General features: G+C 71.7%; 192 protein-coding genes, 3 tRNA genes, 5 pseudogenes and 1 riboswitch (1 of these 201 running past the window's edge). Of the genes and pseudogenes, 124 read left to right on the plus strand and 76 right to left on the minus strand.

Translation table 11 applies throughout. From position 1 onward, the window contains the following. The coding region (locus tag N5I75_RS17000; RefSeq protein WP_476678420.1) for a MarR family winged helix-turn-helix transcriptional regulator at positions 1-433 on the minus strand (433 nt) is incomplete at its 3' end. A gap of 122 nt (positions 434-555) precedes the next feature. On the opposite strand from N5I75_RS17000, the gene N5I75_RS17005 reads away from it, so the two are divergent. Next, a complete protein-coding gene (locus tag N5I75_RS17005; protein WP_476679517.1) occupies positions 556-1,320 on the plus strand; it encodes a dioxygenase family protein in 765 nt (254 codons plus the stop codon). A gap of 370 nt (positions 1,321-1,690) precedes the next feature. Here the strand turns inward: N5I75_RS17005 and N5I75_RS17010 are convergent, their stop codons facing one another. Together N5I75_RS17010 and N5I75_RS17015 are read right to left on the minus strand one after the other, a co-directional pair. Next, positions 1,691-2,728 carry a questin oxidase family protein gene (locus tag N5I75_RS17010; protein WP_476678422.1) on the minus strand — a complete coding sequence of 346 codons (1,038 nt, stop codon included), beginning with the start codon at positions 2,726-2,728 and terminating at the stop codon, positions 1,691-1,693. Positions 2,729-2,797: 69 nt separating this feature from the next. Next, positions 2,798-3,337, minus strand: a complete 540-nt coding sequence (locus tag N5I75_RS17015) for an N-acetyltransferase family protein (RefSeq protein WP_476678424.1) — start codon at positions 3,335-3,337, stop codon at positions 2,798-2,800. Between the two features lie 176 nt (positions 3,338-3,513). Between N5I75_RS17015 and N5I75_RS17020 the strand changes: the two genes are divergently transcribed. Further along, entirely contained in the window at positions 3,514-4,521 is a 1,008-nt protein-coding gene (locus N5I75_RS17020; RefSeq protein ID WP_398204626.1) for an RNA polymerase sigma factor RpoD/SigA, read from the plus strand. A 531-nt stretch (positions 4,522-5,052) separates the two neighbouring features. On the opposite strand, the gene N5I75_RS17025 is transcribed toward N5I75_RS17020, so the two are convergent. After that, positions 5,053-6,045: a helix-turn-helix transcriptional regulator gene (locus N5I75_RS17025; RefSeq protein WP_476678426.1), complete on the minus strand. Its 993-nt coding sequence runs from the start codon at positions 6,043-6,045 to the stop codon at positions 5,053-5,055. A gap of 197 nt (positions 6,046-6,242) precedes the next feature. Between N5I75_RS17025 and N5I75_RS17030 the strand changes: the two genes are divergently transcribed. From N5I75_RS17030 to N5I75_RS17050, 5 genes are all read left to right on the plus strand, one after another. Then, positions 6,243-7,688 carry an MFS transporter gene (locus N5I75_RS17030; RefSeq protein WP_476679518.1) on the plus strand — a complete coding sequence of 482 codons (1,446 nt, stop codon included), beginning with the start codon at positions 6,243-6,245 and terminating at the stop codon, positions 7,686-7,688. 172 nt (positions 7,689-7,860) lie between these two features. After that, entirely contained in the window at positions 7,861-8,622 is a 762-nt protein-coding gene (locus tag N5I75_RS17035) for a DeoR/GlpR family DNA-binding transcription regulator (RefSeq protein WP_476678428.1), read from the plus strand. A gap of 64 nt (positions 8,623-8,686) precedes the next feature. Then, on the plus strand, positions 8,687-9,637 hold the full coding sequence (gene pfkB / locus N5I75_RS17040) for a 1-phosphofructokinase (protein ID WP_476678430.1): 951 nt from the start codon (positions 8,687-8,689) through the stop codon (positions 9,635-9,637). Positions 9,638-9,710: 73 nt separating this feature from the next. Next, complete coding sequence (locus N5I75_RS17045) at positions 9,711-11,771, plus strand: PTS fructose transporter subunit IIABC (protein WP_476678432.1); 2,061 nt, start codon at positions 9,711-9,713, stop codon at positions 11,769-11,771. Between the two features lie 114 nt (positions 11,772-11,885). Continuing rightward, positions 11,886-12,134 (plus strand): hypothetical protein, encoded by a 249-nt coding sequence (locus N5I75_RS17050; RefSeq protein WP_476678434.1) that lies wholly within the window; start codon positions 11,886-11,888, stop codon positions 12,132-12,134. A gap of 16 nt (positions 12,135-12,150) precedes the next feature. Here the strand turns inward: N5I75_RS17050 and N5I75_RS17055 are convergent, their stop codons facing one another. The 5 genes from N5I75_RS17055 to N5I75_RS17075 all read right to left on the minus strand — a co-directional run bounded on the left by N5I75_RS17055 (position 12,151) and on the right by N5I75_RS17075 (position 17,198). Then, the gene (locus tag N5I75_RS17055; RefSeq protein WP_476678436.1) at positions 12,151-12,936 is read right to left on the minus strand and encodes a DUF6227 family protein; all 786 of its coding nucleotides are present in this window, start codon (positions 12,934-12,936) and stop codon (positions 12,151-12,153) included. A gap of 208 nt (positions 12,937-13,144) precedes the next feature. Then, positions 13,145-14,338: a L,D-transpeptidase gene (locus tag N5I75_RS17060; protein ID WP_476678438.1), complete on the minus strand. Its 1,194-nt coding sequence runs from the start codon at positions 14,336-14,338 to the stop codon at positions 13,145-13,147. 152 nt (positions 14,339-14,490) lie between these two features. Then, entirely contained in the window at positions 14,491-15,600 is a 1,110-nt protein-coding gene (locus tag N5I75_RS17065; protein ID WP_476678440.1) for a P1 family peptidase, read from the minus strand. Next, entirely contained in the window at positions 15,560-15,907 is a 348-nt protein-coding gene (locus tag N5I75_RS17070) for a hypothetical protein (RefSeq protein WP_476678442.1), read from the minus strand. The genes N5I75_RS17065 and N5I75_RS17070 overlap by 41 nt, the downstream gene beginning before the upstream one ends. Before the next feature lie 25 nt (positions 15,908-15,932). Then, positions 15,933-17,198, minus strand: coding sequence for a low temperature requirement protein A (locus N5I75_RS17075; RefSeq protein WP_476678443.1), 1,266 nt, complete (start codon positions 17,196-17,198; stop codon positions 15,933-15,935). Positions 17,199-17,347: 149 nt separating this feature from the next. Here N5I75_RS17075 and N5I75_RS17080 point away from each other — a divergent pair, with 149 nt between their 5' ends. Beyond that, on the plus strand, positions 17,348-17,530 hold the full coding sequence (locus tag N5I75_RS17080) for a hypothetical protein (RefSeq protein ID WP_476678445.1): 183 nt from the start codon (positions 17,348-17,350) through the stop codon (positions 17,528-17,530). 172 nt (positions 17,531-17,702) lie between these two features. On the opposite strand, the gene mscL is transcribed toward N5I75_RS17080, so the two are convergent. The 6 genes and pseudogenes from mscL to N5I75_RS17110 all read right to left on the minus strand — a co-directional run bounded on the left by mscL (position 17,703) and on the right by N5I75_RS17110 (position 23,597). Next, positions 17,703-18,164 (minus strand): large conductance mechanosensitive channel protein MscL, encoded by a 462-nt coding sequence (gene mscL / locus N5I75_RS17085; protein ID WP_476678447.1) that lies wholly within the window; start codon positions 18,162-18,164, stop codon positions 17,703-17,705. A 132-nt stretch (positions 18,165-18,296) separates the two neighbouring features. Beyond that, positions 18,297-18,854: a hypothetical protein gene (locus tag N5I75_RS17090; protein WP_476678449.1), complete on the minus strand. Its 558-nt coding sequence runs from the start codon at positions 18,852-18,854 to the stop codon at positions 18,297-18,299. Positions 18,855-19,071: 217 nt separating this feature from the next. After that, a complete protein-coding gene (locus N5I75_RS17095; protein ID WP_476678451.1) occupies positions 19,072-19,929 on the minus strand; it encodes an S-methyl-5'-thioadenosine phosphorylase in 858 nt (285 codons plus the stop codon). A 100-nt stretch (positions 19,930-20,029) separates the two neighbouring features. After that, positions 20,030-20,389, minus strand: coding sequence for an FmdB family zinc ribbon protein (locus tag N5I75_RS17100; protein ID WP_476678453.1), 360 nt, complete (start codon positions 20,387-20,389; stop codon positions 20,030-20,032). 69 nt (positions 20,390-20,458) lie between these two features. Then, positions 20,459-21,757, minus strand: coding sequence for an MFS transporter (locus tag N5I75_RS17105; protein ID WP_476678455.1), 1,299 nt, complete (start codon positions 21,755-21,757; stop codon positions 20,459-20,461). Between the two features lie 339 nt (positions 21,758-22,096). After that, a pseudogene (locus tag N5I75_RS17110) lies at positions 22,097-23,597 on the minus strand (potassium/proton antiporter). 190 nt (positions 23,598-23,787) lie between these two features. Between N5I75_RS17110 and N5I75_RS17115 the strand changes: the two are divergent. Then, positions 23,788-26,652 (plus strand): penicillin acylase family protein, encoded by a 2,865-nt coding sequence (locus tag N5I75_RS17115; protein WP_476678457.1) that lies wholly within the window; start codon positions 23,788-23,790, stop codon positions 26,650-26,652. An 87-nt stretch (positions 26,653-26,739) separates the two neighbouring features. On the opposite strand, the gene N5I75_RS17120 is transcribed toward N5I75_RS17115, so the two are convergent. Beyond that, positions 26,740-27,363 carry a 5-formyltetrahydrofolate cyclo-ligase gene (locus tag N5I75_RS17120; RefSeq protein ID WP_476678459.1) on the minus strand — a complete coding sequence of 208 codons (624 nt, stop codon included), beginning with the start codon at positions 27,361-27,363 and terminating at the stop codon, positions 26,740-26,742. 94 nt (positions 27,364-27,457) lie between these two features. Between N5I75_RS17120 and galU the strand changes: the two genes are divergently transcribed. The 7 genes and pseudogenes from galU to N5I75_RS17155 all read left to right on the plus strand — a co-directional run bounded on the left by galU (position 27,458) and on the right by N5I75_RS17155 (position 33,264). Continuing rightward, a complete protein-coding gene (gene galU, locus N5I75_RS17125) occupies positions 27,458-28,360 on the plus strand; it encodes a UTP--glucose-1-phosphate uridylyltransferase GalU (RefSeq protein ID WP_476678461.1) in 903 nt (300 codons plus the stop codon). A gap of 4 nt (positions 28,361-28,364) precedes the next feature. Next, complete coding sequence (glp, locus tag N5I75_RS17130; protein ID WP_476678462.1) at positions 28,365-29,726, plus strand: molybdotransferase-like divisome protein Glp; 1,362 nt, start codon at positions 28,365-28,367, stop codon at positions 29,724-29,726. Between the two features lie 105 nt (positions 29,727-29,831). Then, positions 29,832-30,338, plus strand: a complete 507-nt coding sequence (gene moaC / locus N5I75_RS17135) for a cyclic pyranopterin monophosphate synthase MoaC (protein WP_476678464.1) — start codon at positions 29,832-29,834, stop codon at positions 30,336-30,338. Next, a pseudogene (locus N5I75_RS17140) lies at positions 30,335-30,838 on the plus strand (MogA/MoaB family molybdenum cofactor biosynthesis protein); the annotation flags it as partial. The gene moaC and the pseudogene N5I75_RS17140, both read left to right, overlap by 4 nt. Positions 30,839-31,134: 296 nt before the next feature. Continuing rightward, positions 31,135-31,803 (plus strand): GNAT family N-acetyltransferase, encoded by a 669-nt coding sequence (locus tag N5I75_RS17145; protein WP_476679519.1) that lies wholly within the window; start codon positions 31,135-31,137, stop codon positions 31,801-31,803. 169 nt (positions 31,804-31,972) lie between these two features. Further along, positions 31,973-33,121, plus strand: coding sequence for a divisome protein SepX/GlpR (gene sepX / locus N5I75_RS17150; protein ID WP_476678466.1), 1,149 nt, complete (start codon positions 31,973-31,975; stop codon positions 33,119-33,121). 69 nt (positions 33,122-33,190) lie between these two features. Next, positions 33,191-33,264, plus strand: a tRNA-Ala gene (locus N5I75_RS17155). A 108-nt stretch (positions 33,265-33,372) separates the two neighbouring features. Here N5I75_RS17155 and N5I75_RS17160 read toward each other — a convergent pair. Further along, positions 33,373-33,879 carry a GNAT family N-acetyltransferase gene (locus N5I75_RS17160; protein ID WP_476678468.1) on the minus strand — a complete coding sequence of 169 codons (507 nt, stop codon included), beginning with the start codon at positions 33,877-33,879 and terminating at the stop codon, positions 33,373-33,375. A gap of 46 nt (positions 33,880-33,925) precedes the next feature. Here N5I75_RS17160 and N5I75_RS17165 point away from each other — a divergent pair, with 46 nt between their 5' ends. Further along, a complete protein-coding gene (locus N5I75_RS17165; RefSeq protein ID WP_476678470.1) occupies positions 33,926-34,750 on the plus strand; it encodes an exodeoxyribonuclease III in 825 nt (274 codons plus the stop codon). A 63-nt stretch (positions 34,751-34,813) separates the two neighbouring features. Here the strand turns inward: N5I75_RS17165 and N5I75_RS17170 are convergent, their stop codons facing one another. After that, on the minus strand, positions 34,814-36,154 hold the full coding sequence (locus N5I75_RS17170) for a recombinase family protein (RefSeq protein WP_476678472.1): 1,341 nt from the start codon (positions 36,152-36,154) through the stop codon (positions 34,814-34,816). A 309-nt stretch (positions 36,155-36,463) separates the two neighbouring features. Here N5I75_RS17170 and N5I75_RS17175 point away from each other — a divergent pair, with 309 nt between their 5' ends. Beyond that, positions 36,464-37,447, plus strand: coding sequence for a DUF6528 family protein (locus tag N5I75_RS17175; protein WP_476678473.1), 984 nt, complete (start codon positions 36,464-36,466; stop codon positions 37,445-37,447). Between the two features lie 2 nt (positions 37,448-37,449). On the opposite strand, the gene N5I75_RS17180 is transcribed toward N5I75_RS17175, so the two are convergent. Next, positions 37,450-38,073, minus strand: coding sequence for a MerR family transcriptional regulator (locus N5I75_RS17180; RefSeq protein ID WP_476679520.1), 624 nt, complete (start codon positions 38,071-38,073; stop codon positions 37,450-37,452). Between the two features lie 197 nt (positions 38,074-38,270). On the opposite strand from N5I75_RS17180, the gene N5I75_RS17185 reads away from it, so the two are divergent. The 4 genes from N5I75_RS17185 to N5I75_RS17200 all read left to right on the plus strand — a co-directional run bounded on the left by N5I75_RS17185 (position 38,271) and on the right by N5I75_RS17200 (position 41,926). Further along, positions 38,271-39,800, plus strand: coding sequence for a flavin-containing monooxygenase (locus N5I75_RS17185; RefSeq protein ID WP_476678475.1), 1,530 nt, complete (start codon positions 38,271-38,273; stop codon positions 39,798-39,800). Next, the gene (locus tag N5I75_RS17190; RefSeq protein WP_476678476.1) at positions 39,797-40,738 is read left to right on the plus strand and encodes an alpha/beta fold hydrolase; all 942 of its coding nucleotides are present in this window, start codon (positions 39,797-39,799) and stop codon (positions 40,736-40,738) included. The genes N5I75_RS17185 and N5I75_RS17190 overlap by 4 nt, the downstream gene beginning before the upstream one ends. Further along, complete coding sequence (locus tag N5I75_RS17195) at positions 40,735-41,610, plus strand: SDR family oxidoreductase (protein WP_476678478.1); 876 nt, start codon at positions 40,735-40,737, stop codon at positions 41,608-41,610. Before N5I75_RS17190 ends, N5I75_RS17195 begins: the two co-directional genes overlap by 4 nt. A gap of 118 nt (positions 41,611-41,728) precedes the next feature. After that, on the plus strand, positions 41,729-41,926 hold the full coding sequence (locus tag N5I75_RS17200; RefSeq protein WP_476678479.1) for a hypothetical protein: 198 nt from the start codon (positions 41,729-41,731) through the stop codon (positions 41,924-41,926). A 67-nt stretch (positions 41,927-41,993) separates the two neighbouring features. On the opposite strand, the pseudogene N5I75_RS17205 reads toward N5I75_RS17200, so the two are convergent. Continuing rightward, positions 41,994-45,286 (minus strand): annotated as a pseudogene (locus N5I75_RS17205) (S41 family peptidase). A 157-nt stretch (positions 45,287-45,443) separates the two neighbouring features. Here N5I75_RS17205 and N5I75_RS17210 point away from each other — a divergent pair. Both N5I75_RS17210 and N5I75_RS17215 read left to right on the plus strand, forming a co-directional pair. After that, positions 45,444-46,031 carry a TetR/AcrR family transcriptional regulator gene (locus N5I75_RS17210; RefSeq protein WP_476678481.1) on the plus strand — a complete coding sequence of 196 codons (588 nt, stop codon included), beginning with the start codon at positions 45,444-45,446 and terminating at the stop codon, positions 46,029-46,031. Between the two features lie 115 nt (positions 46,032-46,146). Further along, entirely contained in the window at positions 46,147-48,339 is a 2,193-nt protein-coding gene (locus tag N5I75_RS17215; protein ID WP_476678483.1) for an MMPL family transporter, read from the plus strand. Positions 48,340-48,351: 12 nt separating this feature from the next. On the opposite strand, the gene N5I75_RS17220 is transcribed toward N5I75_RS17215, so the two are convergent. Then, positions 48,352-48,729: an SsgA family sporulation/cell division regulator gene (locus N5I75_RS17220; protein ID WP_476678485.1), complete on the minus strand. Its 378-nt coding sequence runs from the start codon at positions 48,727-48,729 to the stop codon at positions 48,352-48,354. Positions 48,730-48,895: 166 nt separating this feature from the next. On the opposite strand from N5I75_RS17220, the gene N5I75_RS17225 reads away from it, so the two are divergent. The 5 genes from N5I75_RS17225 to N5I75_RS17245 all read left to right on the plus strand — a co-directional run bounded on the left by N5I75_RS17225 (position 48,896) and on the right by N5I75_RS17245 (position 53,239). Then, positions 48,896-49,951 (plus strand): energy-coupling factor ABC transporter permease, encoded by a 1,056-nt coding sequence (locus N5I75_RS17225; RefSeq protein WP_476678487.1) that lies wholly within the window; start codon positions 48,896-48,898, stop codon positions 49,949-49,951. A gap of 1 nt (position 49,952) precedes the next feature. Next, a complete protein-coding gene (gene cbiQ / locus N5I75_RS17230; RefSeq protein ID WP_476678489.1) occupies positions 49,953-50,714 on the plus strand; it encodes a cobalt ECF transporter T component CbiQ in 762 nt (253 codons plus the stop codon). Further along, the gene (locus tag N5I75_RS17235) at positions 50,702-51,463 is read left to right on the plus strand and encodes an energy-coupling factor ABC transporter ATP-binding protein (RefSeq protein WP_476678491.1); all 762 of its coding nucleotides are present in this window, start codon (positions 50,702-50,704) and stop codon (positions 51,461-51,463) included. Before cbiQ ends, N5I75_RS17235 begins: the two co-directional genes overlap by 13 nt. Beyond that, positions 51,460-51,969 carry a GNAT family N-acetyltransferase gene (locus N5I75_RS17240; RefSeq protein WP_476678493.1) on the plus strand — a complete coding sequence of 170 codons (510 nt, stop codon included), beginning with the start codon at positions 51,460-51,462 and terminating at the stop codon, positions 51,967-51,969. Before N5I75_RS17235 ends, N5I75_RS17240 begins: the two co-directional genes overlap by 4 nt. A 94-nt stretch (positions 51,970-52,063) precedes the next feature. After that, positions 52,064-53,239: a serine hydrolase domain-containing protein gene (locus N5I75_RS17245; protein ID WP_476678495.1), complete on the plus strand. Its 1,176-nt coding sequence runs from the start codon at positions 52,064-52,066 to the stop codon at positions 53,237-53,239. On the opposite strand, the gene N5I75_RS17250 is transcribed toward N5I75_RS17245, so the two are convergent. Continuing rightward, positions 53,217-53,513, minus strand: a complete 297-nt coding sequence (locus tag N5I75_RS17250; protein WP_476678497.1) for a DUF397 domain-containing protein — start codon at positions 53,511-53,513, stop codon at positions 53,217-53,219. The two genes, N5I75_RS17245 and N5I75_RS17250, sit on opposite strands and share 23 nt — an antisense overlap. A 75-nt stretch (positions 53,514-53,588) precedes the next feature. On the opposite strand from N5I75_RS17250, the gene N5I75_RS17255 reads away from it, so the two are divergent. After that, positions 53,589-54,365, plus strand: a complete 777-nt coding sequence (locus N5I75_RS17255; RefSeq protein ID WP_476678499.1) for an SDR family NAD(P)-dependent oxidoreductase — start codon at positions 53,589-53,591, stop codon at positions 54,363-54,365. A gap of 97 nt (positions 54,366-54,462) precedes the next feature. Here the strand turns inward: N5I75_RS17255 and N5I75_RS17260 are convergent. The 4 genes and pseudogenes from N5I75_RS17260 to N5I75_RS17275 form a co-directional block, all read right to left on the minus strand. Then, positions 54,463-54,636: pseudogene (locus tag N5I75_RS17260) on the minus strand (EamA family transporter); the annotation flags it as partial. Between the two features lie 16 nt (positions 54,637-54,652). Continuing rightward, entirely contained in the window at positions 54,653-56,353 is a 1,701-nt protein-coding gene (locus N5I75_RS17265; RefSeq protein ID WP_476678501.1) for a penicillin-binding transpeptidase domain-containing protein, read from the minus strand. Positions 56,354-56,521: 168 nt separating this feature from the next. Continuing rightward, positions 56,522-58,153, minus strand: coding sequence for a penicillin-binding transpeptidase domain-containing protein (locus N5I75_RS17270; RefSeq protein WP_476679521.1), 1,632 nt, complete (start codon positions 58,151-58,153; stop codon positions 56,522-56,524). A 124-nt stretch (positions 58,154-58,277) separates the two neighbouring features. After that, positions 58,278-60,041 (minus strand): dolichyl-phosphate-mannose--protein mannosyltransferase, encoded by a 1,764-nt coding sequence (locus N5I75_RS17275; protein ID WP_476678502.1) that lies wholly within the window; start codon positions 60,039-60,041, stop codon positions 58,278-58,280. 194 nt (positions 60,042-60,235) lie between these two features. On the opposite strand from N5I75_RS17275, the gene rsmI reads away from it, so the two are divergent. The 6 genes from rsmI (at position 60,236) to N5I75_RS17305 (ending at position 66,574) form a co-directional block, all read left to right on the plus strand. After that, on the plus strand, positions 60,236-61,078 hold the full coding sequence (gene rsmI, locus N5I75_RS17280) for a 16S rRNA (cytidine(1402)-2'-O)-methyltransferase (RefSeq protein WP_476678504.1): 843 nt from the start codon (positions 60,236-60,238) through the stop codon (positions 61,076-61,078). A 197-nt stretch (positions 61,079-61,275) separates the two neighbouring features. Next, the gene (locus N5I75_RS17285; protein ID WP_476678506.1) at positions 61,276-61,746 is read left to right on the plus strand and encodes a hypothetical protein; all 471 of its coding nucleotides are present in this window, start codon (positions 61,276-61,278) and stop codon (positions 61,744-61,746) included. A 78-nt stretch (positions 61,747-61,824) separates the two neighbouring features. Next, complete coding sequence (locus N5I75_RS17290) at positions 61,825-62,709, plus strand: TatD family hydrolase (RefSeq protein WP_476678508.1); 885 nt, start codon at positions 61,825-61,827, stop codon at positions 62,707-62,709. Positions 62,710-63,276: 567 nt separating this feature from the next. Further along, positions 63,277-64,740, plus strand: a complete 1,464-nt coding sequence (locus tag N5I75_RS17295) for a ubiquitin-like domain-containing protein (RefSeq protein ID WP_476678509.1) — start codon at positions 63,277-63,279, stop codon at positions 64,738-64,740. A gap of 59 nt (positions 64,741-64,799) precedes the next feature. Then, positions 64,800-65,678, plus strand: a complete 879-nt coding sequence (gene rsmA / locus N5I75_RS17300) for a 16S rRNA (adenine(1518)-N(6)/adenine(1519)-N(6))-dimethyltransferase RsmA (RefSeq protein WP_476678511.1) — start codon at positions 64,800-64,802, stop codon at positions 65,676-65,678. Further along, entirely contained in the window at positions 65,675-66,574 is a 900-nt protein-coding gene (locus tag N5I75_RS17305; RefSeq protein WP_476678513.1) for a 4-(cytidine 5'-diphospho)-2-C-methyl-D-erythritol kinase, read from the plus strand. The genes rsmA and N5I75_RS17305 overlap by 4 nt, the downstream gene beginning before the upstream one ends. 18 nt (positions 66,575-66,592) lie before the next feature. Here the strand turns inward: N5I75_RS17305 and N5I75_RS17310 are convergent, their stop codons facing one another. Next, the gene (locus N5I75_RS17310) at positions 66,593-67,396 is read right to left on the minus strand and encodes a transthyretin-like family protein (protein ID WP_476678515.1); all 804 of its coding nucleotides are present in this window, start codon (positions 67,394-67,396) and stop codon (positions 66,593-66,595) included. Positions 67,397-67,949: 553 nt separating this feature from the next. Between N5I75_RS17310 and N5I75_RS17315 the strand changes: the two genes are divergently transcribed. The 4 genes from N5I75_RS17315 to N5I75_RS17330 all read left to right on the plus strand — a co-directional run bounded on the left by N5I75_RS17315 (position 67,950) and on the right by N5I75_RS17330 (position 74,817). Next, entirely contained in the window at positions 67,950-69,755 is a 1,806-nt protein-coding gene (locus N5I75_RS17315) for an ABC-F family ATP-binding cassette domain-containing protein (RefSeq protein WP_476678517.1), read from the plus strand. Between the two features lie 203 nt (positions 69,756-69,958). Next, complete coding sequence (locus tag N5I75_RS17320; protein ID WP_476678519.1) at positions 69,959-71,764, plus strand: outer membrane protein assembly factor BamB family protein; 1,806 nt, start codon at positions 69,959-69,961, stop codon at positions 71,762-71,764. A gap of 55 nt (positions 71,765-71,819) precedes the next feature. After that, positions 71,820-73,850, plus strand: a complete 2,031-nt coding sequence (locus N5I75_RS17325) for an outer membrane protein assembly factor BamB family protein (protein ID WP_476678521.1) — start codon at positions 71,820-71,822, stop codon at positions 73,848-73,850. Between the two features lie 247 nt (positions 73,851-74,097). Beyond that, positions 74,098-74,817, plus strand: coding sequence for a helix-turn-helix transcriptional regulator (locus N5I75_RS17330; protein ID WP_476678523.1), 720 nt, complete (start codon positions 74,098-74,100; stop codon positions 74,815-74,817). 164 nt (positions 74,818-74,981) lie between these two features. Here N5I75_RS17330 and N5I75_RS17335 read toward each other — a convergent pair whose 3' ends face one another. Then, positions 74,982-76,910 carry a BTAD domain-containing putative transcriptional regulator gene (locus N5I75_RS17335; protein ID WP_476678525.1) on the minus strand — a complete coding sequence of 643 codons (1,929 nt, stop codon included), beginning with the start codon at positions 76,908-76,910 and terminating at the stop codon, positions 74,982-74,984. Positions 76,911-77,042: 132 nt separating this feature from the next. On the opposite strand from N5I75_RS17335, the gene N5I75_RS17340 reads away from it, so the two are divergent. After that, complete coding sequence (locus N5I75_RS17340; RefSeq protein ID WP_476678526.1) at positions 77,043-77,927, plus strand: alpha/beta fold hydrolase; 885 nt, start codon at positions 77,043-77,045, stop codon at positions 77,925-77,927. Between the two features lie 315 nt (positions 77,928-78,242). Here N5I75_RS17340 and N5I75_RS17345 read toward each other — a convergent pair whose 3' ends face one another. Together N5I75_RS17345 and N5I75_RS17350 are read right to left on the minus strand one after the other, a co-directional pair. After that, positions 78,243-78,533, minus strand: coding sequence for a hypothetical protein (locus N5I75_RS17345; RefSeq protein WP_476678528.1), 291 nt, complete (start codon positions 78,531-78,533; stop codon positions 78,243-78,245). A gap of 32 nt (positions 78,534-78,565) precedes the next feature. Then, positions 78,566-80,263 carry a sodium:solute symporter family protein gene (locus tag N5I75_RS17350; protein ID WP_476678530.1) on the minus strand — a complete coding sequence of 566 codons (1,698 nt, stop codon included), beginning with the start codon at positions 80,261-80,263 and terminating at the stop codon, positions 78,566-78,568. Between the two features lie 248 nt (positions 80,264-80,511). On the opposite strand from N5I75_RS17350, the gene galT reads away from it, so the two are divergent. Genes galT through galK form a run of 3 tightly spaced genes read left to right on the plus strand, consistent with a single transcriptional unit; the run spans position 80,512 to position 83,775 of the window. Next, positions 80,512-81,576: a galactose-1-phosphate uridylyltransferase gene (galT, locus tag N5I75_RS17355; RefSeq protein ID WP_476678532.1), complete on the plus strand. Its 1,065-nt coding sequence runs from the start codon at positions 80,512-80,514 to the stop codon at positions 81,574-81,576. Next, positions 81,576-82,547 (plus strand): UDP-glucose 4-epimerase GalE, encoded by a 972-nt coding sequence (gene galE, locus N5I75_RS17360; protein WP_476678533.1) that lies wholly within the window; start codon positions 81,576-81,578, stop codon positions 82,545-82,547. The genes galT and galE overlap by 1 nt, the downstream gene beginning before the upstream one ends. A gap of 52 nt (positions 82,548-82,599) precedes the next feature. Beyond that, a complete protein-coding gene (gene galK / locus N5I75_RS17365) occupies positions 82,600-83,775 on the plus strand; it encodes a galactokinase (RefSeq protein ID WP_476678535.1) in 1,176 nt (391 codons plus the stop codon). Between the two features lie 10 nt (positions 83,776-83,785). Here galK and N5I75_RS17370 read toward each other — a convergent pair whose 3' ends face one another. Next, positions 83,786-84,229 (minus strand): GNAT family N-acetyltransferase, encoded by a 444-nt coding sequence (locus N5I75_RS17370; RefSeq protein WP_476678537.1) that lies wholly within the window; start codon positions 84,227-84,229, stop codon positions 83,786-83,788. Between the two features lie 299 nt (positions 84,230-84,528). Here N5I75_RS17370 and N5I75_RS17375 point away from each other — a divergent pair, with 299 nt between their 5' ends. Beyond that, on the plus strand, positions 84,529-85,278 hold the full coding sequence (locus N5I75_RS17375) for a LuxR C-terminal-related transcriptional regulator (protein WP_476678539.1): 750 nt from the start codon (positions 84,529-84,531) through the stop codon (positions 85,276-85,278). Positions 85,279-85,445: 167 nt separating this feature from the next. On the opposite strand, the gene N5I75_RS17380 is transcribed toward N5I75_RS17375, so the two are convergent. Further along, a complete protein-coding gene (locus N5I75_RS17380) occupies positions 85,446-85,943 on the minus strand; it encodes a MarR family winged helix-turn-helix transcriptional regulator (RefSeq protein WP_476678541.1) in 498 nt (165 codons plus the stop codon). 88 nt (positions 85,944-86,031) lie between these two features. On the opposite strand from N5I75_RS17380, the gene N5I75_RS17385 reads away from it, so the two are divergent. Both N5I75_RS17385 and N5I75_RS17390 read left to right on the plus strand, forming a co-directional pair. Beyond that, positions 86,032-86,847, plus strand: coding sequence for a trans-aconitate 2-methyltransferase (locus N5I75_RS17385; protein WP_476678543.1), 816 nt, complete (start codon positions 86,032-86,034; stop codon positions 86,845-86,847). Next, positions 86,844-87,212 (plus strand): VOC family protein, encoded by a 369-nt coding sequence (locus N5I75_RS17390; RefSeq protein WP_476678545.1) that lies wholly within the window; start codon positions 86,844-86,846, stop codon positions 87,210-87,212. Before N5I75_RS17385 ends, N5I75_RS17390 begins: the two co-directional genes overlap by 4 nt. Here the strand turns inward: N5I75_RS17390 and N5I75_RS17395 are convergent. Beyond that, entirely contained in the window at positions 87,209-87,889 is a 681-nt protein-coding gene (locus N5I75_RS17395) for a TetR/AcrR family transcriptional regulator (RefSeq protein ID WP_476678547.1), read from the minus strand. The genes N5I75_RS17390 and N5I75_RS17395 overlap by 4 nt on opposite strands. Before the next feature lie 23 nt (positions 87,890-87,912). Continuing rightward, positions 87,913-88,908 carry an acyl-CoA desaturase gene (locus tag N5I75_RS17400; RefSeq protein ID WP_476678549.1) on the minus strand — a complete coding sequence of 332 codons (996 nt, stop codon included), beginning with the start codon at positions 88,906-88,908 and terminating at the stop codon, positions 87,913-87,915. Positions 88,909-89,555: 647 nt separating this feature from the next. On the opposite strand from N5I75_RS17400, the gene ppc reads away from it, so the two are divergent. Next, the gene (gene ppc, locus N5I75_RS17405) at positions 89,556-92,291 is read left to right on the plus strand and encodes a phosphoenolpyruvate carboxylase (RefSeq protein WP_476678551.1); all 2,736 of its coding nucleotides are present in this window, start codon (positions 89,556-89,558) and stop codon (positions 92,289-92,291) included. Between the two features lie 18 nt (positions 92,292-92,309). Here ppc and N5I75_RS17410 read toward each other — a convergent pair whose 3' ends face one another. The 6 genes from N5I75_RS17410 to N5I75_RS17435 all read right to left on the minus strand — a co-directional run bounded on the left by N5I75_RS17410 (position 92,310) and on the right by N5I75_RS17435 (position 97,031). Continuing rightward, positions 92,310-92,765: a hypothetical protein gene (locus tag N5I75_RS17410; protein ID WP_476678553.1), complete on the minus strand. Its 456-nt coding sequence runs from the start codon at positions 92,763-92,765 to the stop codon at positions 92,310-92,312. A 50-nt stretch (positions 92,766-92,815) separates the two neighbouring features. After that, on the minus strand, positions 92,816-93,409 hold the full coding sequence (pth, locus tag N5I75_RS17415) for an aminoacyl-tRNA hydrolase (RefSeq protein ID WP_476678555.1): 594 nt from the start codon (positions 93,407-93,409) through the stop codon (positions 92,816-92,818). A 108-nt stretch (positions 93,410-93,517) separates the two neighbouring features. Beyond that, a complete protein-coding gene (locus N5I75_RS17420; RefSeq protein WP_476678557.1) occupies positions 93,518-94,105 on the minus strand; it encodes a 50S ribosomal protein L25/general stress protein Ctc in 588 nt (195 codons plus the stop codon). Between the two features lie 190 nt (positions 94,106-94,295). Beyond that, positions 94,296-95,273: a ribose-phosphate diphosphokinase gene (locus N5I75_RS17425; RefSeq protein ID WP_361071905.1), complete on the minus strand. Its 978-nt coding sequence runs from the start codon at positions 95,271-95,273 to the stop codon at positions 94,296-94,298. Positions 95,274-95,393: 120 nt separating this feature from the next. After that, positions 95,394-96,848 (minus strand): bifunctional UDP-N-acetylglucosamine diphosphorylase/glucosamine-1-phosphate N-acetyltransferase GlmU, encoded by a 1,455-nt coding sequence (gene glmU / locus N5I75_RS17430; protein ID WP_476678558.1) that lies wholly within the window; start codon positions 96,846-96,848, stop codon positions 95,394-95,396. Positions 96,849-96,959: 111 nt separating this feature from the next. Continuing rightward, positions 96,960-97,031, minus strand: a tRNA-Gln gene (locus N5I75_RS17435). A 174-nt stretch (positions 97,032-97,205) separates the two neighbouring features. Between N5I75_RS17435 and N5I75_RS17440 the strand changes: the two genes are divergently transcribed. Then, positions 97,206-98,525, plus strand: coding sequence for a sensor histidine kinase (locus N5I75_RS17440; RefSeq protein WP_476678559.1), 1,320 nt, complete (start codon positions 97,206-97,208; stop codon positions 98,523-98,525). A 15-nt stretch (positions 98,526-98,540) separates the two neighbouring features. Here N5I75_RS17440 and N5I75_RS17445 read toward each other — a convergent pair whose 3' ends face one another. Then, positions 98,541-99,047, minus strand: a complete 507-nt coding sequence (locus tag N5I75_RS17445; RefSeq protein WP_476678561.1) for an SUKH-3 domain-containing protein — start codon at positions 99,045-99,047, stop codon at positions 98,541-98,543. Further along, the gene (locus N5I75_RS17450; protein WP_476678563.1) at positions 99,047-99,613 is read right to left on the minus strand and encodes a YwqJ-related putative deaminase; all 567 of its coding nucleotides are present in this window, start codon (positions 99,611-99,613) and stop codon (positions 99,047-99,049) included. The genes N5I75_RS17445 and N5I75_RS17450 overlap by 1 nt, the downstream gene beginning before the upstream one ends. A 283-nt stretch (positions 99,614-99,896) precedes the next feature. On the opposite strand from N5I75_RS17450, the gene N5I75_RS17455 reads away from it, so the two are divergent. From N5I75_RS17455 to N5I75_RS17470, 4 genes are all read left to right on the plus strand, one after another. After that, complete coding sequence (locus N5I75_RS17455; RefSeq protein ID WP_476678565.1) at positions 99,897-100,898, plus strand: SMI1/KNR4 family protein; 1,002 nt, start codon at positions 99,897-99,899, stop codon at positions 100,896-100,898. A gap of 7 nt (positions 100,899-100,905) precedes the next feature. After that, a complete protein-coding gene (locus N5I75_RS17460) occupies positions 100,906-103,719 on the plus strand; it encodes an SUKH-4 family immunity protein (RefSeq protein ID WP_476678567.1) in 2,814 nt (937 codons plus the stop codon). Between the two features lie 64 nt (positions 103,720-103,783). Further along, positions 103,784-104,770, plus strand: coding sequence for an LCP family protein (locus N5I75_RS17465; protein ID WP_476678568.1), 987 nt, complete (start codon positions 103,784-103,786; stop codon positions 104,768-104,770). A 142-nt stretch (positions 104,771-104,912) separates the two neighbouring features. Beyond that, entirely contained in the window at positions 104,913-105,806 is an 894-nt protein-coding gene (locus N5I75_RS17470; protein ID WP_476678570.1) for a cellulose-binding protein, read from the plus strand. Between the two features lie 16 nt (positions 105,807-105,822). Here N5I75_RS17470 and N5I75_RS17475 read toward each other — a convergent pair whose 3' ends face one another. Beyond that, positions 105,823-106,251 carry a helix-turn-helix domain-containing protein gene (locus tag N5I75_RS17475; protein ID WP_476678572.1) on the minus strand — a complete coding sequence of 143 codons (429 nt, stop codon included), beginning with the start codon at positions 106,249-106,251 and terminating at the stop codon, positions 105,823-105,825. Positions 106,252-106,354: 103 nt separating this feature from the next. On the opposite strand from N5I75_RS17475, the gene def reads away from it, so the two are divergent. Further along, the gene (def, locus tag N5I75_RS17480) at positions 106,355-106,954 is read left to right on the plus strand and encodes a peptide deformylase (RefSeq protein WP_476678573.1); all 600 of its coding nucleotides are present in this window, start codon (positions 106,355-106,357) and stop codon (positions 106,952-106,954) included. Between the two features lie 4 nt (positions 106,955-106,958). Here def and N5I75_RS17485 read toward each other — a convergent pair whose 3' ends face one another. Both N5I75_RS17485 and N5I75_RS17490 read right to left on the minus strand, forming a co-directional pair. Beyond that, positions 106,959-108,566, minus strand: coding sequence for a sodium/solute symporter (locus N5I75_RS17485; RefSeq protein WP_476679522.1), 1,608 nt, complete (start codon positions 108,564-108,566; stop codon positions 106,959-106,961). A gap of 20 nt (positions 108,567-108,586) precedes the next feature. Next, positions 108,587-108,943, minus strand: coding sequence for a DUF485 domain-containing protein (locus N5I75_RS17490; protein ID WP_476678575.1), 357 nt, complete (start codon positions 108,941-108,943; stop codon positions 108,587-108,589). 382 nt (positions 108,944-109,325) lie between these two features. Here N5I75_RS17490 and N5I75_RS17495 point away from each other — a divergent pair, with 382 nt between their 5' ends. The 4 genes from N5I75_RS17495 (at position 109,326) to N5I75_RS17510 (ending at position 117,643) form a co-directional block, all read left to right on the plus strand. After that, on the plus strand, positions 109,326-110,114 hold the full coding sequence (locus tag N5I75_RS17495) for an ABC transporter ATP-binding protein (protein ID WP_476678577.1): 789 nt from the start codon (positions 109,326-109,328) through the stop codon (positions 110,112-110,114). Further along, on the plus strand, positions 110,111-112,693 hold the full coding sequence (locus N5I75_RS17500; RefSeq protein WP_476678579.1) for an ABC transporter permease: 2,583 nt from the start codon (positions 110,111-110,113) through the stop codon (positions 112,691-112,693). Before N5I75_RS17495 ends, N5I75_RS17500 begins: the two co-directional genes overlap by 4 nt. Before the next feature lie 558 nt (positions 112,694-113,251). Then, positions 113,252-116,788, plus strand: coding sequence for a transcription-repair coupling factor (mfd, locus tag N5I75_RS17505; protein ID WP_476678581.1), 3,537 nt, complete (start codon positions 113,252-113,254; stop codon positions 116,786-116,788). A gap of 165 nt (positions 116,789-116,953) precedes the next feature. Next, the gene (locus N5I75_RS17510) at positions 116,954-117,643 is read left to right on the plus strand and encodes an HNH endonuclease family protein (protein ID WP_476679523.1); all 690 of its coding nucleotides are present in this window, start codon (positions 116,954-116,956) and stop codon (positions 117,641-117,643) included. Between the two features lie 142 nt (positions 117,644-117,785). Here the strand turns inward: N5I75_RS17510 and N5I75_RS17515 are convergent, their stop codons facing one another. Then, positions 117,786-118,619: a DUF4190 domain-containing protein gene (locus N5I75_RS17515; RefSeq protein WP_476678583.1), complete on the minus strand. Its 834-nt coding sequence runs from the start codon at positions 118,617-118,619 to the stop codon at positions 117,786-117,788. A gap of 288 nt (positions 118,620-118,907) precedes the next feature. Between N5I75_RS17515 and N5I75_RS17520 the strand changes: the two are divergent. The 15 genes and pseudogenes from N5I75_RS17520 to N5I75_RS17590 all read left to right on the plus strand — a co-directional run bounded on the left by N5I75_RS17520 (position 118,908) and on the right by N5I75_RS17590 (position 136,972). Continuing rightward, positions 118,908-121,032 (plus strand): annotated as a pseudogene (locus tag N5I75_RS17520) (N-6 DNA methylase). 165 nt (positions 121,033-121,197) lie between these two features. Beyond that, entirely contained in the window at positions 121,198-121,827 is a 630-nt protein-coding gene (locus N5I75_RS17525) for a hypothetical protein (protein WP_476678585.1), read from the plus strand. Positions 121,828-121,868: 41 nt separating this feature from the next. Continuing rightward, the gene (locus tag N5I75_RS17530) at positions 121,869-123,383 is read left to right on the plus strand and encodes a serine/threonine-protein kinase (protein WP_476679524.1); all 1,515 of its coding nucleotides are present in this window, start codon (positions 121,869-121,871) and stop codon (positions 123,381-123,383) included. A gap of 75 nt (positions 123,384-123,458) precedes the next feature. After that, positions 123,459-124,310 (plus strand): glycoside hydrolase domain-containing protein, encoded by an 852-nt coding sequence (locus N5I75_RS17535; protein ID WP_476678586.1) that lies wholly within the window; start codon positions 123,459-123,461, stop codon positions 124,308-124,310. Positions 124,311-124,459: 149 nt separating this feature from the next. Beyond that, a complete protein-coding gene (locus N5I75_RS17540) occupies positions 124,460-125,143 on the plus strand; it encodes a SurA N-terminal domain-containing protein (protein ID WP_476678588.1) in 684 nt (227 codons plus the stop codon). A 52-nt stretch (positions 125,144-125,195) separates the two neighbouring features. Continuing rightward, positions 125,196-126,188, plus strand: a complete 993-nt coding sequence (locus N5I75_RS17545) for a nucleoside triphosphate pyrophosphohydrolase (protein WP_476679525.1) — start codon at positions 125,196-125,198, stop codon at positions 126,186-126,188. A 104-nt stretch (positions 126,189-126,292) separates the two neighbouring features. After that, a complete protein-coding gene (locus N5I75_RS17550) occupies positions 126,293-127,534 on the plus strand; it encodes a cytochrome P450 family protein (protein WP_476679526.1) in 1,242 nt (413 codons plus the stop codon). 167 nt (positions 127,535-127,701) lie between these two features. Then, positions 127,702-128,790, plus strand: coding sequence for a transglycosylase family protein (locus tag N5I75_RS17555; protein ID WP_476678590.1), 1,089 nt, complete (start codon positions 127,702-127,704; stop codon positions 128,788-128,790). Between the two features lie 181 nt (positions 128,791-128,971). Then, positions 128,972-129,118, plus strand: a riboswitch (cyclic di-AMP (ydaO/yuaA leader). Between the two features lie 4 nt (positions 129,119-129,122). Further along, positions 129,123-129,830 carry a transglycosylase family protein gene (locus tag N5I75_RS17560; protein ID WP_476678592.1) on the plus strand — a complete coding sequence of 236 codons (708 nt, stop codon included), beginning with the start codon at positions 129,123-129,125 and terminating at the stop codon, positions 129,828-129,830. 258 nt (positions 129,831-130,088) lie between these two features. Continuing rightward, positions 130,089-131,369, plus strand: coding sequence for a phosphopyruvate hydratase (eno, locus tag N5I75_RS17565; protein ID WP_394431469.1), 1,281 nt, complete (start codon positions 130,089-130,091; stop codon positions 131,367-131,369). 109 nt (positions 131,370-131,478) lie between these two features. After that, positions 131,479-131,973, plus strand: coding sequence for an FtsB family cell division protein (locus N5I75_RS17570; protein ID WP_476678594.1), 495 nt, complete (start codon positions 131,479-131,481; stop codon positions 131,971-131,973). Positions 131,974-132,012: 39 nt separating this feature from the next. Continuing rightward, complete coding sequence (locus N5I75_RS17575) at positions 132,013-132,645, plus strand: DUF501 domain-containing protein (RefSeq protein ID WP_476678596.1); 633 nt, start codon at positions 132,013-132,015, stop codon at positions 132,643-132,645. Then, the gene (locus N5I75_RS17580; protein WP_476678598.1) at positions 132,642-133,586 is read left to right on the plus strand and encodes a Ppx/GppA phosphatase family protein; all 945 of its coding nucleotides are present in this window, start codon (positions 132,642-132,644) and stop codon (positions 133,584-133,586) included. Before N5I75_RS17575 ends, N5I75_RS17580 begins: the two co-directional genes overlap by 4 nt. 449 nt (positions 133,587-134,035) lie before the next feature. Next, positions 134,036-135,442 carry an NAD(P)/FAD-dependent oxidoreductase gene (locus N5I75_RS17585; protein ID WP_476678600.1) on the plus strand — a complete coding sequence of 469 codons (1,407 nt, stop codon included), beginning with the start codon at positions 134,036-134,038 and terminating at the stop codon, positions 135,440-135,442. Between the two features lie 222 nt (positions 135,443-135,664). Beyond that, positions 135,665-136,972 (plus strand): class I SAM-dependent methyltransferase, encoded by a 1,308-nt coding sequence (locus tag N5I75_RS17590; protein WP_476678601.1) that lies wholly within the window; start codon positions 135,665-135,667, stop codon positions 136,970-136,972. 78 nt (positions 136,973-137,050) lie between these two features. Here N5I75_RS17590 and N5I75_RS17595 read toward each other — a convergent pair whose 3' ends face one another. Together N5I75_RS17595 and N5I75_RS17600 are read right to left on the minus strand one after the other, a co-directional pair. Continuing rightward, positions 137,051-139,582: an ABC transporter permease gene (locus N5I75_RS17595; protein ID WP_476678602.1), complete on the minus strand. Its 2,532-nt coding sequence runs from the start codon at positions 139,580-139,582 to the stop codon at positions 137,051-137,053. 141 nt (positions 139,583-139,723) lie between these two features. Further along, positions 139,724-140,494: an ABC transporter ATP-binding protein gene (locus N5I75_RS17600; RefSeq protein ID WP_476678604.1), complete on the minus strand. Its 771-nt coding sequence runs from the start codon at positions 140,492-140,494 to the stop codon at positions 139,724-139,726. A 376-nt stretch (positions 140,495-140,870) separates the two neighbouring features. Here N5I75_RS17600 and N5I75_RS17605 point away from each other — a divergent pair. From N5I75_RS17605 to N5I75_RS17615, 3 genes are all read left to right on the plus strand, one after another. Continuing rightward, positions 140,871-140,953 (plus strand) — tRNA-Leu (locus N5I75_RS17605). 151 nt (positions 140,954-141,104) lie between these two features. Then, positions 141,105-142,280, plus strand: coding sequence for a 4-hydroxybenzoate 3-monooxygenase (locus N5I75_RS17610; RefSeq protein WP_476678605.1), 1,176 nt, complete (start codon positions 141,105-141,107; stop codon positions 142,278-142,280). A gap of 156 nt (positions 142,281-142,436) precedes the next feature. Then, complete coding sequence (locus N5I75_RS17615; RefSeq protein WP_476678607.1) at positions 142,437-143,330, plus strand: Bax inhibitor-1/YccA family protein; 894 nt, start codon at positions 142,437-142,439, stop codon at positions 143,328-143,330. Positions 143,331-143,410: 80 nt separating this feature from the next. On the opposite strand, the gene N5I75_RS17620 is transcribed toward N5I75_RS17615, so the two are convergent. Continuing rightward, positions 143,411-143,641, minus strand: a complete 231-nt coding sequence (locus N5I75_RS17620; protein ID WP_361071810.1) for a DUF4287 domain-containing protein — start codon at positions 143,639-143,641, stop codon at positions 143,411-143,413. Positions 143,642-143,729: 88 nt separating this feature from the next. Between N5I75_RS17620 and N5I75_RS17625 the strand changes: the two genes are divergently transcribed. Further along, positions 143,730-144,041 (plus strand): hypothetical protein, encoded by a 312-nt coding sequence (locus N5I75_RS17625; RefSeq protein WP_476678609.1) that lies wholly within the window; start codon positions 143,730-143,732, stop codon positions 144,039-144,041. A gap of 42 nt (positions 144,042-144,083) precedes the next feature. Here N5I75_RS17625 and N5I75_RS17630 read toward each other — a convergent pair whose 3' ends face one another. The 3 genes from N5I75_RS17630 to N5I75_RS17640 all read right to left on the minus strand — a co-directional run bounded on the left by N5I75_RS17630 (position 144,084) and on the right by N5I75_RS17640 (position 147,790). Then, a complete protein-coding gene (locus N5I75_RS17630; RefSeq protein ID WP_476678611.1) occupies positions 144,084-144,974 on the minus strand; it encodes a hypothetical protein in 891 nt (296 codons plus the stop codon). Between the two features lie 239 nt (positions 144,975-145,213). After that, positions 145,214-146,434 (minus strand): acetyl-CoA C-acetyltransferase, encoded by a 1,221-nt coding sequence (locus tag N5I75_RS17635; protein WP_476678613.1) that lies wholly within the window; start codon positions 146,432-146,434, stop codon positions 145,214-145,216. 309 nt (positions 146,435-146,743) lie between these two features. Further along, complete coding sequence (locus N5I75_RS17640; RefSeq protein WP_476678615.1) at positions 146,744-147,790, minus strand: SGNH/GDSL hydrolase family protein; 1,047 nt, start codon at positions 147,788-147,790, stop codon at positions 146,744-146,746. Between the two features lie 140 nt (positions 147,791-147,930). Between N5I75_RS17640 and N5I75_RS17645 the strand changes: the two genes are divergently transcribed. After that, positions 147,931-149,322: a cystathionine beta-synthase gene (locus tag N5I75_RS17645; protein ID WP_476678617.1), complete on the plus strand. Its 1,392-nt coding sequence runs from the start codon at positions 147,931-147,933 to the stop codon at positions 149,320-149,322. Positions 149,323-149,645: 323 nt separating this feature from the next. Here N5I75_RS17645 and N5I75_RS17650 read toward each other — a convergent pair whose 3' ends face one another. Both N5I75_RS17650 and N5I75_RS17655 read right to left on the minus strand, forming a co-directional pair. After that, a complete protein-coding gene (locus N5I75_RS17650) occupies positions 149,646-150,527 on the minus strand; it encodes a MurR/RpiR family transcriptional regulator (protein ID WP_476678619.1) in 882 nt (293 codons plus the stop codon). Between the two features lie 113 nt (positions 150,528-150,640). After that, complete coding sequence (locus N5I75_RS17655) at positions 150,641-152,119, minus strand: aromatic amino acid ammonia-lyase (RefSeq protein ID WP_476678621.1); 1,479 nt, start codon at positions 152,117-152,119, stop codon at positions 150,641-150,643. A gap of 201 nt (positions 152,120-152,320) precedes the next feature. Here N5I75_RS17655 and N5I75_RS17660 point away from each other — a divergent pair, with 201 nt between their 5' ends. From N5I75_RS17660 to N5I75_RS17685, 6 genes are all read left to right on the plus strand, one after another. After that, positions 152,321-153,517 (plus strand): ABC transporter ATP-binding protein, encoded by a 1,197-nt coding sequence (locus N5I75_RS17660; protein ID WP_476678623.1) that lies wholly within the window; start codon positions 152,321-152,323, stop codon positions 153,515-153,517. Continuing rightward, positions 153,514-154,200 (plus strand): ABC transporter permease, encoded by a 687-nt coding sequence (locus tag N5I75_RS17665; RefSeq protein WP_476678625.1) that lies wholly within the window; start codon positions 153,514-153,516, stop codon positions 154,198-154,200. Before N5I75_RS17660 ends, N5I75_RS17665 begins: the two co-directional genes overlap by 4 nt. A gap of 8 nt (positions 154,201-154,208) precedes the next feature. Beyond that, entirely contained in the window at positions 154,209-154,886 is a 678-nt protein-coding gene (locus tag N5I75_RS17670; RefSeq protein WP_476678627.1) for an ABC transporter permease, read from the plus strand. Between the two features lie 20 nt (positions 154,887-154,906). Then, positions 154,907-155,842 carry an ABC transporter substrate-binding protein gene (locus N5I75_RS17675; protein ID WP_476678629.1) on the plus strand — a complete coding sequence of 312 codons (936 nt, stop codon included), beginning with the start codon at positions 154,907-154,909 and terminating at the stop codon, positions 155,840-155,842. A 25-nt stretch (positions 155,843-155,867) separates the two neighbouring features. Then, positions 155,868-157,289, plus strand: coding sequence for a purine-cytosine permease family protein (locus N5I75_RS17680; protein WP_476678630.1), 1,422 nt, complete (start codon positions 155,868-155,870; stop codon positions 157,287-157,289). 83 nt (positions 157,290-157,372) lie between these two features. Continuing rightward, positions 157,373-157,813 carry a hypothetical protein gene (locus N5I75_RS17685; RefSeq protein ID WP_476678632.1) on the plus strand — a complete coding sequence of 147 codons (441 nt, stop codon included), beginning with the start codon at positions 157,373-157,375 and terminating at the stop codon, positions 157,811-157,813. A gap of 33 nt (positions 157,814-157,846) precedes the next feature. On the opposite strand, the gene N5I75_RS17690 is transcribed toward N5I75_RS17685, so the two are convergent. Beyond that, positions 157,847-158,617: an SDR family oxidoreductase gene (locus N5I75_RS17690; RefSeq protein ID WP_476679527.1), complete on the minus strand. Its 771-nt coding sequence runs from the start codon at positions 158,615-158,617 to the stop codon at positions 157,847-157,849. A 174-nt stretch (positions 158,618-158,791) separates the two neighbouring features. Here N5I75_RS17690 and N5I75_RS17695 point away from each other — a divergent pair, with 174 nt between their 5' ends. Next, positions 158,792-159,625 (plus strand): helix-turn-helix transcriptional regulator, encoded by an 834-nt coding sequence (locus N5I75_RS17695; RefSeq protein WP_476678634.1) that lies wholly within the window; start codon positions 158,792-158,794, stop codon positions 159,623-159,625. Between the two features lie 78 nt (positions 159,626-159,703). Further along, positions 159,704-160,276 carry a hypothetical protein gene (locus N5I75_RS17700; RefSeq protein ID WP_476678636.1) on the plus strand — a complete coding sequence of 191 codons (573 nt, stop codon included), beginning with the start codon at positions 159,704-159,706 and terminating at the stop codon, positions 160,274-160,276. A gap of 21 nt (positions 160,277-160,297) precedes the next feature. Here the strand turns inward: N5I75_RS17700 and N5I75_RS17705 are convergent, their stop codons facing one another. From N5I75_RS17705 to N5I75_RS17720, 4 genes are all read right to left on the minus strand, one after another. Then, positions 160,298-160,672, minus strand: a complete 375-nt coding sequence (locus N5I75_RS17705; RefSeq protein WP_476678638.1) for a roadblock/LC7 domain-containing protein — start codon at positions 160,670-160,672, stop codon at positions 160,298-160,300. 23 nt (positions 160,673-160,695) lie between these two features. Then, positions 160,696-161,229 carry a roadblock/LC7 domain-containing protein gene (locus N5I75_RS17710; protein ID WP_476678639.1) on the minus strand — a complete coding sequence of 178 codons (534 nt, stop codon included), beginning with the start codon at positions 161,227-161,229 and terminating at the stop codon, positions 160,696-160,698. A 65-nt stretch (positions 161,230-161,294) separates the two neighbouring features. Then, positions 161,295-162,083 (minus strand): transcriptional regulator, encoded by a 789-nt coding sequence (locus tag N5I75_RS17715; RefSeq protein ID WP_476678641.1) that lies wholly within the window; start codon positions 162,081-162,083, stop codon positions 161,295-161,297. Next, on the minus strand, positions 162,080-162,493 hold the full coding sequence (locus N5I75_RS17720) for a hypothetical protein (RefSeq protein WP_476678643.1): 414 nt from the start codon (positions 162,491-162,493) through the stop codon (positions 162,080-162,082). The genes N5I75_RS17715 and N5I75_RS17720 overlap by 4 nt, the downstream gene beginning before the upstream one ends. Before the next feature lie 320 nt (positions 162,494-162,813). Here N5I75_RS17720 and hutU point away from each other — a divergent pair, with 320 nt between their 5' ends. The 4 genes from hutU (at position 162,814) to hutI (ending at position 168,452) form a co-directional block, all read left to right on the plus strand. Next, positions 162,814-164,481 carry a urocanate hydratase gene (gene hutU, locus N5I75_RS17725; protein WP_476678645.1) on the plus strand — a complete coding sequence of 556 codons (1,668 nt, stop codon included), beginning with the start codon at positions 162,814-162,816 and terminating at the stop codon, positions 164,479-164,481. A gap of 86 nt (positions 164,482-164,567) precedes the next feature. Then, a complete protein-coding gene (locus N5I75_RS17730) occupies positions 164,568-165,779 on the plus strand; it encodes an allantoate amidohydrolase (RefSeq protein WP_476679528.1) in 1,212 nt (403 codons plus the stop codon). Further along, positions 165,776-167,182, plus strand: a complete 1,407-nt coding sequence (locus N5I75_RS17735) for a formimidoylglutamate deiminase (protein ID WP_476678647.1) — start codon at positions 165,776-165,778, stop codon at positions 167,180-167,182. The genes N5I75_RS17730 and N5I75_RS17735 overlap by 4 nt, the downstream gene beginning before the upstream one ends. Positions 167,183-167,273: 91 nt before the next feature. Beyond that, entirely contained in the window at positions 167,274-168,452 is a 1,179-nt protein-coding gene (gene hutI, locus N5I75_RS17740; protein WP_476678649.1) for an imidazolonepropionase, read from the plus strand. A gap of 2 nt (positions 168,453-168,454) precedes the next feature. On the opposite strand, the gene N5I75_RS17745 is transcribed toward hutI, so the two are convergent. The 3 genes from N5I75_RS17745 to N5I75_RS17755 all read right to left on the minus strand — a co-directional run bounded on the left by N5I75_RS17745 (position 168,455) and on the right by N5I75_RS17755 (position 170,614). Beyond that, a complete protein-coding gene (locus N5I75_RS17745) occupies positions 168,455-168,733 on the minus strand; it encodes a DUF397 domain-containing protein (RefSeq protein ID WP_476678651.1) in 279 nt (92 codons plus the stop codon). Beyond that, complete coding sequence (locus tag N5I75_RS17750; protein WP_476678653.1) at positions 168,714-169,562, minus strand: helix-turn-helix domain-containing protein; 849 nt, start codon at positions 169,560-169,562, stop codon at positions 168,714-168,716. Before N5I75_RS17750 ends, N5I75_RS17745 begins: the two co-directional genes overlap by 20 nt. 128 nt (positions 169,563-169,690) lie before the next feature. Then, entirely contained in the window at positions 169,691-170,614 is a 924-nt protein-coding gene (locus N5I75_RS17755; RefSeq protein ID WP_476679529.1) for an RNA polymerase sigma factor SigF, read from the minus strand. A gap of 251 nt (positions 170,615-170,865) precedes the next feature. On the opposite strand from N5I75_RS17755, the gene N5I75_RS17760 reads away from it, so the two are divergent. From N5I75_RS17760 to N5I75_RS17785, 6 genes are all read left to right on the plus strand, one after another. After that, the gene (locus tag N5I75_RS17760; RefSeq protein ID WP_476678654.1) at positions 170,866-171,237 is read left to right on the plus strand and encodes an STAS domain-containing protein; all 372 of its coding nucleotides are present in this window, start codon (positions 170,866-170,868) and stop codon (positions 171,235-171,237) included. A 208-nt stretch (positions 171,238-171,445) separates the two neighbouring features. Next, on the plus strand, positions 171,446-171,925 hold the full coding sequence (locus N5I75_RS17765; protein ID WP_476678656.1) for an ATP-binding protein: 480 nt from the start codon (positions 171,446-171,448) through the stop codon (positions 171,923-171,925). Between the two features lie 229 nt (positions 171,926-172,154). Next, on the plus strand, positions 172,155-172,865 hold the full coding sequence (locus N5I75_RS17770) for an LPXTG cell wall anchor domain-containing protein (RefSeq protein WP_476678658.1): 711 nt from the start codon (positions 172,155-172,157) through the stop codon (positions 172,863-172,865). A gap of 122 nt (positions 172,866-172,987) precedes the next feature. Continuing rightward, complete coding sequence (locus N5I75_RS17775) at positions 172,988-173,779, plus strand: COG1470 family protein (RefSeq protein ID WP_476678660.1); 792 nt, start codon at positions 172,988-172,990, stop codon at positions 173,777-173,779. Continuing rightward, positions 173,776-174,990, plus strand: a complete 1,215-nt coding sequence (locus N5I75_RS17780; protein WP_476678662.1) for a hypothetical protein — start codon at positions 173,776-173,778, stop codon at positions 174,988-174,990. Before N5I75_RS17775 ends, N5I75_RS17780 begins: the two co-directional genes overlap by 4 nt. Continuing rightward, positions 174,987-176,372 (plus strand): hypothetical protein, encoded by a 1,386-nt coding sequence (locus tag N5I75_RS17785; RefSeq protein ID WP_476678664.1) that lies wholly within the window; start codon positions 174,987-174,989, stop codon positions 176,370-176,372. The genes N5I75_RS17780 and N5I75_RS17785 overlap by 4 nt, the downstream gene beginning before the upstream one ends. A gap of 65 nt (positions 176,373-176,437) precedes the next feature. On the opposite strand, the gene N5I75_RS17790 is transcribed toward N5I75_RS17785, so the two are convergent. Further along, entirely contained in the window at positions 176,438-177,934 is a 1,497-nt protein-coding gene (locus tag N5I75_RS17790; RefSeq protein ID WP_476678666.1) for a peptide MFS transporter, read from the minus strand. Between the two features lie 524 nt (positions 177,935-178,458). Here N5I75_RS17790 and N5I75_RS17795 point away from each other — a divergent pair. Both N5I75_RS17795 and N5I75_RS17800 read left to right on the plus strand, forming a co-directional pair. Further along, positions 178,459-179,136, plus strand: coding sequence for a response regulator transcription factor (locus N5I75_RS17795; RefSeq protein ID WP_356494430.1), 678 nt, complete (start codon positions 178,459-178,461; stop codon positions 179,134-179,136). 98 nt (positions 179,137-179,234) lie between these two features. Next, complete coding sequence (locus tag N5I75_RS17800) at positions 179,235-180,515, plus strand: ATP-binding protein (protein ID WP_476678668.1); 1,281 nt, start codon at positions 179,235-179,237, stop codon at positions 180,513-180,515. A 12-nt stretch (positions 180,516-180,527) separates the two neighbouring features. Here N5I75_RS17800 and N5I75_RS17805 read toward each other — a convergent pair whose 3' ends face one another. Further along, positions 180,528-181,088 (minus strand): GtrA family protein, encoded by a 561-nt coding sequence (locus N5I75_RS17805; RefSeq protein ID WP_476678670.1) that lies wholly within the window; start codon positions 181,086-181,088, stop codon positions 180,528-180,530. Between the two features lie 171 nt (positions 181,089-181,259). On the opposite strand from N5I75_RS17805, the gene N5I75_RS17810 reads away from it, so the two are divergent. From N5I75_RS17810 to N5I75_RS17825, 4 genes are all read left to right on the plus strand, one after another. Continuing rightward, positions 181,260-182,411, plus strand: coding sequence for a 5-(carboxyamino)imidazole ribonucleotide synthase (locus N5I75_RS17810; RefSeq protein WP_476678672.1), 1,152 nt, complete (start codon positions 181,260-181,262; stop codon positions 182,409-182,411). Beyond that, the gene (purE, locus tag N5I75_RS17815; RefSeq protein WP_476678673.1) at positions 182,408-182,962 is read left to right on the plus strand and encodes a 5-(carboxyamino)imidazole ribonucleotide mutase; all 555 of its coding nucleotides are present in this window, start codon (positions 182,408-182,410) and stop codon (positions 182,960-182,962) included. The genes N5I75_RS17810 and purE overlap by 4 nt, the downstream gene beginning before the upstream one ends. Positions 182,963-183,006: 44 nt before the next feature. Further along, positions 183,007-184,197: a dipeptidase gene (locus tag N5I75_RS17820; protein ID WP_476679530.1), complete on the plus strand. Its 1,191-nt coding sequence runs from the start codon at positions 183,007-183,009 to the stop codon at positions 184,195-184,197. 564 nt (positions 184,198-184,761) lie between these two features. After that, positions 184,762-185,859, plus strand: coding sequence for a dipeptidase (locus N5I75_RS17825; protein WP_476678675.1), 1,098 nt, complete (start codon positions 184,762-184,764; stop codon positions 185,857-185,859). Here the strand turns inward: N5I75_RS17825 and N5I75_RS17830 are convergent. After that, the gene (locus N5I75_RS17830; protein WP_476678677.1) at positions 185,856-186,227 is read right to left on the minus strand and encodes a VOC family protein; all 372 of its coding nucleotides are present in this window, start codon (positions 186,225-186,227) and stop codon (positions 185,856-185,858) included. The two genes, N5I75_RS17825 and N5I75_RS17830, sit on opposite strands and share 4 nt — an antisense overlap. Before the next feature lie 105 nt (positions 186,228-186,332). On the opposite strand from N5I75_RS17830, the gene N5I75_RS17835 reads away from it, so the two are divergent. Further along, positions 186,333-186,839 (plus strand): CGNR zinc finger domain-containing protein, encoded by a 507-nt coding sequence (locus tag N5I75_RS17835; RefSeq protein WP_476678679.1) that lies wholly within the window; start codon positions 186,333-186,335, stop codon positions 186,837-186,839. Between the two features lie 102 nt (positions 186,840-186,941). Here the strand turns inward: N5I75_RS17835 and N5I75_RS17840 are convergent, their stop codons facing one another. Further along, the gene (locus tag N5I75_RS17840; RefSeq protein ID WP_476678681.1) at positions 186,942-188,267 is read right to left on the minus strand and encodes a UDP-glucose dehydrogenase family protein; all 1,326 of its coding nucleotides are present in this window, start codon (positions 188,265-188,267) and stop codon (positions 186,942-186,944) included. A 177-nt stretch (positions 188,268-188,444) separates the two neighbouring features. Between N5I75_RS17840 and N5I75_RS17845 the strand changes: the two genes are divergently transcribed. The 7 genes from N5I75_RS17845 (at position 188,445) to N5I75_RS17875 (ending at position 197,696) form a co-directional block, all read left to right on the plus strand. Continuing rightward, positions 188,445-189,611, plus strand: a complete 1,167-nt coding sequence (locus N5I75_RS17845) for an acyl-CoA dehydrogenase (RefSeq protein WP_476678683.1) — start codon at positions 188,445-188,447, stop codon at positions 189,609-189,611. 237 nt (positions 189,612-189,848) lie between these two features. After that, complete coding sequence (locus N5I75_RS17850) at positions 189,849-190,187, plus strand: SseB family protein (RefSeq protein WP_476678684.1); 339 nt, start codon at positions 189,849-189,851, stop codon at positions 190,185-190,187. After that, positions 190,177-190,824 (plus strand): hypothetical protein, encoded by a 648-nt coding sequence (locus N5I75_RS17855; protein ID WP_476678686.1) that lies wholly within the window; start codon positions 190,177-190,179, stop codon positions 190,822-190,824. Before N5I75_RS17850 ends, N5I75_RS17855 begins: the two co-directional genes overlap by 11 nt. A gap of 2 nt (positions 190,825-190,826) precedes the next feature. Continuing rightward, positions 190,827-195,638: a putative T7SS-secreted protein gene (locus N5I75_RS17860; RefSeq protein ID WP_476678688.1), complete on the plus strand. Its 4,812-nt coding sequence runs from the start codon at positions 190,827-190,829 to the stop codon at positions 195,636-195,638. Positions 195,639-195,651: 13 nt separating this feature from the next. Then, positions 195,652-196,410, plus strand: coding sequence for a hypothetical protein (locus N5I75_RS17865; RefSeq protein ID WP_476678690.1), 759 nt, complete (start codon positions 195,652-195,654; stop codon positions 196,408-196,410). A gap of 7 nt (positions 196,411-196,417) precedes the next feature. Further along, complete coding sequence (locus tag N5I75_RS17870; RefSeq protein WP_476678692.1) at positions 196,418-196,936, plus strand: hypothetical protein; 519 nt, start codon at positions 196,418-196,420, stop codon at positions 196,934-196,936. Positions 196,937-197,315: 379 nt separating this feature from the next. Continuing rightward, positions 197,316-197,696 (plus strand): hypothetical protein, encoded by a 381-nt coding sequence (locus tag N5I75_RS17875; protein ID WP_476678694.1) that lies wholly within the window; start codon positions 197,316-197,318, stop codon positions 197,694-197,696. A gap of 12 nt (positions 197,697-197,708) precedes the next feature. On the opposite strand, the gene N5I75_RS17880 is transcribed toward N5I75_RS17875, so the two are convergent. Further along, positions 197,709-198,980, minus strand: a complete 1,272-nt coding sequence (locus N5I75_RS17880) for an LCP family protein (RefSeq protein ID WP_476678696.1) — start codon at positions 198,978-198,980, stop codon at positions 197,709-197,711. A gap of 118 nt (positions 198,981-199,098) precedes the next feature. Here N5I75_RS17880 and N5I75_RS17885 point away from each other — a divergent pair, with 118 nt between their 5' ends. Beyond that, a complete protein-coding gene (locus N5I75_RS17885) occupies positions 199,099-199,650 on the plus strand; it encodes an acyl-CoA thioesterase (RefSeq protein ID WP_476678698.1) in 552 nt (183 codons plus the stop codon). A gap of 56 nt (positions 199,651-199,706) precedes the next feature. On the opposite strand, the gene N5I75_RS17890 is transcribed toward N5I75_RS17885, so the two are convergent. Beyond that, positions 199,707-201,173, minus strand: coding sequence for an LCP family protein (locus N5I75_RS17890; protein ID WP_476678700.1), 1,467 nt, complete (start codon positions 201,171-201,173; stop codon positions 199,707-199,709). Between the two features lie 125 nt (positions 201,174-201,298). Here N5I75_RS17890 and N5I75_RS17895 point away from each other — a divergent pair, with 125 nt between their 5' ends. After that, positions 201,299-202,336 (plus strand): glycosyltransferase family 2 protein, encoded by a 1,038-nt coding sequence (locus N5I75_RS17895; RefSeq protein WP_476678702.1) that lies wholly within the window; start codon positions 201,299-201,301, stop codon positions 202,334-202,336. Positions 202,337-202,355: 19 nt separating this feature from the next. Here N5I75_RS17895 and N5I75_RS17900 read toward each other — a convergent pair whose 3' ends face one another. The 4 genes from N5I75_RS17900 to N5I75_RS17915 form a co-directional block, all read right to left on the minus strand. After that, entirely contained in the window at positions 202,356-204,029 is a 1,674-nt protein-coding gene (locus tag N5I75_RS17900; RefSeq protein ID WP_476678704.1) for an LCP family protein, read from the minus strand. Positions 204,030-204,115: 86 nt separating this feature from the next. Beyond that, a complete protein-coding gene (locus N5I75_RS17905; RefSeq protein WP_476678706.1) occupies positions 204,116-205,819 on the minus strand; it encodes an LCP family protein in 1,704 nt (567 codons plus the stop codon). A 260-nt stretch (positions 205,820-206,079) separates the two neighbouring features. Beyond that, the gene (locus N5I75_RS17910) at positions 206,080-207,354 is read right to left on the minus strand and encodes an LCP family protein (protein WP_476678708.1); all 1,275 of its coding nucleotides are present in this window, start codon (positions 207,352-207,354) and stop codon (positions 206,080-206,082) included. A gap of 116 nt (positions 207,355-207,470) precedes the next feature. Further along, a complete protein-coding gene (locus N5I75_RS17915) occupies positions 207,471-208,226 on the minus strand; it encodes a TIGR03089 family protein (RefSeq protein WP_476678710.1) in 756 nt (251 codons plus the stop codon). A gap of 985 nt (positions 208,227-209,211) precedes the next feature. Between N5I75_RS17915 and N5I75_RS17920 the strand changes: the two genes are divergently transcribed. The 3 genes from N5I75_RS17920 (at position 209,212) to N5I75_RS17930 (ending at position 212,855) form a co-directional block, all read left to right on the plus strand. Beyond that, positions 209,212-210,441: a peptidoglycan recognition protein family protein gene (locus tag N5I75_RS17920; protein ID WP_476678712.1), complete on the plus strand. Its 1,230-nt coding sequence runs from the start codon at positions 209,212-209,214 to the stop codon at positions 210,439-210,441. A gap of 89 nt (positions 210,442-210,530) precedes the next feature. After that, positions 210,531-211,613, plus strand: coding sequence for a mannose-1-phosphate guanylyltransferase (gene manB / locus N5I75_RS17925; RefSeq protein ID WP_476678714.1), 1,083 nt, complete (start codon positions 210,531-210,533; stop codon positions 211,611-211,613). Between the two features lie 159 nt (positions 211,614-211,772). After that, positions 211,773-212,855, plus strand: coding sequence for a DNA-3-methyladenine glycosylase family protein (locus N5I75_RS17930; RefSeq protein WP_476678716.1), 1,083 nt, complete (start codon positions 211,773-211,775; stop codon positions 212,853-212,855). A 249-nt stretch (positions 212,856-213,104) separates the two neighbouring features. Here the strand turns inward: N5I75_RS17930 and N5I75_RS17935 are convergent, their stop codons facing one another. From N5I75_RS17935 to N5I75_RS17945, 3 genes are read right to left on the minus strand one after another with little or no spacing between them, the layout of a single operon-like run. Beyond that, on the minus strand, positions 213,105-214,421 hold the full coding sequence (locus tag N5I75_RS17935; protein ID WP_476678718.1) for a coenzyme F420-0:L-glutamate ligase: 1,317 nt from the start codon (positions 214,419-214,421) through the stop codon (positions 213,105-213,107). Next, positions 214,418-215,389, minus strand: coding sequence for a 2-phospho-L-lactate transferase (gene cofD, locus N5I75_RS17940; protein ID WP_476678720.1), 972 nt, complete (start codon positions 215,387-215,389; stop codon positions 214,418-214,420). Before cofD ends, N5I75_RS17935 begins: the two co-directional genes overlap by 4 nt. Before the next feature lie 57 nt (positions 215,390-215,446). After that, complete coding sequence (locus N5I75_RS17945) at positions 215,447-215,953, minus strand: cysteine dioxygenase (RefSeq protein WP_476678722.1); 507 nt, start codon at positions 215,951-215,953, stop codon at positions 215,447-215,449. 732 nt (positions 215,954-216,685) lie between these two features. Between N5I75_RS17945 and N5I75_RS17950 the strand changes: the two genes are divergently transcribed. The 3 genes from N5I75_RS17950 (at position 216,686) to N5I75_RS17960 (ending at position 222,492) form a co-directional block, all read left to right on the plus strand. Beyond that, positions 216,686-216,949, plus strand: a complete 264-nt coding sequence (locus N5I75_RS17950; RefSeq protein ID WP_127831770.1) for a WhiB family transcriptional regulator — start codon at positions 216,686-216,688, stop codon at positions 216,947-216,949. A 237-nt stretch (positions 216,950-217,186) separates the two neighbouring features. Then, positions 217,187-220,996 (plus strand): glycosyltransferase family 2 protein, encoded by a 3,810-nt coding sequence (locus N5I75_RS17955; protein ID WP_476678724.1) that lies wholly within the window; start codon positions 217,187-217,189, stop codon positions 220,994-220,996. Next, complete coding sequence (locus tag N5I75_RS17960) at positions 220,993-222,492, plus strand: DUF5719 family protein (protein ID WP_476678726.1); 1,500 nt, start codon at positions 220,993-220,995, stop codon at positions 222,490-222,492. The genes N5I75_RS17955 and N5I75_RS17960 overlap by 4 nt, the downstream gene beginning before the upstream one ends. An 82-nt stretch (positions 222,493-222,574) precedes the next feature. On the opposite strand, the gene N5I75_RS17965 is transcribed toward N5I75_RS17960, so the two are convergent. After that, positions 222,575-223,072, minus strand: a complete 498-nt coding sequence (locus tag N5I75_RS17965) for a metallopeptidase family protein (RefSeq protein WP_476679531.1) — start codon at positions 223,070-223,072, stop codon at positions 222,575-222,577. A 343-nt stretch (positions 223,073-223,415) separates the two neighbouring features. On the opposite strand from N5I75_RS17965, the gene N5I75_RS17970 reads away from it, so the two are divergent. The 6 genes from N5I75_RS17970 to manA all read left to right on the plus strand — a co-directional run. Next, positions 223,416-223,793 carry a DUF3499 domain-containing protein gene (locus N5I75_RS17970; RefSeq protein ID WP_394431349.1) on the plus strand — a complete coding sequence of 126 codons (378 nt, stop codon included), beginning with the start codon at positions 223,416-223,418 and terminating at the stop codon, positions 223,791-223,793. 170 nt (positions 223,794-223,963) lie between these two features. After that, entirely contained in the window at positions 223,964-225,580 is a 1,617-nt protein-coding gene (locus tag N5I75_RS17975) for an L-lactate permease (RefSeq protein WP_476678728.1), read from the plus strand. Positions 225,581-225,688: 108 nt separating this feature from the next. Next, complete coding sequence (locus tag N5I75_RS17980; protein ID WP_476678730.1) at positions 225,689-227,059, plus strand: phosphomannomutase/phosphoglucomutase; 1,371 nt, start codon at positions 225,689-225,691, stop codon at positions 227,057-227,059. Positions 227,060-227,685: 626 nt separating this feature from the next. Further along, entirely contained in the window at positions 227,686-227,856 is a 171-nt protein-coding gene (locus tag N5I75_RS17985; RefSeq protein WP_361071626.1) for a Trm112 family protein, read from the plus strand. A 28-nt stretch (positions 227,857-227,884) separates the two neighbouring features. Further along, on the plus strand, positions 227,885-229,012 hold the full coding sequence (locus N5I75_RS17990; protein ID WP_476678732.1) for an SIS domain-containing protein: 1,128 nt from the start codon (positions 227,885-227,887) through the stop codon (positions 229,010-229,012). A 1,014-nt stretch (positions 229,013-230,026) separates the two neighbouring features. Beyond that, positions 230,027-230,686, plus strand: partial view of a mannose-6-phosphate isomerase, class I gene (gene manA / locus N5I75_RS17995; RefSeq protein WP_476678734.1) — the 5' portion only. It continues 492 nt past the right edge of the window; only the first 660 of its 1,152 coding nucleotides appear in the window; its start codon is at positions 230,027-230,029; the stop codon falls past the right edge of the window.

Raw genomic sequence — 230,686 nt, forward strand, 5'->3', positions numbered from 1 at the left:
CCTGGCGGACCGCTGACACGTGTCCAGGGGCGGTCTGCTTCAGGACGTCCAGGCCCGCGTCCGTCAGGACGGCGAACTGGCCGCGCTTGTCCGAGGGGCAGTCCTCGCGGCGTACCCAGCCGTTCTTCTCCAGGCGCGCGATGGCGTGCGAGAGGCGGGAACGGGTGATCTTGGCGCTCATCGCCAGCTCCGTCATGCGCAGCCGCCGCTTCGGCGCCTCGCTGAGCTGGACCAGCAGGCCGAAGTAGATGTGCGGCATCTTCGCGTCGCGCTGCAGCTGGCGGTCGAGGTGGTCCTCCAGGAGCGTGCTGGCGTGCAGGTAGGCGCGCCAGACCTGCTGCTCTTCGGGGCTGAGCCATTTGCCGGCGGTGGGCACGGCACCCGTCTCGTCGTTCTTGTCGACGGGCTTCTCGTCGTTCTCGGTCTGCTTCATCGCCACCATCGTAAGGACCTCCTCCTTGAATATTAAACAAACAACGGTTACTTTGGGCAGTACCCAGAGCTTGAAAGTTCAAGGAGGTCGCCTCCGTGCCCACCGCACCCGCACCGGAGCGCATGCCCGCGCTCTACCTCAGCCACGGCGCCCCGCCGCTCGCCGACGACGCCCTGTGGCCGGGCCAGCTCGCCGCCTGGTCGGCCGAGCTCCCGCGCCCCAAGGCCATCCTCGTCGTCTCCGCGCACTGGGAGGAGGCCCCGCTCGCCCTCGGCGCGGTCCGGACCGTGCCGCTCGTCTACGACTTCTGGGGCTTCCCCGAGCACTACTACCAGGTGCGCTACGCCGCCCCGGGGGCGCCCGAACTCGCCGACTCCGTACGGAAACTGCTCCGCGGCCCGGGTGTTCCGGTGCAGGACGTGCCGGATCGCGGGCTCGACCACGGGGCGTACGTCCCGCTCGTTGAGATGTTTCCGGAGGCCGACATCCCCGTCCTCCAGGTGTCCATGCCGACGCTCGATCCGCAGAAGCTCATGGACATCGGGCGGCGGCTCGCTCCCTTGCGGGACGAGGGGGTGCTGATCGTCGGGTCCGGGTTCTTCACGCACAACCTCGCGGCGTTGCGTCAGGGGGGTGGCGTTCCGTCGTGGTCTGCGGAGTTCGACGACTGGGGGCAGCGGGCGCTCGACGCGGGGGATGTGGACGGGCTGCTCGACTTCGCGCACGCGTCTCCGGCCGGGGGGTTGGCTCATCCGCGTACGGAACACTTTGCTCCGCTGTTTGTGGCGATGGGGGCGGCGGAGGCGGTTGGGGAGCTTGGGGCGCAGCGGGCGGTTATTGAGGGGTTCTGGATGGGGTTGGCGAAGAGGTCTGTGCAGTTCGGGTAGCGGGTTGGGGGGACGGCGGGTTGGCCGGTTGGCCGGTTGACGGGGTTGTGGTCGTAGGGCGGGTGCGGCGCCGTTGTGGCTGGGCGCGCAGTTCCCCGCGCCCCTGAAGGGGGGTGCCCCGGTCCGTTGTTCTTGCGTGCGGCGCCGTCGTGGTTGCTCGCGCAGTTCCCCGCGCCCCTGGAGGCTTGCGGCTGCGCCGCGCCTCCTCAAGTGGCGCGCCCCTGGACGGCGCTTCCCCACCGGGACGCGCCGTCACTCGGGCGCGCCGTCACCGGGGCGCGCCCCGTGAAATGGCGCACGTAGTGCGCATTTCAGGGGCGCGGGGAACTGCGCGATCAGCCCCCACCGGGCCGCGGGCTCCCACGAGGCCTCAGGCCGGCTCGATCAAGGTGAGGGCGCGGGCGGCCGCGGTCAGGGCGGGCTCGTCGGCTACGTCCAAGGCCGTGTCCGTGAACTTGATCGCGTGGTCGTCGCCGTGTGCTGCCGCTCGGGCGAACAGGTCCTCCGGGGATGATGAAGCGCCGGGTACGTATGGGGGCGCTACCGGTGCCGCGTACGCCGCTGTCACCGCCGCGCTTGCCGACCAGGCCGCCTTCAGGGACGCCGGCCAGAGCTCGCGGGGGAGGGCGGGGAGCGTGCGGAGGACCGCGTTGGGTGCCGTCGCCGCGTGGACGAGCATCACGGGGTTGCCGTGGGCGTGTGTGGCGTAACGGTGGACCGCCGCCGCGACCAGTTCCCCGAGCCGGTCGCGCGCCGCGTCCGGGTCGACCGGGCCCGCCGCCCACGCGGGGAAGCCGCTGAGCTGGTCGAAGCGGGCCAGGATTCCCCCGCTCTGGTCGGGGACGAGCGGCACCGCGTCCAGGGCCGACGGCGCGTCCGGCGCGGACGGCAGCGCGGTCAGCGGCGGCAGCGGCTGGTGGCGGGCCGCCCAGTAGCCCAGGCCGTGGGCGAGTTCGGCGAGGCGGGGCTCGTTCGGTGGCGCCGTCAGCAACGTGCGTACCGCGTGGCCGACGCGGATCACGGGATGTGTGGCGCCCGCCGCGATGCCGGGGAGCAGACGAGGCCACCACTCCGCGAGCACGTCACGCCAGGGGCGTTCGGCCACGGCGCGCTCGAAGTAGGTGATCCAGTCCGCCAGGCGGCGCGGGTCGCCCAGCGCGGACTGCCAGTCGTCGTCGCGGAGGGGCAGCGTGCGCGCGGGCATGTCGTCCAGGCGTCGCTCGTAGTGGTCCAGCCAGCGGTGCACGCGGGGCGCCTGGCCGCCGCGTACCAGGGACTCGACGGCCATCGGACCGTGATTGCTGAGCCAGCCCTCGAACTCGGGCCCGGTCCGGTGCAGCCGCTGCAGCGCTTCGTCGAGGGTGCCCGTCGTGTCGTCGTCCAGGCGCGGGTTCGTGAGCGAGTCCATGTCTGGACGGTAGGCGCGTCGTGCGCGGGGCGTAACAGTCCGTGGTCCCAGAGCGGGCCCGGGCGCGGCCTAGTCCGCAGGGCGGAGTTCCTTCTCGTACCAGGCGACGTCCCAGTACGTGCCGAACTTGCGGCCGACCTCGCGGTACGTGCCGACATGGGTGAAGCCGAAACGGGTATGGAGGCGGACCGAGGCCTCGTTGGGCTGGGTGACGCCCGCGTACGCGCGGTGCAGGTCCTCGCCCGCGAGGGCGTCGAACAGGGCGGCGTAGAGAAGAGTGCCGATGCCGCGGCCGCCCGCGTCCGGGGCGCAGTAGACGGTGACCTCCACCGACGTGTCGTACGCGGCTTTGGCGCGGAAAGGGCTGGACGTGGCGTATCCGAGCAGTGGGCCGGAGGTCCCGTTCCGTACGTCCTGCGCAACCATCAGACGGTACGGGCCGTCTTCAGGGTGGGAGAGCAGCCAAGGACGTCGCTCTTCCGGGGTGAAGACGGCCGTGTCGAAGGTGATCGGCGTCTCACGTACGTAGTGGTTGTAGAGGTCCGTGAGGGCCGTGAGGTCACCCTCGACCCCTGGCCTGACCTGCACCTCTGTGGGCTCCGACCGCAACTTCCCGCTCCTTTGTGCGCCGCGTGGCGGCACAGGGTACTGCATGATCACAAAAAAGTTGGGGCCTGTTGGGAATTCTGTCCGGATTCCAGTCGTTGTTTCCATCAGATGCAGGGCACCCGGGAGGGTGAACGAGCCGTCCGGCCCAGCCGACCTACCATCGCAAGGGAGCACGCATGGCAACCCGTGCCGTAGCCCGTCGTAAGTCCGCCGCCTCCGGCGAGACTGACGCGGCACGCAGTGTTCGCGCCGTAGGCGGGGAGATCGCCGACCGCGACCTGGTCGGCATGTACCTCGACGAGATAGCGCGCACACCGCTGCTCGACGCCGCAAAGGAAGTCGACCTTTCCCAGACCATCGAGGCGGGCGTCTACGCCCAGCAGATCCTCGACGGAGAGGTCTCCGACAGCAAGGCCGCGGTCGAAGCGTCCCGCGAGGAGCTGGAGGCGCTGGTCGCCGAGGCCGAGAAGGCCAAGGACATCTTCATCCGGTCCAACCTGCGCCTCGTCGTGGCGGTCGCCCGCCGCTACCCGCGCAGTGGCCTGCCCCTGCTCGACCTGATCCAGGAGGGGAACGCGGGCCTGGTGCGCGCGGTCGAGAAGTTCGACTACCGCAAGGGCTTCAAGTTCTCCACGTACGCCACGTGGTGGATCCGCCAGGCCATCACCCGTTCCATCGCGGACCAGTCCCGCACGATCCGGCTCCCCGTCCACCTGGTGGAGGAGCTGGGCCGCATCCGCCGTGTCCAGCGCGAGTTCAACCGGAAGAACGGGCGGGACCCGGAGCCCGCGGAGATCGCCGCCGAGCTCGACACGAAGCCTGAGCGGGTCGTGGACGTGCTGGACTGGGCGCGGGACCCGGTCTCGCTGAACATGTCCGTGGACGACGAGGGCGACACGCAGTTCGGCGACCTCCTTGAGGACACGTCCGCTGTCTCGCCGGAGCAGTCCGTTCTGACCCTGCTGCGCTCGGAGGAGCTGGACGATCTCATCGGCCGGCTCGATCAGCGGACCGCGTCCATCATCAAGATGCGGTACGGGATCGAGGACGGGCGGGAGCGGACGCTCACCGAGGTCGGCAAGGAGCACGGGCTCACGCGTGAGCGGATCCGGCAGATCGAGAAGCATGCGCTGCTCGAGCTGAAGAAGCTGGCGCGGGACACGGGGTTCGACGCGGCGGCGTAGCCCTTGGGAGCTGGACATCGATCGGCCCGCGCGGTTCGCTGCGCGGGCTGTCCGCGTTTGGCCCCGGCCCCAGCTCTCGGCTCTGCACTGCGCGGGCTGTCCGCGTTTGGCCCCGGCCCCAGCTCTCGGCTCTGCACTGCGCGGGCTGTCCGCGTTTGGCCCCGCCCCAGTCTCTCGGCTCCGCCGCGACCGGGCCCTCCGCGAGCGCCTGCCCCACCCGGCCCTTCTTCGACCGCGCCGCCGTCGTGGCTGGTCGCGCAGTTCCCCGCGCCCCTGGGCGTCTGCCCCGGCCGGTCGTTCTCCGAGTGCGCCGCCGTCGTGGCTGGTCGCGCAGTTCCTCGCGCCCCTGGAGGCTTGCGGCTTTGCCGCGCCCCCTTCTTGGTGCCTTCCTGGCGCGCCCCTGAAAGCTGTGCGTGTATGACGCGCCCCTGAGATGGCGCACGGAGTGCGCATCTCGGGGGCGCGGGGGACTGCGCGACCCGGCACGACGGTGGGGGAGGGCGCACGGAGTGTGCATCTGTTGTCGGCGGCTCAGGCCGTCGTGTGGGGCGCGGACGCGCGGGTCAAGCGAAGGGCCAGGTCACGGACCGCGGCAGCGAGCGCCTCGGGCCCGCGGACCCGGAAGTCCAGGCCCGTCATGGCCAGCCGCACCGCCATCCACTCGACCGGCCCGGAGGCACTCGCCCGGAGCCGGCACGCCTCGCCCCCCGGCAAGGACTCCGCCCGCCCCACCGCCGGAGGCACCTTCGCCGCGACCTCCTCCACCGTCGCGGCGAACTCCACATCAACCTCGTACGCCCCACCACCCCGCGCCTCCATGGACCGCCGCAGATACTCCGCCGCATCCCCCTCGGGCACCTCCCGCGGAGCGAACCGCGCCCCGGTCGCGAACGGCTCCGAGACCCGGTCGACCCGGAACGTCCGCCAGGCGTCGCGATCGATGTCGTACGCGACGAGGTACCAGCGGCGCCCGGTCGAGACGAGCCGCAATGGTTCCACCAAGCGGCGCGTCTCCGTGCCGTCGGCCGCGCGGTAGTGGAAGCGGAGCCGTTCCGTCCCGGCGGCGGCCGACGCGAGGACCGTCAGCGTCTCGGGCGCGATGGTGGCCCCGTCGCCCGAGGTCAGCGGGATGGTCGCGGCCTGGAGCGTGCTGACGCGGTGGCGGAGGCGCGAGGGCAGGACCTGTTCCAGCTTGGCCAGCGCCCGCACCGACGCCTCCTCGATCCCGTCGACCGCGTGCCCGGCCCCGGCCCGCAGCCCCACCGCTATCGCGACCGCCTCCTCGTCGTCGAGGACGAGCGGCGGCAGCGCTTTGCCCGCGATCAGCCGGTACCCCCCGTCCGCGCCCATGGACGCCTGGACGGGGTAGCCGAGGTCGCGCAGCCGGTCGATGTCGCGGCGCACGGTGCGGCGCGAGACGCCGAGCCGGTCGGCGAGTTCGCCGCCGGGCCATTCGCGCGGCGTCTGGAGGAGGGAGAGGAGTTGGAGCAACCGGGCCGGGGTGTCCGTGCTGGTCGTCGTCATGCCCGTAAGAATGCCGCAGATGTAGGACACGATCTGACCTACTGCGCCTCTACGTTCCTTCCATGACTTCACCGAGTTCGCCCACCCACCCGGACGTCGTTCACGCAGACGTCGTTCAGGCAGACGCCGTTCAGGCGGACGTCGTTCACACAGACGTCGTTCAGGACCGCCGGCGCTGGTTCGCGCTCGCGATCGTGATGGTCGCCGCGTTCATGGACCTCGTCGACGTCACGATCGTCAACGTCGCCCTGCCCACCATCCAGCACGACGAGGGCGCCTCCACCGGCCAGATCCAGTGGATCACCGCCGGTTACGCGCTCGCCTTCGCGGCGCTGCTCATCACGGGCGGGCGGCTCGGCGACATCTTCGGCCGCAAGCGGCTCTTCCTGATCGGCATCGCCGGGTTCACCGTGGCCTCCGCGCTGTGCGGTCTCGCCGCGAACCCGGAGATGCTCGTCGCCTCCCGCATCCTCCAGGGCGGCATGGCGGCGCTGATGGTCCCGCAGGTCCTGTCGATCGTCCACGCGACGTTCCCGGCGCACGAACGCGGCAAGGTGTTCGGGCTGTTCGGCGCGATCGTCGGTCTCGGAGCCGTCACGGGTCCGCTGCTCGGCGCGCTGCTCACCGAGTGGAACCTGTTCGGTCTCGAATGGCGGCCCATCTTCCTCATCAACCTGCCCGTCGGCATCGCGGCGCTCATCCTCGGCTCGCGCGTCATCAGCGAGTCGAAGGCACCGACCGCGCTCAAGCTGGACCTCGTCGGCGTCGTCCTCGTCACCCTCGCCATGCTGGCGCTCGTCTACCCGCTGACGCAGGGCCGCGAGAACGGCTGGCCGGTCTGGGGCTACGTGATGATGGCCGCGTCCGTCGTGATCGTCGCCGTGCTCATCGCGTACGAGAAGGCCAAGGCGCGGCGCGACGGGTCGCCGCTCATCGAGCTCTCCCTCTTCAAGGTCAAGAGCTTCGCGGCGGGCATCGCCGTCCAGACCGTCTTCGGCGTCACGACCGGCGTCTTCTTCCTGACCTGGACGCTCTACATGCAGCTCGGCCTCGGCTGGAGCGCGCTGCGGGCCGGTCTGACCGGTGTGCCGTTCTCGATCGCCGTCTCCGTCGCGGCCGGGATCTCCGTGCAGCAACTGGTGCCGCGCTTCGGCCGCAAGGTGCTGCAGGCGGGCGCGCTGACGATGGCCGCGGGCGTGCTGATCTACGTGTGGGAGTCCGGGCACTACGGTCTCTCGATCGCCTCCTGGCAGATGGCGTTGCCGCTCGTCGTGATGGGGCTCGGCATGGGGCTGATCGTCGCCCCGTTGACGGACGCGGTGCTCTCCGAGGTGCCGCGCGAGCACGCCGGTTCGGCGTCCGGGCTGATCAACACAGTGATGCAGATGGGCAACGCGCTCGGCCTCAGCCTCGTCTCGGTGATCTTCTTCAACGTCGTCGAGGACCACGTGAAGCGGGGCGCGGGCAACGCCGCCTTCATCGACGGGTTCCACAACTCGCTGCTCTGGGCGGCGGGCATCCTCGTCGGCATCTTCCTGCTGATGTTCGCGCTGCCGCGCAAGCCTGTCGGCGGACCGGACGGGACGGCGCCCGGCGCCGACGCCCCGCTGGAGGAGCGCGAGCGCGAACCTGAGCTGGTGTGACCCGGCCCGCTTGAGCCTATGTCTGTTTATGCCCGGGCCGTGCCCGAACCTGTTTACTTTCCGGATGAGGGGCCGTACCCTCCCCGTGAAGCCACAGGTTCGGGCACGGCCCGGGCGCAGTCACAGGCACAATCACAGGCACAGTCACAGGCAAGGGCACAGGTAAACGGGCATGTACGCACCGGAGCGCCAGCAGGAGATCCTCCGCCTCGCCCGCGACGGCGGCCGGGTCGACGTGCTGTCGCTCGCCGAGCTGTTCCAGGTCACCGCCGAGACCGTCCGCCGCGACCTGAAGGCCCTGGACCGGGCCGGACTCGTCCGCCGCGTGCACGGCGGCGCCATCCCCGCCGGGCGGCTCGACTTCGAGCCCGACCTCGCCGAGCGCGAGTCCACCGCCGCCGACGAGAAGGACCGCATCGCGCGCGCCGCCCTCGCCGAATTGCCGGCCGAGGGCAGCGTCGTCCTCGACGCCGGTTCGACCGTGGCCCGGCTCGCCGCCGCACTGCCGCTGGACTCCGAACTCACCGCCGTCACGCACTCCCTGCCCACCGCCGCGCGCCTCGCCGACCACCCCGGCATCCAGCTCCACCTCATCGGCGGCCGGGTCCGCCACCGCACCCGCGCCGCCGTCGACGCGTGGGCGCTGCGCGCGTACGGCGAGATCCGCGCGGACGTCGTCTTCCTCGCGGCCAACGGGTTCTCCGCCGGCGCCGGACTGACCACCCCCGACCTCGCCGAGGCCGCCGTCAAACGCGCCGCCGTCGCCGCGGCCCGCCGGGTCGTGCTCCTCGCGGACTCGGGCAAGTTCGGGCAGGAACACTTCGCGCGGTTCGCGGACCTGGCCCAGGTGGACCTGCTGATCACGGACAGCGGCCTGGCCGAGGCCGACGCGGCGGAGATCGAGGCGTCCGGCACGGAAGTGACCCGCGTATGAGCGTCACCGGCCCGGCACTTGCAGCACCACCAGCACATCCCCGTACGGAAACGGCGACCGCGGCATGATCCTCACCGTCACCCCCAACCCCTCCCTCGACCGCACCTACGAGCTTCCCGGCCTCGACCGCGGCGAAGTCGTACGCGCCACCGGCGAACGCGTCGACCCGGGCGGCAAGGGCGTCAACGTCTCCCGCGCCGTCGCCGCCGCCGGTGCCCCCACCCTCGCCGTGCTGCCGCTGGGCGGCGCGCCCGGCGCCCTGGTCGCGGAGCTGCTGGCCGAGCAGGGCATCGAGGTCGCCCCGGTGCCGGTCGCGGGTCAGACCCGGTCGAACATCGCGCTCGCCGAACCGGACGGCACGCTCACGAAGATCAACGCGCCGGGGCCCGAACTGTCCGCGGCCGAGGCGGAAGCGTTCCTCCAGGTCATCGGCGAACGGTCGTCGGGCGCCGCCTGGATCGCCTGCTGCGGCAGCCTCCCGCGCGGCCTCGCGCCGTCCTGGTACGCGGAGTCGGTGGCCCGTGCGCACGAGGCGGGCGCCCGGATCGCGCTCGACACGTCCGGGCCCGCGCTCCTGGCCGCCCTGCGCGAGCGCCCCGACGTGGTGAAGCCCAACGCCGAGGAGCTCGCCGAGGCCGTCGGGCGCCCGCTCGCCACGGTCGGCGACGCGGTCAAGGCGGCGGAGGAGCTGCGCGACCTCGGCGCGGTCGCTGTCCTCGCCTCGCTCGGCGCGGACGGGCAGCTCCTCGTCGACCCGGCGGGCGCCTGGTTCGCGAGCGCCCCGGTCGACGCCGTACGGAGCAACGTCGGCGCGGGCGACTCCTCCCTGGCCGGTTTCCTCATCGCGGGCGGCGCGGGCCCGGCCGCGCTGGCATCGGCGGTCGCGCACGGGGCGGCGGCGGTGCAACTGCCCGGCAGTGCGATGCCTGCACCGGCGGACCTGGCCCCGGCGGCGGTGACGCTGACGGCGGAGCTGCCGCTCGACAGCCCGCTGACGGAACCGGTGACGCGATGAGCGCCCTTTTCTTGTCCTGCCCCGCACCCGCACCTCTCATCCCGCACCCTCACCCGCATCCAAGGAGCCCGCGATGACGGAGATGATCACCGCGGAACTGGTCGACCTCGACCTGTCCGCGCAGACCACGACCGAGGCCGCCCGCTCCCTGGCGCAGCGCATGGTGACCCTGGGCCGCGTCACCGACCTGGACGGTTTCCTGGCCGACGTCGCCGCCCGCGAGGCCCAGATGCCGACCGGCCTCGACGGCGGCATCGGCATCCCGCACTGCCGCAGCGCGCACGTCACCGAGCCCACGCTCGCGTTCGGCCGCGCGGCCCACGGCATCGACTTCGGCGCCCCGGACGGCCCCGCCGACCTGATCTTCCTGATCGCGGCCCCGTCCGGCGCCGACGACGCCCACCTCACGATCCTCTCCGCCCTCGCCCGGCAACTGATGGACGAGGACTTCAAGGCGTCGCTGCGCGCGGCGACGAACGCGGAGCGCGCGGCGGCCCAGATCCGCGGGGAGGCCCCGGCCCCGGCCCCGGACCCCGTAGAACCGGAGCCCGATCGGGCGGAGGGGGCCCCTGTGGCTGAGGGGAGGCCTGCGTCCGAGGGGAGCTCTGCGTCTGAGGGGAGCGGGACATTCAAGATCGTCGCCGTCACCTCCTGCCCCACGGGCATCGCCCACACCTACATGGCCGCCGAGTCCTTGGAGAACGCCGCCCGCGACACCGACGGCGTCGAACTGGTCGTGGAGACCCAGGGCTCGGCGGGCTTCACCCGCCTCGCCCCGGAGGTGATCGCCGCGGCGGACGGTGTGATCTTCGCCCACGACGTCCCGGTCCGCGAGAAGGACCGCTTCGCCGGAAAGCCCACGGTCGACGTCGGCGTGAAGGCGGGCATCAACCGCCCCGCCGAACTCATCGCGCAAGTACAGGAGAAGGCGTCCCGCGGCGAGGTGACGTCCCCGTCCGGCGACGCGGCTTCATCCACACCTGTGGAAAACTCCGGCGACTCCCAGGACGGATACGGCACAAAGCTCCGTAAGTGGTTGATGTCGGGCGTCAGTTACATGGTGCCGTTCGTGGCGGCCGGGGGGTTGCTCATCGCGCTCGGGTTCGCGATCGGCGGGTACGAGGTCGCGGACGTCAAGGTCGAGACCCTCCTCGACAGTTTCGGCTGGACCTCCACGACCAGCTGGGCGGCGCTGCTCTTCTACACCGGCCAGGCCGCGTTCGCCTTCCTCGTCCCGGTCCTCGCGGGCTATATCGCGTACGGCATGGCGGACCGGCCGGGGCTCGTGCCGGGCTTCGTCGGCGGCTCGATCGCGCTCACCGTCGACGCGGGGTTCCTCGGCGGTCTCGCCGCGGGGCTCATCGCGGGTGGCGTCGTCATGGCGATCCAGAAGGTCGACGTTCCGGCCGTGCTGCGCGGCATCATGCCGGTCGTCGTCATTCCGCTGCTCTCCTCGATCGCCGTCGGCTTCCTGATGTTCGTGGTGATCGGCAAGCCGATCGCCTCCCTCCAGAGCGCGCTCACGGACTGGCTCAACTCCCTGTCCGGCGCCAACGCGATCGTGCTCGGCGTGATCCTCGGCCTGATGATGTGCTTCGACCTCGGCGGCCCGCTCAACAAGGTCGCCTACGCCTTCGCGGTCGGCGGCCTCGCCAGCCCGACCGACGGTTCGCTCAAGGTCATGGCGGCGGCGATGGCCGCGGGCATGGTCCCGCCGCTGGCCATGGCGCTCGCCACCACCGTGCGCGGCCGGCTCTTCACCAAGGCCGAGCGGGAGAACGGGAAGGCGGCGTGGGTACTCGGCGCGTCCTTCATCACCGAGGGCGCGATCCCGTTCGCCGCGGCCGACCCGCTGCGCGTCATCCCCGCGTCCATGGCGGGCGGCGCGGTCACCGGCGCCCTGTCGATGGCCTTCGGTTGCACCCTGCGCGCCCCGCACGGCGGCATCTTCGTGGTCCCGCTGATCGGCAGCCCGTTCCTCTACCTGATCGCGGTCGCCGCCGGCGTATGCGTCGCGGCCGGCCTGGTCGTCGTACTGAAGGGCATGCGCAAGGCGGCGCCGGGAACGGTGTCGGGGAACGGCGAGGGTGAGGCGTCCGCGGCTGACGGGGCGAAGGTGCCGACCGCCGCGTAAGAGGCGGAACGGCCGCTAAAGCCGGTAGGCCCCCTACCGTCGGAACTGTCCGTTCCTGCGAGATACATCACGGTCCGGGACCAAAGGCCCGGAGCGTGGTGTTCACTGGGGGGCATGCCTGAGCACGTGTCGATCCTTCAGCAGATAGGCCTGGTGATTCTCGCGGTCGCCACGGTGGCATGGGTGGTCGGACTGGTCCGACTGGTGCGCGTCGTGGCGCTCGCTCCGCCCGAGGCGGCGCGGCGGCTGCCGCAGGGCGTGCTGCCGAAGCAGTCGCAGGCCCCGGCGGCGGAGTCGGCTCCGCTGACGGCCGACGAGCAGGACGCGTTCGCCGGTCTGGTACGGCAGTTCGGCCGGAGCTGAGCCGACGCGCGGAGGGTCAGGCGCTCGTCCGGCGCTTCGTCGCCGCCCGGTGCTCGATCGCCGCGCGGGCCGCTTCCTGGGTCGCGTAGACCTCGCACATGTGGCGGCCGTCCGGCGTCGCTGTGTGCTCGACCTCCCACAGGCTGACCTCGGCTCCGTCCCGCAGCAGGAACGCGTGCTCGTACAGCGCGAACCCCTGGCTGACGCGGCGGCCGAACGCCTGCGTGATCTGGTGCGCGCACGCCTCCCCCAGCAGTCTCGCCGTGCCGGGCCCCGGCCGGGTCGACGGGTCCGCGTTCTCCGCGCGGCGCAGCAGCCGACGTGCGTGGTCGACGGAGCTGTCCGGGTCGGCGGGGCCGAAGCGGTGGCGCTCGGGCGGGACCGCGGGCAGTTGGACGGGGGCGAGGGGCACGTGGAGGTCGAAGTCCGGGGTGGCTTCCGGGGGGAGCGGCAGGCGGCCCGTGGCGAGGTGCAGCTCGTCCTCGGTGACGTAGACCTCGTGCTGCTCCGTGCCGTCCCGGCCGGTGTTGTGGACCAGCTCCCAGAGGGTGAGCGGACTGCCGTCGGCGAGCAGCCAGGTGTGCCGGTACGTCTCGCGGTGGCGGCCGCCGCTGTGATGGGCCGAGTGCAGCGAACCGGCGTACGCGAGCGCGCTGTCGAGCAGGTGCAGGGTCTCGTCGGGCAGTTCGAACGAATTGAGGGCGCGGCCGAGAAGCTGCGCCAGGTGCTCGTCGGGCGTGGGTGACGTGGGGGCTGTGGCCGACGAGACGGCGTCGTGTTCATAGTCGTGCGGAACGCTCAAGGCACCTCCCGGCATTGCTGCATGTCACCTTGTGGGTGCATACCGTAGCCCCTGCTTCGGACATCATGTCCGGGAAATCGCAAACGCGGAACGGTAATTGGAGAACCTGTCCTGACAACGCGCGGGCCGCGCGGGAGGTTCCCGCGCGGCCCGTGAGGTGACGGTTTTTCGTCCGCCCTGGTGAGGGGGTGGTTACCCCGAGTCAGGGTCAGGCGGAGGCACCCGCCGTCCACTCGCTCCAGCTCAGGTTCCAGCCGTTGAGCCCGTTGTCGGGGGAGATCGTCTTGTCGGGGGAGTTCTTGACGACCACGACGTCGCCGACGAGCGAGTTGTCGAAGAACCACTTGGCGGTCGTGTCACCGCCCGCGCCCTTCACGTCCCGCATGCCGACGCAGCCGTGGCTGGTGCCCTGCGCGCCGAAGATGCCGGGCGAGCTCCAGTAGTTGCCGTGGATGAACGTGCCGGACTGCGACAGGCGCATCGCGTGCGGCACGTCCGGGATGTCGTACTCGCCGCCGAAGCCGACCGTCGAGCCGTTCATCCGCGTCTGGACGAACTTCTCGGAGATCACCATCTGGCCGTTGTAGGTGGGGTGGTCGGCGCTGCCCGTCGACACCGGGACCGTCTTGAGGGTCTGGCCGTCGCGCACGACCGTCATCTGCTGCGTCTTCGCGTCGACCGTGGCGACCTGCTTGCGGCCGACGGTGAAGGTGACCGTCTTGTCCTGCACGCCGTGGATGCCCTTGGCGCCCTCGACCCCGTCGAGCGCGATCTTCATCGTGACCTTGGACCCGGCCTTCCAGTAGTCCTCGGGCCGGAAGTCCAGGCGCTGCGAGTTGAACCAGTGGCCGACGACCTGCTGTCCGCTGCTGGACGTGACCTTGATGTGCGACTGCACGGCCTTCTGGTCCGTGATCGCCTTGTCGAACGTGAACGACACCGGCATGCCCACGCCGACCGTCGTGCCGTTGTCCGGCGTGTACGTGCCGATGAAACTGTTCGCGTCGGAGACCGTGGTGAAGATCGAGTTGGCGGCGGCGGTGTGGCCCTCGCCGTCCTTCGCGGTCGCGGAGAGGCGGTACTTGGTGCCGCGCTCCAGCTGCTCCTTCGGCTTCCAGGCGGTGCCGCCCGCGGCTATCGCGCCAGCGACCTGCTTGCCGGACGCGGACTCGACCATCTTGACGTCGGTGAGCTTGCCGTCGCTGACCTTGACCCCGGTCGTGTTGATGGACGCGCCGGTCGAGCCGTCCTTCGCGGAGATCGTGATCTGCGGGGCGTTCTCCGCGCTGTCCTTGCCGCCGTTCTTGTCGTCGTCCGCGGTGGCGCTGCCGCCGCAGGCCGTGAGGGTGAGGGCGCCGATGACGAGAGTGGCGCACGCGACGACCAGGTTCTGCCTTCTCACGGTCTGCTCCTTCTGTGCCTTCTTCAGTGTTCTTGGGTGTTCTTGGGCGTTCTTAGGTGTTGCGGTCGGTTGATCCGGTACGGGGAGAGAGCGCCGGACGGCCGGAGAGGTTCCTTCCGCTTGCTGTGAACGGGGACACAGGGACAGTTCTGTTACGCCCGTGAAGGGGCTGTTACGCCGTACAGGTCTGTGTAGGACAGGTACGTGCCGCCGGGGCCGTCCGCCGACTCCGCCGCCCGTACGGCCCGGACGATCGCTCGCGTCACGAGGTCGGCGCCGGCCGCGAGTATCTCGTTCAGCGCGAGCGGGTTCGCCTCGTCCAGCGGGCGGGCCCCGGTCGCGATGGCGAACACCGTGTCGCCGTCGTTCAGCAGATGCACCGGGCGCACGGCCCGCGCCATCCCGTCGTGCGCCGTACCCGCCACCTTCTGCGCCTGCGCCCGGCTCAGCTCGGCGTCGGTGGCGACTATGGCGAGGGTGGTGTTGAGGGGCGGGGTGGGGGCGAATGCGGATGCGGTGGCGGGGGTGGACGCGGGCGTGGATTTACGTGTGGTTGCGGTTGCGGTTGCGGTCGTGGTCGTGGTCGTGGTCGTGGTCGCGGTTGCGGCGAGGCGGTTTGTCGCCGCTTCGTGGAGGGCGGGGGCCGGGTACCGCACCGGGCCCTGTGCCGTGAAGAACTCCCCGTACAACGCGCCGGTCGCCGGGTCGAGCGCCGAGCCCGCCGCGTTGGCCACCACCAGCGCGCTCACCGTGATCCCCGTGCCGAGCACTGTGGACGCGGTGCCTATGCCGCCCCGCAAGCGGCCCACGAGCGCGCCGGTGCCCGCGCCCACATTGCCCTCCGGGACCGCGGAGTTGGGCTCCGTCGCGGCGGCGGCCTCCACTGCCGCGCGGCCGGTGGTGGCGTCGGGCCGGGCCCGCCAGTCGCCGCCTCGGCCCAGGTCGAAGACGCAGGCGGCGGGTACCACCGGGACGACCTGGCCGGGCCCGCCGACCGGGACCCCGCGGCCCGCCTCCTCCAGCCAGGCCATCACGCCGGACGCCGAGTCGAGCCCGTAGGCGCTGCCGCCGGTCAGCACGATCGCCTCGATGCGCCGGACCAGATTGCGCGGGTCGAGCGCGTCGGTCTCCCGGGTGCCGGGACCGCCGCCGCGCACGTCGACGGCGGCGACCACGCCGCCCTCGGGGGCGAGCACGACCGTGGTGCCCGTGAGGAAGCCGTCACCGGTCAGCGTGGCGTGCCCGACCCGCAGGCCGGTCACGTCGGTGAGGGCGTCGTTCAGGGGCCGCGATGACGCCGCCGGTGCGGAAGCGGGTGCCGGTGCCGGTGCGGATGCCGGTGCGGATGAAAATGCTGGTGCCGATGTGGGCGTGGGGGGCGGTGCGGCAGCCGTTGGCGGTGCTGTCGTGGCCATGTTCCCGGTCGTCGGTGCAACCGGTGCAGCCGGTGCAGCCGGTGCAGCCGGTGCAGCCGGTGTAGTCGGCGTTGCCGGTGCGGCTGGTGCGGCTGGTGTGGCCGGTGCGGCCGGTGTCTTCGGTGAGCGTGCTCGGTCCGTCGCCATTCGCCATGCGTACCACGACAGTTGTGCGCGAATCAGGCGTGCTCGGCGCCTGCCCGCCGTGCCTTGCGCGCCGACAACACCACGCCGGTGGCCACCGTGAGCCCCGCCACGACACCCGCCGCGAACACCGCCCAGTGCCCGGCGAACGTGCAAGCCAGCACGAGCACCGCACCCAACGGCAGCGTCAGTTGCTGCGCCGTGCCCACCTTGAAGTACCGCGCGTGCAGCGCCCACACCATCAGCAGGAACAGTGCCGACGGGATGGTCACGGCCGCCGACGCCGCGGTTGTCGAGATGTGCGCCTCGCCGACCGCCTGCTCCACGGCCACCTCCAGGCCCGCGCCGATCGCCGCCGCCGACGCGAAGACGAAGTAGTGGCCGTAGCCCCACAGGAACGCCTGCCCGCGCGTCCGCAGGCGCTCGTGGATCGGCACCGCGAAGTAGATCCACCAGGCGGCGAAGACGATGAGGACGCCGCCGGCCGCGATCGGCAGCAGCTCGCCGAGCGCGTCGTTCTCCTGCACGCCCGACTTCACCGCGACCGTCGCCGCCGCGATCGTCTCGCCGAGCACGATGATCGTGAACAGGCCGTAGCGCTCGGAGATGTGGTGCGGGTGCCAGGTGGTCTGCCGGTGCTTCTCCGCGAACACCGGTACACACATCTCCAGGATCGCCATCACCAGGAACACCCAGTTCCGCACCCCGGACGGCGTGAGCATCAACCCGAGCCAGCCGACCTGGCAGAGCAGGATGCCGCCCGCGTACCGCAGCGCGACCGTCCGCTCGGCCCCGTGCGTCGCCTTCGCCGCGCGCAGCCAGTGCGCCGCCATCGCGAGCCGGATGACCAAGTAGCCGAGGTAGACCACCGTGAAGTCGTCCTCGAAGGCGCTCGACACCCCCGCCGCGAGCACCAGGACGCCCGCGATCTGGACGAGCGTGACGACCCGGTAGATCACGTCGTCGTTGTCGTACGCCGAGGCGAACCAGGTGAAGTTCATCCAGGCCCACCAGATGGCGAAGAAGACCCGCGCGTAGTCGATCACCCCCGTGCCCGTGTGGCCCTCGGCGACCGCGTGCACCAGCTCCACGCCGCCCTGCGCCACCGCGACGACGAAACAGAGGTCGAAGAACAGCTCGAGCGACGAGGCGACGCGGTGCTTCTCGTCCCGCCCCCTCGCCCGCAAACGGCGCACGGGCGAGCTGTGCGGGTGCGGTGTGTTGTGCGGGGCGGGGGCCTCGCCGCCGGATTCGTCCGGCGTGTGGGGCGAGGGGGGTGGGGAGGAGGACGTGGGCTTCATGCGGACAGGAGACCAGATGGGGAGGCGGGACGGAGGCACCGGCACCTGGATCGCCGGACGAGGCGGAGGCGTCTGTCCCTGAGTCGCCGGGATCCGGGGCCCGGCGCGGGCGGGCCCGGGCGGCCGGGGGCCCGACGTACCCTGGATGCATGAGTACCGCCCCCGCCCCCGAGCCGCGCGACCCCAAGACCGCGCTGATCTTCGACGACCCGCTGACGGCCCAGTCCGCCGACGACACGGATCGTGGCTGGGGCGAGCGCCCTTCGTCCGGTGACAACAGCGCCGCGGACCTGGCCCGCTTCCTCGACGAGAAGCCGCCCCACCACATCTGAGCCCCCGCCGGGACCCGACGCGCCCCGGACCGAACCCCGGCCAGCACCCGCCGCGCCCCGCGCCGGACAAGGGCTAGGATCCGCCGCGCCCCGCACCGGACAAAGGCCAGGACCCGCCGCGCCCCGCACCGGACAGAGGTCAAAACCCGGCGCGCCCCGCAACGGGCAACCGCTAGGGCTCCGCCCGCCCCGAACCGCCCCGCTGCGCCACCAGCGCGTCGCGGATCTCCTTCAAAACCTCCAGCTCCGAGACCTCGACCGTCTCCGCCGCGCCCTCCCGCGCCGCCTTCCGCTCGGCCTGCCGGGCCAGGTACTTGGCCATCGGCAGCACCATCAGGAAGTAGACGACCGCGGCCGTGATCAGGAAGCCGAGCGCCGCGCTCAGGACCGAGCCCCACAGGATCTCGATGCCGTCGTCCCCGCCGCACGGGCCCTTCAGGCAGGACTTGTAGCCCTCCAGGTCCTTGGTGCCGAAGGCGCCGACGATCGGGTTGATGACCCCCTTCACCACCGCGTTCACGATGTTGGTGAACGCGGCGCCGATGACGACCGCCACCGCCAGGTCGATCACATTGCCGCGCATCAGGAAGGCCTTGAAGCCCTCCCACAGACTCGGCTCGTTCTTCTTGCTCACCAGGAGGCCTCTCTTCACATGCGCCGGTTGCGGAGCAGACGGCTTCGCAACTTACGACAGCACGGGTCAGACCTGTCCAATTCGCTAACTCGATCGGGCGACTTGACGCTCCGCACGCCGTCGAGGTGCCGGTCACCACACCGTCACCGCCAGCCGGGAAGTGGCTCCCGCGCCCGCGAGCCGCACAGCCGTGGCGCGGCCCACCGACAGCACCACCAGCGCCCCGCCCGCTGCGGCCCCGCCCGTATCCGGTTCCGAGGGTCCCGCTCCCGCCTGCGCTTCCGCCTCCGGCACGGACGTCACCCGCGCCCTGGAGGCCAGCACCCGTACCTCGGGCCCGCCGTCCGCCCGCGCCGCCACCACGTCCACCCGGTCCCCGGGCCGCAGCAGCCGCACGGCCCCGGCGTCGGCGATCCGTACCGGCGCCGACACCGACACGGCGGGCCCGCGCGCCCGCTCGCCCGGTGGTGCCGGTGCCCGCTCGTGGCCGCGCCCCGCGCCGGACGACGGCACCGCGGCCGCCAGCGCCGCCGCCGTGAGCGCGAGCCCGGCGGCCAGGACGGGCCCGCGTCGGCGCCGCCCCGAGCGTCCGATCCGCCACCGCGGGCCCCGTACACGTACGGGAGGGAAGGACGGCACCTCGGAGGTCGGGGGAGTACTGAGCTGGGTCGGGGAAGTCGTCGCGGACATGGCCGTCACCGCCTACGGGTCGGATCGGAGGACGAGCCCTTCGCCCGTCTCGCCGACCACGATCCGCCTCCCGGCCGGATCCCGCTGAACCCCGTGCACTACCGACGGGTTGTGAACAACTCACTCACCCGAACGTGAAGTTCCGAGACCCTCAGAACACCCGAACGCGAAATTCCGCGGCACGCAGAACACCCGAGCCCTCAGGCCCATGCCCCCGTCACGGCAACCGGATCCCCGGATCCATCCCCCCGAGCGCCCCCGCGCACAGACAGTCCCGCTCGCCGTTCCCCGGCAACCCCGCGACGACGTCGAACAGCACCGTCCGCAGCCGCCCCAGATTCGCCGCGAAGACCTCGAGCACCTCGTCGTGCGAGACGCCCTCCCCGGTCTCGGCGCCCGCGTCGAGGTCCGTGACCAGCGTCATCGACGTGTAGCAGAGCTCCAGCTCCCGCGCGAGCATCGCCTCGGGGTGCCCGGTCATGCCGACGACGGACCAGCCCATCGCGGCGTGGAACCGCGACTCGGCGCGGGTCGAGAAGCGCGGGCCCTCGACCACGACGAGGGTGCCGCCGTCCACCGGCTCCCAGTCCTTGCCGCGCGCCGCCTTCACCGCGACCTTGCGGCCCGTGGGGCAGTAGGGGTCGGCCGGGGAGACGTGCACGACGTTCGGCACAGTGCCGTCCGGCAGCGGCAGCCCGTCGAAGTAGGTCTGCGCCCGCGCCTTCGTACGGTCCACGAACTGGTCGGGGACGAGCAGCGTGCCCGGTCCGTACTCCGCCCGGAGCCCGCCGACCGCGCACGGGCCGAGGACCTGCCGTACGCCCACGGAGCGCAGCGCCCACAGATTGGCGCGGTAGTTGATGCGGTGCGGCGGCAGATGGTGGCCGCGCCCGTGCCGGGGCAGGAAGGCGACCCGGCGCCCGGCGACCTCGCCGAGGAAGAGGGAGTCGCTCGGCGGCCCGTAGGGCGTGTCGACCTGGACCTCGGTCACGTCGTCGAGGAACGAGTAGAAGCCGGAGCCGCCGATCACGCCGATCTCGGCGGCGTCGGCATGCGTGTTCGTATTGGTCGCCATGGTCAGCACAGTAACCAAGGGCGCGAACGCCGAAGACCCCGCCGTCGGAACGGCAGGGCCTCGAACGACGTCCTGGGGACGTTCTCGCGAAGGGTCGCGCCTAGGCGGCGGACGACGAGCTGGAAGAGCTGGAGGAACCGGCGGAAGCGGTCGACGAGCCGGACGACGACTTCGAGTCCGAGGAGGACGAGGAAGACGACGACGAGGAGTCGGAGGACGACTTCGACGACGAGTCGGAGCCCGACTTCGAGGACGACGACGCCGGGCTGCTGCTCGACGAGGAGCCGCGGCTGTCGTTGCGGTAGAAGCCCGAGCCCTTGAAGACGATGCCGACGGCCGAGAAGACCTTCTTCAGGCGGCCACCGCAGTTGGGGCACTCGGTGAGGGCGTCGTCGGTGAACTTCTGCACCGCCTCGAGGCCTTCGCCGCACTCGGTGCACTGGTACTGGTAAGTCGGCACTGTGTCTTCCTCCTGGCACTCTCACTCGATGAGTGCTAACGACGGTCCATAGTGACGTATTCCGAAGGATCAGTCCACTGCCACCGGCTGTCGGTGACCGACGCCACGTGCGACGGTGCGCCCCGAGGACGGCGGCACGAGCCGCGAGCGCAGCAGGAACATGACCACGAGGGCGAGCACGGTGCCGCCCATGGGGACAAGGAACCCCGCCCCGTCCCAGAAGCGGTCCTCGAGCTGTCCCGCCACGGTGACGGCGGCGGCCTGGCCGAGGGCGACCGCGCCGGTCAGCCAGGTGAAGGCCTCCGTGCGGGAGCCTGCGGGGACGATCGACTCGACGAGGGTGTAGCCGGTGATCAGGGACGGCGCGATGCAGACGCCGACCAGCAGGCCGAGCCCGGCGAGCAGCAACACCGACTGTGCCGCCCAGAGGCCGGACGCGGTGAGCGCGAGGGCGGTGTAGCCGACGAGGAGGCGGCGCTGCGGTGCGACCTTCCAGGCGATGGCGCCGCAGACGAGGCCGGAGAGCATGTTGCCGGCGGCGAAGGTGCCGTAGAGGACGCCGTTGAGGCCGGGTTCGCCGATCGCCTCGGTGTAGGCGGCGAGCGAGACCTGCATGCCGCCGAAGACGGAGCCGATGCCGAGGAACGTCACGATGAGCACCCGGACACCCGGGACGCGCAGTGCGGAGGTGTGCTCCACGCGCGCGTGGCCGTCCGCGGAACCGCCCGTGCGACGGGCCGCGGGCGTCGGCTGCGTGCTCTTCTGCGCGGCGAACAGCAGGCCGCCGACCAGGGTGAGCGCGGCTTCGGTGATGAGGCCCGCGGCGGGGTTGATGCCGGTGCACAGCGCGGTCGCGAAGAGCGGGCCGAGGACGAAGGTGAACTCGTCGGTGACCGACTCGAAGGCGGCCGCGGTCTGCATCAGCGGCGAGCCCTGCAGCTTGACGCCCCAGCGGGCGCGCACCATGGGCCCGATCTGGGGCGTCGAGGCGCCGGTGGGCACGGCCGCGAGGAACAGCGCCCAGGTGGGTGCCCCGGACAGCGCGAGCACGGTCAGGGTGAGCCCGGCCGCGCAGTGCACGAGGACGCCGGGCAGCAAAACGGCCCGCTGCCCGAAGCGGTCGGCGAGTTTGCCGCTGTACGGCGCGAACAGCGCCATGGCGACGCCGGTCGTCGCGGAGACCGCGCCCGCGGTGCCGTACGACCCTGAGGTGTGCTGGACGAGCAGCACGATGGAGATGGTCAGCATCGCGAACGGCTGGCGCGCCGCGAAGCCGGGGAGCAGGAACGTCCAGGCCCCGCGGGTGCGCAGCAGCCGGCCGTAGCCCGGCCGGGTGTCGGTGGTGGGAACCGTGTCCTTCTGTGGCACGGCCCTCGCCTTTCTGCCGCCTGGTAGCCCGGTGGTCTCCTGGTCGAGGAGCACCGGGCCGAGAGCCGTCCTCATATGCGCCGGGAACCGAGTGATACCTGCGGTCCGCGCCAGGAGAGGCCCTGGGCCATGCGGTGCACGCGCGCGTGGGCGAGGTGCCGCAAGGGGACCGCGGCCGCTTTGCGGTCGCGCCGGCTCTACATCAGGCAGAGTCGGTAGTTCAGTGGTTCGGAAAGCAATGCAGGTCGCATTGCAGGTAGCAGTGCAGGTCGCAATGCACGTAGCAGTGCAGGTAGCAATGCAGCAGACAATGCGGGAAACAGTGTCTGTCCGACCATGTTAACGGGCGGTTTCGCCCCCTGTGCCCAGCCAGCCGGCGAGCTTTCCGCCGTGCGCGATGGCGCGCAGCCGGGCCTCGGCCGCGTCGCGCACCGGGTCGGTGGCCACGACCAGGAGTTCGTCGCCGTGGCGCAGCACGGTGGTGGGTGACGGGACGAAGGAGGCGCCCTCGCGGACGACGAGGGTGACGGCGGAGCCCTTGGGCAGCCGCAGCTCGCCGACCTCCACGCCGTGCATGCGCGAGCCGTCCGGGACGGAGACGGACAGCAGGTGCCCGCGCAGTCGCTCCAGGGGCGCGGACTCGATGGAGGTCGGCGGCGGCGTCCGAGGAGCCCAGGCGCAGCTTCCTGGCGAGCCAGGGCAGCGTGGGGCCTTGGACGAGCGTGTAGACGACGACCAGGACGAAGACGATGTTGAAGATGCGGCGGCTGCCCTCGACGCCGGTCACCATCGGGATGGTCGCCAGGATGATGGGCACGGCGCCGCGCAGTCCCGCCCAGGACATGAGGGCCTGCTCCCGCCAGGGGATGCGGAAGGGCGCCGTGCTGAGGATCACCCCGAGCGGGCGGGCGACCACGGTGAGGACGAGGCCGATGAGGAGGGCGGGCACTATGTCGTCGGCCAGTTCGTGCGGCGTGACGAGCAGTCCGAGCAGGACGAACATGCCGATCTGCGCGATCCAGCCGAGCCCTTCGGCGAAGCCGCGCGTGGCCGGCCAGTGCGGCAGCTTGGCGTTGCCCATGACCATGGCGGCCAGGTAGACGGCGAGGAAGCCGCTGCCGTGGGCCATGGCGCCCGCGGCGTAGGCGACGGTGGCGATGGCCATGACGGCGATCGGGTAGAGGCCGGAGGCGGGCAGCGCGACATGGCGCAGGCCGTAGGAGCCGGCCCAGCCGACCGCGAGGCCTATCGCCGCGCCGATCGCGAGCTCCAGGGCGATCTCGCCGACGAGGACGTACCAGTGTTCGACCGGCCCTGCGGCCGAGAAGGCGACGACGAGGATGACGACAGGGGCGTCGTTGAATCCGGACTCCGCCTCCAGGACGCCGGTTATGCGCGAGGGGAGCGGCACCTTGCGCAGGACGGAGAAGACGGCCGCGGCGTCCGTGGAGGAGACCACCGCGCCGATGATGAGGGCCTGGTGCCAGTCCAGGCCGACGAGGTAGTGCGCGCCCGCCGCCGTCACCCCCACGCTCACCGCGACTCCGACGAGCGACAGGGCGGCGGCCGCCGGGAGAGCCGGTTTGATCTCCTTCCACTTCGTGCCCAGGCCGCCTTCGGCCAGGATCACGACGAGGGCCGCGTAGCCGATGACCTGCGTCATCTCCGCGTCGCTGAAGGAGACGTCGCCGACGCCGTCCTGGCCCATGGCGATGCCGATGCCCAGGTAGAGGAGCAGGCTGGGCAGCCCGCTGCGCGAGGAGATGCGCACCGCGGCGACCGCGACGAGCAATACGAGAGCGCTGACGAGCAGGAGCTGGTTGAGGTGGTGGACAGTCAGGGGCCGGTCCTTCCGCGAGGGGCGCCGCAAGGGGGGATCAGGTACTTCGTTACCTTACCTAATCGTTAACGCTTTCTTGACGCCCGGCCGACGGATGGCCCCCCGGTTCCTGACTCCGCGTCCGGGCCCGCACCGCACTGCTCGTATGGTTGCTCCAGCCAGCCGCTAGCGAAGGACAGCAAGGATCGCGATGCCCTCCACTACGAACGCCTCTGCCGGTCGCCAGTCCGGCAAGAAGAAGGGGCGCCGAGCCCGACTGCTCGTGATCGTCCTCGTGTTGGCCGTCGTCGCGGGCATCGGATACGGCGCCTACTGGGGCGTGGACAGCGTGCGCGCGTCCTTGCCGCAGACGACCGGCTCGGTCAAGATCGACGGCCTCAAGGGCCAGGTGCAGGTCAAGCGGGACGGCTACGGCATCCCGCAGATCTACGCCTCCTCGGACGAGGACCTGTTCACGGCGCAGGGCTTCGTCCAGGCGCAGGATCGGTTCTACGAGATGGACGTGCGCCGCCACACGACCTCCGGCCGCCTCTCCGAGATGTTCGGCAAGGGGCAGGTGAAGACGGACGAGTTCCTGCGCACCCTCGGCTGGCAGCGGGTGGCGCAGAAGGAGTACGACACCAAGCTGTCGCCCGAGACGAAGAAGTACCTCCAGGCGTACTCCAAGGGCGTCAACGCCTACTTGGCGGGCAAGAGCGCCAAGGCGATCTCCGCGGAGTACGTCGCGCTGGGCTTCGAGAACGACTACAAGCCGCAGAAGTGGACCCCGGTCGACTCCGTGGCCTGGCTGAAGGCGATGGCCTGGGACCTGCGCGGCAACATGCAGGACGAGATCGACCGTTCGCTGATGACGAGTCGCCTCACCGCGAAGCAGATCAAGGACCTGTACCCCGAGTACCCGTACGACCGGAACAAGCCGATCGTGCAGGAGGGCGCCTACAACAGCGCCACGGGCACGTACGACGACTCGGCGTCCAGCACGGGCACGGGCACGGGCGACGGTACGGGTACGGGCACAGGGACCGGCACCGGCACGGGGACTGGCACGGGCACTGGTACCGGAACAGGCACCGGCGGCACCGGCACGGGCGCAGGAACCGGCACAGGCACCAGCACCGCCGGTACCGGCCTCACGGGCGGCACAGGCGCCCCCAGCGGCTTCCAGAGCCAGCTGGGCGGCCTCGCAGACGTCCTGGACCAGATCCCCGACTCCGCGGGCCTGGGGCCCAACGGCAACGGCATCGGCTCCAACTCGTGGGTCGTCGGCGGCAAGCACACCATCACCGGCAAGCCGCTGCTCGCCAACGACCCGCACCTCGCGCCGCAACTCCCGTCCGTCTGGTACCAGATGGGCCTGCACTGCACGAGCGTCTCCGCCAAGTGCCAGTACGACGTCGCGGGTTACACCTTCGCGGGGATGCCCGGCGTCGTCATCGGCCACAACGCGGACATCTCCTGGGGCCTGACCAACTCGGGCGCCGACGTGACCGACCTCTACCTGGAGAAGTTCCAGAACGGCGGTTACCTGTACGACGACAAGACGGTCGCCTTCAAGACCCGCCAGGAGGTCATCAAGGTCGCCGGCGGCGCGTCCAAGACGATCACCGTCCGCGAGACCAACAACGGCCCGCTCCTGTCGGACCGCAACGACGAGCTCGTCAAGGTCGGCAAGAAGGCCCCGGTGGGCACCACGGCGCCGGACCGCGGCGACGGCTACGGCATGGCGCTGCGCTGGACCGCGCTCGACCCGGGCAACACCATGGACGCCGTCTTCGAGATCGACAAGGCGAAGAACTGGACCGAGTTCCGCAAGGCGGCCACGAACTTCGAGGTGCCCTCGCAGAACCTCGTCTACGCCGACACCGAGGGCAACATCGGCTACCAGCTCCCCGGCCGCATCCCCGAGCGCGGCGAGGGCGACGGCTCCCTGCCGTCGCCGGGCTGGACCTCGAAGTACAAGTGGACCGGCTACCTCGACCAGGACGAGCTGCCCTACGAGTACAACCCCAAGCGCGGCTACATCGTGACCGCCAACCAGGCGGTGGTCGGCAAGGACTACCCGTACACGCTCACCACGGACTGGGGCTACGGCACCCGCAGCCAGCGGATCACCGACCTCATCAAGTCGAAGATCGACGGCGGCGGGAAGATCTCCACCGACGACATGCGGCTCATGCAGATGGACAACAGCAGCGAGATCGCCAAGCTGCTCGTGCCCAAGCTGCTCAAGATCGACGTCAAGGACAAGTACGTCCGCGAGGCGCAGCAGCTCCTGGAGAACTGGGACTACACCCAGAACCCGGACTCGGCGGCGGCCGCGTACTTCAACTCCGTGTGGCGCAACGTGCTGAAGCTCGCCTTCGGCAACAAGCTGCCCAAGGAGCTGCGCGTCGAGGGCCAGTGCCTGAGCGTCACGCCGGTCGACAACACCGGCCCGGCCGACGAGGACCGCAAGGTCCGCGAGTGCGGCCAGCGCGACGCGCACTCGGCGCAGCCGGACGGCGGCGACCGCTGGTTCGAGGTCGTCCGCAAGATCATCAACGATGAGAAGAACGACTGGTGGCAGACGCCGGGCAACCGCAACAACAAGGCCACCGCCACCCGTGACGAGCTGCTCGCGCGTGCCCTGAAGGACGCCCGCTGGGACCTGACGGCCAAGCTCGGCAAGGACATCGACACCTGGAGCTGGGGCCGCCTGCACAAGCTGGAGCTGAAGAACCAGACCCTCGGCACCGAGGGCCCGGGCTGGCTGCAGTACGTACTGAACCGCGGTCCGTGGAAGCTCGGCGGCGGCGAGGCGGCCGTCAACGCGACCGGCTGGAACGCGGCCGGCGGCTACGGCGTCGACTGGGTGCCCTCCATGCGGATGGTGGTCAACCTCGCCGACCTCGACAAGTCCAGGTGGATCAACCTGACCGGCGCCTCGGGCCACACCTACAGCGCGCACTACACGGACCAGACCGACAAGTGGGTCAAGGGCGAGCTGCTGCCGTGGAACTTCACGGAGAAGGCCGTCGGCGACAGCACGTCGGACACGCTGGTGCTGCAGCCGTAGAGCGGCGGCGACAACGCGAAAGGGCCTCCACGCGCGCGTGGAGGCCCTTTCGCACACCTGGCCCCAGACGGAGCCGCACATCTGGTCCTAGGTGAAGCGGCGCGCCCCCGACGGCGTCACCACGGCGTGCACCGCCTTGTCGTGCGCCTCCTCCGGGACGTGCGCGACCACTTCGGTGTCGTGCAGGAGCACGACGAGTGCGGGGCGTGCACCGGCCGATTCCAGCCGGGCGAGGACCCGGTCGTACGAGCCGCCGCCCCGGCCGAGCCGCATCCCGCGCGCGTCCACGGCGAGCCCCGGCAGGAGCACGACATCGGCCGCCAGGACCGCGTCGGGACCGAGCCGTTCGCCGCCCGGCTCCAACAGCGCGATCCTGCCCGGGTGTTGGACCTCGACGAGCGAGGAGGGGCCGTCGTACACGCCCCAGTCCAGGTCGTTGTCGTCCAGGAGCACCGGCAGCAGCACCCGCGTCCCGCGCGCGCGGAGCGCGTCGATGAGGGGCGCGGTGCCCGGCTCGCCGCCCACGGAGACGTACGCCGCGACGGTGCGGGCCCGCGCCAGCTCCTCGACCTCGAACGCCCGCTCCGCGAGGGCCAGCTCCGTCGCCCGCACGTCATCCACCGGCAATGTGTTCCTCACCGCGAGGAACTTTCGTCGCAATGTGCGCTTGTCAGGGTGAGCGCCACGCGGGTTGTCTTGATGTGGGCTCATAGCCACCTCACAAACCTCTCCTATTGCATCCATATATGTACCTACACAGCGGAACGACAGTTTCCGCCCATAGGCGGCAGATATGGTGACGGGCATGACTGACTCGCACCCCAGGATCACCAAGGCTGTCATCCCCGCCGCGGGCCTCGGCACCCGGTTCCTGCCCGCCACGAAGGCGACTCCCAAAGAGATGCTTCCCGTGGTCGACAAGCCGGCGATCCAGTACGTGGTCGAAGAGGCCGCCTCCGCGGGGCTCGACGACGTCCTGATGATCACCGGCCGGAACAAGCGCCCTCTCGAGGACCACTTCGACCGCAACTACGAGCTGGAGAACGCCCTGCAGAGGAAGGGCGACGCCGCCCGCCTCGCGAAGGTCCAGGAGTCCAGCGACCTGGCGACCATGCACTACGTGCGTCAGGGCGACCCCAAGGGCCTCGGCCACGCGGTGCTGTGCGCCGCCCCGCACGTCGGCCGCGAGCCGTTCGCAGTCCTTCTCGGTGACGACCTGATCGACCCGCGCGACCCGCTGCTCGCGCGCATGGTCGAGACCCAGGAGCGCCATGGCGGCAGCGTCGTCGCCCTCATGGAGGTGGCGCCCGCGCAGATCGGCCTCTACGGCTGCGCCGCCGTGCAGTGCACCGAGGACGACGACGTCGTCAAGGTCACCGGCCTCGTGGAGAAGCCCGACCCGGCCGACGCCCCCTCCAACTACGCGGTCATCGGCCGCTATGTCCTGGACCCCGCCGTCTTCGACATACTGCGCAAGACCGAGCCGGGCCGCGGCGGCGAGATCCAGCTCACCGACGCGCTCCAGCAGCTCGCCGCCGACGAGAAGATCGGCGGCCCCGTGCACGGCGTCGTCTTCAAGGGCCGCCGCTATGACACCGGCGACCGTGGCGACTATCTGCGTGCCATTGTCAGACTCGCGTGCGAACGTGAAGATCTGGGCCCGGACTTCCGGACCTGGCTCCGCAGTTACGTCACCGAGGAGATGTAGCACTTTGAGCAGCGCGACCACCCCGTCCCACAGCGGGTCGAACACCGGCAGCCAGCACCTCTGGTCGGTGGGCGAGCACCTGGCGGACATCCTCAGCACCGTGCACCCGCTCGACCCCATCGAGCTGCAGATCCTCGACGCGCAGGGCTGTGTGCTCGTCGAGGACGTGACGGTCCCGGTCTCGCTGCCCCCGTTCGACAACAGCTCGATGGACGGATACGCGGTGCGCGTCGCCGACGTCGCCGGGGCGAGCGAGGAGTTCCCCGCCGCGCTCACCGTCATCGGTGACGTCGCGGCGGGCCAGGCCGAACAGCCCACCGTCGGCCCCGGCGAGGCCGCCCGCATCATGACCGGCGCCCCGCTGCCCCCGGGCGCCGAGGCCGTCGTCCCCGTGGAGTGGACCGACGGCGGGCTCGGCGCCGGCCCCGCCACCACGATGTCCGCCCACGCGAGCGCCCCCGAGGGCGCCTCCGGCGAGGTCCGCGTGCACCGACCCGCCGACGCACGCGCACACGTACGCGCGCAGGGCAGCGACGTCCGGGCGGGAGACCGCGCCCTCAGCGCCGGCACGGTCCTCGGGCCGCCGCAGATCGCCCTGCTCGCCGCCATCGGCCGGGGCACCGTACGCGTACGCCCGCGCCCGCGCGTGGTCGTCGTCTCCACCGGCAGCGAACTCGTCCAGCCCGGCGAGCCGTTGAGCCCCGGCCAGATCTACGACTCCAACAGCTTCGCCCTCACCGCCGCCGCCCGCGACGCCGGAGCCATCGCCTACCGGGTCGGCGCGGTCGCCGACGACGCCGAGACGCTCCGCTCCACCATCGAGGACCAGCTGATCCGCGCCGACCTCGTCGTCACCACCGGCGGCGTCAGCGTCGGCGCCTACGACGTCGTCAAGGAGGCCCTCTCCGCGGTCGGCGACCCCGACGAGGAGGGCGGCATCGGCGCGGGCAGCGGCGTCGACTTCCGCAAGCTCGCCATGCAGCCCGGCAAGCCGCAGGGCTTCGGCTCCGTCGGCCCCGACCACACCCCGCTGCTCGCCCTGCCCGGCAACCCGGTCTCCTCCTACGTCTCCTTCGAACTCTTCGTCCGGCCCGCGATCCGCGCCCTGATGGGCCTCGACGACGACACCGCGCGGCGCACCACGCGCGCGGTGCTGAGCGCCGACAAGGCGCTCACCTCCCCGCAGGGCCGCCGCCAGTTCCTGCGCGGCGCCCACGACGAGGAGGCGGGCACGGTCACCCCCGTCGGCGGCTCCGGCTCCCACCTCATCGCGGCGCTCGCCCAGGCGGACGCGCTGATCGTGGTGGACGAGGACGTGACGAGCCTGGAACCGGGCACGGAGGTGGCCGTCGTCCGCCTCGGCTGACCGGCCCGGCCCGCCCGTTTTCCCGGGCCCCGCGATACCGTGTCGCGCACAGGCAGTCCGGCGCGCCGCACCGCGCACGGCTCGGATCGGGAGCGCCACAGCACCATGAGCACTTCGCAGGACCGACTCACGCAGGACCGACTCACCCACATCGACGAGGCGGGCGCGGCCCGCATGGTCGACGTCTCGGAGAAGGACGTCACCGCGCGCACCGCCCGCGCCAGCGGCCGCGTCCTCGTCTCGCCGCGCGTGGTCGAGCTGCTGCGCGGCGAGGGCGTCCCCAAGGGCGACGCCCTCGCGACGGCCAGGATCGCCGGGATCATGGGCGCCAAGCGCACCCCCGACCTGATTCCGCTCTGCCACCCGCTCGCGGTCTCCGGCGTGAAGCTGGACCTGTCCGTCGCCGACGACGCCGTGGAGATCCTCGCCACCGTGAAGACGACGGACCGTACGGGCGTGGAGATGGAGGCCCTCACCGCGGTCTCCGTCGCCGCGCTCACCGTCGTCGACATGGTCAAGGCCGTCGACAAGGGCGCGGTCATCACGGACGTCCGCGTCGAGGAGAAGACGGGCGGCAAGTCCGGCGACTGGAACCGCGAGGCCCGGGCATGACGCAGACCTACCGCGCCCTCGTCGTCACCGCCTCCAACCGCGCCGCCGCCGGCGTCTACGCGGACAAGGGCGGCCCCCTGATCGCCGATGCCCTGCGCGATCTCGGCTTCGAGGTGGAGGGTCCCCAGGTCGTCCCGGACGGCGACCCCGTGGAGGCGGCGCTGCGGGCAGCGGTCCAGGCCGCGTTCGACGTCGTCGTCACCACCGGCGGCACCGGCATCTCGCCCACCGACCGCACCCCCGAGGCCACCGCCCGCGTCATCGAGTACGAGGTGCCTGGCATCCCGGAGGCGATCCGCGCGTACGGGCGCGAGAAGGTGCCCACCGCCGCGCTCTCGCGTGGCCGCGCCGGGGTCGCCGGGCGCACACTCATCGTGAACCTGCCGGGTTCGAGCGGCGGGGTGAAGGACGGTCTCGCCGTCCTCGCGCCGCTGCTCACCCACGCCGTCGACCAACTCCGCGGCGGCGACCACCCGAGACCTGCCACCGGTCCTGCCGCCGGACCCGCCTCCGGTCCTGCCGCCGGACCCGCCACCGGTCCGGAAACCGCGCCCGACGCCCGACCTCACACCGACCCCGACGCCCGGCCCGACGCCGGACGAGGCGCCGGACCCGCCACCGGTCCGGACACCGCGCCCGACGCCAGACCTCACACCGAACCCGACGCCCGGCCCGACGCCGGACCCGACGCCGGACGAGGCGCCGGACGAGGCGCCGGACCGGACACCAAACCCGACACCAGACCCGACACCAGACCCGACACCAGACCCGACACCCACGAAGCCGGGGGTGCGCACTGAACAGCCCGTCCTGGCCCGTCGTCCTGGCGGAGGGCGATGTCGTCCTCCGCCCCATAAAGGTGCGCGACCAGCGCGCCTGGCGTGAGGTCAACCGCCGCAACCGCGACTGGCTGCGCCCGTGGGAGGCGACCATCCCGCCGCCCACCGCGAGCGGCCCCGTCTCGCACCGCCCCACCTACCGCCAGATGGTCCGCCATCTGCGCTCGGAGGCGAACGCGGGGCGGATGCTGCCGTTCGTCATCGAGTACCAGGGCGTCCTCGTGGGCCAGTTGACGGTCGCCGGGATCACCTGGGGCTCGATGTGCTCGGGCCACGTCGGGTACTGGGTCGACCAGGGCGTGGCCGGGCGCGGGGTGATGCCCACCGCCGTCGCGCTCGCCGTCGACCACTGCTTCCGCACGGTCGGCCTGCATCGCATCGAGGTCTGCATTCGCCCGGAGAACGGGCCGAGCCGCCGCGTCGTGGAGAAACTCGGATTCCGCGAGGAGGGACTGCGGCCCCGCTATCTGCACATCGACGGCGGCTGGCGCGACCATCTCGTCTTCGCGCTCACCGCCGAAGAGGTCCCCGAAGGGCTCCTTCGCCGATGGCGGCGCGGACGGCGCGGAAACCCCGCAGGTCCGGCCGGTTCCAGCGCCGTCGACCCGGGCGCACCCTCAAAATAAAATAAACGTTCGAATTACCCTCCTGCGGTGCTCAGATCATTGAATTCGCGCCCGCGGCGGGCGGTTGATCGCATCAGTCGGAAAAAATGCTCGAAATATCAGGCAGATCGTGCGACACACCGGCTCAATTGGCGGATGGCTCCCCGTAAACCCCTCTACGGTGTGAGGCGTGAGCAGCAGCGGCCTCATCTACGCAGTCATCGTCGGGGCCTGGGCCGCCTACTTGGTGCCGATGTGGCTCCGTAGGCAGGACGAGCTGAACGAAGCCCGTCCGACGGAACGCTTCAGCACCGCCATCCGACTTCTGTCCGGACGAGCGGGCATGGAGCGCCGGTACGCCAAGGACCTGCAGGCGCGCTCCCCGGAGACGGACGAGCGGCCCCCGGCCGACCCGGACGCGCCCACCGACGCGGTGGACGTCCGGGCCCTCGGCGTACCCCCGGCCGTACCGCCGGTCACCACGCGACAGCGCCCCGAGCCCGCCCGCGCGCCCGAACCCCAGCCGGAGCCCGCCGCCGATCCTGTCGCCGAGCCCGCCGCCAAGTCCCGCCCCGCGCGCACCACTTCCGCCGCCGAGGCGCAGGCGCGGGCCCGCCGCACCAAGGTGCTCGCGCGCAGACGCCGTACGACCGTGCTGCTCTTCGTCGCCTTCACCGCGGGCGCCGTCGTCGCCGGGGTCGGCGGTGTCGCGTTCCTGTGGGCGCCCGTCGCACCCGCGCTGCTGCTCAGCACCTACATCGTCTACCTGCGCGCCCAGGAACGACGCCGCTTCGCCTACGTCATGGACCGCCGCCGCGCCGAGATCGCCGCCCAGCACCTGCGCGAGCGCCAGCCGCGCCGCCGCCGGCCCGCCGCGCAGCGCGGCGCCGCCGACGACCTGGAGGACGGCCCAGACACCGAGGTGGGCACCGATCCCGGCCTGGAGGCGCTCGCCGCCGACCGGCGCGCCCTCGTCGAGCAGACCGACCACGCCGAGTGGGTCGACCAGCAGCGCGAGCGCCAGCGCCCGCCCGGCGCCGGGGAGAGCTGGGACCCCGTCCCCGTGCCGCTGCCCACGTACGTGACCGCGCCGGTCGCCCCGCGCGCGGGCGGCGGTGTCGACTACGGCGCCCTCGAGACGTGGTCCGCGGCCCGCTCCTCCGCCGCCGAGCAGACGGCGCCCGAGCCGCCGCAGGAGCAGCCCGCCGACGACGGCCGCAGCGACGCCCGCCGCGCCGCCTCCGCACGCCGCTCCCGCGAGCGCGGCCGCACGCCGCTCTTCGACCAGTACGACGACGGCGCCGACGCCGGGGCCCGTCGCAGGGCCGCCAACGAGTGACCCGGCTGACCAGCCCGGAAGCGATTTTGGAGCACCCGGGTGAGGGTGCTAGAGTTTCACTCGTTGCAAGGGCCTGTGGCGCAGTCTGGTAGCGCACCTCGTTCGCATCGAGGGGGTCTGGGGTTCAAATCCCCACAGGTCCACCGCAATTGAGAACCCCGCCGGGAAACCGGCGGGGTTCTTGCTTTGTGCCTTCGCGATGGCGGGGCGACCGCTGTGACGGTCACCACACCACCACCGCCTAGAGCCGCCTAGAGCGCCTTCGCGTAACAGCGGCTCAGCTCCTCGAAGCGGTACAGGCCGAACTTGGCGCACTCCTCGTACCCGCTCGACACGTACAGCGCGATCGCCTCCGGCTGCTTCGTGCCCGTCTCCAGGACCATGCGCCTGCGGCCCGCCGCGCGGGCGTCCGCCTCCAGGGCCGCCAGGATCCGGCGGGCCAGGCCCAGGCCGCGCGCCTCCGGTGTGACGTACATGCGCTTCAGCTCGGCGTCGCCGTCCGCGTACGCCTCCTCGTTCGCGTCCTGGGCGCGCCAGCCGCCGGTCGCGAGGGGCGTGCCCGCCTCGTCGTACGCGATCAGGTAGAGGCCCTGCGGCGGGGTGAACATCGTCGGGTCGAGCGGTGTGATGTCGCCCTCGTCGCCGTAGCGCTCCGCGTACTCGAGCTGGACGCGGTCGTTCAGCGCGACCGCGTCGGGGTGGCCGTAGGACACGGTGCGCAGGGCTATCGCCGGGGCCGGGGAGGTCTGGATACTCATGCGTGTGATCGTATCTCTATGCTTGTAGGGGCGATGTACTTGTTCAGTGTGCCGGTACCGTGGCCCGGTGCTGACTGTGACCACCGTGAACGTGAATGGGCTCCGCGCCGCCGCCAAGAAGGGCTTCGTGGAGTGGCTCGCCGCCACCGAGGCCGACGTCGTCTGCCTCCAGGAGGTCCGCGCCGAACCCGGGCAGCTGCCCGCCGAGGCGGGCGCCCCCGAGGGCTGGCACGCCGTGCACGCGCCCGCCGCCGCCAAGGGCCGGGCCGGTGTCTCCCTCTACACCCGCCGCGCCCCCGACCACGTACGGATCGGCTTCGGGTCCGAGGAGTTCGACACCAGTGGCCGCTATGTCGAGGCCCACCTGCCCGGCGTGATCGTCGCCAGCCTCTACCTGCCCTCCGGCGAGGTCGGCACGGAGCGCCAGGACGAGAAGATCCGCTTCATGGACGAGTTCCTCACCTACCTCAAGGATCTGCGCGTCCGCGCCGCCGCCGACGGCCGCGAGGTCGTCGTCTGCGGCGACTGGAACATCGCCCACACCGAGGCCGACCTCAAGAACTGGCGCGGCAACAAGAAGAACTCCGGCTTCCTGCCCGAGGAGCGCGAGTGGCTGAGCCGGGTGTACGACGCGGCCGACGGCGGCTACGTGGATGTGGTGCGGGCGCTGCATCCGGGGGTGGAGGGGCCGTACTCGTGGTGGTCGTACCGGGGGCGGGCCTTCGACAATGACACAGGGTGGAGAATTGACGTCATCGCGTCAACTCCCGGGTTGGCCACCAAAGCGATCAAGGCCTACGTCGAGCGTGCTGCCACCCATGAGCAGCGTTGGTCCGACCATGCGCCGGTGACGGCGGTCTTCGAGCAGTAGGCGAGGGGCGCGCAAGGCGGGACGTCGGCGTCGAGCGAGCCGAGCGCCCCGCCTTGCGTGGCATCAGGCCGTCGGGACCGCGGTGCTCTGAGGTGCCCCCATCGTGAAGGTCAGGCGTGCTGTGTCCGGCCCCGAGAGACGTGTGCTGTCGCCGCCGCAACGGCCCTTCGTGACAGTGACGCGCACTCCGGCTGCCAGGAGGTCCGTACGACTCGCCGATCCGCTCACACCTGTCGCCCTTCGATAGCCATCGAGCACGTAGTCTTCCAGCCAGTCCGACCTCATAGCTGCCGCGGCCTGGCACCGCAGACCGTTTGCCGCGGCGGCACATACGTAGTCGCCGTACGTTTGGGTTTTTCGCGTCCTGTAGTACATGCGGCCACCGCATCCGCCGCAGTGTGCGACTCGCGTCAGGAGCCGGGGTTGCGGCATGCGGGACTGCCTGGTTCCGCTTGACCGTGCCGTCAGGATGTCCTGGAGGGCGAGGAACTCGCTCTCGTCCAGTACGGGTGCGCCGATCAGGACCGGGCGACCGTCCCCGTCGAGGACCGAGTGACCTCGGTGAATGCGGTGCCCCATCAGCGACGGGGAGCGCAGCACCTTCGACAGCGTTCCGGACGTCCACCTGAACTTCTCGAAGGTGCGCCCGTGCCGGACGCCGCCCGTGGGGCGCCCCTGGGACAGGGCGTGGCGGTCACGGGGAACCAGAGCGTTCACCTCGTTGAGGCCGCGGGCGATGGACATGAGGGACTCCCCGGCGTAGACGCGATCCAGGATGACGCGCAGCAGTGCAGTCGCCTCCGTGTCAGGGGTGAGACACCAGCCGCTTCCGGAGGGGTGAGGGGCTTTGCGGTAGCCGAAGGGGACAAGACCGCCGGCGTACCGGCCGGACGCGCGCAGAGCTTCGTGGGCGCCGGTCAGGCGGGCGGAGATGGCACGTGCCTCGTGCTCGGCGGCGCCGGCGAGTTCCATGCACCGTCGGACGACTTTGCCGTCCGCCAGGGGCGGGACGACGAGAGGGTGCGGTTCTTCCGGCATGGCGAACACGAGCGTCGTCGCGTGCTCCTCCGCCCAGGCGAGCAACTCCGACATGTGGGTGAGAGAGCGCACGGCACGGTCGACGTGTGACCACACGATGGCTTCGTACTCCTCGGGCCTGCGCAGCCATGCGGAGAGCGACGGCCGTTCGAACGGGGACGTCTTTCGTGCGGAGACTCCGAGATCTGCTGCCACGGCGATCAGGTCGAGACCCAGGTGCTGCGCGCCTCGCTCCACGGCGGCGCGTTGCCTGCCGGGTGACGTGGTCGCCTTGGTGACGTTGCTCAGTCGTAGGACTCCGAGGGCTCCTGGGGGCTTGTTGAGAATCTGATCGGACCGTGTCGGACGGGAGTTATGCTCGGACATGTCGGTACTCCTGGGGAGTGTCGGCCGTGCCCCGGGGCTGGTCGGACAGCCGCCGGGGTTTTGTTGTGACAACTCTGATGACACGGATGGGCCTCGGGGTTCGAACAGGCGTCATGTACCTCGAAGGTGTGAGCACTCGAACGGCCCGGCCGTGACGAGATGTCTTGTCGCGTGCCTTACGAGATCTGGCGCGGCATGAGAATTTTGGACGCGTATTGGACGCGTACATGACCGGTCCGGGTTGATGACCTGGCAGTTGAGGGGGTCGTGATGGCCGGGGTTCCTCATGTTCCGTCGAGGCGTGGGCTGTTGGCCGGGGCCGCCGGGGCCGGGGTCGCGGTCGCGTTCGGGGGTGTCGGGGCGGCGCGTGGGGCCGGGGTGCGGGTGGCGCCGGTGTTGCTCACCGAGCAGGCCAGTAAGCGGATCCTCGTTCTTGATCCGGGGCGGGACGTCTGGGATCCGGCTGTCGATCCCGGGGTCGTGCGGTGGGCGTTCTCGCCGGTCGGGGATCGGCGGTACCGGGATCTGGAGCCGGAGGTCAGCTGGGTGTACCCCAGCGAGGCCAAGGTGCGGCGGTATCGCGGGCGGACGTATCTGCTGACCACGGCGTCGTTCGGGTTCGTCGGTGTCGTGGAGTGGCCGAGCGGGCGGCGGTACTGGGGGACGGCTCTCGGGCCCGGGGACGATCTGTTCAACCCGCACACCGCGGAGATCCTGCCGGACGGGAACGTGGCGGTCGCGTGCAGCACGGGCGCGCGGGTGCGGTTGTACGCCGCGTCGCTCGGGCCGCTCGCCACGCGGTTCGCCGAGGCCGAGCTGAAGGGCGCGCACGGGCTGCACTGGGACCGGCGGCGCCGGGTGCTGTGGGCGATGGGCGATGACGAGCTGGTCGCGTACGAGGTGACGGGGACGGCGGCGCGGCCCGCCCTCACGCGGCTCTTCGCCGATCCGCTGCCGGTCGCGACGCCGGGGAGGTCCGCCGGCGGGCACGATCTGTTCCCCGTCGCCGGGCGGCCGGGGCGGATGTGGGTGTCGACCAGCGCGGCCGTCTTCCAGTACGACATGAACGGGCGGGTGTTCCTCCAGGATTTCGCCGGGGTCGGCGAGATCAGCCGGAAAGGTGTGAAGTGCGTCGGTGATGATCCGCGTACGGGGCGGGTCGTCACCACCGTCCCCGAGCCCGGGCTCGAAGAGACCTGGTGGACGACGACCGTGAGCCTGCACCGGCCGCCGGGTGCGTACAAGCTGGTGGGCGGCGGGATCTACAAGGCGCGGTGGTGGCTGCCGGCCTGAGGTCAGGCGCCCCGCGGGGGCAGCTTCCTGTCCAGGGCCATCGACAGTTCCGCCTCCACCACCGACTTCGCCAGCGGCCGCAAGCGCTGTACGTCCTTCTCCGTGCCGTGGGCCAGGACCATCTCCGTGAAGAGGGTGGCCATGGCGTCGGCGTGTTCGCGGACGCGGCTCGCCGCCGAGAGGACCTCGGCCAGCGGGATGCCCTCGCGGACCAGGGCCGAGGAGACCTCCAGGAGGCGGCGGCTGACGTGGACGATCTCCTCGCCGTCGGTGCCGAGGTAGCCGAGGTCCAGGGCCGCCTGGAGGTTCTCCGGGGTCACCTCGCCCGCGAAGTGGTCGGCCAGTTCCTCGGGGGTGAGGCGGACGGGGGTCTCCTCCGTGGGTTCGCCGAGGCCCAGGAGTTCGCCGACGTCGCGGCCGCGGTCGAACGCCTCGGACAGCTCCGTGATGCCGTTGAGGGTGTGGCCGCGGTCCAGGAGCGCGGCGATCGTCCGCAGCCGGGTCAGGTGCGTCTCGTCGTACCAGGCGATGCGGCCCTCGCGGCGGGGCGGCTTGATCAGGCCGCGTTCGCGGTAGAAGCGGACGGTGCGGACCGTGATGCCGGCGGCCGCCGCCAACTCCTCCATGCGGTACTCGCGGGGCCCGGGCCCGCTCTCCCTGTCGTCACCTGCGTCCGTCGCCGTTTCTGCCACGACCACGACCCTAAGCCGTACTGGGGGTAACTTTCCTCGGCCCGACCCCTACCCATGAGTACGGCTCTGCTCTACGCTCCCCACTGTGCCAGTGTTCACTGGCAGAGTCGCGCGGCAAGGGAGGCGCCGGTATGCCCGAGCAGGAGCACGAACACGTACGGGTGGCGGTGATCGGGTCCGGCTTCGGCGGCCTCGGCGCGGCGGTCAGACTGCGCCGCGAGGGCGTCACCGACTTCGTGGTCCTGGAGCGCGCCGACGCGGTGGGCGGCACCTGGCGCGACAACAGCTACCCGGGCTGCGCCTGCGACGTGCCCTCGCACCTGTACTCGTTCTCCTTCGCCCCGAACCCGGACTGGCCGCGCACCTTCTCCGGGCAGGAGCGGATCCGGGAGTACCTGGAGCACGTCGCCGACACCTTCCGGCTGCGGCCGCACATCCGCCTCAACTCCGAGGTCACGCAGGCGCGGTGGGACGGCGAGCGGCTCCGGTGGGAGATCGACACCGCCTCCGGCCCGCTCACCGCCGACGTCGTCGTCTCCGCCACCGGGCCGCTCTCCGACCCCAAGGTGCCGGACATGCCTGGGCTCGACACCTTCCCCGGCAAGGTCTTCCACTCCGCCCGCTGGGACCACGATTACGACCTGCGCGGCAAGCGCGTCGCCATGATCGGGACCGGCGCCTCCGCCATCCAGATCGTGCCCGCCGTCCAGAAGGAGGTCGGGCGGCTCACCCTCTTCCAGCGCACGCCGCCGTGGGTCATGCCGCGCGCCGATCGCGCCATCACCAGGGCCGAGCGCTGGCTGCACCGGCAGCTGCCGTTCACCACGCAGGCGCGGCGCGGAGTGCTGTGGGGCATCCGGGAGTTGCAGGTCCAGGCGTTCACCAAGCACCCCGACGAACTGGGCCTGGTCGAGCGGCTCGCCAAGCGGAACATGTACCGGGCGATCAAGGACCCGGCCCTCCGCGCCAAGCTGACGCCCGACTACCGCATCGGCTGCAAGCGGATCCTGCTGTCCAACACGTACTATCCCGCGCTCGCCCAGCCCCATGTCGAGGTCGTGGCGTCCGGGCTGAGCGAGATACGCGGGAACACCCTCGTCGCCGCCGACGGCACCGAGGCCGAGGCCGACGCGATCGTCTTCGGGACCGGGTTCCACGTCACCGACATGCCGATCGCCGAGCGCGTCATCGGCGCCGACGGCGTCAGCCTCGCCGAGAGCTGGAAGGGCGGGATGGCCGCCCTGCGCGGGGCGACCGCGGCCGGGTTCCCGAACTTCATGACGGTCATCGGGCCCAACACCGGGCTCGGGAACTCCTCGATGATCCTGATGATCGAGGCCCAGCTGAACTACCTGGCGGACTATCTGCGCCAGTTGCACGTGCTCGGCGGCCGCGTCGCCCTCACCCCGCGCGAGACCGCGGTCACCGGCTGGAACAACCGCGTACAGGACCGGATGCGGCGGACCGTGTGGAACACCGGCGGCTGCACCAGCTGGTACCTCGACGAGAACGGGGTCAACACGACCGTGTGGCCCGGCACCACGACCGAGTTCCGGCAGGCCACGCGCCATGTGGACGTGGGGGAGTACGAGGTGCTCCGCGCGCCCGACGCCCGCACCGGAACGGGAACCGAGAAGAAGGCTGAGGTGAGCGCCGCATGAGCCGGCTGCCCCACATGCGGACCGGGCCCTACGCGCCGCCCGTCCCCGCCCGCGAACTGACCGCCGTCTCCGCGGACGGATCACGGCTGTACGTGGAGGTGCACGGCCCGGACGACGCGCCCGCGGTGGTGCTGTCGCACGGGTGGACGTGTTCGACGGCGTTCTGGGCCGCGCAGATCCGCGCCCTGTCCACCGATCACCGGGTGATCGTCTACGACCAGCGCGGGCACGGCCGTTCACCCGCCGCGACCCGGCTCCCGTACACCGCCGACATGCTCGCCGACGACCTGGAGGCCGTGCTGGGCGCGGTGCTCGCGCCGGGTGAGCGGGCCGTGCTCGCCGGGCACTCCATGGGCGGCATGACGATGATGGCCGCCGCCGGGCGGGAGAGGTTCAAGGAGCACGCTGCCGCCGTTCTGCTGTGCAGCACCGGCAGTTCGCGGCTGGTGGCCGAGGCGACCGTCGTGCCGCTTCTCCTCGCGGGCGCGGTGCGGACCAGGCTGACGAAGTCGATCCTCGGGTCGAAGGCGCCGCTCGGGCCCGTCACGCCGCTCGGCAAGCGGATCCTGAAGTACGCGACCATGGGGCCCGGCGCCGCACCCGGCCAGGTCGAGGCGTGCGCCCACATCGTGCACGCCTGCCCGCGCGATGTGCGGTACGGCTGGTCGCACGTCCTGGAGACGCTCGACATGGACGCGGCCCTGGCTGAGCTGACGCTCCCCGTGGCCGTGCTCGGCGGCACCGCGGACCGGCTCACCCCGATCGTGCACGCCCGGCGGATCGCCGCCGCGCTGCCCGAGTGCGTGGGGCTGACCGAACTGCCCGGCATGGGGCACATGACGCCCATCGAGGCGCCGGAGGCCGTCACGGGCGAGATCCGTGAACTGGCCGCCCAGTACCTGAAGAACCGAACGGAAAAAGGGGCGGATGTCGCATGAGCAGGGTCAGCCTTGAGGGTCAGGTCGCGGTCGTCACGGGTGCGGCGCGCGGGGTCGGTGAGCTGCTCGCGCGCAAGCTGTCCGCGCGCGGCGCGAAGATCGCGCTCGTCGGTCTGGAGCCGGACGAGCTGAAGCAGGTCGCCGGGCGGCTGCACTCCGACGCCGACTGGTGGCACGCCGACGTCACCGACCACGAGGCGATGGCACGGGTCGCCGCCGAGGTGAAGGAGCGGTTCGGCAAGGTCGACATCGTCGTGGCCAACGCCGGTGTGGCGACGGGCGGCCCGTTCGTCGACTCGGACCCGGTCGCCTGGCGCCGCGTCATCGAGGTCAACCTCATCGGCTCCGCCGTGACGGGCCGCGCCTTCCTCCCCGTACTCACGGAGTCCCGCGGCTACCTGCTCCAGATCGCCTCGCTCGCCGCGATCACGCCCGCGCCGATGATGTCCGCGTACTGCGCGTCGAAGTCGGGCGTGGAGGCGTACGCGCACAGCCTGCGCGCCGAGGTCGGCTACAAGGGCGTGAAGGTCGGCATCGGCTACCTGTCCTGGACCGACACCGACATGGTGCGCGGTGCCGACCAGGACGACGTGATGCGCGAGCTGCGCCAGCGGCTGCCCTGGCCGTCCAACAAGACGTATCCGCTGGGCCCGGCCGTCGACCGGCTCGTGGTGGGCATCGAGCGGCGCTCCTCGCACGTGTACGCGCAGTGGTGGCTGCGGGGCATGCAGGGCATCCGCGGTTATCTGCCCGCGGTCATCGGGACGGTCGGGCAGCGCGAGATGCGCCGGTTCGAGCCGCGGCTCGGGAGTGTGTCGCGGGGTCTGGTCGGTGCGGGTGGCGCCGCCGACGAGACGGCCCGTACACACTGACCGACCTGCAGTTTTCCGCCCTCGCCACGGTCCGTTATTGATCGAAATGCGGCCGATGTCCCGGCGTGTCAGTCTGGTCGAGCCCCACCCCACCTACCCCTTCGGGAGTGAACACAGCATGGGCATCAAGGACCAGTTCCAGGACAAGGCCGACGAGCTCTCCAACAAGGCCAAGGGCCGCGCGGGCGACGCGCAGGACCAGGCGCGCGAGCGCGGGCAGCAGGGCCAGGACGAGCTGCGCGAGCGTGGCCAGCAGCGTGGCCAGCAGGCGCGTGACCGGGCGCAGGACACGTTCGACCAGGGCCGCGACGCCTGACGCCCTGTCCTGAGAGCGAAGAGGCCCCACCCGGGACGCCGGGTGGGGCCTCTTCCACGTCCCGGGCCTACCGGGGCGGCAGCGGCGGCCTCCGCTTGTCCGGCACGTCCGAGAGGTCCGGCGGATCGAGGGCGCCCTGCTCGTCCAGGAGGTCGAGCGCGACGCGGACCGCGTCGTCGAGCTGCGCGTACCGGCCCTCGGCCCAGTCGAGCGGGGTGCGCAGCGCCTCGATGTCGGGGTCGACGCCCCGGTTCTCGATCGACCAGCCGTACTCGGGGAACCAGGCCGCGTTCATCGGCACCGTGATCACCGTGCCGTCGCCGAGCTTGTGGCGCCCGGTCATGCCGACGACACCGCCCCACGTGCGCTGGCCGACGACGGGCCCGAGCCCGAGCAGCTTGAACGCGGCGGTGATCATGTCGCCGTCGGAGGAGGTCGCCTCGTCGGCGAGGGCGACGACCGGACCGCGCGGCGCGTTGGAGGCGTAGGAGACGGCCTGGGCGTTGCGCGTGAGGTCCCAGCCGATGATCCTGCGGCTGAGTTTCTCGATGACCAGCTCGCTGATGTGGCCGCCCGCGTTGCCCCGTACGTCGACGATGAGGGCGGGCCGGGACACCTCCATGCGCAGGTCGCGGTTGAACTGGGCCCATCCTGAGCCGCCCATGTCGGGGATGTGCAGGTAGCCGCACTTGCCGCCGCTCAACTCCCGGACGACGTCACGGCGTTTGGCGACCCAGTCCTGGTAGCGCAGGGGGCGTTCGTCGACGAGGGGGACGACGGCGACGCGGCGCGGCCGGCCGCCGCCCTCGGAGCGGGTGAAGGTCAGCTCGACGGTGGTCCCGCCCGCGCCCGCGAGCAGCGGGAACGGGCCCGCGACCGGGTCGACCGGGCGCCCGTCGACGTGCGTGAGGATCGCGCCCTCGCGGATACCGGTACCGGCCAGCGGGGAGCGGGCCTTGGAGTCGGAGGAGTCGCCGGGCAGGATGCGCTGGACCATCCAGCCCTCGTCGCGGCAGACGAAGTTGGCGCCGAGGAGGCCCTGGGCGCGCTGGTAGTGGGCCGGGCCCTCGTTGCGCCGGGCGGCGGAGACGTAGGCGTGGGAGGTGCCGAGCTCGCCGAGGACCTCGCGGAGCAGGTCGCCGAACTCGTCCGGCGACGCGACCCGTTCGACGAGCGGCCGGTACTGGTCGAGCACGCCGGACCAGTCGATGCCGCCCAGGTGCGGCTCCCAGAAGTAGGCGCGGATGATCCGGCCCGCCTCCTCGAAGGCGCCGCGCCACTCGGCGGGCGGGTCGGCCTCGTGCAGGATGCGGCGCAGGTCGATCCAGACGGTGGAGTCGCTGTCGCCGCTCTCGGTGGAGGGGACGGCGCGCAGCTCGCCCTCGTCGCCGACGACGAGCCGGGTGCCGTCGCCGCTGACCGCGAACCAGTCCATGTGGTCGACGAGCTGCGTCTTCTTGCACTTGGCGGAGGGAGAAGTGCGGAGCGTGCTGGAGGGTGTCGCCGGTTGGCGAAGTCTCGCCGAGCGCGCCCGGATCGGCACGCAGCCAGACAGCCCGCGCCCGCGACGGGGCAGCCCCGGTACTTGGAGGCGGCGCCGGGGGGCAGACGGGTGGCGAGCCCCTCGATCTCGACGGTGGGCGCCGCCTGGGTCAGCCCCGAGCCGTTGCTCTCCTCGACGGGGTCGAGCCCGCCCGCCGCCGTGCGCCCGTCCGGCGAGAGCGCGAACGGCGAGGCCGTCGCCGACGACAGCGGTACGAGGTAGGGGCGGCAGCCGAGCGGGAAGGACAGGTCGCCGGTGTGCACGTCGTAGACCGGATCGAAGCCGCGCCAGGACAGGAACGCCAGGTAGCGGCCGTCGCGGGTGAAGACCGGGTTCTCGTCCTCGAAGCGGCCGTCGGTGACGTCGACGATCGTGCGGTCCTTGATCCGGGCCATCTTGATCTGCCGCAGGGAGCGGCCGATGCCCGGGTGCGACCAGGTGAGCCAGGCGCCGTCGGGCGAGAAGGCGAGATCGCGGACGGGCCCGTTGACCGACCGGATCAGCTCTATGACCTGCCCCGCCGACGCCTCCGACCCCTCCGACCCCTCCGACTCCCCTGTCCCCTCCGTCCCGTCCGTCCCCTCCGTCTCCTCGCCCGCGTCGATGAGCAGGAGCCGTCCGTCGTGCGAGGCGATGGCCAGGCGATCCCCGGCCGGGTCGCTGACCAGCTCCTGTACGCGGCCCAGGTCGCCGCCCGCGAGGCGGCGCGGCGGGCGGTCGCCGGTGGCGCGCGGCAGGTAGGCGATCTCCACGCTGTCCTCGCCCGCCGCGTCGGTGACGTACGCGACCTGGCCGCCGGAGCCGAGCATCTCGGGCAGCCGGACGCGGACGCCCGGGGTGTCGGCGATGGTGCGGGCCGGGCCGTCGCGGTGGGTCAGCCAGTACAGGCTGCCGCGCACGACGACGGCGCTGGCCCGCCCGGTCTCGTCGACGGAGAGCGCGTCGACGTGGAGCGAGGCCGGGACCTGGTAGGAGCGGCGTCCGGCGCGCGGCCCGCCGAGCCGCACGTCGAGGCGGCGCGGGCGCGAGGCCGGTGAGAGGTCGTCGAGGAGCCAGACCTCGCCCGCGCACTGGTAGACGACGCGGGTGCCGTCGCTGGAGGCGTGGCGGGCGTAGAAGGCGTCGTGGTCGGTGTGGCGGGTGAGGTCGGACCCGTCGGGCAGGCACGAGTAGACGTTGCCGATGCCCTCGTGGTCGGAGAGGAACGCGATGCGGCCGTCCACGAACATCGGGTCGTCGAGGTGGCCGTCGAGGTCGGCGAGGATGCGCTCGCCGTGCATCCACAGGCGGCCCTGGGCGCCGCCCCGGTAGCGTTTCCAGGAGGCGGGTTCGTGCGGCGGTGTCCCGGTGAGGAGCAGCGTCCTGCGTTTGCCGTCGATGTCGGCGACCTGGATGTCGGAGACCGGGCCCCAGGGCAGCTTGCCGCCGGGGGAGCCGTCGGTGGGGACGCGGTAGGCGAAGGTGAAGTAGGAGAACGGCTCGCCGTGCGAGGCCACCGCGAGGATGTCGCCGTCCGGGGTCCAGCCGCGCACCTGCGTGTCGACGCTGCCCCAGTAGGTGAGGCGCCGGGCGGAGCCGCCGTCGGCCGGGGACACGTAGATCTCCGGGTCGAGGCTGCGCCAGGTCGTGTACGCGATCCGGCTGCCGTCCGGGGAGAAGCGCGGATGGCTGACCTTCGTGCGGTCGACGGTGATCCGCCAGGCCCGCGCGGAGCCGTCGACGGGCGCGACCCACAGGTCGTCCTCGACGACGAAGCAGAGTCGCTCGCCGCTCAGGTGCGGGAATCGAAGGTAGGCCCGGTCTGCGTCTTCAGTCACCTCCTCATGCTTTTCCGCGTTGCGGCCTCCGGCAACCGGGCAGATGTCCCTACACGTTCCTTACGACTGTGGTGGACCCCACGTACGAAACGGTTTCGTTTCGTTAGCGCGCAGGGTATGTTCAGGGCGTACGAGATCCGAGGAAGAGGTGACGATCATGGTCGCGGAGGCAACGGCGCGCCGCAGCCGGATCACCCCCGAGCGCGAGGCCGAGCTGTACGGCGCCGTGCTCGATCTGCTCCGCGAGGTCGGTTACGACGCCCTGACGATGGACGCCGTCGCCGCCAGGACCCGGGCCAGCAAGGCGACGCTCTACCGCCAGTGGGGCGGCAAGGCGGAGCTGGTCGTGAAGGCGCTGCGGCACCAGAAGCCGCGGTTCGCCGAGATCGACACCGGCTCGCTCCGCGGTGACCTGCACGCGATGGCCGTCCGCGAGGACGACTGTCACATGGAGCAGAACAGTGCGCTGATGCGCGGCCTGATGGTCGCCGTGCACGCCAACCCCGACCTCCTGGAAGCCTTCCGGGAATGGATCGTCGAGCCCGAGCTGTCGGGGCTCGACCGGCTGCTGAGGAGAGCCGTGGAGCGCGGCGAGATCCGGGCCGACAACCCGGGGCTCGGCTATGTGCTCCACATGCTGATCGGCGCGTTCGCCACCCGCACGATCGTCGACGAACAGCCGCCGACCCAGGCCTACCTCACCTCGTACATCGACGCTGTCGTCCTCCCCGCCCTCAGCGCCTGACCCCGCAGCACCCCGCTCCACCCGCTGCACCCCGTTTTCCCCCGCACCTGACGCGACCGCTCACGTCGTCGGGCTGATCCTGCCTGCCCCCCTGACCTGACCGGAGTACGCCCTCGTGGCCACCTTCCTCTACAAACTCGGCAAGCTCGCCTACCGGCGGCGCCACTTCGTCGTCCTGATATGGATCGCGCTGCTCACGCTCGCGGGCGTGGGCGCCGCCACCGCGCCGAAGGCCGCCTCCAGCTCCTTCTCGATCCCCGGCACCGAGGCGCAGAAGGCGTTCGACCTGCTCGACGCGCGCTTCCCCGGCTCGGCCGCGGACGGCGCGACCGCCCGCATCGTCTTCAAGGCGCCGACGGACGAGAAGCTCACCGGCGCCGCCAACAAGGCGGACGTCCAGGACACCGTCTCCGCGCTCAAGTCCAGCTCCAAGCAGGTCGCCTCGGTCGCCGACCCGTACGTCGCCAAGACGGTGAGCAAGGACGGCACGATCGCGTACACCACGGCCACGTACAAGGTCTCCTCCATGGAGCTGACCGACGACGACCGTGACGCACTGCAGAAGGTCATCGACGACGCGAAGAAGACGGGGCTGACCGTCGAGGCCGGCGGCGACGCGTTCCAGGCCATGCCGGAGACCGGCGCCACCGAGGTCATCGGCATCGCGGTCGCGGCCGTCGTCCTGGTCATCACCTTCGGCTCGCTGATCGCGGCCGGGCTCCCGCTGCTCACCGCGCTGATCGGCGTCGGCATCGGCGTCTCCACGATCACCGCGCTCGCCAACGCGCTCGACCTCGGCTCCACCACCTCGATCCTCGCGATGATGATCGGCCTCGCGGTCGGCATCGACTACGCGCTGTTCATCGTCTCCCGCTACCGCGCGGAACTCGCCGAGGGCCGTCAGCACGAGGAGGCGGCCGGACGGGCCGTCGGCACGGCAGGTTCGGCGGTCGTCTTCGCCGGTCTGACCGTCGTCATCGCCCTGGTCGGCCTCGCCGTCGTCAACATCCCGATGCTGACGAAGATGGGCGTCGCCGCGGCCGGCACGGTCGCCATCGCCGTCCTCATCGCGCTGACCCTGATACCCGCGCTCCTCGGCTACGTCGGCAAGCGCGTCCACGGCCGCAAGGCCCGCAAGGCGCAGGCCGAGCCCACCGACGCGGAGCCCAAGGCCAACATGGGCACCCGCTGGGCCCGCTTCGTGCTGCGCCGCCCGGTCATGGTCCTCGTCGCGGGCGTCATCGGTCTCGGCGCCATGGCCATCCCGGTCACCTCGCTGGAGCTCGGCCTGCCCGACGACGGCGTCCAGCCCACCGACACCACCCAGCGCAAGGCCTACGACCTGCTCTCCGACGGCTTCGGCCCCGGCTTCAACGGCCCGCTCATGACAGTCGTCGACGCCAAGGGCGCGGACGACCCGAAGGCCGCCGTCGACCGCGTCGTCAAGGAGATCAAGGGCACGGACGGCGTCGCGGCCGTCACCCCGGCGACCTTCAACAAGGCCGGTGACACGGCCATCGTCAACGTCGTCTCGAAGTACAAGCCGTCCTCCGTCGAGACGGAGAACGTCGTCCACGCCATCCGCGACGCGGGCAAGGACATCAAGGCCGACACCGGCGCCGAACTCGCGGTCACCGGCTCCACGGCCATGAACATCGACGTCTCGCAGAAGCTCAACGACGCGCTCGTGCCCTACCTCGCGCTCGTCGTCGGCCTCGCCTTCCTGCTCCTGATGGTCGTCTTCCGCTCGGTCCTGGTCCCGCTCAAGGCGGCCCTCGGCTTCCTGCTCTCGGTGCTCGCCGCGCTCGGCGCCGTCGTCGCCGTCTACCAGTGGGGCTGGCTCGGCTCGCTCTTCGGCGTGGAACAGACCGGTCCGGTCATGTCGATGATGCCGATCTTCATGGTGGGCGTCGTCTTCGGACTCGCGATGGACTACGAGGTCTTCCTCGTGACCCGGATGCGCGAGGCGTACGTCCACGGGGAGCGGCCCGCGCAGGCGATCGTCACCGGGTTCCGGCACGGCGCCCGCGTGGTGACGGCCGCGGCGGTCATCATGATCGCGGTGTTCGCCGGCTTCATCGGCTCCTCCGAGCAGATGGTCAAGATGATCGGCTTCGGCCTCGCGATCGCCGTCTTCCTCGACGCGTTCGTGGTCCGCATGACGATCGTGCCCGCGGTGCTCGCGCTGCTCGGCAAGCGGGCCTGGTGGCTGCCGAAGTGGCTGGACCGGGCGCTGCCGAACGTGGACGTCGAGGGCGAGGGCCTGAACGCGGCCCAGGAGAAGGAGCGGCAGCTCGTCGACGCGTGAGCCCTCGCGGCTCTAGGTCGTGACCGTCGCCGCCGGGGTGACGGCCGTGTACGTACGACGCAGGAAGCGGATCAGCGCTTTCACGTCGAACTGCACGACCGTCACCCCGTTCGGCTTTCCGGGCTCCTGGTTCTCCCGCGGGTGGAACTCGATGACGGCCTGGACCCGTCCGCACGGCCAGATCCGGACGTGCTCGCCGCTGACCGGCGCCCGCAGACCGCGTTCGAGGAGGTCGCGCGGGAAGGACCAGGCGCCGGCGCCGGGCAGCGTGACGTGGACGAGGCCGTCGTAGCGCAGGATGGCGGGCACGGCCCGGTGGCCGTCCGCGGAGTCGGTGACGACATGGGCGCGGACGTACTGCTCGACGTACTGCTCTATGCCGACGGTCATGTCATCCAATGTCCCATAAGTCTGTTATGTGCGTCACGGTGAGTGTGGCAGGGCCCGCGTGTACGAAGCCGGGGCAATTGGTGGTGAGACGCTCTTGCAAGCCGTTCGCAACAGGGCACTATCATCGAACGGTTAACCATCTGCCCGAGCGCCGGAGTGCCCTGCCATGCATGTACCCGACGGATTCATCAATGCCCCCGTCTCGGCGGCCGCCGGTGTCGTCGCCGCGGGCGCCGTCGCCGTCAGCCTGCGCGGCGCCCGCCGTGAGCTGGACGAACGCACCGCGCCGCTCGCCGGACTCGTCGCGGCGTTCATCTTCGCCGTGCAGATGCTGAACTTCCCCGTCGCGGCGGGCACCAGCGGCCACCTCCTCGGAGGCGCCCTGGCCGCGATACTGGTCGGCCCCTACACAGGGGTCCTCTGCGTCTCCGTGGTGCTCCTGATGCAGGGCGTCCTCTTCGCGGACGGCGGCCTGACCGCGCTCGGCGTGAACATCACGGACATGGCGATCACCACCACGGTCGTCGCCTACCTCGTCTTCCGGGGCCTCGTGAAGGTGCTGCCGCGCGGCCGCCGCTCGATCACGGTCGCCTCCTTCGTGGCCGCCGTGCTCTCCGTCCCGGCCGCCGCGATCGTCTTCACCCTCCTCTACGCCATCGGAGGGACGACCGACGTCTCGATCGGCAAGGTCGCCACCGCGATGATCGGCGTCCACGTCCTCATCGGCATCGGCGAGGCCGTGATCACGGCGCTGACCGTCGGCGCGGTCGTCGCCGTCCGCCCGGACCTGGTCCACGGCGCCCGCGGCCTGACCCAGCCGCTCAAGCTGCGGATCGGCGGCGAACTGGTCGACGCCCCCGCCGCCGCGCCCGCCCCCGCCGCCCCGCGCTCGCACCGCAAGTTCTGGATCACCGGCCTGGTCACCTCCCTCGTCCTCGCCGGCTTCGTCTCCTTCTACGCCTCGGCCAACCCCGACGGCCTGGAGAAGGTCGCCCACGACAAGGGCATCGACAGCAAGACCAAGGAGCACGCCTCCGCCGACTCGCCGCTCGCCGACTACGGCGTCAAGGACATCACCGACGCCCGGGTCTCCGGCGGCCTCGCCGGGATCATCGGCGTCGGCGTGACCGTCGTCGCCGGGTCCGGGATCTTCTGGGCGCTGCGCAGGCGCCGGACGAGCGACGCGGCGTCCACCGAGGTCACCGCGACGGAATCGGTCTGACATGGGCGCCGGGCACGCCCACCGCCTCTACCGAGCCGGGCACTCGCCGGTCCACGCGCTACCGCCCCACACCAAACTGGCCGCGGTCTTCTGCTTCGTCGTGGTCGTCGTCTCGACGCCGCGCGAGGCGATGTGGGCGTTCGCCCTGTACGCGATGCTGCTCGGGACGGTGGCGTACGTGGCCCGGGTCCCGGCGGGCTATCTGCTGAAGCGCCTGCTGATCGAGGTCCCGTTCGTGGCGTTCGCGGTCCTGATGCCGTTCGTCGCGGAGGGCGAACGGGTGCAGGTGCTCGGCATGTCGCTGAGCGAGAGCGGTCTGTGGGGCGCGTGGAACGTGCTGGCGAAGGGCACGCTGGGGGTCGCGGCGTCGGTGCTGCTGGCCTCGACGACGGAGCTGCGGGAGTTGTTGCTGGGCCTGCAACGCCTGAAACTCCCACCCCTCCTCGTCCAGATCGCGTCGTTCATGATCCGCTACGGCGATGTCATCACGGACGAGATGCGGCGCATGAAGATCGCGCGGGAGTCGCGCGGCTTCGAGGCGAGCGGCGTCCGGCACTGGGGCGTCCTCGCGAAATCGGCCGGGGCGCTGTTCATCCGCTCCTACGAACGGGGTGAGCGCGTGCATCTGGCGATGGTCAGCCGGGGGTACGCGGGGTCGATGCCGGTGATCGACGAGGTGACGGCCTCCCGGACGCAGTGGCGGGCGGCGCTGGCCCTCCCGTGTGCGGCGCTCGTGGTCTGTCTGCTGGGATGGACGCTGTGACTGCCTCTCTTGAAGTTTCCGGCCTGGCCTACGCCTACCCCGACGGCCACCAGGCCCTCTTCGGCGTCGACCTGACGATCGCGAAGGGTGAGCGAGTCGCGCTGCTCGGCCCGAACGGCGCAGGCAAGACCACCCTCGTCCTGCACCTCAACGGCATCCTGACCGGCGGAGCGGGCACGGTGACCGTCGCCGGGCTGCCCGTCGACAAGCGGAACATGGCCGAGATCCGCCGCAAGGTCGGCATCGTCTTCCAGGACCCCGACGACCAGCTGTTCATGCCGACGGTCCGCGAGGACGTGGCCTTCGGCCCGGCGGCGGCGGGCATGAAGGGCCCCGACCTCGAGGCCCGGGTCCGCAAGGCGCTCGCGTCGGTCGGCATGGAGGAGTACGCGGACCGCCCCCCGCACCACCTCTCCTTCGGCCAGCGCCGCCGGGTCGCGGTCGCGACGGTCCTTGCGATGGAACCGGAGATCCTCGTCCTGGACGAGCCGTCCTCGAACCTGGACCCGGCCTCGCGCCGCGAACTGGCCGACATCCTGCGCTCGTTGGACGTGACGGTCCTCATGGTCACGCACGATCTCCCGTACGCCCTTGAGCTCTGCCCCCGTGCGGTGATCCTGAGCGAGGGCACGATCGCGGCGGACGGCGCGACGGGCGACCTGCTCGTCGACGAGGACCTGATGCGGGCCCACCGCCTGGAGCTGCCGTTCGGGTTCGACCCGAAGTCGGTCGTGGGAAAGGCGCATTGAGCGGGACCGTGGCCGAGGCGTTCGCTACGGCCCGTCTCGACCTCCTCCCGCTGGAGGTCGCGCACGCGCCCGAGATGGCGGGCGTGCTCGCCGACCCGGCGCTGCACACGTACATCGGCGGCGCCCCGCACACCCCCGACGCCCTGCGCGCCCGCTACGAGCGCCTGACCGCGGGCTCCCCGGACCCGGCCGTCACCTGGCTGAACTGGGTGATCCGCCTGCGCGAGGCGTCCTGCCTCACGGGAACGGTGCAGGCGACGCTGAACGGCCCCCTCGCTCTCGCGGAGGTCGCGTGGGTGGTGGGCACGCCGTGGCAGGGCAGGGGCATCGCCGGGGAGGCGGCGCGAGGCATTGTCGACTGGCTGGCCCGGACGGGCCGTTCGCGGACGGTGATCGCGCACATCCACCCGGACCACGAGGCGTCCGCCGCCGTGGCCAGATCGGCGGGGCTCGCGCCGACCGACGTCGTGGAGGACGGCGAGACGCGCTGGAGCCGAGCGCTGTAAGAGCGGCTCTGCAGAAGCTTCCCGAGCTCTGTAAAAGCTTTCCGAGTGGAATCAACCGGCATCGTTGCCTGTTGCACCCACCGTGGATACAGCTGTGAACGGCGCGACCGCCCCCGGATTCGAAGGCGTCAGGACCGCCTTCGCCAGGAACTTCGCGGAGGCGGGCGAGCGCGGCGCGGGCGTCGTCGTCTACCGGGACGGCCGGGAGGTCGTGCACCTGTACGCGGGAACGCGGGACGTCGACGGCGGCACGGAGCTCTGGGGCCCCGGCACCGCCCAGATCCTCCGTTCCGCCACCAAGGGCGTGGCCGCCGCCGCGCTCCTCCTGCTGCACCAGCGCGGAGAGCTGGACCTGGACGCGCCGGTCGGGGCGTACTGGCCCGAGTTCAAGGCACGGGGCAAGGAGAACGCGCTCGTCCGGGACGTACTGGCGCACCGGGCCGGCGTCCCCGCCCTGGACCGCCCGCTGACCCCCGCCGAGGCGGCCGACCACGATCTCGCCGCCGTCGCTGTCGCCGCGCAGGCCCCGTTCTGGGAGCCCGGCACGGAGCACGGTTACCACGCGCAGACGTACAGCTGGCTCACCGGCGAACTCGTCCGCCGGGTCACGGGCCGGTCCCTCGGGGCGTTCGTCGCCGACGAGATAGCGGGTCCCGCCCGCGCCGACGTCTGGATCGGCCTGCCCGCCGCCGAGGCCCACCGCGCCGGACGCGTAGGCCCCACCGAGGCCCCGACCGTCCCCGGCGCCCCGCGCGCCAAGCCCAAGCCGGCCCTGGTCGAGGCGTACACGAACCCGGAGTCCCTGACGCGACGGGCCTTCGACTCGATCACCCCGTCACCGGACGAGAACGACCCGGCGTACCGCGCGGCCGAACTCCCCGGCTCGAACGGCATCGGCACGGCGGAGGGCCTGGCCCGCTTCTACGCGTCGCTGATCGGAGAGGTGGACGACGGGCAGCGCCTGTTCTCGTCGGAGACGATGCGACTGGCCCGCACGGAGGCGTCCTCCGGCCCCGACCGCGTCCTGGCCGTCCCCTCCCGCTTCGGCCTCGGCTACATGCTCCACGGCATCGCCTCCCCCCTCCTCACCCCGCACTCCTTCGGCCACCCTGGCCGAGGCGGCGCCCTCGGCTTCGCCGACCCGGAGACGGGCATCGCGTTCGGCTATGTCACGAACGGAATGCGGCAGGGGGTGACGGCGGACCCCAGGGCACAGGCGTTGGTGCGGGCGGTGCGCGAGGCCGCGGTCACCGCTGCGACGAACCTGTGAGCCCCGTGACGAACCCGGCCCACACCCCGGGTCCGAAGCGCAGAGCGGCGCCGTCCGGGTCTTTGCTGTCTCGTACGGCTACGCCCTCGGACACGTCGGCGATCTCGACGCAATCGCCGCCGCCTGACCCGCCTCCGCTGTAGGTGCTCCTGCGCCAAGTGACGCGGCCGAGTTCGTGGGCAAGCATCGTAGGCACCTCGACTCTCCGTCCGCCCCCACATCGTCGGGCGCGCGACCGTCGCGTACACCGGGACCGTAATGCCACCAGCGGCATGACGCCGTGAGGGCCGCGAACCCATTGATCCACAACCGGTGACCTTCGCTCGCTCCCCGAGTAGCGTCGCACCCCATGACACGCTTCGAGGGACACGCCGCCCTGGTCACCGGCGCGGGGCGCGGCATCGGTGCCGCCGTCGCCCGGCGCCTCGCCTCCGAGGGCGCTCAAGTCCTCGCCACCGACATCGACTTGGCCGGTGCCGAGAAGATCGCCGGGGAGATCCGGGAGCGGGGCGGCACCGCCTCCGCGTGCCTCTGCGACGTCGGCGACCGGCGCTCCGTGGAGGCCGCCGTCGCCGCCGCCGTCGAGAACTTCGGGCGGCTCGACGTCCTCGTCAACAACGCCTACGCCTGCCACTCCGACGCCGCGCTCTTCGAGGACGAGGACGACGAGGCGTGGGCCCGCGACCTCGATCTCTCCCTCACCGGTGCCTACCGCTGCTGCAAGGCGGCCCTGCCGCACCTCGCCGCGTCCGGGCGCGGGGCGATCGTCAGCATCGGCTCCGTCAACGGGCTCCAGGACTTCGGCAACCACGCCTACAGCGCCGCGAAGGCGGGTCTCGTCTCCCTGACGCGCACCCTCGCCGGGCACGCCGGTCCGCGCGGCGTCCGGGTCAATCTGGTCGCCCCGGGCACCGTCCGCACCCCCGCCTGGACGGGCCAGGGGCGCGACCCCGATGTCCTGCGGGACGCGTATCCGCTGGGCCGCGTCGGCGAACCGGAGGACATCGCGGCGGCCGTGGCGTTCCTCGCGTCCGGCGACGCGGCGTGGGTGACGGGCGTGACGCTCCCCGTGGACGGCGGCATCACGGCGGTGAGCACGGGGTTCAAGGCGATGCGGCCACACTGAGCACGGCGCCCACTCACCCCGCGTGCAGCATCAGCCCGATCCCCGCCACCATCACGCCCGCCGCCACGACCCGTCGGGCCCGCGCACGACACCGCCGCGCCCCCGCCGCAGGGAACGGCACGAACGGGGCCATGACCAGCCCGATCAGCGCGCCGCCCCCCGAGATCAGCGTGAAGGCGACGAGCTTGTCGGTGATGTGGTGGGCCAGCGCGTTCCAGGACGCGTGGGTGACGGCCGCGAGCAGGACCGCCGCGACGACCATCGGAGGCACGGGCGGGCGGCTCCGCTCAGCCGGCGCCGTTGAGCAGCATCTCGCGGACCACCGGGCCCGCCGAGTCGCCGCCGTGGCCGCCCTGCTGCACCACCGCCGCCGACGCGAGGTCGCCGCGATAGGCCGTGAACCAGCCGTTGGGCTCCTTCTGCCCGTCGACCTCCGCCGAACCCGTCTTCGCGCCCATGTCCGAGCCCAGACCCGCCATCGGCTTCACGGCCGTGCCCGCGACCGCCGTGTAGTGCATGAGTTCGCGCAGGGACGCGACCGTACCGGCCGACATCGTCCGCGACGCCTTCGCGAGCGCGCGGTGGTCGACGTCCGGCGAGACGAGGTAGGGCTGGTGGAAGGTGCCGGACTTGACGGTCGCCGCGACCGACGCCATGTTCAGCGGGTTCATCCGCACCCCGCCCTGCCCGATCAGCGACGCGGCCATCTGCGCCTCCGACTGCACGGGGACCGAGCCGTCGAAGCTCGGGACGCCGATCGCCCAGTTGTCGAGGCCGAGCCCGAAGACCTGCTGCGCCTGCTTGGTCAGCGAGTCGTCGTCCAGCTTCGGGGCCTGGCTGATGAACGCGGTGTTGCAGGACGCGGCGAAGCTCGCCTTGAACGTGCCGTTCTTGATCTGGAACTTGTCGTCGTTCTGGAACTTCCAGTGCCCGTACGTGAAGTACTTCGGGCACGGGTGCTTCTTGTCGACCTCGGCCAGACCCTTCTCCAGGAGCAGCGACGACGTGATGACCTTCATCGTCGAGCCGGGCGCCAAGGAACCCTGGAACGCCGTGTTGAAGCCGGGGCTGGAGTTGGCGACGCCGAGGATCTCGCCGGTCGAGGGCCGCAGCACCACGACCGACGCGCGTGCGCGCTTCGCGACCTGCTTCTCGGCCTCCGCCTGCACGGACGGGCTGATCGTCGTCCTCACCGTGCCGGGCGTGCCCTCGGTGAGAGTGAGCAGCGTCTTGTCGGGCACGGCGTTCTTCTCCGCACCCTCCTTCGCGGACTTGCGCACGACGCGGAGTTCGACGCCCGCCGTGCCGCCCGCCTTCTTGCCGTACTTCTCGCGCAGCCCGTCGAGGACGGTCCCGAGCGAGGGGTACTTCTTCGCCGTCAGCTCGCCGCCCGCGCGGTCCACCGCCTTGATCGGCGGATCGCCCGCCTCCCCGGTGACGAGCCGGTCGCCGTCCTTCAGCTCCGGGTGCGCCACGGACGCCTGCCAGCCGACGAGCACCTTCCCGTCACTTTCACGGCGTACGGCCGTCAGCGCGGAGTCGTAGGCGTACGGCTTGCTGATGCCGGGCCCGCCGGCCTTCTCCTCGTACGAGACCGTCGACGTGACGTGGAAGGGGACCTTGGCGCCCGCGGGCGTGCCCGGGGTGACCTTCACACCGCTGAGGTGGGCGTCCTTGACGAGACCGGTGAGCGCGGCCCGGGCGGCGGTCGCGTCGTCGGTGTACGAGGCCGCCTTCGCCGCGTCGCCGGACTGCCAGGCGGCGAGGAACGCGTCGGCCACCGAACGGACCTCGGCGGCGCTCGGCGGGCCCGACGGAATCTCGGGCTTGTCGTCCGCCGCTGCCGCCGCCGACGCGCCCGTACCGCTGTCCATCAGGGCGTACGCGCCGACGCCCGCTCCGACGACGGCGACCACGGCGGCCGCGCCGATCACCAGTGTGCGGGTGTTGCGGCGCTCGGTCTCCCTGCGCCTGCCTCTGGTGCCCAACGTCGTCCTCCGGTGCTCTGCGGGTGGCCCAAGATTACGGGGTGGCCCAAGTCGCGGCTGTTGTAGGACAGAACGCCGTACAACGGCCGCTGGTTTCGTTACGATCCGGGGCCTTTGCTCTTGTCCGGTCCCGTCACGACCCGGGGCCGGTGGATTTCACCGCTCCCGTCATGACCCGGCGCGCAGCACGGATGCCACGATCGGGCCCGCCGCGTCGCCGCCGTGTCCGCCGCCCTCGACCATCGCGGCGGCGGCGACATCGCCCCGGAATCCGGTGAACCAGGAGTTGGAGACGGTCTGGCCGCCGACCTCCGCCGAGCCCGTCTTCGCCCCGATGTCACCGCCGAGTCCGGCCATCGCGTGCGTGGCGGTGCCGATGGCCGAGGTCGCCGTCGCCCGCATCATCTGCTTGAGCTGGGAGGCGGTCGAGGCGGGCAGTCCCTGCGCGGTGGCGAGCTGACGGTCGCCCAGCTTCGGGGAGACGAGGATCGGCTGCCGGAAGGTGCCGGTGATCGCGGTCGCCGTGACCGAGGCCATGTTCAGCGGGTTCATCGTGACCTTGCCCTGGCCGATCATCCCGGCCGGGTCGTCGGAGTTCCCGTTGACGGGCACGGAACCGTCGTACGAGACGATCCCGGTCTGCCAGTCCTTGCCGAGGCCGAAGCGGTTCTGCGCCTCGGCGGCGAACTTCTCCGGGCCGAGGTCGTCGGAGAGCTTGATGAAGGCGGTGTTGCAGGAGCGCTGGAAGCTGCTGGACAGCGTCGCGCCCTCGTCGGGCGCCATGCCTTCGAGGTTGTGGAAGGTCTGGCTCAGCGCGGGGGCCTCGTTCGGGCAGGGCGCCGGGCCGTTCATCGTCGTGACACCGTTGTCGATAAGTGCGGCGGCGGTGATGACCTTCATCGTGGAGCCGGGCGCCAGCTTCGCCTCGAACGCCGCGTTCCACGCCCCGTACCCGTGGTTGGCGACCGCGAGCACCTCACCGGTGGACGGCTTGACCGCGACGACGGCGGCCTTCGGGAACTTCGCCGCCGACTGCTCGGCCGCCGCCTGCGCGCTCGCGCTGAGCGTCGTGTGCAGTGTGCCCGGCTTGCCCTTGGTGAGGGTGAGCAGAGTCTTGGCGGTGGTGGTCATTTCGGCGTTCTGGCGCTGGATGAACGTCTCGACGCCCGGCGTCCCTCCGGCCGTGTCCCCGTACCGGGCGCGCAGCGTCTCAAGAACCGGCCCGAGCGACGGGTACTTCTCCTTGCTCAGCACCACCCCGTTGCGGTCCACGGCCTGGATGGGCGGCGCCGCCGACTCGCCGGTGAGGAGCGTGTCGCCCTCGCGCATGGCGGGGTGCAGGACGGAAGGGCGCCACTGCACCAGCGGCCGGCCAGTGGTCTCGCCCCGCACGACCGTCAGCGCGGAGTCGTAGGACAGCGTCCTGCTCGCCTCCCCGAACTGCACGGTCGCCTTGACCGTGAAGGGCACCTTCGCCCCGACGGGCGTGCCCGGCGTCAGGACGGTGCGGGTGACGTGCGCGTCGTCGTGCCAGCCGGTGAGGGCGGGCAGCGCGCTGTCGGCGTAGTTCGTGAGGCCGGCGGCCGTCGCCGCGTCGTTCTTCGCCCACGCCGCGAGGAACTTCCGCGACGTCTCCTTGATCTCCTCGCCCGTCGGCGGCCCGCTCCTGCGCGTCGCCGTGACCGACGTGCCGCCGTCCTCCGACACCGCCGAGACGATGTTGAACGCCCCGTACCCGGCACCGCCCACCATCGTGGCGAACACGCCGCCGACTATGGCGACCTTGACCCCCTTGCGCATCACGCGCCCCCTCCCCAGGTTGACCAAGGGACTGTAGGCACGTGAGGGCGCCGATACGCAGGGCGTTTTCCCGATGGTGTCCGAAGGTGTCCGAAGAGTGATCGGCCTTTCGTCCGAAACCCGCTCAGATCCAGGTGTCCAGCCACATGCGTGAACGCCACGAGTCGATGGGGATCGCCGTCCCCGTGTAGATCGGCCAGAAGTAGATGAAGTTCCAGGCGATCAGCAGGACCAGGACGCCCGCGCTCGCCGCGCCCGCGACTCTGCGGCGGTCGCTCGATCCCGGTTTGCCGATGATCGCGCCGAGGAGCATCGCCAGGGCCAGGCAGAGGAACGGGGCGAAGACGACCGCGTAGAAGTAGAAGATCGTCCGTTCCTGGTACTGGAACCAGGGGGCGTAGCCCGCGACGACCCCGCAGACGATCGCGCCCGCCCGCCAGTCGCGGCGGAAGAACCAGCGCCACAGGACGAACAGCAGCGCGAAGCAGGCCGCCCACCACAGGAGCGGGGTGCCGAGGGCCAGGACCTCGCGGGCGCACTTGTCCGCCGCGTCCGCCGGGCAGCCGTCGCGGCCCGCCGACGGGGACTCGTAGAAGTAGGAGACCGGGCGGCCGTCGACCATCCAGCTCCAGGGGTTGGACTGGTAGGTGTGCGGCGAGCTGAGATGGGTGTTGAACTCCCAGACCTCGTGCTCGTAGTGCCACAGGCTGCGCACCCAGTCGGGCAGCCAGGTGAAGTGGCCGCCCTTGCCCGCGGTCGCCGCCCAGTCGCGGAAGTAGCCGCCCTTGCCGTCGGAGGGGGAGAGGATCCAGCCCAGCCAGGAGAGGACGTACGTGGCGATCGCGACGGGAACCGTGGAGAGGAACGCCGGGACCACGTCCCGCCGCAACACCGCCAGGTACGGGCGGTGCGCACCCGCCACGCGCCGCGAGCCGACATCCCACAGCACCGACATCAGCGCGAACGCCGCCAGATAGATGAAGCCGTTCCACTTCGTGCCCGCCGCCAGGCCCAGGCTAAGGCCGGCCAGGAGCCGCCAGGGGCGCCAGCCGAGGCGCAGGGTCTCGGCGATGTGCGCGTCCGGGCGGACCAGGCCGTGTTCGTCGACCGGGAGCGCCGCCGCGAGGCGTTCGCGGGTTCTGTCCCGGTCGACGAGCAGGCAGCCGAACGCCGCCACCACGAAGAACACGAGCACCGAGTCGAGCAGCGCGGTGCGGCTCATCACGAACGCGAGGCCGTCGACCATGAGCAGCGCCCCGGCAAGGCAGCCCAGGAAGGTGGAGCGGAAGAGGCGGCGGCCGATCCGGCAGACCATCAGCACGCAGAGTGTGCCGAGGACGGCCGTCATGAACCGCCAGCCGAACGGGTTGAACCCGAACAGCCACTCACCGACGCCGATGACGTACTTGCCGACCGGCGGATGCACGACGTACGAGGCGTCCGTCGGGACCGGGATGTGGCCGTTCTTCTCCAGGATCAGGTCGTTGGCGTTCTTGGCCCAGTTGACCTCGTACCCGCGGTGGATGAGCGCCCACGCGTCCTTGGCGTAGTACGTCTCGTCGAATATCACCGCCTTGGGGCTGCCGAGGTTCCAGAACCGCAGCACCCCGGCGACGAGCGTGACGAGCAGCGGGCCCGCCCAGCCGAGCAGCCGGTCGGCGCGGCCCGCCGTGAAGCGGTGCAGGCCGAACGACGCCCACAGCCGGGACGACGGCGCGGGATACGGCGGTACGAGGCGCGCGCGCACGTCGCCGCCGCCGGCCGGTGCTCGGTACCCGAACCGGCGCAGGCCGTGCAGCCACGCCGACGACGGCCGCCGCCCGCCGGGCGGTTGCTCGGGCGGGGCGCTGGTCGGGGCCGGATGGGACGACGACGCGGTACTGGTCACCGCGCCATCGTAGGGAACGGGGCTGTGCGAGTCCCGTGCGCGGGCCCGACTCGGCCGCCGTCACCGCTGTCGCCGCCTGCGAGGATGGGAGGGTGACAGGTAGCCCCGATTCCCCTCAGCGTTCCCCCCAGCATTCCTCGCAGCCCGACCGGTCCGCAGGCTCCGCCGCCCGTTCGGCCTCCGCCGGAACGCTCGTGCTCGCCGGCACCCCCATCGGAGACGTCTCCGACGCGCCGCCGCGGCTCGCGCAGGAGCTGGCCACCGCCGATGTCGTCGCGGCCGAGGACACCCGGCGCATGAAGCGGCTCACGCAGGCGCTCGGCGTGCAGGTGAGCGGGCGTGTCGTCTCCTACTTCGAGGGCAACGAGGCCGCGCGCACCCCGGAGCTGGTCGAGGCCCTCGCGGGCGGTGCGCGCGTGCTGCTCGTCACCGACGCGGGCATGCCGTCCGTCTCCGACCCGGGCTACCGGCTCGTCGCCGCCGCGGTCGAGCGGGACATCCGGGTCACCGCCGTGCCGGGCCCGTCCGCCGTGCTCACCGCGCTCGCGCTCTCCGGGCTCCCCGTGGACCGGTTCTGCTTCGAGGGGTTCCTGCCGCGCAAGGCGGGCGAACGCCTGAGCCGCCTCAAGGACGTCGCCGACGAGCGCCGCACCCTCGTCTACTTCGAGGCCCCGCACCGCCTCGACGACACGCTCGCCGCGATGGTCGAGGCGTTCGGCGAGGACCGCCGCGCCGCCGTCTGCCGCGAGCTGACCAAGACGTACGAGGAAGTGAGACGCGGGCCGCTGAAGGAGCTCGCCGAATGGGCCGCGGACGGCGTACGGGGCGAGATCACCGTCGTCGTCGAGGGTGCCCCGGAGAAGTCCGGCGACGACCTCACCCCCGATGAGCTGGTGCGCAGGGTGCGGGTGCGCGAGGAGGCGGGGGAGCGGCGCAAAGAGGCGATCGCCGCCGTCGCCGCGGACGCCGGGCTACCCAAACGGGACGTCTTCGATGCCGTCGTGGCGGCAAAGAATGCGGCGCGGGACACCCCATAAGGGCGTAAAGGACTAACCTGAAAAGCAAAGCGAAGACCGGGTGTCACGGCCATTCAGGCAGGGAAAGGCCAAATCGGCTCCAATAGTCGACAGGGCTTTTGCGCCCGGCCCGGCGGAGGCGTCCACTGGTTGAAGGGACGCACCCGTCCCCACGCTGCCCACGGGCAGCGCTTGTCCAGCGGACAAGAGGAGCCGGCATGAGCGAGTTCGCGGTCCCCGGGATGTCGACCGGCGTCGGGACACCTTCGGTGTCGCAGCGCGCCGGGGCGATGTCCACCGCCCATGAGTCGTATTCATTCGCCTGCATGCGGTGCGGGCACGGCTGGGAGCAGTCGTACGAGATAGAGCACCACGTCGACGGGGACGGCGCGCCGTACGTGCAGTACGTGGCGAACGGGGAGCGGGTGCCGTCGCCGCTGACCCGGCCCACCTGTCTGAACTGCGACGGGCACGTCCTGCGGATCATGCGGGCCGGGCGCGTCTCCTCGGCGCAGAACATGCTGCACGGCGCGCGCCCCCACGACACCCCGGCCGCGGGTCCGGTGGAGGCCCCCGAACCCGCGGCCGGGACGCCCGGCCCGGCGCCGTCCCCGGACGGGGAGCGCCACCACTGGCGCCTGTCCGACCTGCTGCACCCCTTCAGCCACCACCACGGCAAGGAGGCGTGAGCGCGGCTCCGTGGAACGGGTTCGGGGATCGGCGGAGCGGGTTCGGGGATCGGCGGAGCGGGTTCGTAAAATCGGGGCATGAGCTCCGACCGCGCCGCCAAGGACGTCACCCCGCCCCCGCCGCCCGCACCGCTCGCGGTCGAGGTCGCCGACTCCCACACCCACCTGGACATGCAGGCGGGCACCGTGGAGGAGGCCCTAGCCAAGGCGGCGTCGGTGGGCGTGACGACCGTGGTGCAGGTCGGCTGCGATCTGGCCGGTTCGCGGTGGGCCGCGTCCGTGGCCGAGCAGCACGCGCGCGTGCACGCCACCGTCGCCCTCCACCCGAACGAGGCGCCCCGTATCGTCCATGGCGACCCTGATGGTTGGTCCCGTCAGGGCGCGCGCCAGCCTCTTGGTGACGCCGGGCTCGACGAGGCGCTCGCCGAGATCGACCGGCTCGCCGCGCTTCCGCAGGTCAAGGGCGTCGGCGAGACCGGCCTCGACTACTTCCGCACGGGCCCCGAGGGCAAGGCGGCGCAGGAGCGCTCGTTCCGCGCCCACATCGAGATCGCCAAGCGCCACGGCAAGGCGCTCGTCATCCACGACCGCGAGGCCCACGAGGATGTGCTACGCATCCTGAAGGAGGAGGGCGCGCCCGAGCGCACCGTCTTCCACTGCTACTCCGGCGACGCCGCCATGGCCCAAGTCTGCGCCGAGAACGGCTACTTCATGTCGTTCGCGGGCAACGTGACGTTCAAGAACGCGCAGCCGCTGCGGGACGCGCTCGCCGTCGCCCCGCTCGACCTGGTCCTCGTCGAGACCGACGCGCCCTTCCTGACCCCGGCGCCGTACCGCGGACGGCCCAACGCGCCGTATCTCATTCCGGTCACGCTGCGCGCGATGGCCGCGGTCAAGGGCGTCACGGAGGAAACCCTCGCCACGTCGGTCTCCGCCAACACGGCCCGCGCGTTCGATTACTGACCGATAACGCGGACCCGCCCACCGACGTCAAGGCATGCGCAGCGCCGCGACACTGCGTAGTCGCGCTGCTTTGGAGAGTGACGACCTCTCCGCTAGGTTCTGCTCGCCCGATCCGCCCCCGCCCGGGGGCCGGACCCCTGGAGCGCCTGGAGCGTCGTCGTGAGCAATACGCCGTACGAGACGTACGAGGACACGTACGGCCCTTACGTTCCGCCCGCCCGGTACGGGGGGCCGCCGGGTGTGGTCCCGGTCCCGCGGGTGGCGCCGCCGGTCGGGGAGAGCGGGGCGGTGGCGGCACCGCGGCCGTACTCGGAGGGGGCCGAGTACGGCCGGTATCCCGACGGGGCTGGTCACAGCCCGTACGCGGCTGATGGCTCGTACGCGGCTGACGGCCCGTACGCGGCTGACGGCCCGTACGGCGACAGTCAGTACGGCGTGCCCGCGTCCCCAGCCGTCGGCGGCGAGAACCAGTACGGCCCGCCCGCGCCTCAGCCCGCTCGCGGCCGGACCCAAGCCGGCCCGCCCGTGCCTCAGCCCGCTCGCGGCCGGGCCCAAGCCGGGCCGCCCGTGCCTCAGCCCGCTCGCGGCCGGGCCCAAGCCGGGCCGCCCGCGCCCCATGCCGCCCGCGGCGCACACCGCCGACCGAACCCTTACGCCGCACCGGATTCCTACGCCGCGCAGGACTTCAACGCCGCGCCCGAGCCGTACGCCGCACCCCATCCGTACGCCGCGCCCGACCCCTACGCCGCATCCGCTCAAAGCCCCTCCGCGCCGGGTGCCTACCCCGTCCGCGACACCTACCGCCCCGCCTACACCTACCGCCCGGCCGCCCCGGCCGAACCCGCGCCCCCGCAGCGGACCCCCGCCCCCGTGGCGCGTCCCGTGACCGGGCGGATCGCCGCCCGGCGGGCCGCGCGGCGGCGGAAGGCCGAGCAGCGGCCCGAGGCGTTGCGGAGGCTGGTCCCGCAGGCGCTGGTGGTCGCGTTCCTGGCCGGAGGCACCACCGCGTTCGTCGCCGACGACAAAGCCATCCGGCTGGACATCGACGGCAAGGAGCGCACCCTGCACACCTTCGCCGACGACGTCACCGAGCTGCTCGCGGACGAGGGCGTCGACGTCGGCGCCCACGACGTCGTGGCCCCGGGCCGCACCGCCGCCCTGACCAGCGGCGACGAAGTCGCCGTCCGCTACGGCCGCCCCGTCAGGCTCACCCTCGACGGCCAGCGCCGCCAGGTGTGGACGACGGAGCGCACCGTCGACGGGGCGCTGAGACAGCTCGGGGTGCGGGCGGAGGGCGCGTACGTCTCCGCGTCCCGTTCCCGCCGTATCGAGCGCCACGGCCTCGACCTGGCCGTACGGACCGAGCGGAGCGTCACCGTCATGGCCGACGGCCGCCGTCGCACCATCCGCACCAACGCGGCGACCGTCGGCGAGGCCGTCGACGCCGCAGGGGTCCGGCTGCACGGCCAGGACACCACCTCCGTACCGGCGCAGAGCTTTCCCCGCGACGGCCAGACGATCACCGTGATGCGGGTGACCGGCGGCAAGGAGGTCCGCGAGGAGATCGTCCCGTTCGCCACCGAGCGCATCGACGACCCCGCCCTGTTCCGGGGCACCGAGGTCGTCACGCAGGCCGGCGAACCCGGGATGCGCCGGGTCACGTACGCGCTGCGCACCGTCAACGGCGTCAAGCAGAAGCCGCGCCGCGTCAAGGCGGAGACGGTGCGCGAACCCCGTACGCAGATGATCCGGGTCGGGACGCGGCCGCTGCCCAGCTCCGTGGCCGGCGCCGACACCCTGAACTGGTCCTCACTGGCCGCCTGCGAGTCCGGCGGACGCCCCGCCGCCACCGACGCGACCGGCACCTACGGCGGCCTCTACCAGTTCGACACGCAGACCTGGCAGAGCCTCGGCGGCTCGGGCCACCCGCAGGACGCGCCCGCCGCCGAGCAGACCTACCGGGCGAAGAAGCTGTACGTGCGGCGCGGCACGAGCCCCTGGCCGCACTGCGGGCCCCGGCTGCACGGGTGATCCGGCAGGCCCGGCCGCACGGGTGAACCCGGTGCGGCGCGGCCCCGTACCCTTGAACGGTGAGCACCCCTGACCCCCAAGGCCCCCTGTTCGGCGCCGCCGACATCCGCGAGCTGGCCGCCGCCCTCGGCGTCCGCCCCACGAAGCAGCGCGGCCAGAACTTCGTCATCGACGCCAACACGGTCCGCCGGATCGTCCGCACCGCGGAGGTCACCGCGGACGACGTGGTCGTCGAGGTCGGCCCGGGCCTCGGCTCGCTCACCCTGGCGCTGCTCGACGTGGCCCGGCACGTGACCGCCGTCGAGATCGACGACACGCTCGCCGCCGCGCTGCCCGCCACCGTCGCGGCCCGCATCCCGGCCAAGAAGGACGTCTTCGACCTGGTCAACATGGACGCCATGCAGGTCACCGCGCTCCCGGGCCCGGCCCCGACCGCCCTGGTCGCGAACCTCCCGTACAACGTGGCGGTCCCGGTCCTCCTCCACATGCTCGACACCTTCCCGACCATCGAGCGCACCCTCGTCATGGTCCAGGCCGAGGTCGCCGACCGGCTCGCCGCCGGCCCCGGCTCGCGCGTCTACGGCGTCCCGTCCGTCAAGGCCAACTGGTACGCCGAGGTCAAGCGCGCGGGCAGCATCGGGCGGAACGTCTTCTGGCCCGCGCCGAATGTCGACAGCGGCCTTGTCTCCCTGGTCCGCCGCGCCGAGCCCGTCGCCACGACCGCCGCCAAGGAGGAGGTCTTCGCGGTCGTCGACGCGGCGTTCGCCCAGCGCCGCAAGACGCTGCGCGCCGCGCTCGCCGGATGGGCCGGTTCGGCCGCCGCGGCGGAGGCGGCGCTCGTCGCGGCCGGGGTCTCCCCGCAGGCGCGCGGCGAGGCGCTGACGGTCGAGGAGTTCGCGAGGATCGCCGAGCACAAGCAGGAGGAGACGGCAGCGTGAGTGTGACCGTACGCGTCCCGGCCAAGGTCAACGTCCAGCTCGCGGTCGGCGCCGCCCGCCCCGACGGCTTCCACGACCTGGCCAACGTCTTCCTGGCGGTAGGTCTGTACGACGAGGTGACGGTCGAGCCCGCTCCGGCCTTCGAGATCACCTGTACGGGCCCCGGGTCCGACCAGGTCCCCCTCGACCGTACGAATCTGGCGGCGCGCGCGGCGATCGCCCTCGCCGGGCGGCACGGACTCGGCGACGACCCGAAGGTCCGTATCCACATCGCCAAGGACATCCCCGTCGCGGGCGGCATGGCGGGCGGCTCGGCGGACGCGGCGGGCGCGCTCGTGGCGTGCGACGCGCTGTGGGGGACGGAGGCCTCGCGCGAGGAACTCCTGGACATCTGCGCGGAGTTGGGCAGTGACGTGCCGTTCAGCCTGGTCGGCGGGGCGGCGCTGGGCACGGGCCGCGGTGAGAAGTTGCGGATCCTCGACGTGGACGGGCCGTTCTGGTGGGTCTTCGCGGTGGCGGACGGCGGCCTGTCGACGCCGGCCGTGTACCGGGAGTTCGACCGTCTGACGCCGGACGCCCCGGAGCCCGTAGCCTCTTCCGCGCTTCTGGACGCACTGCGCACCGGTGACGCGTCCGCCCTCGCGGCCACCGTCACCAACGACCTCCAGCCCGCGGCTCTCTCCCTGTTCCCGTCCCTGAAGGCGACGCTCGACGCGGGTAAGGGGGCCGGGGCGCTGGCCGCGCTGGTCTCCGGGTCCGGGCCGACGACCGCGTACCTCGCGGCGGACGAGGCGGCCGCGCGCCGGATCGCCGACGCGCTGACCGTCTCCGGGACCTGCCGGACGGCGCGCGTGGCGGCGTCGCCCGCGCCGGGCGCCTCACTCGTCACCGGGTGAGGCGCGGTCGGCGGGTGATCAGGGGCGGGGCAGCGAGGTGTTGGTGATCGGCAGCTTCGTCTCGGTCCCCGCCACATAGAGGTCGCGGGTGGCCGTGCGGAGCACGAAGACGCCGTCCTCGGCGCGGACCCGCGCGGACATCACGAAGGTGCCGTCCTCCTCCGTGGTGACCTTCACGCGGGACTGGCTCTCCCAGTACGTCTGGAGGAAGACCTCGATGTCCTGGGGGTCGACACCGCGCGGCACGGTCACCTTGCCCTCGACGGTGAGGATGTCGCCCTTCTTCACCTTCTTCTTGTTGACCTTGTACGTGAGCGAGGTCGGCTTCGGCGCGGCGTGCACGGTGGTCTCGTCGAAGTAGCCGTCCTGCGGGGTGTTCAGGTCGCCGTCCTCGTCCCACATGGCGGTGATGTGGACGTCCTGCTGGACGTTGAGGAGACTGCTGCTGGTGTCGTGGTCGATACGGACGTCCGGGATCGTGAACCTCCCGTTCGCGTCGGTGACCGGGGTGCCCAGGTCGCGGGGCTCGTAGTAGTTGGGGTCGATCGGGTCGCTCCACGGGTTCCAGGTCGTGAACTGGACGACCTCCTGGACCGTGACGGGCACGTTCGGCGCCGGGGTGCCGTCGGCCTTGGTGACGGTGCCCGTGACGTCGACGGTGCGGTGGTCGTAGTCGGTGCCGGTGGGATCGGTCGTCACCTCGACGACGTACGGGTCGCCGGGGGCGGGGTCCGCGGAGGCGGTGGGCGCGGTCAGGGCGCCGGTCGCGAGGAGCAGGGCGGAGACGGCTGCGAGCCGCGTCGGCAGGGTCTTGTTCGGCACGGGGTTCCTCCGGTCGGGTCGGGTGGTGACGTGTGCTGTGTTGGACCGGGGTGGGGTGTGGGGCGTTGTTCCGGGCTGGTGGGCTGTTACGGGGCTGTGGCTGGTGGGTGATTCGCCCCGTTCTGGGGTTCACCTGGGTGTCGCCTGAGGTCGTCCCCTCGTCTGCCGGGCCGGCCCCGGTGGCGGAGTACGACGTCCGTCGTGGCTGGTCGCGCAGTTCCCCGCGCCCCTGAGATGCGCACTTCGTGCGCCATCTCAGAGGGGCGCGTGGGACGCGTGCCCCGGAGAGGCGGTGTGCCGCGCGTCTCGGGGGTGCGCGTGACGCGCCCTTATGGGGCTGCGGCGAAGCCGCAAGCTCCAGGGGCGCGGGGAACTGCGCGACCAGCCACGACGACAGCCGCACCCGACGACGCACCCCAGAGGGGCGCGGGGAACTGCGCGGCCAGCCACACTCCGCCCGCACCCGGCGACGTACCCCCGACCCCCGCGGCGCGAAGCCCACCCCACCACCCCGACTACGCTGGAGGACAGGTACCCCCGCGGCAGGAGCGAAATGGCAGTCAATCTGGTCAACGTCGAGAACGTCACCAAGGTCTACGGCACAAGGGCCCTGCTCGACGGAGTCTCCCTCGGCGTATCGGAAGGCGACCGGATCGGCGTGGTCGGTCGGAACGGGGACGGCAAGACGACCCTGATCCGGATGCTCGGCAAGCTGGAGGAGGCCGACACCGGCCGGGTCACGCACAGCGGCGGCCTGCGCCTCGGCGTCCTGACGCAGCACGACTCCCTCGACCCGGCGGCAACCGTCCGCCACGAGGTGATCGGCGACCTCGCCGACCACGAGTGGGCGGGCAACGCCAAGATCAGGGACGTGCTCACCGGCCTGTTCGGCGGACTGGACATGCCCGGTTTCGACCAGGGCCTGGACACCGTCATCGGCCCCCTCTCCGGCGGCGAGCGCCGCCGCATCGCCCTCGCCAAGCTGCTCATCGACGACCCGGACCTGCTGATCCTCGACGAGCCCACCAACCACCTCGACGTCGAGGGCATCGCCTGGCTCGCCCGCCACCTCCAGGCCCGCCGCTCGGCCCTCGTCTGCGTCACGCACGACCGCTGGTTCCTCGACCAGGTCTGCACCCGCATGTGGGACGTGCAGAAGGGCACGGTCTACGAGTACGAGGGCGGCTACTCGGACTACGTGTTCGCCCGCGCCGAGCGCGAGCGCATCGCCGCGACCGAGGAGACCAAGCGCCAGAACCTGATGCGCAAGGAGCTGGCCTGGCTGCGCCGCGGCGCCCCGGCCCGCACCAGCAAGCCCCGCTACCGCATCGAGGCGGCCAACGAGCTGATCGCCGACGTGCCGCCGCCCCGCGACAAGAGCGAGCTGATGCGGTTCGCGAACGCCCGCCTCGGCAAGACCGTGTTCGACCTGGAGGACGTGACCGTCCAGGCCGGCCCGAAGGTCCTGCTCAAGCACCTCACCTGGCACCTCGGCCCCGGCGACCGCATCGGCCTGGTCGGTGTGAACGGCGCGGGCAAGACGTCCCTGCTCCGCGCCCTCGCCGACGCAGCCCGCACCCAGGGCGAGCAGCAGCCCGCCGCCGGGAAGGTCGTCGTCGGCAAGACGGTCCGGCTCGCCTACCTGTCGCAGGACGTGACCGAGCTGCCCGCGTCGCTGCGGGTCCTGGAGGCCGTCCAGCAGATCCGCGACCGCGTCGACCTCGGCAAGGGCCGCGAGATGACCGCGGGCCAGCTCTGCGAGCAGTTCGGCTTCAGCAAGGAGAAGCAGTGGACGCCCGTCGGTGACCTGTCCGGTGGCGAGCGGCGCCGCCTTCAGCTCCTGCGCCTGCTCATGGACGAGCCGAACGTCCTCTTCCTCGACGAGCCGACCAACGACCTCGACATCGAGACCCTGGCCCAGCTGGAGGACCTCCTCGACGGCTGGCCCGGCTCCATGATCGTCATCTCCCACGACCGGTACTTCATCGAGCGGACCACGGACAACACGTTCGCGCTGCTCGGCGACGCCACCCTGCGCATGCTGCCGCGCGGCATCGAGGAGTACCTGGAGCGCAGGCAGCGCATGATCGAGGCCGCGTCCCCGGCGCCCGTGGCCGCCCCCGCCGCCGCGAAGTCCGGCCCGTCGGCCGCCGACGCCCGCGCCGCGAAGAAGGAGCTGCAGAAGATCGAGCGGCAGATGGACAAGATCTCCGCCAAGGAGTCCACGCTGCACAAGCAGATCGCGGACAACGCCACGAACTTCGAGAAGGTCGCCAAGCTCGACGCCGAGCTGCGGGAACTGGTGGCCGAGCGCGAGGACTTGGAACTGCGCTGGCTGGAACTCGCCGATGATGCGTGAAGGCGGCGTGTAGGCGCGTAACAGACGCATCACGGGCCGGTCCACCCTTGGGAACAGGGGATCGACCGGCCCTTCGCATGCGTGTCCAGAGTGATAGAAAGGGCGGCTGGGGGCGGCCTGAGCGCACCCGTGACCACCTGGAGAACGTCCGGAAAACACCCAGGCGTGCCGGTACATCAGCAGTGAAAGAGGGGGGAGCGCTGATGACTCAGCCGCCCAGCGGGCCGCCGTCCGGCGGATTCGGAGCGCCGCAGGACCCGTCGAATCCGCAGCAGGGGCAGACCCCGCCGCCGCCCCCGCCGAACGCCCCGGCGCAGCCCGGCTACGGATATCCGCAGCAGCAGCCGGGCCCGTACAACCAGCCCCCGCAGCAGCCGGGCCCCTACGGACAGCCGGGTCCCTACGGCCAGCAGCAGCCGGGCCCGTACGGCCAGCCCCCGCAGCAGCCGGGCCCGTACGGCTACCCGCAACAGCAGCAGTACGGCTATCCGCCGCAGCAGCTCCCGTCCATGCCTGGAGGCCCCGGCAACGGCGGCGGTGGCGGTGGCGTCAAGGGCAAGACGTGGGCGATCGCGGCCGCGGCCGTCGCCCTCCTCGTCGTCGCGGGCGGCGTCGTCTTCGCGGTCGTCGGCGGTGACGACGACGGCGACGGCGGCAAGACGGACACCGCCGGCAAGGACAAGGACCCGAAGGCGTCCGCCTCGGCCCCGGTCAACCCGGGCGACGGGCAGGGCGACGGGCACGGCGGCGAGGAGGACCTCAACGCGGGCCGCCAGGACGGCGAGGCCAAGGTCCTCTGGTACAAGACCGCCCCCAAGGTGGGCAGCGACGGCGCCGACGCCCCCGGCATGTGGATCACCGACAAGGTCGCGGTCAAGGCCGCGTACAAGGAGGTCCTGGCGTACAACACCACCGATGGCAAGATCAGTTGGCCCGCGATCACGATGCCGCAGAAGATCTGCGCCGTCACCAAGGCGCCGTCCGACGCGGGCAAGATCGTCGTCGCGTACATGAGCGGCACCAGCTCCCGCGCGCACTGCAACCAGGTCCAGGAGATCGACCTCGCCACCGGCGCCAAGGGCTGGACGGCGAAAATCCCCGAACGCGAGGACAAGAACGACTTCTTCGACGGCACCGGCTCCAGCGTCTCCCTGGCCTACGTCGGCACCGACACCCTGATCGTCGGCCGTGAGATGTCGGGCCTCGCGCTCGACGCGAAGACCGGCTCGAAGAAGAAGTTCGTCGTCACCGAGTACGGCAGCAGCTGCTTCCCCAAGGCCTACACCGGCGACAAGAGCAAGCTGCTCTCCGTCGCCTCCTGCGGGGCGGGCGGCGACAACGCGCACGAGGAGCTGCGCCAGCTCGACCCGGAGACCGGGAAGGCCCTGTGGACCAAGAAGTTCCCCAAGAACTGGTCCATCGGGAACGTGTACTCCGTCAGCCCGCTGGTCGTGTACAGCACGAACACCGAGGCCAAGAAGTACAACATCGCCTCCTTCCGGAACAACAGCGCTTCCGTGCAGGCCGAGGTCTCCGTCGACGGCCTCGACACGCGCTGCGGCGGCTCCGGCATCTTCTCCCTGAACCGGAACATCAGCGGCTGCTCGGGCGTGTTCGCGGACGCCTCCACCCTCTACATGCCGACGCAGGGCGAGACCGGCGGGGCGAACGAGGTCGTCGCGATCAGCCTCACCAGCGGCAAGGAGCGCTGGCGGGCCACGTCCCCCGAGGACCTGCCCCTGCGGCCCCTCCAGGCCGAGAACGGCGCCGTCGTCGCGTACATGGGCGCCTCGTACAGCGGCAGCGCCGGACGCGTGGTGTCCATCCCCGTCTCGGGCGCGCACACACCGAAGACGCTGCTGCAGAACCCGGCGGGCACCGCCGAGATCGAGAGCGGCTTCACCTCGCCGGACGTCGCCTGGCGCGACGGACGCTTCTACATGTCCGCCACCCGCCTGTCCGGCAGCGTCAAGGGCCAGCAGAAGCTGATGCTGGCGTACGGCGACTGACCCGCTCCGTCCTTCCTTCTCCCGTCCCCGCTCCAGGCACCGAGGTACCCACGCCATGACACAGCCGCCGCCCCCGCAGCAGCCCCCGAACCAGCCCCCGCAGCAACCCGAGGGCCAGCCGCCGCAGCCCCCGCAGCAGCCCGCGAACCAGCCTCCGCAGCCTCCCGTGGGCCAGCCCCCGCAGCCTCCGCAGCAGCCCGCGGGCCAGCCTCCGCAGCAGCCCGCGAACCAGCCGCCCGGCCAGCCGTCGGACCAGCCCCCGGCCCAGCCGCCGACCCCGCCTTCCGGCCAGCCCCCGCAGCCCCCGCAGGACCCTTTCAGCAAGCAGCCTGAGCCGCAGCAGGCTCCGCAGCCCCCGGCCCCCGGCGGCTTCGGCGCGCCCACCACGCCCCCGCCCGGCGGTTTCGGCACCCCGACCCCGCCCCCGCCGCACGGCGCCCCGGCCCCGGCCCCGGGCTACGGCTACCCGGCCCAGCCCCCGCAGCAGCAGCCGCCGACGGCCCCGTACGGCCAGCCCTACGGTCAGCCGCAGCAGCCTTATGGCCAGCCGCAGCAGCCCTACGGCCAGCAGCCGCAGTACGGCTACCCGCAGCCGCCCACCACCCCGATGGCGGCGACCGGCGGCCCCGGCGGCGGCGGTGGAGGCAAGAAGCCCTCGCCCGTCGTGTGGATCGTCACGGCGGCCGTCGTGGTGATCGCCCTGATCGTCGGCGGCGGCATCTTCTATGCCAGCTCCTCCGACGACGACGGCAAGGACGACACCAAGAACTCGGCGGACGGCGGCGACAAGGGCGGCGCCGAGGGCAAGGGCGGCGGCTCCGGGAGCACCGCCGGCGAGGAGAAGGTCCCCGGCTCCACCGCCGCGAACCTCGCCGTCCAGCTCCCCGCGCCCGCCGTCGTCAAGGACGCCGTGTGGAGCGTCGCGGGATCGTGGCTGACCGACTCCACGTACGTGAAGTCCGGCCTCAACGAACTCAACGGCTACGAGCCGGACTCCGGCACCAAGAAGTGGACCCTCCCGCTGTCCGGCCAGACCTGCGGCGCCTCGCCCGAGGTGACCGAGGCGGGCCTGGCCGCCGTGCTCTCCGAGGACGGCAAGCGCAAGAAGGAGAAGGACTACTTCAAGTGCACCGAGATCACGGTCTTCGACGTCAACACCGGTAAAAAGGTGTGGTCGGACAGTGTCGAGGCGAGCGGCCAGAAGATCGCCTTCAAGGAGCTGTCCATCAGCGGCAACACCCTCGCCGTCGGCGGCGGTTACGACGGTGGCGCGGCCTTCGACATCACCAACGGCAAGTCGCTGTGGAAGCCGCAGCAGGGCAGCTGCGAGGACGTCGGCTACCGCGGCGGCGAACAGCTCGTCGCGGTCCGCAAGTGCGGTGACTTCGACGCGGAGACGTACGAGGTCCAGGTCCTCGACCCGGCGTCCGGCAAGCCCAAGTCGACGTACAAGGTCCCCGGCCAGGCCGGCAGCGTCAACCTGCTCTCCGTCTTCTCCAGCAAGCCGGTCGTCTTCGGCGTCGCGCTCGGCGAAGAGGTCAAGTACACCGACGCGTTCTCGCTCGACGACAAGGGCGGGCTCCGCGCGAAGATCTCCATCGACCCGGACAAGTACGACGTCGACTGCGAGGTCGGCGAGGTGCACGGCTGCAAGGGCGTCGTCGTCGGCAACGACCGGCTCTACCTGCCCTCCCAGCAGCACGACGGCAGCGGAACCGACCAGGTCAACGAGATCGTGTCGTTCAACCTCGCCGACGGGCAGCTCACCGGCGACCGCTTCGACAGCGGCGCGGACTACGAGATCTTCCCGCTGCGGATGGACGGCGGCAACGTCCTCGCGTACAAGGACGGCCCGTACGACAAGGGCGCCCAGATCATCACCATCGCCCCGAAGGGCGGCAAGCAGACGACGCTCCTGGAGACCCCCGGCACCCAGACCGTGCGCAACGTGCTGAGCCGCATGGTCCCGAGGTCGTCCGAGATGCTGTACGGGAACGGCCACCTGTTCCTGGCGGAGGACCTGATCAGCGAGCGGTACTCCGCGGACGACAAGCAGTACGCGGCAGTCGGCTTCACCGCCAAGTAACGCCCCGTACAAGCCCTTTGGGCATCCGACGGCCCCGCGCCCCTATCGGGCGGCGGGGTCGTCGCGTACGCGAAGGCCGGAATTTCAGCAATGCGGGCCGCTTCTCACCGGTAGGGGGCGCGCAACGTCGAACAAGCGTGTAGCTTCCGGGGGATGAAGGAGGACGGAGAGTCGGGGGGCTCGCCTGTCCGTGGGGGGCCCCGGAGTCCTTAAGGCTGCTTCTGGGGCGAACTGGGGGGTTTGCTCAATGGGTGTGCGGCTCATGGTGGTCGACGACCACCGATTGCTCGCCGAGGCACTCGCCTCGGCCCTCAAGCTGCGCGGGCACCGGGTGCTCGCCGCGGCCGCGCCCGCCGCGGGCGCCGCCGAACTGGTCATATCCCGGGCGCCCGAGGTCTGCCTCATCGGCACCGCGACCCCGGCCGAGCCCGGCACCTTCGACCCGGTGGTCCGTATCAAGAAGGAGCGGCCCCAGGTGGCGGTCGTGGTCCTCGGCCCCGTCCCGTCCCCGCGCGGCATCGCCGCCGCCTTCGCCGCGGGCGCCTCCGGCTACGTACGCCATGACGAGCGCATAGAGGGGGTCGAGCGGGCCCTGATGAAGGCCAGGGCGGGTGAGGCGGCGGTGGCGCCGGCCCTCCTCCAGGGCGCGTTCAGCGAACTCCTCAACCCCGCCGCCCAGCCCGACGACGAGGGCCAGCGCCTGCTCCAGATGCTGACGCCCCGTGAGGTGGAGGTCCTGGTCCGCGTCGCGGACGGCGAGGACACCCGCCTCATCGCGGCCGGCATGGGCATCGCCCCCTCCACGGCCCGCACGCACGTCCAGCGCGTCCTGATGAAGCTCGGCGTCGGCTCCCGCCTGGAGGCGGCGGCCCTCGCGGCACGGACGGGCCTCCTCGACAGGGCGGGCCCGATCCCGGCGTCCGTCCCCTCCGCCGCCGCTCCGGACTCGCCAGAACCGGATTCGTGAGCTACATTGGATCTTGTTCAGCACACCGCAACAGCGGCCGCTGGACAGTGCGTTGGTGGTCCAAGGAAAGACGCCCCGCTTCCTGCGGGGAAATGCAGGTGCAAGGCCTGCCCGGCGCTCCATTCCGAGTCCCGTCCCCCGCCCGGGGGGCGGGACTTGTGCGTTCACGCCATGCCGTCCACCTCGTCGAGGTACCGGGCCACGGGCCCGAAGGTGAGCAACCCGCTGGTCGCGCCCGCGTGTTCGGTGCGGGCGTCGCGCAGGGCGTGCGCGGCGCGGGCGGCGACGTCGCGGGCCCCGAGCAGCACGGCGGCCCGGGCGGTGAGACACCACATGGCTTCCTGCAGATGGTCGTGCACCGGCTCCGGCACCGCCTCCAAGGCCGTACGGGCGTCGGTGTCCCGCCCCTCAGCGAGGAGGACGAGGGGCCGCGCCCAGGGTTCGTACGGTCCCCAGTCGAGACGCGGATCGGTGGGCGCGGGCCGGTCGTGGACGAGCCGGAGGCCGAGGAGCGCGAGCGGGAAGAGGCCGCGGTGCAGGCCCGGCATTCCGCCCGTACGGAGACGGTCCTCGGCGGCGCGATAGCGGGCGGCGGCGGTGACGGGGTCCGACTCCGCCGTGGCGCGGGCCCGGAACCAGTCGGCGAGGACGGGCACGAGCGGCGACTCGATGGCGGCGGCGAGCCGCTCGGCGCCCTCGGCGTGCGAGGCGGCGGCGTCGAGATCCCCGAGCGCGGAGGCGGACTGCAACCGGACGAGCCGCCCGAGCACGGCGAAGCGCGGCAGGTCGTGCCGGGTGGCGAGGTCGAGGATCTCGGCCCCGATCCGGTCCCGTACGGGGGCGAGCCCGCACCGTTGGAAGGAGTGCAGGAAGACGCCGTTGAGGGCGAAGGCGAGGAGAGCGGGGTCGTCCTGCGCACGCGCCAGGTCCTCGGCGCACCGGGCCGCGTGCCGGGCGCGGTCCGCCTCCGCCGGGGTCAGACCGGCGCTGCGGCTCTCGACGGCGACGGTGGCCAGGAGCCGGGCGCGGAGATCGGCGGGGCCGCCGGGCCCGAGGGCGTCGAGCGTGCGCGTGGCGGCGTCGACGACGGCGCGGGCCTGCGCGGGGTCGTCGGCGCGGCTCCAGAGCGCGGGCACGTCGTAGGCGCCGATGATGCGGGCGGTGAGGAGGAGGTCCCCGGTGCGCTCGGCGGCGTGCGCGGCGGCGAGCCTGTCGCGCCGCGAATGCACGAGGGCGTCGCCGCCGGCGAGGGCGAGGGTGCGGGCGAGGTCGACGGTGGTGCGGGGCCCGAGCCGGGCGTTGAAGGGTGATGCGGTGCGCTCTTCTCCGTCGACTTCTCCGTTGACTTCCCTGTCGACGGAGTTGTTGAGGATGTCCGTCTCCAGGCGCTGGAGCTCGGGCCCGGGGTCGAGGCCGAGCTGCCCGACGAGCATCGCGCGGGCCCGCCGCAGGGAGGCGAGGGCGTCGGCCCGGCGCCCCGCGCGGTGGAGCGCGCGGGCGAGCAGCCCCCATGCGGGTTCGCGCCAGGGGTGCTCGGCGACGTGCGCGTCCAGGTCGGCGACGAGCCCGGCCCCGTCGCCCCGGTCGAGGAGGATCCGGGCGCGCAGTTCGAGCCCTTCGAGCCGCAGTTCCTCCAGCCGGGTCCGCTCACGCTGGGCCCAGGGGGAGTCGGGTACGTCGGCGTAGGCGGGGCCGCGCCAGGAGGCGAGGGCGGTGTCGAGATCGGCGACGGCGGCGGGCTGCCGACGAGCCCGGCCGAGGGTGTCCTCGTAGTGATGGACGTCGATGTCCTCGCGCGGCAGCCGCAGTGCGTACCCGGGCCCTTCGGTGACGATGAGGCGGGGCGGATCGCGGGGCGGCCGCTCGGGTTCGAGGGCGCGGCGCAGGGCGGCGACGAACGTCCGCAGGGCGCCCACGGCGCGGACCGGCGGCTCGGCGGCCCACAGGTCGTCGACCAGGGTGTCGGTACTGACCATCCGCCCCTCGGCGGCGACCAGCCGCCCGAGCACCTCCCGGTGCCGGGGCCCGCCCAGCTCCACGGGGCTGCCGTCGTCGTGGAGGGCACGTACGGCGCCGAGTACGTCGATTCGCATGGGTCCATCGTGCGGGGCGGGACGGGGTGGTGCGCACGGGCACTGATCGGTTGCTGATCGGGCGGCCGGAGTGTGGGGGAGTCGGTTTCCTCTCCCTCCCCTCTCCCTCACTAGCAACTAGGACGGCCCGAAATGACGACGACCTTTCTCCCCGGCTTCGCGTACGTACGCGTGCCGGGTGCGACGGACGATGTGACCCTGGCGGCTGCCGTGGGCGGCAGCGGCACCCCGCTGGTCCTGCTGCACGGCTTCCCGCAGACCCACCTCATGTGGCGCCACGTGGCGGAACGACTGGCCGCCGACCACACGGTGATCTGCCTGGACCTGCGCGGATACGGAGCGAGCGACAAGCCGGGGGCGACGTCCCCGGAGGTGTACGCCAAGCGGACGATGGCGGCGGACGTGGTGCGGGCGGCGGCTGAACTGGGCCATGACCGTTTCGCGCTGGTGGGCCACGACAGGGGCGCCCTGGCCGCCTTCCGCGCGGGTCTTGACCACCCGGAAACGGTCACCCACCTGGGCATCCTGGACGTGGTCCCGACCCTGGACATGTGGAACGTCCTGCACGGGGCCCAGGCGGCGGTCGCCTGGCACCTCTACCTGATGGCGCAGCCGCCCGGCGTCCCGGAGACGCTGATCGCGGGCAGCGCGGACACGTTCTTCGGCTCGTTCCTGGACGCGTGGTCGGCGAACCCGGCGACGCTGCCGGCGCCCGTCCGCGCTGCATACCTGCGGGCATGCTCGGCGGCGGTCCCGTCCATCGTGGCGGACTACCGGGCCTCGGCGACCATCGACATCACGCACGACCAGGCGGACCTGGACGCCGGCTCCCAACTCGCGATGCCGGTCACGGTCATGCAGCAGGACTGGGGCGCGCAGCTCGGCTACGACGCGGCGGGGGTGTGGCGGGCGTGGGCCCCGGACCTGGACCACCGTCTGACGCGGGCGGGCCACTTCATGGCGGAGGAGGCGCCGGACGAGGTGGCGGACATGATCAGGGAGCTGCTGACGCGCTGAGCGCCGCACGGGAACAGGACTCGCCAAATCCGCTTCCCCGGGCTACAGTGGATCTTGTCCGGCACCGCAACAGCGGCCACCGGACAATGCGTTGGTCGTCTAAGGAAAGACGCCCCACTTCCTGTGGGGAAATGCAGGTGCAAGGCCTGCCCGGCGCTCCACTCCAAGTCCCGCCCCGCTGCCGCAGCAGGGCGGGACTTGTGCGTTTGCCGCCGACGCCCGCGGGCCACCCGGGCGGGGCGAACGGCGAAGGGCCGGAGCCCAGTCGCCCGTGAGCGATGGTCCCCGGCCCCAAATGGCCCGCGTCAGAGGGAGTTACTCCGACTCGTCCGGCGTAGGCGGCGCCGTAGGCCTCAGCTTCAGCCAGACCAGGAAGAAGGCGCCCAGGGCGAGCATGCCGATGCCCGTCCAGAGATTGATGTTGATGTCCTGGGCCTTCTTGAGGTCGGCGTCGGATGCCGTGATGCCCGCGATCGTAACGATGATCCCGTACACCACGAAGAGTCCGCCGATGATGCGGCGCACGTCGAAGAGGCGGGCGGCGGTCGCCGACTTGGCCTCCAGTTGGTCCACCTCGTCCACGTGTGGGTTCTTGTGGTCGCTCATGTCGTGTACCTCGTACCTCGTGTACCTGGGCCTCAGAAGGAGAACGGGATGTAGCAGATGACGGCGAGGGCGATCGCGCCCCAGCCCAGGAGGGCCGGCTTGCGGTACCAGGCGTCGTCACCCTCGGCGGGCGGTTCCTCCAGGCCGGGGGCCTTCGTGCCGTAGACCAGGCCGGCCAGTTCCTCGGCGGGCTTGGACTTGGTGAAGAGGGTGACCACGAACATCACCACGCCGCCGACCACGAAGGCGACGATCGACGAGACGAAGTTGGCGCCCTGGTCCGAGGGGATCGAGATGACGCCCTGCTTGTAGAACCAGAAGTAGTTGACCATGGCGGCGACGGTGCCGGAGAGGAGGCCCCAGAAGCCGGCCGCGGCCGAGGTGCGCTTCCAGAACATGCCGATGATGAAGACGACGAACAGCGGCACGTTGAAGAAGGAGAACAGCGTCTGCAGGTAGTTCATGATGTTGCTGAAGCTGCCCGCGATGAACGCCGTGCCCATGCCGATGAAGACACCGACGGCGGTGACGACACGGCCGGTCTTCAGGTAGTACGCGTCGCTGCGGTCCTTCTTGACGTACGCGCCCCAGATGTCGTTCGTGAAGACCGTGTTGAAGGAGGAGACGTTCGCGGCCATACCGGCCATGAACGCCGCCAGGAGGCCGGTCACCGCTACGCCCAGGACGCCGTTCGGGAGCAGGTCGCGCATGAGGACGGGGATGGCGTCGTTGTACTGGAGGCCGTCCGCGCCGCCCTTGCCGAGCGAGGGCTCCATGACCAGGGCGATCAGGCCGGGCACGACCACGACCATCGGGATCAGGATCTTCGGGAACGCGGCGATCAGCGGCGTGCGCTTGGCCGCCGAGAGGTTCTTCGCGGACAGGGCGCGCTGCACCTCGGCGAAGTTGGTCGTCCAGTAGCCGAAGCTCATGACGAAGCCGAGGCCGAGCACGATGGTCAGCCAGTTCGCGCCGAGCGGGTTGGAGGAGCCGATGCCGGTCCCGTCCCAGGCCGTCATGAACGAGTTGCCGTGGGACGAGGAGAGGGAGTCCGTGATGCCGTCCCAGCCGCCCACGCGCTTCAGGCCGACGATCGTCAGCGGGATCAGCGCGGCGAGGATGACGAAGAACTGCAGGACCTCGTTGTAGATCGCCGACGACAGGCCGCCGATCGAGATGTACGCGAGGACGAACAGGCCCGCGATGACGATGGCCAGCCACTGCGGCCAGCCGAGCAGCGCCTTGAGGACCAGCGCCATGGCGTACAGGTTGACGCCCGCGATCAGCACCGAGGAGACGGCGAAGATGATCGAGGAGAGGAGGTGGGAGGAGGGGCCGAACCGGTGCAGCAGGAACTCGGGGACCGAGCGCACCTTCGACGAGTAGTAGAACGGCATCATGACCAGGCCGAGGAAGACCATGGCCGGGATGGCGCCGATCCAGTACCAGTGGACGGTGTAGACGCCGTACTGCGCGCCGTTGGCGGCCATGCCGAGGATCTCGGTGGCGCCCAGGTTGGCGGCGACGAAGGCGAGACCCGTGACCCATGCGGGCAGGGAGCGCCCGGAGAGGAAGAAGTCGAGGCTCGTCTTCACCGAGCGGCGGGCCATGAAGCCGATGCCGAGGACGACGACGAAGTAGATCGCGAGGATCGCGTAGTCGAGGCCGTTGGTGGGCAGCCGTAGCCCTTCGGCCAGGGTTGTCGTGCCGGACAGTGTGGGGGACTGCATGGGGGAACTCGCTTCGTTGCGCGAACTGAATCAGACCGGAACCTACGCTCCTATGTTCAATAAGTGAACAGTTCCCATGGCGTTCTTTGTTTGATTGTGATCGAGGCCTCTCGGAGCTCGGTTTCGGTTCGATCCGGATCGATCCCGTACCCCCGCGTCGCTCCCCTTGACTGCCCTGTTGGCTTATGCTTCATTGTGTTGGGTTCTGTTTGTTTGATTGTTGGTTGGCGCGATGAGGAGTGTCGGACGTGAAGAAGACGTCGACCCGGCTGGCTGATGGGCGCGAGCTCGTCTACTACGACGCGCGCGACGACGTCGTACGGGAGGCCGTCGACCGGCGCCCCCTCGACCGCACCGTCACCACCTCCGAGATCCGCCGCGACCCGCTGCTCGGCGACGCGGTCGCCATCGCCTCGCACCGCCAGGGCCGCACCTACCACCCGCCGGCCGACCAGTGCCCCCTCTGCCCGACCGAGGGCGACCGGCTGAGCGAGATCCCGGACGCGTCGTACGACGTCGTCGTCTTCGAGAACCGGTTCCCCTCGCTCGCCGGGGACTCGGGGCGCTGCGAGGTCGTCTGTTTCACCTCCGACCACGACAAGTCCTTCGCCGATCTGAGTGAGGAGCAGGCGGGGCTCGTCCTGGAGGCGTGGACCGACCGCACCGCCGAGCTGTCCCACCTCGACTCCGTCGAACAGGTCTTCTGCTTCGAGAACCGGGGCGCCGAGATCGGCGTCACCCTCGGCCACCCGCACGGCCAGATCTACGGCTACCCCTTCACCACCCCGCGCACCGCCCTCATGCTGCGCTCGCTCGCCCAGCACAAGGAGCAGACCGGCGGACGGAATCTGTTCGCCGATGTCGTCGAGCGGGAGATCGCCGACGGCTCGCGCGTCGTCATCGACGGCGAGCACTGGGTCGCCTTCGTGCCGTACGCCGCCCACTGGCCCTACGAGGTCCACCTCTACCCGAAGCGCCAGGTCCCCGACCTGCTCGGGCTCGACGACGACGCGCGCACAGAGTTCCCCAAGATTTATCTGGAACTCTTGAAGCGCTTCGACCGGATCTTCGGTGAGGACGAGCCGCCGACGCCGTACATCGCGGCGTGGCACCAGGCCCCGTTCGGCACGCTGGAGGAGTTCGAAGGGGTCAATCGGGACGACTTCGCGCTCCACCTCGAGCTTTTCACCATCCGCCGCACTTCCGGCAAGCTGAAGTTTCTCGCGGGTTCCGAGTCCGGCATGAACGTGTTCATCAACGACGTGCCGCCGGAGACCGCGGCAGAGCGACTGCGAGAGGTAGCGAGCAAGTAATGGGCAAGGGCGAAGCCAAGAAGTACATGGTCACGGGTGGTGCGGGGTACGTCGGCAGTGTCGTCGCGCAGCACCTGGTCGAAGCGGGCCACGACGTCACGGTCCTCGACAACCTCTCCACCGGCTTCCGCGAGGGCGTGCCCTCGGGGGCCGTCTTCGTCGAGGGCGACATCCGCGACGCCGCCAAGTGGCTGGACTCCTCCTACGACGCGGTGCTGCACTTCGCCGCGTTCTCCCAGGTCGGCGAGTCCGTCGTGAAGCCCGAGAAGTACTGGGACAACAATGTCGGCGGCACGATGGCGCTGCTCGCCGCGATGCGCGAGGCCGGCGTGCGCAAGCTCGTCTTCTCCTCCACCGCGGCCACCTACGGCGAGCCCGTCAGCACGCCGATCACCGAGTCGGATCCGACCGCCCCCACCTCCCCGTACGGCGCATCGAAGCTCGCCGTCGATCACATGATCAGCGGCGAGGCGACCGCGCACGGCCTGGCCGCCGTCTCCCTGCGCTACTTCAATGTCGCCGGGGCCTACGGCGAGTGCGGCGAGCGCCACGACCCCGAGTCGCACCTCATCCCGCTCGTCCTCCAGGTGGCCCAGGGCCGCCGCGACGCCATCTCGGTCTACGGCGACGACTACCCGACGCCCGACGGCACGTGCGTCCGCGACTACATCCACGTCGCCGACCTCGCCGAGGCCCACCTCCTCGCCGTCGACGCGGCCCGCCCGGCCGAGCACCTCATCTGCAACCTCGGCAACGGCAACGGCTTCTCCGTCCGCGAGGTCATCGAGACCGTCCGCAAGGTCACCGGGCACCCGATCCCCGAGGTCGTGGCCCCGCGCCGCGGCGGCGACCCGGCGACCCTCGTCGCCTCCGCCGCCACCGCCCGCGAGCGCCTCGGCTGGAACCCGTCCCGCGCGGACCTCGCGGACATCGTCGCCGACGCCTGGCGCTTCGCCCAGGCGCGCCAGTAGCCGCTCGCCAGCAGTCACCACTCGTCGTCGTAGCAGGGTAGGTAGCCAACTCATGTCCGTCGTCGCCGCGCAGTTCAAGGATCTGTACGGGTACGAGCCCGCGGGGGTGTGGGCGGCCCCGGGCCGCGTCAACCTCATCGGCGAGTACACCGACTTCAACGAGGGCTTCGTCATGCCGCTCGCGCTGCCGCACACCGCGGTCGCCGCCGTGGCCAGGCGGACGGACGGCGTCCTGCGCCTGCACTCCGCCGACATCGACGCCCCCGTCACCGAACTGCGCGTCGACGACCTGACCCCCCTGTCCAAGTACGGGCAGGGCGGCTGGGCCGCGTACCCGGCGGGCGTCGTCTGGGCGCTGCGCGCCGCGGGCCACGCGATCACCGGCGCGGACCTGCACCTCGCGTCCACGGTGCCGACCGGCGCGGGCCTGTCGTCGTCGGCGGCCCTGGAGGTCGTGACGGCGTACGCGCTGAACGAGCTGTTCGCACTCGGGCTCAGCGGGCCGGAGATCGCCGTCCTCGCCCAGCGCGCCGAGAACGACTTCGTCGGCGTCCCGTGCGGGGTCATGGACCAGATGGCGTCCGCCTGCGCGACCGAGGGGCACGCCCTGCACCTCGACTGCCGCGACCTCTCGACCCGGCAGGTCCCGTTCGACCTGCCGGCGCACGGACTGCAGCTCCTCGTCGTCGACACCCGCGTCAAGCACGAGTTGGGCGACGGGGCGTACGCGGAGCGCCGCGCGGGCTGCGAGGAGGGGGCGAGGGTGCTCGGCGTCTCGCACCTGCGGGACGTCCCGTACGCCGGACTCGACGCGGCGCTCGCCACGTTGGAGCGGGCGGAGGTGGACGAGAAGGTCGTCCGCTACGTCCGCCACGTCGTCTCCGACGACCACCGCGTCGAGCGGACCATCGCCCTGCTCGACACCGGCGACTCCGCCGACGTACGCGCGATAGGCCCCATCCTCACCGACGGGCACCGCTCGCTCCGCGACGACCTGCGCATCTCCTGCCCCGAGCTGGACCTCGTCGTCGCCACGGCCAACGCCGCGGGCGCGGTCGGCGCGCGGATGACGGGCGGCGGGTTCGGCGGCTCGGCGGTCGTCCTCGTGGAGAGCGCCGACGCGGACGCCGTGACCAAGGCGGTCCTGACGGCGTTCGAGGAGGCGGGGTACACGGTGCCGCGCGTGTTCCCGGCGGTGCCGTCACCGGGAGCGCACCGGGTGGCCTGAACGCCGCGGTTCAGTTCAGCCGCTTCGTCAGCGTGAACTCCTTGACCCCCGGCGGATAGTCCGGCACCACCGCGACCACGTCGTAGCCGTGCTGCCGGTAGAAGCCGGGGGCCTGGAAGTCCCAGGTCTCCACACGGGAGTTGACGCACCCGTGCTCCTCGGCGGCGATCCGCTCCGCCTCCGCGAGGAGCCGCGAGCCGAGGCCCGCGCCGCGGTGCCGGTCGTCGACCCACAGCAGGTTCACGTGCAGCCAGGTCGCCCAGGTGTGCGCGTCGAGACCGGCGGCCAGCGAGCCGTCGTCCGCCAACGCCCAGATCTGCAGGGGGTTTTCGCGGTCGTCGGGGGTTCCGCGCAGGTCGCGCAGGGCGGGGGACGCCGCCGTGTTGGCGTCCGCGAGGAGCGACCGGAGCAGAAGGCGGCGGTCTTTGTCGACTTCTGTCTCAATGCGAAACATGTGCCACACCTTAAACGCGCCGGACAGGCGTCGACCGGCCAACGGGTAACCAGTTCTGTGAATTGCCTTCCCCTCCTGCCGCACAGCCCTACTCTGAGGGACAACACCGGTGGGGGCCGGTGTTGATCAGGGGGCGAGACAGCCGGGTACGACGCCCGGGGTGGGGGTAGCGGAACCGACACGGCGGCGGCCGTAGCGACCGCGGTGACCCGCACGCCGGGCGCCGTACCCGCGTTGATCCATCCTCCGACGATCGGGTGCCCCCCGCTCCACGAGAGAGCGGGGAAGGGGGTTTTCACGTGGTTCGTATCCGGGTTCTGGTCGTCGACGACCATCGCATCTTCGCCGAGTCCCTGGCCGCGGCGCTCGCCGCCGAGCCGGACGTCGACGTGTCGGCCGCGGGCAGCGGCCCGGCCGCCCTGCGCAGCCTCGACCGGGGCGCCGCCGAGGGGCGCAGATTCGATGTGCTGCTCGTCGACGCCGACCTGGGCGCGGCGTCCATGCAAGGCCTGCGGCCGCCCACCGTGGTGCCCGACGGGCCCGCGCAGGAAGGGCTCGTCGACGGGATCTCGCTGGTCGCGGGCGTGCGGTCGGGCCAGCCGGCCGTTCGTACGGTGGTGCTGGCCGAGCGGGATGATCCGCGGCGGGCCGCGCTCGCCCTCCAGGCGGGGGCGTCCGGGTGGGTCGCGAAGGACTGTTCCCTGTCGCGGCTGCTCACGGTGATCCGGGGGGTTCTGCGGGACGAGACGCACTTGCCTCCGGCCTTGCTCACGGGTGTGCTGCGGGAGCTGACCGCGGCGCGCAAGCACCGTACGGAGTCCGAGCGGCTGGTCGAGTCCCTCACTCCGCGCGAGCGGGAGGTTCTGCGGTGCATGGTCGCGGGGCTCGGGCGCAAGGCTGTTGCCGAGCGGCTGTTCTTGTCGCCGCATACGGTGCGGACGCATATGCAGAACGTGCTCGGGAAGTTGGGGGTGCACTCGACGCTGGCGGCGGTTGCGCTTGCGCGCCGGGCGGGTGTGGGGCCGGTCGATCTCGAGGCGGCCAGCTGAATCCCTGCCGGTCGGTTGGTGGGTGGGTGCGGGTGCGTCGTGGCTGGTCGCGCAGTTCCCCGCGCCCCTGGAGCATGCGGCTTCGCCGCAGCCCCATAGGGGCGCGGGGAACTGCGCGACCAGCCACGACGGCGCCGCACCTGAGGATTGAACCGCTGGGCGGTCCGCTAACCAGGGATGTTGTCGAACGGCGCCGTCAATTGCCGCAGAAGCGACGCCAGTTCCCCTCGCTCGGAGCGTGACAGCTCCGCCAGAATCACCCGCTCCTGCGCGAGCAGCCCCGCCAGGGCCTGATCCGCCCGGTCCCGCCCCTCGGCCGTGAGGCGGACGAGGACGCCCCGGCGATCGCTCGGGTCGGGGAGGCGTTCGACGAGGCCCTTCTTGGCGAGGCGGTCGATGCGGTTGGTCATGGTGCCGGAGGTGACCAGGGTCTGGGTCAGCAACTGGCCGGGGGAGAGCTGGTACGGCGCGCCCGCGCGCCGCAGGGACGTGAGGACGTCGAACTCCCACGGCTCCAGCTGATGCTCGGCGAACGCGAGGCGCCGCGCACGGTCGAGATGGCGCGCGAGCCTGCTGACCCGACTGAGCACCTCAAGGGGCTCCACGTCGAGGTCAGGGCGCTCCCGGCGCCACGCTGCGACCAAGCGGTCGACCTCGTCCTCCATGACGATCAGTGTAGGGGGTGTGTCGATGTGAAGTCTCTTGATGTCGAGTTACTTGACGTCGAGAGATATCGGGCGGGACCCTGGGCCCATGGCCTCCTCCACCTCTCCCACCTGGGACCCGAACCAATACCTCCGCCACGCCGACCACCGCGCCCGCCCCTACGCCGACCTCCTCACCCGCGTCCCCGCCCTCCCGGGCGACCCCGCCCGCATCGCGGATCTCGGCTGCGGCCCCGGCAACGTCACCACGCTCCTCGCCGACCGCTGGCCCACCGCCCACATCACCGGCTACGACAACTCGCCGGAGATGCTCGGCAAGGCCGAGAAGTACGCGGGGCCGACGGACAGCGGCGGGCGCATCGACTTCGCCGCCGCCGATCTACGGCACTGGACGCCCCCGGAGACGTACGACCTCATCGCCTCCAACGCCACGCTGCAATGGGTCCCGGACCACGTCGACGCCTTCCCCGCGCTCCTCGACGCCCTCGCGCCCGGCGGCACCCTCGCCTTCCAGGTGCCCGGCAACTTCGACGCCCCCAGCCACGTACTCATGCGGGAACTCGCCGACTCCGCGCCCTGGCGGGACCGGCTCGCGGGCGTGCTGCGCCACGGGGACGCGGTGCTCACCCCCACCGCCTACCTGGAGCGGCTCACGGGGCTCGGCTGCTCGGTGGACGCCTGGGAGACGACGTACGCGCATCTGCTGACCGGGGACGATCCCGTTCTGGACTGGGTGAAGGGGACCGGGCTGCGGCCTGTCCTCACCGCCCTCGACGGCGACCCGGACGCGCGTGACGCCTTTGTCGCCGCCTATCGGGATCTCCTGCGAGAGGCCTATCCGGCGACAGCGCACGGCACCGTGCTCCCGTTCCGCCGGATCTTCGTCGTGGCCGTGAAGGCATGATCACGGGTCTTGACCATGTGCAGCTTGCCGCGCCCGTCGGCAGTGAGGGCGACCTGCGCGCCTTCTACGTCGGCACCCTCGGCATGGCCGAGACGCCGAAGCCGCCGGCGCTCGTGGCGCGCGGCGGCTGCTGGTTCGAGGCGGGGAGCGCCCGGCTGCATCTCGGTGTCGAGGAGCCCTTCCGGGCCGCCCGCAAGGCGCACCCGGGGCTGCTCGTCCACGACCTCGACGCCTTCGCGCTGCGGCTGACCCGGCGCGGGACCCGTGTCACCTGGGACGACGGGCTGCTGCCCGCCCACCGGCGCTTCTACTGCGCCGATCCCGTCGGCAACCGGCTCGAATTCCTGGAACCCGTGGCCCGTTAGGCCTTGCGGTGGCCTATCAGGCGCGGCTTGGGTTCCAGGCCGTCCAGGCCGTGCCACGCCAGGTTCACCAGGTGCGCCGCGACCTCCGCCTTCTTCGGCTTGCGGGCGTCCAGCCACCACTGGCCCGTCAGCGCGACCATGCCGACCAGCGCCTGCGCGTACAGCGGGGCGAGCTTGGAGTCGAAGCCGCGGGCCTTGAACTCGCGGCCCAGGATGTCCTCGACCTGGGTGGCGATGTCGGAGATCAGGGACGCGAAGGAGCCCGTGGACTGCGGGATGGGGGAGTCGCGGACCAGGATGCGGAAGCCGTCGGTGTACTCCTCGATGTAGTCGAGGAGCGCGAACGCGGCCTGTTCGCACAGTTCGCGCGGGTGGCCCGCGGTCAGGGAGCTGGTGACCATGTCCAGGAGCTGGCGCATCTCCCGGTCCACGACGACCGCGTACAGGCCCTCCTTGCCGCCGAAGTGCTCGTACACCATCGGCTTGGAGACCCCGGCCTTCGCCGCGATCTCCTCCACCGACGTGCCCTCGAAACCCTTCGCGGCGAAGAGAGTGCGGCCGATCTCCAGCAGCTGCTGGCGGCGCTCGGCTCCCGTCATCCGCGTTCGGCGCGCACGCCGTGGCTTGTCGGGCCGGTCGCTGCTCGCGCTGCTGGGGGTGCTCGATTCGGTCGCCACATCCCCATCATGCCTGGCGTCGCTCACGCGGCGTCGGGTACCTCTGCCTCAGCCCTGCGGCGCTCGATCCGCTCCTTCGACGGCCAGCGGACGTCGTGCGCCCAGCCGAGCTGTTCGAACCAGCGGATGAAGCGGGCGGAGGAGTCGATCTGGCCGCGGAGCACGCCGTGGCGGGCCGAGGTCGGGTCGGCGTGGTGGAGGTTGTGCCAGGACTCGCCGCAGGAGAGGACGGCGAGCCACCACACGTTGCCGGAGCGGTCGCGGGACTTGAAGGGGCGTTTGCCGACCGCGTGGCAGATCGAGTTGATCGACCACGTGACGTGGTGCAGCAATGCCACCCGGACGAGCGAACCCCAGAAGAACGCCGTGAACGCTCCCCACCACGACATGGTGACGAGGCCACCGATCAGGGCGGGCAGGAGCAGGGACAGCGACGTCCACAGGACGAACTGGCGGGAGATCGCGCGCAGCGCCGGGTCCTTGATCAGGTCGGGGGCGTACTTCTCCTGCGAGGTCTGCTCCTCGTCGAACATCCAGCCCATGTGGGCCCACCACAGGCCCTTCATCAGGGCGGGCAGGTCCTCGCCGTAGCGCCACGGCGAGTGCGGGTCGCCTTCCGCGTCGGAGAACTTGTGGTGCTTGCGGTGGTCCGCGACCCAGCGCACCAGCGGGCCCTCGACCGCCATCGAACCGGCGATCGCGAGCGCGATGCGCAGTGGGCGCTTCGCCTTGAAGGAGCCGTGCGTGAAGTGGCGGTGGAAGCCGATCGTGATGCCGTGACAGCCGAGGTAGTAGAAGAACACGAGCAGCCCGAGATCGAGCCAGCTCACCCCCCAGCCCCAGGCCAGCGGCACCGCCGCGACCAGGGCGAGGAACGGCACGACGATGAAGAGGAGCAGCGCGAACTGCTCCACGGAGCGCTTCTGCTCACCGCCGAGGGTCGCGGGCGCGGGCGGGGCGGAGGAGGGTCGGGACGCCCCCTGGGGGGCGTCCTCGATCACGTCGGACTGTGCGGCCATGGGGTCCCCTGTACGTCGAGGGTCAGGTCAAGGGCTGAGCGAGAGGGTCGGAGGAGGGTTGAGAGGGGCCGGGACTGGTGAGAAGTTCCACCGGGATCAACGAAGATCCCCGGAGCCCCACCGGGACCCGGGGAATCTACGCAGATCCACCGGGACCCACGTAGATCCACCTGGTCCACGTAGACCCATTGGGTCCATGTGGATCCGCCGGGTCCATGTAGACCCGCCGGGTCCATGTAGATCCGCTGGGTCCACGGGAACCCGCCGGATCCACCGGATTCACCGGAACCCACCGGGTCCACGGGAACCCACCGGATCCACCGGATCCACCCGGGTCTACGTAGATCCACCGGATCCACATAGACCCACCCGGGTCCACGTGGACCCATCGGGTCCCGTAGACCCACCCGGGTCCACGGGAACCACGGAGGCTCCGGCGTTCCTACGGTTCCGTAACTTACGGGACCGTAAGCGTAGCGGTGCGTATTCGGGTGCCACGAGGGCCCGGGCAGCGCCGCGAGCGCGGACACATATCCTTGGAAACGGTCGGACAGCGCGGTCCGCTCTGAATCTCCACCCGGGACTTGTACCCGGTTCCGGGGACTCTTCCCTCCAGACGAGCTTCACCACTGCAAGGAGCCGCACCTGTGAGCAGTGCCGAACAGACCGCCTCGACGAGCACCAGTGCCGAGCTGCGCGCCGACATCCGCCGACTGGGCGATCTGCTGGGCGAGACCCTCGTCCGACAGGAGGGGCCCGAGCTCCTCGAACTCGTCGAGAAGGTCCGCCGCCTGACGCGCGAGGACGGCGAGGCCGCCGCCGAACTGCTGCGCGGTACCGAACTGGACACCGCGGCCAAGCTGGTCCGCGCCTTCTCCACCTACTTCCACCTCGCCAACGTGACCGAGCAGGTCCACCGTGGCCGCGAGATGCGCGCCAGGCGCGAGGCCGAGGGCGGTCTCCTCGCCCGCACCGCCGACCGCCTGAAGGACGCCGACCCGGACCACCTGCGCGCGACCGTTCAGAACCTGAACGTGCGGCCCGTCTTCACGGCCCACCCGACCGAGGCCGCCCGCCGCTCCGTCCTGAACAAGCTGCGCCGCATCGCCGAGCTGCTCGAGACGCCGGTCCTGGAGGCCGACCGCCGCCGCTACGACACCCGCCTCGCCGAGAACATCGACCTGGTGTGGCAGACGGACGAGCTGCGCGTGGTGCGCCCCGAGGTCACCGACGAGTCGCGCAACGCGATCTACTACCTCGACGAGCTGCACGCGGGCGCGGTCGGCGACGTCCTGGAGGACCTCACCGCCGAGCTGGAGCGCGTCGGCGTCTCGCTGCCCGAGGAGGTCCGCCCGCTGACCTTCGGCACCTGGATCGGCGGCGACCGCGACGGCAACCCGAACGTGACCCCGCAGGTCACCTGGGACGTCCTGATCCTCCAGCACGAGCACGGCATCAACGACGCCCTCGACCTCATCGACGAGCTGCGCGGCTTCCTGTCGAACTCGATCCGCTACACCGGCGCCACCGAGGAACTGCTCACCTCCCTGCAGCAGGACCTGGAGCGGCTGCCGGAGATCAGCCCCCGCTACAAGCGGCTCAACGCCGAGGAGCCCTACCGGCTCAAGGCCACCGCGATCCGGCAGAAGCTGGAGAACACCAAGGACCGGCTCGCGAAGAACACCCCGCACGTCGACGGCCGCGACTACCTCGGCACCGCCGAGCTGCTCCGCGACCTCACCCTCATCCAGACCTCGCTGCGCGAGCACCGCGGCGGCCTCTTCGCCGACGGCCGGATGAACCGCACGATCCGCACCCTCGCCGCGTTCGGCCTCCAGCTCGCCACGATGGACGTACGTGAGCACGCCGACGCCCACCACCACGCGCTCGGCCAGCTCTTCGACCGGCTCGGCGAGGAGTCCTGGCGCTACGCGGACATGCCCCGCGACTACCGCGGCAAGCTGCTCGCCAAGGAACTCAGGTCCCGCCGTCCGCTCGCGCCGACCCCCGCCCCGCTCGACGCGGCCGGTGAGAAGACCCTCGGCGTCTTCCACACCGTCGCCAAGGCGCTCGACGTGTTCGGGCCCGAGGTCATCGAGTCGTACATCATCTCGATGTGCCAGGGCGCCGACGACGTCTTCGCCGCGACCGTCCTCGCCCGCGAGGCCGGCCTCCTCGACCTGCACGCGGGCTGGGCGAAGATCGGCATCGTGCCGCTCCTGGAGACGACGGACGAGCTGAAGGCCGCCGACACGATCCTGGAGGACATGCTCTCCGACCCGTCCTACCGGCGCCTCGTCGCGCTCAACGGGGACGTGCAGGAGGTCATGCTCGGCTACTCCGACTCCTCGAAGTTCGGCGGCATCACGACGTCGCAGTGGGAGATCCACCGCGCCCAGCGGCGGCTCCGTGACGTCGCGCACCGCTACGGGGTGCGGCTCCGCCTCTTCCACGGCCGCGGCGGCACCGTCGGCCGCGGCGGCGGCCCCTCGCACGACGCGATCCTCGCCCAGCCCTGGGGCACGCTGGAGGGCGAGATCAAGGTGACCGAGCAGGGCGAGGTCATCTCCGACAAGTACCTCGTGCCGTCCCTCGCCCGCGAGAACCTCGAACTGACCGTCGCGGCCACCCTGCAGGCGTCCGCCCTGCACACCGCGCCGCGCCAGTCCGACGAGGCTCTGGCCCGCTGGGACGCCGCCATGGACGTCGTCTCCGACGCCGCGCACGCCGCGTACCGCAGGCTCGTCGAGGACCCGGACCTGCCGAACTACTTCCTCGCGTCGACCCCCGTCGACCAGCTCGCCGACCTGCACCTGGGCTCGCGGCCGTCCCGGCGTCCTGGTTCGGGCGTCTCCCTCGACGGGCTGCGCGCCATCCCGTGGGTGTTCGGCTGGACCCAGTCGCGGCAGATCGTGCCCGGCTGGTTCGGCGTCGGCTCGGGCCTGAAGGCGCTGCGCGAGGCCGGGCTCGATTCCATGCTCGACGAGATGCACGGGCAGTGGCACTTCTTCCGGAACTTCATCTCCAACGTCGAGATGACGCTCGCCAAGACGGACCTGCGCATCGCCCGGCACTACGTCGACACGCTCGTCCCGGACAACCTGAAGCACGTCTTCGACGCCATCGTGGCCGAGCACGAGCTGACCGTCCGCGAGGTGCTCCGCGTCACCGGCGAGAGTGAACTCCTCGCCGCACAGCCGGTGTTGAAGCAGACCTTCGACATCCGCGACGCCTACCTCGACCCGATCTCCTACCTCCAGGTCGCCCTGCTCAAGCGCCAGCGCGAGGCGGCGGCGGCGGGCGAGGAGCCGGACCCGACCCTCGGCCGGGCCCTGCTGCTCACGGTGAACGGCGTGGCGGCGGGCCTGCGCAACACCGGCTGACCCTTGTAGTGGAACCGCTCAGCTGACGGCGACGAACGCCGCTGTCAGCAGCGCGACACCGGCGCCTGACGTGATCCACGCCAGGCGCCGGTTCAGCATTCCGCCCGCGAGCACGACCGACGCGAGCAGCAGCGCGCCGCCCAGCGGCATGAGCGCGGTGAAGAACCCGGCCGCCCCCGAGCGCACGGCCTGCCGGCTGCTCGGCTTGACGACGACCTCGATGCGGGCGCCCTTCTTCACGCCGACGGAGCGGCGCATCCACACGTCGGCACCGTCCGGGGCGGAGGCCAGCGGCCCGCTGCACTTGCTGTCCTCGCACCGCTCCACGAGCAGCTCACCGTGCGTGCGCCCCTTGGGGAACACCACGTGCTGCGCGGCGCCCCACGACGCCCAGAACCCCGCCACGATCAGGAGCAGGGCGATCGCCAACGCCGCGATCCGCCGGGAAGCCGACACTGCCACCGCTGAAGCCATGGCCGTGATCTTTGGCCATCGGTATGCGTACGGTCAACTCCGCACGGGGTCTACGAGTTGTACGAGGACTGCGCGCGCTCCAGGCCCTCCGTGATGAGCGCCTCCACCGCGTCGGCGGCGCGGTCCACGAAGTAGTCGAGCTCCTTGCGCTCCGTCGAGGAGAAGTCCTTCAGGACGAAGTCCGCGACCTGCATCCGGCCCGGCGGGCGGCCGATGCCGAACCGGACCCGGTGGTAGTCGGGGCCCATCGCCTTGGTCATCGACTTCAGGCCGTTGTGGCCGTTGTCGCCGCCGCCCAGCTTCAGGCGCAGCACCCCGTAGTCGATGTCCAGCTCGTCGTGGACGGCGACGATGCGGTCGGTCGGCACCTTGTAGAAGTCGCGCAGCGCGGTCACCGGGCCGCCGGAGACGTTCATGTACGACATCGGCTTCGCGAGGATGACCCGGCGGTTGGCGGGTCCGGGCGGGCCGATGCGCCCCTCCACCACCTGGGCCTGGCCCTTGGTGGCCCGCTTGAACTTGGCGCCCATCCGGTGCGCGAGGAGGTCGGCCACCATGAAGCCGACGTTGTGCCGGTTCATCGCGTACTCGGGGCCGGGGTTGCCGAGCCCGGCGATCAGCCAGGGGGCGTTGTCGTCGGACATCAGCGTTCCTTCGCGTCGGGTGGCGTCGGGGAGGGGGCCGGAGACGGCTGTACGGGGCGGCGGGCCGTGCCCACCACCCCGTACACCGGGATTTCAAACGGCGAAGGCTCAGGCCTCCGCGGCCTCGTCGCCCTCGGCCTCGGCCGGGGCCTCCTCGGCCTGCGCGGCGAGGACCTGGAGGACGACGGCGTCCTCGTCGACGGCGAGGGTGGTGCCGGAGGGCAGCTTGATGTCCTTGGCGGCGACCGAGTCACCGGCGTCCAGGCCCTGGATGGAGACGGTGACCGACTCCGGGATGTGCGTGGCCTCGGTCTCGACGGCCAGTGTGTTCAGGACGTGCTCCAGGATGGTGGAGCCCGGGGCCAGCTCGCCCTCGGTGACGATCGGGAGCTCGACGGTGACCTTCTCGCCGCGCTTCACGAGGAGCAGGTCGACGTGCTCGAGGAAGCCCTTCAGCGGGTCGCGCTGCACGGCCTTCGGGATGGCCAGCTCGTTCTTGCCGTCGATGTCCAGGGAGAGCAGGACGTTCGGCGTGCGCAGGGCGAGCAGCAGCTCGTGGCCCGGCAGGGTGACGTGGACGGGGTCGCCACCGTGACCGTAGACGACGCCGGGAACCTTGTTCTCGCGGCGGATGCGGCGGGCGGCGCCCTTGCCGAACTCGGTGCGGGCCTCAGCGGCGAGCTTGACCTCGGACATGCTCTTCAACTCCTCGTAGAACTAGGGGGACCTTGCGAAGAAGGTGGTCACCCGGCCACGAACGGCCTGCTACGAAGAGCGCGTCGATAACGGACCGCCGTACGAAAAAGTACGGCCTCCCTCGCCGAGCAACTTCAGCAGCTTACTCGGCGGGGGAGGCCGTACCCAAATCGATCTTCAGCGGGCCTTTTTAGGCCTCGCCCTCGAAGAGGCTGGTCACCGAGCCGTCCTCGAAGACCTCGCGCACGGCGGAGGCGATCGTCGGGGCGATCGACAGGACCGTGATCTTGTCGAGCTCCAGCTCGTTCGGCGTCGGCAGCGTGTTCGTGAAGACGAACTCGCTCACCTTGGAGTTCTTCAGGCGGTCCGCGGCCGGGCCGGAGAGCACACCGTGCGTGGCCGTCACGATGACGTCCTCGGCGCCGTGCGCGAACAGGGCGTCGGCGGCGGCGCAGATCGTGCCACCGGTGTCGATCATGTCGTCGACGAGGACACAGACGCGGCCCTCGACGTCACCGACGACCTCGTGGACCGTCACCTGGTTGGCGACGTCCTTGTCGCGGCGCTTGTGCACGATCGCCAGCGGGGCGCCCAGCCGGTCGCACCAGCGGTCGGCGACGCGTACGCGGCCGGCGTCGGGGGAGACGACGGTCAGCTTGGAGCGGTCGACCTTGGCGCCCACGTAGTCCGCCAGGATCGGCAGCGCGAACAGGTGGTCCACCGGGCCGTCGAAGAAGCCCTGGATCTGGTCCGTGTGCAGGTCGACCGTGAGGATGCGGTCGGCGCCCGCGGTCTTCATCAGGTCCGCGATCAGACGCGCCGAGATCGGTTCACGTCCACGGTGCTTCTTGTCCTGCCGCGCGTAACCGTAGAACGGCACGATGACGGTGATGGAGCGGGCCGACGCGCGCTTCAGCGCGTCGATCATGATGAGCTGCTCCATGATCCACTTGTTGATCGGAGCCGTGTGGCTCTGGATCAGGAAGCAGTCGGCACCGCGAGCGGACTCCTGGTAGCGGACGTAGATCTCACCATTGGCGAAATCGAAAGCCTTGGTCGGGACGATCCCGACACCGAGCTGGTGCGCGATCTCCTCGGCAAGCTCGGGGTGGGCGCGGCCCGAGAAGAACATCATTTTCTTCTCGCCCTGCGTCTTGATCCCGGTCACAGCACTAGTCTCCTCAGACGAGTTCGTCCGCCGCAGCTGCCCGCGCGTCCCTATAGCAGCGAGCCAGGCGAATCGTGAGCATCTATCACGGTACGCCGTGTCGGACGCACCTGTTTCCGGTCAGCCTTCGCTGCCCGGCTCCTCGGTGAGCGCCTCGGCCGCCTTCGCGGCCGCGCTACCGGGGCGCTTGCGCGCCACCCAACCCTCGATATTCCTTTGCTGGCCCCGGGCGACGGCCAGCGAACCGGCCGGTACGTCCTTCGTGATCACGGACCCGGCGGCGGTGTAGGCACCGTCCCCGACCGTGACAGGAGCCACAAACATGTTGTCCGCGCCGGTGCGGCAGTGCGACCCGATCACGGAGGGGTGCTTGTCCTGGCCGTCGTAGTTCACGAAGACGCTCGCGGCGCCGATGTTGGTGAAGTCACCGATCGTCGCGTCGCCCACGTAGGACAGGTGCGGGACCTTCGTGCCCTCGCCGAGGGAGGACTTCTTCAGCTCGACGAACGTGCCGACCTTCGACTTCAGGCCGAGGCGCGTGCCGGGCCGCAGGTAGGCGAACGGGCCGACGCTCGCCTGCGGGCCGATCTCGGCGCTGTCGGCGACCGTGTTGTCCACGCGGGCGCCCGCGTGGACCGTGGTGTCGGTCAGGCGGGTGTTCGGGCCGACGACCGCGCCCTCGCCGACATGCGTGGTGCCGTGCAGCTGCGTGCCCGGCAGGACCGTCGCGTCCCGGTCGAAGGTGACCGTGCAGTCGATGAACGTACTCGCCGGGTCGACGACCGAGACGCCGTCGAGCATCGCGCGCTCAAGGAGGCGGTCGTTCAGGATGCGGCGGGCCTCGGCGAGCTGGACGCGGTTGTTGATGCCCGCGATCTCCCGGTGGTCCCGGGCCACGGAGGCGCCGACGCGGTGTCCGGCGGCGCGCAGGATGCCGAGGACGTCCGTCAGGTACTCCTCGCCCTGGCTGTTGTCCGTGCGCACCTTCTTCAGGGCGTCCGCGAGGAGGCGGCCGTCGAAGGCGAAGACACCCGAGTTGATCTCGGTGAGGGCGCGCTGCTCCTCCGTGGCGTCCTTGTGCTCGACGATCGCGGTGACGGCGCCGGTCGCGGCGTCGCGGACGATGCGGCCGTAGCCGGTGGCGTCCGGCACGTCGGCGGTGAGCACGGTCACCGCGTTGCCGTCGGCGGAGTGGGTGGCGGCGAGCGCCGTCAGGGTCTCGCCGGTCAGGAGCGGGGTGTCGCCGCAGACGACCACGACGGTGCCGTCGAGGGCGCCCTCGGGGGCGAGGCCCTCCAGGCCCATGCGGACGGCGTGCCCGGTGCCGTTCTGCTCCGCCTGCACGGCGGTGCGGACGTCCGCGTCCACGGTGTTCAGATGGGCGGTGACCTTCTCGCGCGCGTGCCCGACGACCACGACGAGCTGCTCGGGGTCCAACTCACGAGCGGCGGCCAGCACATGGCCGACGAGGGAGCGGCCGCAGAGTTCGTGCAGGACTTTGGGGGTGGCCGACTTCATACGGGTGCCCTCACCCGCTGCGAGAACGACGACGGCGGCCGGGCGGATGGCGCTCACGGAGGTGCCCTTCGGCTTCGAATGGGGTGGACATCCGCAGGATACCGGGGTGTTCGAGAGCCGAAACGAGGGCGGGGCCCGACCGTCGGCCGGGCCCCGCGTCACGTTGTGCTCCCCCGCCAGGACTCGAACCCGGACAAATGGCACCAAAAGCCACGGTGCTGCCAATTACACCACGGGGGATCAACCCGACTGAACGGACATTGCGCCTGCCCGTCGAGTGAGCACCCAACACTATGCCGTACCAGGCACCTTCCCCGCGACGGTACAACTCGGAGCCCTCTTACACGTACGGGGGCTCGGCGGAGAGGCAAAACTCACCGGAAAACGGGCGCCGACCGCCCGTAGGCTGGGGGCATGACCACGACGGGGGAAGTTCACCGAGCCACGGCCGGGGGGCCGTGGTGGTGGGAGCGGCGGCGCAGTGCCGTGCTGGACGTGGGGCTCGCCGCGGCGTCCGCGGTCGAGTGCGCGTTCGAGGGGGTGCCGTTCGCCCACAAGGCCGGTCTGCCGGTCTGGACGGGCATCCTGTTCGGGGTGCTCACAGGGGCGACGCTGCTGCTGCGGCGGCGCTGGCCGATCGCCGTGGTGCTCGTCTCCGTGGCGGTGACCCCGGCGCAGATGGGCATCATGCTCACCGTCGTCGGCCTGTACTCGCTCGCCGCCTCCGAGATGCCGCGGCGGATCATCGGCTCGCTCGCCTGCATGTCGTTCACCGGGACGCTGATCGTCTCGGTCGTCCGGGCGCAGCAGGACATGGTGCACAGCGACCGGTTCCAGGTGGGCGGCTGGTTCGTCCCGTTCGTCGCCATCACCACCTCGCTCGGGGTGACGGCGCCGCCGCTCCTCCTCGGCCTGTACGTGGGGGCGCGCCGCCGCCTGATGGAGAGCCTGCGCGAGCGCAACGAGTCGCTGGAGCGCGAGCTGTCGCTGCTCGCCGAGCGGGCCGAGGAGCGGGCCGAGTGGGCGCGCGGCGAGGAGCGGACCCGGATCGCGCGGGAGATGCACGACGTCGTCGCGCACCGGGTGTCGCTGATGGTGGTGCACGCGGCGGCGCTCCAGGCGGTGGCCCGCAAGGACCCGGAGAAGGCGGTGCACAACGCGGCGCTCGTCGGCGACATGGGCCGGCAGGCGCTCACCGAGCTGCGCGAGATGCTGGGCGTGCTGCGGTCCGGCGACCCGGTGCCGGAGCGCGGCATGAGCGTGCCGCTCGCGGCGGTGGCGGAGGCGGCGGCCGCGGCGGCGTCCCGGGCCGAGGCCGAGGACGGCTCCGCGGAGGGCGGCCCGTGCCTCGCCGACCTCGACGAGCTGGTGGGCCAGTCCCGGGAGGCCGGGATGGTCGTCGAGATGACCGTCGAGGGCGAGGTGCGCGAGTACGGCGGGGCGGTGGAGCAGACGGCCTACCGCGTCGTGCAGGAGGCCCTCACGAACGTGCACAAGCACGCCGCGGGCGCCAAGACCTACGTCCGCCTCGCCCACCGCGCCGCCGAGGTCGCCATGCAGGTCGAGAACGAGCCCCCGCCGGACCTCGCGGACGCCTCGTCGGCGGGCCTCCCGTCGGGCGGCAACGGCCTGGTCGGCATGAAGGAACGCGTGGCGTTCCTGGGCGGCGTCTTCGTCTCGGGCCCGACGGACGCCGGGGGCTACCGGGTGTCGGCGGTGCTCCCGGCGGCGTAGCCCTTCCGAGGGCCCTCAGGTCGCCTGGAGGCGGGCCGGCTGGACCCCCGTCGTCAGGGTCTCCAGGGCGCGGTCGATGTTCGGGCCGAGGTACCAGTCGCCGCTGTGGTCGAGGGCGTAGACGCGGCCCTCCGTGTCGATGGCGAGCAGCGCCTCCGTGCCGGACTCGGCGCCGAGCGGGGCGACCTCCGTGTCCAGGGCGCGGCCGAGGTCGCCGAGGGTGCGGGCCATGTGGAGGCCGTGCAGCGGGTCGAGGTGCGGCTGGACCGGGGCGATCTGGCGTCCTGGCCCGGTCGGCGTCAGGTGCAGGCCGCCGAACTCCGCCCACGCCTCGACCGCCGCCGGGAAGACGGCGTGCCGGTGTCCGGCGGGGGAGACGTGCGAGCGCAGGGCGTCCGCCCAGAACTCGGCCTGCTTGATGTCCCAGCGGCCGGGCTGCCACCCCGCGGCCCGCAGCGCGGCGTCGACGGGCACGGTGAAGCGGGTGCTCGACGTGCGGTCCGAAAGAGAAGAAGTGGGCATCAGGGGGCCGTCTCGCTCTCGGCTGTGTCTGCGGAGGGGTCCACCACGCGGACGCCGAAGTGGGCCGTCAGCGCGGCGCAGGCGCGGCAGGGACGGGCGAAGCCGCCGTGCAGCGGGTCGCCGTCCTCGCGGATGCGCCGGGTGGTGAGCTTCGCGTGCTTGAGGGACTTGCGGGCCTCGCCCACCGTCATGGGCCGGCGCCGGGCCCGCTTGGACTTCTCGGTGCGCTCGGCGTCCACGGCGACCAGATGGCGCGAGACGAGGATGGCCTCGGCGCAGCGCCCGGTGAACCGGTCACGCTGCGCACTCGTCAACGTGTCCAGGAAATCCTGCACCAAAGGATGCAGCGCGGGCGGCAGTTCGCCGCGCGCGGCGGTGGAGGTGAGCGTGCCGCCGCGCACCGAGAGCGCCGCGGCGACGGCGGGCAGGATGCCGTCCCTGCGCCCGCGGAGGACGGGTACGTCGATGGCGTCCGCCGCGCTCCAGCCCACGCGCGGGTCGTTGCCGGACGGCGCCTCCGCGTCGGCGGACGGCTCCGCGGTCGTCTCTGCGATACCGCTGTTCATGTAGTGCTTCCCCTCCTGCAATCCCCCAGGTTGCCTGCACAGAGTGCCAAATGGGGCGCCGGGTGCGGAAGCCGGTACCCGTCGACACGCTGGATCGTCACGGGGTGGTGACACGGGGGTGACTGCTGGTCATGGAACCGGACGCCCGGTGACCGGTGCCGTACGACCGCATAGGCTGTCGTTGTCCGCGATCGACACGGGCCGGGAACAGTCCACGAGTTCGGCACCCGTTCGGCCGCGGTGAAGCAGGTACCCGTCAACAGCGCCGCAGGGGGCAACCGCCATGACGACAGGTCGGCTCGGGCAGCAGGCCGCGCCGCCGAACGCGGCTTACGCCGGGCAGGTAGTGAACTTCCCTGACCCGGTCCGCGCCGCCCGGCACCCCCGCGGAGTGCGGGTGGACGGCGACGGCTATCCGGACTTCTCGGCGTACGCGCGTGCGGCGGCCGAGATCGCGGAGCCGCCCCAGGGCTTCGGCGTCGACGAACTGCGGCTCACCGACTACGTGTCGGCCAACGCCGCGCTCGCCGCCTCCGGCCACGCACTGTGGGACACGATCCCGGCGGTGGCGACCCCGCACGGCTGGACCTGGCACCACGTCCGCGGCTCGCGCCGCCTCGAACTCGTCCCCGTCGAGGTGAAGGCGCTGCTGCGGCACCACGGCGGGCTCGCGACGGCCGCCGTCGACCAGCACAAGCGCGGCACCCGCCCCCTCCAGGACACCCGGCCCGCCCACTTCGGCCTGCCCAAGTCGGCGGTGGCCGTCACCGAGCAGCAGGTCCTCGGCGTGGAGGAGGACCTCGGCTACCGGCTGCCCGGCGCCTACCGCTCGTTCCTGAAGGCGGCAGGCGGCTCCGCGCCCGTCGGCACGGCGCTCGACGCCGACCTCGGCCTCCTCATCGACCAGCCGTTCTTCACGGTCCGCGACGAGGCCGCCGTCAACGACGTCGTCTACGTCAACAAGTGCCTGCGCGACCACCTCACCAAGGACTACCTGGCGGTCGGCTTCGTGCAGGGCGGCATCCTCGCCGTGAAGGTGCGCGGCGCCAGGGCCGGTTCCGTCTGGTTCTGCGCGTACGACGACGCGCGGGACGGCGGCGACACGGCCGCCCTGTCGGTCGCCGAGCGCGTGGAGCGGCTGCTCCTGCCGTGCGGCGACGACTTCGACGTCTTCCTGTCCCGGCTCGCGGGCAACCCGCCCGAGCTGGAGACGGTGGCGAACCTGATGGTGGACGGCGGTTTCGCGAGCGCCGTCCCGGTCTCGACGTACGCGGACGAGGGGTGAAGGTCCGATGGTGACGTTCGCGCAGGCGCAGGAGCGCGCCGAGGAATGGATCAACGGTGACGTGCCCGGCTACCAGCAACGCGAGGTGCGGGTGCGGGAGTTCGAGCTGGGCTTCGTCGTGTGGGCGGAGGACCGCGAGAACGGTCCCGTCTCCGACGGCGGCCGCCAGCGGCTCGTCATCGCGCGCGACAGCGGCGAGGCCACGCTGTGGCCGTCGCTGCCCGTGGGTGAGGTGATCCGGCGGTACGAGGAGGAGTACGGGCTGCCGGAGGCCCCGGCGGAGCCGGTGGCGCCCCGGGCGCCGGAACGGGTGGACCTGAACCAGACGTCGTTCCTGCTCAGTCCGCCGGAGTGGTTGCAGGAGGCCGCGGACAAGCTGGGCATCCCCGACCGCCGTACGCCGAGTCCCGCCGCCGCTCCGGCCGCGCCGCAGGACGCCGTGCCGGAGGGGGCGACTCCGTGGGCCGGTACGGACACGAACGGGGCCGGTGACGAGGAGGACCGCTCGGTGCCGCTGCCCGAGACGGTGTTCTCGCCGCCCCTGTCCGAGGAGACGCCGCCGCCCGGCGTCACCCCGGACGCGAAGACGGCCCTGATCTCCGGCGGCAGCCAGTTGCCGCGCACGGAGGTGGCCCCGGCGCTCGACGACTCCGCTGAGCGGCCGCGTCCGACGGCGACCCCGGGCACGCCGCCGCAGCCCGCGACCCCGGGCACGCCGCCCCAGGGGACTGCCCCGTACGGGTATCCGCAGGGCCCGGTCGGTGGCCCGGACACGCCTCCGCCGCCGCCCGCGCCGGGTGCGTCGTTCCCGCCGCCGGTACCGGGTTCGGCCGTGCCGCTGACGCCTCCGCCGGGGTACACGCAGTACGGGATCCCGCAGGGCGGCCCCGACTCGCCGCCTGCGCCGGGTGCGTCTTCCCCTACGCCGCCGCCCGCGCCGGGTGCGCCGCTGCCGCATGCGGCGCCGGGTAGGCCGGGTGCGCCGGGTGCGCCGGGTGTTCAGTCGTACGGGTATCCGCAGGGTCCGGGTGCGCCGGGTGCGTCCGGCGCCACGCCTCCGCCGCCCGCGCCGGGGGCGCCGTTGCCTCCGCCCGCGCCGGGTGCTCCCCACACTCCGCCTCCGCCTTCCGCGCCGGGCGCCCCGCTGCCTCCGCCCGCGCCGGGTGCTTCCCACACCCCGCCCCCGCCCAGCGCGCCGGGCGCCCCCTTCCCGCCCCCCGCGCCGGGCTCCGCCGTGCCGGGTGCGCCGCCTTCCGGGGCGCAGCCGTACGGGTACCCGCAGGGTCCGGGCGCGCCCGGTACTCCGCCCCCGGCGCCGGGCGCCCATGACATCGCCGATGTCGCCACCAGCAAGGCGCAGGGCCCCGGGCGCGGGGACGGGCCGCAGACACCGCCGCCTCCGCAGGCGCCCGGGACGCCGGGTGCGCCGGGCGGGCCCGCCGGGGGGTACGTGCCGACGCAGCTCGTCTCCTCGCTCGGCCCGGACGGGCAGCCGCAGCCGCCGTCCCCGCCCGGCGCCACGCCTCCGCCCTCCGCGGGCGGCGGTGTGCACCACGCCGCCACGATGCTCGCGGGACCGGCCGTCACCGGCCCGGGTGGTCCGGGCAGCCCGGGCGGTCAGACACCGCCCCCGCCGGGCCCGCCCGGCGCCCCGGGTGCTCCCGGCGCGCCGAAGCCGCCGCCCGCGCCCACGCCGCCCGGCGCCACGCCTCCGCCCCCCGCGGGCGGCGGTGTGCACCACGCGGCCACGATGCTCGCCGGTCCGGCCCCGCAGGGACCTGGCGGGCCCGTGCCGCCGCCCGCGCCGGCGCCCCCGGCCGCGTACGGCTATCCGCAGCAGGGCGGGCAGCCGACCGTCGGGCCCGGCTACCAGGCCGTGCTGCGCTACCGCGCGCCCGACGGCTCCGAGCAGCAGCTCATCCGGCGGTCCGCGCCGGGTACGCCGCACCCGGAGTGGCAGATCTTCCACGAGCTGCGCGGGATGAACGTCCCGCCGGACCAGGTGCTCGAACTCCACACGGAGCTGGAGTCCTGCGCGCTGCCGGGCGCGTACTGCGCGCGCATGATCAAGGAGCAGTGGCCGCAGGCGCGGATCACGTCGATCGCGCCGTACGGCACCGATCACGCCTCGCGCCAGCAGGGCATGCAGCAACTCATCGCGCACCAGGGCGAGTTGCACCAGGTCGCCGACGGTCCGGCCCGCCCGGCGCCGGTGCGTGCGCCGCTGCCGCCCGCGCAGCCCGCGCCGCCGGTCCCGCCGGAGGCGATCGCGCAGGAGCTGGCCGGGGCGTTCGGTCCGGGCGTGTTCCGGTTCGACCAGCGCGCGGTGTCGCGGCAGGGCGTGCCGGACATCGTGGCGCACACCCTGGTCGTGGCGGGGCTGCCCGCGGACTTCGGGCCGTTCTTCTGGGCGCAGGCCCAGCCGGGCCGCCCGGTGCCGACGCTGGCCGAGCTGGCGCAGGAGCGCGGGGTGCAGCCGGCGTCGGACGCGGGCTCGTACCTGGTGATGGGCAGCGATTTCGGCAAGGCGCTCTGTGTCCAGTACGGGACGGCGCACATCGTGGCCGTTCCGGTGGAGGCCGGGCCCGGTGGCGCGCCCGTGCCGCCGCAGTTCGTCAACACCGGCCTGCCGGAGTTCGCGCGCTCGCTCGGGCTGCTCGGCCGGATGTGGCGGCTGCGGTACGGGCTCAACCCGGAGCAGGCGGGCCGCTGGACCGTCGACTTCCAGGCGCAGCTGAACGCGATCGACCCGGCGGCGCTCGGCTCGCCCGAGACCTGGTGGTCGGTGCTGCTCGAACAGATGTGGGACGGCCTGCTGTAGTCCAGGCCATGGTGATCGGGGCGCTCGACCTGCGGAATCGGTCGGACGCCCCGATCATGCGCTCATGGCAGCGACACGGAGGCGGACCGGGGCGTCGGGCAGGCGGCGCTGGCCGAGACGCGTCCTCGCGGTGCTGCTGCTCGTGCTCGTACTGCTCGTCGGATACGGCGCGGGGCTGTATTTCTGGGCGGATCAGCGGCTGCGCACCACGGAGGCGTTCGGCGACGACGGCGACCGTCCGACGGGCGGCAAGGGCACGGACTGGCTGCTCGTCGGTTCCGACTCGCGCGCGGACCTGACGCCCGAACAGCGCAAACAGTTGCACGTCGGCAACGATGGCGGTCTGAACACCGACACGATCATGATCCTGCACTACGGCGACAGCGGCCCGTACCTGGTCTCGGTCCCGCGCGACTCCTACGTCCCGATCCCGGGCCACGGCCGCGGCAAGATCAACTCCGCGTACTCGATGGGCGGGGCGAAACTGCTCACCCGCACCGTCGAGCAGGCGACGGGGCTGCGCCTCGACCACTACGCGGAGATCAGCTTCCTGGGCCTGGTCGACGTCGTCGACTCGATCGGCGGCGTCCGGATCTGCGTACCGGACGGCGGTCTGCACGACGAGAAGTCCGGCGCCGACTTCGACGCGGGCTGCCAGGACATGGACGGGGTGCAGGCGCTGCAGTTCGCGCGGGCCCGCTACTCCGACCCGCAAGGTGACCTCGGCCGGGTGAAGCGGCAGCGGGAGCTCGTCGACGCGATCGCCGACAAGGCGCTCGGCCCGTCGGTGGCGCCGCTCCCGTGGAAGCTGATCCCGTTCGTGCGCACCACCCTCGACGCGCTGACCGTCGACCAGGACACGGGGGTCGGCGCCCTCGCCGCGATGGGGCTGCGGGTCCGCGATCTGGCCGGGACGGCGACCGTGCCGGTGGCGAGCGAACCGTACGTTCCCGGGGCGGGCGACGTCGTCGAGTGGGACCGCGACAAGGCGCTCCAGCTCTTCCGCGCGCTGCGGGACGACACCGCGATTCCGACTTTCGCCTCCAAATGACGCATCCTTGACCGAGTAGGTCGGGTGGATGTGTCACCTGTGACGTGTGTGCGTCGTGTGTCGTGGTATCGGCGCTCGCGCCTGATCCATCAGGATGTGCGCCGATCGCGTGTATCGCGGGGATCGCGCAGAAGGGATCGAGATGAGCGGTGCAGGAGCGTCGTCGTCGCCGTACGGTTTCGTCGTCGTACGGGGCCGTGGGTACCGCCCCGAGCAGGTGGAGGCCGTCGCCGCCGAACTGTCCGGGGCCCGTGACGACGCGTGGGAGCGGGCCGCGCGGCTGACCGTCCTCGCCAAGGAGATGGAGGCGGAGGCCGAACGGCTGCGCGAGGTCGTCGCGCACCTCGCCCCGCAGACGTACGAGACCCTCGGCAAGCGCGCGCAGTACCTCCTCGAGCTGGCCGAGGAGGAGGCCGTCGCCGTCCGGCAGGAGGCGCACGGCCGGGCGAACGCCATGACCGAGGCCGCCGCGGAGGCGGGCCGCGCGACGCGCGACGCCGCCCGCGCCCACGCCGACGAGGTGCGCGCAAAGGCCGACGCGTGGGCGGAGCGCCGGGAGCGGGAGACGCGGGCGCACGCCGACGAGATCCGGGTCGCCGCCCGCCGCGACGTGAAGGAGGTACGGGGCGAGTCCCTGGCCCTGCTGCGCGAGACGCGGCGCCAGTGCGAGGCCGCGCTCGCCGAGCAGGCCGAGGAGCAGGCGGAGGCCGCCGAGGCGGTCGAGCGCGAGGCCGCGGAGTGGCTGGCCGCGGCGGACGCGCGGGAGGCGCTCGCCGTCACCGAGGCCGAGGAGCGGCTCGCCGCGGCGAAGCGGGCCCACGCGGAGGCGGGCGAGGCCGCCCGGCACCGCCAGGAGGACGCGGAGGCCGCCGCCGGGGAGCTGCTCGCGCAGGCGCGGGCCCGCGCGGAGTCCGTGGCCCGGGAGACCGAGCGGATACTGCGTGACCACGAGGAGACGCGGGACGAGATGCGGGCCCACATGGACCATGTGCGCAGCTCGCTGGCGACCCTGACCGGGCGGGCGGTGGCGGAGTAGCCCCGCCTTCGGACGGCTACCGGGGGAGCAGGCGGGCGGTGACCGTGACCGGTACGGCGCCCGCCGGCTGGTTCCGGCGCCGCTCGTAGGGGGCGAGCAGTTCCTGGATGCGGTCCGCCAGTTCGTCGACCTCGCCGGGGGTGAGGTGCAGCTCCGCCGTCACGGACCGCTCAGCCGCCCGGACGGACCGGCGCGGGTCGTCCCAGCGCAGCCGCCAGGGCCGGACCCGGCCGCCGCTGTGCGACGCCTCCTCGATCAGACCGTGCCGCGCGAGCTGGCGCAGATGGAACGAGCACAGCCCCGAGCTGTACCCGAGCCGCGCCGCCGCCTGCGACGACGTGACGGTGCCGAGCTCCGCCAACAGGTCGAGCAGAGCGATCCGCACGGGGTGGTCGGGGAGCGGACGCGCGGCCCCGGCCACCTCGCTCGCCTCTTCTTCGGTCACGTTGATCCCTTCGGTTTCTTTGCAAAGACTGCTACTTTGCAAAGTCATCGGTCAAGTGTCCGGCACGGCACGTGCCGGGCAGGGACGAGGAGTGGGGCGCGCGATGGGTGACGGGCTGCTGCCGGAGGTCGAGCGGGGCGCCGTACGGCGCATCACGGTGGTCGGCGAGGAAGTGCTGCACCGCCGCTGCGAGCCGGTCACGGACGCGCTGTTCGGCACGCCGGAGCTGGCACGCCTGATCGACGACATGTTCGCCACCAACCACGTCGCGCACGGCGCGGGCCTCGCCGCGAACCAGGTCGACGTGGACCTCCAGCTGTTCGTGTGGGACATCGAGGACGACTGGGGCGTGCGCCACGTCGGCCACATCGCCAACCCCGTCCTCGACGACGAGCCGCTCGCCTCGCGCCGGCTCGTCGAGGAGATGGAGGGCTGCCTGTCGGTCCCCGGCCCGTACCGGCCGCTGGCGCGCGCCGACCACGCCGTCGTCCGGGGGCGGGACAAGGACGGCCGGGAGCTGGTCGTCGAGGGCCGCGGCTACTTCGCCCGCTGCCTCCAGCACGAGACGGACCATCTGCACGGCCGCCTCTACCTCGACCGGCTCGGCAAGCGGGACCGCCGGGACGCGCTGCGGGAGATGGCCGAGCTGCGGGACGGGGTGTTCGCGCGGCGGGCGGCGCTCGCGGAGCGGCTCGGCAAGTAGGGGATCAAAAGGGCCGGGAACGTTTCGGTGCGGGATTCGCCTGCCGTACGGCTCCGGCCAGGATCCACTCCTCGACCGCCTCGTACCGCCGCCGCTGCTCGGCCGCGCCGCGCGCCGGGGTCAGCACCGTGCCCAGCCAGCTGAACAGGAAGCCGAGCGGGACGGAGACGATCCCCGTCGTCGTGAACGGGAACCAGTTGAAGTCGCGGTCAGGGAACGCCGAGCCCGGGGACCCGGAGACCAGATTGGTGCCGCTCATCAGGGCGAGGCAGGCCGCCGCTCCGCCGAGGAGCGTCCACATCAGGCCCGCGCGCGTGAAGCGGCGCCAGAAGAGGCTGTAGACGAGGGCGGGGGCGAGCGCGGAGGCGCCCAGGCAGAAGGAGAGCGTGACCAGGGGCTGCAGATTGCGGTGCTGGACGAGGGTGGCCAGGACGATCGCGGGCGCGCCGACCGCGAGCGCCGCGATCCGCACCATCCGCAGCTCGGCCCGCTCGCTCAACTGCCGCCTGCCGTAAGCGAAGACGTCGTGCGCGAGGGAGTTGGCGCAGGCCAGGATCATGCCCGCCACCGAGGCGAGCAGCGTCAGGAACAGGGCCGTGGTGACCGTCGTGAACAGCAGCGCCTCGGTCGTGGACAGCGCCGGGCCGAACGCGGCGCGCGCGCCGAGCAGGTACGCGGTGTTGCCCTGCGGATGCGCGGCCATGATCGCCGAACGGCCGAGCAGCGCCGTCGCGCCGATCCCCACGACGGAGACGATCAGCGCGAAGACGCCCACCGACGCCACCGCCCAGGTCATGGAGCGCCGCACCTCGCGCGCGTGCCGGGCCGTGTACATGCGCATCGTGACGTGCGGCAGGCAGGCCGCGCCGAGCACCACGGTGAGCTGGGAGCTGATCATGTCCGTGCGGGGGAGGGGGCCGTCCCGGAACTCCAGGCCGGGTTTGAGGTAGGCGCTGCCCGCGCCGCTCTGGCGCGCCGCCTCGGCGAGGAGGGTGCCGGGGTTCCAGTCGAAGCGGTGCAGGATCAGGCCCGCGACGACCGTGCCCGAGCCGAGCAGCACCACCATCTTCACGATCTGGATGACGGCCGTGCCCTTCATGCCGCCGATCGCCGCGTAGCTGATCATCAGCGCGCCGAGGGCGACGACGCAGCCCGTCTTGAAGCCCTGGCTGGTGAAGCCGAGGAGGAACGCCAACAGGTCGCCGGTGCCCGCCAGTTGAACGAGCATGAGCGGGAGCAGCGCGGTCAGCGTGGTGGCGCAGGCGGCGATCCGCACCGCGCGGCCCGGCATCCGGCGGGCCAGCGCGTCGCCCATGGTGAAGCGGCCCGCGTTGCGCAGCGGCTCGGCCAGCAGGAACATCAGGAGCATCAGGCTGAGCCCCGTACTGAGGGCGAGGACGACCCCGTCGTACCCCATCAGGGCGATGATGCCGCCGGTGCCGAGGACGGTCGCGGCGGAGATGTAGTCACCGGCCACCGCGAGCCCGTTGCCCATCGGGGTCAGGCGGCCGAAGCCCGTGTAGAACTCCTCCAGGTTGTCCCGGTCGGGGCCGGTCACGATGCAGAGCAGGAGGGTGACCGTGGCGACCGCCGTGAACGCCACGAGGGACATGGACTCCGCCGAGGACCCGTTCACGCGCGCCTGCCCTGCCGTCGCAGCCGGTGGGCGAGCGGGTCCACGCGCCGCCGGGCCGTGTACTCGTACAGGAACAACGCCACGCAGGTGACCGGGAGTTGGCAGAGGCCGACCAGCATCCCGGTGGACAGGCCGCCGGTGACCGCGCGGTTCATCAGGGCCGGGGCGAACGCGGAGAGCAGCAGGAACAGCGTGAAGTAACCGAGTGCGGTGAGCGTGGCGACCCGGCGCTGCCACCGGTACGCGGTGCGCAGCAGCACCAGGTCGTGGCTCGGGCCGCCCGGCGGCGGCAGGTCCGGGTGGCGCGGCAGGCGGTGGGCCGGGGCGCGGTGGGCATGGGCGGGGTGCGGCATCCCGTTCTCCTTGCGTGGCCGGAGCCGTGCGGGGGAGGCGGAACGCTACCGGTGCGTACGGGGGTTGGGGAGGGGGCGCGCATACCGATTGGTCGGGTTGGTTCGGCACGGCCGGGTGGGACGGCCGGGTGGAGGTGACCCCGAGACGCAGTCCACCGAAAGGTGTAGCTCCCCTAGGGGTTCCTCCGTACATCGGACCGGGGGCCGTTCGTCCCCCCGGAGGACGAGGCGGGCGGGGGGTTCTTCCTACCGTCTGGGGGTGGGGTTTTCCCCCGGGAAAGACGGTGACTTTCACCAGCGCGCCCGGGGCCCCGCGTCACCAGACTTGGGCGTACCGCAGACACCGCTGCGGGGGTTCGCGACACCGACATAGGAGATCACCGTGGCATCGGCTGTGACCATTCCCAGGACCGGGGGCACTGGAGAGCGTACGGCCGTTGCCGCGCGGGCGCGGCAGGTCGTGAAGGCGTACGGGGCGGGGGAGACCCGGGTCGTCGCGCTCGACCACGTCGACGTGGACATCGCCCGCGGGCAGTTCACCGCGATCATGGGTCCGTCGGGCTCCGGCAAGTCGACGCTCATGCACTGCCTGGCCGGCCTCGACACCGTGACCTCGGGCCGGATCTACCTCGACGACACCGAGATCACCGGCCTCAAGGACAAGCGGCTCACGCAGCTGCGCCGCGACCGGATCGGCTTCATCTTCCAGGCGTTCAACCTGCTGCCGACCCTGAACGCCCTGGAGAACATCACGCTCCCCATGGACATCGCGGGCCGCAAGCCGGACCGGCAGTGGCTGGACCGTGTCGTGGAGACGGTCGGGCTCGCCGGGCGGCTGAAGCACCGCCCGACCCAGCTCTCCGGCGGCCAGCAGCAGCGCGTCGCCGTGGCCCGCGCGCTCGCCGCCCGGCCCGAGATCATCTTCGGCGACGAGCCCACCGGCAACCTGGACTCCCGGGCCGGCTCCGAGGTGCTCGGCTTCCTGCGCCGCTCCGTGGACGAGCTGGGCCAGACCATCGTCATGGTCACCCACGACCCCGTCGCCGCCTCCTATGCCGACCGCGTCCTGTACCTGGCCGACGGCCGCATCGTCGACGAGATGCACCGCCCGACGGCCGAGGCGGTCCTGGACCGGATGAAGGACTTCGACGCCCGGGGACGTACGTCATGAGCGCCAACACCGTGCTGAAGACCTCACTGCGCAACTTCGTCGCGCACAAGGGCCGCATGGCCCTCTCCGCCGTCGCCGTGCTCCTGTCGGTGGCGTTCGTCTGCGGGACGCTCGTGTTCACGGACACGATGGACAAGACCTTCGACAAGATCTTCACGGCGACCGCGGCCGACGTCACGGTCAGCCCGAAGGACTCCGGGACCGAGGGGTCCGCGACCGGGCGCCCCGAGTCGCTGCCCGCCTCCGAGGTCGCCGCCGTCGGCAAGGTCGACGGCGTGAAGTCGGCCGAGGGCGCGATCAGTTCGATGAACGTGACGGTCGTCGACTCCCACAACAAGAACATGGGCTCCGAGACCGGCGCGCCCACCATCGCGGGCAACTGGACCAGGAACGACCTCCGCTCCATGGAGATCACCTCGGGCCACGCCCCGCGCGGACCGACCGAGACCATGATCGACTCGGACGCGGCGGACAAGCACCACCTGAAGCTCGGTGACGAGCTGCGCACGATCACCGCCACCGGCGACATCAAGGCGAAGATCGTCGGCATCGCCGACTTCAAGGTGACCAACCCGGGCGCGACCGTCGTCTACTTCGACACCGCGACCTCCCAACGTGAACTCATCGGCGCGAGCGGGCGGTTCACCGCGATCAACCTCGTCGCCGAGCCCGGCGTCAGCAACGCCCAGCTCAAGGCGAACGTCGCCGCCGCGCTCGACGGCCCGTACAAGATCCAGACGCAGAAGGAGGCCGCGGACGCCAACGCCGCCGACGTCTCCTCCTTCATGGACGTCATCAAGTACGCGCTGCTCGGCTTCGCCGGGATCGCGTTCCTCGTCGGCATCTTCCTGATCATCAACACGTTCTCGATGCTCGTCGCGCAGCGGACCCGGGAGATCGGCCTCATGCGGGCCATCGGCTCCTCCCGCAAGCAGGTCAACCGGTCGGTGCTCGTCGAGGCGCTGCTCCTCGGCGTCGTCGGCTCCGTGGTGGGCGTCGGCGCGGGTGTCGGCCTCGCCATCGGCCTGATGAAGCTGATGTCGGCGGCGGGCATGGACCTGTCCACCGACGACCTCACCGTCGCCTGGACGACCCCGGCGATCGGCCTCCTCCTCGGCATCGTCGTCACCGTCCTCGCCGCCTACCTGCCCGCCCGCCGGGCCGGCAAGGTCTCCCCGATGGCCGCCCTGCGGGACGCGGGCACCCCGGCCGACGGCAAGGCCGGCGCCGTACGCGCCGTCCTCGGCCTCCTCCTCACCGGCGGCGGCGGGTTCGCGCTCTACCTCGCCACGCAGGCCGACAAGGCGAGCGAGGGCGCCTCGTGGCTCGGCCTCGGCATCGTCGCCTCGCTCATCGGCTTCGTGGTCGTCGGACCGGTCCTCGCAGGGCTGGTCGTCCGGGTCATCAGCGCCGTACTGCTCCGCTTCTTCGGGCCTGTCGGACGGATGGCCGAACGCAACGCGCTGCGCAATCCGCGCCGCACCGGGGCGACCGGCGCCGCGCTGATGATCGGGCTCGCGCTCGTCGCCTGCCTCTCCGTCGTCGGCTCCTCGATGGTCGCCTCGGCCACCGACCAGCTCGACAAGTCGGTCGGCGCGGACTTCATCGTCGAACCCAGCAACGGGACGATCACGCCGCAGGCCGCCGCCGCGCTCAAGAAGGTCGCCGCGTCCGGGGACGTCAGCCACGTCACCGAGGTCAAGTACGTCAAGACGACGCTCACCACTCCGTCGGGCAAGAAGGAGAAGGAGGAGCTGGTCGCGGCCAGCCCGTCCTACGCGCAGGATCTGCGGCGCGAGGCGACCTCCGGCGAGCTGAAGGCCGCGTACGGGGCCGGGGCCATGTCCGTCGGCTCCGAATTCGCCGAGAAGAACGGCGTCAAGGTGGGTGACGCGCTGACCGTCGCCTTCGAGCACGGCCGCACCACCAAGCTCAAGGTCGCGGCGATCACCTCCGACGACACCGTCTTCGACAAGGGCGCGATGTACACCAACATCGCCACCGCGACGACGTACCTGCCAGCGGACCGGGTGCCGCTGAACGGGATGATGTTCGCCAAGGCCGCCGACGGCAAGGCCGAGCAGGCGTACGCGGCGCTCAAGAAGTCCGTCGCCGCGGACCCGACCGTCAAGGTCAAGGACCAGACCGACTACAAGGAGTCCCTGAAGGACCAGATCGGCCAGCTCCTGAACATGATCTACGGTCTGCTCGCCCTGGCGATCATCGTGGCGGTTCTGGGCGTCGTGAACACCCTCGCCCTCTCGGTGGTCGAGCGGACCCGGGAGATCGGCCTGATGCGCGCCATCGGCCTCTCCCGGCGCCAGCTGCGCCGCATGATCCGTCTTGAGTCGGTCGTCATCGCCCTCTTCGGCGCGCTGCTCGGGCTCGGCCTGGGCATGGGCTGGGGCGCCACCGCCCAGAAGCTCCTCGCCCTGGAGGGCCTCGGCGTCCTGGAGATCCCCTGGCCGACGATCATCGCGGTCTTCACCGGCTCGGCGTTCGTGGGGCTGTTCGCGGCGCTGGTGCCGGCGTTCCGGGCGGGTCGGATGAACGTGCTCAACGCCATCGCGACGGTTTAGCTCCGCCGGTTGAACGGAAGACCCCGGGGCTGGGAGGCCCCGGGGTCTTCTTTGCCTGCGATGCCGCCCGCGGCTCTCGTCGTGGCTGGTCGCGCAGTTCCCCGCGCCCCTGGGATGCGCACTTCGTGCGGCATTCCCCGCCCGTTTTCGGGTGCGGCTTTCGTGGTGGCTGGTCGCGCAGTTCCCCGCGCCCCTGAGATGCGCACTTCGTGCGCCATCTCAGGGGTCCGTGGAGGTGCGCATCGTCGCTGTAGCTGCGGCGGAGCCGCATGCTTCAGGGGCGCGGGGAACTGCGCGACCAGCCACGACGGCGTTGCACGTGACGACCGACCGAGCAGAACCGCCCCTGGCAAGCCCCGCACCGGGCGCCCCGTCACCCGTTACGGTGACGCACCCGCACGGCCCGCCCCAGCCCTGGCCCCCGGGCGGAGCCCCCGCGCGGCGTCCCTCGATCGGGCGACTGTCACCCCGGAGACGTACCCTGGAACCCCCGGCCCGTTCGACGTGTCGGGCCTCTTGCGTTGCCCACCCCCGGACGGGAAAGGCCGAGCCCCACCCATGAGCCTGTACGGACTTCTCGACGCCGTCGTCAAGGACGCGGCCCTCACCGAAGCGGTGAAGGCCGCCGGCGACGGCAACCGGATGCACATCGACCTCGTGGGCCCGCCCGCGTCCCGCCCCTTCACGGTGGCCGCCCTCGCCCGCGAGGCGAAACGCACCGTCCTGGCCGTCACCGCCACCGGGCGGGAGGCCGAGGACCTGGCCGCCGCGCTGCGCTCGCTCCTCCCCGAGGACGAGGTCGTGGAGTTCCCGTCCTGGGAGACGCTGCCCCACGAACGCCTCTCCCCGCGCTCCGACACCGTCGGCCGCCGCCTCGCCGTACTGCGCCGCCTCGCGCACCCGCGCCCCGACGACCCGGAGACCGGCCCGGTGTCCGTCGTCGTAGCGCCCGTACGGTCCGTGCTGCAGCCGCAGGTCAAGGGGCTCGGCGACCTGGAACCCGTCGCCCTGCGCACCGGGCAGAGCGCCGACCTGAACGAGGTCGTCGAGGCGCTCGCCGCCGCCGCGTACGCCCGCGTCGAGCTGGTCGAGAAGCGCGGCGAGTTCGCCGTGCGCGGCGGCATCCTCGACGTCTTCCCGCCGACCGAGGAACACCCGCTGCGCGTGGAGTTCTGGGGCGACGACGTCGAGGAGATCCGGTACTTCAAGGTCGCCGACCAGCGGTCGCTCGAGATCGCCGAGCACGGGCTGTGGGCCCCGCCCTGCCGCGAGCTGCTGCTCACCGACGACGTACGGGCCCGCGCCGCCCAGCTCGCCGAGGACCACCCCGAGCTGGGGGAACTGCTCGGGAAGATCGCCGAGGGCATCGCCGTCGAGGGCATGGAGTCCCTCGCGCCCGTCCTCGTCGACGACATGGAGCTGCTCCTCGACGTCCTGCCCAAGGGCGCGATGACCCTGGTCTGCGACCCCGAGCGGGTGCGCACCCGCGCCGCTGACCTCGTCGCCACCTCGCAGGAGTTCCTCCAGGCGTCCTGGGCGGCCTCGGCGACCGGCGGCGAGGCCCCGATCGACGTGGGCGCTGCCTCGCTGTGGGGCATCGCGGACGTCCGGGACCGCGCCCGCGAGCTGGGCATGATGTGGTGGTCGGTCTCCCCGTTCGCCGCCGATGAACCCGGTGACACGGACGCCGACACCCTCCGCCTCGGCATGCACGCCCCCGACACCTACCGCGGCGACACCGCCAAGGCCCTCGCGGACACCAAGGGCTGGCTGGCCGACGGCTGGCGCACCGTCTACGTCACCGAGGGGCACGGCCCCGCCGCCCGTACGGTCGAGGTGCTCGGCGGCGAGGGCATCGCGGCCCGCCTCGACAAGGAGCTGGACGCCCTCACCCCGTCCGTCGTGCAGGTCTCCTGCGGCTGTATCGACGTCGGCTTCGTCCACCCCGAACTGAAGCTCGCCGTCCTCACCGAGACCGACCTGACCGGGCAGAAGGCCGCCGGCAAGGACGGCCAGCGGATGCCCGCCCGGCGCCGCAAGACCATCGACCCGCTCACCCTCGAATCCGGCGACTACATCGTGCACGAGCAGCACGGCGTCGGCCGCTACATCGAGATGGTGCAGCGCACGGTGCAGGGCGCGACCCGCGAGTACCTCGTCGTCGAGTACGCGCCCGCCAAGCGCGGCCAGCCCGGCGACCGCCTCTACATCCCCACCGACCAGCTGGAGCAGATCACCAAGTACGTCGGCGGTGAGGCCCCGACGCTGCACCGGCTCGGCGGCGCCGACTGGACCAAGACGAAGGCCCGCGCCAAGAAGGCCGTCAAGGAGATCGCCGCCGATCTCATCAAGCTGTACAGCGCGCGCATGGCCGCCCCCGGGCACGCCTTCGGGCCGGACACGCCGTGGCAGCGCGAGCTGGAGGACGCGTTCCCGTACATCGAGACGCCCGACCAGCTCACCACGATCGCCGAGGTCAAGGAGGACATGGAGAAGACGGTCCCGATGGACCGCCTGATCTGCGGCGACGTCGGTTACGGCAAGACGGAGATCGCGGTGCGTGCCGCCTTCAAGGCGGTCCAGGACGGCAAGCAGGTCGCGGTCCTCGTGCCGACGACGCTCCTTGTGCAGCAGCACTTCGGCACCTTCTCCGAGCGGTACGCCCAGTTCCCGGTCAGCGTCAAAGCGCTCAGCCGCTTCCAGACCGAGACCGAGTCGAAGGCGACGCTCGAAGGGCTGCGCGACGGCTCGGTCGACATCGTCATCGGCACGCACCGTCTCTTCTCCTCCGAGACCAAGTTCAAGGACCTGGGCCTGGTCATCGTCGACGAGGAGCAGCGCTTCGGCGTCGAGCACAAGGAGCAGCTGAAGAAGCTCCGTGCCAACGTCGACGTGCTGACCATGTCGGCCACACCCATCCCCCGTACGCTCGAAATGGCCGTCACCGGCATCCGCGAGATGTCGACGATCACCACGCCGCCCGAGGAGCGCCACCCGGTCCTCACCTTCGTCGGCCCGTACGAGGAGAAGCAGATCGGCGCCGCCGTCCGGCGCGAGCTGCTGCGCGAGGGGCAGGTCTTCTACATCCACAACCGCGTCGAGTCCATCGACCGCGCGGCGGCCCGGCTGCGCGCCATCGTCCCCGAGGCGCGGATCGCGACCGCGCACGGCCAGATGTCGGAGCAGGCCCTCGAACAGGTAGTCGTGGACTTCTGGGAGAAGCGGTTCGACGTGCTCGTCTCGACGACGATCGTCGAGTCCGGCATCGACATCTCCAACGCCAACACCCTCATCGTCGAGCGCGGCGACAACTTCGGGCTTTCGCAACTCCACCAGCTGCGCGGGCGCGTCGGCCGTGGCCGCGAGCGCGGATACGCCTACTTCCTGTACCCGCCGGAGAAGCCGCTCACGGAGACCGCGCACGAGCGGCTCGCGACCATCGCCCAGCACACCGAGATGGGCGCGGGCATGTATGTCGCCATGAAGGACCTGGAGATCCGAGGAGCCGGAAACCTCCTCGGCGGCGAGCAGTCCGGGCACATCGCGGGCGTCGGCTTCGACCTGTACGTGCGGATGGTCGGCGAGGCCGTGGCCGACTACCGGGCGTCCCTCGAGGGTGGTGTCGAGGAGGAGCCGCCCCTTGAGGTCAAGATCGAGCTGCCGGTCGACGCGCATGTCCCGCACGACTACGCGCCCGGCGAGCGGCTGCGCCTCCAGGCCTACCGCTCCATCGCCTCCGCCACCACGGAGGAGGACGTCAAGGCGGTGCGCGAGGAGCTGACCGACCGCTACGGCAAGCTGCCCGAGCCGGTCGAGAACCTGCTCCTCGTCGCGGGCCTGCGGATGCTCGCGCGCGCGTGCGGCGTGGGCGAGATCGTCCTCCAGGGCAACAACGTCCGCTTCGCGCCCGTGGAGCTGCGGGAGTCGCAGGAGCTGCGCCTCAAGCGGCTCTACCCCGGCACGGTGATCAAGGGGGCCACGCACCAGGTCCTCGTACCGCGTCCGAAGACGGCGAAGGTCGGCGGCAAGCCGCTGATGGGGCGTGAACTCCTGTCCTGGGCAGGCGAGTTCCTCGCGTCGATCCTGGGGTCGTAGCTGCCCGGCGCCCGGCGTCACCCGGTCCACAGGGGGTAAGCGACCCGTGGACCGGGCCCGGCGCTTGTGTGATCTTGCTCGGGTACGGTGAGCGGGCCGTACAGGAGCAAAAGGGGAGGTAGTGCCGTGCTGCGAGGCGCTGGGCGGGGGGCGGCGGCCGTGCTGATGGCCGCCGTCGCCGTCACCGGGTGCAAGGCCGAGGTGGACCGGGTCGGTGGGGCCGGGCCCGAGCCGCAGGGCCAGGGCAAGGCGGGCAGCGCGCTCGCCGCCGTCGACGAGCTGACGGTCAAGGGGCGCGCGCCGAAGACCGGGTACGCGCGGGAACGGTTCGGCACCGCCTGGGCCGACACCGACTCCAACGGCTGCGGCACCCGCGACGACATCCTCAAGCGCGACCTGGACGACGTCCGCTACTCGGACGGGAAGTGCAAGGTCGTCTCCGGGCGGCTCGCCCCCGACCCGTACGGCGGCAAGGACATCACCTTCACGCGCGGGCGCAGCAAGGTCGACATCGACCACCTCGTGGCCCTCTCCGACGCCTGGCAGAAGGGCGCCTTCCAGTGGGAGCCCGGCAAGCGCATCGCGTTCGCCAACGACCCGCTGAACCTGCTCGCCGTCGACGCGACCCCCAACCGCAGCAAGGGTGACGGCGACACGGCGACCTGGCTCCCGCCCAACAAGGGCTTCCGCTGCACGTACGTCGCCGGGCAGGTCGCGGTGAAGAAGAAGTACGGGGTGTGGGTGACCGCCGCCGAGCGGGCCGCCATGAAGAAGGTGCTCGGCACGTGCCCGGACCAGAAACTCCCGACGGGCGGAAACCCGACTGCGGCGCCGTCGCGGTTCCATGCACGATGAGGGCATGAACGTTCCGCCCGACAAGCCGTGCGGCACCCGGGGAACACAAAGGCGCGGCACGCGCTGTGGGCAGCGCGTGCCGCGTCGGTAGGGCCGGTCATCTCCCCCTCGGGCGACCGGCCCCTCCCCGGGGGACGGGGTCCTACAGCTTCAGGTCCCACTGCGTGGCGTTGTACTCGAAGCTCGGCTCGACCTCGACCGTCAGGTTCTTCGCGGCGGCCGGGGCGTCGAAGCCGTAGACGACCGTGGCCTTCTTGCCGGGCAGGATCGTGCCCTCGAAGCCGGTGCCGACCGCGTCGTCGAAGATCTGCTCGGCGTCGACGCCGTCCTTGCCGGCCCGCGCGGTGGTGCTGAGCAGGGTCGAGTCGAACTTGGCCTTGCTGTCGTTGGTGACCGTGACGGTGACCTTGTAGGCGTGGTTGCCCTTGGTGTGGCCCGCCGCGTACTCGCTCGGGTTGTAGGCCACCGGGTTCGACACCGTCACCGTCAGGTCGTCGTCGTAGATCACGGAGTCGCCCGCCTCCAGGGCCTTCTCGGGGTCGGGCTTCTTCTCGTCCGCCGCCGCCCCCGCGTCCCCCTTGCCCTTGGCGTCGCCGGACGCCTTCGTGTCCTTGGCCTTCGTGTCCTGGACCGACTTGTTGATCTCGTCGACCGCGTCGTCGACCGCCTTGAACGTCGTGACCGCGCCGAAGACCGCGAGGCCCAGGGAGACCAGCGCGAGGATCACGCCGGTCAGCGCCACGCCCTTGTTCGTCGCCTCGCCGCGCTTGGCCCGGCCCCGGCCCGTCAGGCCCAGGATCAGGGCGATCACGCCGAGGATGCCGGCCAGCCAGAACAGGATCGGGATGATCCCGGACAGCGCGCCGATGACGCCGAGGATCAGCGCCGCCGTGCCCAGCCCGTTCCGCGCGACCGGCCTGTGGCTCTGCGGCGGCTGGAACGGCGGGTACTGCGGGTGCTGCTGGGTCTGGGACATGGATTCCTCCGTGATGAGAGACGCCAACCTCCCCCCGGCTTTCCGAATGTCCGGCGGTTGGCTGGGTCAAGAACACCATAGCCTGTGAACCGAGTCAACCGCGTTTACGGGAATCAGGTCCCTACACTTGTGAACGGGGCTCTTACGCGACAGTCGGTATGGTCGGCTGTGCACATCCGCCACTAGGCATACGCACCACGACCGCCAGGCGTGCTCGCCACGACCGCCAGGCGTGCACGCAGATCAACCGGGTGCGCACACGGACCGCTACGAGGGGAGACGAACGCGGTGCAGGAGAACGCGACAGAGGTGACGGCCGCCGGGATCGCCCGGCTCGCGGGCGTCGGCCGGGCCGCCGTCAGCAACTGGCGGCGCCGCCACGCCGACTTCCCCAAACCCGTCGGCGGCACCGAGACCAGCCCCTCCTTCGCGCTCGCCGAGATCGAGGACTGGCTGCGCACCCAGGGCAAGCTCGCCGAGGTCCCCCTGCGTGAACGCGTCTGGCAGCAGCTCGCCGGCCACCCGGCGGGCCCGGTCACCGCCCTCCTGCACGCCGGAAGCGCCCTGCTGCTCGTGCACGACCGGCCCACCGAATGGCTCGCGCTCGCCAAGACGGACGACGACCGCGCCCTCGCCGAGCTGCTCTCCCCGGCCCTCGAAGGCGTCCTCACCCCGCGCTTCGGCCACGCCACCCAGCGCGCCCTGCCCACCCCGAAACCCGCGGCCCTGCTGCCGTCCGTGCCCCTGCTGCGCGGCGCCGCCGAACTCGCCGCCGACCTCGGCGCCCGCCGCACCTTCGCCTTCCTGCTCGGCCGCCACCTCGACGCCAACCCGCGCCAGTACACCCTCACCCCGCCGGGCCCCGCCGAGCTGATGGCCGCCCTCGCCGGGCCCGCCCGGACCGCGCTCGACCCGGCCTGCGGCACCGGCGCCCTCCTCGACGCCGTGCGCGCCCTGGACCCCCGCCCGGGACAGCGCCTCTACGGCCAGGACGCCACCGCCGAACTCGCCGCCCTGACCGCGCTGCGCCTCGCCCTCGACGGGCAGGACGGGCAGGAAGCCGCGCCCGCCATCCGCACCGCCGCCGCCGACACCCTGCGCGGCGACGCCCTCAGTGACGTACGCGCCGACGTGGTGCTCGCCCACCCGCCGTTCAACGAGCGCGGCTGGGGCCACGACGAACTCGCCTACGACCCGCGCTGGGAGTACGGCTTCCCGGCCCGCACCGAGTCCGAACTCGCCTGGGTGCAGCACGCGTTGGCCCGCCTCAAGGACGGCGGGACCGCCGTCCTCCTGATGCCGCCCGCCGTCGCCTCCCGCCGCTCGGGCCGCCGCATCCGCGCCGACCTGCTGCGGCGCGGCGCCCTGCGCGCGGTCATCGCCCTGCCCGCCGGAGCCGTGCCGCCGAACAACATCCCGCTGCACCTGTGGGTCCTGCGCAGGCCCGCCGCGCAGCCGCTCGCCGCGCCCGAACTGCTCCTCGTCGACACGACGTCCCTGACCGCCGCCGGGACGTACGCGAGAAGCAGGGCTGGGCCGCCGTACGGGACGCCGTGCTCGACGCCTGGCGCGCCTTCGACCGGGCCGGGTCCCTCGCCGAACGCCCCGAACTCGCGCGCTCCGTACCCGTCATCGACCTCCTCGACGACGAGGTGGACCTCGCGCCCGCCCGCCGCCTCCCGCCGCAGGCCGCGGGCGGCGGCGCCGCCGAACTCTCCGCCGTGCGCGAGCAGCTCACCGACACCCTGCGCCTGACCACCGGGCTGACCCCGACAGCCCCGAAGGTCCCGAAGGCCCTGAAGGACGCAGCCCCGGCCGCGTCCCCCGCGCGCTGGCCGCAGACCACGATCGGCGAACTCGCGCGCGCGGGCGCGCTGACGCTCCGCTCGGCCACCACCGTCACCCTGGGCGGCGGCCATGACGGCCACGCGCGCGTGCCCGTCCTCACCGACCACGACGTGCTCACCGGCTCCGCCCCGTCCGGCAGCCACACCGGCGCCGCCGCCGACGGCGAACCCGTCCTCCTGGAGGCGGGGGACGTCGTCGTGCCGGTCGTCGGGGCGGCGCCACCGCGCGCGTCGTCGACGAGGCCACCGCGGGCGCCGCCCTCGGCCGCGGTCTCGCGCTGCTCCGCCCCGACCCGGCCGCGCTCGACCCGTGGTTCATCGCCGGGTTCCTGCGCTCCACCGCCAACAACCGCCAGGCCAGCAGTTACGCCTCCACTGCGACCCGGCTCGACGTGCGCCGCCTCCAGCTGCCCCGCCTGCCCCTGGCCGAACAGGCCCGCTACGGCGCCCGGTTCAGATCGCTCGCGGCGTTCGAGGACGCGTTGCGTTCCGCGAGCCGCCTGGGCGAACAACTCGTACAGGGCCTGCACGACGGTCTGACGGACGGCGTGATCGACCCGGAGTGAACGGCGTGCTCGGCCATCGGTGAACGGCGTGATCGAACCGGAATGAACGAGGGGAACCGGAGTGGGCCCATCCCGGGCCCGTTGTCCCTGTCGGCCTATACGCTCGGAGCAGCACGCGGTCCACGGCGTGCGGTTCACAGCGGCGACAGACCAGCAGGAGCAGACATGTACGGGCCCGGCGCGGCGCCGCCCTCGCGCAACGAGGGCACGGTCATCACCCTGCGGGTCCTGTTCCCCGTCCTGTCGGTCCTCAGCTGCGGCCTGCTCTCGTGCGTGCCGCTGTTCCGGATCGCGGTGCTGCGCGGCAAGGCGCTCGACTGGGTGCTCGCCTGGACGGCGCTGCCCGTCACCCTCGCGCTCCTCGCCGTCGTGGGCTCGCTGCCGGAGGGGGACCACCGCACCGACGTGGCGCTCGCCGCGGTCCTGATCATCGCCGCCGCGAGCGCCGCGCACTTCCTGGTGTTCGACATACGCCGGACCCAGGTGCCGCACCCGCCCGCGCACCCGTACCCGCCGACGGCCACCACGGTCGGCTACGGCTACCCGCAGCGGCACCCGCAACCCCAGCACCAGCCCCAGCCGTACGGGCGGCAGCAGCCCCCGACCCCGCCGCTGCACGCCATGCCCACCCAGGCCGCGGGCCCGACGCCCACGCCCGTCCCGCCGACGCCGCCGCAGGCCCCCGCGCCGCAGAACCAGACCCCGCCCCCGCCCCCGCACCGCATCGACCAGGTCCGCGCCGAGCTGGACGAGCTGAGCGACTACCTGCGCAAGCGGGAGGACGGCGGCCGGTGACCTTCCCGCCCCCCGCCGCCGCGGCGAGCGGCGGCCACGTCATCGCCGGGCGCTACGAACTCTCCACGCTCATCGGCCAGGGCGGCATGGGCCAGGTCTGGACGGCGTACGACAAGCGCCTGGACCGCCGCGTCGCCGTCAAACTGCTCCGCCCCGACCGGGTCGCGGGCGCCGAGGCCGACGAGCTGCGCCGCCGCTTCCTGCGCGAGTGCCGCGTCACCGCCCAGGTCGACCACCCCGGCCTGGTCACCGTGCACGACGCGGGCTCCGAGGGCGAGGACGCCGCTTCGTTCCTGTACCTCGTCATGCAGTACATCGACGGCTCCGACCTCGGCGACCACCTCGCCGAGCACGACCCGTACCCGTGGCCCTGGGCCGTCTCGGTCGCCGCCCAGTTGTGCGCCGTGCTCTCCGCCGTGCACGCGGTGCCGATCGTCCACAGGGACCTCAAGCCGCGCAACATCATGGTGAAGAAGGACGGCACGATCACCGTCCTCGACCTCGGTGTCGCCTCCGTCATGGACACCGACACCACCCGCCTCACCCACACGGGATCGCCCATCGGCACCCCCGCCTACATGGCGCCCGAACAGGCGATGGGCGGCGCCGTCGGCCCGTACACCGACCTCTACGCGCTCGGCGTGCTCCTCTTCGAACTCCTCAGCGGCGACGTCCCCTTCGCGGGCACCACCGCCCTCGGCATCCTCCACCGCCACCTCTACGAGGCCCCGGTCCCGGTCCGCCGGATCCGCCCCGAGGTCCCCGAAGCGCTGGAGAACCTCGTCCTGCGCCTCCTCGCCAAGGACCCCCAGCACCGGCCCGCCTCCGCGCAGCAGACGTACGAGGAACTGCTCCCGCTGCTGCCCCCGCGCGGAGTGCCGACCGGGCATCCGCTCGACCCGACCCGCCCGTTCCTGCGCCCGCACGCGCCCTGGCCGGACCGCGCCCGCACGCCCGCGCCGCAGCCCGCCGGCTCCGACGTGCAGGGCGAGCGCCCCGACGTCGCCCGCGCCGTCGACGAGGTCAAACGCCTGCTCGGCGAGGGCCGCATCACCCAGGCCGTCGACATCCTCGGCGCGATCCTGCCCGCCGCCGCGGCCCAGCACGGCGAGCACTCGCCCGTCGTCCGCACCCTGCGCAAGCAGTACGCCGCCACGCTCATGGACGACGGGCAGTACCGCCGCGCCCTGCCCGAGCTGCGCCGCCTCGCCGACGAGCGCGCCGCCGAGGCCGGCCACGCCGACCCGCAGTCGCTCCAGTTCCGCTACGAGGCGGCCCAGTGCCTGGAGGCCCTCGGCGAACCGGCCGCCGCGCTCGCCGAGTACCGCTCGCTGCTCCCGTACTACGAGAACCAGTACGCCACCACCGACCTCCGCCTCGCCCTCGAAGTGCGCCGCCGCATCGGCCAGCTCCTCCTCGCCGTCGGCGACCGGGGCGCCGCGCACGAGACGCTCGTACGCCTGCTGCACGACGCGGAGCGGCTGCACGGGCCCGGGCATCCGTTCCCGGCGGAGGTGCGGCGCACCCTGCAGTGGCTGGGGCAGGTCAGGGGCTGATCCGGGGCACCGGCTATCTTTCGTGGTCGCCGGTCGTCGTGGCCGGCTCCGACAGCACACAGGGGTGGGGATCTCATGACCAGCGCCAAGGGCTCCAGACCGGGCAGCCACCGGCTCTCCAAGCGCAACCGCTACGTGGCCTGGGGCGCCGCCGGAGCGGTCGTCGCCGCGGGCGCCGCGGTCGCCGCGACCAACGCCTCGGCCGCCACCACGTGGCCCGCGCAGAAGACGTACACCGGCCGCGCCCTCGACACCTGCACCGCGCCGTCCGCCGCCGCCATGAAGGCCTGGCACACCGGCTTCTACGGCGCCGCCGCCGTCTACATCGGCGGCAAGAACCGCGGCTGCGCCCAGCCCAACCTCACCAAGTCCTGGGTGAAGACCGTCAACGCGCAGGGCTGGAAGCTGATCCCGCTCTACGTGGGCGCACAGCCGCCCTGCCAGACCGGCACCAGGAACGAGAAGATGACCGCCTCCAACGCGGCCTCGCTCGGCACGGCCGACGGCAAGGACGCCGTCGCCAAGGCCGCCGCGCTCGGCATGAAGGCGGGCAGCGCGCTCTACCTCGACATGGAGCCGTACGACATCGAGAACGCGTCCTGCAACAAGGCCGTGCTGACCTATGTGCGCTCCTTCAACAAGGTGCTGCGAGCCAAGACGTACCGCGCGGGCTACTACGGGTTCAGCAGCTCCAGCGCCGCCGCGATCGCCACCGCCAAGGACCGCACCGACCTGCCGGGCAACCTCTGGTACGCGAAGTGGGACAAGGTGAACACCACCACGTCCGACTGGCCCTGGTCGAAGTCGCTGTACACGAACCACAGCCGCGGCCATCAGTACATGGTCAACAGCAAGGAGAAGCGGGGCGGGTACACGATCACCGTGGACCGCAACGCGTGGGACGCGCCGGTCGCGATCGTCGGCTGACCACTCCCGCGCCGCTCCGTCGTCCGGACCCGAGTACCTCAACTCGCGGCGAATCGTTGTCGAATAGGTGGCCGAGCCAGCGGCCACCTCCTACCATCGATCACGGACTTTGTGCACCGACGCACAAACTCGCCGCAGGGAGGCTCACCTTGCACCGCCGCACCAGCAGCCGTCGCCGTACCGCGCTCGTCCTGTCCGCCGCCGCCATCGCCGCGGTTCCCGCCCTGACCGCCTGCGGGAACGAGGCGCATCCCGGCGCCGCGGCCGTCGTCGGCGGCCAGCGCATCACCGTCGCCCAGCTCGAGACCCGGGTCAACGAGGTGCGGGACGCCCAGCAGGCCGCCACGAAGGACAGCGCCGAGTACGAGCAGGCCATCGCCAAATCCGGCGGCCTGACCCGCAACACGCTGCACACCATGGTCCTCGACCGGGTCCTGCACCGCGCCGCCACCGACGCGGGCGTCACCGTCACCCGCAAGGAGATGCAGGACATGCGGGCCGGCCTGGAACAACGGGCGGGCGGCGCGCAGCAGTTGGAGACCGGCTGGCTGGCGCAGTACAACGTGCCGCCGAAACGGCTGACCGAAAGTCTGCGCACCGAGATCGAGGCGCAGAAGCTCGCCACCGCGCTCGGCGCCGACATGCAGACGCAGGAGGGCCAGACCGCGTTCTGGAAGGCGATCGGCAAGGCGTCCAAGGAGCTGAACGTCGACCTGAACCCGCGCTACGGCGCCTGGGAGGTCTCCCCGCGCAGCCGCCTCGTCGAGTCGAAGACGCCGTGGCTGAAGCAGGTCACGCGCCAGGAGCCGCCGTCGGCCCAGCAGACGGCGTAGGCACCCCCGCTCCCTGCGTTACGTTCGAGTGGTGAACGTGAACGATCGAGAGATGGACGCCGCCGCCGGGCTGGACGACGCGGCGGGCCGCATCGTCCTGCTCACCACGAGCCACCGGGTCGCCCCCGGACTCCTTTCCTGGCCGGCGTGGGAGGTGCTGCGGGGTGCCGACGCGGTGCTGTGCGCCGACGCCGCGCACCCGCAGCTGCCGTACCTGAAGGAGGCGGGCGTCGAGGTCACGCTCGCGACGGCGCCCCTGTCGGCCCGCGACCTCGTCGACCTCTGCGCCGACGGCGACCGCACGGTGGTCGTCCTCACGACGGCCGAGGGCGACCGCCGCCTCACGGACGGCCTCGCCGCGCTGGCGGGCTCCGGCCGCGAGCGGATGCCGTCCCTGGAACTCCTCCCCGGCTCCTACGACCTCCCCGGCGCCCGCCTCCTCGACCTCGTCCAGGTCATGGACCGCATCCGCCGCGAGTGCCCCTGGTCGTCGCAGCGCACCCACGAGGAACTGGCGAAGTACGCGATCGAGGAGGCCTACGAGCTGGTCGAGGCGATCGAGACGGACGACCGTACGGAGCTGCGCGAGGAGCTCGGCGACGTCCTCCTCCAGGTCGTCTTCCACGCCCGCATCGCGGAGGAGGACCCCGACGAGCCCTTCTCCGTGGACGACGTCGCCGGTGGCATCGTCACCAAACTCATCCACCGCCACCCGCACGTCTTCGGCGACGAGAGCGCGTCGACGCCGGAGGAGGTGCGGGAGATCTGGCTCCGCAAGAAGGGCGAGGCCAAGCGCCGCGCCTCGGTCACCGACGGCGTCCCGGTGGGCCAGCCCGGCCTCGCCCTCGCCGCGAAACTCGGCTCCCGCGTCCGTACGGCGGGCCTGGACGTCCCGCTCCCGACCGGCGCGGGCATCGGCTACGAACTCCTCGCCCTGGCGCTGCGCGCGGAGGCGGAGGGCGTGGACCCGGAGACGGCACTCAGGGCGGCGGCGAGGACGTACCGCGCGGCGGTGCGTGTCGCGGAGGGGGTGGGGGAGGAGTAGGGGGCGGCTTCCAGCGCGGCCCCCAGCGCGGCCCCCTTGCGTACGGCTAGGTCACCCGCTCCGGATACCGTCGGAAGGTGACCGAAAGCCCCGCCCACGCCGACATGCCGGAACTCTTCACCTGGGAGTTCGCCAGCGACCCGTATCCCGCCTACGCCTGGCTGCGTGAGCACGCGCCCGTGCACCGCACCACGCTGCCGAGCGGGGTCGAGGCGTGGCTGGTCACGCGGTACGCGGACGCCCGGCAGGCCCTTGCCGACCAGCGGCTCAGCAAGAACCCGGCCCATCACGACGAGCCCTCGCACGCCAAAGGCAAGACGGGCATCCCGGGCGAGCGCAAGGCCGATCTGATGACGCACCTGCTCAACATCGACCCCCCGGACCACACCCGCCTCCGCCGCCTCGTCTCGAAGGCGTTCACCCCGCGTACGGTGGCCGAATTCGCACCCCGGGTGCAGGAGCTGACGGACGACCTCATCGACCGGTTCGCGGCGAAGGGCGAGGCCGACCTGATCCACGACTTCGCCTTCCCGCTCCCCATCTACGCCATCTGCGACCTGCTCGGCGTCCCGCGCGAGGACCAGGACGACTTCCGGGACTGGGCGGGCATGATGATCCGGCACGGGGGCGGACCGCGCGGCGGCGTCGCCCGGTCGGTGAAGAAGATGCGCGGCTACCTGGCCGAGTTGATCCACCGCAAGCGCCAGGAGCCCGGTGACGACCTCATCTCCGGCCTGATCCGCGCCTCCGACCACGGCGAGCACCTCACCGAGAACGAGGCAGCGGCCATGGCTTTCATCCTGCTGTTCGCGGGTTTCGAAACCACGGTCAACCTCATCGGCAACGGGACGTATGCCCTGCTCACGCACCCGGAGCAACGTGAGCGACTGCAACGCGGCCTTGCCGTGAACGACACCGCTCTCCTCGCCACCGCCGTCGAGGAGTTGCTCCGCTTCGACGGCCCCGTCGAGCTGGCGACCTGGCGGTTCGCGACCGAACCCCTCACCATCGGCGGACAGTCCATCGCCACCGGCGACCCGGTTCTCGTCGTCCTCGCCGCCGCCGACCGCGACCCGGCGCGGTTCGCGGAGCCCGACACGCTCGACCTCTCCCGCCGCGACAACCAGCACCTCGGCTACGGCCACGGCATCCACTACTGCCTCGGCGCGCCCCTCGCCCGCCTGGAGGGACAGGCCGCCCTGGCAACGCTCCTGACGCGTCTTCCGGACCTCCGGCTCGCCGAGGACCCGGCCGAACTGCGCTGGCGCGGCGGGCTCATCATGCGCGGACTGCGCACGCTGCCAGTGCAGTTCACCCCCGAGCGCACCCGGGCGCACACCCACTGAACCTGACAGTTTCTCAACTTCGTGACTTTCACGTGATCTACGCTGCATCGACTTGTGACAAGCGTTCGAGTCCCGCTACGTTCACCAGTCATCGCGACACAGGCACAACCGGCACCACTCCCGCCACTCCTGTCGCGTGCTGCATCAGTCTCGCGAAAGGCAACCGCATGCTCTCCGGGAACGGTCGTCACCGTCGCCCTCGTCAGGCCCCCGCTCTGGTCGTCGCCGCCGGTGTCACCGGCAGCGCCATCGCGATCCCGCTGCTCGCGGCGACCGGCGCGAACGCCGCCTCCGCCACCACCTGGGACAAGCTCGCCGAGTGCGAGTCCGGCGGGCAGTGGAGCCTCGACGCGGGGGACGGCTACTACGGCGGACTGCAGGTGTCGCAGGAGACGTGGGAGCAGTACGGGGGCCTCGACTACGCCCCGAGCGCCGACGAGGCCAGCAGATCGCAGCAGATAGCCGTCGCCGAGAAGGCGCTCCAGGCCAAGGGGCCCGGCGTCTGGCCGAGCTGCTCCCTCGTGGCCGGTCTGACGCAGAGCGACGACGCGGCCGAGGTGGACCCGGGGGTGAGCGCCTCGCCGCGCCCGTCCGGCCTCGCCCAGTCGCCGCCGGACGCCTCCGGCTCGGCGCGCTCCTCGGATGCGTCGGCCTCGTCGAGTTCGTCCGGCTCCTCGGACACGTCGGGCTCTTCGGACGCGTCGGACTCCGCAGACTCCTCGGACTCCACAAGAGAGAAGAGTCACCAGGACTCGGGCGCGAGTGACGCGTCCGGCGCCGATGAGTCGAGCGCGGTCGGCGGCGACGGATCCGGCTCCGAGGACGGTGGGACGCCCGCCGCGTCTGACACCCCGTCGGCCGGAGCCACCGCCGATACCCGCGGTGACAAGGCGGGCGACGAGCCGAGCGGCACCGCCGAAGGTGACAACTCGGGCAAGTCCGGCCAGACGGACGCCACTTCCACCGTCGACCCGGACGCGTCCTCCGCCGGCCGCCACCGCGGCGACCGCGCCGCCGACGACACCGCCGTCTCCCGCCAGAGTGAGGGTCGTCACGCCTCCCGCGAGGAAGTCCGCTCCGAGGCCGCGTACACGGTCCGCTCCGGCGACAACCTGACGGACATCGCGGACGCGCAGAACATCGACGGAGGGTGGAATGCCCTCTATGACCTCAACAAGAAGACGGTCGGCGCCGATCCGGACCTCATCCTTCCTGGTCAGAGTCTGGATCTTGGCCTCGAAACGGATGAAAAGTAACTGAAAATTGGGGCGGGTTGAGGCGCCTATGTCCGCTTTTGCGAGAGTGAGACATGAGTCTCAAACACCCTGATCGTCTTTGAAATCGGGCGGATCGACTGCTTAACGTCGTCACCGCTCGCCACAGCGGGCCCCGACGGACGTCACGCCGAATCCTGCCAACGTCCGTACGGGAACAGTCGACGCGTAAGCGCCGTAGGCAGGAGCGGGGGACCCAAGGTAAGTGCCGGGAAACCGGCTTGGGGTTAAGCCGCGCACTAGGTTGCGCGCCGGACACTCACTGGTCCGCACCCGACAGCTCACCTCGTAGGCGTCGGTGAGGGGATTCCTTCATGCTGCTTTCCAGCAAGGGCAAGCACCGCCGCCCGTCCAAGGCCGTCCGTGTCGCCACGCTCGCCGGTGTCGCCGGTGCCGCCGTCGCCGTTCCGCTGATGGGTGCCACGGGCGCCTCCGCCGCCTCCACCTCCGAGTGGGACCAGGTCGCCTCCTGCGAGTCCGGCGGCAACTGGTCGATCAACACCGGCAACGGCTACTACGGCGGTCTGCAGTTCTCCGCCTCGACGTGGGCCGCGTACGGAGGCACCGCCTACGCGTCCTCCGCCGACCAGGCGTCCAAGGCGCAGCAGATATCGGTCGCCGAGAAGGTCCTCGCCTCGCAGGGCAAGGGTGCCTGGCCGAGCTGCGGTGTGGGCCTGTCCGGCGCCTCCACCGGCAACTCCGCTCCGGTCGAGTCGCAGTCCTCGCAGCAGCCGCAGCAGCAGGAGCGCTCGGAGTCCTCGACGACGACCCGCTCGCAGCCGCGTCAGCAGCCGCAGCAGCAGGCTCAGCCGCAGCAGGAGACCAAGAAGGACACCGTCACCACCCCGACCGGCAAGAAGGTCGAGAAGGGCGACGGCGAGTACAAGGTCGTCACCGGCGACACCCTCAGCAAGATCGCCGAGGCGCACGGCACCAACTGGCAGAAGGTGTTCAAGCTCAACAAGGACATCGTCGCCGACGCCGACCTGATCTACCCGGGTCAGCAGCTGCACCTCAAGTAAGACCCTTGGAGCACGACGACTCGGCATCGGCGGATGCCGGGCCGGCGCTCGCAACGGCCGCTCGCTCCGGCGACCCCCGTTCCGCCGCATCTGCGCGGCGGAACGGGGGTCGCCGTCTTTGTTCCGTTAAGAAACATTTCGCTATCGGCGTTGTCCACAACACGGGCGGTCGACTGGCTGATGCCCCTGGGCCGGTTAGGCTCAGGGTGCGGGCCACGCCGTCCGCACAGTTGTGTCACATCCCAGAAGGAGATGCTCGTGCCGTCCATCGACGTCGTCGTAGCCCGGGAAATCCTGGACTCCCGAGGCAACCCCACGGTCGAGGTCGAGGTCGGCCTCGACGACGGCAGCACGGGTCGTGCTGCTGTCCCGTCGGGCGCCTCCACCGGTGCCTTCGAGGCCATCGAACTCCGTGACGGTGACCCCAACCGTTACCAGGGCAAGGGCGTCGAGAAGGCCGTCCTCGCCGTCATCGAGCAGATCGGCCCGGAGCTGGTCGGCTACGACGCCACCGAGCAGCGCCTGATCGACCAGGCGATGTTCGACCTGGACGCCACCGACAACAAGGGCTCGCTCGGCGCCAACGCCATCCTGGGCGTCTCCCTCGCCGTCGCGCACGCCGCGTCCGAGGCCAGCGACCTGCCGCTCTTCCGCTACCTGGGCGGTCCGAACGCGCACCTGCTGCCCGTCCCGATGATGAACATCCTGAACGGCGGGTCGCACGCCGACTCCAACGTCGACATCCAGGAGTTCATGATCGCCCCGATCGGCGCGGAGTCCTTCTCCGAGGCGCTGCGCTGGGGCACCGAGGTCTACCACACCCTCAAGAAGGTGCTGAAGACCAAGGGCCTGTCCACCGGCCTCGGCGACGAGGGCGGCTTCGCCCCGAACCTGGAGTCGAACCGCGCCGCGCTCGACCTCATCCTCGAGGCGATCAAGGAGGCCGGTTACGTCCCCGGCCAGCAGGTCGCGCTCGCGCTCGACGTCGCCGCCTCCGAGTTCTACAAGGACGGCGTGTACGAGTTCGAGGGCAAGCAGCGCTCGGCCGCCGAGATGACCGAGTACTACGCCGAGCTGGTCGACGCGTACCCGCTCGTCTCCATCGAGGACCCGCTGTTCGAGGACGACTGGGCCGGCTGGAACACCATCACCGAGAAGCTCGGCGACAAGGTGCAGCTCGTCGGCGACGACCTGTTCGTCACCAACCCGGAGCGCCTGGCCCGCGGCATCGAGGAGAACTCGGCCAACGCCCTGCTCGTCAAGGTCAACCAGATCGGTTCGCTGACCGAGACCCTGGACGCCGTCGAGCTGGCCCAGCGCAACGGCTTCAAGTGCATGATGTCGCACCGCTCCGGTGAGACCGAGGACGTCACCATCGCCGACCTCGCCGTCGCCACCAACTGCGGTCAGATCAAGACCGGCGCCCCGGCCCGCTCCGAGCGCGTCGCCAAGTACAACCAGCTCCTGCGCATCGAGGAGATCCTGGACGACGCGGCGGTCTACGCCGGCCGCTCGGCCTTCCCCCGCTTCAAGGGCTGACCGTCCCCGGCGCCGCAGTTCCGTACGTCCCCGCACTCGGTCCCGTACCGTGTGCGGGGACGTACGCACGTAGGCAGCCGGACGGCTGGAACGGGGAGGCGACAGGCGAATGCCGGGAAAGGTACGGAGCAGAGGCCAGAGCGATTCGGCCCGCTTCTCCACCGCCACCCGCCTGCGCGTGCTCGGCGAGCAGACGGCCGAGCGCGTCTACCGCTCGCAGAACAAGCGCCAGGCCCGCCGCTCCCGGCTCACCGGGCGCGCGGCCCTGCTCGCCCTCGTCGTCTGCACCCTCGTGGTCGCCCTCGCCTACCCGATGAGGCAGTACGTGTCCCAGCGCGGCGAGATCGCGGACCTGCAGCGCAAGCAGCAGGAGGCGAAGGACCGCGTCGAGCGGCTGCGCGACGAGAAGGCGCGCTGGCAGGACGACGCGTACGCCGAGCAGCGGATCCGCGAGCGGCTGCACATGGTCATGCCCGGGGAGACCGGGTACGTGGTGCCCGACCCGCGCGCCACCGAGGACGGCCGGGACGAGCAGGGCGCGGCCGACCGCCCCTGGTACTCGAACGTCTGGGACGGCGTCGACAAGGCCGACCGCGCGAACTGACCACCACCGTCACCCCGCCCCACAAAGTGAAAGACAGGCATGGAAACGCCCCCGCCCCAGACCGAGCCCACCGCGCCCACGGACGCCGACATCCACGCGTTCAAGGAGCAGCTAGGCCGCCCGCCGCGCGGCCTGCGGGCCATCGCGCACCGCTGCCCCTGCGGCAACCCGGACGTCGTCGAGACGGCGCCGCGCCTGGAGGACGGCACGCCGTTCCCGACGACGTACTACCTGACGTGCCCGCGCGCGGCGTCCGCCATCGGCACCCTTGAGGCCAACGGCGTGATGAAGGAGATGACGGAGCGGCTCGCGACCGACCCGGAGCTCGCGCGCCAGTACCGGGCCGCGCACGAGGACTACCTCGCCCGCCGTGACGCCATCGAGGTCCTGGAGAACTTCCCGAGCGCGGGCGGCATGCCGGACCGCGTGAAGTGCCTGCACGTGCTCGTGGCGCACTCGCTGGCGGCCGGTCCGGGGGTGAACCCGCTGGGCGACGAGGCGATCGAGATGCTGCCGGAGTGGTGGCGGAAGGGCCCGTGCGTGACGCCCTGCGGTCTGCCCGAGGGTGACGCGTGGGAGGTGGACGCCTCCGAGGACGGCTCCGGACACTTCGCCTTCCGCCCCCTGGACTCCGGCGCGGAGCCCGGTGCCGCTGAGCGGGAGGGCAAGTGACCAGGGTCGCCGCCGTCGACTGCGGTACGAACTCCATCCGGCTGCTCGTCGCGGACGCGAACCCGGAGACGGGTGAACTCGTCGACCTGGACCGGCGCATGACGATCGTCCGGCTCGGCCAGGGCGTCGACAAGACGGGCCGGCTCGCGCCCGAGGCCCTCGACCGGACGTTCGCGGCGTGCCGCGAGTACGCCGAAGTGATCAAGGAGCACGGGGCCGAGCGCGTCCGCTTCGTCGCCACGAGCGCGTCCCGCGACGCCTCGAACCGGGACGACTTCGTCCGCGGCGTCCTGGACATCCTGGGCGTCGAGCCCGAGGTGATCACCGGGGAGCAGGAGGCGGCGTTCTCCTTCACGGGTGCGACGAAGGAGCTGACGGGCCGGGCCGACCTGGACACGCCGTTCCTGGTGGTGGACATCGGCGGCGGCTCGACGGAGTTCGTGGTCGGCGACGAGGCGGTGCGCGCCGCGCACTCCGTCGACATCGGCTGCGTACGGATGACCGAGCGGCACTTGGTCGCCGAGGACGGCACGGTCACCGATCCGCCGGCCGCCGCGCAGGTCGAGGCGGTCCGCGAGGACGTCGTGGCGGCCCTGGACCGGGTGGCGGAGCTGGTCCCGCTGGCCGAGGCCCGCACCCTCGTCGGCCTGGCCGGTTCGGTGACGACGGTGGCGGCGCTCGCGCTCGGCCTCACCGAGTACGACTCGGCCGCGATCCACCACTCCCGCGTCTCCTACGAGAAGGTCGCCGAGCTGACGGACTGGCTGCTGACGTCCACGCACGACCAGCGCGCCCTGCACCCGGTGATCCACCCCGGCCGCGTCGACGTGATCGCCTCGGGCGCGCTCGTCCTGCGTCTGATCATGGAGCGGACCGGCGCCCGCGAGGTGGTCGTGAGCGAACACGACATTCTGGACGGCATCGCCTGGTCGCTCGCCTGACAGCAATGCCCCTCCAGGGTCCCCGCAGCGCCTTCGAATGATCACGCCTGAGCGTGCCGCGCCCCGTCTGAGCATGGTGGAAGGGGGTCGCGACACGCTCTTCGCGTGCCTCGGCCACAAAGTTCGTGAAGTTCTTCACAAGGAATTCGGCCCTCTTGGGCGCGCTTTGTGGCCCACGGGCCCGTTCGGTGGCGTCCAGGTGGGGTGCCGGGGCTCGTCCGTGGTGTGTCGCGCGTGTTGCGGGAGGGTGAATTCCGGCAGTGGTTCACCGGGTCCGGAAGCTCACCTTTGCTGCTCACGAGGGGTGAGCAACGAGTGGCGGTGAAGTCTGGTTCCCTCCGCCGACCATGACATGGGTCACGTGGGCGGCGAAGTGTAGCAGAGGCACCGTCCGTTCTTGTGAAGGGGCGCACGAGCACCCCCCTCCAACCGGGTGGATACTCGATGGCATGAGCACCACGGAGCGTCCCAGGATCCTCATTGTCGGGGGTGGGTACGTAGGCCTGTACGCGGCGCGACGCATCCTGAAGAAGATGCGTTACGCGGAAGCGACCGTCACGGTCGTCGACCCGCGCTCGTACATGACGTACCAGCCCTTCCTCCCCGAGACCGCCGCCGGCAGCATCTCGCCGCGCAACGTCGTCGTCCCGCTGCGACGCGCTGTGCCGGGAGCCGAGATTCTCACCGGCCGCGTCACCACCATCGACCAGGACCGCAAGGTAGCCACGGTCGCCCCGCTCGTCGGCGAGGCGTACGAGGTGCCCTTCGACTACCTGGTGATCGCGCTCGGCGCGGTCTCCCGCACCTTCCCGACCCCCGGCCTCGCCGAGGTGGGCATCGGTATGAAGGGCGTCGAGGAGGCCATCGGCCTGCGCAACCACGTGCTCGAGCAGCTCGACAAGGCCGAGTCCACGACGGACGAGGAGATCCGCCGCAAGGCGCTCACCTTCGTCTTCGTCGGCGGTGGCTTCGCGGGCGCCGAGACGATCGGCGAGGTCGAGGACATGGCGCGCGACGCCGCCAAGTTCTACAAGAACGTGAAGCGCGAGGACATGCGCTTCATCCTGGTCGACGCCGCCGACAAGGTGCTGCCCGAGGTCGGTCCCGAGCTGGGCGTCTACGGCCGCAAGCACCTGGAGTCCCGCGGCATCGAGGTCTACCTCTCGACGACGATGCCCTCCTGCGTGGACGGTCACGTGGTGCTGAGCAACGGCCTGGAGGCCGACTCCAACACGGTCGTCTGGACCGCCGGTGTGAAGCCGAACCCGGCGCTCGCCCGCTTCGGTCTCCCGCTCGGCCCGCGCGGCCACGTGGACACCAGCGCGACGCTCCAGGTCCAGGGCACCGACTACATCTGGGCCGCGGGCGACAACGCCCAGGTCCCGGACCTCGTCGGCCGCAAGAACGGCAACCCGAACGCCTGGTGCCCGCCGAACGCGCAGCACGCCATGCGCCAGGCCAAGGTCCTCGGCGACAACGTGGTCTCGGGCATGCGGGGCTTCCCGCAGGGCGAGTACAAGCACGCCAACAAGGGTGCGGTGGCCGGTCTCGGCCTCCACAAGGGCGTCGCGATGATCGTCCTGGGCAAGATGAAGATCAAGCTCAAGGGCCGTCTCGCCTGGTACATGCACCGTGGCTACCACGGCATGGCCATGCCGACGTACAACCGCAAGATCCGTGTGATCGCCGAGTGGACGATCAACATGTTCCAGAAGCGCGACATCACCGCGCTCGGCGCCCTGGAGACTCCGCGCGAGGAGTTCTACGAAGCCGCCAAGCCGGCTCCGGCGCCCAAGCCGGCCGCCGAGGCGTCGCCCGAGAGCGACAAGGCCGGGGAGAAGGCCAAGGCCTCCTGATCCGGAGCATGTCCGCGACTCCGTAGGACCCACGCAACCCCGAAGGGGCCGCTCGCCATCCGTGGTGCGAGTGGCCCCTTCGGCGTTCCTCCGACCATATACATGGCCTGTACACATATTTTGCCCATCCGTGACGCGAACACGGGACTGCGGAATGCGCCCCTCGGTGTTTACGTGGTGTTGGACCGTTCCGGGATTTCCCCTGTCACGGAGGTGTGCGCCATGCAGGACGCCGCACAGCGGCTGAAGAACATCGCCGAGCGGCTGCTCGGCAGCGAACTCCCGGTGCGCCTGCGCGCCTGGGACGGTTCGGAGGCCGGTCCCCCCGACGCCCCCGTCCTCGTCGTCCGCAGCCGGCGCGCCCTGCGCAGGCTGCTGTTCAAGCCGGGCGAGCTGGGCCTCGCGCGCGCGTGGGTCGCCGGTGAACTCGACGTCGAGGGCGACCTCTACGCGGCGCTCGACGTCCTGGCCGGACTCATCTGGGAGCGGGACCCGGACGCCGAGGGCGAGCGCAGATCCCTCGTCCAGGCCCTCAGGGACCCCGAGGTGCGCGCCGCCGCCAAGGACCTGGCCAAGCTGGCCGGACCCTTCCCGCCGCCCGCCCCGCCCGCCGAGGAGAGGCGCCGCAGGAGCCGCCTCCACCTGCACACCAAGGGCAGCGACAAACAGGCCATCAGCCACCACTACGACGTCGGCAACGACTTCTACGAGCTGGTCCTCGGCCCCTCGATGGTCTACTCGTGCGCGTACTGGGCCTCGCCCGGCGCCACGCTCGAATCGGCCCAGCGCGACAAGCTCTCCCTCGTCGCCCGCAAGCTCGACCTCAAGCCCGGCATGCGCCTGCTCGACGTGGGCTGCGGCTGGGGCTCCATGGCCATCCACGCCGCCCGCGAGCACGGAGTGAGCGTCGTCGGCGTCACGCTCTCCCAGGAGCAGGCCGCGTACGCCAGGAAGCGCGTCGCCGAGGAGGGCCTCACCGACCGCGTCGAGATCCGCGTCCAGGACTACCGCGACGTGCGCGACGGCCCCTACGACGCCATCTCCTCCATCGGCATGGCCGAGCACGTCGGCTCGGCCCGCTACCTGGAGTACGCGACCGACCTGTACGCCCTGCTCAAGCCCGGTGGGCGGCTGCTCAACCACCAGATCGGCCGCCGCCCCCAGAGGGACGAAACGGCGTACGAGGTCGACGAGTTCATCGACGCCTACGTCTTCCCCGACGGCGAGCTGGCCCCGGTCGGCACGACCGCCGGGCTCCTGGAGCGCGCCGGGTTCGAGGTCCGCGACCTGGAGGCGATCCGCGAGCACTACGCGCTCACCCTGCGCCAGTGGGTGCGCAACCTGGAGGCCCGCTGGACCGAGGCCCTGAAGCTGGTCAGCCCCGGCCGCGCCCGCGTCTGGCGCCTCTACATGGCGGCCTCCGCCCTGAGCTTCGAGCGCAACCGCATCGGCGTCAACCAGATCCTCGCCGTGAAGACCCCGCAGGACGGGGCGTCGGGGATGCCGCTGCGGGCGCGCACCTGGAACTGATGCCCTTGTGAGGCGTACGGGAACGGGGGCGCCCGGTGCTGACCACCGGACGCCCCCGTTCCCGTGAATACCGGGCCGCTACTCGGCCTTGATGGCCGACAGCATGTTCAGGCGGGCGGCGCGGCGGGCCGGCCACAGGGCGGCCAGGATGCCGACGACCGCGGCGAGCGCGAGGAAGACGCCCATCCGGCCCCAGGGCAGGACCAGCGCGTACGTCGACATGGTCTTGCCGATCAGCTCACCCGCGGCCCAGCCGAAGAACACGCCGAGGCCGATGCCGAGCACGCCGCCGAAGAGCGAGATGACCAGGGACTCCAGGCGGACCATGCGCTTGATGCCCTTGCGGTCGATGCCGATCGCGCGGAGCATCCCGATCTCCTGCTGCCGCTCGAAGACCGACATCGCGAGGGTGTTGACGACGCCGAGCACGGCGACGATGACCGCCATGGCGAGCAGACCGTAGAGCATGTTCAGCATCAGCGTGAACATCTGGGCCACCTCGTTGGAGATGTCCTGACGGTCCTGGATCTTGATGGCCGGGTTCTCGCCGAGCGCCTTGGTCAGCTTGTCCTTCGCGGCGTCGGAGGCGCCGCCGTCCGTCTTGACCATGACCTGCATGTCCGAGACACCGTCGGTCATGTGCGGGGTGAGGGTCGGGGAGTCGACCATGATGCCGCGGATCATCTCGTTGGCCTCGTAGACGCCCGCGACGGTCAGCCGCTGCTTCTTTCCGTCCTCGTAGGTGACGGTGAAGCCCGAACCGGCCTTCCAGTGGTGGTCCTCGGCCGTCTTGTCGTCGACGACCACGCGCGTGCCGCCGATGGCGAAGGTGCCGTCCTTCACCGGCAGTTCGACGAGCTGCTCGATCGTCCTGCCGTTGACGCCGGTCAGGTCCTCGCCGTCGCCGCCGATCACGGCCGGCGAGTTGGCCAGGCCGCTGGTGGCGGTGGTCCCCGAGGTCTTGTTCAGGGTCTCGCGCACGTCGGCGGAGAGCGTGTTCCCGTTCGCCATGGAGACGACGTAGTCGGCCTTGATGGAGTCGGCGGCCATCTTGTTGATCGCCGACTGGACGCTGCCCGCGATGACCGTGAGGCCCGTGATCAGCGTCAGGCCGATCATCAGCGCCGAGGCGGTGGCGGCGGTGCGGCGCGGGTTGCGGACCGAGTTGAGGCGGGCCAGCTTGCCGGAGATGCCGAAGGCGCGCAGCAGCGGGGCCGCGGCGGCGATCAGCGGGCGGGAGAGCAGCGGGGTCAGGATGAAGACGCCGATGACGAGCAGCGCGGCGCCGAGCGCCATCGGGGCCTGGCCCTCGTCGCCCTTCATGGTCGTGGCGGCCAGCACGGCGGCGACGCCGACGGCGGAGACCAGTGAGCCGAGCGTGTTGCGCAGGACGAGGGACTTGGCGGTCGGGGCGGCGTGCACCGCGTTCATCGCGGCGACCGGCGGGATCTTCGCGGCGCGGCGGCCCGGCAGCCAGGCGGCCAGCATCGTGATGAGGACGCCGACGACCAGCGCGGAGACGACCGTGCCGCCGGTGACGACGAGCGGCCCGTCCGGGATGATCGCGCCCGTGCCGTTCATCAGGGAGCGCATCCCCGCGCCGATCCCGATGCCGACGGCCAGACCGGTGACGGCGGCCACCGCGCCCACCACGAACGCCTCGAGGAGCACCGAGCGCGTCACCTGGCGGCGCGAGGCGCCGACGGCGCGCATCAGGGCCAGCTCCTTGGTGCGCTGGGCGACCAGCATCGTGAAGGTGTTGGCGATGATGAAGATGCCGACGAAGAGCGACACGGCGGCGAAGCCGAGCAGCAACTGCTTCATGGAGCTCATCGACGAGGAGATCATCTCGGCCTGCTCGTCGGCGAGGTGCTGGCCCGTCTCCGTGTCCACGTTCTTCGTGCCGAGCGCCTTGTCGAGCTGGGCGCGCAGCTGGTCCTCGGTGGTGCCCGCGGCGGCCTTCACGTCGATCTCGTCGTACGCGCCCTGCTTGTGGAAGAGCTGCTGCGCGGTCGCCGTGTCGAACAGGGCGAGGGAGCCGCCCGCGGTGACGTTGCCGTCGTCGGTGGTGAAGACGCCGGTCAGGGTCGGGGCGAGGACCGGCCCGTCGACGGACATGCGGACCTGGTCACCGATCTTGTACCCGGCGCGCTTGGCCGTCTCGGCGTCGAGCGCGACCTGGCCCTTGCCGTGCGGGGCCGTGCCCTCCTTCAGCGGGTAGCGGCTGTCCTTGGCGCCCCAGTAGTTGCCGCCCTTGGTGGAGAAGCCGTTGCCGACGAGCTTGCCGTCCTGGTCGGCGACGGCGGCGTACCCGCTGAGCACGCCGGTCGCGGACGCGGCGCCCGGCACGCTCTGCGCCTTCTTGAGCGTGGCGTCGGTCAGCTTGATCTCCTCGCCGACCTTGTCGTCCGTGCTGTCCTTCCAGCCGGGCGTGACGGCGACGTCGACCTGGTCGAAGCCCTTCGACGAGGACTTCTCCAGGGCGGAGGAGATGGTGTTGGTGAAGACGAGGGTGCCGGAGACGAAGGCGACGCCGAGCATGACGGCAAGGACCGTCATGAGGAGGCGGGCCTTGTGCGCGAAGACGTTGCGCAGGGCGGTACGGAACATGGGTTTCTGCCAGTCCAGGGGTGGGCGGGGCGCCCTCGGCCTAGTCGCCGTAGGGGCTGCTGTTTCGTCGGCGGACGCGCGTGCGTCGTGGTTGCTCGCGCAGTTCCCCGCGCCCCTTCGGGGCGCGTACTGCGGGCGGGGTCAGCTCGTGCGGCCCTTCGCGTCGAAACGCTTCATACGGTCGAGGACGCGGTCCGCCGTCGGCTCGTACATGTCGTCGACGATGCGGCCGTCGGCCAGGAACACGACACGGTCCGCGTACGCCGCCGCCACCGGGTCGTGGGTGACCATGACGACGGTCTGGCCCAGTTCGCGCACGGAGTTGCGCAGGAAGCCGAGAACCTCCGCGCCGGAGCGGGAGTCGAGGTTGCCGGTGGGCTCGTCGCCGAAGACGATCTCCGGGCGGGAGGCCAGGGCGCGGGCCACCGCCACGCGCTGCTGCTGGCCGCCGGAGAGCTGGGAGGGGCGGTGGCCGAGGCGGCCCGACAGGCCCACCATGTGGATCACGTTCTCCAGCCACTGCTTGTCGGGCTTGCGGCCCGCGATGTCCATGGGGAGCGTGATGTTCTCCAGGGCGGTCAGCGTCGGCAGCAGGTTGAACGCCTGGAAGATGAAGCCGATCTTGTCCCTGCGCAACTTCGTGAGCTGCTTGTCCTTCAGGGAGCCCAGTTCGGTGTCGCCGATGCGGACCGAGCCGGAGGAGAAGGTGTCCAGGCCCGCGACGCAGTGCATCAGCGTCGACTTGCCCGAGCCCGACGGGCCCATGATCGCGGTGAACTCGGCCTGCCGGAAATCGATGGTGACCCGGTCCAGAGCGACCACCTGGGTCTCGCCCTGTCCGTAGACCTTGGAGAGATCCGTGGCGCGGGCGGCCGCGGTGGTGGTCCGGCCGGCGAGGGGAGTGGTGGTCACGGGAGGGTGCTCCTGTCGGGACGAGTGCTGGGGACGTTTCCATCGTCTCGGCCGCCAGGGCGCGTGGAGTCAGCCGCTGTTCCCGTATCCGGGGGCGACTTCGGTCGGACCGCGCGGGGCGGCGTCATACCTGGGGATGACACGGAGCCCTGACAGGGGCGCACTTGTGCGCCTCCCCGGCGGGCGGTGAAATTCCGTCAATCCCCGACGACGGGCCGTCAACCGTGGAAGGGCCCCCGGCAAGTGCGTATGGCTACTGTCGTGGGCTGATGCACCCTCAGACGCCAATAAAATAAGACAACATCGGGCCATCGGCCCGCTGGCCGGGGGAGGCCGCCGGATAGGCTCGGACGGTCTACGCGGAGCCCCACAGCCTGCCCGGATGGTGGAATGCAGACACGGCGAGCTTAAACCTCGCTGCCCTTCGCGGGCGTACCGGTTCAAGTCCGGTTCCGGGCACCTCCGACTTCCTTCACCTTTCCCGTCCCGTCGCGGTCGCGCGCGTGACGGGCGCCCCATTGACAGCGGCGTCGCCGCGGCAGAGGATCCCGCTAGCCCCATCAGGTGAACGAAAGTTCGCCTGGCGAACGCAGCGTGGAGAGGGATCCGTATGCGCACCACCGTCGGGATCGTCGGAGCGGGCCCCGCGGGCCTCCTCCTCGCCAGGCTGCTGCACAACGCCGGGATCGACTCCGTCGTCCTGGAGAGCCGCGACCGGGCCTACGTGGAGCGCCGCCAGCGCGCCGGGATCCTGGAACAGGGCACCGTCGACGTGCTGCGCGCCGCGGGCGTCGGCGCGCGCATGGACCGCGAGGGCCTGCCGCACGACGGCATCGAGCTGCGCTTCGACCGCCGCCGCCACCGCGTCGACTTCCCGGCCCTGACCGGCGGCCGGTCGGTGACGGTCTACGCCCAGACCGAGGTCTGCAAGGACCTGATCGCCGCCCAGCTCGCCGACGGCGGCCCGCTCCTCTTCGAGGCGGAGGCGCTCGCGGTCGAGGGCGCCGAGAGCGACACCCCGCGCGTCCGCTACCGCCACGAGGGCGGCGAGCAGGTCCTGGAGTGCGACTACGTCGTGGGGTGCGACGGGTTCTGGGGCGTGGCCCGCGCGGCGGTGCCGGACGCGCTCTCCGCCACGTACGAACGCACGTACCCCTTCGGCTGGCTCGGGATCCTCGCCGATGTCGCGCCCTCCCACGACGAACTGGTCTACGCCCGCAGCGACCGCGGTTTCGCCCTGCTGTCCATGCGCTCGCCCACCGTCACGCGCGCGTACCTGCAAGTTCCCGAGGGCACGGACGCCGACACCTGGAGCGACGAGGAGATCTGGGACGAGCTCGACCGGCGCCTGGAGGTCGACGACCCGGACTGGCGCCTCGCCCGCGGACCGATCACCGCCAAGTCGGTCACCCCCATGCGCAGCTACGTGCACGAGCCCATGCGGCACGGCCGGCTCTTCCTCGCGGGCGACGCCGCCCACATCGTCCCGCCGACCGGCGCGAAGGGCCTCAACCTCGCCGTCGGCGACGTCGTCACCTTCGCCCGCGCCCTCACCGCCCGCCTGGACAAGGGGGACACCACGCTCCTCGACGCGTACTCCGCCACCTGTCTGCGCCGCGTCTGGCAGGCCGAGCGGTTCTCGTACGCGATGACGACCATGCTGCACCGCGCGCCCGACGCGACCGCGTTCGACGACCGGATCCAGCTCGCCCGGCTCGACCGCGTCACCACGTCGCGCGCCGCCGAGACCGACCTCGCGGAGGCGTACACCGGTCTCCCGCTCTGAGCGGGGCCGTCCGTGCCCCGCTGCGGAACAACGGGAGTACCCCGCACGTTGTGCGGTAACAGGATGGGAAAGATCCTCCCTGAGCACTAGGGCCAGATCTTTGCCAGCCCATTACTCTTGTGGCAAGGCCATACACGGTGGCCATGGAGGAGTGAAATGAGGAGCAGCAACCCGGTCTTCTCGCGACGGGGGTTCAGCCGCGACAACGGCTACGCGCAGTTCACCGCGCAGCCGCAGGCCGGGGGCCCCGCGGTCGGTACGCAGGCCAACCCGTACGGCCAGGCGCCCGCCGGCAACCCGTACGCGCAGAACCCCTACGCGCAGCAGGACGTGCAGTACGGCGCTCCGCAGGCGCCCGCCACCACCGGCCGCATGACGATGGACGACGTCATCATGCGCACGGCCACCACCCTCGGTGTCCTGATCGTCACCGCGGCGCTCGCCTGGGCGCTGCTGCCGGTCGACGACGCCAACATCGGCAAGTCGTACGGCATCGCGATCGGCGCCGGCCTCGTGGCGATGGTGCTCGGCTTCGTCCAGGCGTTCAAGCGCTCGGCGTCCCCGGCGCTGATCATCGGTTACGCGGCTCTCGAGGGTGTCTTCCTCGGCGTCGTGTCGAGCGTCGTCGACAACCGCATCGCGAGCGGCGCGGCCATGCAGGCCGTGCTCGGCACGATGGCCGTCTTCGCGGCGGTCCTGATCGCCTACAAGGCGGGCTGGATCCGGGTCAACCGGCGCTTCTACGGCTTCGTGATGGCCGCCGCGATGGCGTTCATCCTGCTGATGGCCGTGAACCTGCTGTTCGCCGTCTTCGGCGGCGGTGACGGTCTCGGCTTCCGCAGCGGCGGTCTCGGCGTCGTGTTCGGCATCGTCGGCATCCTGCTCGGCGCGTGCTTCCTGGCCCTGGACTTCAAGCAGGTCGAGGACGGCATCGCGTACGGCGCCCCGAAGGAAGAGGCGTGGCTCGCCGCCTTCGGTCTGACCATGACGCTGGTCTGGATCTACATGGAGTTCCTGCGGATCATCGCGATCCTCCAGGGCAACGACTGACCGGTCGCCGGATGAGTCGAGGGGCCCGCGCACTTCGGTGCGCGGGCCCCTCGCCGTCTGTGTGTGGGGGAGTCGGGCGGCTAGCCGAACCGTCGAGCGGCGCGCCTGAGGTCGTACTCGTGGATGATCGCTTTGGCGTGGCCGTACGCGAGGTCGTGCTCCCCGCGGAGCCAGCTCACCTTCTCCTCGAAGCGTAGGAAGCAGGGGCCTTCTTCGACGGTGCGCAGCCAGTCGGAGATCTCACGACCGGTGCAGTGGGGGATGCGAGCCAGCAGATTGCGGTGGGTCTCCGCGTAGAAGACTTGGGACATCGGCGCCTCCGGAACGCTTCGATGTGGCCTGTCCTTTCCCGCCACCGTGCCTGAGCGCCGCACGCTTGTAAACAGCTACAGTCGCCGAGTGCTTGATACGACGCCTTTGACTGCCGCGGTGGACCAGTTCGCGGACCGGCTGCGGGCCGCGCCGCAGAGCCGGCTGCAACGGGGGGCCGCCGCGGAGGCCCTGTCCCTGGCCAGAGAGTTGTCCGCGCGGGCCCAGCGGCTGGAGGAGCCGGGGGCGCCGGTGCGGGAGATGCCCGACGCCGGGATGTTCGCGGCGGCGGACCAGGTGACGGTCGCCGCGCGGGATCTGGCGGTCGCCCTCCGGGAGCCGGGCGAGCTGGCGGACGCTGTGGACCTGGTGGAGACGGCCATGAAGCGGGCCGGGGTCTAGGGACGACAGGCCCTGGCGACCCGGGGGCACGGGGCGCGGCGGTCAGGCCGACGCTATGACGCGGTCCGCCAGGATGTAGACGTTGTCGCCGCCCGCGCACTCGAAGGTCAGGGCGTACGCGCCGGAGACGCCGGAACCGCCGAGCAGGACCGGGCTGTCGCCGTCGCGCAGGGCCGCGGCGAGCTGTTCCGCCGTCTCGCGGTGGCCCGGGGTCATGCACAGCGTCGTCCCGTCGGCGAAGACGTAGACGTCCAGCGTGCCGAGCGGGCCGGGGCGGACGTCGGACAGCGCGGTGCGGGTGTGCGCCAGCTCCTCCAGGCACGCCACCGTGCGCTCGTGGTCGCTGACGACCGGCGACTGCACGGGCACGAAGTCGGGGTGCGAGGGGTGGCGGCGCCGGGCGGCGGCCAGCTCGGGCGACTCGCTGGGGGCACCTCCCTGGACGGAGTCCTTGGGGGAGAACTCGTCCTCCGGCTCCAGGGCCGACTCGACGACCGACTCGACCACCGGCTCCACGACCGGCTCCAGGCCCGCGAAGTCGGACTGGCGCGGCATGAAGAAGTCGCCGCCGAGCACCTCGTCCAGGGACGCCCCGCCGCCGAGACCGCCGCCCGCGAGGAACGGGGGCAGGTCCGAGGTGTCCCGGGCCTCCTGCGCCGCCCAGAACGCCCGCGCCTCCGCCAGCTCGCGCTCCCGCTCCTCGGCGAGGGCGTCGGCGACGGCCACGCGTATGGCGTCCATGTCGGCGCTCAGCTCCGAGGTGGTGCGTGCGGCTGGCACGCCCGGGTGCGCGCCGGTGGCACGGGCGCGTGACACCTCTTCGCGCAGGTCCGCGATCTGTCGTCGCAGACCCCGGACGTTGTGCAGGGTGGCGGCGCCGACGGCCGTGGCAGCGGCCGTGGCGAGCAGCAGTGCAAGAGGGATGGCGCTCACTGACGTACTCCCGGTTTCAAGTCGACCCCCGACTTCCTACATCAGCTTGAAGCCTGGACGAACCCGCTGTCAGTGCATTACGTCACGAAATGGACAGGTCTTTTGGCCAGGCGTTTAGCCCACAAATGGTGCGGGTACCGCCCTGACCTGCGAAATCCCTCTCCCCCGAGATGTACGTCACATCCTGGGGGAGATTGGATCACGATTCCGTTGCCCGGCCGCCCGGCCGGGCCCGCAGGTCAGCTGAGGCGCTCGACGACCATGGCCATGCCCTGGCCGCCGCCGACGCACATCGTCTCCAGGCCGAACTGCTTGTCGTGGAACTGGAGGCTGTTGATCAGCGTGCCGGTGATGCGGGCGCCGGTCATGCCGAAGGGGTGGCCGACGGCGATGGCGCCACCGTTCACGTTCAGCTTGTCCTCGTCGATGCCGAGGTCGCGGGCGGACGGGATGACCTGCGCCGCGAACGCCTCGTTGATCTCGAACAGGTCGATGTCGCCGACGCCGAGACCGGCCCGCTTCAGCGCCTGCTTGCTCGCCTCGACCGGGCCCAGACCCATGATCTCGGGGGAGAGGCCGGAGACGCCGGTGGAGACGACGCGGGCCAGCGGGGTCAGGCCAAGGTCACGCGCCTTCGTGTCGGACATGATCACCAGGGCGGCGGCGCCGTCGTTCAGCGGGCAGCAGTTGCCCGCCGTGACCATGCCGTCGGGGCGGAAGACCGGCTTCAGGCCCGCCACGCCCTCCATCGTCACGCCGGCGCGCGGGCCGTCGTCCTTGCTCACGACCGTGCCGTCCGGGGTGGTGACCGGGGTGATCTCCCGCTCCCAGAAGCCGTTCTTGAGCGCTTCCTCGGCGCGGTTCTGCGAGCGCACGCCGAAGGCGTCCATGTCCTCGCGGGTCACGCCCTTCAGGCGCGCCAGGTTCTCGGCGGTCTGGCCCATCGCGATGTACGCGTCCGGGACCAGGCCGTCCTCGCGCGGGTCGTGCCAGGTCGTGCCCGTCTGCTCGGCGACCGCGGCGGTACGGGCCTCGGCCTCGGCGAAGAACGGGTTACGGGTGTCGGGCAGCGAGTCCGAGTTGCCCTTCGCGAAGCGCGACACCATCTCGACGCCCGCCGAGATGAAGACGTCGCCCTCGCCCGCCTTGATCGCGTGCAGCGCCATGCGTGTGGTCTGGAGGGAGGAGGAGCAGTAGCGGGTGACCGTGCAGCCCGGGAGGTGGTCCATGCCCATCTGGACGGCCACGATGCGGCCCAGGTTGTTGCCCTGCTCGCCGCCGGGGAGGCCGCAGCCGAGCATCAGGTCGTCGATGTCGCGCGGGTCCAGCTCCGGAACCTTCGCGAGCGCGGTCTGGATGATCGTCGCGGTCAGGTCGTCCGCGCGCAGGTCCTTCAGGGAGCCCTTGAACGCGCGGCCGATGGGGGAGCGGGCGGCTGAGACGATTACGGCTTCGGGCATCACGGCTCCAAGGGTTTCCGGGGGCGTCCGTTCTGGCGAACGGCGGGACCGCTTCGGAAGTTACCCGTACGTATGCCGTGGGTCACGGGTGCGGGTGTGTGACGCCTGCCGCATTTTTCTAAGCGCTTGCTCAGGGCTCCGCCGGGTGTGGCGGGTCTTTGTGCGGGGCTCTGATGGGTTGGCGCCCGGCGACCCGTTTCGGGGCTCCGCCCCGGACCCCGCTCCTCAATCTCCCCCAGCTAACGCTGGGAGGTACCCCCAGAGGGGCTCAAAGGGGGCTCAATCGCTGGAGGGGCTCAAAGGGAGGGCTCAATCGCTGGAGGGGCTTGAGTTGGCTGGGCTGGAATGGGTGGGCATTGGGTCCTGGGTCGGGACCCTGCGGCGCTTGCGGCGTTTCAGTAGGGCCCATGGGCCTCGGGGGCCCGTCGGCATCGCGGCTGTGACCTCCGTGCCGCCCTCTTCCACCGCCTTCGCCGCCGCGCGGGCCACCGGGAGGAAGCCCTCCGCGCGGGAGACGTCGGGGCGTTCCTCGTCCGGCCAGAGGCCGAGGGCCGCGCACAGGGTCGGCAGGACCGCCATCGCCGCCGTCTGGTAGCCCTCGGCCGAGGGGTGGAAGTTGTCCGGGCCGAAGAGTTCGCGCGGGTTCGCCGAGAACTCGGGGCCGAGCAGATCGCCGACGGAGACCGTGCGGCCGCCCTGCTCGACGACGCCGATCGTCTGGGCCGCGGCGAGCTGGCGCGAGGCGCGGCGGGCGAGCCAGCGCAGCGGCTGCTGCACCGGTTCGACCGAGCCCAGGTCGGGACAGGTGCCGACCACGACCTCCGCGCCGGCCGTGCGCAGCCGCCGTACCGCCGCCGCCAGGTGCCGGACGGACTTGGTGGCGGGGATGCGGTGCGTCACGTCGTTGGCGCCGATCATGATGACGCAGACGTCGGGACGCCATTCGGGGTCGGCGAGGACCAGCGCCACCTGCCGGTCGAGATCGTCGGACATGGCGCCGGGCAGGGCGACGTTACGGAGCTGCACCGCCCGCTCCGAGACCGCCGCGAGGCCCGACGCGAGCAGCGCGCCCGGGGTCTGCCGGGCCCGGTGCACGCCCTGGCCCGCGGCCGTGGAGTCCCCCAGCATGGCGAAGCGCAGCGGCTCCGCGCGCGCCTCCCCGTACGTCGTGCCGTAGAGGCCGTCGGCGGAGGGGAGGTGGACCGGCGTCGTGCCGTGGTTGCCCACCTGGCGCCGCGCGAACTGCACCTCCGCCAGCACCACCCCGACCGCGGCCGCGCCCAGCAATCCGATCCCGCCGCCGCCGTACGCCGCCCCCGCGGCGATCCGCCGTGCCACCCTTGCCCTGCTCGACATGTTCCGCGGCCACCTCTTTCGCTTTTACGGCTCCATACGTCCTTGCCCCGTAAGCACGGTCGGTCAATCGCAACCGGGGATGAAGGCCCGATGTCCGGCATACGCTGAACACAACCGTCTGTAGGAGACCCGGAGACAACGTGCAGATCCACGATTCGATGATCAGCCTCGTCGGCAACACCCCGCTGGTGAGGCTCAACAAGGTGACCGAAGGACTCCAGGCGACCGTCCTGGCCAAGGTCGAGTACTTCAACCCCGGCGGCTCCGTGAAGGACCGCATCGCGCTGCGCATGATCGAGGCGGCCGAGAAGAGCGGGGAGCTGCAGCCCGGCGGCACGATCGTGGAGCCCACCAGCGGCAACACGGGTGTCGGCCTGGCCATCGTGGCGCAGCAGAAGGGGTACAAGTGCATCTTCGTGTGCCCCGACAAGGTTTCCACGGACAAGATCAACGTGCTGCGCGCGTACGGCGCCGAGGTGGTCGTCTGCCCGACCGCCGTCGACCCGGAGCACCCGGACTCGTACTACAACGTCTCCGACCGCCTCGTACGTGAGACGCCGGGCGCCTGGAAGCCGGACCAGTACAGCAACCCCCACAACCCGCTCTCCCACTACCACTCCACGGGCCCCGAGCTGTGGGAGCAGACGGAGGGCCGCATCACGCACTTCGTCACGGGCGTCGGCACGGGCGGCACCATCTCCGGCACCGGCCGCTACCTGAAGGACGCGAGCGAGGGCCGCGTCCGGGTCGTCGGCGCCGACCCCGAGGGCTCGGTCTACTCGGGCGGCTCCGGGCGCCCGTACCTCGTCGAGGGCGTCGGCGAGGACTTCTGGCCGTCGGCCTACGACCGTGAGGTCGCCGACGAGATCGTCCCGGTCTCCGACAAGGACTCCTTCCAGATGACCCGCCGCCTCGCCAAGGAGGAGGGCCTCCTGGTCGGCGGCTCCTGCGGCATGGCGGTCGTGGCGGCCCTGCGGGTGGCGGAGCGGCTCGGCCCGGACGACGTGGTGGTCGTACTGCTTCCGGACAGCGGGCGCGGGTACCTCTCGAAGATCTTCAACGATGAATGGATGGCCGATTACGGGTTCCTGGAGGACTCCGGGCCCAGCGCGCGCGTCGGCGACGTGCTCAAGGACAAGGACGGCGGCTCGCTGCCCGAACTCGTCCACATGCACCCCGAGGAGACGGTCGGTCAGGCCATCGAGGTCCTCCGCGAGTACGGCGTCTCGCAGATGCCGATCGTGAAGCCGGGGGCGGGACACCCGGACGTGATGGCCGCCGAGGTCATCGGCTCGGTCGTGGAGCGGGAGCTGCTCGACGCGCTCTTCGCCCAGCGGGCCTCGCTGACCGATCCGTTGGAGAAGCACATGTCGGCGCCGCTGCCGCACGTCGGCTCGGGCGAGCCGGTGGAGGACCTGATGGCCGTGCTCGGCACGGCGGACGCCGCGATCGTGCTGGTCGAGGGCAAGCCGACCGGTGTCGTCAGCCGCCAGGACCTGCTGTCCTTCCTCGCCAGGGGCGTCCGCAAGTAGGCCCCTGCGGGCCCCGGGCGGGTCCCGGGCGGGTGCGGCGCAGGTCCCGCGCGCCGGGTTCGGGAAAACGGTACGCGCACGTCACGTGCGCGCAGCACCCGCTTAACACGGGTCCGGCACATTGGTGGATGTCGGAAGGGGCGGGAGCGGCTCCCCGCCTCCGACGGCACCGAGCGGCGTCAAGGACGGTTTCGGAGCGGCTCCCGGATCTCCATGGACGCCCTGGGCGTGGCAACCCGGTTCTGACCCGGTCGCGCGCCCTTCGCGGGGACCGCCGTCGTCCCGCCCCCCGTCACAGGGGGTGCGGCGGTCCCCGCGCAAGCTCATTCCGTGAACAGGCCGCGCTCCGCCGCCCGTACGTCGAACTCCTCCAGGCGCGCCTGGGCCTCGGGCAGGCCGTCGCACATCGCCTCCAGGAGGACGCGGCCCAGCAGCATCGGCGCGCACGCCGTGTCGAAGGCGAGGCCCGTGCCGACGGCGGCGGGCAGCAGCAGGTCGGAGTGGGCGGCGACCGGGGCGAACGCCGAGTCCGCCACCGTAACCACCGTCAGGCCGGCCGACTTCGCGTAGGCGAGGGTGTCGACGACCTCGCGGGGGTGGCGGGGCAGCGCGAAGCAGAGCAGGGTCGTGGCGCCCGCGCGGACGGCCGCGTCGATGCGGTCGGCGAGCATCGTGCCGCCCTCGTCGAGGAGGCGGACGTCCGGGTGGACCTTCGCCGCGAAGTACGAGAACCCGTACGCCTGGGAGGCCGCCGCGCGCAGCCCGAGGACGAGGAGGGGCTGGGAGGCGGCGAGGAGCGCGCCGGCCCGTTCGACGGGGGCGGGGTCCGCGAGGAGATCGGCCAGGTGGCGCAGGTTGGCGATCTCGGCCTCGACGGCCTGCTGGTACTCGTTGGCGCGGGTGTCGGCCGTGGGTTCGGCCGGGGCCACTTCGCGCAGGTGCTTGCGCAGGGCCGGGTAGCCGTCGAAGCCGAGCGCGACCGCGAAACGGGTCACGGAGGGCTGGCTGACCCCGGCCAGTTCGGCCAGCTCCACGGAGGACAGGAACGGCACGTCGGCCGCGCGCCGCACCATGCAGTGCGCGATGCGGCGCTGGGTGGGGGTGAGACGGTGGCCCTCGAAGAGGTGCTGGAGGCGGGCGGCTGGGCTGTGTCCGCCGGGGTTGCCGACCGGTTCGCCGGTGCCGTTGGTGGTGTGCTCGGTCATGTGTCCCCGTCCGTCCCGCGCCCCGCGCCGTCCAGTCCAGTCCATTCAGTCAATCTTGGCCGTGCATGATGCTATTCAGGCAGCGGTGTCCGGCGCCAGGGCCCGGGGGCCGGTCACTCCGTGAAACGGTCGAGCAGGGCCGCCGCGCGTTCCACGTCGCCCGTCAGTGGGCGGTCCGTCAGGTCCGGTTCGAGGGTGGCGGTGGCGAGGGCGAAGGCGCGGCCCACCGGCAGGTCCTCGTCGGGGCGGTGGTCGCGCAGGCGCAGGGCGCGGGTCGCCGCGACCAGTTCGCAGCCGACGACCTGGCGGTAGGCGGCGCAGGCGCGCAGGGTCTGGCGGGCGGCCAGGGAGGCGAAGCTGGCCTGCTCCTCGACGCCGCGCGAGAGGACCGCGTGGCCGAGCGAGGCGGGTGCGGAGAAGGCGCGCAGGTCGCCGAGTGCGGCTCCGGCGGCGTACTCCAGGATCATCACGCCCGACGCGCCGGGTTCGCCGTCGGCGAGGAAGGGGCGCAGGCGGGTGTACGCCGGTTCGTTGAGGGTGGACAGACGGGACGTGGAGAGGCGGGCGACCTGGGTGACCGCCAGCCTGAAGTGGTCCAGGGCCAGTGCCAGTTGGGCCATGTAGAAGCCGCCGTGGTGGTACGCCGTCATGTCCTCGGGGGAGATCAGCGGGTTCTCCGCCGCCGCGTTGATCTCGACCATGAGGACCGCTTCGAGCGCGTCCGCCGCGTCCTGCGCCGGGCCGTGGATCTGCGGCACGCAGCGGAAACCGTACGGGTCCTGGATGCGGCCGAGCGGTGGGGTCGGGCGGTCGGGGGCGCCGAGGAGTTCGCGCATCCGGGCGGCGACCTCGTACGAGCCCTTGTGGTGGCGGGCCTCGTGGACGGGGAGCGCGTAGGCCTCGTACGAGCCGTCGACGGCCAGGAGGCTGAGCGCGGCGACGAGCTGGGTCGCGGCCAGCAGGGAGCGCAGTTCGTGCAGGGCGAGCGCGGACTGGCCGAGGGTGAGGGCGTTGCTGGAGATCAGGGCGAGCGCGTCGTTGTTGTCGAGCGGCTGGGCGGCGGGTGCCGTGCCCTTGCCGCGCCAGGGGTGTTCGCCGGCGAGGGCGAGTCCCATCTGGGCGAGCGCGGCGATGTCGCCGGTGCCGACGGAACCGTGCTCGTTGACCGCCGGGTAGGAGCCGTTCTCCAGCGCCTCGCACAGGGCGGTGACGACGGTGGGGCGCAGGCCCGCGCCGCCCGCGAGGAGCTGGTTGGCACGGACCGCGAGCATCGCGCGGACCTCGCGCTCGGGCAGCTCGTCGCCGATCGCGCCCGCGTGGCTGCGCAGCAGGCGCAGACCGTGGTCGGCGGCGGCCTCCGTCGGCACGTCCTCGCTGCGGTTGGCGCCGACGCCGGTCGAGCGGCCGTAGACGCGGCCCCACGCGGCGATCTCGCGGGCCGCGTTCCAGGAGTCCTCTACGCGTTTCATGGCCTCGGTGCCGGGAACGGGCCGGGCGTCCGCGTCGGCGAGGCGGACCACGTCGGGAACCGGGAGGCCGTGGCCGTCGAGGACGACGACCGGGGGCGGCGGTGTCGTGTCCATAGGGGGCATCACGCGCTGTTCCTCCTCGAACGGGCTTGAAGGTGCCTGTAGTGGTGCCAAACGCCGCCGGAACTGCCGTCGCGTCTCACATCCCGGGCCGGCCGGGGCGATTTACCAGCGATTTTCGCGGGGGCATTGACAAGTTATTCACGCACCGAGAACTCTGCATGACGGTATGCAGGCCGGGCAAGAGGACTACAGAGGCGCTCCATGATTCAGTTCGAAGCGGTCCACAAGCGGTTCCCGAACGGCACGACAGCGGTCCACGACCTCTCGCTCGACATGCCCGAAGGAGGCGTCACCGTCTTCGTCGGCTCCTCCGGCTGCGGCAAGACGACCAGCCTCCGCATGATCAACCGCATGGTCGAGCCGACGTCCGGCACCATCCGCGTCGGCGGGCGTGACGTCCTCGACCAGGACGCCGCCGAACTGCGCCGCTCCATCGGCTACGTCATCCAGCAGGCCGGCCTCTTCCCGCACCGCACCGTCCTCGACAACGTCGCCACCGTGCCGCTGCTGCTCGGATGGGGGCGCAAGAAGGCGCGTGCCGCCGCCGGTGAGCTTCTGGAGCGGGTCGGGCTCGATGCCGAGATGGGCAAGCGGTATCCGCACCAGCTCTCGGGTGGGCAGCAGCAGCGGGTGGGGGTGGCGCGGGCGCTCGCCGCCGATCCGCCGGTGCTGCTGATGGATGAGCCGTTCGGGGCCGTCGACCCCGTGGTGCGGACGCAGTTGCAGGATGAACTGCTGCGGCTGCAGGAGGAGTTGGGCAAGACCATCGTCTTCGTCACCCATGACATCGACGAGGCGGTGCGGCTCGGGGACCGGATCGCCGTGTTCCGGGAGGGTGGGCATCTTGTGCAGTGTGCGCCTCCTGCGGAGCTTCTGGCCCGGCCCGTCGATTCGTTCGTGGCGGACTTTCTCGGGGCCGAGCGCGGGTTGAAGTTGCTGTCGCTGAGTGTGGTGGCGGATGTGGCTCAGGGGCCGATGCCGGACGGTGGTGACTGGGAGCTGGTGCTCGACCCGGCTCGGAGGCCCCTGCGCTGGCGTGCGCGGGGCGGCAGCGGGGCCGAGGCGCCCGTACGGCCGTTGCGTGATGCGGATTCGCTGCTTTCGGCGCTGAATGAGTCCGTCGCGGCGCCGTCCGGGCTGGTGGCCCGGGTCGATGCGGACGGGGTGTTCACCGGGGTTTCGTCCCGGGACGACATCCATGCGCGGGCTGGTGCTGCTCACGCCTCGGCCCTGTCCGGCGCACCGTCACGGGGCTCCGCCCCGGACCCCGCTGCTCAATCGCCGCAGGGGCTTGATAAGCGGGGCTCCGCCCCGGGCCCCGCTGCTCAATCGCCGCAGGGGCTTGATGTGCCGCAGGGGCTGGAGTCGGCTGACTCGGACGGGCGTGGCGTCGCATGAGTATCGACTGGGACTGGATCGGATCCCACGGGTCCGATCTCACCACCCTCACCCTCTCCCACCTCCAGGCCGCCTTCAGCGCCGTCGCGTTCGGGCTGCTCATCTCCCTCCCCCTCGCCGTCCTCGCCCACCGGGTCAGGGTCCTGCGCGGCTTTCTCCTCGGGATGTCGAACGTCCTGTTCACGATCCCGTCCATCGCCGTCTTCGTTCTGCTCCTCCCGGTCTCCGGACTCACCCGCACCACCACCGTCATCGGCCTGACGATCTACACCCTGGTCGTCCTGCTGCGGAACACCGTCGAGGGTCTCGACTCCGTGCCGCAGAAGACGAAGGAGGCCGCGAAGGCGATGGGGACGCGGCCGTTGCGCGCCCTGCTCACCGTCGAGCTGCCGCTCGCGCTGCCCGTGATCATGGCGGGCGTACGGATCGCGACGGTCATGTCGATCTCCCTCGTCTCCGTGGCCACGTACATCGGCGACGGCGGGCTCGGCCAGCTGTTCACCGACGGGTTCCAGCGCAACTTCCCGACCCCGGTGATCGTCGGCGTCGTGCTCACGCTGCTGCTCGCGCTCGTCGCGGACGCGCTGCTCGTCCTCGTACAGCGGCTGCTCACGCCGTGGGCCCGTACCCCTGCCCGTGCGCGTGCCCGTACCCGCACCTGGCCCCGGATCCGGAAGGCCTGATCACCACCATGTACGAACTCTTCAAGAACCTCGGCTCCTGGCTGGTCAGCGGCGAGCAGTGGACCGGGCCCGACGGCATCGCGCACCGGCTCGCCGAGCACCTGCAGTACTCGTTGATCGCCACGCTCGTCGCCGCCGCGATCGCGCTGCCCGTCGGTCTGCTCATCGGGCACACGGGGCGCGGCGCCTTCGTCGCCATCAACCTGTCGTCGTTCGGGCGCGCGCTGCCGACCGTGGGCCTGGTCGTGCTCGTCTTCCTGGCCAGCGGGTTGTCCATGTGGCCCGTCTACATCGCCCTCGTCGCGCTCGCCGTGCCGTCCATCGTGACCAACACGTACGCGGGGATGACCGCTGTCGATCCGGAGGTGAAGGACGCGGCGCGCGGGCAGGGGATGCGCGCCCACCAGGTCCTCTTCCAGGTCGAGTTGCCGCTCGCGCTGCCGTTGATCATGACAGGGCTCCGGCTCGCGCTGATCCAGGTCGTGGCGACGGCGACCATCGCCGCGTACGTCTCCTTCGGCGGGCTCGGCCGCTACGTCTTCGACGGGCTCGCGCAGCGGGACCTCGTGCAGGTGCTCGGCGGGGCCGTCCTCGTCGCGGTCGTCGCCGTCGTCCTCGACCTGGCCCTCTCCGGGCTCCAGCGTCTCCTCTTCCGCCACCGTCCCGCCGCCCTCAAGTCGGCCTAGGAGCAATGAGAGCAATGCAGATGAACCGACGTACTCTCCTCGGCGGGCTGTTCGCCGCGGCCTCCGTGCCCGCGCTCGCCGCCTGCTCCAGCGGCATCACCTCCCTCGAAGGGGACGGCTCGGGCGGCGGTGGCGGCGGCTCCAGCAAGAACGGCGTCACCATCGGCACCGCCAACTTCACCGAGAACCAGGTTCTCGGCCACCTCTACGCCGCCGTGCTCGAAGCGGCCGGGGTGAAGACGAAGGTCCGCCCCAACCTCGGCACCCGCGAGATCCTCATCCCCGCGCTCAAGGGCGGCGACATCGACCTCCTGCCCGAGTACCAGGGCGCCCTCCTCCACTACCTGGACACCAAGGCCGACGCCACCGAGGAGGGCGAGATGCAGAACGCCCTCGCCATGGCGCTCCCGGCCGGGCTGCAGATCCTGCCCTACGGGATGGCGGAGGACTCGGACGCGTTCGTCGTCACCCGGGAGACCGCCGAGAGGTACGGGCTGAAGTCGCTTGCCGATCTGGCGAAGCACAACGGGAAGCTCGTCATCGGTGCCGCACCGGAGGTGAAGAAGCGGCAGGTCGGGGCTGTCGGGCTCAAGGACGTGTACGGCGTCGAGTTCAAGGAGTTCAAGTCGCTCGACTCCTCCGGGCCGCTGGTGAAGGGCGCCCTGAAGAAGGGCGACGTCGACGTGGCGAACCTGTTCACCACCGACACCGACATCGCCGCCAACCACTGGGTCGTCCTCACCGACCCCAAGAACCTCGTCCCCGGCCAGCACGTCGTCCCGCTGATCGCCGACCGCAAGGCCGACTCGACCGTCCGCAAGGCGCTGGCCCGGCTCGGCAACGTACTCACCACCGAGCAGCTCACCGAGCTGAACCGGCTCGTCGACAAGGACAAGAAGGACCCCGAGGACGTCGCGAACGACTACGCGCGCGAGCACGGGCTCAGCAAGAAGTAGTCGCGGAAGAAGCAGAGGAAGTTCCATGGCAGCGGTAGTGGAGAAGCACTCCATCGACGTCGTCCCCGACAGCGAGCGGCACGGGCGCGCCTTCAACCAGTTCACGCTCTGGGTCGGCGCGAACCTGCACATCACCGCCGTCGTCACCGGCGCGCTCGCCGTCGTCTTCGGCGGCGACGTGGTCTGGTCGCTCGTCGGCCTCGTCCTCGGCAACCTGCTCGGCGGCGCCGTCATGGCGCTGCACTCCGCGCAGGGGCCGAAGCTCGGTCTGCCGCAGATGATCCAGTCGCGGGCCCAGTTCGGCGTCAAGGGCGCGATCGTGCCGCTGCTGCTCGTCATCCTGATGTACGTGGGCTTCTTCGCGAGCGGCAGCGTCCTGGCCGGGCAGGCGACGGCCGAGCTGACGCACACCGACGACACCACCGGGATCATCCTCTTCGCGCTGGTCACGGCCGTGCTCGCGGTCGTCGGCTACCGCGTCATCCACGTCCTGGGCCGCGTCGCGAGCGTCATCTGCGCCGTCGCCTTCGTCTATCTCGGGATACGGCTCCTGGACCGCGCCGACCTCGGCGACCTGCTGAGCGACGCGCACTTCTCGCTGCCGATGTTCCTGCTCGCCGTGTCGCTCTCCGCGTCGTGGCAGCTCGCGTTCGGCCCGTACGTCGCCGACTACTCGCGCTACCTGCCGCGCGACACCAGCGCCAAGGCCACGTTCTGGTGGACGCTGTCCGGCTCCGCTCTCGGCTCGCAGTGGTCGATGACGTTCGGCGTGCTCGTCGCGGCGACCGCCGGGGAGGCGTTCCTCGACAACCAGGTCGGCTACGTCGTCTCGCTCGGCGGCGCGGGCGCGGTCGCCTCCGTCTTCTACTTCGTGATCGCGCTCGGCAAGCTCACCGTCAACGTCCTCAACACCTACGGGGGCTTCATGGCGATGGTGACCGGCGTCAGCGGCTTCCGGGGGCAGCGGGTGCTCTCCCAGCGCGGCCGGACCGTCTACATCGCGCTGATCATGGTCGCGGGCACGGCGGTCGCCCTCGCGGGCAAGGACAGCTTCCTGTCGTCGTTCAAGGACTTCCTGCTGTTCCTGCTGACGTTCTTCACGCCGTGGAGCGCCATCAACCTGGTCGACTACTACCTGATCTCGCGCGAGCGCTACGACATCCCGGCCCTCGCCGATCCGCACGGCCGCTACGGCGCCTGGCGCTGGAAGGCGCTGCTTGTGTACGGGATCGGGCTCGTCGCCCAGTTCCCGTTCCTGGCCACCTCCTTCTACACGGGGCCGCTCGTCGATCCGCTCGGCGGCGCGGACGTGTCGTGGATCGTCGGCCTCGTCGTCCCGGCCGCCCTGTACTGGCTGCTCGCGCGCCACGACACCGCGCACGTGCCGGAGGCGACGATCCTGGAGGCGCCGCACACGGGACCAGTGGCCTCGGGCGTGGCCCCCTAGGGGTTCCCCAGGGGTTGTCGCCCCGGCAAGAGGGGGGATAACCCCAATGCCCCGCGGGCCCTCGCTCCGTACCGTTACCGGGTATGGAAGCCCGCGAACAGGCACGTGACGCCGAACTCAAGAAGGAACTCGACGCCACCCTGCACGCCCGCAGGGAACTCGGCGAAGAGTACGAGACCGCGCTCGTCGACTCGTTCCTCGAAAAGGTCGAGCAGCGCCTGGACTCCAGCGTGGACCGCCGGGTCCGCCGACAGCTGGCCGAGCAGCAGATGGTCGTGGCCCGCGACGCGCGCGCGGGCCGCACACTGGGCGGCGACGGCTGGGGCGAACGCTTCGGCTTCGCCGTCGTCACCCTCGTCCTCGCGATCCCGCTCTCCGCGATCGCCGTGGTCAACGCCCACCTGCCGGGGCTGCTCATCGCCTGGGGCGGCATCGTCGGCGTCAACGCCCTGCACATGGGGGTCTGGGCGCCGCGGTTCGGGGAGAAGCGGCGCCAGCGCAAGGACTCCGACTGGGAGGACTAGGGCGACACGCCCGAGGAGCGGGCCGCTTCTGTGTCACGCCTGCCGCGTCGGCAGGAGCACCGCCTGGCGCAGGTTCACGTGGCGGGGGCGGCTGGTCGTGTACGCGATGAGGTCCGCGACGTCCTCGGACGAGAGGCCTAGCAGCGCCTCGAACATGCCGTCCAGCTGACCGGAGAGGTCCGCGTTGTCGACATGTGAGGCCAGCTCCGACTCCGTCAGGCCGGGCTCGATGTTCGTGACGCGGACGTCGCGCGGGCCCAGTTCGGTGCGGAGCGACTGCGACAGGTACGTCAGGGCCGCCTTCGTCGCGCCGTACACCGCGTAGTTCGGGAACGGGACGTGCGCGCCGATGGAGGAGATGTTCACCAGGTCGGCGATGGAGCCCGCCGCGGCCGTCGCGATCAGGTCGGCGGTGAAGGCGCGGACGACGCGCAGCGCCCCGGCCACGTTCGTGTCGAGCATCCGCTGCCACTCGTCGGCGCGGCCCTCGGTGACGGGGTTCGGCAGCATCACGCCCGCCGCGTTCACGACGAGGTCGACCCGCCCGTACGCGGCGTGCACACGCGCTGCGGCGGCGTCGACCGCCTCTTGGTCGGTGATGTCGGTGGGCACGGCGAGGGCCTGCCCGCCGTCCGCCCCGATCTTCGCGGCGAGGTCGGTGAGACGGTCGGCGCGCCGGGCGAGGAGGGCGACCCGGGCGCCGTTCGCGGCGAGCAGCCGGGCCGTCGCCTCGCCCATGCCGCTGGCGGCGCCGGTGACGAGGGCGGTGCGGCCGGCGAGGTTGCTGTAGGGCGCCTGAGCCATCGCCTGAGCCGTGTGCTGAACCGTGTTCTGCGCCGTGTTCTGAGCCGTGTGCTGCGGCGTGTTCTGAGTCATGGCAACAGCTTGCGGCGGTCCGCCCGTCCTACCCAGGGCAGGACTTTTCCTGGGTACGCCAGTACCAGGATGCGGCCGCGCGGGCTCCCTAGGATCTACGGCATGAGTGAACAGCTCGGTGACATAGGCGGCTTCCTGCGCTCCCGGCGCGCCCGCATCCAGCCGGAGGAGGTCGGCCTGCCCGGGTACGGGCGGCGCCGGGTGCCGGGGCTGCGCCGCGAGGAGGTCGCCCAGCTCGCCGGGGTCAGCGTCGACTACTACATCCGCCTGGAGCAGGGCCGCGGCACCTCCGTCTCGGACGCCGTGCTCGACGCCGTCGCCCGTGTCCTGCGCATGGACGACACCGAGCGGACGTACCTGCGCTCCCTCGCCCGCCCCGCCACCGGTACGCGCCGCAAGGCGGACGGGCGCCCGGCGGCGCAGCGGGTGCGGCCCGGGGTGCGGCTGCTCCTGGACACGATCGACAGGGCCCCGGCGTTCGTGCTCGGCCGCCGTATGGACGTCCTCGCGTGGAACGCGCTCGGCGACGCCGTGCTCGGCTTTTCCGCGATGGCCCCGGAGGACCGCAACATGCCGCGCCAGGTCTTCCTGAACCCCGGCGCCCGCGACCTCTACCCGGAGTGGGCGGCCGTCGCCGCCGAGACGGTCGCGTTCCTGCGCCTCGACGCGGGCGCGCACCCGCAGGACCCGCGCCTCGCCTCCCTGGTCGGCGAACTCTCGCTGGCCAGCGCGGACTTCCGGCGCCTGTGGGCGGACCAGCAGGTGAAGGAGAAGGGGTACGGCGTGAAGCGCATGATCCACCCGGTCGCCGGTGAACTCTCCTTCCCGTACGAGACGCTGGCGGTCCCGGGCGAGCCGGGCCAGGTCCTCGTGGTCTACACGCCCGAGCCGGGTTCGGCGACGGAGGAGCGACTGCGGGCACTGCACGCGGGCTGACGTGTCTCAGGCAACCTTCAGAAACCGTCGCTAACCTCCCGCCGCGGACGGAGAAACCGGGGCCGAGGAGGGCACGAGGTGGCGACGCGCGGAGCGCAGGGACTGGTCAGGACCGCTGTGGTGGTGCGCGCCGGGGCCGCACCGCTGTGGTGGCTCGGCGTCGTCGCGGCGGGCGTCGGGCTCGTCCCGGGCGGGCTCACCGGGCGGCGGATCGGGGTGCTCGGCGGGGCCGCGCTGTTCCTCGTGGTCGCGGCGGCGGTGGCGTACAGCCGCAGGCAGCGGTACGTGCGCCTGGCGCGCGGTGCGTCCCGTGCGGGCAAGTTCGATGTGCTGCAGAGCCGGCACGTCACCGTACGGAACTGGCGGCGCGGCCACCGCTGGTGGCTGGTGCTCGCCTTCCTCGCGGCGCTCGGCAGCGCGTTCGCGGTGCCCGCGGCGGGTGGCATGGCCCTCGCCGGTGCCGGTGCCGGCCTGTGGCTGAAGGCGGCCTGGCTGGGGCGGCGCGAGCGGGAGGACAGCGCGCTGGTGTGGCTGCGCGTCGACTGGCTGGGGCCGCGCGCGGGCGCGCCCGCGGGCAGGCAGGTCAAGGCGTACCGGTCCACGGGGACGGCGGCGGGCGACGCCGCGCCCGGTGGGGCACGGCGCCGCTGACGGGGAAGTGAACGGGGCCGCTCACACGTCGAGTTCGGCCTCGATCTTCCTGAGCTGATGGCGGGCCATCGCCAGGTTGGCGCGCGCGGAGTCGAGGACCAGATACAGGAACAGACCGTTGCCGCTGCGGCCCTTGAGCAGCCGGATCAGGTGGTACTGCGTGCCGAGGGTGATGAGGATGTCCTCGATCTCGTCCTTCAGACCGAGGTGCTCCATGGTGCGCAGCTTGGCGCGGACGACGTCGGTGTTGCCCGCGGCGGCGACCTCCAGGTCGAAGCTCTTGGAGCCGCCGATGGTGCCGAGGGCCATGCCGCTGTTGTAGTCCACGAGGGCGGCGGCGCTCGCGCCCTCGATGGAGGTGACGGCGTCCTTCAGTGCGGTCTCGGTGTTGGCCATGGTGCTGGGTCCTTTCCTACGCCTCAACGGGCTGTGCGGGGTTGCAGTTCGGGCCCGGAGAGTTCGGGCCCCGCGGTCTTCGGGGTGCGGACGGGAAGCTTGCTGTCGGCGGGCGCCGGGGGCAGGGCGGGCGCCGTACGCGCCCGGGACCGCCCACGGGCCCGCACGGGCGGTTCGGCGGCGGCGACGGCCGCGTCGACCAGTTCACCGATCCGGGTCCCGGAGCGGCGGCCCTCCAGATGCAGCCGCCCCACGTTGATCCGGTCCTCGGCGAGCAGCGTGAGGACGGCGGCGCCCCCGGCGGCGTACGTGGCGACGTAGCCGTCCGTGCCGCGCACCAGGAGTTCGCGGAAGCCGCCCTGCCCGGTGGCGTCCGAGAGGCGCTGGGCCACGCCGAGCGCGGCGGCGGTCAGCGCCGCCACGCCCTCGGGTTCGACGCCTTGGGTGTCCTGGGCGAGCACGAGTCCGTCGACGCTGGCCGCGAGCGCGCCGGTGACCTGGGGGACCCGGACGCGCAGTCGTTGCAGTTCGCCGAGGACTTCGGCCTCGTCGGCCATCGGCGGTCTCCTTCCGGAAGTGACGGGAGGTTCGGAGCCGGCCCGCGCGATGCGGCGCAGGCGCTTCACAGCGCCTCCAGCGCGGCACGCAGCCTGCGAAGGAGCGCCACGTCGGGGTCATCGACGTCGGCGTGCGCCATCCAGGCGGGCACGGGGAACGCGGGGGACGTGTCGGCCGGCTCCGGGGGAGCGGTGGTGACGAGGCCGCCCGCGGCCAGGCGGCGCAGGTCGACCAGGGTGTGGAAGGCGGGCCTGCCCAGGGCGAGCGCGATCTGGGAGGCGGTGCGCACCCCGTCGACCAGGTCCAGGACACGGCGCCTGCGCGCGGGTACGGGCCGCTCCTGGCCGCCCGTCCTGGCCAGGGGCGCGGTGTCGGTGTCGGGCTCCGGCCAGATCCGCTGGAGGAGTTCGCGGCGGCGCCGGGTCTCGCGTTCGACGGCGGCCACCGGCACGGGCCGTACCGCTCCGAACCAGTGCGAGACCCCGTAGCGGAACCGGGTCGGGCCGCTGCTCGGCGCGAGCGTGAAGTAGGCGGCGTCGAAGACGGCGCTCAGATGGCAGAGTTCGAGGGCGCCGTCCGAGAGGCGGCCCTGCTCGACGAGGTAGCGGCCGACGCGCTGCCGGGCGCCCGCCCGGTCGACCGCCTCCCACCAGCCGTCGGCCTGTATCGCGCCGCCGGCGGTGAGCAGGACGTCCATGCCGGGCGTCGCGGGCGCCTCCGCGTGCACGACGTGGCCGTCGGCCAGGTAGAGGGTGCCGTGCTCGCGTATCAGCGCCCCGGTGGCCCGCTCGTCGGCGAGCCGGTCGAGCATCGGGGATATCTTGCCGCCCGCTGCGGCGGTCGCCGCGTTCATCCCAGGACCAGCCGGTCGGCCAGGTCGGCGAGGCGCAGCCGGGAGAGCGCGAGGTTGCCCTCGTCCCGGTCGAGCCACAGGTGCAGGAAGACGCTGCTGTCGAAGCTGGTCCGGACGAAGCGCAGCAGGTGGTAGCCGTCGCGGTTGGTGACGATGACGTCCTCGACGGGCGGCGCCTTGTCGCTGGCGGACCCCGGCGACCAGTCGCTGCCGTCGGCCGGGGCGAACACCCGGTGCTCGGCGGCGAGCCGGGCGAGTTCGGCGGCCTCCGCGGCGGTCGCCTCGTGGTCCCCGTTGGGCGAGTCCCCGATGGTGCCGAGTGCGAGTCCGCTGGTCCAGTCGACGACGGAGGCGCCGCGCGCCCCCGGCAGCCGCATGACCTGAAGCAGGCACTCGTCGATTCCGGGCACGCCTGAAACTCCCCACCGAGTCGTCGTGTTCGTGCGAAGCTGTCGCTTGCGTGACGACGAAACTACGCACTGTGCGGCGGCCTGGTGAGCGTTCTGGCATTTTCCGGTGGAACATTCAGAAGAGGTCTAAAATCCGCCAACCGCATGACAATTACGGAGAGTTCACGGCAGCCCCGGACGTCACAGGTCGAGCAGCGCGCCCCTGTGGCCACCGCCGGAGGGAACGTATTGACTAGCTCTATTCAGAAGACCAGGATGTGAATAGCTGGAGTGCACAGCTGATAGCTGGATCACCAACGGACTGTCCCAGGAGGCCGCCGATGCCGTCGACGTCAGGACCACGCCCCGTACGAGCCCCGCGCGGCACCGAGCTGAACACGCTCGGCTGGCAGCAGGAAGGCGCCCTGCGGATGCTCATGAACAACCTCGACGCCGAGGTCGCCGAGCACCCCGACAAGCTGGTCGTCTACGGGGGCACGGGCAAGGCGGCCCGGTCCTGGGAGGCGTTCGACGCGATCGTGCGCACGCTGAAGACCCTGAAGTCGGACGAGACGCTCCTCGTCCAGTCCGGCAAGCCGGTCGGCGTCCTGCGCACCAGCGAGTGGGCGCCGCGCGTGCTGCTCGCCAACTCCAACCTCGTCGGCGACTGGGCCAACTGGGAGGAGTTCCGCAAGCTGGAGGCCGAGGGCCTGACCATGTACGGCCAGATGACGGCCGGTTCGTGGATCTACATCGGCTCGCAGGGCATCGTGCAGGGCACGTACGAGACGTTCGGCGCGGTGGCGCGGAAGAAGTTCGGCGGCACGCTGGCGGGCACGATCACCCTGACGGCGGGCGTGGGCGGCATGGGCGGCGCCCAGCCGCTGGCCATCACCATGAACGAGGGCGTCGCGATCTGCGTGGACGTCGACGAGACCCGCATCGACCGCCGCATCCGCACCCGCTACCTGGACGTGAAGGCCGACAACCTCGACCACGCCCTCGAACTGGCCGTCCAGGCGCGCGACGAGCGCCGGGGCCTGTCCATCGGCGTCGTCGGCAACGCGGCCGAGGTCTTCCCCGAACTCCTCCGCCGCGAGGCCCCGATCGACATCGTCACGGACCAGACCTCGGCCCACGACCCGCTCGCGTACCTGCCCGTGGGCATCGCGGTCGAGGACTGGGACAAGGAGCGCGAGGCGGACCCGGCGGGCTTCACGGACAAGGCCCGGCACTCCATGCGCCTGCACGTCGAGGCGATGCTCGGCTTCCTGGACCGCGGCGCCGAGGTCTTCGACTACGGCAACTCCATCCGCGACGAGGCCCGCAAGGCCGGCTGCGAGCGCGCCTTCGACTTCCCCGGCTTCGTCCCGGCCCACATCCGTCCGCTGTTCGAGGAGGGCCTCGGCCCGTTCCGCTGGGCGGCGCTCTCGGGCGACCCGGAGGACATCGCCAAGACCGACAGGGCGATCAAGGAGCTGTTCCCCGACAACAAGCACCTGCACCGCTGGCTCGACATGGCCGCGGAACGCATCTCCTTCGAGGGCCTCCCGGCGCGCATCTGCTGGCTCGGCTACGGCGAACGCCACCTGGCGGGCCTGAAGTTCAACGAGATGGTCGCGTCCGGCGAACTCTCGGCCCCGGTCGCCATCGGCCGCGACCACCTCGACTCGGGGTCGGTGGCCTCCCCGTACCGCGAGACCGAGGCCATGAAGGACGGCTCGGACGCGATCGCGGACTGGCCTCTCCTGAACGCCCTGGTCAACACGGCCTCCGGCGCGTCCTGGGTCTCCCTCCACCACGGCGGCGGCGTCGGCATGGGCCGCTCCCTCCACGCGGGCCAGGTATGCGTCGCCGACGGCACGGAGCTGGCGGCCCAGAAGATCGAACGAGTCCTGACCAACGACCCGGCGATGGGCGTCATCCGCCACGTGGACGCGGGCTACGAGCACGCGGCCGAGGTGGCGTCGGAGCGCGGGGTCCGCGTTCCCATGCGGGAGGGCGAGTGACGGGCCCCGCGAATCAAGCCCCTCCGGCGATTGAGGAGCGGGGTCCGGGGCAGAGCCCCGCGGCCTCGGCTCCGGGCTTCCTGGAGATGTGGAGCGACCTGCGCCCCATTGGCCGACACGCGGACTCCGGAGGATACCGCCGCCACGCCTGGACCGGCGCGGACGCCGACTGCCGCGCCTGGTTCAAGGCCCAGGCCGAGACCCGCGGCCTGACCTGTGAACTGGACCGCAACGGCAACCAGTGGGCCTGGCTCGGCGACCCGGAAGCGGGCGACGCGGTCGTCACGGGCTCCCACCTGGACTCGGTCCCGGACGGCGGCGCGTTCGACGGCCCTCTGGGCGTGGTCTCCGCCTTCGCGGCCCTGGACGAACTCCGCCACAGAGGCGCCGAGTTCACCAAACCCCTGGCCATCACGAACTTCGGCGACGAGGAGGGCGCCCGCTTCGGCCTGGCCTGCGTGGGCTCCCGCCTCACGGGCGGCCACCTCACCCGGGCCCAGGCCCACGCCCTCACGGACGCCGACGGCATCACCCTCCCCCAGGCGATGGAGCGCGCCGGGTACGACCCGGAGACGATCGGCGCGGACCCGGACCGCCTGTCCCGCATCGGCGCGTTCATCGAACTCCACGTCGAACAGGGCCGGGCCCTCGACCTGTCCGGCGACGCGGTGGGCATCGCCAGCGCCATCTGGCCGCACGGCCGCTGGCGCCTGGACTTCCGCGGCGAGGCGAACCACGCGGGCACGACCCGCCTGGCCGACCGCAGGGACCCGATGCTCCCGTACGCGGAGACGGTCCTGGCGGCGCGCAGGGAAGCCCGGCTCAACGCCGCGGTAGCCACATTCGGCAAGATCGCGGTCGAGCCGAACGGCGTCAACGCCATCCCCTCCCTGGTCCGCGGCTGGCTCGACTCACGCGCCGCCGACCAGGACGCGCTCGACCGCACGGTCACGGCGATCGAGCAGGCGGCGCGCGAGTACGCGGACGCGCACGGCATCGACGTAGCCATGACACGCGAGTCGTTCACCCCGGTCGTCGACTTCGACCACGCGCTCCGCGACGAACTGGCCCGCATCCTCGGTACGGGCGCCGGTTCGGCGGAGCTCAGGGTCCCCGTCCTGGGGACGGGCGCGGGACACGACGCGGGAATCCTCGCCTCGTCGATCCCCACCGCCATGCTGTTCGTACGCAACCCGACGGGCGTCTCGCACTCCCCGGCCGAGTCCGCGTCCGAGGACGACTGCGTGGCGGGCGTGCGCGCCCTGGCCGACGTACTGGAAGGACTGGCCTGCAAGTGACGGCGGAGCAGACGACGACGTACTGGCTGGAGCACGCCTGGCTCGACCCGACGGTGGAGCCGGGCGTGGCGGTGGAGGTGTCGACCGGCGAGGGTGGCGACGGCGGCGAGGGCGGCGGGGTCAGCGGGGTCAGCGGGGATGGCACCGGCCGCATCAGGTCCGTCCGCACGGAGGTCGGGACACCCCCGCCCGGCGCGGTGATCCTGCGCGGCCTGACCCTCCCCGGCCTGGCCAACGCCCACAGCCACGCCTTCCACCGGGCGCTGCGCTCGACGGTCCAGGTCGGCTCGGGCACGTTCTGGACCTGGCGCGAGACCATGTACGGGGTCGCCGACCGGCTGACCCCGGACACGTACCACGCGCTCGCGCGGGCGGTGTACGCGGAGATGGCGCTGGCCGGCATCACGGCGGTCGGCGAGTTCCACTACCTGCACCACGCCCCCGGCGGCACCCCGTACGCCGACCCGAACGCGATGGGCGAGGCGCTGATCGCGGCGGCGGAGGAGGCGGGCGTCCGCATCACGCTCCTCGACACGGCGTACGTCTCGTCGGGCTTCGGCAAGGCCCCCGACCACCACCAGCGGCGCTTCTCCGACGGCACGACGGAGGCCTGGGCCGAACGCGCGTCGCTGCTCAAGGACCGCCCGCACGCGAGGATCGGGGCGGCGGTGCACTCGGTGCGCGCGGTCCCGGCGGAGCAGCTCTCGACGGTGGCGGAGTGGGCGAGGACCCGCCGGGCCCCCCTCCACGTCCACCTCTCCGAGCAGACGGCGGAGAACGAGGCGTGCGAGGCGGCGCACGGTTGCACGCCGACCCGGCTCCTGGCCGACAACGGCGTACTGGGCCGGACCACGACGGGCGTCCACAACACCCACCTCACCCCCACCGACATCGCGCTGCTCGGCGGCACGGGCACCGGCACCTGCATGTGCCCGACGACCGAACGCGACCTGGCCGACGGCATCGGCCCGGCCGTGGCCCTGCAGCAGGCGGGCAGCCCCCTCTCCCTCGGCTCGGACAGCCACGCCGTCATCGACCCGTTCGAGGAGGCGCGCGCGATGGAGCTGAACGAGCGCCTGCGCTCCCGCACGCGCGGCCACTGGACGGCATCGGCCCTGCTCCGCGCGGCGACGGTCGACGGCCACGCGGCCCTCGGCTGGCCCGACGCGGGCACCCTGGAGGTCGGCGCGGTCGCGGACCTGGTGACCTTGTCCCTGAACTCGGTCCGCACGGCGGGAGCGGCGCCGCGCCTGGGCGCGGAGACGGCGGTGTTCGCGGCGAGCGCGGCGGACGTGACGGACGTGATCGTGGGCGGCCGGCGCGTCGTGGCGGACGGCCGGCACGCACGGATCGGCGACGTGGCGACGGCCCTGACGGACGCGATCGCGGCGCTGCATGCATAGGCGCCAGTCAGCCGCAGAACAGCCCCTCCGGCGATTGAGGAGCGGGGTCCGGGGCAGAGCCCCGTGGCCTCAGGAAGAAGGAGCCAGCACCATGACGCCCCCGACCACAGCGATCACCGGCATCGGCACCCTGGTGACGAACAACCCCGCCCTGGGCGAAGGCCCCCTCGGTCAGATCAAGAACGCCGCCCTGATCATCGAGAACGGCAAGATCGCCTGGGCGGGCCCCGACAAGAACGTCCCGGCGACGGACAAGACGCACGACGCCCGGGGCCGAGCCGTGATCCCCGGCTTCGTGGACAGCCACTCCCACCTCCTCTTCGCAGGAGACCGCACGGACGAGTTCAACGCCCGCATGGAGGGACGGCCGTACTCGGCCGGAGGCATCCGCACCACGGTGGCGGCGACAAGGGCGGCGACAGACGCGCAACTGGAGTCGAACCTCACCCATTACCTCTCGGAGGCCCTGCGCCAGGGCACGACCACGTTCGAGACGAAGTCGGGCTACGGCCTGTCGACGGAACACGAGTCCCGCGCCCTGCGCATCGCGGCGTCCCACACGGACGAGGTCACCTACCTCGGCGCCCACATCGTGTCGCCCGACTACGCGGACGATCCGGCGGCGTACGTGGACCTGGTGACGGGCGAGATGCTGGACGCGTGCGCCCCCCACGCCCGCTGGATCGACGTCTTCTGCGAAAAGGGCGCGTTCGACGGCGACCAGGCCCGAGCCATCCTGACGGCGGGCAAGGCGAAGGGCCTGACCCCCCGCATCCACGCGAACCAGCTCTCCTACGGCCCCGGAGTCCAACTGGCGGTGGAACTCGACGCGGCCAGCGCGGACCACTGCACGCACCTCACGGACGAGGACGTGGAGGCGCTGTCACAGTCCAGCACGGTGGCCACCCTCCTCCCCGGCGCCGAGTTCTCCACCCGAGCGGAATGGCCGAACGCCCGCCGCCTCCTCGACGCGGGCGTGACGGTGGCCCTCTCCACGGACTGCAACCCGGGCTCCTCCTTCACGTCCTCCGTCCCGTTCTGCATCGCCCTGGCGGTACGGGACATGGGCATGACCCCGGACGAGGCCCTCTGGTCGGCGACAGCGGGCGGCGCGGCGGCACTCCGCCGCACGGACGTGGGCCACCTGGCCCCCGGCGCCCGCGCGGACCTGGCGTTCCTGGACGCCCCCAGCCACGTACACCTGGCGTACCGGCCGGGCGTGCCGCTGGTCGGCGAGGTGTGGCGGGCGGGGGTACGGGTCGGGGCCTGACCTCAGGAGACCAGGTCGCCGATGAAGCGGGCCCAGGCGTTCGCCGTGACGACCAGTACGGGGCCGTCGGCGACCTTGGAGTCCCGGACGGGGACGATGCCGGTGAACCCGTCGGCGACCTGGACACACTCGCCGCCCGTTCCATTGCTGTAGCTACTCGTGCGCCAGCGGGCGGCGCCGGCGAACCCGTCGGCGACCTCCACGCAATCGCCGCCGGTTCCGTTGCTGTAGCTGGTCTTGCGCCAGCGGGCCGTGCTCAAGTCACCTGCTGCGTCTGCCATTTCGGAAATCCTCTGCCGCCGCCTCGATCATGGCCAGGGACGCCTCTGGAGACAGTGCGGCGGCCCTGAGCAGATCGTACGACTGCCTGTACTGCTGCACGAGTGGCGGATAGTCGATGAGTTGGCCACTGTGCAGGCTCTCGGCGTAAACGACTGGGGGAGCGTCCGCGAACGTCATCGTCCTGGTCATGCCCATCATGAACGGGTGCGTTGCGCTCGTCGCCGGGACGATCTGCAGGAGGGAGCGGCTGGAGGCGACCACCTGCATGATGTGCTCCAGCAGCTCAGCCATCTGTTGCCGAACCAGGACCGAGCGCCGGATCACCGACTCGTCGAGGATCGCCCAGAACGTCGGGGGCTTTTCCAGGTCGAACAGATCGGCCCGCTTCATTCGCGCGTCCACCTTGTCCTCGACCTCATGGTCCGAGGCTCTGGGCATCGCCGCTCGCACGATTGCCCGTGCGTAGGCCGCGGTCTGCAACAACCCGGGGACGATCAGCGGAGCCCAGTCCTCGATGGACTCAGCGAACCGCTCCATCTCCGCGACATCCGCGAAGTACTCCGCGTGCCCACCCCTGCGCGCCCGACGGGCATCCTCGCAGCGGCGCTCGAAGAAGTCCGTGCCGAGTCTGGCGTCGGCGTGCTTGGCCAGGTCCAGCGGGATGCGACGCTCGCCGCGCTCGATCTGGCTGAGGAAGGAGACGCCCCGGTAGCTGCCCTCGGCGAGACCTTCGAGGGTGAGGCCGGCGGCCCTGCGCTGGTACCGCAGTTCGGCGCCGTAGAAGGCGGGGACGCTCGCCGCGGCGTCGGGGTCCTGGTGATGAGCCATGCCCGGCAAGCTACGCAGACCGGTGCCGCCGGAGAGGCACAACACCTGACCGCGCCCCGAACGAGCGAAGGGCCCGCCCGTGGTCGACGTCGACGTCGGCAACAGGCGGGCCCCGCGAAGCAGTGGTGCTACTCCTCGACCGTCAGCCCCTTGCGGAGCTTGACCAGGGTGCGGGAGAGCAGGCGGGAGACATGCATCTGGGAGATGCCCAGCTCGTCGCCGATCTCGGACTGCGTCATGTTGGCGACGAAGCGCAGGGAGAGGATCTTGCGGTCGCGGGCCGGGAGTTCGGCGATGAGGGGCTTCAGGGACTCGATGTACTCGATGCCCTCCAGGCCGTGGTCCTCGTAGCCGATGCGGTCCGCGAGGGCGCCCTCGGAGTCGTCCTCCTCGGGCTGGGCGTCGAGCGAGCTGGCGGTGTAGGCGTTGGACGCCGCCATGCCCTCCACGACCTCGTCGTTCGACAGGCCCAGGCGCTCGGCGAGCTCGGCCACCGTGGGGGCCCGGTCGAGCTGCTGGGCGAGCTCGTCGCCCGCCTTGGCGAGGTCGAGACGGAGCTCCTGGAGGCGCCGGGGCACCCGGACGGACCAGGAGGTGTCGCGGAAGAAGCGCTTGATCTCACCGACGATGGTTGGCATCGCGAACGTGGGGAACTCGACCCCACGGCTCAGCTCGAAGCGGTCGATCGCCTTGATCAGGCCGATCGTGCCGACCTGGATGATGTCCTCCATGGGCTCGCTGCGGGAGCGGAACCGGGAGGCCGCGAACTTCACCAGGGCGAGGTTCAGCTCGACCAGGGTGTTGCGGACATAAGAAAATTCGTGGGTGCCCTCTTCGAGGGACTCAAGGCGCTCGAAGAGCGTCTTGGACAGGGCGCGGGCGTCGACCGCTCCCACCTCGGCGAACGGCGGGATCTCCGGGAGCCCGTCGAGACCTTCCAGAGCGCCGTCCGGGGCGCCTTCCAGGGCTTCGGACGCGAGGTCGGAGTGGCGTTCCGGTGCGGGTGTCGACGTCGCCTGGTCGGTATGCGAGGCGTCGAGCCGGGGTGACATGATGTCCTCCATCGTTCTCGGCATATGGCTGCCGATGCCAATACGTGCACTGTCGGGAGTGCGGCGCCTCCAAAGCCGGCGGGTTCGTTTTCTGTCCTTACTAGGCCTACCCGCTTTCGTCGCCGGGCCGCAAGTGCGCTATGCCCCTAAATGTCCGTTTCTTAGGGGTTGTTGGGTACCGGGTGCCGTACAGAAGGCGTAGTGTTCGAGGGCGTCAACCGGCACGTCGAAGGCAGCGAGAGAGAGACGTCATGGACCGCGGGACAGTCGGCAGCGCTCATCGGGGCCGGCTTCTGGTCGAGGTACGGGAAGAGGGCGCCAGCGCCGTCGTGACCCCGGTGGGTGAACTGGATCACCACACCGCGGAGCTGCTGCGCGAACCCCTCGAAGAATGCCTGGTGAACGGCTTCTCCCGGCTGGTGGTGGACTGCGCGCGGCTCGAGTTCTGCGACTCGACGGGGCTGAACGTGCTGCTCGGGGCCCGCCTCAAGGCCGAGGCCGCGGGTGGCGGGGTTCATCTGGCCGGGATGCAGCCGGTGGTCGCCCGGGTCTTCGAGATCACCGGCGCCGACGCCGTCTTCACCCTGCATGAAACGCTGTCCGCGGCGCTCGCCGCGGAGTGAGCGGATGCGGTCGTGCCCCGGAGCGGTAGAAGTTACGCTCCAGTTGTCTCCACGTGACCGAGGCGTTATCGGCGTCACAGGGTCCGCACCGAATCGATGGGTGTTCTCGTCGTCCGGCCGGGCAGGAGACACCCGACCACCCCTGCAACCCTGTGCCCTGAGTCCTGAAGAAGAAGCTGAAATGGTGAATCGGTGAGGTGAAGTGCTGATGAGCACCACCCGGCCTTACTCGCCGGGCGACCACGGCCCCGAGTCCGGCGATGTTCCGGCTGCCGGCGGCCGGCAGGTCCGCACGCTGAGCCTCGCGGGGGCGAGCGGCATCGTGCCGCTCGCCCGTGACTTCTCCCGGGACGCGTTGCACGCGTGGGGCTGGCTGCCCGCCCCGAGCGCGGAGAGCCGCGCCGCCGCCGAGGATGTGCTGCTCGTCGTCTCCGAGCTGGTCACCAACGCCTGCCTGCACGCCGAGGGCCCGGACTCGCTGACGGTCTCCCTCGACAACAAGGTGCTGCGCATCGAGGTCGCCGACCACGGTGCCGGGCAGCCCGAGCCGCGCACCCCGCACCGCGCGGGGCGGCCCGGCGGGCACGGCATGTTCATCGTGCAGCGCCTCTGCCTCGACTGGGGCGTCGTGCGCACGCCCGGGGTCGTCGGCAAAACCGTTTGGGCGGAGCTGGGCACCCCCGCCTGAGGCGCGCCCTTCACGCACGGCCTGAGGCGCACCCTCCACGTACCGCCTGAGACACACCCTTCCCGCATACGGAGAGCACGCCGGATCGCTTCGATCCGGCGTGCTCTTCGTCTTCCGCTGCTCTGTGTCTTCCCTCGGCAAGGCGCCGGGCGTACCTTGAGCCACTCGCATCTGATGAACCGTCAGCAAACTGAGCTGTCGGCAGCCGTCGGTCTGGAGGGATCCCGAGGTGTCGTACCGGACGTACCAGAAACGAACCGCCGCGTGCGCGCTGAGCGCGGCCCTGGCCGGCTCGGCGGTGCTCATGGCCGCCCCGGCGGCCGAGGCCACGGTCCAGGACGTCAACTACAACTGCAAAACGCCGATCGGCAACAAGTCGGCCGTCTCCCCGATCGACATGAAGAGCGTCAAGAGCGGCAGCGGCTACAAGATCACGATGACCTTCCAGAAGGGCGTCTCCTCCAGCCCGGTCGAGCTCGGCAAGGGGGCGATGAACCCCAGCGCCGTGATCAGGCTCGGCGGCGCGGACAGCGGCTCGCTGCCGGTCTCGGGCCCGCCGAACGCCGCGGCGATCCCCGCCAACACCCCCATCAAGATCAGCGACCTCTCCGGGACGTACACCCCGAAGAAGAGCGGCAAGGTGACCTTCACGGCGGGCGTCCTGACCATCAAGGCGCTCGGTACGACGACGACCTGCACACCGGGCAACAGCCCGAAGCCGTCGCTGGAACTGACGGTGCAGGGCGGCGGCGCGGCCGGCAGCGGCGACTCAGACACGTCGGGGGCCGCCCCGGGAGCCGCGTCGGACGACTCCCAGCTCCCGCAGACGGGCCCCGGGGACTCGGCGCTCGCTCTGGGCACCCTGGGCGGCACGGTCCTCCTGACCGGAGTGGCGGGAACCCTGTGGCTGACAAGGCGCCACCAGGGGACGCCCCGCTAGGGGCGCGGGGAACGGCGCGAGCAACCACCATGCCGCTGCGCTCGCCGACGAGACACCGGCCCGTACGGCGCGCGGGCCACGGGGCTCTGCCCCGGACCCCGCTCCTCAATCGCCGGAGGGGCTTGTATGCGGCGACCGCGTCGCTGGCGACGGTTCTCGCCGCGTCACCGGCCACCGCGGCCCCGCCGACCTGGACCATCGCCCCTTCGGCGGGCGCCCAGAACGGCCGCCCGTATATCTACGCGGAGGGTGGCCCCGGCACCGCCCTGGAGGACGAGGTGGCCGTCACCAATCCGACCGCCCGCCCCCTCCGGGTGATCCTGCGCACCACCGCCCCCTGGATCACGCCCGCCGAGAGCCCCGTACGGGTCCCCCCTCGCACCCGCGCCGAGATCCCGTTCACGGTCACCGTGCCCGGAGCCGCCACCCCGGGCAACCTCGAGGGCACGATCGTCGCGGACGCCGGGGGCCGGACCTCCGGCGTCCGCGTGCACCTGCGGGTCAGCGGCCCCACCCTCTCGGCGCTCACCGTCGAGCACGTACGGATCACCGCCGGGCGCCACATCACGTACGACGTCGTGAACCGCGGCAACACCACCCTCACCCCCCGCCTGGCGATCACCGCGGACGGCCTCCTCGGCCGCGTCCTCGACAAGGCGCCGCGCACCTTGCCGCTGAAGCTGCCGCCAGGCCACCGCGTCGGCCTGACCGAACCCTGGCCCGACGCCCCGTCGTTCGACGCCGTCGACGTGAAGGTGACGGTCACGGCGGGCGGCGGCGCGCACGACTCGGCGGCGGCCACGGCCCGGTTCGTGCCCTGGGGGCCGCTCGGTGGAGCCACCGCCCTGGTCGCGGCCGTGGGCTGCGCCGCCCACAGCCTCGTACGCCGTCGTCGTCGCAGGAGCGCGTCATGACCCGTAGCAGCGCATCCGCCCCCCGCCTGCTGACCGTCCTCGCGCTCCTGGCCGCGCTCCTGGCCGCGCTCCTGGCGGGCACGGCGCCGTGGGCCGCGGCGGCGGACCGGCCCACCGTCGCCCTGTCCAGGACCGAGGCGGGCGCGGGCGGGTCGATCACCGTCAGGGGGACGGGGTGGGGGTCGAGGACGCTGCTGATGCTCCTGATCTGCGGGCAGTCGAGCCCGGCGCGCGGAGTCGTCGGCGGCACGAACTCCTGCGCCAACGGCGACGGGCGCGCCGTCACCACCGGCACCCGGGGCACGTTCAGCAGGCGGCTCCCGGTGGTCGAGCCGCCCCGGCCCTGCCCGTGCGTCGTCCACGTGGCGACCGTGAAGGGCGGGCCGAAGGCGCAGGTCGACGCCGTGCTGAAGGTCGCGGGGCATCCGGTGCGGGCGCTGCCCGCCGAGTCGGGCGCCGGTCGGCTGTCGATGGTCACCGACACGCGGCTGGAGGGATCGAGCTCCGTCCTGACGTGGTTCGGCGCCCCGCCCGCCCGCAAGTTCGTCTTCACCGTGGGCAACGTCGGCCCGTCCCCGGTGAAGAACCCGGTCTTCCAGGTCGGCACGGCACACGGCGTGTTCGCACCGCAGTACGAGGAGCAGCAGTGGCGCGGCACCATCGCGCCGGGCCGCAAGGCGCGGATCGCGCTGCCCGTCGAGCTGGCGGGCGGGGCACACGGCGACTACCTGGTGTCGCTGAAGTACGGCGGCAAGGTCCTGGCCGAGCAGCCGTGGGGCGTCGGCCGGCCCTGGGGCGTCGTGCTGTTCTGGATCCTGCTCTGCGTCGTCGTCCCGGCGGCCGTCTTCCGGATCGGTATGGCGGTCGTGGACCGGCTGCGACCGCGTAGCCCGCGTACTTCGCGTGACTTCCGCACTTGGCGTACCCCCGGCAACTCACGCCCCCCACGCCCCCCACGCCCCCCGCGCTCCCCGCGCGACCCGCACGCGCCGGGGCGGCACCGGGGCATCCAGCGCCTCTCCCATCTCCCTGGTCTTCCCGGCCTCCCCGGCCCCTGGTCCCCCAGGACGACGGACGCGCCCCGGGACGGCGCCGCCGACCCCACGACGACCCTGCCCTGGTTCGCCCCGGACAACGGTCCGGGCGAACCCGCGGCCGGGCAGCTCTCCGCACCGCCCGACAACAGCAGGACGACGAAAGGAAACACGTGAGCAGGCAACGGAGAGCCGGTGCGGCCGGCTGTGCCCTGATCCTGTCCGGTGCGGGGCTCTGGCTGGCCGCGGTCCCGGCGCACGCGGCCGACTCCTCGTACCGGACGGAGTGCATACCGCCGTCGATCTCCGGGCTGCCGCCGGTCGAGGGCACCACGGTCGCCGACATCACGGCCCCGGCGACCGCCAAGGTCGGCGACGAGATCGACGTCGTCTGGAAGACCACCCAGGCCGCCTCGAAGAACCCGGACGTCCTCGACCTCGACGCCGACACCGTGCAGCCCACGGGCACGGTGAAGGTGGGCGGCGCGCAGAGCGGTGATCTCCAGGTGCAGGGCGCCCGGAAGAACCCGGCGATCCCGAAGAACAGCCCGATGGTCCTCTCCGACATGACGGGCAAGCTGAAACTGACCACGGCCGGGGACGTGACGCTGACCCCGGACGCGTACACCATCAACGTCAGCAAGCCGATCTCGACGGACACGAAGTGCGCCCCGAAGGAGACGGTCGAGGCGGCGGTCACCATCAAGGTGACGGACGGGGGCGGGGCGAGCGCCGCGGGCGGGACGAGCAGTTCCGGCGGGACCACGAGCTCGGGCGGGACGAGCAGCACGGGCGGTTCCACCAGTACGGGCGGTTCGAGCAGCACAGGCGGCTCCACCGGCTCCACCGGCTCCACCGGCTCCACCGGCTCAGGCGGCTCCACCAGCGGCGGAGGCGGCGGTCAGACCGACTTCACCGGCAAGGAAGTCTCCGTCCCCTACGCCTGCAAGACCCCGATCGGCGACAAGAACGCGACGTCACCCGTGCAGATCAACGCCAAGAAGGACGGCGGGGCGTACGCCCTCACGGTCATGTTCGGGGCGTCCGTGATGGACAGCCCCGCCGACATCCCGGCCGACTCGGTCAAGCCGTCGATGGCGGTGAAGCTGGGCGGCGCCGACAAGGGCACGGTGAACGTCGAGGGCCCGACCAACAAGGAGCCCATCAAGTCCGGCGACCCGATGACGATCCCGGACCTGACCGGTACCTACAAGCCGGGCGCCGACGGCAAATCGACGCTGTCGCCGGGCGTCCTCACGGTGAAGGCGCTGGGCACGACCACCACGTGTACGCCGACGAAGACGGAGGTCTCCCTGGAGATCGACACGAAGGCGGTCGAGGGCGGCGCGAGCGGCGGCGCGGGCTCGTCCGGCGGCTCGGGCTCCGGGGGCGCCTCGGCGGCGGGCACGGACACGGCGGGCGGCGGCGGCCTCGCCGAGACCGGCGCCTCGCACGACGGCGCCCTGCGCGCGCTCGGCCTGGTCGCCGGGACGGTGATTTTGCTGGGCGGCGCGGTCTTCACGTTCCTGCCGAGGCGGCGGGCGGCGCGGACACGCTGATGTACGAAAGGGCCGCCGCACCGGAGCTTCGGTGCGGCGGCCCTGACGTGTGGGGTGCGGTCAGGTCAGTTGACGGAGCCCATCAGCTGCTTGACCTTCTTGCGGGAGGTCCAGATGCCGAAGCCCGCGATGACGGCGAGGATCGCCTCGACGGTGACGGCACCGCTGTTGTTGAGGTCGACGCCCAGCTGCGGCGAGGTCAGCAGACCTGTCACCGAGTCGCCCGCGGTGACCGCGAGGAACCAGACACCCATCATCTGGGCGCTGTACTTCTCCGGCGCCATCTTCGTGGTCAGCGACAGACCGACCGGGGAGAGGCAGAGCTCGCCGACGGTCTGGATGAAGTAGATCGCGACCAGCCACATCGGGCTGACCCGGCCGCCGTTGGTGGCGGTGTCGAGCAGCGGCATGAGGAAGACGAGGAAGGAGATGCCGATCAGCGTGAGGCTGGAGGCGAACTTGACGGCCGTGCTCGGCTCCTTGCCGCGCTTGTTCAGCCACAGCCAGGCGGAGGCGACCACGGGGGCGAGCGCCATGACGAAGATCGGGTTCAGCGACTGGTACCAGGAGGTCGGGAAGTCGAACCCGAGCAGGTGGTTGGTCGTCTTGGTCTCGCCGAAGATCGACAGCGTCGAGCCGTTCTGGTCGTAGATCATCCAGAAGACGGCGGCGACGACGAAGAACCAGATGTAACCCGACAGCTTCGACTGCTCGAGCGTGCTGAGCTCCTTGTCGCGCTTCATGCGCGCCAGGACGGCGATCGGGATGACCAGACCGGCGATGATCAGCGGCATCAGCGCCCAGTCGGCGAAGTTCCCGGTGACACCCATCAGCGTGTAGAGCACGACGGCGACGATCAGCCAGATCAGGCCGTTGCGCAGGGCGGAGCGGCGCTGCTCGGGCGTCGCGGGCTGGGCGACCACGCTGCTCTGCTCGCTCAGGTGACGCGAGCCGAGCAGGAACTGGCCGAGGCCCAGGGCCATGCCGAGCGCGGCGAGCGCGAATCCGAAGTGCCAGTTGACGTTCTCGCCGACGGTGCCGATGGTCAGCGGGGCGAGGAAGGCGCCGACGTTGATGCCGATGTAGAAGAGCGTGAAGCCACCGTCTCGGCGCGGGTCCTTCGGACCCTGGTAGAGGTGGCCGACCATCACGGAGATGTTCGCCTTCAGCAGGCCGGAGCCGAGCGCGACGAGCGCGAGGCCGGCGAAGAAGGTGGCCGCGCTCGGCAGCGCGAGCGTGATGTGGCCGAGGATGACGACTCCGGCGCCGATGGCGACCGTCTTGCGCGGGCCCCAGAAGCGGTCCGCGACCCAGCCGCCGGGCATGGCGAGCAGGTAGACCATCGACATGTAGACGGAGTAGATCGCCGTCGCGTTGGTGGCACTCATGTGCATGCCACCGGGGGCGATCAGGTACAGCGGAAGAAGGGCCTTCATGCCGTAGAAGCTGTAGCGCTCCCACATCTCGGTCATGAAGAGAGTGGCCAGTCCGCGGGGGTGGCCGAAGAAGGTCTTCTCGGTGCCAGGAGTGCTGGCCGAGTCCTTCGTCAGGCTGGACGCCATGGTCGATCCTCGAGGGTGTGCGGGACGCGCGGGGCAGAGCCGGTGCGCGCCCGGTGGGGGGTCGGCCGGCACCGGAGTCCTACCGTCCTCCCCACGCCCCGGGGGATTGCCCGTGCGAGGAGTTCGCACGCGACGAGGTACGGCGGACCCGGGATCCACACCCCGGCACGCTTCGCTGCGCGCGGGGCCCGGCCACAGGTCGTTCCTTTCGATGCTGACCGCGGTCAGCTCACACAGGAAAGGGACCTTTGGTGCGCAGTGCGCTCCTAAGGTCCCCCATTAGTGCATCAGGCGTTCGGTCACCATACGACACGACAGTGCCGCATATGGAAGGACTTGAGAGATGGATCACAGGTCCGAACGGAACCGCCCGCACTGTTTCGAAGGTGTTTCTCAGGATCGCATCCCACAGCCGCAGGGCGCGAACCCGGAGGCAGTGGCTCCGTTTCCTTCGGCCGCCCCCCGGTGGGGCGCTCTCGCCGATCACCCCCCGACCGTCCTCCGCCGCGGACTACCATCACCCCATGACCCGTGTACTGCTCGCCGAGGACGACGCCTCCATCTCGGAACCACTGGCTCGCGCCCTGCGCCGGGAGGGTTACGAGGTCGAAGTGCGCGAGGACGGACCGACCGCGGTCGACGCCGGACTGCAGGGCAGCATCGATCTCGTCGTCCTCGACCTGGGCCTGCCCGGGATGGACGGCCTGGAGGTCGCCCGGCGGCTGCGCGCCGAGGGGCACACGGTGCCGATCCTGATCCTCACCGCGCGCGCCGACGAGGTGGACACCGTCGTCGGCCTCGACGCGGGCGCCGACGACTACGTCACCAAGCCCTTCCGCCTCGCCGAACTCCTCGCCCGCGTCCGGGCCCTGCTCCGCCGCGGCGCCGCCGAGCCGAAGGAGACCCCGGCCACGCACGGCGTCCGGATCGACGTGGAGTCCCACCGCGCCTGGATGGGCGACGAGGAACTGCAGCTCACGGCGAAGGAGTTCGACCTCCTGCGGGTGCTCGTGCGCGACGCGGGCCGGGTCGTCACCCGCGACCAGCTGATGCGCGAGGTCTGGGACACCACGTGGTGGTCGTCGACGAAGACCCTGGACATGCACATCTCATGGCTCAGGAAGAAACTGGGCGACGACGCGGCGAACCCCCGGTACATCGCGACGGTACGAGGAGTGGGCTTCCGCTTCGAGAAGAGCTGAGCGCAATCAAGCCCCTCCGGCGATTGAGGAGCGGGGTCCGGGGCGGAGCCCCGTGACGGCAACCCGGGCGCCGGGCGCGTATCCGGGACACTGAGACAATGCGCCGCCGACTCATCAACTCGACCCTCGCCGTCGTCCTGGTAGTGATCGCCGTGTTCGGCGTCTCCCTCGTCATCGTGGAGACCCGGACCATCAGCAACAGCGCCCAGGACCGCGTCGAGTCGGAGGCGGTCCGCCTCGCCTCCATCGTCGACAGCCGCCTGCTCAGCGACGAACAGGTCAGCCGCGACATCCTCGCCGACCAGATCGCGATGGAGGAGCGGTACGCGGTCGTCGCCATCCCGGGCCGCGCCCCCATCGAGCTGGGCACGGAACCCGAGGGCGACGTCATCACGTACACCGCCGAGGGGGAGCGGGGCGAGAAGGTCACCGTCGAGGAGCCCCGCTCGGCCGTGACCCGCGAGGTCGGCCGGACCCTGCTGATCATCGCGGGCGTGGCGCTGCTCGCGGTGGTCGCCGCCGTGCTGCTCGCCGTCCGCCAGGCCAACCGGCTCGCCTCCCCGCTCACCGACCTCGCCTCCACCGCGGAGCGCCTCGGCTCCGGCGATCCGCGCCCGCGCCACAAGCGCTACGGCGTCCCCGAGCTGGACCGCGTCGCCGATGTCCTCGACGGTTCGGCCGAGCGCATCGCCCGTATGCTCACCGCCGAACGGCGCCTGGCCGCCGACGCCTCCCACCAGCTGCGCACACCGCTGACCGCGCTCTCGATGCGGCTCGAAGAGATCACGATGACCGACGACATCGCCGAGGTGAAGGAGGAGGCGACGATCGCGCTCGCGCAGGTCGAGCGGCTCACCGACGTGGTGCAGCGGCTGCTCACGAACTCGCGCGACCCGCGTACGGGCTCGGCCGTCACCTTCGACCTCGACGAGGTGATCAAGCAGCAGCTGGAGGAGTGGCGCCCGGCCTACCGCAGCGCGGGCCGCGCCATCGTCTCGTCCGGCAAGCGCCACCTCACGGCGGTCGGCACACCGGGCGCGGTCGCCCAGGTGCTCGCCGCGCTGATCGAGAACTCGCTGATGCACGGGGGCGGCACGGTCGCCCTGCGCACCCGCGTCACCGGCAACCAGGCGGTCATCGAGGTGACCGACGAGGGACCCGGCGTCCCGGCCGAGCTGGGTTCACGGATCTTCGAGCGGACCATCAGCGGCCGGAACTCGACGGGCATCGGCCTCGCCGTCGCCCGCGACCTCGCGGAGGCCGACGGCGGCCGGCTCGAAATGCTCCAGGCGGCACCGCCCGTCTTCGGCCTGTTCCTGTCGCGCACCCCGCTGAAGAAGAACGCGGACGTTGAGGAGGACCCGGGGACGATCCGCTGAGGCGCCGGGCGGCTACGGCTTGACGCGGTAGACGGGCTTCGCGTCCGACTCGTCCTCCAGGAACGATTCCGCGCGCGCCACGGTCTCCCGCGCGGGCAGCGTCTTGAAGACCCAGGTCCGGTACGACCAGAACCGGAACAGGGTCGCGAGCCCCATGCCGAGGAACTTGAACACGTTGCTCTGCAACTGGCTGTCCCAGTGGAAGGCGTACGTGGCCACGTAGAGAACGCCGTTCTCGATGACCAGGCCGACGACGCTGAACAGCAGGAACAGGGTCAGTTCCTTCGCCCGGCCGCTCTTGTCGCGGTCGCGGTAGGTGAAGTAGCGGAACCCCACGTAGTTGAAGGCGATGGCGACGATCGTCGCGATCACGCTGGCCCGCACGACCTGGAGGTCGGTGCCGTGCCGCATCGCGTTGAAGACCGCGAAGTTCACGAGCACGCCCAGGGCGCCCACGACGCCGAACTTGGCGATCTCGCGGGCCAGGGCGTCGAAACGCTGCCGCAGCGCGCCGATGCGGCCCGGCCGCACCCCGCTGTCCGCACCGGATGTTCGGCTGGTGGTCGCCTTCATGTGGTCGCCTCGGCCCCCGTAGTCCCCGTCAATGTGGTCTCGCGGTCCGTCGGGACCACTCCTGTCATGCTAACCACGCGCTCCCGAAGTCGCCCGGTGGTGAGGTTTGTGGACCTTCCTCCAAGGGGAGGCCCGTACGGATTCCGGCCGAACGGCCGATACGCTGGGGGTGTGACGTTCCCGGTAGTCGGCATGGTCGGCGGGGGGCAGCTCGCTCGTATGACACACGAGGCGGGCATCCCGCTCGGCATCAGGTTCAAGCTCCTCAGTGACACTTCTCAGGATTCCGCGGCGCAGGTCGTCGGTGATGTCGTCGTGGGCGACTATCGCGACCTGGACACGCTGCGCGAGTTCGCGCGCGGCTGTGACGTGATCACCTTCGATCACGAACACGTGCCGACCGAGCACCTGCGGGCCCTGGAGGCGGACGGCATCCCCGTCCGCCCGGGACCCCACGCGCTGCTCTACGCCCAGGACAAGGGCGAGATGCGCGCGAAGCTCAGCGCGCTCGGCGTCCCGTGCCCGCGCCACCGCATCGTGCGGGACGCGGCGGACGTGGCCGCGTTCGCGGCGGAGGGCGACGGCTTCCCCGTCGTCCTCAAGACCGTGCGCGGCGGCTACGACGGCAAGGGCGTGTGGGTCGTGCGCTCCGAGGCGGAGGCGGGTGAGCCCTTCAAGGCGGGCGTCCCGGTCCTCGCCGAGGAGAAGGTCGGTTTCGTACGGGAGCTGGCGGCGAACGTCGTGCGCTCGCCGCACGGCCAGGCCGTCGCCTACCCCGTCGTCGAGTCGCAGCAGGTCGACGGCGTCTGCGACACGGTGATCGCCCCGGCCCCCGGCCTGGACGAGGCGCTCGCGGGCGAGGCGCAGGAGCTGGCGCTGCGCGTCGCCAAGGAACTGGACGTGGTCGGCCACCTGGCGGTAGAGCTCTTCGAGACCCGGGGACCCGACGGGAAGCCCGGCATCCTCGTCAACGAACTGGCGATGCGCCCGCACAACTCCGGCCACTGGACGCAGGACGGCGCGATCACCTCGCAGTTCGCCAACCACGTCCGCGCCGTCCTCGACCTCCCGCTGGGCGACCCGCGCCCGCGCGCGAAGTGGACGGTCATGGCCAACGTCCTCGGCGGCGACTTCCCCGACATGTACAGCGCGTACCTGCACTGCATGGCCCGCGACCCGCAGCTGAAGATCCACATGTACGGCAAGGACGTGAAGCCCGGCCGGAAGGTCGGCCACGTCAACACCTACGGCGACGATCTGGACGAGGTCCTCGACCGCGCCCGGCACGCGGCCGGATACCTGAAGGGCACGATCACCGAATGAGCGCCGCGAGCCAGTCCTCTTCCGCCGTCGGCCCCGTCGTCGGCATCGTCATGGGCTCGGACTCCGACTGGCCCGTCATGGAGGCGGCGGCGAAGGCCCTCGCCGAGTTCGAGATCCCCTACGAGGTCGACGTCGTCTCCGCGCACCGGATGCCGCACGAGATGATCTCCTACGGGGAGCACGCCGCAGGGCGCGGCCTCAAGGCGATCATCGCGGGCGCGGGCGGCGCCGCCCACCTGCCCGGCATGCTCGCCTCGGTCACCCCGCTGCCCGTCATCGGCGTGCCCGTGCCCCTGAAGTACCTCGACGGCATGGACTCCCTGCTCTCCATCGTGCAGATGCCCGCCGGGGTGCCGGTCGCCACCGTCTCCGTGGGCGGGGCGCGCAACGCGGGGCTGCTCGCCGCGCGCATGCTCGCCGCGCACGACGAGGAGCTCCTCGGCCGCATGAAGGAGTTCCAGCAGGAGCTGAACGACCAGGCCACCGAGAAGGGCAAGCGGCTGCGGGCCAAGGCGGAGGGCGCCGGGGCCGGTTTCGGCTTCGGCAAGTAGGTCGAGCCGTACGAAGGAGTGATCCGGAAGTGAGTGGGAGCGGTATGACGGACGAGGCGTTGCAGCAGGCCAAGGCGATACTCGCCGAGTTCCCTGTCGTCGACGGTCACAACGACCTGCCGTGGGCGCTGCGCGAGCAGGTCACCTACGACCTCGACGCGCGGGACATCGCCGCCGACCAGAGCGCCCACCTCCACACCGACCTGGCCCGGCTGCGGGCGGGCGGCGTCGGCGCGCAGTTCTGGTCCGTCTACGTCCGCACCGACCTCACCGGCGACGCGGCGGTCAGCGCCACCCTCGAACAGATCGACTGCGTCGACCAGCTCATCGCCCGCTACCCGGGCGACCTGCGGGCCGCGCTCACCGCCGCCGACATGGAGGCGGCGCGCGCCGAGGGCCGCATCGCCTCCCTCAAGGGCGCCGAGGGCGGCCACTCGATCAACAACTCCCTGGCGACGCTACGGGCCCTGTACGCGCTCGGCGTCCGCTACATGACGCTCACCCACAACGACAACATCGCCTGGGCCGACTCCGCGACGGACGAGCCGAGCGTCGGCGGCCTCTCCGCGTTCGGCCGCGAGGTCGTCCGCGAGATGAACCGCGAGGGCATGCTCGTCGACCTGTCGCACGTCGCGGCGGAGACGATGCGCGCGGCGCTGGACACGTCCGTGGCGCCGGTGATCTTCTCCCACTCCTCCGCGCGGGCCGTCTGCGACCACCCGCGCAACATCCCGGACGACGTCCTGGAGCGGCTGCCCGCCAACGGGGGAGTGGCGATGGCCACCTTCGTCCCCAAGTTCGTCCTCCAGGCCGCCGTCGACTGGACCGCGGCCGCCGACGCCAACCTCCGCGCGCACGGCTTCCACCACCTCGACTCCTCGCCCGAGGCGATGAAGCTCCACCGCGCCTTCGAGGAGTCCAGGCCGCGCCCCGTCGCCACGGTCTCCACGGTCGCCGACCACCTCGACCACATGCGCGAGGTCGCGGGCATCGACCACATCGGCATCGGCGGCGACTACGACGGCACGGCCTTCACCCCCGACGGCCTGAACGACGTCTCGACCTACCCGAACCTGATCGCGGAGCTCCTCACCCGGGGCTGGTCCGACCGGGACCTCTCGAAGCTGACGTGGAAGAACGCGGTACGCGTGCTGGGGGCGGCGGAAGACGTGTCCCGAGACCTCCAGTCGACCCGCGGCCCCTCGAACGCGACCCTGGACCAACTGGACGCCTGACACGCAGCGCCCGCCCGGCTCGATCCGGGCGAGCACCCACCCGCCCCCGACGTGGGCAATCTGCCGCCACGCCCCTCCCACCCAGCCGCCCCCGCCTTGGGCAATCTGCCGCCACGCCCCTCCCACCCAGCCGCCCCGCCTTGGGCAATCTGCCTCCCCCAGACTCCGTCCGGGGGGACCCCCAGGGCGGCAGGGTGGGCAAGGCGGCACCCCAGCGCCGGGCAAGCGCACGAATGGGCCCGCACGAGAGCACGGCGGTGTTCAGCGCCGGGCCAGCGCACGAGCGGGCCCGCACGAAAGCACGGCGGCGCTCAGCGCCGGGCCAGCGCACGAAGGTGCCCGCACGAAAGCACGGCGGTGCCCACGCGCCGGGTGACCACGCAAAAGGGCCCGCGCAAAAACACGGCCGCCTACCGAACGCCGGGTCACCTTGGATGCAGCCACGCCCCCGTTCGGCTCACCCAAGTCCCCCGAACGGCGCCGCCCACCACGTACCCGCCCCACCCCCCGTGCCAGTCTGAGCGGACAGCGTGTCCCCACCTCTCCCCGGCCGGAGCCGTGCCCATGGCAGACCTACAGGACGAACTGACCGCGACCACGGGCGTGGGCGAGCTCGACAGCCCCGCCCCGCTGGACGAATCCCGTCTGCCCGAGCCGGAGTCCGAACCCGGGACGGACCCCGCGCGCAGCCCGGCGTCGGCCCGCGCCCTGCTCCACAGGCACCCGGTCGCCGACGGCTGCTGCGGACTCCTCGGCACACTGCCCACCCTGCCCTGGTACGACCTGGAGATGGGCGAGCACGCCGTGGAGACGGACCTGCCGCGCCTGCGCGAGGGCGGCACGGGCGCGCTGATGTGGGCCCTTGAGACGACCCAGGACCGCCCGGTCACCTCGGCGCTGGAACAGATCGACCAGGTCAACAACGTCGTAGCCCGTTACCCGGAGGGCCTGCGCCTGGCGCGCTCCGCCTCGGAGACGGCCGACGCCCGCGCCCACGGCCGCATCGCCGTCCTGATCGGCCCGGCCCCGGCCACCGCCGCGGGCGACTCGCTCGGCACCCTGCGCGCCCTGCACCACCTGGGCCTGCGCGTTCTCACGCTCAGCGGCGCGCCGTGGGCCCCGCAGGACGGCCTGACCCGGTTCGGCGAGGAGATGGTCCGGGAGATGAACCGCCTCGGCATGCTCGTCGACCTGACCGGCGCGACCCCCGCGACCTGCGCCCGTGTCCTCGCCGTGTCGAAGGCCCCGGTGATCCTCACGCGCTCGGGCGCCCAGGCCCTGAACAGCCACCCGGACAACGTCCCCGACGACCTCCTGGCGACCCTGGGCGAGAACCGGGGCGTCTGCCTGGTGCCGTGCTCGGCGGCGCGCACCGGCCCCGCCCTGCGCGACGTGGCCGACCACCTCGACCACGTACGCCGCGTCGCGGGCCCCCATGCCGTGGGCCTGTCCGGCATGTACGACACCGGGGACCCGCACCCCGAGGGCCTCACCGATCCCACCGGCTACCCGGCGCTGATCTCCGAACTTCTCGACCGAGGCTGGCCGGAGACCGACATCGCGCTGCTGACCTGGGGCAACGTCCAGCGGGTGCTGCGCGGCGTGGAGTTCACGGCCCGCGAGACCCGCCGCCGCCGGGGCCCGTCGACGGCGACTTGTTAGGACGAGCAGGCGCAGAGGCAGAACGGGTGTCCGGCCGGGTCCGCGTACACCCGCCAGCTGCGGCTCTTGTCCTCGTTGTCGAGCACCTTCGCGCCGAGCGCCAGAATCTCCTTCTCCCCGGCGTCCAGGTCCTCGACGGTCAAATCCAGGTGGAACTGTTGCGAGGCCTCCGCGGAGGGCCAGGCCGGCGGCACGTACCCGGGCGCCTTCTGGAACGCGAGCTGTCCGCCCGGCACCTTCAGGACGACCCAGTCACCGTCGTCCTCGGTGTCCACGACGGTGCCGCCGAGGACGGCCGCGTAGAAGTCGGCGAGCGCGCGCGGATCCGGACAGTCGAGGGCGACGACATCGAGCTTGGCGATGGCCATGATTCTCCTTCGGTCACGGTTGGCTGACCCGGCGGTTACCCCTACCAGACCTTTACCGGTAACGCCGTTACCGCATGGTGCCGCATAAGGGGTAACGTCGCAAGCATGAGTGAGCGTGCGTCCGCACCCGGCGGTCTTGCCTTGATCGAGGCCCTGGTCAACACGGTGCCGGACCTCACGGCGGAGGCCGACACGCTGGGCTCGGCGAAGGTCCGCGAACACCTCGGCATCACGGCGGCGGAGGTCGACGCGGCGCGCGAACTGCGCGAATCACTGCGCGCCGCCTGCCTGGCCCACGCGGGCCACCCACCGCACCGCACGGTGACCCCGCTCGGCGACCTGCTGGCGAAGGCCCCGCTGCGCGTGGCGGTCGACGACGAGGACGGCTCGGCGGCCCTGGTCCCGGTGGACGACGACGCGTCGCTGCTCTCCCGGGTGGCGGCGGCGATCGCGGAGGCCGTCAAGGACGGCACCTGGACCCGCCTCAAGGCGTGTGAGGCCGAGGACTGCGGCTGGGCCTTCTACGACCGCAGCCCGGCGGCCCGAGGCCGCTGGTGCTCGATGGCGGTCTGCGGATCCAGAGCCAAGATGCGCCGCTACAGAGCGAAGTAGTCCTTTGAGCGGGCGCGCCGCCAGGGGCGCGGGGAACTGCGCGACCAGCCACGACACACGGGACGGTCGTGAAAGGGGCCGCAGTTGGGCAGACGGAGACGTCTACGCGGAGGGCCGCCCCATAGCCCGATAAGTCCACCCGGCCCCCCGCCAAGCGCCGGCGTCCAACGCATTGCGCCCATCCAGAATCACCCGCGCAGAAGCGACAGCGCCGAGCTCCGCCGGATCAAGCTCCCGGAACTCCCGCCACTCGGTCAGATGCAGAACGACATCCGCCCCGCGCACAGCGTCGAGCGCCGACTCCGCGTACCCCAGCGTCGGAAAGACGCGGCGCGCGTTCGCCATGCCCTTCGGGTCGTACACCGTGACCTGCCCGCCCTGGAGGTGGATCTGCCCGGCGACGTTGAGCGCGGGCGAGTCCCGTACGTCGTCCGAGTCCGGCTTGAACGCGGCGCCGAGCACGGCGACCCGCTTGCCCAGGAACGGACCGCCGCCGAGCGCCTCACGGGCCATCTCGACCATCGCCCCGCGCCGCCGCATGTTGACGGAGTCGATCTCGCGCAGGAACGTCAGCGCCTGGTCGGCGCCCAGCTCACCGGCGCGCGCCATGAACGCCCGGATGTCCTTGGGCAGGCACCCCCCGCCGAACCCGATCCCGGCGCGCAGGAACTTGTGCCCGATCCGGTCGTCGTAGCCGATCGCCTCGGCGAGCTGGGCGACGTCCCCGCCCGCGGCCTCGCACACCTCGGCCATCGCGTTGATGAAGGAGATCTTCGTGGCGAGGAAGGAGTTGGCGGCGGTCTTGACCAGCTCGGCGGTCGGGAAGTCGGTCACGACGAGCGGCGTGCCCTCGTCGAGCGGGGTCGCGTAGACCTCGCGCAGCAGCTTCTCGGCCCGCTCGCTGCCGACGCCGACGACGATCCGGTCCGGGTGCAGCGTGTCGTCGACCGCGAAGCCCTCGCGCAGGAACTCCGGGTTCCACGCCAGCTCCACGCCCTCGGGGAGCAGCCCGGCGAGCCGGTGCGCCGAGCCGACCGGCACGGTCGACTTGCCGACGACGAGCGCGCCCTCCTTCAGATGCGGGGCGAGCGAGGCGAACGCGGAGTCCACGTAGCTCATGTCGCACGCGTACTCGCCGTGCTTCTGCGGCGTGTTGACGCACACGAAGTGCACGTCGCCGAAGGCCCCGGCCTCCGCGAAGTCCATGGTGAAGCGCAGCCGGCCGGTGGAGCCCTCGATCCCGGCGACGTGCTTGCGCAGCAGCTCCTCGAGACCGGGCTCGTACATGGGGACCTCGCCCCGCGTGAGCATGTCGATCTTCTCCGGCACGACGTCCAGGCCGATCACCTCGAAACCGAGCTCGGCCATGGCCGCGGCGTGCGTGGCGCCGAGGTAGCCGGTACCGATCACGGTGATTTTCAGGGCCATGACGAAGCTCCAGAGGTGTGGCTGCGCGTGTGCGGGACGAGCATAGTCGTGGCATGCCCGGGCCTCTCGGCGGGCAACTTTCCCGCTGTCGCGCAGCTCACGTATCGAAGCTGCGGCCCGAGAACTAAAATTTGGGTTACTTAACGGTAATTAGCAGCGCTTGGAGCGTGAGACACCTTGGCCGGATCGGCGTCCAACCCGGAGTTCGAGCTCTACCGTCCGTCCGAGGAGCACGACATGCTCCGCGAGGCCATCCGCGGCCTCGCCGAGACGAAGATCGCGCCGTACGCCGCCGCGGTCGACGAGGAGGCGCGCTTCCCGCAGGAGGCGCTCGACGCGCTGGTCGCCAACGACCTGCACGCCGTGCACGTCCCGGAGGAGTACGGCGGCTCGGGCGCCGACGCGCTCGCCACGGTCATCGTCATCGAGGAGGTGGCGCGCGCCTGCGTCTCGTCCTCCCTGATCCCGGCCGTCAACAAGCTGGGCTCGCTGCCCGTCATCCTCTCCGGCTCCGAGGAGCTGAAGAAGAAGTACCTGGGCCCGCTGGCCAAGGGCGACGCGATGTTCTCGTACGCCCTCAGCGAGCCGGACGCCGGTTCGGACGCGGCGGGCATGAAGACGCGCGCGGTGCGCGACGGCGACTCCTGGGTGCTGAACGGCGTGAAGCGCTGGATCACCAACGCGGGCGTCTCCGAGTACTACACGGTCATGGCCGTCACCGACCCCGACAAGCGCTCGAAGGGCATCAGCGCCTTCGTCGTCGAGAAGTCGGACGAGGGTGTCTCCTTCGGCGCCCCGGAGAAGAAGCTCGGCATCAAGGGCTCGCCGACCCGCGAGGTCTACTTCGACAACGTCCGCATCCCCGCCGACCGCATGATCGGCGAGGAGGGCACCGGTTTCGCGACCGCGATGAAGACCCTCGACCACACCCGCATCACCATCGCCGCCCAGGCGCTCGGCGTCGCCCAGGGCGCCCTCGACTACGCCAAGGGCTACGTCCAGGAGCGCAAGCAGTTCGGCAAGCCGATCGCCGACTTCCAGGGCATCCAGTTCATGCTCGCCGACATGGCCATGAAGATCGAGGCCGCCCGCCAGCTCACCTACGCGGCCGCCGCCAAGTCCGAGCGCGGCGACAAGGACCTCACCTTCCAGGGCGCCGCCGCCAAGTGCTTCGCCTCGGACGTCGCCATGGAGGTCACGACGGACGCCGTCCAGCTCCTCGGCGGCTACGGCTACACCCGCGACTACCCGGTCGAGCGCATGATGCGCGACGCGAAGATCACCCAGATCTACGAGGGCACGAACCAGGTCCAGCGCATCGTGATGGCGCGCAACCTGCCGTAGAACCCACCGAACGAACGCGTACGCCCCTGCGCACGCCGGCAGGGGCGTACGCGCATGTAACGGGTGGCCGTTACTACCCCCCGGGAACCTGGCACACCACCTCGTACGTCCTCGCCCGTAGGCAACAGAAGACGCCACGAAGGGGGAACCGGCGTGGAGCAGCGACGGTCGGCGCTCGCCGAACGGATCACAGAACGGAGAGGGGGTGTCGGCGACCCCCGCGCTCTGGTCGGTGAGATGAGGCGTTCGGTACTGCTGGTGCCGGTGTCCGGCGGCGGACTCTGGTCGGTGCGGTCGGGCGGGGTGCGCTGGGTGTGCGGATTCACCGACGAGGTGGCGCTCGCCCGGTTCGCCCGATCGCGCACGGGTGGCGATCAGCCCATGGAGTACGCGGCGCTGCTGGGCGCCCGCATCGTCGATGAGATCGTGCCCTCACTGGACGAACCCGCGGGCTTGGCTGTCGACATCGCGACCGAGGACGGCTCGATGTTCTTCCCTCCGGTCGTCGGCATCGTGCCCGACGAGTCCGCCGTCGACGCCACCGAGCCGCAGGGGAGCCACGGCCATGGGCGGTGAAGCAGCCGACCTGCACTTCGACAAGGCCGCCGTCGCCAAGTTCACCCAGGGCGTCGGCGCGACCATCGACCAGCTCGGCGAGCTGGGCGGCGCCACCGGCTCGGTCATGGGCAAGGGCTTCTCGGAACTGTCGACAGGGATGGAGGTGGGCCACCACGGTCTCTCCGTCGACTTCGAGGATTTCTGCGAGCGCTGGGAGTGGGGTGTGCGGGCGCTGGTGCACGACGCCAGCGAGCTCGCGAACCGCCTCGGCCTGGCCGCGGGCACCCAGTGGGAGCACGACCAGTACGTCGAGGGCGCGCTGAAGGTGGGCGTCAACTCCGTGATGGGCGGCAGCCCGTACGCCAGCGAGGAGGAGATCACCCAGCAGAGCTGGGGCGAGGTCTTCAAGCCCGATGCCCTGGACCCGGACTGGAGCGCCGAGTCGTGGGACAAGGCCGGTGACGAGATGGGCCAGACCTGGAAGGAGACCGGTCGCACCGTGCTCACCGAGGGGCAGGGCGGCCGGCAGTCGGACCTGCTCAAGGGCGCCCTCGGCATCTCGGACGATCAGTGGAACCAGGCCCTTGACGACAGCTTCGGCCCGTCGCCGGAGGAACGCGCGCAACAGCAGCAGAACGAAACCGGGGGTAACTGACGGTGGGTTTCGGCGACATCATCAGTGACATCACACCCGATGCGGTCGAGGACGTCGTCGAGGACGGTGTCGAATGGGTCGGCAACCGGGTCGAGGACGCCGGGAAGTGGACCGCCGACAGGCTGGACGACGTCGGCTGGGAGTCCGGTGCGGACTGGGTACGGGAACAGTCCCGCTCGGTCGCCAACCGGATGGGCGCCGAGGTCGACGAGATGGACCTCGGTCAGACCGAGGACAAGACCAAACTTATCTACGGCAGCCCCAGCACGATCCTCGCCAGGGCCGAGCAGCTCCGCGGCTTCCAGAAGTCCTTCGACACCACGGGCAACGGCATCAAGGGCCTCTCCTCGACAGAGCTCAAGGGCGAGGCCGCCGAAGCGCTGCGGAAGGCGGTGTCCAAGCAGCCGCCTAAGTGGTTCACCGGCGCCGACGCGTGCGAAAAGGCAGCCGCGGCGATGGAGAACTTCGCCGGAACGGTCACCTGGGCCCAAGGGCAGGCGCAGACGGCGATCGACAAGTGGAAGGAAGGCACCAAGGCGTCCGAGGCCGCCGCCGACGCCCACCGCAAGAAGGTGGACGAGTTCAACAAGGCGGTCGACAAGTACAACGGGCAGCCCGCCGACCAGCGGGACCCGTCGAGCCTGCCGCCCCGTCCCGCCTCGACGTTCGAGGACCCGGGCAAGAAGCTGATGCAGGACGCCCAGGACATCCTGGCCGAGGCGCGCAAGCAGCGGAACACAGCCGCGGCGACCGCGTCCGCCGCGGTCCGCGCCGCCCGGGACCTGGCTCCGAAGAAGCCCTCCTACGGCGAGCAGCTCGCCGCCGGGTCACAAGAGCTGCAGCTCATGGGCGACCACGTCGGCGGCGGCATCATCAAGGGCACCGCGGGGCTGCTCAACTTCGTCCGCGGGATCAACCCCACGGACCCGTACAACCTCACGCACCCGGCCGAGTACGTGACCAACCTCAACAGCCTGGCCGCAGGCCTGGTCATCGCCGCCAACGACCCGGTCGGCACTGGCAAGCAGATGGTCAGCGACTTCATGAAGGACCCCGCCGAGGGATTCGGCCGTCTGCTCCCCGATCTCGCCCTGACGGCCGCGACGGGCGGTGGCGGTGCCGCCGTCAAGGCCGCGCGCCTCGCGAAGGACGCGGCCGGCGCCGCGAAGGCCATGCGCGCCGCGGACGACCTGGCCGACGCGGGCAGAGCGCGCCGAATGCTCGACGACGACCCCGAGGGCAGCCACACGACCTCGGACGGCGACCGCAAGCAGGGCGGCGACCCGGTGGACCTCGCCACGGGCAAGATGTACCTGCCGCAGACCGACCTCGTGCTGCCGGGCATCCTGCCCCTGGTCTTCTCCCGTCGCACGGAGTCCGGTTGCACCGTGGGCCGCTTCATGGGCCCCGCCTGGACGTCCACGGTCGACGAGCGGTTGGAGGTCGACTCGGTCGGCGTCCTCCATGTCACCGCCGAGGGGCTCCTCGTCGCGTACCCCCATCCCGTGCCCGGCGCTTCCACCCGGCCCGTCACCGGGACCGCCCGTACCGAGCTGGCGCGTGACGCCGACGGCACCTACACGGTCACCGACACCGACAGCGGCCTGGCGTTCCACTTCGACGCCCCAGCAGGCACCGGGCCGGGAGACGACGGCCGTGCCTGGCTCTCCGTCATCACCGAACGCAACGGGCACTCCGTCACCATCGACCGGGGCGAGGACGGAGTACCGAAAGCCCTGGTCCACTCGGCGGGCCGGCACGTGAAGCTGTCCGTCACCGACGGCCTGCTCACCGCCCTGTCCCTGGCGGGCGCGGGAGCGGGCGGCGCCGACCTGCCCCTGATGAGCTACGGCTACGAGGACGGCAACCTCACCACCGTCACGAAGCCGTCCGGGGCCGTCACCACCTTCGTCTACGACGACCGACGCCGCGTCACCGCCTGGATCGACTCGAACAACAGCCGCTACGACTACGTGTACGACGACCGCGACCGTGTCGTCTCCGAGGGCGGCGAGGCCGGGCACGTCCGGATCACTCTCGCCTACACCGACCCGGACCCCGAAACGGGCCGCACCACCACCACGCTCACCGCCGCCGACGGACACACGACCCGCCACGTGTTCGAGCCCGGCTGCCGCCTGGTGGAACTCACCGACCCGCTGGGCCGCACCACCCGGTTCGGCTACGACGCGCGCGGCAACCAACGGACCTGCACCGACCCGCTGGGCCACACCACCTCGTTCACCTACGACGAGGACAGCAGGCTCGTCGCGGCCACCCGCCCCGACGGCAGCGAACTGCGCACCGTGCGCGGCCCGTCCGGGCTGCCGGTGGAAGTCGTCCAGGCGGACGGCGGCCGCACTGTCCACACGTACGACGAACGCGGCAACCGCACGGCCGTCACCGATCCGGCGGGCTCCACCACGCACCACACCTACGACCTTGCGGGCCGCCTCACTTCCGTCACGGACGCGCTCGGCGCCACCACGCACGTGGTGTGCGACGCGGCGGGCCTGGCCGTCGAGGTCACCGGCCCCTCCGGCGACGTCACCCGCACGGAGCGGGACGCTCTCGGCCGCCCCCTGCGGATCACCGACCCGGTGGGCGGAGTGACGTCCTACGCATGGAATGCCGACGGGCAGCTCGCCCACCGCACCGGCCCCGACGGCGCTACCGAGTCATGGACCTACGACGGCGAGGGCAACTGCCTGACCCACACCGACGCGTCGGGCGGTGTCACCCGCTTCGAGTACACCCACTTCGACCTGCCGCTCGCGCGCACCGGGCCGGACGGCGTGCGCTACGAGTTCGAGCACGACGCGGAGCTCCACCTCACTCGCGTCACCAACCCGCAGGGCCTGACCTGGACCTACGAGTACGACGCCGCCGGTGACATCGTCTCCGAGACCGACTTCGACGGACGCACGCTCAGCTACCGGATGGACGCCGGGGGCCGGCTGGCCGCGCGGACCGACGCACTCGGCGGCACCATCGCCTTCGCGCGCGACGAGCTGGGCCAAGTGATCCGCAAGGACGTCGACGGCCAGGTGACGACGTACGCCTACGACCGCGCGGGCCGCCTCCTGGAAGCCGTCGGCCCGGACAGTGAACTCCGCTACCAGTACGACCGCCGGGGTCGGGTCAAGACGGAGCTGGTCGACGGCCGCGCCCTCTCCTACACCTACGACGCTCTGGGCCGCCGCAAGCGCCGCACCACCCCCACCGGCCATGTCACCTCCTACGCCTACGACGCCGGTGGCCGGCCCGAGCGGCTGACGACGGGCGGGCAGCACGTCGACTTCACCCACGACGTCGCAGGCCGGGAACTCGCCCGTGTCCTCGGGGGCGCCGTCACGGTGGCCTCCGCATGGGACGATGCCGGACGGCTGGCCGAGCAGCACATCACCGCTGGCGCACGCGCCGTTAACAGCCGGGCCTATACCTACCGCGCCGACGGTCATCTGCTCGCGGTGGCGGACCGGCTCTCGGGCACCCGCACCTTCGACCTCGACCGGACGGGCCGGGTCACCGCCGTCCACGCCCAGGGCTGGACGGAGAGATACGCCTACGACGCCGCGGGCAACCAGACCTCGGCGTCGTGGCCGTCCCGGCACCCGAGCGCCGAGGCCACGGGCGAGCGCGCTTATTCGGGCACCACGATCACCCGGGCCGGCGGGGTGCGTTTCGAGCACGACGCGCTCGGCCGCGTCACCCTCCGGCAGAAGACCCGCCTCTCCCGCAAGCCCGACACCTGGCGCTACGAGTGGGACACCGAGAACCGCCTCACCTGCGTCACCACCCCCGACGGGACGCGGTGGCGCTACCGGTACGACTCCCCGGGGCGCCGCACGGCGAAGCAGCGCCTTGCGTCCGACGGCGAGGGCGTGGTCGAGGAGACCCGGTTCACCTGGGACGGCCTCACCCTGTGCGAACAGACCAGCGTCCAGGCCGACCGTACGACCACGGTCGCCCTCACCTGGGACCACCAGGACGTCGTCCCCCTGACCCAGACCGAACGCATCCTCGACGCCGACAGCGGCCAGGCGGAGATCGACCGCCGCTTCTTCGCCATCGCGACGGATCTCGTCGGCACCCCCACAGAACTGATCGACGAGTCCGGTGACATCGCCTGGCGCTCCCGTTCCACCCTGTGGGGCACCACGGCCTGGCCCCGCGACAGCGACGCCTACACCCCGCTGCGCTTCCCCGGCCAGTACTACGACCCCGAAACGGGCCTCCACTACAACTACTTCCGCCATTACGACCCCGAATCCGGCCGCTACACCTCCCCGGACCCCCTGGGCCTGGCACCCGCCCCGAACCCGCTCGCTTACGTGGGCAACCCGCACGCGGGGTCGGACCCGCTGGGGCTGATGCCCAAGTACACGAAGGAGGAGAAGGCCGCCCAGGCCAGGCAGAAAGCGCACGAGACCGCGGAAGCCGTCATCGAACGCGCCCAGGACGGCAAGATGAGGAAGAGCGGCAGCTACCACGGGGACACCAAGCACGGCTTCAGTGACGAACGGGTTCTGGAGATCCTCAAGAATCCTGACGCCGTGTACCACTCGACGGCGGGCAGCGGAAGGCTGATCTTCCGGCAGGGGGAGGACGTCGTGGTGACGGAAGGCGGCGGCGCCGGGGCGGGCAATGCCATCACGGCATACGGGCCTTCCGGGATCAAGGGTGAGTCAGGAGCGAAGGCGCTGGGCGGTTCGCCCAGCGATCCCGGTGGGCCGATTACCCATGCCGACGTCGTGGAAGGCAGGATTCCGGCGAAGAACGGCTTCGTGGCCCCGGCCGAACAGATTCGATGAGGCGGCATCCACTGTGAAACTCACCCTCGATGACAACTGGACCGCGACGGTGACGGGAGAACCTCTGACCCTCACCCCGCGCTTCGATTTCGCGGGGCAGCGCGTGCGCGTCGCGCCGTATGGGGACGTCAGGGAACAGGAGCAGTTCCAGCTGGACACCTTCGGCAGCCAGGACTGGTTGTGGGACGCGCCCGACGAGGCCAGGTTCGATCCGGCCGATCGGCAACTGGTCGGTGTTCAGTTCCAGTTGCCCTACGAGAGTGCCGATCCCGAGGAGTCCGCCCGCGTCCCGGACCTGCCTCTCGCCCGCCCCGGCGGCCTGCGGGCGGACGAGGCGCGGGACTTCCGCCTGGAGGCGGCCACGGAGCTCTGCCGGGGCCCGGGTGACAGCGTGCTCACCTGCCTGCGCGACCTCGACGTCCTGGACAAGCCGTTGGAGGCCCGCATCGGGATCGCACCGGACGTGGCGCTGCTCGTCCAGGACGGCACAGTCATCGGCTGGAGCCTTACCGACCCGGTCCAGTATCTGACCAGCAAATTCGCCGCCCCCGACCCGTCTCCCGCCGCCCAGGCCACCCGGCTGCTGTTCACCGAGAGCCTGGACCTGACCACTTCGCCGCTGCTGGACGACGTGAGGCACCGGGACCCGTCCGCCGTTGAACGGCTTCGGGCCCTGCACGAGGCCCTGCGCGCCCAGCGTGAGGACCGCCACCGGGCCGACGCCCTTCTCGCGCTCATCGGCGACCTGTTCGAGGACTACGGCGACGGGTGAGGAAGGCATGAAAGTCAAACACCCGACGAGCTCCGTCCGCGTTCCGGACCTTCCCCGGGTCCGTCCGGGCGGTCTTCGCGCGGACGAGGCGGGGGACTTCCGCCTGGAGGTGATCACGGAACTCTGCCGTGGTCCGGGGGACACCGTGCTCACCTGCCTCCGCGACCTCGACGTCCTGGACGAGCCGTTGGAGGCCCGCCTCGGGGCCGCGCCGGACGTGGCGCTCCTTGTCCAGCACGGCACCGTCGTCGGCTGGAGTCTGACCGACCCGGTGCGGTATCTGACCACGGGGTTCGCCGCCTGTGATCCGGAGCCTCCCTCCCCCGGCACCCGTCAACTGCTGACCGAGTGCCTCGACGTGATCACCACGTCGCTGCTCGACGACGTGAGGGACCGGGGCCCGGCCACCCTGGAGCGGCTGCGGGCACTCGACCGGTCCCTGCGTGCCCAGCGTGCGGACCGCCACCGGATCGATGCCCTTCTCGCCTTCATCGGCGACCTGTCCGAGGAGAACGGGACCGGATGACGGCGGCGGCAGTGCGGTTCGACGGGGGGTGGTCGGCGACGGTGGCCGGCGGCCCGCTCGCCGCCACCCCTCGCTTCGCGGGCGATGCATCCGTACGCGTCGTGGGCTATGCGGACCGCACGGAGCGGGAGCGGTTCCTGCTGGACACCTTCGGCAGCCAGGACTGGCTGTGGGACGCGCCGGACGTGTTCCGGTTCACGGCGGCCGACCGGGCGCTGGCCGGGGTGGAGCTGCACTGGCCGGAGAGATCGGCCCCCGCGGAGGACGTCGCCCGTCTCCCGCTCACCCCCTGGTACGCCCGGGCGGGCTCCGGGCCGACGAAGCCCGGGACTTCTGTCACGAGAGGGGCTCGGTGCTGTGCCGCGGCCCGGGGGACACCGTGCTCACCTGCCTCCGGGGCCTCGACGTCCTGGACGAGCCGTTGGAGGCCCGCATCGGGATCGCCACCGACGTGGCACTCCTCGTCCAGCGGGGGCGCGTAGTCGGCTGGAGCATCACCGATCCGGCGCGGTACCTGACCAGCCCGTACCGCGATCCCGAACCCGGGCCACCCGCGCCCGCCACCCGTAGGCTGCTGAGTGAGTGCCTGGACCTCATCACCGACCCGGTGGTCGACGACTTGGTGGACGGCGAGCCCGCCGCTGTCGACCGGCTTCGGGCCGTCGACGCGGCCTTGCACGCCCAGCGGGAGGACCGGAACCGGGCCGACGCCTTGCTGGAGCTCATTGCCACGTACGTGGAGGACTACGGCGACGGGTGACGGCCCAGGCTGTTAGTTGCTCGTCACGGTGACCTTCTCGTCATTGTTGAACTGGTCGACGAGCTGCTTGACCTTCGTCTTGTCCCAGAGCAGGTTGCCGCCGACCGAGCCGCTCGTCGGCATGTTCATGGACTTGCCGTCGCCGTCGCCGCCGGAGACCGACTTCATGGCCATGAACATGGAGGCCAGGTTCCACAGGCTCATGTCCTTGTCGACGACGAGCGAGTCGAGGCCCGCGCCGAGCGTCGGGTAGAGCTTGAAGGGGTTCATGACGGTCGTCGGGGACGCCACCTTGTGGGCGAGGGCCGCGAGGAACGCCTGCTGGTTCTTGGTGCGCTGGAGGTCGGACGCGGCGAACGCGTGGCGCGTACGGACGAAGGCGAGCGCCTGCTGGCCGTCGAGGGTCTGCTTGCCGGCCTTGAAGTCGGCGCCGGACCACTTGTCCTTGAACCCTTCCTTCAGGTTCATCTCGACGCCGCCGACCGCGTCGACGATGCTCGCGAAGCCGCCGAAGCCGATCTCCGCGTAGTGGTCGATGCGCAGGCCCGTGTTGGCCTCGACGGTGCGCACGAGCAGCTCGGGGCCGTCCTCGGCGTACGCCGCGTTCAGCTTCGTCTGGCGGCCGGTCGCCGGGTAGAGCTTGCCGGACTCGGCGCCCTTGAAGCTCGGGATCGTGACGTTCGAGTCGCGGGGGAGGGAGACGAGCGTGTCCCCGTTGTCCCCGACGTGCAGGATCATCATCGTGTCCGTGCGCTTGCCCTCGGCGGAGCCGGTGTGCAGCTTCTTCTTCTCCTCGGAGGACATGCCCTCGCGGGAGTCCGTGCCGACGATCAGGTAGTTGGTGCCCTCGCCGCCCTCGGGCCGGTCGATGACCTTGGACAGGTCGACGTCCCTGTGGAGCTTGGAGTCGGCCCAGAAGTACGTGGAGACGCTCGTCACCACGACCACCGTGACGACGGTGATCGCGGTCCACTTGATCCGCTTGCGCCAGTTCGGCGCCGGACGCGCGGCACGCCCGCTCGGCGGCCCGTACCCGTCACCGCCGCCACCGCCGCCCTGGCCGTGGTGGGGCTGGCCGTAGACCTGCCCCGTGTTGTAGCCGCTGTCGTACGGCGGCTCGTACGTGTCGTCGTAGCCGGGCTGTGGCTGCTGCTGCGGGACGGGGCGCTGCACATGTGGCATGACACGCGCGCCTTCGGGGCGTGCGCTCGCGCTGCCACGGCCGTAGCCGCCACGGCTGCCGCCGCCCTGCCGGTCGCTCCGCCCCTCGGGCCAATCGCTCATGGACTCAGTTTGCCGTGCGCGGCAGTGTGCTTTACAGGGCGGTTGAGATTTCGGGCCAGGGCTGTTGCGAAGCTGACACAAAGAAGCGCCGCGCAGAGGGCCGCATAGGGTGGAGGGCATGACAGACCAGGCCCACGGCACGGAAGCAGACCTTCCGGGCAAGCCGACCGCAGCTTCCCGCACGACGTTGTCGCACATCATGACGCACAACGACACCAACCTCCTCGGTACGGTGCACGGCGGTGTGATCATGAAACTCGTGGACGACGCGGCGGGCGCGGTCGCGGGCCGGCACTCCGGCGGCCCGGCCGTGACGGCGTCCATGGACGAGATGGCGTTCCTGGAGCCGGTCCGCGTGGGCGACCTCGTCCACGTCAAGGCGCAGGTCAACTGGGTCGGCCGGACCTCCATGGAGATCGGCGTCCGCGTCCTCGCCGAGCGCTGGAACGAGTCGGCGCCCGCACAGCAGGTCGGCTCCGCCTACCTGGTCTTCGCGGCGGTCGACGCGGACGGCAAGCCGCGCACCGTCCCGCCGGTCATCCCCGAGACGGACCGCGACCGCCGCCGCTACCAGGAGGCCCAGATCCGCCGCCAACACCGCCTGGCACGGCGAAGGGCGATCAAGGAACTGAGGGCCCAGTCGGCCGAGTCAAGCCCCTCCGGCGCTTGAGGAGCGGGGTCCGGGGCAGAGCCCCGTGACCCGCACACCAAGGGGCCCGAGCCGGCTCAGGAGCAAGCCACCTCATCCCCGGTGACAGCCCCGTACTCCCCCTGATACGCATCCTCGGCCCGCACCCGCTGCACCCCCCGGTAATCCGCCCCGACCCGGACCTTCAACACAGGCCCCTGCCCGGGAGCCGCCTGCATCCGAGCCCCAGGCACCGCCGCCGCCAACGACTTCGCTGACCGATCCCAGCGCGGGTCATACAGCACAACCGTCTGCCGCGCAGAACGATCGACCGCATCGACAGGCACCCCGCTCGTCACGAACCGGGTCGCCGCCAACGCCGCATCCACCTTCTTGCCGAGCCCCGCCGTCCCCGTCGCGTTCTCCACCTGCACCCGGATCTGCTCGGGCGAGACGTCGACGACGACCGCCTTCTTCCGGTTCTTGTGCACGGCGAGCGGCTTGTCCTCGCGCAGCGCCGCGAACAGCTTCTCGGACTTCACCGGGTCCCACTTCACGGTGGAGCCGATGTTCGGCACGGGGAAGTCGATGTTGCCGATCGGCACGGTCGTGAACTCCGAGGACGACGGGGTGAAGGACCGCATGGCGCGCGCGAGGTCGACCATCTCGTCCGTCCCGAACCCCTTGTCGGCGCGGACGGAGCCCAGCAGCGTACGGGCGACCTCCCGGAACCTGACGGGGTTGAGGAGCACCCCGGTCGAGGTCGTCTTGGAGATGAGGGAGGCGAGGAAGCGCTGCTGGCGCTGCATCCGGCCGAGGTCACCGGCGCCGTCGGTGTGCCGGGCCCGTACGTACTGCAGGGCCTGGCCGCCGTTGAGCTGGTGCGTGCCGACGCCGAGGTCGAGGCCGGTGTAGGAGTCCTTGAGCGGGCGGACGGTGCAGACCTGGACGCCGCCGAGCACGTCGACCGTCTTCATGAAGCTGGTGAAGTCGACCTCCAGATAGTGGTCGATCTTGACGTGCGTCATGGCCTCGACGGTGCGGACGGTGAGCTGCGGACCGCCTTCCGCGTACGCCGCGTTGATCTTCACGGGGTGTGCGTGGTGCTGCTCGCCGCTGTTCTCGTCGGTGTGCGGCGGCATCATCGCGTACGAGTCGCGCGGCAGGGAGACGACCGAGGCGCGCTCGTGGTCGGCGGAGATGTGCACGATCATGATGGTGTCCGTGCAGTGGCAGGGCGCCCCGCCCAGCCGGTACTTCTGCCGCTCCTCCTCGCTGATCTTGTCGCGGCCGTCGGTGCCCACGAGCAGGACGTTCATCCCGTGCCCGGCGGCGGGCCGGTTCTTCATGTCCTTGAACGGGTCGATGCGGTCGATGCCGGTGTCGAGCCCGGCGACGAGGGCGTGCCCGAGCCCCGCCGCACCGAGCACCGTCACCGACAGCGCCGTCGCGAGGCGCATGCCCCACCGGGGCTTCTTGCGGCGCAGCGGCTCGACCGGCCGCCGTCCCCGCGGTTGTCGCGCGGGGCGGCTCGGGCGGGCCGGGGAGCGGGGCGGCGTGGGCACGGGCGGACACCTCCGCGTGGGCGGGCTGGGAATCCGAGAACCGTAGGCCGATACGATCTCCGGACCGCGGCAGCGGGCCGGGCGGCGCGCATTGGTGTCCCCCATTGGCGGTAACGTGACCAAGGATGAACGTGAACTCTGGAAACCAGCTTCCGGCCGTCTCCGTGATCATGCCGATCCTGAACGAGGAGCGGCACCTGCGGGAGGCCGTCGAGGCGATCCTGGCGCAGGAGTACGACGGTGAGATGGAGGTCGTGCTCGCGCTCGGCCCGTCCACGGACCGCACGGACGAGATCGCCGCGCAGCTGGTCGCCGAGAACCCGGGCGTGCACACCGTGCCGAACCCGACGGGCCGCACCCCCGCCGCGCTGAACGCCGCGATCAAGGCGTCGAGCCACCCGGTCGTCGTCCGCGTCGACGGCCACGCCGCGCTCTCGCAGGGCTACATCGCGACCGCCGTCCGCCTCCTGGAGGAGACCGGCGCGATGAACGTGGGCGGCATCATGCACGCCCAGGGCACCAACGACTGGGAGAAGGCCGTCGCCGCCGCGATGACCTCGAAGATCGGCGTGGGCAACGCGGTCTTCCACACCGGCGGCACCGCACAGCCCGCCGAGACGGTCTACCTCGGCGTCTTCCGCCGCGAGGCGCTCGAGCGGCAGGGCGGGTACAACGAGGAGTTCATCCGCGCCCAGGACTGGGAGCTGAACTTCCGCATCCGCGACGCGGGCGGCAAGATCTGGTTCTCGCCCGAGCTGAAGGTCGCGTACCGCCCGCGCCCGTCCATCAAGGCGCTGGCCAAGCAGTACAAGGACTACGGCCGCTGGCGCCACGTCGTGGCCCGCTACCACGCCGGCTCCATCAACCTGCGCTACCTCGCGCCGCCGACCGCCGTCGTCGCCATAGCGGCGGGCATCGTGGTCGGCGCGGCCGTGACGCCGTGGGCGTTCGTCATCCCGGCCGGATATCTCGCGGCGATCATCGCGGGCTCCCTTCCCGCCGGCAAGGGTCTGCCGCTGAAGGCGCGCGCGCAGATCCCCGTAGCCCTCGCCACGATGCACATGTCGTGGGGCTGGGGCTTCCTGACAAGCCCGAAGTCGCTCGCCAGGAAGGTCATCGCCTCACGCAGGCCGACGGTGCACAGCGAGCCCGCCACCAGCTGAAGCCTGACGGACCCGGCGTTCACCAGGTGAACGCCGGGTTCACGTGCATGCAGTCGCCGTCGTCGGCCCCGTTGAGCGTCTGGTCCGACTTCGGCGCCTTGTCGTCGGTCGCGGTCTTCGGATAGGTGGTCCCGGTCCGCCAGTCCGCGCCGACGATCAGCGTCACTCCGGACACGTCCGTCGACTTCGCCACCGAACTCAGCGGCAGGCCGAGGGACTTGGCGACCCGCTGGGCATCACCCTCGTAGTCGGCCGACGGATAGCGGATCACCGTCTTCTCCTCGACCGACGACTGCCCCTGGTCCGCGACGGCCTGGGCGAACCCCTTGCCGACGAGGGCCTGCGCCACCTCCGACGCACGCCCGCGCGTGGCGGGCGTCGTGCTGGTCCGCGTCCCGTTGCGCACCTGCACGGCGATCTTGTCGTCCGGCGAGGCCGGGTCCTTCGCGGCCTCCTCCTCGACGGGCTTCTTCTTGTCCTTGCCGTCCAGGGCGATGTCGTCCCGCACCAGCCGGAACAACTGCTCCGCCTCACCCTCCTTGGGGGCGACGCGGGCACCCACGTACACGAACGGCATCGTCGTCATGGTGATGCGGCCGGGCTCGGGCTTTTTCAGCTCGTTGCTCAGGTCGTACAGCTTCTTGACGGTGTCGAGGCCCTCGTCGACATGGAGCGCGTCGGTCGCCTTCTCGGCGAGCGTGCGCAGCTTGCCCGGGTTGGAGAACGTGGCGTTCTCGCGCAGCTCGCGCACCATCGAGCTCATGTACATGTGCTGCGCCTTGGCGCGCGCGATGTCGCTGCCGTCCTCGAAGCCGTAGCGCGTCCGCAGCCACTGCAGGGCCTGCACGCCCTTGATGGGGTGCGTGCCCTCCTCCAGCTTCAGGCCCGAGCCGTGGCCCTGGCTGTCCTTGGAGTGGATGTTGGCGTCGACGCAGACGGGGACGCCGCCGATGGCATCGGCCATCGACACGACACCGGAGAAGTCGACCATCATGAAGTGGTCGATGTGGATGCGGGTGAGCTGCTCCCATGTCGCGACGGTGCAGCCGGGTCCGCCGCGGCCGAGGGACTCGTTTGTCATACGCCGCCCGACCGTCGCCTCGTACTCCTTGCCGGTCTTCGGATCGGTGCACTTGGGCAGTTGGAGCAGGGTGTCGCGCGGCATGCTGACGACCGACATGTTCGTCCGGTCCGCCGACAGGTGTACGAGCATCTGGACGTCGGCGAGCGGGGTGCCGCCGAAGGTCTCCTTGGCGCCGCCCAGCTTCTGGTTCTCCTTGTTGTCGCGCGCGTCGGAGCCGATGAGCAGGATGTTCAGCGGGGTCTGGCCCGCCGCGTTCGGCGTGGGAGCGGCGACCTTGTGCTCACCGAGGTTGAGCTTGTCCGTCTTGATGTTGCCGTTCAGGTGGCGGTAGTAGAGGTAACCGGCGCCGGCCGTACCGACGATCACGACCGCGACGACGCCCGCGGTCCAGCGCAGTATCCGGTGCTTTCGTTTCCTCGGCCGCCCGCCCGCGCGCCGGCGCCCCGTGGGCGGGCGCTCCGGGGGCTCGTCACCACCGACGGCGGCCGCCACCGCCACGTCCACGGCCTCGTCCCGTCCCTGTTCACCCAGGTGAGCCGCCGTCTCCTCCTGGATCTCCTCCTGGATCTCCGACCGCGTCCGCACCCCGCGCACACCACTTCGCCCCATGTCCTGCCCCGCCCTCCCCGCCCTTGGCCACGACTCGGCCGCCCCGCTGTCACATGGTTAGACAGTTGAAGGGCGGCCGAGGTTGGTCACTTGGCGCACACAGTCTTGTCAGCGGTCGTCTTCGGCGCGTCGACCTTCGCCGTACCACCGCTGATGGGCGTCCCCGCGCCCTTGAAGTCCTTGCCGAGGATCAGGACGATCGCGGGCAGCCCCTGATCGTTCTTCTCGCTCTGCCCCTCCTTCAGCGCGGAGCCGGGCAGCCCCATGATGTCGGCGAGGCGGCGGGCCTGGTCGGCCTGGTCGGGCGAGTACTCCAGGGTCGTCTTCGCCTGCTCGGGCTTGTTGCCCATCTGGCTGGACTTGGCGACACCCTCGCTGACCTGCAGCCACGTCAGGGTCGCCTGTGCGGCGCCGGTCTGACCGCTGCCGTTGTAGAGGTCGACGCGGACGTCACCGGCGGCGGACTTGGTGCCCTTGAGCTTGTCGTCGGCCGAGCTCTTCTTCTGCTTCTTCTGCGTCTGGGTGAGCGACGTGTCGTTCTTGATGGCGTCGAAGACCTGCGGCGCGGCCGACTCCTTCAGGACGACCGTGGCGTGCACCTTCTCCGCCGGGTTGTCGACGACCGGGGTGGTGACGAACGTGAGGTTCTTGGTCGGCACCTTCTTCAGCTCAAGGGCCACGTCCTTGAGCTTGGACAGACTGCCGATGCCCTTGTCGACGGTGAGCGCCTTGGTGGCGGCCTCGGCGAGGCTCGTCAGCTTCGTCGGGCTGGTCAGGGTGTCACCGGAACTCATCTTGCGCGCAAGCGAACTCAGGAACTGCTGCTGGACCTTGATGCGGTCGAGGTCGCCCTGGTTGCCGAAGCTGTGCCGGGTGCGCAGGAACGCCAGCGCGTCCTCGCCCTCCAGGTTGTGCGTGCCCGCGTCGAGCTTGAGGTGCGAGTCCTCGTCGTCGACGTCCTTGGCGAGACACACCTCGACGCCACCGACCGCGCTGGACAGGGTCTTGACCGCGTTGAAGTCCGCCATCATGAAGTGGTCGACGGTGATGCCGGTGACCGCCTTGATGGTCTTCATCGTGCAGCCGGCGTCCCGCCCGTCCTGCCCGAGGCTGGTGTTGAACCGGACGTTCGACGTGCCCGGGATCGTCTTCAGCTCACCGCTCTCGGGGTCCTTCACCTCGCACGGCGGCACGTCCACGATGAGGTCGCGCGGGATGCTCAGCGCGGTCGCGTTCGTACGGTCCTTGGAGACGTGCAGCAGCACATTGGTGTCGGCGTGCCCGACGCTGCCCTTGTCGCCGTAGCCCTCGTTGCCCTGACCGGTGCGCTTGTCGGTGCCGATGACGAGGATGTTGAACGCCTCGTCCTTGGAGAAGCCATTCTTCGCACCGACGACGTCCTGCGTGGTGATGTTGCCGTCGAGGTGGCGGTAGTAGAAGTACCCGCCCGCGGCCGCGGCGAGCACCACGAAAGCGAGGCTGCCGGACGACCACAGCAGCACCTTCTTCGCCGTGGACTTCTTCTTCGGCTTGGAACGCCGCCGGTTCGGCGCCGGGGGCGGCGCCTGCTGCTCACGCCGTCTGCTGCGCTGCGGCGGCACGTCCTTGGCGGCCGGTGTCTCCCGCCGCTCGCGCCGCCCCTGCGGCGGTGCGGTGCGGCGCGGGCCGGGCACCGTCGACTGCCCAGAGGAAGGAGTCAGTCGCAGTTCGTAATCACCGGTGCTGGGGTTGAGCACCCACTGGTCAGCGGGATCGATGTCGTCGGCCCGCCCACGGCCTTGCGCGTCCACGGTTGTCTGCATCCTCCGTCGGGGCCACGCGGCGCCTCGCCCCCCTCACCAGCAGGCGCCCGGTCAGTCATGAAAGGTGCGCGATCTGGCCAGGACAGCATGGCCGGGTGCACCGGATCGCTCACACTATCCGCCCAGTTCAGCGTGGAGCGACGGCGGTGACAAATTCCACTCCCCTACAACCGGTCATTCCGGCGCATTTCTTTGAACCTGTGTGCCGGCTGATGACTTGTGCTTTACCCCGGGACGGGTGTGGCGCCTCAGCCGCACGCGTTCTGGCGCGCGGTGTTCCCGCGGAAAGTGGGCGCGGGGGAGGGTGCGGCGGCGGCCGGATCGGGCTCGGGCCTGCCGTCGTCCCAGCCCCCGTATTCGTACGAGGAGTCGAACCCGTCACCTTCCTCGTACGCCTCCCCCTCGCCCTCGTACGTCTGCTCGCCCTCGCTCCGCTGATCGGCGGGCGTGTTCGTCGAGACGACGACGGGGGAGTCGGTGCGCAACTGGGTGAACAGCTGATCGGCGGCGGGCTGGACGAGCTCGTCGCGGTTGGCGTCGTAGACGTACGACTGCCGGGGCACGGTCAGGAACTGGATGCGCTCGGCCGGGATGCCGCGCATGCCGCGCACGAGGTCGTAGAGCCCGCGCAGGCTGGCGAGACCGGGGTCGGTGGTCAGGGACGAGGTGGCGGCATCGAGCACGGGATAGAGCTTCGTCGGATTGAGGAGCACCCCGTCGCTCTGCACTTTGGTGACGAGAGCGCCGAGGAAGCGCTGCTGCCGGTCCATGCGATCGGTGTCGCTGCCGTTGCCGAGGGTCTTGCGGACGCGGACGTACCCGAGGGCCTGCTCCCCGTCGAGGAGCTGCCGCCCGGCGGGCAGGGAGAGATGGGCGTCGCTGTCCCGGATGGGCCGGTCGAGACAGACCTCGACCCCGTCGACAGCGTCCACCATGTTCTTGAAGCCTTGGAAGTCGACGACCATGTGATGGTCGACCCGGACCCCGGTCATCTTCTCGACGGTACGGATGGTGCAGGCGGTGCCGCCGACCTCGAAGGCGTAGTTGAACATGGCGAACATGGGCTCGGTGCGCCCCCCGTCGACGCCGCGGCACCCCGGCACATCCACCATCAGGTCACGCGGGAAGGAGACGGCGGTGGCGCTCCTGCGATCCGCGGCGACGTGCAGAAGGATGGTCGTGTCGGACCGCTGAGTACCGTCGTTGCGCCCGTACGCGCCGTTCTTCCCGGCCCGCGAGTCGGAGCCGATGAGCAGCAGATTCTGCGCCCCTTCGACAAGGACGCTCGGCCGCTCCTTCTCGTAGCGGGCGAGTTCGGCGGCGGTGTCCGAGTCCTCGGTGATGTTCCCGTTGAGCTTCTCGTACGCCATCCAGCCCGTACCGCCCGCCACGAGGACGAGCAGGGCCGCGGTGATCGCCGAGTACCGCAGCCATCTCCTGCGCCGCCGGGCGCGTCCGGCGCCGGTCGGGGAGGAGCCGCCGCCCGGTCCGGACGGCGGGGGCGCGGCGGCGGAGTCGGTCACGTGGGTCCCCCTCGGGCGACGTAGAGAACGCGGGCACGTCTCTACGACCATGGACCCACCGGCGCCGCCGGACTCAGGGGAGCTGAGCCGAACGGACTACCGGCCCGCGCGTCGGCTCAGCGGGCGACGGCGGTGACCCGCTCGCTCTCGACGCGCTGGGCGAGGGCCTCGTCGTCGAGCCGGTCGAGGTTGCGGCAGAGGACGACGGATCCGCCGGTCGCCAGCGGGGAGAGGAGCCCGGCGCTCAGCCCTTCCCAGGTGTCGTACGGCAGCCCGGACAGCAGGCGCGAACCGGGGCCGGTGAGGCCGAGCCCGGCGGCGTCGGCGCTCGCCTTGGCGACGGCCTCGGCGCCGGTGTACTCGGCGCCGGCGACGACGAGCGCGGGCTCGTTCGGGTCGACGGGCGCGAAGGGCACGAACCGGTCCCCCTGTGACGGCACCTCCACCGCGTAGTCCACGAACCCGTCCGGCGTCTGCGGGAACCGCCCGCCGAGCGGCCGCAGCGCGAGGGCGATCCGCTCGCCGGAGCAGGCGCGGGCGGCGTCCAGGGTGTCGGGCCCGCTGACGACGACGTCGGCGCGGGCCGGGTCCCCGTGGACGTCGGCGACGACGCCCACGGACGAGCAGGCAAGCAGCCATACGGCGGTCTGCCAGTGCGCGGGCAGCAACAGGGCGACGCGGTCGCCGGGTTCGGCGTTCAGCTCGCCCTGCAGCAGGTTGGCGGTCTTGGCCACCCAGTTGGCGAGGGTCGCCACGGAGAGCTCCACGCGTTCGCCGGTGGCGTCGTCGTAGAAGGTGACGAGCGGCCGCCCCGGGTCGGCGCCGAGCGCGTCCTGCAGAAGCTGAGCGAAGGTCCGAGCGACGAGATTCACCGGGTCACCTTAGCGGTGCGGCTGGGGGTACCGGGTGAGGGGTGCCCCGGGGCAGTCACGGCACGGGTCCCCTCCGGGGGCGGGCGGGGCTGACAGCCGGACCTGCCTGAACGCTGCCCGGCGCTGGGGGGCGCCTTGCCCACCCTGCGATGAGGGCGGCGGGCCACTCGAGTTGGGCGGGCCCCTGCGCGGGCCTGCCCGACGCAACCCCGGCGCTGGGGGCCGCTTTGCCCACCCTGCGCGCCGAGGGTGGCGAGTTGCTTGAGTTGGGGCGGTCCTCGCGCGGGCCTATCCGGACGCTGCCCCGGCGCTGGGGTGCCGCCTTGCCCACCCTGCCGCCCCAGGCGGCAGATTGCCCAAGGCGGGGCGCACGGCGCCCGGGGTGGAAGGTGCCGGGGCGGCAGTTCACATAAGGCGGGGTGGGTGGCGGCCGGCGTGGGGAGTTGTGGGGAGTGGCGGGTTGCCCGGGGCGGGGTGGGTGGCGGCCGGGGTGGGGAGTTGTGGGGAGTGGCAGGTTGCCCGAGGTGGGGTGTGTGGCGGCCGGGGTGGGGAGTGGCGGGTTGCCCGGGGTGGGGCGTTTGACGGCCGGGTGGGGAGTGCCGGGGCGGCAGGGTGCTCAAGGCGGGGGCGGGGCCGCCGGGTTGCATCCGGCCACAGGACGGGGCACCGGGGTGCACTCGCGAGTCGGCCGGAGGGGACGCGTCGGGGTGCCCCCGCAGGACTCCGCCCGAATGCAGTCCAGGACGACTCGCCTATGGCGGACCGAGGGGGATGAGGCCTATCCGGCCGAGGAGGCACCCCGGCGCGGCCCCGCCCCCCAGACCCCCTGTCGGGTACGCCCCGCCCCCCAGACCCCCTGTCGGGTACGCCCCGCCCCCAGACCTCCTGTCGGGTACGCCCCGCCCCCAGACCCCCTGTCAGGTACGCCCACCCGTATGGCACACCCCAATGGCCCGATCGCCCCGGTATGGCCACGATCATGGGCATGCGTGGATTCCTTGCTTCCTCGATCGGCGTCACCTGCGCGGCCGCCCTGGCCCTCCCCGCGGCACTGCCCTCGCACGCCACGCCGACCCAGGACGCCCTCTCGGGCAGCACCCAGTCCCTGGCCCTCACCCCGCCGACCGCGACCCCCCGCGCCACCCCGCACCTGCCCCAACGCGAAGTCCGCCCGTTCTCCCTGGTCGGCGTCGTCTGGGACGACCCGAACGCCGAACTGCACGGCCGCGTACAGGTCCGTACCCGTACCACCGGCACAGGCACCTGGTCCGCATGGCAGACCCTGGAGACGCACACCGACGACGCCCCCGACCCGGAGGCCCCCGAACGCGCCGCAGGCCACACACACGGCTCGACCGCCCCGCTCTGGGTGGGCGACTCCGACGGCGTAGAGGTCAAAGCAGAGGGCGAGCCGTTCCCGAAGGGCCTCCGCCTGGACCTGGTGGACCCGGGCCCGGAACCGACGGAAGAACCGGAAGCGACGGACCCGACGGCCCCGGCGGACCCGACCGCAGCCACCCCCCAGCCCCAGCAGCCGACCCCGGACCCCGAAGGAACCCCGGCCCCCACCGGCGCCCCCGCCCCCGGCAAAGCAACCCAGCCCGGCACCTACAAGGCCCCCCGCCCCAGCATCGTCACCCGCAAAAGCTGGGGCGCGGACGAAAAGCTCCGCGAGAAGCAGCTCGGCTACACGAAGAAGGTGAAGGCGGCCTTCGTCCACCACAGCGCGACGGGCAACAACTACACCTGCTCACAGGCCCCTTCAGTCATCCGCAGTATCTACCGCTACCACGTGAAGAGCAGCGGCTGGCGCGACATCGGCTACAACTTCCTCATCGACAAGTGCGGCCGCATCTACGAGGGCAGGGCGGGCGGCGTCACGAAGCCGGTCATGGGCGCCCACACCCTCGGCTTCAACTCGAACAGCACGGGCATCGCGGTACTGGGCTCGTACAGCAGCACGAACCCGCCCGCCGCGGTGGCGACCGCTCTCGCCAAACTCACCGCGTGGAAGCTCGGCCTGTCGGGCGCGAATCCCGCGGGGACGACATATCTCAAGTCGGGCGGTGGCAATCTCTACGCCAAGGGAAAGAATGTGCGACTGCACGTGATCTCCGGCCACCGGGACGGCTACGCAACCGATTGCCCGGGGAGCCGTCTCTACAAGAAGCTCGGCACGATCCGCAGCAGCGCGGCCCGCCTCCAGGGCCGCTGACGCCGGCCGGCCGCGGCGCGACACGGTCTGCATACACTGGCCGGCCGAAAGACAGTTCGGCCGGCCCCAGCAGGAAGCAGAGACGACAGGTGACAGAAGCGATCCTCCTGGTCGGCGGCAAGGGCACGAGACTGCGCCCGCTCACGGTGAACACACCGAAGCCGATGGTCCCGGCGGCGGGTGTGCCGTTCCTCACGCACCAACTGGCGCGGGCGAAGGCGGCGGGCGTCGACCACATCGTCCTGGCCACGTCCTACTTGGCGGAGGTCTTCGAACCGTACTTCGGCGACGGCTCCCGTCTCGGCCTGGAGCTGGAGTACGTCACCGAGGTCGAACCCCTGGGCACGGGCGGCGCGATCCGCAACGTGGCCGGGCACCTGCGCTCGGCCCCCGACGACCCGGTCCTGATCTTCAACGGCGACATCCTGACGGGTCTGGACATCGCGGCGCTGGTGGGCGTGCACGAGTCGACCGGCGCGGACGTCTCCCTGCACCTGTCCCGGGTGGAGGACCCGAGGGCGTACGGCCTGGTCCCGACGGACGGGACGGGCCGGGTGACGGCGTTCCTGGAGAAGCCGCAGACGCCGGAAGAGATCGTGACGGACCAGATCAACGCGGGCGCGTACGTGTTCCGCCGCTCGGTGATCGACGAGATCCCGACGGGCCGCCCGGTGTCGGTGGAGCGCGAGACGTTCCCGGGCCTCCTCGCGGCCGGCGCCCACCTCCAGGGCATGGTCGACTCGACGTACTGGCTGGACCTGGGCACCCCGGCCGCGTTCGTGCGCGGCTCGGCGGACCTGGTCCTGGGCCGCGCCCCGTCCCCGGCGGTACCGGGCCGCTGCGGCGACAGCCTGGTCCTGCCGACGGCGACGGTCGCGCCGGACGCGAAGCTGACGGGCGGCACGGTCGTCGGCGAGGGCGCGCGGATCGCCGAGGGCGCGCGGGTCTCCGGCTCGGCGGTCCTGGACGGAGCGGTGATCGAACCGGGAGCGGTGATCACGGACTCCCTGATCGGCAGGAACGCCCGCATCGGCGCCCGCACGATCGTGACCGGCGCGGTCATCGGCGACGGCGCGCACGTAGGCGCGGACAACGAACTCCAGACAGGCGTCCGCATCTGGTGCGAGGCCAACCTCCCCCCGGCCTCAGTCCGCTTCTCCTCGGACCAGTAGGACACCCCGGGGCTTCAGCCTTCAGCCCGGGGCCGGAAGCCCGGCCCGTCCGCGCGAGAGGTCAGGGCCGTGTGACGGACCCCCGCCCCCGATCGGACCCGGAGTGGCCGGAAACCCCCTACCCTCGTAGGGCTACACCCGCCCCACCCGAGGACCCCCGTGGCAGGCCGCCGATACACCCCGCGTACGCAGCCCCCGCCGACCCGCACCACAGTGCGGGCCGGCGACTTCCCCGTACCCGCACCCGCGAAGGCACCCGAGACGGCACCCGCACCCGCGCCGTCACCCGCACCCGTGACGGCCGCACCCGCACCCACCCGACCCCCCGCCCCGGCCACCCGCACCTACACCCCCCGCACCCCCCTCCACCTGGGCCTCACCCTGGGCCCGCTGCGCCGCGGCCCCGCCGACCCCACCTTCCGCACGACGCCGGACGGCGCGGTGTGGCGTTCGAGCCGCACCCCGCAGGGCCCCGGCACGCTGTGCCTGCGGCAGCGCGGCGGCACCGTGGAGGCGCAGGCGTGGGGCCCGGGGGCGCAATGGTTCCTGGGCGAACTCCCAACCCTCCTGGGCGAGTTGGACGACCCGAGCCCCTTCGAGCCGCGCCACCGCCTGGTCGCGGAGTCGGCCCGCCGCCGCGTGGGCCTGCGGCTGACCCGGACGGGTCTGATCCTGGAGAACCTGATCCCGTCGATCCTGGAGCAGAAGATCACGACGGACGAGGCGTACCGTGCCTGGCGTCTGCTGCTGCACCGGCACGGCGAACCGGCCCCGGGCCCGGCAGGGCAGGAGCTGCGGATGCGGGTCGTGCCCGACGCCCGTACGTGGACGCTGATCCCGTCGTGGGAGTGGCACAGGGCGGGCGTCGACAACAAGCGCGCGTCGACGATCATCCGCGCGGCGCGCGTGGCCCGCCGCCTGGAGGAGGCGGCGGCCATGGAACCCGTAGCGGCCCGCGCCCGCCTCGAACTGGTCCCGGGCATCGGCCCGTGGACCTCGGCCGAGACGATCCAGCGCACGAACGGCGCCCCCGACGAGGTGACGACGGGCGACCTGCACCTGCCGCACACCGTGGGCTACGCGCTCGCGGGCAACCGGGACGCGACGGACGAGGAGATGCTGGAGCTCCTGGCCCCGTACGCGGGCCAGCGCCACAGGGCGGCCCGCCTGATCCTCCTGTCAGGCGTGGCCCCACCCCGCAGACAACCGAAGATGCGCAGGGTCGACATCGCCCAGTGGTGACACCCCACCCGCCCCCGACCCACCGCACCTCGACCGAGACCGAACCCGCCCCACCGCGCCTCGCCCGAGACCACCCGCGACCTACCGCACCTCGCCCGAGACCGAGACCGAACCTGAACCGGGACCTGACCCGACCCGGGACCGACCCATCGCACGGGACCGACCCACCGCACCTCGACCGGGCCCGATCCCGACCGGTCCGATCCCGACCCGGGCAAGATCCCGACCCGGGCCCGATCCGAACCCGACCTACCGCACCTCGACAAACTCCGAAACAACCCGCTCCCCCCGCACCGGCGGAGCCACAGCCGCATGGCCCACCGCGACAGCCCCCATCGGATCCCACTCCGCGGGCAGCGCGAGCACGTCCCGTACGACATCGCGGCAGAACATGGTCGAGGACACCCACGCCGACCCGAGCCGCTCCCCGGCCAGCGCCACCAGGAAGTTCTGCACACCCGCCCCGGCGGCCACGACGAACATCTCGCGCTCGGCGGCGTCCCGCCGCGCGTCCCCGTACGTGTGCGACCCGTCCATGACGAGGCAGGGCACGACGAGATAGGGCGCGTTGCGCAGCACGTCCCCGCGCCGCACGCGCCGCGCGATGGATTCCTCGCTCTTCCCGTCGCGCCGCAGATCGGCGATCCACGCGTCCCGCATCGCGTCGAGCAGCCGTACCCGCGACTCCCCCGATTCGAGGAGCACGAACCGCCACGGCGTCGTGTGGTGCGGCGCGGGCGCGGTGACGGCGGCGGCGACGGCGCGCCGCACGGCCCCGGGGTCGACGGGCTCGTCGGTGAAGGCGCGCACGGTGCGCCGCTGGGTGACGGCCTCCCGTACCGCCTCGGAGGTCCCGAGCCGGAACATGTCGTCACGCGCGACGCGCACCAGCTCCCGCGCGGAGGAACCGGCCTCCGACCCCACGACCCCACTGAGCCCGCGCACGACAGCGACCGGCAGCCCCCCGGCCTTGCCCTTCACGAGATCCCCGGCGGCGGCCAGCTCATCGGCCACGGCCACCACGGTCGCGCTCAGCGGATTCCCGTACGCGTCGACCCCGCCCCGCAAGTCGTCGAGCACCCGCACACCCGCGGCCCCGATGGCGACATCGGTCAGCCCGTTCCGCCAGGGCCGCCCGAACGTGTCGGTGACGACGACACCGACCTCGACGCCGAGCGCGTCCCGCACACCGTCACGGATCGCGGCGGCGGAGGCGTCCGGGTCCTCGGGGAGCAGGAGCACGGTCCCGGCCGGAGTGTTGGACGCGTCGACGCCCGCCGCGGCCATGACCAGGCCCAGCTTGTTCTCGACGATCCGCAGCGGCCCGCGCCGGGCGACGACGCGGACGGTCTCGGCGTCTATCGCGGCCTCGCGGTCGTCGGCGCGGACGATCCGCCCCTCCGCCTTGCTGACGATCTTCGAGGTGACGAGCAGCACGTCCCCGTCGGCGAGCGAGGGCTCGGCGGCGACGATCAGCTTGGCGAGATCGTCGCCCTCCTTGACCTCGGGAATGCCGGCGACGGCCCAGGCACGGAAGGACGGCGGCTCGACCGTGGAGGAGCTCACGCGACCCGCACCTCCTCCGCGAGCCGCAGCGCCTCGCGCGCCATCTCCGCCGCGGCCGTCCCCTCCTCCGGGTCCGTCATGAGGAGCGGCACGGCCCGGCACCGGATCCCGGCGGCCTCGACGCGCTCCACGGCCCCGGCGTCCACGGTGTCGACGAGCCATCCGTCGAGCAGCCCGGACCCGTAGTGCTCGGCGACGGCGGCGGCGCTGGACTCCACGCCGACCGCGGCGAGCACCTTGTCGGCCATGCCGCGCACGGGCGCGTCCCCGATGATCGGCGAGAGGCCGACGACGGGCACGCCCGCCTCGGCGATGGCCTCCCGGATGCCGGGCACGGCGAGGATCGTCCCGACGCTGACGACGGGGTTGGACGGCGGGAAGAGGATGACGTCGGCCTCGGCGATGGCCTCGAGGACGCCGGGCGCGGGCTTCGCGTGCTCGGCGCCGACGGGCACGACGGCCTGCGCGTCGACGGAGGCCCGCAGCTTCACCCAGTACTCCTGGAAGTGCACGGCCTTGCGCTCCCCGTCGATGTCGACGGCGACGTGGGTCTCGACCCGGTCGTCGGACATGGGGATGAGCCGCACCCCGGGCTTCCACCGCTCGCACAGCGCCTCGGTGACCGCGCTGAGCGGATACCCGGCGGCCAGCATCTGCGTGCGGACGATGTGGGTGGCGAAGTCCCGGTCGCCGAGGCCGAACCACTCGGGCCCGACCCCGTACGCCGCGAGCTCCTCCTTGACGTGGAAGGTCTCGTCGGTCCGCCCCCAGCCCTGTTCCTCGTTGATACCGCCGCCGAGGGTGTACATGACCGTGTCGAGGTCCGGACAGACCTTCAGGCCGAAGAGGTGGATGTCGTCCCCGGTGTTGCCGATGACCGTGATGACCGCGTCGTCCGGAGCCGCCTGCTTCAGACCGCGAAGGAACCGGGCACCACCGATGCCGCCTGCCAGAACCACAATGCGCATGGCCCCAGCATCGCAGGCAGCTACGACAACGTGGCGGCGGGTGCCGGACCGCGGGTGTCAGACGGCGGCGTGCCGGGCCGATGTCCCGGTGGTGCACGTGGGGGAGTGCAGCGGCATCTCGGTCAGGCCCGGGTAGTAGACGTGCAGGCTGACGGCCGGTTCGAGCGAGTCGTTGACGACCTCGTGCGCGTACCCCGGCGCGAAGACGCGCTGCGCGCCGGGGGTGAGCCTCCGGCTCGCGCCGTTCTCCGTACGCTCCGTCAGTTCGCCTTCGAGCAGGGTCAGTACGCCGGACGAGGGCCCGTGGTCGTGCATCCCGCTGCCCTGCCCCGGCACCCAGGACAGCAGCCACACCTCGTAACCGGGCCCGGTGCGCAGCCGGTGGTACCAGCGGCTCGTGGCGTCGTACTCGACGAGGTGGGCCCATTGGGCGCGGTCGGCGGCGACGGCGCGCGCGAGCCCGACGAACTCGGCCACGGTCTCGGGGTGTTCACGGGCGGGCCGCAGCAGGTGCGGTACTTCGAGGATGTCGCCGGCGATCTGGAGGTCGCTGTCGCTGTTCATCGGTGTGGGGTTCCTCGGAGGGAGAGTGCGGGGTGCCCCGGGCGAGGGGCGCGAAGCCTTGCGCGAGAAGCCGTACGCGAAGAGGGAGAGCTGCCTGAACAGGCGGTGGAGCGCGGTGCGGGGGCGGCGGTCGGAGCTCAGTGGCTCAACGACTCAACAGCTGGAACAGCAACAGTGCGCGCGGGCAACGGAGACGGACCCGGCGATGCGGGTCGTCGTCATCAGTGCCAAGTTCGCGAGCATGCCCACCAGCACACCGGTTCATACCTGCGCTGTCAACTCAATGTCCGGATAGTGAGAAATGTTTCACCTCATCCGGTATCCCGGAAAGGCGAAAGGTTTGTGCACCCGGTTGACCGGACATGTGGCGCAGCAGCCCGGCACGCAAACGCCGTTGCGATCTCGTGATCCGAATGTGATCCGGTTCGCTTCTGCGGGCGTGCCGGAACGAGATCAAACTTCGCGGCGTCCTCCCATGTAGTGGTTTGCACGGGGTAGGGCATCCATGTGGGCCCCCCGGGGGTCCCGCGTGGGGCGCTGGAGAGTGTTCCGGTTTTTGCCGATTTGAACACTTTCCGCATAGCCTTGGTTCCGCAGAGTGAATAAGGGGCCCAATAGCAGATCGCGGCTTGACTGCCCCGGATCGGCACACTTGTAATTTCACTCGTGTCGTTCAGCCGGATTCGGTAACGGCAACATCACGGGGACGCACGGACGGACGAGGGGCGCACTATGACCGAGTCGTTTCAGGATCTGCTGGTCGAGGACGCGGAAGAAGAACTCGGCTGGCAGGAGCGCGCGCTGTGCGCCCAGACCGACCCCGAGTCCTTCTTCCCGGAGAAGGGCGGCTCCACCAGAGAGGCCAAGAAGGTCTGCCTCGCGTGCGAGGTCCGCTCCGAATGCCTCGAGTACGCACTCGCCAACGATGAGCGGTTCGGCATCTGGGGCGGCCTGTCGGAGCGCGAGCGCAGGCGCCTGAAGAAGGCCGCTGTCTGAACCTGCGCTGCATGTGTGGCTCGAATATGGCTCGAACCGTTGTCTGATCCAGCGTCAGGCCCGCTTCCCGCGCGGTACGTAATGTGCCGTACGTACGGCCCGTCCCTTGTGGTTGTCCACAGGCGGCGGGCCGCCTCTGTTGCCAGCCGTTAGTGTGGGGCCCCGTCCGAGACGCCACCGAGTCCCCAGCGGACACGGGCGTCCACCACAGTCCAGCGAACCGGGGCCCGTACCTCGATGTCCGTGCACAGCCATACGGCAGACCAGTTCGGTACTGCCGCCGCCACGTTCAACCCGGGGCACGCCACAGGGCTCGACCCGAGCGGCGCCCCCGAGTTCCCCCGGCATGTCGTCACCGCCGTGCTCGTCTCGCACGACGGCGCCCGCTGGCTGCCGTCGGTCCTGTCGGGCCTGCTCGGCCAGGAGCGCCCCGTGCAGAACGCGGTGGCGGCCGACACGGGCAGCGCCGACGACTCCGCGGCCCTCGTCGCGGGCGCCCTCGGTGACGAGCGCGTCCTGCACCTCGCGCGCCGCACCGGCTTCGGCCAGGCCGTCGAGGAGGCCGTGCGCGGCGCCGGTGTGCTCACCCCGGAAGAGCTGCCGTACCTGAAGCGGCCGAGCGGCTGGGACCCCGTCAGCCGCCAATGGCGCGATGACACCTACGACCTGCCCGAGCTGCCGCACGGCGAGCCCGAGCAGTGGCTGTGGCTGCTGCACGACGACTGCGCACCCGAACCCGACGCCCTCGCGCAGCTGTTGCGCGTCGTCGAGATGGAGCGCGAGGCCGGCTCCGACGTCGCGATCGTCGGCCCCAAACTGCGCGGCTGGTACGACCGCAGGCAGCTCCTGGAGGTCGGCGTCTCCATCGCCAACTCCGGGCGCCGCTGGACCGGTCTCGACCGTCGCGAGCAGGACCAGGGCCAGCACGACCACGTACGGCCCGTCCTGTCCGTCTCCACCGCCGGCATGCTGATCCGGCGCGACGTCTTCGAGCAGCTCGGCGGGTTCGACCGCAGGCTGCCGCTGATGCGCGACGACGTCGACCTGTGCTGGCGCGCCCAGGCCGCCGGACACCGCGTCGTCGTCGCCCCCGAGGCCGTCGTGCGGCACGCCGAGGCGTCCTCGCGCGAGCGCCGCACCGTCGACTGCGTCGGGCGCACGGCCTCCTCACCGCACAAGGTCGACAAGGCCGGTGCGGTGTACACACTGCTCGTCAACGCGCGCGGTGCGGTGCTGCCCTGGGTCCTGATCCGGCTCGTGCTCGGCACCCTGCTGCGCACGGTCGCGTACCTGGTCGGCAAGGTGCCCGGCCAGGCCTTCGACGAGATCACCGGCCTGCTGGCGACGCTCCTTCGGCCCGGGCGGATCCTCGCCGGGCGACGGCAGCGCGGCAAGGGCGTGGTCGACGCCAAGGAGCTGCGGCCCCTGTTCCCGCCGCCCGGCGCGACCGTACGGCTCACCGTCGAACAGGTCGCGGGCAACCTCTTCGACGGCGCCGACCCGGAGAGCTCCAACGCCGGACGCCACGGCGGCGGCGGACTCGAATCCGGGCCCGGCGACGACGACGACTTCATCCAGGTCGAGCAGTTCGCCCGGCTCAAGCGCATCGCCCGCAACCCCGGGCCGATGCTCTTCGTGGTGCTCCTGTTCGTCTCCCTCATCGCCTGCCGCGGCCTCCTCGGCAGCGGCGCGCTCGCGGGCGGCGCCCTGCTGCCCGCCCCCGGCGACGCCTCCGACCTGTGGTCCCGCTACCTCGACGCCTGGCACGCCACCAGTACGGGCTCCACCGAGGCGGCGCCCCCCTACCTCGCGGTCGTCGCCGCGCTCTCCACCGTGCTGCTCGGCTCGACGGGCCTCGCGATCACCGTGCTGCTCGTCGGCTCGGTACCGCTCGCCGGGTTCACCGCGTACTTCGCCTCAAGGCGGCTCGTCCAGTCCCGGCTCCTGCGCGCGTGGGCGGCCGTCGCCTACGCCTTCCTGCCCGCCGCCACCGGCGCCCTCGCGGGCGGCCGCGTCGGCACCGCCGTGCTCGTCATCCTGCTGCCGCTCATCGCACGCGCGGGCATGTCCGCCGCCGGTCTCATGAACGCCGGAGCCCGCGGCAGCTGGCGCGCGACCTGGGCGTACGCGCTGCTCCTCACCATCACCACGGCCTTCACGCCCATCGTCTGGCCGATCGCCCTCGTCCTCGGCCTCGCGCTCCTCGTCCTGCGCCGCCGCGAGATCACCGCGTACGGGCTCCGGTTCCTGGCCGCCCTCGGCACGCCACTGCTGCTGCTCGCGCCCTGGTCGCTGACGCTGCTGCCCCTCGGCTTCTTCGAGGAAGCGGGCCTGCCCTACGGGGAGTCCACCGGCACCGCGCTCAGCCTGCTCGGCGCCTCGCCCGGCGGCCCCGGCACCACCGGCAGCCTGCTGCTCATCGGCATCGTCCTGGCCGCGCTCGGCGCCCTCCTTCGCCAAGAGCGCCGCCTCGCGGTCCTCACGGCCTGGACCGTCGCCCTCGTAGCCCTCGTCTTCGCGGTCCTGTCGAACCAGTCGACGTGGGCCGGTCCCGCCACCCTCGTCTACGGCATCGCGCTTCTGGCCGCCGCCGCGCTCGGCGCCGACGGCGCGCGCTCGCGCGTGGCCGAGCAGAGCTTCGGCTGGCGCCAGCCGGTCGCCGCGCTCGTCGCGTTCGCCGCCGCCGCCGGTCCGCTGCTGCTCGCCGCGGGCTGGATGATCGCGGGGGCCGACGGGCCGCTGGAGCGCCGCGACCCGGTGCAGGTCCCGGCGTTCGTCGCCGAGGAAGCGGGCACCCGCGACCAGGCCCGCACCCTCGTCCTCGCCGGTTCCAGCAGCCAGGTCTCCTACTCGCTGGTCCGGGGCGCGGGCGCGCGCCTGGGCGACGGTGAGCTGACCGCCGCCGCGGGCGAGAACCGGAATCTCGACAAGGTCGTCTCCAATCTGGTCGCGGGCTCCGGCGCCGACCAGGCCGACCAGCTCGGCGGCTTCGCCGTCCGCTACGTCCTCGTACGGGACGGGGCGCCCCGCCAGATGAGCCGCGTCCTGGACGCGACGCCCGGCCTGACCCGGCTCAGCCAGCAGGACGGCACCGCCCTGTGGCGCGTCGACCGGCAGGTGGCCCGCGCGGTGGTCCTGCCGACGGCCGACACCGGCCCCACGGCCGAGCAGGCCAAGCCGCTCGCGGCGGGCCCGGTCGATCTGCACACCGAGCTGCCGAGCGGCGGCGAGGGGCGCGTGCTCCGCCTCGCCGACGAGGCCGCCGAGGGCTGGACCGCCACGCTCGACGGCAAGGCCCTGACGAAGACCACGGTCGACGGCTGGGCGCAGGGCTTCGAACTGCCCGCCTCGGGCGGCACCCTGGACGTCACCTACGACGCGCCGTTCACGCACACCGCCTGGTTGTGGGCACAGGGCGCGCTCGCCCTCGTCCTCGTCGTGCTCGCGCTGCCCGGACGCCGCAAGGACGTCGACGACGACCTCCCGGAGGAGCCGGTCGTGCCTGCCCAGGACGCGTCGGGCGAGGGCCGCAGGGCGCGCCGCCTGCGCGCGCAGGCGGAGGCCGAGCAGGCCGCCGCCGAGGAGGCCGGTGCCGACCAGGCCGCGGAGCCGTCCGGCGACGACTCCGTGCCGGTCCAGGAGACGGCCCCGAGCGCGGACATCCCGCAGCAGCCGCCGTACGGCGACTGGGAGCAGCCCGCCCACGCGGGCGACGCGTACGGCACGTACGCGCCGGACGACCAGCAGCAGTACCAGGGCGGCTACGGCTACGACCCGCAGTCGGCCGCCGCCTACCAGCACGACGCCTACCAGGCGGGCGCCTACGAGGCCGATCCCTACCAGGCGGATCCGTACCAGGCGGGCCAGTACGACCCGTACGCCTACGGGGGCACGTACGACGCACAGGGCCAGTACGACCAGACGTACGAGCAGCACGGCCACGGCCACGGCCACGGCACCGGTCATGACAACGGCCACAGCACCGGCACCGGCCACGACAACGGCCACGGTGCAGACAGTGAGCGCCCCGACGGGAGCCAGCAGTGAACCGCACGACCCTGTCCCTGATCGCCGCGGTGACGGCCCTGGCCGCCGTCACCGGGTTCGCCGCCACGACGTCCGGCGGCGCGGACGACGACGCTCCCGCCAAGGCGGCGGCCCTGCTGCCCGTCGAGCGCTCCAGCGTGCTGTGCCCGTCACCGGGCCTGTCCGATCTCGCGGAGACCGCCTACACGTCCTACACGCCGCCCTCCAAGGGCAGCGGCGGCGACAAGGCGGGCAAGGCGCAGCTGGTGCCCGCCGAGAGCGGCTCGGGCTCCACCGGGAGCGGCAAGGGCAAGGCGAAGGAGCCGAAGCCCGTCGCCGTCCCGAAGGAGCCGGGCACGCCCGCCGCCGGTGAGGCGTCCGGCGCCGACGCGCCCGCCGTGCTCGGCACCGCCGACGGCGCCCTCGCACCCGGCTGGACCGTGCAGCAGACCACCGAGGTCGCCGCCGGCACCGGCCGCGGCCTCGCCGGTCTCACCTGCTCCGCCCCGGACACCGACTTCTGGTTCCCCGGCGCGAGCACCGCGAAGGACCGCAGCGACTACATCCACCTCACCAACCCGGACGACGAGGCCGCCGTCGTCGACGTGCAGCTCTACGGGCCCGACGGCACCGTCAAGTCCGAGGTCGGCGAGGGCATCCAGGTCGGGCCGCACGCGAGCGTCCCGGTCCTGCTGTCGACGCTGACGGACAAGCCGTACACGAACCTGACCCTGCACGTGACCGCGCGCAGCGGCCGGATCGCCGCCGCCGTGTCGGCCGCCGACGACAAGCTGGGCGGCGACTGGCTGCCCGCCGCCGCCGACCCGGCGGCCTCCCTGGTCATCCCCGGCATCCCGAAGGACGCCACGAGCGTGCGCCTGGTCGCCTTCGCGCCGGGCCAGGACGACGCCGACCTGAAGATCCAGCTCGCCACCTCCACCGGAAAGATCGCGCCCGCCGGGAACGACACCCTGCACGTGAAGTCCGGCATGACGGCCGCCGCCGACCTCGGCGCCCTGACGCGCGGCGACGCGGGCTCGCTGCTCCTGTCGCCGACGGACGCCTCCGTGCCGGTCGTGGCCGCGCTGCGCGTCGTGCGCGGCAAGGGCGCCGACCAGGAGACCGCGTTCATCCCCGCCACGCGCGACATCGGCGCGCGCGCCACGGTCGCCGACAACCGCGCCAAGGGCTCCACGCTCGCCCTGATCGCGCCCGGCGCCACCGGCAAGGTGAAGGTCACCGCGTCCGCCGGAGCCGGGGGCGGCACTGCGACCAGCAAGGAGTACACGGTCAAGGCCGGTACGACGCTGTCGGTCCCCGCGCCGGTCCCGGACGGCCTCAAGGGCGCGTACGCGCTCACGGTGGAGCCGGTGTCCGGCGGCAAGGTCTACGGCTCGCGGATGCTGGAGGAGAAGCGGGACGGCGTCCCCGCGTTCACCGTCCAGACGCTCCCGGACGACCGGGGAACGGTGTCCGTGCCGGAGTCGGGCGAGGATCTGTCGATCCTGCAGAAGTAGCGCCTTCCCGCAGAGGCAGCGCCTTGCGGGCGGGGTCTCTCGGACCACTACGCGCGCGTGGTCGTCTTCTACGCGCGCGTAGTCACTCCTCGCCGTCCTCGTAGCGGGGATCGACGGTCTCGGGGGTGATCCCCAGGACCTCGGCGACCTGTTCCACCACCACGTCGTGGATCAGGGCGGCCCGCTCGTCGCGCCCCTTGGTGCGGATCTCCACGGGGCGCCGGTAGACGACCACGCGCGCGGGCGTCCCGTCCCGCGCGGGGATCATCCCGCCGAGCGGCACGGTGTCGGCGCCCCACGCCTCGTCCTCGGCGGTGAGCCGGGGCACCTCCAGGATCAGGAAGTCGACGTCGGAAAGCTGCGGCCAGCGCCGCTCCAGACGCTCCACGGAGTCCTGCACGAGGTCCGCGAAGACCTCGGCGCGGCTCGCCGACAGCGGCACCTGCGGCGGCGCGACGGGCCCGCGCATACCGCGGCCGTGCCGGTCGCGTCGGCGGGCCGGGCGCGGCTCGGCGGGGGAGCGCGGCGGTACCTGCCCGTCGGGCGGGAGCGGGTTCTCGGCGTTGGCGGGCCTTTCCATCACCGACGCAGCGTAGTCCTCCCGCGCGTCGGGGGAGGGGCGGCTCCGCACCGGACGCCGCATGTCGTCAGCCGTGCGCCCGCATGTCGGTTCCTGACCGATCAAGCCAAACTTGGGCCTGATTCCGCTTCTCTCCCGGACCGTTGATCTCGTGACAATTGAAGCTATTTGCCCCGAGTGGTGACCGCTTTCAACTGTCCGGCGGCTTACGGGGCCCAGGGTCGACGCAGGTCAAAAGCGGGCCCCGACGGGCCGGTGTGGGCCATCTCACGCCACGACACGGTGGGGTGACCTCGGGGAGAGTCGTCGCGGCCCGCTCAGGAGTGCGGTACCGTCCAACGTCGTGAGCCCTGTACGTCGCTGTTCGCGCACCGCTTGCGGCCGTCCCGCCGTCGCGACGCTGACGTACGTCTACGCCGACTCGACCGCGGTCCTCGGCCCCCTCGCCACCTACGCCGAACCCCACTGCTACGACCTGTGCGCCGAGCACTCCGAGCGGCTCACCGCGCCGCGCGGCTGGGAGGTCGTCCGGCTCACCGACGGCAGCGCCCCGGCCCGCCCGAGCGGCGACGACCTGGAGGCCCTGGCCAACGCCGTGCGCGAGGCGGCTCGCCCGCAGGAGCGTGCGGCCGGTGCGGGCGGTTCCGGGGGACGGCACGCGGACCCGATGGAGGTCGCCCGCCGCGGCCACCTCCGCGTCCTGCGCTCGCCCGACAACTGACGGCCGCCGACGGCCGCTTTCTACCAAAGGCCGTTTTCCGCCTACAGCCGCTTTCGGCCGACTGAGCCGCCTTCACGGGATCTTCGCCGTCGCACGCGTTGACCCGTGATCGTCGCGGACACGACGATTCCGCCACCCGTACCCCACGGACCGGGATCCCGGAGGCGCTCGTGTTCGTCCAGCAACTGGAGCCCGTAAGCGGCTCGCTCGGCCTGTCCGCCCTCGTCGCCGCGCTGCCCCTCGTCACCGTCCTCGTCCTGCTCGGCGCCGTCCGCATGAAGGCGCACCGCGCGGGCCTGATCGGCCTCGGCGTCGCCGCCCTGGTCGCCTGGCTCGTCTACGACATGCCGCTCGGCCAGACCGCGTCGAGCGCCGCGCAAGGAGCGCTGTTCGGGCTCTTCCCCATCATGTGGATCGTCGTCAACGCGCTGTGGGTCTACCGGATGACCGTCCGCACCCGGCACTTCGACATCCTGCGCCGCTCGTTCGGGCGCCTCTCCGACGACCCGCGCATCCAGGCGCTCGTCATCGCGTTCTGCTTCGGCGCGCTCCTGGAGGCGCTCGCCGGGTTCGGGGCGCCGGTCGCCATCTGCTCCGTCATGCTCGTCGCGCTCGGCTTCGACCCGGTCAAGGCCGCGGTCGTCTCCCTGGTCGCCAACACGGCGCCCGTCGCCTTCGGCGCCATGGGCACCCCCGTCGTCACCCTCGCCCAGGTCACCGGCCTCCCGCTGGACTCCGTCGCCTCCGTCGTCGGCCGCCAGACACCGCTGCTCGCTCTCGTCGTGCCCCTGGTCCTCATCGGCCTGGTCGACGGCAGGCGCGGGCTGCGCGAGACGTGGGCGCCCGCCCTGGCGTGCGGAGTCGCCTTCGCCGTCGTCCAGTTCGCCGCCTCCAACTACGTCTCCGCCCAACTCGCCGACATCGGCGCCGCCCTGGCCGGCGCGGGCGCCCTCGTCGCCGTCCCCAGCGCGCGCAGGCCCGCCGCCGAACCCGTCCGCGCCGCCGTCCTCACCGGCGTACGCAGCGAGGACCTCGACGAGGAGGACCCCCGCCGCGAAGTGCTGCGCGCCTACGCCCCGTACGCGCTGATCGTCGCCGTCTTCTCCGTGGCCCAGATCCCGGCCGTCAAGGACTGGCTGGCGAAGGCGAGCCAGACCTTCGACTGGCCCTTCCTGAACGTGGCCGCCCCGGACGGCGAACCGGTCAGCGGCAACGTCTTCACGCTCCCGCTCGTCTCCACCGGAGGCACGCTCGTGCTGCTCGCCGGGGTCTGCACGGCGGTCGTCCTCGGCGTGCACGCGCGCGTGGCGGCCCGCGAATGGCTGGGCACGGTGCACGAGTTGCGGTTCGCGATCCTCACCGTCACGAGCGTCCTCGCGCTCGCCTACGTCATGAACCTGTCCGGACAGGCCGCCACCATCGGCCACTTCGTGGCGGCCGCGGGCGCGGGACTCGCCTTCCTCTCGCCGGTCCTGGGCTGGTTCGGCGTCGCGGTGTCCGGCTCCGACACGTCCGCGAACGCACTCTTCGGCGCTCTCCAGGTCACCGCTGCCCAGCAGTCGGGTCTATCGCCCGAGCTGCTCGCGGCCGCGAACAGCTCCGGCGGCGTCCTCGGCAAGATGATCTCGCCGCAGAACCTGACCATCGCGTGCGCGGCCGTCGGCCTTGCAGGCCGGGAAGGCGACTTGCTCCGCAAGGTGCTGCCGTGGAGCCTCGCGCTGCTCCTGGTGATGTGTCTGATCGTGTTCGCGCAGAGCACGTTCGTCCTGTCGTGGATGCTGCCGTGACCGGTGCACCAACCTCCGCGTGCGGTGCGCTGTCTGTCCGACCAGGTACTTTATGGGCCCATTGGTTTGTGCGTCCGAAGAGGACACTCCAGGAGGGCTGGTCCGGCCGTGGCTGCTGATCTGTCGCAGATCGTGAAGGCGTACGACGTGCGAGGCGTGGTCCCGGACCAGTGGGACGAGGAGCTCGCCGCACTCTTCGGCGCCGCGTTCGTCCGCGTGACCGACGCGACGGCGATCGTCGTCGGGCACGACATGCGCCCCTCCTCGCCCGGCCTCACGCGCGCCTTCGCACGCGGCGCGGCCGCCCTCGGCGCGGACGTCACCGAGATCGGCCTGTGCTCCACCGACCAGCTGTACTACGCCTCGGGCGCGCTCCAGCTGCCCGGCGCGATGTTCACCGCGTCGCACAACCCCGCGCAGTACAACGGCATCAAGCTGTGCCGGGCCGGGGCCGCCCCGGTCGGCCAGGACACGGGTCTGGCCGAGATCCGGCGGCTGGCGGAGGAGTGGAGCGAGACGGGCGCGCCCGAGCCCGCGGCGACCGTGACACCGGGAACCATCACGCAGCGTGACACGTTGACGGATTACGCGGCGCACCTGCGCGGCCTGGTCGACCTCACCTCCATCCGCCCCCTGAAGGTCGTGGTCGACGCGGGCAACGGCATGGGCGGCCACACGGTCCCGACGGTCTTCGAGGGCCTCCCGCTCGAAGTGATCCCCATGTACTTCGAACTGGACGGTACGTTCCCCCACCACGAGGCCAACCCGCTGGACCCGGCGAACATCGTCGACCTCCAGGCCCGCGTCCGCGCCGAGGGCGCCGACCTCGGCCTCGCCTTCGACGGCGACGCGGACCGCTGCTTCGTCGTCGACGAGAACGGCGACCCGGTCTCCCCGTCCGCCATCACCGCCCTGGTCGCCTCCCGCGAACTGGCGAGGAACGGCGGCTCGGGCACGATCATCCACAACCTGATCACGTCCTGGTCGGTGCCGGAGGTCGTGAAGGAGAACGGCGGCACGCCCGTACGCACCCGCGTCGGCCACTCCTTCATCAAGCAGGAGATGGCCACCAGCGGCGCGATCTTCGGCGGCGAGCACTCCGCGCACTACTACTTCCGCGACTTCTGGAACGCCGACACGGGCATGCTCGCCGCCCTCCACGTCCTCGCGGCCCTGGGCGGCCAGGACGGCCCCCTCTCCGCCCTGGTCTCCTCCTACGACCGCTACGTCGGCTCCGGCGAGATCAACTCCACGGTCGCCGACCAGGCGGAGCGCCTGGCCGCGCTCAAGTCCACCTACGGCACCCGCCCCGACCTCACCCTCGACGAACTCGACGGCCTCACCATCACGGCCGCCGACTGGTGGTTCAACGTCCGCCCCTCCAACACGGAGCCCTTGCTCCGCCTCAACGCGGAGGCCCGTGACCGGGGGACGATGGAGAGGGTGCGGGACGAGGTACTGACGTTGATCAGGTCGTAGCGGCGCTTGACGCGGGACGACTTCTGCCGAACTGTCTTGACCCCGCCGCAGCCTGGCCGGGGCGGCTTCCGCCGGGCCGGAGCGACCCCGCCTTGGTCCCGAGGGGACTTTCGCCGAGCGGGGCCAACCCCCTCAAGCCTGTCCGGCGTTTGAGGACGAGCCTTCAGGGCGATGCCCACGGAGGGCTGGGCCGCGCTTCGCCGGACGAGGGCGACCCCCTCAAGCCTGTCCGGCGCTTGAGGACGAGCTTCAGGGCGATGCCCACGGAGGGCTGGGCCGCGCTTCGCCGGACGAGGGCAGCCCCCTCAAGCCTGTCCGGCGCTTGAGGACGAGCCTTTCAGGCGATCACTGCGGGGGGCTCGAGGCGCGCTTCGCCGGACTGGTCGGATCCCGCGCCCCGGCTCGGGGCTGGCCCGAATCCCCTTCGCCGAGCGGGGGCGACTCCCTCCAAGCCCGTCCGGCGCTTGAGGACGAGCCCTCCAGCCGACCCCCGGGCCAGCCGAAACCCGCCGAACCCCGACCACGGGGGACCCGCGCCAGGCCCCCGGCCCACCAATCCGCCCAACCCCAACGCAGCGCTACGCTGAACGCAACACGCCCCGAACCCGCACCCCGAAGGGACCCTCATGCCGCTCGAAGCCGGCCTCCTGGAGATCCTCGCCTGCCCGGCCTGCCACGCCCCGCTCAAGGAGGCCGACGCCGAGCTGGTCTGCACCGGCACGGAGTGCGGCCTGGCCTACCCGGTCCGCGACGGCATCCCCGTCCTCCTGGTCGACGAGGCCCGCCGCCCCGCGTAACCGTCCCGCGAGCAGGAGGCCCGACCCGATGTTCGACGAAACGCTCCTGGACGACGCGGAGGCGCTGGCCAGGGCCGACCGCCGTGGCCTGTTGCGCGGCGCGGCCGAGGCGGGCGCCCGCGTCCGCACGGCGGCCCGGCACGCGGCCGAGGCCGGGATAAACGACCTCAAGCCGGACGGCCGCCCGCGCGCCGTACTGATCGCGGGCCCCGGCACCGCGGCCACCGGCGTAGCCGAGTTGCTCGGCCGCCTGGCGGGCGCGGCGTGCCCGGTGATCCGCCTGCGCCCCACCGGCGTGGCCCCGGCCGCGGGAGCCCTGCGCTGGGAGCTGCCCGGCTGGGCGGGCTCGGTCGACCTGCTCCTGATCGCGTCCCCGACCGGCACGGAGCCCAGCCTCTCCCTCCTGGTCGAACAGGCGTACAGGCGCGGCGTCACGGTCGTCGCCGTCTGCCCCAAGGGCGCCCCTCTGACGGAGTCGGTCGCGGGCGCGCACGGCCTGTTCGTGCCGATGGCGACCTCCCCGTACGACCAGGACGAACTGGTCGCGGCCTCGGCGCCGGGCATGCTCTGGTCCCTGCTGACCCCGCTCCTCGCGCTCCTCGACCGTACGGGCCTGCTGGCCGCGCCCGCGGAGACGCTGGAGAAGGTCGCGGACCGCTTGGACCGCACCGCGGAACGCTGCGGCCCGGCGATCGCGACCTACAGCAACCCGGCGAAGACGCTCGCCTCCGAACTCGCCGAGGCGCTCCCGCTGATCTGGACGGAGGGCGCCGCCGCGGGCCCGGCGGGCCGCCGTTTCGCCGCCGCGCTCGCCGAACTGGCCGGCCGTCCCGCGCTCGCGGCGGACCTGCCCGAGGCGCTGCCCGCGCATGGCGCGCTCCTGACCAGCGACCTCGCCGCGGGCTCCGACCCCGACGACTTCTTCCGCGACCGCGTCGAGGAGGGCCAGGCACTGCGCGCCCGCGTCGTCCTGCTCCGTGACCGCCCCGCCGACGGCCTCTCCGCCGCGGTCGCCGCCCGCGAACTGGCCCTGTCCCACGACACGGCGATCAGCGAGCTGGAACCCGAGGAGGGCACGGACCTGGAAACGCTGGCGGAACTGATCGCGGTAACGGACTTCGCGGCGATCTACTTGGGCCTGGCCTCAAGCACCTGACACGACCACCCGCAAACCACGCCCCGCCAACCCGGGCAAGCCCCCGACCACACCCGATCAAGCCGAGTCGACCACCGGCCTCACTCGGCCGACCAGGCCGAGCCACGGCCGCCCCCCGGCCGACTCGCGGCCGGTCCCGGACCACACCCAGCCAACCCGGGCCGGGTCACGGACCACGCCCGGCCAACTCGGGGCCGGCCACGGACCACGCCCGACCAAAGCGGGCCTGTCACGGACCACCCCGGCCACCCCGGGGCAATCACCGGCGAGACCGGCCAACCCAGGCCGGCCACCGCCCGACCAACCCGGGCCGAACAGGCCACCAGCATCCCCGGCCAGCCAACCGGCTGGGCCCCCGGCCACACCCGGGCCGGCCACACCCGATCAACCCCGGGCTGGCCACACCCGGCGAGGCCAGCCAACCCAGGTCGGCCACTGCCCGACCAACCCGGGCCGGACAGGTCACCAGCATCCCCGGCCAACCGGCTGGGCCCCCGGCCGCACTCGGCCGCCCCCGGGTCGGCCACCACCGGCGAGGCCGGCCAACCCAGGTCGGCCACTGCCCGGCCAACCGGCCACCCGAAATCGGCCACCGACCACGCCCGATCAACCGGGACGGTCGTAGGTCATCGCTAACAACCGGGACGGTCGTGGGCCACCAGGACCAACCCCGACCGCCCACCCCGGCCGCCCCGGGTCGTCCACCAACCACAATCAACTAACCGGGATGGTCGTAGGCCACCTCGACCATCCCGGGCGGCTAACAGGCCTACCCCGACCCACCCCGAGATCGGCCCCCGAGCCCCCCGCCCACCCCGGGCCTGACAGACCACCGGCACCCCGCCCAACCGCCACGCCCACCCCGGCCCTGACAGACCACCAGCACCGAGCCCAACCGCCCCGCCCACCCCGGGCCAGCCAACCCAAAACACCCCGCCCAACCGCCCCGCCCACCCGAAAAGCCCCCGCACAAAACACCCGCCGTAAACCCCCGCCCACCGGAGAAGCCCCCAGATGGACGCCCTGACCAACACCATCCGCCCCTACGCCTGGGGCTCCACCACCGCCATCCCGCACCTCCTCGGCACCGAGCCGACCGGCGAACCGCAGGCCGAGATGTGGATGGGCGCTCACCCGGGCGCACCGTCGCAGACCGCGCGCGGCCCCCTCGACAAGGTCATCGCCGACGATCCGAAGGCCACCCTCGGCGAGGCGGCAGCCGAAAAGTTCGGCCCGCGCCTGCCGTTCCTGCTGAAGCTCCTCGCCGCGGGCGCGCCCCTGTCCCTGCAGGTCCACCCCGACCTCGTACAGGCGAAGGAGGGCTACGCGGCAGAAGAGGCGAAAGGCGTCCCGGTCACCGCTCCCGACCGCAACTACAAGGACGCCAACCACAAGCCGGAACTGATCTGCGCCCTCACCGAGTTCGACGGCCTCTGCGGCTTCCGCACCCCGGAGGAGGCGGCCCGGCTCCTCGAAGGCCTCGGCGTCGACAGCCTGAAGCCGTACGTCGACCTCCTGCGCGCGCACCCCGAGGAGGCCGCGCTGCGCGAGGTCCTCACCGCCGTCCTCAGCGCGGACCGCGACGAGATGACCCGCACGGTCGCCGACGCCACGGCCGCCGCCCAGCGCATCGGCGGCGCCTACGAGCCCTACGCGGGCATCGCCCACCACTAC

It is taken from the genome of Streptomyces sp. R818 (assembly GCF_056172735.1).

Coding starts and splice junctions, on each gene's coding strand:
- N5I75_RS17005 (WP_476679517.1), top strand. CDS start 556: ATGCCCGCGCTCTACCTCAGCCACGGCGCCCCGCCGCTCGCCGACGAC.
- N5I75_RS17010 (WP_476678422.1), bottom strand. CDS start 2,728: ATGGACTCGCTCACGAACCCGCGCCTGGACGACGACACGACGGGCACC.
- N5I75_RS17020 (WP_398204626.1), top strand. CDS start 3,514: ATGGCAACCCGTGCCGTAGCCCGTCGTAAGTCCGCCGCCTCCGGCGAG.
- N5I75_RS17025 (WP_476678426.1), bottom strand. CDS start 6,045: ATGACGACGACCAGCACGGACACCCCGGCCCGGTTGCTCCAACTCCTC.
- N5I75_RS17030 (WP_476679518.1), top strand. CDS start 6,243: ATGGTCGCCGCGTTCATGGACCTCGTCGACGTCACGATCGTCAACGTC.
- N5I75_RS17035 (WP_476678428.1), top strand. CDS start 7,861: ATGTACGCACCGGAGCGCCAGCAGGAGATCCTCCGCCTCGCCCGCGAC.
- pfkB (WP_476678430.1), top strand. CDS start 8,687: ATGATCCTCACCGTCACCCCCAACCCCTCCCTCGACCGCACCTACGAG.
- N5I75_RS17045 (WP_476678432.1), top strand. CDS start 9,711: ATGACGGAGATGATCACCGCGGAACTGGTCGACCTCGACCTGTCCGCG.
- N5I75_RS17050 (WP_476678434.1), top strand. CDS start 11,886: ATGCCTGAGCACGTGTCGATCCTTCAGCAGATAGGCCTGGTGATTCTC.
- N5I75_RS17070 (WP_476678442.1), bottom strand. CDS start 15,907: ATGGCGAATGGCGACGGACCGAGCACGCTCACCGAAGACACCGGCCGC.
- N5I75_RS17075 (WP_476678443.1), bottom strand. CDS start 17,198: ATGAAGCCCACGTCCTCCTCCCCACCCCCCTCGCCCCACACGCCGGAC.
- N5I75_RS17080 (WP_476678445.1), top strand. CDS start 17,348: ATGAGTACCGCCCCCGCCCCCGAGCCGCGCGACCCCAAGACCGCGCTG.
- N5I75_RS17090 (WP_476678449.1), bottom strand. CDS start 18,854: ATGTCCGCGACGACTTCCCCGACCCAGCTCAGTACTCCCCCGACCTCC.
- N5I75_RS17095 (WP_476678451.1), bottom strand. CDS start 19,929: ATGGCGACCAATACGAACACGCATGCCGACGCCGCCGAGATCGGCGTG.
- N5I75_RS17115 (WP_476678457.1), top strand. CDS start 23,788: ATGCCCTCCACTACGAACGCCTCTGCCGGTCGCCAGTCCGGCAAGAAG.
- N5I75_RS17120 (WP_476678459.1), bottom strand. CDS start 27,363: ATGAGCCCACATCAAGACAACCCGCGTGGCGCTCACCCTGACAAGCGC.
- galU (WP_476678461.1), top strand. CDS start 27,458: ATGACTGACTCGCACCCCAGGATCACCAAGGCTGTCATCCCCGCCGCG.
- moaC (WP_476678464.1), top strand. CDS start 29,832: ATGAGCACTTCGCAGGACCGACTCACGCAGGACCGACTCACCCACATC.
- N5I75_RS17160 (WP_476678468.1), bottom strand. CDS start 33,879: ATGAGTATCCAGACCTCCCCGGCCCCGGCGATAGCCCTGCGCACCGTG.
- N5I75_RS17170 (WP_476678472.1), bottom strand. CDS start 36,154: ATGTCCGAGCATAACTCCCGTCCGACACGGTCCGATCAGATTCTCAAC.
- N5I75_RS17180 (WP_476679520.1), bottom strand. CDS start 38,073: ATGGAGGAGTTGGCGGCGGCCGCCGGCATCACGGTCCGCACCGTCCGC.
- N5I75_RS17185 (WP_476678475.1), top strand. CDS start 38,271: ATGCCCGAGCAGGAGCACGAACACGTACGGGTGGCGGTGATCGGGTCC.
- N5I75_RS17190 (WP_476678476.1), top strand. CDS start 39,797: ATGAGCCGGCTGCCCCACATGCGGACCGGGCCCTACGCGCCGCCCGTC.
- N5I75_RS17195 (WP_476678478.1), top strand. CDS start 40,735: ATGAGCAGGGTCAGCCTTGAGGGTCAGGTCGCGGTCGTCACGGGTGCG.
- N5I75_RS17200 (WP_476678479.1), top strand. CDS start 41,729: ATGGGCATCAAGGACCAGTTCCAGGACAAGGCCGACGAGCTCTCCAAC.
- N5I75_RS17210 (WP_476678481.1), top strand. CDS start 45,444: ATGGTCGCGGAGGCAACGGCGCGCCGCAGCCGGATCACCCCCGAGCGC.
- N5I75_RS17220 (WP_476678485.1), bottom strand. CDS start 48,729: ATGACCGTCGGCATAGAGCAGTACGTCGAGCAGTACGTCCGCGCCCAT.
- N5I75_RS17225 (WP_476678487.1), top strand. CDS start 48,896: ATGCATGTACCCGACGGATTCATCAATGCCCCCGTCTCGGCGGCCGCC.
- cbiQ (WP_476678489.1), top strand. CDS start 49,953: ATGGGCGCCGGGCACGCCCACCGCCTCTACCGAGCCGGGCACTCGCCG.
- N5I75_RS17235 (WP_476678491.1), top strand. CDS start 50,702: ATGGACGCTGTGACTGCCTCTCTTGAAGTTTCCGGCCTGGCCTACGCC.
- N5I75_RS17250 (WP_476678497.1), bottom strand. CDS start 53,513: ATGCCGCTGGTGGCATTACGGTCCCGGTGTACGCGACGGTCGCGCGCC.
- N5I75_RS17255 (WP_476678499.1), top strand. CDS start 53,589: ATGACACGCTTCGAGGGACACGCCGCCCTGGTCACCGGCGCGGGGCGC.
- N5I75_RS17270 (WP_476679521.1), bottom strand. CDS start 58,153: ATGCGCAAGGGGGTCAAGGTCGCCATAGTCGGCGGCGTGTTCGCCACG.
- N5I75_RS17285 (WP_476678506.1), top strand. CDS start 61,276: ATGAGCGAGTTCGCGGTCCCCGGGATGTCGACCGGCGTCGGGACACCT.
- N5I75_RS17290 (WP_476678508.1), top strand. CDS start 61,825: ATGAGCTCCGACCGCGCCGCCAAGGACGTCACCCCGCCCCCGCCGCCC.
- N5I75_RS17315 (WP_476678517.1), top strand. CDS start 67,950: ATGGCAGTCAATCTGGTCAACGTCGAGAACGTCACCAAGGTCTACGGC.
- N5I75_RS17320 (WP_476678519.1), top strand. CDS start 69,959: ATGACTCAGCCGCCCAGCGGGCCGCCGTCCGGCGGATTCGGAGCGCCG.
- N5I75_RS17325 (WP_476678521.1), top strand. CDS start 71,820: ATGACACAGCCGCCGCCCCCGCAGCAGCCCCCGAACCAGCCCCCGCAG.
- N5I75_RS17330 (WP_476678523.1), top strand. CDS start 74,098: ATGGGTGTGCGGCTCATGGTGGTCGACGACCACCGATTGCTCGCCGAG.
- N5I75_RS17335 (WP_476678525.1), bottom strand. CDS start 76,910: ATGCGAATCGACGTACTCGGCGCCGTACGTGCCCTCCACGACGACGGC.
- N5I75_RS17340 (WP_476678526.1), top strand. CDS start 77,043: ATGACGACGACCTTTCTCCCCGGCTTCGCGTACGTACGCGTGCCGGGT.
- N5I75_RS17345 (WP_476678528.1), bottom strand. CDS start 78,533: ATGAGCGACCACAAGAACCCACACGTGGACGAGGTGGACCAACTGGAG.
- N5I75_RS17350 (WP_476678530.1), bottom strand. CDS start 80,263: ATGCAGTCCCCCACACTGTCCGGCACGACAACCCTGGCCGAAGGGCTA.
- galE (WP_476678533.1), top strand. CDS start 81,576: ATGGGCAAGGGCGAAGCCAAGAAGTACATGGTCACGGGTGGTGCGGGG.
- galK (WP_476678535.1), top strand. CDS start 82,600: ATGTCCGTCGTCGCCGCGCAGTTCAAGGATCTGTACGGGTACGAGCCC.
- N5I75_RS17370 (WP_476678537.1), bottom strand. CDS start 84,229: ATGTTTCGCATTGAGACAGAAGTCGACAAAGACCGCCGCCTTCTGCTC.
- N5I75_RS17380 (WP_476678541.1), bottom strand. CDS start 85,943: ATGGAGGACGAGGTCGACCGCTTGGTCGCAGCGTGGCGCCGGGAGCGC.
- N5I75_RS17385 (WP_476678543.1), top strand. CDS start 86,032: ATGGCCTCCTCCACCTCTCCCACCTGGGACCCGAACCAATACCTCCGC.
- N5I75_RS17390 (WP_476678545.1), top strand. CDS start 86,844: ATGATCACGGGTCTTGACCATGTGCAGCTTGCCGCGCCCGTCGGCAGT.
- N5I75_RS17400 (WP_476678549.1), bottom strand. CDS start 88,908: ATGGCCGCACAGTCCGACGTGATCGAGGACGCCCCCCAGGGGGCGTCC.
- N5I75_RS17410 (WP_476678553.1), bottom strand. CDS start 92,765: ATGGCTTCAGCGGTGGCAGTGTCGGCTTCCCGGCGGATCGCGGCGTTG.
- pth (WP_476678555.1), bottom strand. CDS start 93,409: ATGTCCGACGACAACGCCCCCTGGCTGATCGCCGGGCTCGGCAACCCC.
- N5I75_RS17420 (WP_476678557.1), bottom strand. CDS start 94,105: ATGTCCGAGGTCAAGCTCGCCGCTGAGGCCCGCACCGAGTTCGGCAAG.
- N5I75_RS17440 (WP_476678559.1), top strand. CDS start 97,206: ATGACCACGACGGGGGAAGTTCACCGAGCCACGGCCGGGGGGCCGTGG.
- N5I75_RS17445 (WP_476678561.1), bottom strand. CDS start 99,047: ATGCCCACTTCTTCTCTTTCGGACCGCACGTCGAGCACCCGCTTCACC.
- N5I75_RS17450 (WP_476678563.1), bottom strand. CDS start 99,613: ATGAACAGCGGTATCGCAGAGACGACCGCGGAGCCGTCCGCCGACGCG.
- N5I75_RS17455 (WP_476678565.1), top strand. CDS start 99,897: ATGACGACAGGTCGGCTCGGGCAGCAGGCCGCGCCGCCGAACGCGGCT.
- N5I75_RS17460 (WP_476678567.1), top strand. CDS start 100,906: ATGGTGACGTTCGCGCAGGCGCAGGAGCGCGCCGAGGAATGGATCAAC.
- N5I75_RS17465 (WP_476678568.1), top strand. CDS start 103,784: ATGGCAGCGACACGGAGGCGGACCGGGGCGTCGGGCAGGCGGCGCTGG.
- N5I75_RS17470 (WP_476678570.1), top strand. CDS start 104,913: ATGAGCGGTGCAGGAGCGTCGTCGTCGCCGTACGGTTTCGTCGTCGTA.
- def (WP_476678573.1), top strand. CDS start 106,355: ATGGGTGACGGGCTGCTGCCGGAGGTCGAGCGGGGCGCCGTACGGCGC.
- N5I75_RS17485 (WP_476679522.1), bottom strand. CDS start 108,566: ATGTCCCTCGTGGCGTTCACGGCGGTCGCCACGGTCACCCTCCTGCTC.
- N5I75_RS17490 (WP_476678575.1), bottom strand. CDS start 108,943: ATGCCGCACCCCGCCCATGCCCACCGCGCCCCGGCCCACCGCCTGCCG.
- N5I75_RS17500 (WP_476678579.1), top strand. CDS start 110,111: ATGAGCGCCAACACCGTGCTGAAGACCTCACTGCGCAACTTCGTCGCG.
- mfd (WP_476678581.1), top strand. CDS start 113,252: ATGAGCCTGTACGGACTTCTCGACGCCGTCGTCAAGGACGCGGCCCTC.
- N5I75_RS17510 (WP_476679523.1), top strand. CDS start 116,954: ATGGCCGCCGTCGCCGTCACCGGGTGCAAGGCCGAGGTGGACCGGGTC.
- N5I75_RS17515 (WP_476678583.1), bottom strand. CDS start 118,619: ATGTCCCAGACCCAGCAGCACCCGCAGTACCCGCCGTTCCAGCCGCCG.
- N5I75_RS17525 (WP_476678585.1), top strand. CDS start 121,198: ATGTACGGGCCCGGCGCGGCGCCGCCCTCGCGCAACGAGGGCACGGTC.
- N5I75_RS17535 (WP_476678586.1), top strand. CDS start 123,459: ATGACCAGCGCCAAGGGCTCCAGACCGGGCAGCCACCGGCTCTCCAAG.
- N5I75_RS17545 (WP_476679525.1), top strand. CDS start 125,196: ATGGACGCCGCCGCCGGGCTGGACGACGCGGCGGGCCGCATCGTCCTG.
- N5I75_RS17550 (WP_476679526.1), top strand. CDS start 126,293: ATGCCGGAACTCTTCACCTGGGAGTTCGCCAGCGACCCGTATCCCGCC.
- N5I75_RS17555 (WP_476678590.1), top strand. CDS start 127,702: ATGCTCTCCGGGAACGGTCGTCACCGTCGCCCTCGTCAGGCCCCCGCT.
- N5I75_RS17560 (WP_476678592.1), top strand. CDS start 129,123: ATGCTGCTTTCCAGCAAGGGCAAGCACCGCCGCCCGTCCAAGGCCGTC.
- N5I75_RS17570 (WP_476678594.1), top strand. CDS start 131,479: ATGCCGGGAAAGGTACGGAGCAGAGGCCAGAGCGATTCGGCCCGCTTC.
- N5I75_RS17575 (WP_476678596.1), top strand. CDS start 132,013: ATGGAAACGCCCCCGCCCCAGACCGAGCCCACCGCGCCCACGGACGCC.
- N5I75_RS17585 (WP_476678600.1), top strand. CDS start 134,036: ATGAGCACCACGGAGCGTCCCAGGATCCTCATTGTCGGGGGTGGGTAC.
- N5I75_RS17590 (WP_476678601.1), top strand. CDS start 135,665: ATGCAGGACGCCGCACAGCGGCTGAAGAACATCGCCGAGCGGCTGCTC.
- N5I75_RS17595 (WP_476678602.1), bottom strand. CDS start 139,582: ATGTTCCGTACCGCCCTGCGCAACGTCTTCGCGCACAAGGCCCGCCTC.
- N5I75_RS17610 (WP_476678605.1), top strand. CDS start 141,105: ATGCGCACCACCGTCGGGATCGTCGGAGCGGGCCCCGCGGGCCTCCTC.
- N5I75_RS17615 (WP_476678607.1), top strand. CDS start 142,437: ATGAGGAGCAGCAACCCGGTCTTCTCGCGACGGGGGTTCAGCCGCGAC.
- N5I75_RS17620 (WP_361071810.1), bottom strand. CDS start 143,641: ATGTCCCAAGTCTTCTACGCGGAGACCCACCGCAATCTGCTGGCTCGC.
- N5I75_RS17635 (WP_476678613.1), bottom strand. CDS start 146,434: ATGCCCGAAGCCGTAATCGTCTCAGCCGCCCGCTCCCCCATCGGCCGC.
- N5I75_RS17640 (WP_476678615.1), bottom strand. CDS start 147,790: ATGTCGAGCAGGGCAAGGGTGGCACGGCGGATCGCCGCGGGGGCGGCG.
- N5I75_RS17650 (WP_476678619.1), bottom strand. CDS start 150,527: ATGACCGAGCACACCACCAACGGCACCGGCGAACCGGTCGGCAACCCC.
- N5I75_RS17655 (WP_476678621.1), bottom strand. CDS start 152,119: ATGCCCCCTATGGACACGACACCGCCGCCCCCGGTCGTCGTCCTCGAC.
- N5I75_RS17660 (WP_476678623.1), top strand. CDS start 152,321: ATGATTCAGTTCGAAGCGGTCCACAAGCGGTTCCCGAACGGCACGACA.
- N5I75_RS17665 (WP_476678625.1), top strand. CDS start 153,514: ATGAGTATCGACTGGGACTGGATCGGATCCCACGGGTCCGATCTCACC.
- N5I75_RS17670 (WP_476678627.1), top strand. CDS start 154,209: ATGTACGAACTCTTCAAGAACCTCGGCTCCTGGCTGGTCAGCGGCGAG.
- N5I75_RS17675 (WP_476678629.1), top strand. CDS start 154,907: ATGAACCGACGTACTCTCCTCGGCGGGCTGTTCGCCGCGGCCTCCGTG.
- N5I75_RS17680 (WP_476678630.1), top strand. CDS start 155,868: ATGGCAGCGGTAGTGGAGAAGCACTCCATCGACGTCGTCCCCGACAGC.
- N5I75_RS17685 (WP_476678632.1), top strand. CDS start 157,373: ATGGAAGCCCGCGAACAGGCACGTGACGCCGAACTCAAGAAGGAACTC.
- N5I75_RS17690 (WP_476679527.1), bottom strand. CDS start 158,617: ATGGCTCAGGCGCCCTACAGCAACCTCGCCGGCCGCACCGCCCTCGTC.
- N5I75_RS17695 (WP_476678634.1), top strand. CDS start 158,792: ATGAGTGAACAGCTCGGTGACATAGGCGGCTTCCTGCGCTCCCGGCGC.
- N5I75_RS17705 (WP_476678638.1), bottom strand. CDS start 160,672: ATGGCCAACACCGAGACCGCACTGAAGGACGCCGTCACCTCCATCGAG.
- N5I75_RS17710 (WP_476678639.1), bottom strand. CDS start 161,229: ATGGCCGACGAGGCCGAAGTCCTCGGCGAACTGCAACGACTGCGCGTC.
- N5I75_RS17715 (WP_476678641.1), bottom strand. CDS start 162,083: ATGAACGCGGCGACCGCCGCAGCGGGCGGCAAGATATCCCCGATGCTC.
- hutU (WP_476678645.1), top strand. CDS start 162,814: ATGCCGTCGACGTCAGGACCACGCCCCGTACGAGCCCCGCGCGGCACC.
- N5I75_RS17730 (WP_476679528.1), top strand. CDS start 164,568: ATGTGGAGCGACCTGCGCCCCATTGGCCGACACGCGGACTCCGGAGGA.
- hutI (WP_476678649.1), top strand. CDS start 167,274: ATGACGCCCCCGACCACAGCGATCACCGGCATCGGCACCCTGGTGACG.
- N5I75_RS17745 (WP_476678651.1), bottom strand. CDS start 168,733: ATGGCAGACGCAGCAGGTGACTTGAGCACGGCCCGCTGGCGCAAGACC.
- N5I75_RS17750 (WP_476678653.1), bottom strand. CDS start 169,562: ATGGCTCATCACCAGGACCCCGACGCCGCGGCGAGCGTCCCCGCCTTC.
- N5I75_RS17755 (WP_476679529.1), bottom strand. CDS start 170,614: ATGTCACCCCGGCTCGACGCCTCGCATACCGACCAGGCGACGTCGACA.
- N5I75_RS17760 (WP_476678654.1), top strand. CDS start 170,866: ATGGACCGCGGGACAGTCGGCAGCGCTCATCGGGGCCGGCTTCTGGTC.
- N5I75_RS17765 (WP_476678656.1), top strand. CDS start 171,446: ATGAGCACCACCCGGCCTTACTCGCCGGGCGACCACGGCCCCGAGTCC.
- N5I75_RS17780 (WP_476678662.1), top strand. CDS start 173,776: ATGACCCGTAGCAGCGCATCCGCCCCCCGCCTGCTGACCGTCCTCGCG.
- N5I75_RS17790 (WP_476678666.1), bottom strand. CDS start 177,934: ATGGCGTCCAGCCTGACGAAGGACTCGGCCAGCACTCCTGGCACCGAG.
- N5I75_RS17795 (WP_356494430.1), top strand. CDS start 178,459: ATGACCCGTGTACTGCTCGCCGAGGACGACGCCTCCATCTCGGAACCA.
- N5I75_RS17800 (WP_476678668.1), top strand. CDS start 179,235: ATGCGCCGCCGACTCATCAACTCGACCCTCGCCGTCGTCCTGGTAGTG.
- N5I75_RS17805 (WP_476678670.1), bottom strand. CDS start 181,088: ATGAAGGCGACCACCAGCCGAACATCCGGTGCGGACAGCGGGGTGCGG.
- purE (WP_476678673.1), top strand. CDS start 182,408: ATGAGCGCCGCGAGCCAGTCCTCTTCCGCCGTCGGCCCCGTCGTCGGC.
- N5I75_RS17820 (WP_476679530.1), top strand. CDS start 183,007: ATGACGGACGAGGCGTTGCAGCAGGCCAAGGCGATACTCGCCGAGTTC.
- N5I75_RS17825 (WP_476678675.1), top strand. CDS start 184,762: ATGGCAGACCTACAGGACGAACTGACCGCGACCACGGGCGTGGGCGAG.
- N5I75_RS17830 (WP_476678677.1), bottom strand. CDS start 186,227: ATGGCCATCGCCAAGCTCGATGTCGTCGCCCTCGACTGTCCGGATCCG.
- N5I75_RS17835 (WP_476678679.1), top strand. CDS start 186,333: ATGAGTGAGCGTGCGTCCGCACCCGGCGGTCTTGCCTTGATCGAGGCC.
- N5I75_RS17840 (WP_476678681.1), bottom strand. CDS start 188,267: ATGGCCCTGAAAATCACCGTGATCGGTACCGGCTACCTCGGCGCCACG.
- N5I75_RS17850 (WP_476678684.1), top strand. CDS start 189,849: ATGAGGCGTTCGGTACTGCTGGTGCCGGTGTCCGGCGGCGGACTCTGG.
- N5I75_RS17855 (WP_476678686.1), top strand. CDS start 190,177: ATGGGCGGTGAAGCAGCCGACCTGCACTTCGACAAGGCCGCCGTCGCC.
- N5I75_RS17870 (WP_476678692.1), top strand. CDS start 196,418: ATGAAAGTCAAACACCCGACGAGCTCCGTCCGCGTTCCGGACCTTCCC.
- N5I75_RS17880 (WP_476678696.1), bottom strand. CDS start 198,980: ATGAGCGATTGGCCCGAGGGGCGGAGCGACCGGCAGGGCGGCGGCAGC.
- N5I75_RS17885 (WP_476678698.1), top strand. CDS start 199,099: ATGACAGACCAGGCCCACGGCACGGAAGCAGACCTTCCGGGCAAGCCG.
- N5I75_RS17895 (WP_476678702.1), top strand. CDS start 201,299: ATGAACGTGAACTCTGGAAACCAGCTTCCGGCCGTCTCCGTGATCATG.
- N5I75_RS17900 (WP_476678704.1), bottom strand. CDS start 204,029: ATGGGGCGAAGTGGTGTGCGCGGGGTGCGGACGCGGTCGGAGATCCAG.
- N5I75_RS17920 (WP_476678712.1), top strand. CDS start 209,212: ATGCGTGGATTCCTTGCTTCCTCGATCGGCGTCACCTGCGCGGCCGCC.
- cofD (WP_476678720.1), bottom strand. CDS start 215,389: ATGCGCATTGTGGTTCTGGCAGGCGGCATCGGTGGTGCCCGGTTCCTT.
- N5I75_RS17945 (WP_476678722.1), bottom strand. CDS start 215,953: ATGAACAGCGACAGCGACCTCCAGATCGCCGGCGACATCCTCGAAGTA.
- N5I75_RS17950 (WP_127831770.1), top strand. CDS start 216,686: ATGACCGAGTCGTTTCAGGATCTGCTGGTCGAGGACGCGGAAGAAGAA.
- N5I75_RS17955 (WP_476678724.1), top strand. CDS start 217,187: ATGTCCGTGCACAGCCATACGGCAGACCAGTTCGGTACTGCCGCCGCC.
- N5I75_RS17965 (WP_476679531.1), bottom strand. CDS start 223,072: ATGGAAAGGCCCGCCAACGCCGAGAACCCGCTCCCGCCCGACGGGCAG.
- N5I75_RS17985 (WP_361071626.1), top strand. CDS start 227,686: ATGCCGCTCGAAGCCGGCCTCCTGGAGATCCTCGCCTGCCCGGCCTGC.
- N5I75_RS17990 (WP_476678732.1), top strand. CDS start 227,885: ATGTTCGACGAAACGCTCCTGGACGACGCGGAGGCGCTGGCCAGGGCC.